General features: G+C 45.9%; 150 protein-coding genes, 1 tRNA gene and 1 pseudogene (1 of these 152 cut by a window edge). 19 read left to right on the top strand and 133 right to left on the bottom strand.

Annotation, left to right across the window (positions count from 1 at the left end):
• Window positions 1–58: 58 nt before the first annotated feature.
• Window positions 59–691, bottom strand: a complete 633-nt coding sequence (locus L4D19_RS13395) for a tRNA-uridine aminocarboxypropyltransferase (protein ID WP_428452876.1) — start codon at window positions 689–691, stop codon at window positions 59–61.
• A gap of 10 nt (window positions 692–701) precedes the next feature.
• Here L4D19_RS13395 and rrtA point away from each other — a divergent pair, with 10 nt between their 5' ends.
• Both rrtA and L4D19_RS13385 read left to right on the top strand, forming a co-directional pair.
• Window positions 702–1,274: a rhombosortase gene (rrtA, locus tag L4D19_RS13390; protein WP_428452875.1), complete on the top strand. Its 573-nt coding sequence runs from the start codon at window positions 702–704 to the stop codon at window positions 1,272–1,274.
• 136 nt (window positions 1,275–1,410) lie between these two features.
• Window positions 1,411–1,749 carry a TehB family protein gene (locus L4D19_RS13385; RefSeq protein WP_428452874.1) on the top strand — a complete coding sequence of 113 codons (339 nt, stop codon included), beginning with the start codon at window positions 1,411–1,413 and terminating at the stop codon, window positions 1,747–1,749.
• A 110-nt stretch (window positions 1,750–1,859) separates the two neighbouring features.
• Here the strand turns inward: L4D19_RS13385 and L4D19_RS13380 are convergent, their stop codons facing one another.
• The 7 genes from L4D19_RS13380 to tig form a co-directional block, all read right to left on the bottom strand.
• The gene (locus L4D19_RS13380) at window positions 1,860–2,123 is read right to left on the bottom strand and encodes a ComEA family DNA-binding protein (protein ID WP_428452885.1); all 264 of its coding nucleotides are present in this window, start codon (window positions 2,121–2,123) and stop codon (window positions 1,860–1,862) included.
• 185 nt (window positions 2,124–2,308) lie between these two features.
• Window positions 2,309–4,198, bottom strand: a complete 1,890-nt coding sequence (gene ppiD / locus L4D19_RS13375) for a peptidylprolyl isomerase (protein ID WP_428452873.1) — start codon at window positions 4,196–4,198, stop codon at window positions 2,309–2,311.
• Window positions 4,199–4,417: 219 nt separating this feature from the next.
• Window positions 4,418–4,690: a nucleoid-associated protein HU-beta gene (gene hupB, locus L4D19_RS13370; RefSeq protein ID WP_075764154.1), complete on the bottom strand. Its 273-nt coding sequence runs from the start codon at window positions 4,688–4,690 to the stop codon at window positions 4,418–4,420.
• 224 nt (window positions 4,691–4,914) lie between these two features.
• The gene (lon, locus tag L4D19_RS13365) at window positions 4,915–7,287 is read right to left on the bottom strand and encodes an endopeptidase La (RefSeq protein WP_075764152.1); all 2,373 of its coding nucleotides are present in this window, start codon (window positions 7,285–7,287) and stop codon (window positions 4,915–4,917) included.
• A 137-nt stretch (window positions 7,288–7,424) separates the two neighbouring features.
• The gene (clpX, locus tag L4D19_RS13360; protein WP_075764150.1) at window positions 7,425–8,705 is read right to left on the bottom strand and encodes an ATP-dependent protease ATP-binding subunit ClpX; all 1,281 of its coding nucleotides are present in this window, start codon (window positions 8,703–8,705) and stop codon (window positions 7,425–7,427) included.
• A 114-nt stretch (window positions 8,706–8,819) separates the two neighbouring features.
• A complete protein-coding gene (gene clpP, locus L4D19_RS13355) occupies window positions 8,820–9,443 on the bottom strand; it encodes an ATP-dependent Clp endopeptidase proteolytic subunit ClpP (RefSeq protein WP_428452872.1) in 624 nt (207 codons plus the stop codon).
• A 107-nt stretch (window positions 9,444–9,550) separates the two neighbouring features.
• Window positions 9,551–10,858, bottom strand: a complete 1,308-nt coding sequence (tig, locus tag L4D19_RS13350) for a trigger factor (protein ID WP_428452871.1) — start codon at window positions 10,856–10,858, stop codon at window positions 9,551–9,553.
• Between the two features lie 502 nt (window positions 10,859–11,360).
• Here tig and L4D19_RS13345 point away from each other — a divergent pair.
• The gene (locus L4D19_RS13345) at window positions 11,361–11,525 is read left to right on the top strand and encodes a hypothetical protein (protein WP_428452870.1); all 165 of its coding nucleotides are present in this window, start codon (window positions 11,361–11,363) and stop codon (window positions 11,523–11,525) included.
• 89 nt (window positions 11,526–11,614) lie between these two features.
• On the opposite strand, the gene L4D19_RS13340 is transcribed toward L4D19_RS13345, so the two are convergent.
• A tRNA-Arg gene (locus L4D19_RS13340) sits at window positions 11,615–11,691 on the bottom strand.
• 350 nt (window positions 11,692–12,041) lie between these two features.
• On the opposite strand from L4D19_RS13340, the gene folD reads away from it, so the two are divergent.
• Window positions 12,042–12,899 carry a bifunctional methylenetetrahydrofolate dehydrogenase/methenyltetrahydrofolate cyclohydrolase FolD gene (gene folD, locus L4D19_RS13335; RefSeq protein WP_428452869.1) on the top strand — a complete coding sequence of 286 codons (858 nt, stop codon included), beginning with the start codon at window positions 12,042–12,044 and terminating at the stop codon, window positions 12,897–12,899.
• Between the two features lie 107 nt (window positions 12,900–13,006).
• Here the strand turns inward: folD and galU are convergent, their stop codons facing one another.
• Together galU and rfaH are read right to left on the bottom strand one after the other, a co-directional pair.
• The gene (gene galU / locus L4D19_RS13330) at window positions 13,007–13,915 is read right to left on the bottom strand and encodes a UTP--glucose-1-phosphate uridylyltransferase GalU (RefSeq protein ID WP_428452868.1); all 909 of its coding nucleotides are present in this window, start codon (window positions 13,913–13,915) and stop codon (window positions 13,007–13,009) included.
• An 87-nt stretch (window positions 13,916–14,002) separates the two neighbouring features.
• Window positions 14,003–14,500, bottom strand: a complete 498-nt coding sequence (gene rfaH, locus L4D19_RS13325; protein WP_160648655.1) for a transcription/translation regulatory transformer protein RfaH — start codon at window positions 14,498–14,500, stop codon at window positions 14,003–14,005.
• A gap of 412 nt (window positions 14,501–14,912) precedes the next feature.
• Here rfaH and L4D19_RS13320 point away from each other — a divergent pair, with 412 nt between their 5' ends.
• Window positions 14,913–16,304, top strand: a complete 1,392-nt coding sequence (locus tag L4D19_RS13320; RefSeq protein WP_428452867.1) for a peptide MFS transporter — start codon at window positions 14,913–14,915, stop codon at window positions 16,302–16,304.
• Window positions 16,305–16,432: 128 nt separating this feature from the next.
• Here L4D19_RS13320 and L4D19_RS13315 read toward each other — a convergent pair whose 3' ends face one another.
• Window positions 16,433–17,479, bottom strand: a complete 1,047-nt coding sequence (locus L4D19_RS13315; RefSeq protein ID WP_428452884.1) for a response regulator — start codon at window positions 17,477–17,479, stop codon at window positions 16,433–16,435.
• Window positions 17,480–17,828: 349 nt separating this feature from the next.
• On the opposite strand from L4D19_RS13315, the gene L4D19_RS13310 reads away from it, so the two are divergent.
• Complete coding sequence (locus L4D19_RS13310) at window positions 17,829–18,704, top strand: LysR family transcriptional regulator (RefSeq protein WP_160648780.1); 876 nt, start codon at window positions 17,829–17,831, stop codon at window positions 18,702–18,704.
• Between the two features lie 275 nt (window positions 18,705–18,979).
• On the top strand, window positions 18,980–19,579 hold the full coding sequence (locus L4D19_RS13305; protein WP_428452866.1) for a Yip1 family protein: 600 nt from the start codon (window positions 18,980–18,982) through the stop codon (window positions 19,577–19,579).
• 81 nt (window positions 19,580–19,660) lie between these two features.
• Here L4D19_RS13305 and purF read toward each other — a convergent pair whose 3' ends face one another.
• The 10 genes from purF to fabB all read right to left on the bottom strand — a co-directional run bounded on the left by purF (window position 19,661) and on the right by fabB (window position 35,344).
• Window positions 19,661–21,178 carry an amidophosphoribosyltransferase gene (gene purF, locus L4D19_RS13300; RefSeq protein ID WP_428452865.1) on the bottom strand — a complete coding sequence of 506 codons (1,518 nt, stop codon included), beginning with the start codon at window positions 21,176–21,178 and terminating at the stop codon, window positions 19,661–19,663.
• Window positions 21,179–21,305: 127 nt separating this feature from the next.
• Window positions 21,306–21,797: a CvpA family protein gene (locus L4D19_RS13295; RefSeq protein WP_075764229.1), complete on the bottom strand. Its 492-nt coding sequence runs from the start codon at window positions 21,795–21,797 to the stop codon at window positions 21,306–21,308.
• A gap of 64 nt (window positions 21,798–21,861) precedes the next feature.
• Entirely contained in the window at window positions 21,862–22,425 is a 564-nt protein-coding gene (locus L4D19_RS13290; RefSeq protein WP_428452864.1) for an SPOR domain-containing protein, read from the bottom strand.
• Window positions 22,426–22,427: 2 nt separating this feature from the next.
• Entirely contained in the window at window positions 22,428–23,699 is a 1,272-nt protein-coding gene (gene folC, locus L4D19_RS13285) for a bifunctional tetrahydrofolate synthase/dihydrofolate synthase (RefSeq protein ID WP_428452863.1), read from the bottom strand.
• 160 nt (window positions 23,700–23,859) lie between these two features.
• Window positions 23,860–24,801, bottom strand: coding sequence for an acetyl-CoA carboxylase, carboxyltransferase subunit beta (gene accD / locus L4D19_RS13280; RefSeq protein ID WP_428452862.1), 942 nt, complete (start codon window positions 24,799–24,801; stop codon window positions 23,860–23,862).
• A gap of 168 nt (window positions 24,802–24,969) precedes the next feature.
• A complete protein-coding gene (gene truA, locus L4D19_RS13275) occupies window positions 24,970–25,755 on the bottom strand; it encodes a tRNA pseudouridine(38-40) synthase TruA (protein ID WP_428452861.1) in 786 nt (261 codons plus the stop codon).
• Between the two features lie 219 nt (window positions 25,756–25,974).
• Window positions 25,975–31,215 (bottom strand): FimV/HubP family polar landmark protein, encoded by a 5,241-nt coding sequence (locus L4D19_RS13270; RefSeq protein ID WP_428452860.1) that lies wholly within the window; start codon window positions 31,213–31,215, stop codon window positions 25,975–25,977.
• A 283-nt stretch (window positions 31,216–31,498) separates the two neighbouring features.
• Complete coding sequence (locus L4D19_RS13265) at window positions 31,499–32,512, bottom strand: aspartate-semialdehyde dehydrogenase (protein ID WP_160648664.1); 1,014 nt, start codon at window positions 32,510–32,512, stop codon at window positions 31,499–31,501.
• Window positions 32,509–33,681, bottom strand: a complete 1,173-nt coding sequence (locus tag L4D19_RS13260) for a 4-phosphoerythronate dehydrogenase (RefSeq protein WP_428452859.1) — start codon at window positions 33,679–33,681, stop codon at window positions 32,509–32,511. Before L4D19_RS13260 ends, L4D19_RS13265 begins: the two co-directional genes overlap by 4 nt.
• 448 nt (window positions 33,682–34,129) lie before the next feature.
• Complete coding sequence (fabB, locus tag L4D19_RS13255) at window positions 34,130–35,344, bottom strand: beta-ketoacyl-ACP synthase I (RefSeq protein WP_075764116.1); 1,215 nt, start codon at window positions 35,342–35,344, stop codon at window positions 34,130–34,132.
• A 205-nt stretch (window positions 35,345–35,549) separates the two neighbouring features.
• On the opposite strand from fabB, the gene mnmC reads away from it, so the two are divergent.
• Window positions 35,550–37,565 carry a bifunctional tRNA (5-methylaminomethyl-2-thiouridine)(34)-methyltransferase MnmC2/FAD-dependent 5-carboxymethylaminomethyl-2-thiouridine(34) oxidoreductase MnmC1 gene (mnmC, locus tag L4D19_RS13250; protein WP_428452883.1) on the top strand — a complete coding sequence of 672 codons (2,016 nt, stop codon included), beginning with the start codon at window positions 35,550–35,552 and terminating at the stop codon, window positions 37,563–37,565.
• A gap of 81 nt (window positions 37,566–37,646) precedes the next feature.
• Here the strand turns inward: mnmC and L4D19_RS13245 are convergent, their stop codons facing one another.
• The 24 genes from L4D19_RS13245 to L4D19_RS13130 all read right to left on the bottom strand — a co-directional run bounded on the left by L4D19_RS13245 (window position 37,647) and on the right by L4D19_RS13130 (window position 65,437).
• Window positions 37,647–37,967 carry a hypothetical protein gene (locus L4D19_RS13245; RefSeq protein ID WP_428452858.1) on the bottom strand — a complete coding sequence of 107 codons (321 nt, stop codon included), beginning with the start codon at window positions 37,965–37,967 and terminating at the stop codon, window positions 37,647–37,649.
• A 228-nt stretch (window positions 37,968–38,195) separates the two neighbouring features.
• On the bottom strand, window positions 38,196–39,362 hold the full coding sequence (locus tag L4D19_RS13240) for a nucleotide sugar dehydrogenase (protein WP_428452857.1): 1,167 nt from the start codon (window positions 39,360–39,362) through the stop codon (window positions 38,196–38,198).
• A 154-nt stretch (window positions 39,363–39,516) separates the two neighbouring features.
• Window positions 39,517–40,923, bottom strand: coding sequence for an MBL fold metallo-hydrolase (locus tag L4D19_RS13235; RefSeq protein WP_428452856.1), 1,407 nt, complete (start codon window positions 40,921–40,923; stop codon window positions 39,517–39,519).
• 365 nt (window positions 40,924–41,288) lie between these two features.
• A complete protein-coding gene (locus L4D19_RS13230; RefSeq protein WP_428452855.1) occupies window positions 41,289–42,695 on the bottom strand; it encodes an undecaprenyl-phosphate glucose phosphotransferase in 1,407 nt (468 codons plus the stop codon).
• An 80-nt stretch (window positions 42,696–42,775) separates the two neighbouring features.
• On the bottom strand, window positions 42,776–44,152 hold the full coding sequence (locus L4D19_RS13225; RefSeq protein ID WP_428452854.1) for a phosphohexomutase domain-containing protein: 1,377 nt from the start codon (window positions 44,150–44,152) through the stop codon (window positions 42,776–42,778).
• Between the two features lie 2 nt (window positions 44,153–44,154).
• Window positions 44,155–45,561, bottom strand: a complete 1,407-nt coding sequence (locus tag L4D19_RS13220; RefSeq protein WP_428452853.1) for a mannose-1-phosphate guanylyltransferase/mannose-6-phosphate isomerase — start codon at window positions 45,559–45,561, stop codon at window positions 44,155–44,157.
• A 10-nt stretch (window positions 45,562–45,571) separates the two neighbouring features.
• Window positions 45,572–46,639 carry a glycosyltransferase family 4 protein gene (locus L4D19_RS13215; protein WP_428452852.1) on the bottom strand — a complete coding sequence of 356 codons (1,068 nt, stop codon included), beginning with the start codon at window positions 46,637–46,639 and terminating at the stop codon, window positions 45,572–45,574.
• A 57-nt stretch (window positions 46,640–46,696) separates the two neighbouring features.
• Window positions 46,697–47,737: a glycosyltransferase family 4 protein gene (locus tag L4D19_RS13210; protein WP_428452851.1), complete on the bottom strand. Its 1,041-nt coding sequence runs from the start codon at window positions 47,735–47,737 to the stop codon at window positions 46,697–46,699.
• Window positions 47,724–48,971 carry a hypothetical protein gene (locus L4D19_RS13205; protein ID WP_428452850.1) on the bottom strand — a complete coding sequence of 416 codons (1,248 nt, stop codon included), beginning with the start codon at window positions 48,969–48,971 and terminating at the stop codon, window positions 47,724–47,726. The genes L4D19_RS13210 and L4D19_RS13205 overlap by 14 nt, the downstream gene beginning before the upstream one ends.
• A complete protein-coding gene (locus tag L4D19_RS13200) occupies window positions 48,964–50,307 on the bottom strand; it encodes a hypothetical protein (RefSeq protein ID WP_428452849.1) in 1,344 nt (447 codons plus the stop codon). Before L4D19_RS13200 ends, L4D19_RS13205 begins: the two co-directional genes overlap by 8 nt.
• A gap of 1 nt (window position 50,308) precedes the next feature.
• Window positions 50,309–51,049 carry an acyltransferase gene (locus L4D19_RS13195; protein WP_428452848.1) on the bottom strand — a complete coding sequence of 247 codons (741 nt, stop codon included), beginning with the start codon at window positions 51,047–51,049 and terminating at the stop codon, window positions 50,309–50,311.
• The gene (locus L4D19_RS13190; RefSeq protein WP_428452847.1) at window positions 51,039–52,265 is read right to left on the bottom strand and encodes a hypothetical protein; all 1,227 of its coding nucleotides are present in this window, start codon (window positions 52,263–52,265) and stop codon (window positions 51,039–51,041) included. Before L4D19_RS13190 ends, L4D19_RS13195 begins: the two co-directional genes overlap by 11 nt.
• On the bottom strand, window positions 52,249–54,009 hold the full coding sequence (locus L4D19_RS13185; protein WP_428452846.1) for an asparagine synthase-related protein: 1,761 nt from the start codon (window positions 54,007–54,009) through the stop codon (window positions 52,249–52,251). The genes L4D19_RS13190 and L4D19_RS13185 overlap by 17 nt, the downstream gene beginning before the upstream one ends.
• 302 nt (window positions 54,010–54,311) lie before the next feature.
• The gene (locus L4D19_RS13180) at window positions 54,312–54,986 is read right to left on the bottom strand and encodes a PIG-L deacetylase family protein (RefSeq protein ID WP_428452845.1); all 675 of its coding nucleotides are present in this window, start codon (window positions 54,984–54,986) and stop codon (window positions 54,312–54,314) included.
• Window positions 54,979–56,031, bottom strand: a complete 1,053-nt coding sequence (gene pseI / locus L4D19_RS13175; RefSeq protein WP_428452844.1) for a pseudaminic acid synthase — start codon at window positions 56,029–56,031, stop codon at window positions 54,979–54,981. Before pseI ends, L4D19_RS13180 begins: the two co-directional genes overlap by 8 nt.
• 11 nt (window positions 56,032–56,042) lie before the next feature.
• Window positions 56,043–56,726, bottom strand: coding sequence for a formyl transferase (locus L4D19_RS13170; protein WP_428452843.1), 684 nt, complete (start codon window positions 56,724–56,726; stop codon window positions 56,043–56,045).
• Window positions 56,716–57,366, bottom strand: a complete 651-nt coding sequence (locus L4D19_RS13165; protein WP_428452842.1) for a formyl transferase — start codon at window positions 57,364–57,366, stop codon at window positions 56,716–56,718. The genes L4D19_RS13170 and L4D19_RS13165 overlap by 11 nt, the downstream gene beginning before the upstream one ends.
• The gene (pseG, locus tag L4D19_RS13160) at window positions 57,353–58,441 is read right to left on the bottom strand and encodes a UDP-2,4-diacetamido-2,4,6-trideoxy-beta-L-altropyranose hydrolase (RefSeq protein ID WP_428452841.1); all 1,089 of its coding nucleotides are present in this window, start codon (window positions 58,439–58,441) and stop codon (window positions 57,353–57,355) included. Before pseG ends, L4D19_RS13165 begins: the two co-directional genes overlap by 14 nt.
• A gap of 1 nt (window position 58,442) precedes the next feature.
• On the bottom strand, window positions 58,443–59,135 hold the full coding sequence (gene pseF, locus L4D19_RS13155; protein WP_428452840.1) for a pseudaminic acid cytidylyltransferase: 693 nt from the start codon (window positions 59,133–59,135) through the stop codon (window positions 58,443–58,445).
• Window positions 59,132–60,295: a UDP-4-amino-4,6-dideoxy-N-acetyl-beta-L-altrosamine transaminase gene (gene pseC, locus L4D19_RS13150; protein WP_428452839.1), complete on the bottom strand. Its 1,164-nt coding sequence runs from the start codon at window positions 60,293–60,295 to the stop codon at window positions 59,132–59,134. The genes pseF and pseC overlap by 4 nt, the downstream gene beginning before the upstream one ends.
• 9 nt (window positions 60,296–60,304) lie before the next feature.
• Window positions 60,305–61,318: a UDP-N-acetylglucosamine 4,6-dehydratase (inverting) gene (gene pseB / locus L4D19_RS13145; RefSeq protein ID WP_428452838.1), complete on the bottom strand. Its 1,014-nt coding sequence runs from the start codon at window positions 61,316–61,318 to the stop codon at window positions 60,305–60,307.
• A 222-nt stretch (window positions 61,319–61,540) separates the two neighbouring features.
• Window positions 61,541–63,706, bottom strand: a complete 2,166-nt coding sequence (locus L4D19_RS13140) for a polysaccharide biosynthesis tyrosine autokinase (protein ID WP_428452837.1) — start codon at window positions 63,704–63,706, stop codon at window positions 61,541–61,543.
• A 96-nt stretch (window positions 63,707–63,802) separates the two neighbouring features.
• Window positions 63,803–64,231, bottom strand: coding sequence for an arsenate reductase/protein-tyrosine-phosphatase family protein (locus tag L4D19_RS13135; RefSeq protein WP_428452836.1), 429 nt, complete (start codon window positions 64,229–64,231; stop codon window positions 63,803–63,805).
• 57 nt (window positions 64,232–64,288) lie between these two features.
• A complete protein-coding gene (locus L4D19_RS13130; RefSeq protein ID WP_428452835.1) occupies window positions 64,289–65,437 on the bottom strand; it encodes a polysaccharide export protein in 1,149 nt (382 codons plus the stop codon).
• A gap of 661 nt (window positions 65,438–66,098) precedes the next feature.
• On the opposite strand from L4D19_RS13130, the gene L4D19_RS13125 reads away from it, so the two are divergent.
• The 5 genes from L4D19_RS13125 to L4D19_RS13105 all read left to right on the top strand — a co-directional run bounded on the left by L4D19_RS13125 (window position 66,099) and on the right by L4D19_RS13105 (window position 70,967).
• Window positions 66,099–66,443: a hypothetical protein gene (locus tag L4D19_RS13125; protein ID WP_428452834.1), complete on the top strand. Its 345-nt coding sequence runs from the start codon at window positions 66,099–66,101 to the stop codon at window positions 66,441–66,443.
• A 263-nt stretch (window positions 66,444–66,706) separates the two neighbouring features.
• The gene (locus tag L4D19_RS13120; protein WP_428452833.1) at window positions 66,707–67,339 is read left to right on the top strand and encodes a YjbF family lipoprotein; all 633 of its coding nucleotides are present in this window, start codon (window positions 66,707–66,709) and stop codon (window positions 67,337–67,339) included.
• Window positions 67,340–67,351: 12 nt separating this feature from the next.
• Window positions 67,352–68,293, top strand: coding sequence for a capsule biosynthesis GfcC family protein (locus L4D19_RS13115; protein ID WP_428452832.1), 942 nt, complete (start codon window positions 67,352–67,354; stop codon window positions 68,291–68,293).
• A gap of 1 nt (window position 68,294) precedes the next feature.
• Window positions 68,295–70,487 carry a YjbH domain-containing protein gene (locus tag L4D19_RS13110; RefSeq protein ID WP_428452831.1) on the top strand — a complete coding sequence of 731 codons (2,193 nt, stop codon included), beginning with the start codon at window positions 68,295–68,297 and terminating at the stop codon, window positions 70,485–70,487.
• Window positions 70,488–70,751: 264 nt separating this feature from the next.
• Window positions 70,752–70,967: a hypothetical protein gene (locus L4D19_RS13105; RefSeq protein ID WP_428452830.1), complete on the top strand. Its 216-nt coding sequence runs from the start codon at window positions 70,752–70,754 to the stop codon at window positions 70,965–70,967.
• Between the two features lie 75 nt (window positions 70,968–71,042).
• On the opposite strand, the gene L4D19_RS13100 is transcribed toward L4D19_RS13105, so the two are convergent.
• A complete protein-coding gene (locus tag L4D19_RS13100; protein WP_428452829.1) occupies window positions 71,043–71,606 on the bottom strand; it encodes a sugar transferase in 564 nt (187 codons plus the stop codon).
• A gap of 258 nt (window positions 71,607–71,864) precedes the next feature.
• Here L4D19_RS13100 and L4D19_RS13095 point away from each other — a divergent pair, with 258 nt between their 5' ends.
• Complete coding sequence (locus L4D19_RS13095) at window positions 71,865–73,772, top strand: polysaccharide biosynthesis protein (RefSeq protein WP_428452828.1); 1,908 nt, start codon at window positions 71,865–71,867, stop codon at window positions 73,770–73,772.
• Window positions 73,773–73,831: 59 nt separating this feature from the next.
• Here L4D19_RS13095 and L4D19_RS13090 read toward each other — a convergent pair whose 3' ends face one another.
• The 35 genes and pseudogenes from L4D19_RS13090 to ccmA all read right to left on the bottom strand — a co-directional run bounded on the left by L4D19_RS13090 (window position 73,832) and on the right by ccmA (window position 107,509).
• Window positions 73,832–74,797, bottom strand: coding sequence for an NAD-dependent epimerase/dehydratase family protein (locus tag L4D19_RS13090; protein WP_428452827.1), 966 nt, complete (start codon window positions 74,795–74,797; stop codon window positions 73,832–73,834).
• 280 nt (window positions 74,798–75,077) lie between these two features.
• A pseudogene (locus L4D19_RS13085) lies at window positions 75,078–75,300 on the bottom strand (hypothetical protein); the annotation flags it as partial.
• A gap of 220 nt (window positions 75,301–75,520) precedes the next feature.
• Window positions 75,521–76,450: a glycosyltransferase family 2 protein gene (locus L4D19_RS13080; protein WP_428452826.1), complete on the bottom strand. Its 930-nt coding sequence runs from the start codon at window positions 76,448–76,450 to the stop codon at window positions 75,521–75,523.
• A 93-nt stretch (window positions 76,451–76,543) separates the two neighbouring features.
• Window positions 76,544–76,966, bottom strand: coding sequence for a GtrA family protein (locus L4D19_RS13075; RefSeq protein WP_428452825.1), 423 nt, complete (start codon window positions 76,964–76,966; stop codon window positions 76,544–76,546).
• Window positions 76,967–77,127: 161 nt separating this feature from the next.
• A complete protein-coding gene (locus tag L4D19_RS13070) occupies window positions 77,128–78,138 on the bottom strand; it encodes an NAD-dependent epimerase/dehydratase family protein (protein WP_428452824.1) in 1,011 nt (336 codons plus the stop codon).
• A complete protein-coding gene (locus L4D19_RS13065) occupies window positions 78,135–79,949 on the bottom strand; it encodes a thiamine pyrophosphate-binding protein (RefSeq protein WP_428452823.1) in 1,815 nt (604 codons plus the stop codon). The genes L4D19_RS13070 and L4D19_RS13065 overlap by 4 nt, the downstream gene beginning before the upstream one ends.
• A gap of 31 nt (window positions 79,950–79,980) precedes the next feature.
• Window positions 79,981–81,006 carry an NAD-dependent epimerase/dehydratase family protein gene (locus L4D19_RS13060; protein WP_428452822.1) on the bottom strand — a complete coding sequence of 342 codons (1,026 nt, stop codon included), beginning with the start codon at window positions 81,004–81,006 and terminating at the stop codon, window positions 79,981–79,983.
• Window positions 81,006–82,016 carry a 4-hydroxy-2-oxovalerate aldolase gene (gene dmpG / locus L4D19_RS13055; RefSeq protein ID WP_428452821.1) on the bottom strand — a complete coding sequence of 337 codons (1,011 nt, stop codon included), beginning with the start codon at window positions 82,014–82,016 and terminating at the stop codon, window positions 81,006–81,008. Before dmpG ends, L4D19_RS13060 begins: the two co-directional genes overlap by 1 nt.
• Window positions 82,013–82,888: an acetaldehyde dehydrogenase (acetylating) gene (locus L4D19_RS13050; RefSeq protein WP_428452820.1), complete on the bottom strand. Its 876-nt coding sequence runs from the start codon at window positions 82,886–82,888 to the stop codon at window positions 82,013–82,015. Before L4D19_RS13050 ends, dmpG begins: the two co-directional genes overlap by 4 nt.
• A 41-nt stretch (window positions 82,889–82,929) precedes the next feature.
• The gene (rfbH, locus tag L4D19_RS13045; protein ID WP_428452819.1) at window positions 82,930–84,243 is read right to left on the bottom strand and encodes a lipopolysaccharide biosynthesis protein RfbH; all 1,314 of its coding nucleotides are present in this window, start codon (window positions 84,241–84,243) and stop codon (window positions 82,930–82,932) included.
• A 1-nt stretch (window position 84,244) separates the two neighbouring features.
• Window positions 84,245–85,324 (bottom strand): CDP-glucose 4,6-dehydratase, encoded by a 1,080-nt coding sequence (rfbG, locus tag L4D19_RS13040; RefSeq protein WP_428452818.1) that lies wholly within the window; start codon window positions 85,322–85,324, stop codon window positions 84,245–84,247.
• Window positions 85,325–85,326: 2 nt separating this feature from the next.
• Entirely contained in the window at window positions 85,327–86,100 is a 774-nt protein-coding gene (gene rfbF, locus L4D19_RS13035) for a glucose-1-phosphate cytidylyltransferase (RefSeq protein ID WP_160648707.1), read from the bottom strand.
• 20 nt (window positions 86,101–86,120) lie between these two features.
• Complete coding sequence (locus tag L4D19_RS13030; protein ID WP_428452817.1) at window positions 86,121–87,086, bottom strand: FAD-binding oxidoreductase; 966 nt, start codon at window positions 87,084–87,086, stop codon at window positions 86,121–86,123.
• Window positions 87,087–87,106: 20 nt separating this feature from the next.
• Window positions 87,107–88,780 (bottom strand): hypothetical protein, encoded by a 1,674-nt coding sequence (locus L4D19_RS13025; RefSeq protein WP_428452816.1) that lies wholly within the window; start codon window positions 88,778–88,780, stop codon window positions 87,107–87,109.
• A gap of 45 nt (window positions 88,781–88,825) precedes the next feature.
• Entirely contained in the window at window positions 88,826–89,749 is a 924-nt protein-coding gene (locus L4D19_RS13020; RefSeq protein ID WP_428452815.1) for a glycosyltransferase, read from the bottom strand.
• 2 nt (window positions 89,750–89,751) lie between these two features.
• Window positions 89,752–91,533: an ABC transporter ATP-binding protein gene (locus L4D19_RS13015; protein WP_428452814.1), complete on the bottom strand. Its 1,782-nt coding sequence runs from the start codon at window positions 91,531–91,533 to the stop codon at window positions 89,752–89,754.
• Window positions 91,526–92,902: a glycosyltransferase family protein gene (locus L4D19_RS13010; RefSeq protein WP_428452813.1), complete on the bottom strand. Its 1,377-nt coding sequence runs from the start codon at window positions 92,900–92,902 to the stop codon at window positions 91,526–91,528. The genes L4D19_RS13015 and L4D19_RS13010 overlap by 8 nt, the downstream gene beginning before the upstream one ends.
• Window positions 92,902–94,011 carry a DegT/DnrJ/EryC1/StrS family aminotransferase gene (locus tag L4D19_RS13005; RefSeq protein WP_428452812.1) on the bottom strand — a complete coding sequence of 370 codons (1,110 nt, stop codon included), beginning with the start codon at window positions 94,009–94,011 and terminating at the stop codon, window positions 92,902–92,904. Before L4D19_RS13005 ends, L4D19_RS13010 begins: the two co-directional genes overlap by 1 nt.
• A gap of 2 nt (window positions 94,012–94,013) precedes the next feature.
• The gene (locus tag L4D19_RS13000; protein ID WP_428452811.1) at window positions 94,014–94,421 is read right to left on the bottom strand and encodes a MaoC family dehydratase; all 408 of its coding nucleotides are present in this window, start codon (window positions 94,419–94,421) and stop codon (window positions 94,014–94,016) included.
• A complete protein-coding gene (locus L4D19_RS12995) occupies window positions 94,414–95,154 on the bottom strand; it encodes an acyltransferase (RefSeq protein ID WP_428452810.1) in 741 nt (246 codons plus the stop codon). The genes L4D19_RS13000 and L4D19_RS12995 overlap by 8 nt, the downstream gene beginning before the upstream one ends.
• Window positions 95,151–95,549: a sugar 3,4-ketoisomerase gene (locus L4D19_RS12990; RefSeq protein ID WP_428452809.1), complete on the bottom strand. Its 399-nt coding sequence runs from the start codon at window positions 95,547–95,549 to the stop codon at window positions 95,151–95,153. The genes L4D19_RS12995 and L4D19_RS12990 overlap by 4 nt, the downstream gene beginning before the upstream one ends.
• 2 nt (window positions 95,550–95,551) lie before the next feature.
• Window positions 95,552–96,421, bottom strand: a complete 870-nt coding sequence (gene rfbA / locus L4D19_RS12985; protein ID WP_428452808.1) for a glucose-1-phosphate thymidylyltransferase RfbA — start codon at window positions 96,419–96,421, stop codon at window positions 95,552–95,554.
• Window positions 96,422–96,438: 17 nt separating this feature from the next.
• The gene (gene rffG / locus L4D19_RS12980; protein ID WP_428452807.1) at window positions 96,439–97,506 is read right to left on the bottom strand and encodes a dTDP-glucose 4,6-dehydratase; all 1,068 of its coding nucleotides are present in this window, start codon (window positions 97,504–97,506) and stop codon (window positions 96,439–96,441) included.
• A gap of 924 nt (window positions 97,507–98,430) precedes the next feature.
• Window positions 98,431–98,697: a YfcL family protein gene (locus L4D19_RS12975; RefSeq protein WP_428452806.1), complete on the bottom strand. Its 267-nt coding sequence runs from the start codon at window positions 98,695–98,697 to the stop codon at window positions 98,431–98,433.
• Window positions 98,681–99,247, bottom strand: coding sequence for an elongation factor P hydroxylase (locus tag L4D19_RS12970; RefSeq protein ID WP_428452805.1), 567 nt, complete (start codon window positions 99,245–99,247; stop codon window positions 98,681–98,683). The genes L4D19_RS12975 and L4D19_RS12970 overlap by 17 nt, the downstream gene beginning before the upstream one ends.
• A gap of 127 nt (window positions 99,248–99,374) precedes the next feature.
• Window positions 99,375–100,187, bottom strand: coding sequence for an MlaA family lipoprotein (locus tag L4D19_RS12965; protein ID WP_428452804.1), 813 nt, complete (start codon window positions 100,185–100,187; stop codon window positions 99,375–99,377).
• A 75-nt stretch (window positions 100,188–100,262) separates the two neighbouring features.
• Window positions 100,263–101,486, bottom strand: a complete 1,224-nt coding sequence (gene ccmI, locus L4D19_RS12960; RefSeq protein ID WP_428452803.1) for a c-type cytochrome biogenesis protein CcmI — start codon at window positions 101,484–101,486, stop codon at window positions 100,263–100,265.
• Window positions 101,486–101,992: a cytochrome c-type biogenesis protein gene (locus L4D19_RS12955; RefSeq protein WP_428452802.1), complete on the bottom strand. Its 507-nt coding sequence runs from the start codon at window positions 101,990–101,992 to the stop codon at window positions 101,486–101,488. The genes ccmI and L4D19_RS12955 overlap by 1 nt, the downstream gene beginning before the upstream one ends.
• Window positions 101,989–102,543, bottom strand: a complete 555-nt coding sequence (locus L4D19_RS12950) for a DsbE family thiol:disulfide interchange protein (RefSeq protein WP_075764010.1) — start codon at window positions 102,541–102,543, stop codon at window positions 101,989–101,991. Before L4D19_RS12950 ends, L4D19_RS12955 begins: the two co-directional genes overlap by 4 nt.
• Window positions 102,543–104,525, bottom strand: a complete 1,983-nt coding sequence (locus L4D19_RS12945) for a heme lyase CcmF/NrfE family subunit (RefSeq protein WP_428452801.1) — start codon at window positions 104,523–104,525, stop codon at window positions 102,543–102,545. The genes L4D19_RS12950 and L4D19_RS12945 overlap by 1 nt, the downstream gene beginning before the upstream one ends.
• Complete coding sequence (ccmE, locus tag L4D19_RS12940) at window positions 104,522–105,007, bottom strand: cytochrome c maturation protein CcmE (RefSeq protein WP_428452800.1); 486 nt, start codon at window positions 105,005–105,007, stop codon at window positions 104,522–104,524. Before ccmE ends, L4D19_RS12945 begins: the two co-directional genes overlap by 4 nt.
• Window positions 105,004–105,210, bottom strand: a complete 207-nt coding sequence (ccmD, locus tag L4D19_RS12935; protein WP_075764004.1) for a heme exporter protein CcmD — start codon at window positions 105,208–105,210, stop codon at window positions 105,004–105,006. The genes ccmE and ccmD overlap by 4 nt, the downstream gene beginning before the upstream one ends.
• Before the next feature lie 7 nt (window positions 105,211–105,217).
• Complete coding sequence (locus L4D19_RS12930; RefSeq protein ID WP_428452799.1) at window positions 105,218–105,949, bottom strand: heme ABC transporter permease; 732 nt, start codon at window positions 105,947–105,949, stop codon at window positions 105,218–105,220.
• Window positions 105,950–106,183: 234 nt separating this feature from the next.
• Window positions 106,184–106,852, bottom strand: a complete 669-nt coding sequence (gene ccmB, locus L4D19_RS12925; protein WP_428452798.1) for a heme exporter protein CcmB — start codon at window positions 106,850–106,852, stop codon at window positions 106,184–106,186.
• A 6-nt stretch (window positions 106,853–106,858) separates the two neighbouring features.
• The gene (gene ccmA, locus L4D19_RS12920) at window positions 106,859–107,509 is read right to left on the bottom strand and encodes a cytochrome c biogenesis heme-transporting ATPase CcmA (protein WP_428452797.1); all 651 of its coding nucleotides are present in this window, start codon (window positions 107,507–107,509) and stop codon (window positions 106,859–106,861) included.
• Between the two features lie 381 nt (window positions 107,510–107,890).
• Here ccmA and L4D19_RS12915 point away from each other — a divergent pair, with 381 nt between their 5' ends.
• Complete coding sequence (locus L4D19_RS12915) at window positions 107,891–108,463, top strand: hypothetical protein (protein ID WP_428452796.1); 573 nt, start codon at window positions 107,891–107,893, stop codon at window positions 108,461–108,463.
• A 31-nt stretch (window positions 108,464–108,494) separates the two neighbouring features.
• A complete protein-coding gene (locus L4D19_RS12910) occupies window positions 108,495–108,791 on the top strand; it encodes an EscU/YscU/HrcU family type III secretion system export apparatus switch protein (protein ID WP_428452795.1) in 297 nt (98 codons plus the stop codon).
• A 30-nt stretch (window positions 108,792–108,821) separates the two neighbouring features.
• Here L4D19_RS12910 and L4D19_RS12905 read toward each other — a convergent pair whose 3' ends face one another.
• The 49 genes from L4D19_RS12905 to L4D19_RS12665 all read right to left on the bottom strand — a co-directional run bounded on the left by L4D19_RS12905 (window position 108,822) and on the right by L4D19_RS12665 (window position 158,781).
• Window positions 108,822–109,256 (bottom strand): DUF2802 domain-containing protein, encoded by a 435-nt coding sequence (locus tag L4D19_RS12905; RefSeq protein WP_075763991.1) that lies wholly within the window; start codon window positions 109,254–109,256, stop codon window positions 108,822–108,824.
• Window positions 109,256–109,750, bottom strand: coding sequence for a chemotaxis protein CheW (locus L4D19_RS12900; RefSeq protein WP_075763989.1), 495 nt, complete (start codon window positions 109,748–109,750; stop codon window positions 109,256–109,258). Before L4D19_RS12900 ends, L4D19_RS12905 begins: the two co-directional genes overlap by 1 nt.
• Before the next feature lie 22 nt (window positions 109,751–109,772).
• Window positions 109,773–110,951 carry a chemotaxis protein CheW gene (locus L4D19_RS12895; protein ID WP_428452794.1) on the bottom strand — a complete coding sequence of 393 codons (1,179 nt, stop codon included), beginning with the start codon at window positions 110,949–110,951 and terminating at the stop codon, window positions 109,773–109,775.
• Window positions 110,941–111,720 (bottom strand): ParA family protein, encoded by a 780-nt coding sequence (locus L4D19_RS12890; RefSeq protein WP_428452793.1) that lies wholly within the window; start codon window positions 111,718–111,720, stop codon window positions 110,941–110,943. The genes L4D19_RS12895 and L4D19_RS12890 overlap by 11 nt, the downstream gene beginning before the upstream one ends.
• 10 nt (window positions 111,721–111,730) lie before the next feature.
• Entirely contained in the window at window positions 111,731–112,888 is a 1,158-nt protein-coding gene (locus tag L4D19_RS12885; protein ID WP_428452792.1) for a protein-glutamate methylesterase/protein-glutamine glutaminase, read from the bottom strand.
• Between the two features lie 172 nt (window positions 112,889–113,060).
• Window positions 113,061–115,409, bottom strand: a complete 2,349-nt coding sequence (locus L4D19_RS12880) for a chemotaxis protein CheA (RefSeq protein WP_428452791.1) — start codon at window positions 115,407–115,409, stop codon at window positions 113,061–113,063.
• Window positions 115,410–115,418: 9 nt separating this feature from the next.
• A complete protein-coding gene (locus L4D19_RS12875; protein WP_428452790.1) occupies window positions 115,419–116,138 on the bottom strand; it encodes a protein phosphatase CheZ in 720 nt (239 codons plus the stop codon).
• Window positions 116,139–116,174: 36 nt separating this feature from the next.
• Complete coding sequence (cheY, locus tag L4D19_RS12870) at window positions 116,175–116,546, bottom strand: chemotaxis response regulator CheY (RefSeq protein ID WP_036800231.1); 372 nt, start codon at window positions 116,544–116,546, stop codon at window positions 116,175–116,177.
• 54 nt (window positions 116,547–116,600) lie between these two features.
• Complete coding sequence (locus tag L4D19_RS12865) at window positions 116,601–117,323, bottom strand: RNA polymerase sigma factor FliA (protein WP_428452789.1); 723 nt, start codon at window positions 117,321–117,323, stop codon at window positions 116,601–116,603.
• On the bottom strand, window positions 117,316–118,215 hold the full coding sequence (locus tag L4D19_RS12860) for a MinD/ParA family protein (protein WP_160648734.1): 900 nt from the start codon (window positions 118,213–118,215) through the stop codon (window positions 117,316–117,318). Before L4D19_RS12860 ends, L4D19_RS12865 begins: the two co-directional genes overlap by 8 nt.
• On the bottom strand, window positions 118,208–119,893 hold the full coding sequence (gene flhF, locus L4D19_RS12855; RefSeq protein WP_428452788.1) for a flagellar biosynthesis GTPase FlhF: 1,686 nt from the start codon (window positions 119,891–119,893) through the stop codon (window positions 118,208–118,210). Before flhF ends, L4D19_RS12860 begins: the two co-directional genes overlap by 8 nt.
• Before the next feature lie 82 nt (window positions 119,894–119,975).
• A complete protein-coding gene (flhA, locus tag L4D19_RS12850; RefSeq protein ID WP_428452787.1) occupies window positions 119,976–122,075 on the bottom strand; it encodes a flagellar biosynthesis protein FlhA in 2,100 nt (699 codons plus the stop codon).
• Between the two features lie 153 nt (window positions 122,076–122,228).
• On the bottom strand, window positions 122,229–123,359 hold the full coding sequence (gene flhB, locus L4D19_RS12845) for a flagellar biosynthesis protein FlhB (protein ID WP_428452786.1): 1,131 nt from the start codon (window positions 123,357–123,359) through the stop codon (window positions 122,229–122,231).
• Window position 123,360: 1 nt separating this feature from the next.
• Window positions 123,361–124,143: a flagellar biosynthetic protein FliR gene (gene fliR, locus L4D19_RS12840; protein WP_075763967.1), complete on the bottom strand. Its 783-nt coding sequence runs from the start codon at window positions 124,141–124,143 to the stop codon at window positions 123,361–123,363.
• A gap of 37 nt (window positions 124,144–124,180) precedes the next feature.
• Complete coding sequence (gene fliQ, locus L4D19_RS12835) at window positions 124,181–124,450, bottom strand: flagellar biosynthesis protein FliQ (protein WP_160648737.1); 270 nt, start codon at window positions 124,448–124,450, stop codon at window positions 124,181–124,183.
• A gap of 17 nt (window positions 124,451–124,467) precedes the next feature.
• On the bottom strand, window positions 124,468–125,319 hold the full coding sequence (gene fliP, locus L4D19_RS12830) for a flagellar type III secretion system pore protein FliP (protein WP_428452785.1): 852 nt from the start codon (window positions 125,317–125,319) through the stop codon (window positions 124,468–124,470).
• Window positions 125,306–125,716, bottom strand: coding sequence for a flagellar biosynthetic protein FliO (gene fliO / locus L4D19_RS12825; protein ID WP_160648738.1), 411 nt, complete (start codon window positions 125,714–125,716; stop codon window positions 125,306–125,308). Before fliO ends, fliP begins: the two co-directional genes overlap by 14 nt.
• A gap of 8 nt (window positions 125,717–125,724) precedes the next feature.
• Complete coding sequence (fliN, locus tag L4D19_RS12820) at window positions 125,725–126,117, bottom strand: flagellar motor switch protein FliN (RefSeq protein WP_075763959.1); 393 nt, start codon at window positions 126,115–126,117, stop codon at window positions 125,725–125,727.
• A gap of 15 nt (window positions 126,118–126,132) precedes the next feature.
• Window positions 126,133–127,188 carry a flagellar motor switch protein FliM gene (gene fliM / locus L4D19_RS12815; RefSeq protein WP_428452784.1) on the bottom strand — a complete coding sequence of 352 codons (1,056 nt, stop codon included), beginning with the start codon at window positions 127,186–127,188 and terminating at the stop codon, window positions 126,133–126,135.
• Between the two features lie 7 nt (window positions 127,189–127,195).
• Entirely contained in the window at window positions 127,196–127,687 is a 492-nt protein-coding gene (gene fliL / locus L4D19_RS12810; protein ID WP_428452783.1) for a flagellar basal body-associated protein FliL, read from the bottom strand.
• Between the two features lie 51 nt (window positions 127,688–127,738).
• Window positions 127,739–129,934, bottom strand: coding sequence for a flagellar hook-length control protein FliK (locus tag L4D19_RS12805; protein ID WP_428452782.1), 2,196 nt, complete (start codon window positions 129,932–129,934; stop codon window positions 127,739–127,741).
• 85 nt (window positions 129,935–130,019) lie between these two features.
• Window positions 130,020–130,463 (bottom strand): flagellar export protein FliJ, encoded by a 444-nt coding sequence (gene fliJ, locus L4D19_RS12800; protein ID WP_428452781.1) that lies wholly within the window; start codon window positions 130,461–130,463, stop codon window positions 130,020–130,022.
• A 49-nt stretch (window positions 130,464–130,512) separates the two neighbouring features.
• Window positions 130,513–131,835, bottom strand: coding sequence for a flagellar protein export ATPase FliI (gene fliI / locus L4D19_RS12795; protein WP_160648743.1), 1,323 nt, complete (start codon window positions 131,833–131,835; stop codon window positions 130,513–130,515).
• Window positions 131,835–132,638, bottom strand: coding sequence for a flagellar assembly protein FliH (fliH, locus tag L4D19_RS12790; protein ID WP_428452780.1), 804 nt, complete (start codon window positions 132,636–132,638; stop codon window positions 131,835–131,837). Before fliH ends, fliI begins: the two co-directional genes overlap by 1 nt.
• Window positions 132,639–132,682: 44 nt before the next feature.
• Window positions 132,683–133,723 carry a flagellar motor switch protein FliG gene (gene fliG, locus L4D19_RS12785; protein WP_428452779.1) on the bottom strand — a complete coding sequence of 347 codons (1,041 nt, stop codon included), beginning with the start codon at window positions 133,721–133,723 and terminating at the stop codon, window positions 132,683–132,685.
• A complete protein-coding gene (fliF, locus tag L4D19_RS12780; RefSeq protein ID WP_428452778.1) occupies window positions 133,716–135,464 on the bottom strand; it encodes a flagellar basal-body MS-ring/collar protein FliF in 1,749 nt (582 codons plus the stop codon). Before fliF ends, fliG begins: the two co-directional genes overlap by 8 nt.
• Window positions 135,465–135,479: 15 nt before the next feature.
• Complete coding sequence (gene fliE, locus L4D19_RS12775; protein WP_075763941.1) at window positions 135,480–135,791, bottom strand: flagellar hook-basal body complex protein FliE; 312 nt, start codon at window positions 135,789–135,791, stop codon at window positions 135,480–135,482.
• Window positions 135,792–135,944: 153 nt separating this feature from the next.
• A complete protein-coding gene (locus L4D19_RS12770) occupies window positions 135,945–137,327 on the bottom strand; it encodes a sigma-54-dependent transcriptional regulator (protein ID WP_428452777.1) in 1,383 nt (460 codons plus the stop codon).
• Window positions 137,324–138,394, bottom strand: a complete 1,071-nt coding sequence (locus tag L4D19_RS12765; protein ID WP_428452776.1) for a sensor histidine kinase — start codon at window positions 138,392–138,394, stop codon at window positions 137,324–137,326. The genes L4D19_RS12770 and L4D19_RS12765 overlap by 4 nt, the downstream gene beginning before the upstream one ends.
• Before the next feature lie 138 nt (window positions 138,395–138,532).
• Window positions 138,533–139,990, bottom strand: a complete 1,458-nt coding sequence (locus L4D19_RS12760) for a sigma-54 dependent transcriptional regulator (RefSeq protein WP_428452775.1) — start codon at window positions 139,988–139,990, stop codon at window positions 138,533–138,535.
• Between the two features lie 287 nt (window positions 139,991–140,277).
• A complete protein-coding gene (gene fliS / locus L4D19_RS12755; RefSeq protein ID WP_428452882.1) occupies window positions 140,278–140,682 on the bottom strand; it encodes a flagellar export chaperone FliS in 405 nt (134 codons plus the stop codon).
• 16 nt (window positions 140,683–140,698) lie between these two features.
• Window positions 140,699–140,983: a flagellar rod protein FlaI gene (locus L4D19_RS12750; protein ID WP_428452774.1), complete on the bottom strand. Its 285-nt coding sequence runs from the start codon at window positions 140,981–140,983 to the stop codon at window positions 140,699–140,701.
• A gap of 25 nt (window positions 140,984–141,008) precedes the next feature.
• Window positions 141,009–142,400 carry a flagellar filament capping protein FliD gene (fliD, locus tag L4D19_RS12745; protein WP_428452773.1) on the bottom strand — a complete coding sequence of 464 codons (1,392 nt, stop codon included), beginning with the start codon at window positions 142,398–142,400 and terminating at the stop codon, window positions 141,009–141,011.
• Window positions 142,401–142,423: 23 nt separating this feature from the next.
• Complete coding sequence (locus tag L4D19_RS12740) at window positions 142,424–142,879, bottom strand: flagellar protein FlaG (RefSeq protein ID WP_428452772.1); 456 nt, start codon at window positions 142,877–142,879, stop codon at window positions 142,424–142,426.
• A gap of 64 nt (window positions 142,880–142,943) precedes the next feature.
• Complete coding sequence (locus tag L4D19_RS12735) at window positions 142,944–144,092, bottom strand: flagellin (RefSeq protein ID WP_428452771.1); 1,149 nt, start codon at window positions 144,090–144,092, stop codon at window positions 142,944–142,946.
• 358 nt (window positions 144,093–144,450) lie between these two features.
• On the bottom strand, window positions 144,451–145,566 hold the full coding sequence (locus L4D19_RS12730; RefSeq protein ID WP_428452881.1) for a flagellin: 1,116 nt from the start codon (window positions 145,564–145,566) through the stop codon (window positions 144,451–144,453).
• 350 nt (window positions 145,567–145,916) lie between these two features.
• Window positions 145,917–147,107 carry a flagellar hook-associated protein FlgL gene (gene flgL, locus L4D19_RS12725; protein WP_428452770.1) on the bottom strand — a complete coding sequence of 397 codons (1,191 nt, stop codon included), beginning with the start codon at window positions 147,105–147,107 and terminating at the stop codon, window positions 145,917–145,919.
• A gap of 14 nt (window positions 147,108–147,121) precedes the next feature.
• On the bottom strand, window positions 147,122–149,005 hold the full coding sequence (gene flgK, locus L4D19_RS12720; protein WP_428452769.1) for a flagellar hook-associated protein FlgK: 1,884 nt from the start codon (window positions 149,003–149,005) through the stop codon (window positions 147,122–147,124).
• A 161-nt stretch (window positions 149,006–149,166) separates the two neighbouring features.
• Entirely contained in the window at window positions 149,167–150,150 is a 984-nt protein-coding gene (flgJ, locus tag L4D19_RS12715) for a flagellar assembly peptidoglycan hydrolase FlgJ (RefSeq protein ID WP_428452768.1), read from the bottom strand.
• A gap of 20 nt (window positions 150,151–150,170) precedes the next feature.
• Entirely contained in the window at window positions 150,171–151,241 is a 1,071-nt protein-coding gene (locus L4D19_RS12710; protein WP_428452880.1) for a flagellar basal body P-ring protein FlgI, read from the bottom strand.
• A gap of 64 nt (window positions 151,242–151,305) precedes the next feature.
• Complete coding sequence (flgH, locus tag L4D19_RS12705) at window positions 151,306–152,070, bottom strand: flagellar basal body L-ring protein FlgH (protein ID WP_428452767.1); 765 nt, start codon at window positions 152,068–152,070, stop codon at window positions 151,306–151,308.
• Window positions 152,071–152,088: 18 nt separating this feature from the next.
• Window positions 152,089–152,877: a flagellar basal-body rod protein FlgG gene (flgG, locus tag L4D19_RS12700; RefSeq protein ID WP_428452766.1), complete on the bottom strand. Its 789-nt coding sequence runs from the start codon at window positions 152,875–152,877 to the stop codon at window positions 152,089–152,091.
• A gap of 20 nt (window positions 152,878–152,897) precedes the next feature.
• Complete coding sequence (flgF, locus tag L4D19_RS12695; RefSeq protein ID WP_428452765.1) at window positions 152,898–153,647, bottom strand: flagellar basal-body rod protein FlgF; 750 nt, start codon at window positions 153,645–153,647, stop codon at window positions 152,898–152,900.
• Between the two features lie 209 nt (window positions 153,648–153,856).
• Window positions 153,857–155,299, bottom strand: a complete 1,443-nt coding sequence (locus tag L4D19_RS12690) for a flagellar hook protein FlgE (protein ID WP_428452764.1) — start codon at window positions 155,297–155,299, stop codon at window positions 153,857–153,859.
• A gap of 22 nt (window positions 155,300–155,321) precedes the next feature.
• Entirely contained in the window at window positions 155,322–156,038 is a 717-nt protein-coding gene (flgD, locus tag L4D19_RS12685) for a flagellar hook assembly protein FlgD (protein WP_160648760.1), read from the bottom strand.
• Window positions 156,039–156,056: 18 nt separating this feature from the next.
• Window positions 156,057–156,473: a flagellar basal body rod protein FlgC gene (gene flgC, locus L4D19_RS12680; protein ID WP_075763905.1), complete on the bottom strand. Its 417-nt coding sequence runs from the start codon at window positions 156,471–156,473 to the stop codon at window positions 156,057–156,059.
• Window positions 156,474–156,476: 3 nt separating this feature from the next.
• The gene (flgB, locus tag L4D19_RS12675) at window positions 156,477–156,872 is read right to left on the bottom strand and encodes a flagellar basal body rod protein FlgB (RefSeq protein WP_160648761.1); all 396 of its coding nucleotides are present in this window, start codon (window positions 156,870–156,872) and stop codon (window positions 156,477–156,479) included.
• Between the two features lie 141 nt (window positions 156,873–157,013).
• Complete coding sequence (locus tag L4D19_RS12670; protein WP_075763901.1) at window positions 157,014–157,844, bottom strand: CheR family methyltransferase; 831 nt, start codon at window positions 157,842–157,844, stop codon at window positions 157,014–157,016.
• A gap of 19 nt (window positions 157,845–157,863) precedes the next feature.
• A complete protein-coding gene (locus L4D19_RS12665) occupies window positions 157,864–158,781 on the bottom strand; it encodes a chemotaxis protein (RefSeq protein ID WP_428452763.1) in 918 nt (305 codons plus the stop codon).
• A 126-nt stretch (window positions 158,782–158,907) separates the two neighbouring features.
• Here L4D19_RS12665 and flgA point away from each other — a divergent pair, with 126 nt between their 5' ends.
• From flgA to L4D19_RS12650, 3 genes are all read left to right on the top strand, one after another.
• On the top strand, window positions 158,908–159,615 hold the full coding sequence (gene flgA, locus L4D19_RS12660; RefSeq protein WP_428452762.1) for a flagellar basal body P-ring formation chaperone FlgA: 708 nt from the start codon (window positions 158,908–158,910) through the stop codon (window positions 159,613–159,615).
• A gap of 73 nt (window positions 159,616–159,688) precedes the next feature.
• Window positions 159,689–160,006 (top strand): flagellar biosynthesis anti-sigma factor FlgM, encoded by a 318-nt coding sequence (flgM, locus tag L4D19_RS12655; protein ID WP_075763895.1) that lies wholly within the window; start codon window positions 159,689–159,691, stop codon window positions 160,004–160,006.
• Window positions 160,007–160,042: 36 nt separating this feature from the next.
• A complete protein-coding gene (locus tag L4D19_RS12650; protein WP_428452761.1) occupies window positions 160,043–160,471 on the top strand; it encodes a flagella synthesis protein FlgN in 429 nt (142 codons plus the stop codon).
• Window positions 160,472–160,772: 301 nt separating this feature from the next.
• Here L4D19_RS12650 and L4D19_RS12645 read toward each other — a convergent pair whose 3' ends face one another.
• On the bottom strand, window positions 160,773–161,198 hold the full coding sequence (locus tag L4D19_RS12645; RefSeq protein ID WP_075763891.1) for an LPP20 family lipoprotein: 426 nt from the start codon (window positions 161,196–161,198) through the stop codon (window positions 160,773–160,775).
• An 8-nt stretch (window positions 161,199–161,206) separates the two neighbouring features.
• Window positions 161,207–161,678: the 3' portion of a FlgO family outer membrane protein gene (locus tag L4D19_RS12640; RefSeq protein ID WP_160648765.1), read on the bottom strand. The gene runs 164 nt beyond the window's last position; the window shows 472 of its 636 coding nt (coding positions 165–636); its start codon lies off the right edge, out of view; it ends in the stop codon at window positions 161,207–161,209.

Below are 161,678 nucleotides of genomic sequence, written 5' to 3'. Positions count from 1 at the left end.
ACCCTAACCCTCCCCTTGAAAAGAGGAGGGAACTAGACCACGACAGCCTAACCATAAATTAGGAATTAGAATCTTGAGTTTCACGTTTATAATTCCGCTCAAACACCCCTTCGGGCATTTGCTGGATTTGAAATTCGATCATTCGGTTGAAAGCATCTATCAAGGGTGAGAACTTCGCTTCTCCTTCCAGCGCGGCCAAGGCCAGATAACCGGCTTCGACGGTCGAGACCCCCTGCTCTTTCGGTGACTTACGGATGCGGTAATTGCCTTTTTCGACATTATCCAGATTAACCGTTGGCAGCACCTGCAGGTTGCTGGACAGTTGCCACATCTTGTAGGCCTTTTTCCAGGTACCATCAAGCAAAATCAATGCTCGTTTTACGCCTTCACGCTGCGGCTGCCGCGCCAGCGAAGAAACAGGCTCCGAATACTCTCCAGGGTATACAATGTAGACATCTCGCAAAGGATCGCTTAACAAGGTATTCAGCTCATCATGATCAGAAAAATCCTCTCCGACCCACAACCGGGCATTGGGTAAAGAGAGCGTCAGTATACGTGCGGTACCAATTGCACGTTTTACCTCCGAAGGATGTTGTAATATCCAGAGTTCGGTTTTAGCATCAACAGTTTGGATCCAGCTGCAAATACAGGCTTTTTGGGCCTTGCCGCACTGCCCACAATATCGGCTCATCGAGGTGACCTTGTCTATTCGTACTTTTCTGATTATTGCCATCACAGCTCTCTTCATCGCACAGTGGCCCGCCGCCCAATACTGGTTGGCCTGGGATCGCAGTGCAATACTCGATGGCGAAGTCTGGCGGATCCTAACAGGAAACCTGACCCATACCAATTGGCCGCATATGATAATGAATACCCTGGCGCTGGCAATCATCACATTCATTTATCGGTTACATTACTCTGCCCGCCCATATAGCTTGCTAATACTGGCACTCTCGGCTGTCGTGGGAACTGGGATCATAGCGACCGACATTCAGTGGTATGCCGGGCTATCAGGGGTACTTCACGGGCTATTTGCCTGGGGGGCCGTAAAAGATATCCAGACCAAGCAGAAAGGCGGCTGGCTGCTTATGCTGGGGCTCGTTGGTAAAATCGCATCTGAACAATACTTCGGTGGTTCTGCCAGTTCAGAAGCACTTATCGGGGCACGCGTTGCTATCGAAGCACACCTTCTCGGTGCCATTGCCGGTGTAGCCTGCGCACTAATCCCGACCGTATTGAAGAAAAGATCAAATATAAACCAGCTATTCAGCTAATGACTGCCGCATGCATTTTGCACACACATCATTGCAAATGATAATCATTATTGACATTGCCGACTTTAAGTTGCATTATGAATACAACTTAAAAGACAAGCCAATTTAGTTCTCACTTGCACGATAAGAGGTCATTATGAGCCATCTACGAATTCCAGCTAATTGGACAATACAACGTTCAACACCATTCTTTACCAAGCAAACAGTACCTGCGGCATTGCTATCGCACCATAATACGGCAGAGGGCGTGTTCGGACAGCTTTGCGTTATGGAAGGCAGCGTTACCTATCACGGTTTCGCGGATAGTGAGGCCACCGAGCCCGAAATGACAGTCGTCATCAATGCTGGTCAGTTTGCAACCAGCCCACCACAGTACTGGCATCGGATAGAACTCTCCGATGACGCACAGTTCAACATTAACTTCTGGTCAGAGAAAGAAAAAAACAATCAGTCCCTATTCAATACCAAGAAATAACCAGCAATTGCCAGGAAATGGAAACAAACCCTCACTCAAACAGCTTCGCCAAGGAAGGCGAAGAAGAACCACATACCTCTCTTCTTCAGCCGCTGTACTTTGAAAAAAGGTTAAAGCTTAATTCGCTCCCGGTTCTTGGCGACAGTCGCAGCGCCTATCCCCTTCACATTTTCTAGCTCGTCAGTTGTGGTAAACGTCCCATGAGTATTACGGTATTCTATAATATTTGCTGCTTTGTCCGGCCCAATACCAAGTAATAGCTTATCCAGCTCTTCAGCATTGGCTGTATTGATATTCACAGTGATCTCAATACCCTCATGTGAATCACCACTAGCATGCCCCACAGAAACAAAGCATAGCGCAGCAATCAGTATTACCGCATGAAAGAATACATTCAAAATTAACCTCCACTAATTACAAACCAAATAGGAATATTTCACGGTTCTGCGGTAATTAGCTTAAAACGAGAGGAAGGGAGGTAAATAGAAATGAATAATGATATGACAGAAAAACGACGGGCCGCACAATGGCGGCCCGTTAACGAATTGCTAAATTACAATTAGTTTGCTGGTGCATCCAGAGTTGGATAACTAACCTCAGCAGTGTTTCGCAGTACTTTCAGAGTTGCCATTACATCCTGCTGGGCATTCATCTGCTCAACCTGAGTGGCCAACTGGCTGTCTGATGCAACCTGCTCAACATCCGCCTCAATCACTTCATCCAAAGCGATAATCAGCACATTACCGGACATGTCACGCGTCATACCATAAACCGCTTTGCTATCGACAGGCTTGGCTAGACCATAGGCAACCTGGGCAACCATGCGGTCAGCACCAGAACGACTGATGGTTTGCGCATCAGAGAAGCTCAGAGACTCTGTTTCCAGGATGTCTGTCTTGCCGTCACGAAGCGCTGCAATGATCTCGTCAGCTTTTGCCTGTGCAGCCTGCTCGCCTTGCTGAGCAGCCAACTGCTGCTTAACAGAGTCAGAGACTTCCTCAAAAGGAAGCACCATCTCATCACGAGAGTCTTCGACACGTACGACAACGACATGCTCAGGACCGATCTCGATCACATCAGAGTTCAGGCCATCTTCACGCACTTCCGGACTAAATACCGCCTGCATTACTGCAGGGTTAGCCAATACGCCTGGCGCATCGTTCTGGGCGAAGAAGTCAGTTGTCTGTACCTCTGCATCCACAGCCGCTGCAGCATCGTCCAATGAGTCTGGCATTTCGAACGCTGTCTCAGCCAGTTGAGTCTGAAGGTCATAGAACTCTTCAGCCGCACGCTGCTCACGAAGCTCGGCAACAATGTCATCGTGCACATCGGCAAATGGCTTAACCTTAGAAGCCTTGATATCGTCTAGCTTGATGATGTGGTAGCCAAACGAGGTCTTAACAACTGCAGATGTTTCACCTTTGTTCAGTGCAAATGCCGCATCTTCAAAAGCCGGATCCATCACACCGCGCTCAAACCAATCCAGCTTACCGCCTTCTTTGGCACTGAACGTATCGTCAGAAGACGACTCAGCCAACAGGGCAAAGTCCGCCCCGCCGTTTAGCTCAGCCAGCAGGGCATCAGCCTTCGCTTTTGCTTCGCTACTGTCACCCTGGATAAGGATATGGCTAGCCAGGCGCTGCTCGGCAGTGCCAAATTTAGCCTGGTTCTCTTCGTAAAAAGCTTTTGCATCACCTTCAGAGATATCCAGTGTGGTTTTCAGGCCCTCGCCTGACAGCTCGATGTAAGCCACTTTAACCTGATCAGGTCGGGTGAACATCTGTGGGTTCTGATCATAGAAAGCCTGAATTGCTTCTTCAGAAACATCCGCGTTCTTCTGAAACTCAGCCACGTCCAGAGTCAGGCTACGGATAACACGCTGCTGTTTCTCAAGCTTGGTCAATGCCGCCAGCTCATTGCCCAAGGCAAAATCACTACCCTGAATTGCCGTCAGTAGCTGCTGACGCAGCATATCTGTACGCATTGACTCGGCAAACATTTCCGGTGTGAAGCCTGAACGACGAAGCAAGGTATTGTAAACCTCGTTGTCAAACTTACCGTCACGCTGGAACTCAGGCATTGAGACAATCGAGCTACGGATCTGCTCATCACTGATACGCAAACCAAGCTCTTTGGCACGTTGCTCAACCAGTACATCATTGACCATGCGATCAAGCACGCTACGACGGAACTGCTGTACGTAAGCCGGATCGCCCATCAGCGTTGTGAAGTACTCACCAAGCTGCGACTGCATACGGTTACGCTCATTCTGGTAGGCCTGCTCGAACTCACGCTGACTGATTTCTCGATCATCAATCTTTGCAGCGGCTTGCTCACTGCCACCGGCAAGGTAACTACCCACACCAGCAAAAACAAAAGATAAAATAATTAAGCCAAGAATGATCTTGACCCAAATGCTGCTAGCGCCTTCGCGCATACGCTCCATCATAATCTGCCGTATCTCCTACTCATTCGATCTGGCACTGTGGTTGTGAAGAATGCCTTCGGGTATCTAGCCAATAGGCACTAGATACTGAAAATTTCACCCTGATACAAAGTAAAAAAAGCGCATCAACTCGATGCGCCCTCATTTCATGCCAAGTTGTCAGTAACTCTGACAACCCGCATTGATGTTTGTTCAATACAAACAGCGGGCCGATGCCCACTATTAGTTTACAGAATCCTTAAGCGCTTTACCCGCTTTAAAGCCAGGTACTTTCGCAGCAGCAATCTGGATTTCTTCACCTGTCTGTGGGTTGCGACCGGTACGTGCTGCACGCTCACGTACAGAGAAAGTACCGAAACCAACTAGTGCAACCTGATCACCTGTTTTCAGGGTGTCTGAAACAGCGTCAATGAATGCATCCAGAGCACGACCAGCTGACGCTTTAGAAATATCTGCATTTTCAGCAATTTTATCAACTAACTGAGTTTTGTTCACGATTTCATCCCCTCTATGAACCTTGTCCGCAAGCCACCTTGTCAACAAGCTTAAAACTTGCAACGGACAAAAAAAATGTATCAGGCCTAATTATACCAGCACAGAACACCTGAGATACGGGTAAGTATTGATATTATTGAGCTTACAGCGAATTAGACCTAACTTATAGCGATACAAAAAAACGCTGACAAGGCTTTTTGCACCTGAAAGCGTCTTTTCTTTACTTAACTTTGCTGCATGTCACTGTTTTGAGCGTTAACCAGCTCAATGCCTGTCGGATTATTCTGCAGTGCAACGGTCAGCACCTCATCAATCCAACGCACCGGACGCACGACCAAATCAGCAATCACGTTATCTGGGATCTCTTCCAAATCACGCTCATTCTCTTTAGGGATAAGTACCGTCTTGATACCCCCACGGTGTGCAGCCAGCAGTTTTTCTTTCAGGCCACCGATCGGCAATACTTCACCACGCAGCGTGATTTCACCCGTCATGGCAACATCACCGCGAACCGGATTACCCGTCAGACTAGATACCAGTGCCGTACACATCGCGATACCCGCACTCGGACCGTCTTTCGGTGTTGCGCCTTCCGGTACGTGAACATGAATATCACGCTTCTCGTAGAAGTCTGCAGCCACGCCAAGACGTTCGGCACGGGTACGCACGACGGTCATTGCCGCCTGAATCGACTCCTGCATCACATCACCCAGCGAGCCGGTGTAGGTAAACTTACCTTTGCCCGGCATCGACTCGGTTTCAATCGTCAGCAGATCACCACCGACTTCCGTCCAGGCCAAACCGGTTACCTGGCCAATACGGTTGTTCTCTTCAGCTTTACCGTAATCGAAGCGCTGGACGCCCAGGTAAGCTTTCAGGTTTTCCTGAGTGATCGTCACCGTCTTGGTGTCAGTGTTTAGCAGGATCTCTTTGACCGCCTTACGGCATAGTTTGGAGATTTCACGCTCCAGGCTACGCACGCCCGCTTCACGGGTGTAATAGCGAATAATGCCGATCAGGGCTGAATCATCCACCTCAACCTCGCCCGGCTTCAGGCCGTTGCGCTTGATCTGCTTCTCCAGCAGGTGGCGCTTGGCTATATTAAGCTTCTCGTCTTCGGTATAACCCGACAGACGGATCACTTCCATACGGTCAAGCAGCGGCCCCGGAATGTTCATTGAGTTCGAGGTCGCCACGAACATCACGTCAGACAGATCGTAATCAACTTCCAGGTAGTGGTCGTTGAACGCATTGTTCTGTTCAGGATCAAGTACCTCCAGCAGAGCTGACGAAGGATCGCCGCGCATATCCGATGACATCTTGTCGATCTCATCCAGCAGGAACAGCGGGTTTTTCACTTCCACTTTAGCCATTTTCTGGATCAGCTTGCCCGGCATAGAGCCGATATAGGTACGACGGTGACCACGGATCTCCGCCTCGTCACGCACACCACCCAGTGCCATACGCACGTACTTACGGCCTGTTGCGGCGGCAATAGACTGCCCCAGCGAGGTTTTACCGACACCTGGAGGACCAACAAGACATAGGATAGGTCCCTTCAGCTTGTTGATACGGCTCTGAACCGCCAGGTACTCAAGAATACGCTCTTTAACACGTTCCAAACCATAATGGTCGGCATTCAAGACTTCTTCTGCCTTGGCCAGGTTTTTCTTCACCTTAGAACGCTTATGCCATGGCACGCTCAGCATCCAGTCGATATAGCCGCGTACAACCGTCGCTTCCGCTGACATCGGCGACATCATCTTCAGCTTCTGCAGTTCCTGCTCGGTTTTTTCGCGCGCCTCAGCCGGCATTTTCGATTCTTCAATCTTCTTCTTCAAAGATTCGAATTCATCCGGTGCATCATCCAGCTCACCCAGCTCTTTCTGGATAGCCTTCATTTGTTCGTTAAGGTAATACTCGCGCTGGCTCTTTTCCATCTGCTTCTTGACGCGGCCACGAATGCGCTTCTCAACCTGCAGCAGGTCAATTTCAGATTCCATCATTGCCATCAGGAACTCGAGGCGTTCCGTGATATCAACGATTTCGAGCACCTTCTGCTTATCAGCCAACTTCAGCGGCATATGAGCAGCAATGGTATCCGCAAGGCGTGCCGCTTCATCGATACCGTTCAGCGACGTAAGCACTTCCGGCGGGATCTTCTTGTTCAGCTTGATAAAGCCTTCGAACTGGTTGATCGCCGTACGGACCAGCACTTCCTGCTCACGCTCGTCCATCTCCTGGGTTACAAGAAATTCAGCATCGGCAGTGAAAAACTCATCATCACGTAGATTTTCAACCTTGGCACGCTGCTGGCCTTCAACCAGCACTTTCACCGTACCATCAGGCAACTTCAGCAACTGAAGAATAGTGGCAACCGTACCGACATCATACAGGTCGTCGATCGAAGGCTCGTCGGTAGCCGCTTCTTTCTGGGCTACCAACAAAATTTGTTTATTGTCATCCATTGCCGACTCAAGACAACGAATAGATTTATCCCGGCCTACAAACAATGGAATAACCATATGAGGGTAGACCACCACATCTCGTAGTGGCAGAACGGGGATCTCAAGGCGTTCCGAACGCTCCAGGTTCATATTCTTCTCTCTTCCGTTCAATCTCTTTACTGAGTATATGGGGGTAAAGCAGAAAGATTCAACGGGATAAGTAACAGAAAATAAAAAAGGAGGCAAAAGCCTCCTTTTTTTCAACATTATGAGCAGTAATTACACAATCACTCAGCGCCAGCTGCTTGATTTTCTGTGTTTTCATAAATCAGCAACGGGTCGGACTCGCCCTTGATAACTGATTCATCGATGACTACTTTGCTCACGCCTTCTGCAGAAGGAAGTTCATACATGGTATCTAGCAGAACAGCTTCCACGATAGAGCGTAGACCACGAGCACCGGTTTTGCGCTCCATTGCCTTGCGGGCAATCGCTACCAGCGCATCATCACGGAACTCAAGCTCAACATTTTCCAGCTCAAGCAATGCGGCATACTGCTTGGTCAATGCGTTCTTCGGCTCACGCAGGATCTGCACCAGTGCATCTTCGTCCAGTTCGTTCAGGATCGCCGTGACAGGCAGACGACCAATGAACTCTGGAATCAGACCGTACTTAACCAAATCTTCCGGCTCAACCTGTTCAAACAGATCGCTCAGTGTGCGCGACTCATCTTTAGAACGCACATCGGCACCGAAGCCAATACCTGTACCGGTTGCTACACGCTGATCAACCACTTTATCCAGACCGGCAAATGCACCACCACAGATAAATAGGATCTTAGAGGTATCAACCTGCAAGAACTCCTGCTGTGGGTGCTTGCGGCCGCCTTGTGGCGGAACAGAGGCAACAGTACCTTCGATCAGTTTCAGCAAGGCCTGCTGAACACCTTCACCCGATACATCACGGGTAATCGACGGGTTGTCTGACTTACGTGAAATCTTGTCGATTTCATCAATGTATACAATACCACGTTCTGCTTTTGCTACGTCGTAATCACACTTCTGTAGCAATTTCTGGATGATATTTTCTACATCTTCACCGACATAACCCGCTTCTGTTAGCGTGGTTGCATCAGCCATAGTAAACGGTACATCCAACATACGAGCCAGTGTTTCAGCCAGTAGAGTCTTACCACTACCGGTCGGGCCGATCAGCAGAATGTTACTCTTACCCAGCTCTACACCGTCGCTGGTGGTGTCGCCATTTCGAAGACGTTTGTAATGGTTGTACACCGCTACCGCCAGTACCTTTTTCGCATGGTTCTGACCAATAACGTAATCATCCAGGTTCGCACGAATTTCCTGTGGCGTTGGAAGTTCGCTGCCGTCTCGCTTCGGCATCACTTCTTTAATTTCTTCGCGAATAATATCGTTGCATAGATCAACGCACTCATCGCAAATATAAACAGAAGGGCCAGCAATCAGCTTGCGAACTTCATGTTGACTTTTGCCGCAGAAAGAGCAGTACAGCAGTTTTCCACTACCACTCTCTTTTCGCTTATCTGTCATTCGCTAACCTCTTTTTGGGTCTCAACCCATCATTGCCTTGTTTTGAGTGTATAACAACTCTACTCATTTTGCTCCGCGTCTCAGCAAACCTGTGCCACGGAGCCAAAAACAGAGTTAGTCACGGTTACTCAAAACTGCATCTACCAAGCCGTACTCAACTGCTTGCTCTGCTGACATGAAGTTATCACGATCTGTATCGCGCTCCACTACATCGAGCGGCTGGCCAGTATGTTCGGCAAGCATAGTATTTAGTCGTTTCTTGATAGTTAAAATTTCTTGAGCATGGATCTGAATATCAGAAGCCTGGCCCTGGAAACCGCCTAGCGGCTGGTGAATCATCACACGCGAGTTAGGCAGACAGAAGCGTTTGCCCGGCGCACCGCCAGCCAGCAGGAAGGCGCCCATTGAGCAAGCCTGACCCATACAGAACGTACTCACGTTTGGCTTGATGTGCTGCATGGTGTCATAAATTGACATGCCGGCAGTTACCGAGCCACCCGGTGAGTTGATGTATAGAAAAATATCTTTGTCTGGATTTTCAGACTCAAGGAATAAAAGCTGCGCAACCACTAGGTTGGCCATGTGATCTTCTACCTGACCGGTCAGAAAAATCACACGCTCTTTTAGCAGTCGGGAATAGATATCGTAAGAACGCTCACCACGAGAAGTCTGCTCGACCACCATAGGTACCAGCGCGTTCATAATTGGCGACATGGCGTTGTTGTCTTGGTAGCTCATAACGTTATTTCCCTAAAATAAATGGCCCGAATGAAATTACTCTCACACGGACCATTGTTAGCAGAAGATTTGAAACAAAGTCAAATCTCTACAGTAATTTCAGCAAATTAAGCTGCAGGCTGCTGCTGGTTCATTAGCTCGTTGAAGCTAACTTCTTTGTCAGAAACCTGTGCTTTAGCTAGAAGTGCGTCAATCGCCTGCTCTTCCAGAGCAACGTTGCGCATGTTGTTCATCATCTGCTCGTTCTGCTCGTAGTAAGAAACAACTTCTGTTGGATCTTCGTATGCAGAAGCCATTTCAGAGATAAGCGCTTTAACGCGCTCGTCATCCGCTTTCAGCTCTTCTGACTTGATCACTTCGCCTAGAAGCAGACCAACTACTACACGACGCTTAGCCTGCTCTTCGAAGAGTTCACGTGGTAGTTCAGGTGCATTTGCAGCATCACCGCCGAAGCGCTGAGTTGCCTGCTGGCGTAGAACGTTGATTTCCTGGTCGATAAGCGCTGCAGGAACGTTGATGTCGTTCTGCTCGATTAGGCCGTTAAGAACCTGGTCTTTGATACGACCTTTAACCGCTTGCTTAAGCTCGCGCTCCATGTTCTTACGAACTTCGGCTTTCAGACCGTCTACAGAACCGTCTTCAACACCGAACTTAGAAACAAACTCTTCAGTTAGCTCAGGTAGTTCCTGCGCTTCAACTTTGTGTAGTTTGATTACGAAAGACGCCGCTTTACCTTTTAGGTTCTCAGCGTGGTATTCTTCAGGGAAAGTCACTTCTACAGTGAACTCGTCGCCCGCTTTCTTACCAACGATACCGTCTTCGAAACCTGGGATCATACGGCCCTGGCCCATTGCAAGAGCGAAGCCTTCTGCTTTACCGCCTTCGAATTCTTCGCCTTCTACAGAACCGGTGAAGTCGATTGTTACGCGGCTGTCTGCAACTGCTGCTTCTTCAACTTCAGACCAAGTTGCCTGCTGCTTGCGTAGCGTATCCAGCATAGTCTCAACGTCTTCGTCTTTAACTTCTACTGCTGGCTTTTCAACAGTGATCTTGTCTAGACCCGCTAGTTCGATCTCTGGGAATACTTCGAAAGACGCTTTGAATACTAGATCTTTACCTTCAGCGATTTCAACTGGAGTGAAAGTAGGCGCGCCTGCTGGGTTGATTTTTTCTTTAACAATTGCTTCGATGTAGTGACGCTGCATCACTTCACCAAGGATGTCTTGACGAACTGAAGCGCCAAACATACGAGCAACCATTTTCAACGGAGCTTTACCTGGACGGAAACCATCGAAACGACGATTCTTAGCAATTTTCTTCAGTTCAGCTGTTACTGCATCTTCAATGTTAGCAGCAGGAACTGTGATAGTTAGATGGCGTTCTAGGCCTTCAGTGGTTTCAACGGTAACTTGCATTTTATTTAACCTCAAAACTTACTCAGCATTCTCTGAGTGATGTTGCCGATCAGTCATATGCTGACGGTGGCATCCTTTCGTGTTATGGCTTACGACAAGGCAAAAACCATAACGCCTTAATTCTGATAATTTCTGTATCTATTTGGCCTTAAAGCCACGAAGCCAGAAATTAAAACGCGGTATTATAGCGAGCTGAAGCGCTGTCGTCGAGACGAGTCAGCCCAACCGCAATCAAACCTTTCACACAAGATAGGGGCAAAAAATCCATTTTCAAGGAGAAACTGTAAAAATCTCCCTACCTTTTCTGTTTTTTTGACAAAGAATTGGAATATCAGCGCCAAATGCCTCATGAATGCCGATTTTATGTTCAGGCTGGAGCACTACTAAGTGGCCCCTTCAAATGAAATGATCAAAAAGATTCTAAATAAGCAACAACGAGCACAATAGGTGCAAACCATCAGAGATATCATGTGAGTTAGCACTAACAGAAAAGGATATCGATATGAAAAGGAATAAAGCGAAGGTCATTGCTTCCTGGCACCCATCAAACCCAAGAGAAATAGCTGCACTACAAGCACTATTGATTCAGGAGATTGGCGGACAACCTGCACACCACCAAGGCGGCACAGGAAAAACCGGTAACAATTCCGGGCGAGTCATCCGATAGTGATACATCAGTAATGCGCAGTAAAAGATTCTCAGACAAAGAGTGAACTTACTAAATCGGAACGCGAGGAGATAAATCAAGAAAGGAAATGGCGCGCCCTGCAGGATTCGAACCTGCGACCACATGCTTAGAAGGCACGTGCTCTATCCAACTGAGCTAAGGGCGCATCATGATATGTAACGATAAGTTACGGGACGGGATTATACGTCCCCTGACTGTCACGTCAACGCTTTTTCTCCGAATTTCGCCTCCCTTCCGACCAAGTGCTCAAAGTAACAACAATTTGTATTAATTTCAGTAATTAACTACCTTTATTGCAGCTCTCAACACGCCTCTAGCAAAAAGCCTATTCAATTACACGCCTAAGTCCGTCGATTTTGCTTCAACCATGTGTTTGTGAAATAAAGGCATGTTTATTGCGTAAAAAGGAATAAGGCAAACGTTTGCGCTGTGGATCTTAGTCACATTCTTTGCGACAATGTGAAAGCTCCGTTAACTACAGCCCAAAGGATAATCATGGCCGCTCAAATTATTGATGGAAAACTCATCTCCCAGACCGTTCGACAAGAAGTTGCTGCCCGTGTTAAAGCACGAGTGGATGCGGGTTTGCGTGCCCCTGGTTTAGCCGTTGTGCTTGTTGGACAGGATCCGGCATCGCAAATTTATGTCGGCAGTAAGCGTAAAGCCTGTGATGAAGTCGGCTTTATTTCTAAATCATTTGACCTGCCGGCTGCAACATCCGAGACTGAGCTGCTGGCTCTGATCGATGAACTCAATAATGATAAAGAAATCGACGGCATCCTAGTTCAGTTACCTTTGCCTGCTGGTATAGATACCACCAAGGTCATTGAGCAAATCGATCCGGATAAAGATGTTGATGGCTTCCACCCGTACAATGTCGGCCGTCTGTGTCAGCGTATTCCTAAGCTCCGCTCCTGCACCCCCAAAGGCGTAATGACATTGCTTGAACGATACAACATCGCCGTTCGTGGTAAGCACGCCGTTATTGTCGGTGCATCCAACATTGTCGGCCGTCCGATGACCCTTGAGCTGCTGCTTGCAGGCGCCACAACAACAACCTGCCACCGCTTTACCAAAAACTTGGAGCAGCATGTTCGCCAGGCCGATATCCTGATTATCGCCGTCGGCAAACCTAACTTTATTCCGGGCGAGTGGATCAAAGAAGGCGCAACCATCATAGATGTCGGTATCAACCGACTAGACAGCGGCAAACTAGTCGGTGATGTTGAATACGATATCGCCCGTGAGAAAGCCCGCCACATTACTCCGGTCCCAGGAGGTGTCGGCCCAATGACAGTAGCCACATTGATTGAAAATACCCTGCTCGCCTGTGAGCAGTATCATTCGGACTAAGGGTCTAGGAAAAGTTTCGAGATACGTTAGTTAAATATAAAGAAAAGCGAGAGATGTAAACCTCTCGCTTTTTGAGTCTAGAACCTGTTTGTCCTGAAAATCGCTACTTAGAGCGTTTTGGCTACGTCTTTCAGATAAGCTTTAAAATCTTCACCAAGAGCTTCATGACGAAGACCATACTCAACAAACGCCTGCATGTAGCCTAGCTTGCTTCCGCAATCATGGCTCTTTCCCGACATATGAAAAGCATTGACTTGCTTGGTTTCCATCAGCATATCAATGGCATCAGTCAACTGAATTTCATCACCGGCACCAACAGGCGTTCTTTCAAGCAGGCCCCAAATTTCTGCCGGCAATACATAGCGGCCGACGATTGCCAGGTTTGACGGTGCTTCTTCCTGATCCGGCTTTTCAACAACTTTGGTCATTGGCGCAGATTCACCCGGGTTCAGCTCAGAACCATTGATATCAGCCACACCATAGCTCGACACCTCTGACATTGGCACCGGCTCAACCATGACCTGGCTCACCTCGGTCTCATTAAATGCCGATACCATCGCTGCCATATTTTCCTTGCGCAGATCGCTGGCCGCATCATCCAAAATAACATCAGGCAAAACAACGGCAAACGGCTCGTCTCCCACCAGCGGATGGGCACAAAGGACAGCATGGCCCAGACCTTTTGCCTGTCCCTGACGGACATGCATAATCGTGACATCTTTAGGACAAATGCTCTGTACTTCATCAAGCAACTGACGCTTAACACGCTTTTCAAGCGTTGCTTCCAGCTCAAAAGAAGTATCAAAATGGTTCTCAATCGAGTTTTTTGATGAGTGAGTAACCAGCACAATCTCTTTGATACCAGCCGCCACACACTCATTCACTACATATTGGATCAGCGGCTTGTCGACGATTGGCAGCATTTCTTTCGGGATCGCCTTGGTCGCAGGCAACATACGCGTACCGAGACCGGCGACAGGGATCACCGCTTTACGAACAGGGGAGGTATTAGACATTCTTAATTCCATTAATCAATAATCGGGCAAACTATAACAAACTGTGGTTAAACTATCGACACTGTCTCTGGCAGTAAACACTGCCAGTTATTTCTTCACAATATCTTCATTTTGAACACTAACTTTCACCGGCTTACCCAGCAGGTTAATCAGCATAAACGAACGTTTCTCGCCATCAGGCTCCTGGTAAATGGCTTCAATACCCTTGAACTGCCCCTGGGTCAACTTCAGGCTTTCACCTGGCTGAGGTAAACTTGACAGTTTCACCTGATGCTCTTCACTGTCTTCGTTCATCATCAAACCGTAGATCAAGTCCGGCTGAACGGTCTGGGGCTTAGCACCCTGGCGAATAAAGCTAGCCACTCCGCGTGTTGAGCGGATGGTGGTATAGCTGATCTCTTCCGGGTCGAAATAAACAAACATATAACCCGGAAACAGAGGTTCGGAACATTCCGTTCGCTTGCCCCTGACAATTTTTTGCACTGTCACCTGAGGGTAGTAACACTCAACACCTTGACGATCAAGATTGATCACTGCGCGCTCCTGCTCGCTACGCTTACAATATAGGAGGTACCAATCTTTCATAATTCTCTTAGCCTAATTCACGCCAACTGAAACACTCCCTAAATTATAAGTACTGATAAACAAAGAACAACTTATTCCAAAGCGGTTGATTTCACATCAAATCCTCTCCTCAAGCCCGTGATAATTGTAACAACCATTAAAAACACAAAAATGCAACATTAAGCACCAACAATAAAGTAAAAATTAAAACAACCCACCAACCCAAAGAGAAAAGGCCAAATAAAACACCAAACAAGCTGTGTAAATCTGAGATTTCATTTTTGACCAAATCATATGCAACCACTGACAAATCAAAGGTTTACATTGTTTTTCATTTGTTCTGCAAATGTGAAAATTTGCAGTTTAAAAGTTTGTGCTTTATAAAAAGAGCCGAATTTGCAATCACACATACAATTCAACACAGAGAATAATTATGAGCAATCTGAGAAGTGGTACATTGCTTGGCCACCCTAAAGGTTTGTTTCTACTGTTTGGTACAGAACTATGGGAACGATTTTCTTACTATGCCATGCGCGCGATTTTGGTACTTTATCTGACAGATAAAACCATCAACGGTGGCCTTGGCTGGTCGACTCAAGACGCACTCAACCTCTACGGCATCTACACCGGTCTCGTCTACATCACTCCTCTAATTGGTGGATGGATTGCCGATAACTTCCTAGGCCAGCGCCGCTCCATCATTATTGGTGGTATCCTGATGGCTCTCGGCCAATTCACCCTGGCACTACCAAATAGCATGGTCGACCCGCACTCAGTGACTGCTTTCTACCTGGGTCTGGGCCTGCTGATCATTGGTAACGGTATGTTCAAGCCGAACATTTCAACCATGGTAGGTGACCTGTACGAAGAAGGTGATAACCGTCGTGATGGCGCTTTCACTATCTTCTACATGGGTATCAACCTTGGCTCACTACTCGCAGGTATTATTGCAGGTGCTGCTTCAGCTGCGTACGGCTGGAAGGCAGGCTTCCTGACTGCCGGTATCGGTATGGTTATCAGCCTGATTACTCAGATGGTATTTGCTGAGCGCCTGCTGGGTAATATCGGTAAAGAACCTGCTGCCAAGCGTGCTGCCGCGATGAACAAATCCGGTAAACAAGAGCCGCTAACCAAGCAAGAACGCGATCGCATGAAAGTTATCATGATCATGGGTCTGTTCGTGGTTATTTTCTGGGCTGGCTTCGAACAAGCCGGTGGTCTGATGAACATCTTCTCTCAGCAGTATACTGACCGTATGATTGGTAGCTTTGAAGTACCAGCAGCATGGTTCCAGTCTCTGAACCCGTTCTTTGTAATCACGCTTGCTCCGATCATCGCTTCTATCTGGGTGAAAATGGGCCCTAAAGAGCCAAGCTCACCAATTAAATTTGCGATGGGCCTTTTCTTCCTCGCGGTGGGTTTCCTATGCATGATCGGTGCGGTTATGCAGCAAGGTGGCGATCTTACTGTTAAGACATCAATGATGTGGCTAGTAGGTGCATACTTCTTCCACACACTGGGTGAGCTTTGCCTATCACCAATCGGCCTGTCAATGGTAACCAAACTTGCCCCGCTACGCCTTGCATCTTTGATGATGGGTGCATGGTTCGGCTTCAACGCAATTGCTAACTATGTAGCCGGTATCATCGGTTCACAAGTAGGTGAAGCAGGTCCAATGGCTATCTTCAGTGGTATTGCAATTGCAGCAACAATTGCCGGTGTACTGCTACTACTTTGCTCAAATCAGCTTATCCGCTGGATGCACGGTGCAGAAGGTAAAGTTGTCGAAGCAGAAGCTACAGACGCGAAACCTGTTGAAGCATAAAAATATAAGGGACTAGATCCTAGTTCCTAAGTAAAAGCGTAAAACGCAAAAGCGAGAGCCATTGGCTCTCGCTTTTTTGTCTTTGGGTCCTACAGTATTCAAAAGCCACCAGGAACCAGGACCCGCATTTAAAACCCACACCGCTTTAAAGTAAGACTGAAACTGGCCGAACCAATTTCACTGAGAGATAGTCGACCTCCAGACTCAGAAAGCGGCAAATGGATAGTGTCATTTTGATAGGCATTCTTACCAAGCCAAGGCTGAGCAACCAGCTCTTTATTACCTTCACTGGTTTGCAACATTGCAGCCAAGCCTGTTGATGTGACAGACAAGCTCTTGTCGCAGGCATCAAAAATGCCAAACAGGGCTTTGATCGGCGCGGCATAACCTGAATGCTTCATCCCTTTTTCAATCAATTGAATCAAGCTACGGATATCATGTTCATCGGCCATCCGGGTACGAAGAAAATCATTAAAGAAAGCCCGAATAAGCAAGGTGGTCGCGGTGCCATTGTCGTTATCTGTTGACGAGTCAACAAGGTAGAAGGCCAAACGCCCATCCATAAGCCAAGTATAATCCAGTAGTACAGGCTGGACATCGGTCGACTGCAGAACACAATAACTCAACTGCCAGTCTCCCTGCTTGGACTCTGTCTCCGGCATCAGACCCAGTAGCAACTCCCGTGCAGCTCGCGGGTTGGCCTTGAGTTCTTCAATATGCCATTCCAGCTCCTCATCGACACAGCTATCATCGCCTATCCCAAACCACTGACTAGAAAAATCTCGATTTTCCGTCACGGAATCTTGAGACTTCAGAACTGACAGCATGGCTGACTTCAGCACCATGATGTTATCCAGCGGCTTAATCAGAAAATCCTTTACTCCGTGGCGAAGCGCCGTGGCAACATCAGCCATATCACCAGTGCCAGAAATGACAATAATCGGCACCATCGGGTACTGTACGGAAATTTCTTCGACAAACTCCATCCCGGTCAATACCGGCATTGCCAAGTCACAAAGCAGCACGTCGGGAATGCTGTCTCTTAACGCTTGTAACCCTGCCAGCCCGTCTTCAGCTTCACGCACTTTACAGCCCTGGCTTTCAAGGAAACCAGTGATCATTCTGCGAAAAACAGGATCATCTTCAACCACGAGAACGTCTTTATCCTCAAGCAAAGGCTGTGCCCTCCATGAATGATGATTATCTTTTCCCTGAGTATGCTCAGGACGACATACGGATTTATCAGAATGCGTGTGCATGAAAACTCGAATTGCTAACCAATCTATCAAAAGCATAGGCCGGAATTAATATTCCGTCATAACTATCGCAGCTTTCAGCCCGTAAATTATTGGATTATGCAACCTACTTCAAAAATTAACCTTTTCAAGGCATAAAGGTCGCCATTTTTAGCAGGTAGAACCATGTTGATATTGATTTACAGCAAAACTTGTTACGATAGTGACACCTCATAGCACAATTTGTTATACCATTCTCCGATTATTAGTTTTCAGTGATTGTATGACTATGAAGCTTGACGATCTAAATTTGTTTCGTATGGTTGTTGAACACGGCAGCTATACTGCCGCCTCCCGTAAAACTCAGGTTCCAGTTGCCACATTAACACGACGGATCCAAGCCCTGGAAGAGTGCCTAAGCATTCGCCTGTTAAACCGTCACGCGCGAAAACTTTCACTGACAGAGGCCGGACAAAAATTCTATGATGATTGTAGCCCTCTGCTGCAACAGTTGGTCGATACTACCGAGCACATTAGCGAAGAGTGCAAGGGAGCAGCTGGCAAGCTGAAAATTGCCGCTCCGTCAAACCTGACCAAAGTGATGCTGCAACCAATGCTAAATGCGTTTATGCAGGATCATCCGGCAATCAGTATTGAACTGCATATGAGCAGCGAGCCGGAGCAGCTTGATCCGACAGATTGGGATGTTATTTTCCGTGTCGGTCCACAGCGCGATTCAACACTGATTGCCCGGCGCATCAATTCGGTCAAAGACATCCTGGTCGCCAGCCCGGACTATCTGAGAAATAACGCCGAGCCCAAGCATGCCCAGGATCTCCACCATCACTCCCTGCTCAAAGGCAAGCCATTGCTTCGCTGGCGCCTGACCGACAGTAACGGCGAGACAGTCACTGTAAATGAACGGGGGCGTTTTGAGGCCAATCAGCTTAATGTTGTGCGTAAGGCGTGTGCAAGCGGCCTGGGGATCACACTGATGCCGGATGTGATGCTGGAAAAATATATCGCCACGGGTGAGTTGGTCCGTATTCTTGAAAACTGGTCGGCCAACCCACGAGAAGTATACCTTCTCTATAACCACCGCGATTACCAGCCAGAAAAACAGCGTCTGTTTATTGAATTCGCCAGCGAATACTTCAAGCTATAACCCCTACCAGAAAGTCCTTCCACCTCCAGCCGGAATGTCCGGCTGGTGAGTACCAATTTCTTGCCAAGCCTGATAACCCCGACTAAACGTTAATAGACTGAACAGAGCAATTGGCTGCCCTTTCCAAGGCGTAGGAGCCAATAACACTTGATATAAAGGACTCCTAATTGTCCTGTTCAGTAAGGACTAAGAGCACAATCGAGTTTTGGGGAAAGTGTTCTTTGAACCATTAATCTTATCGTGCGAAATACCGCACAAGATAACGGGGAAACGTTATGATTCTGGGACATTTATTTGGGCTGTATACACACCCTAAACAAGAGTGGCGTACTATTGACAAGGAACATGAAGGGTTCCAAAGCAGCCTTTCTCATATCTTGTTGATCGCCTTGCTGCCACCGATTTTTGCCTTTATCTCCAGTGTCTTCATCGGCTGGCGAATTGGTGTCGGTGAACCAATCTTCCTCACCCAATCCAGTGCACTAGGCATGTCTGTTGCCATGTATTTTGCGCTCATTGCCGGTGTCTTTGCTCTCGCCTACCTTACTTATTGGATGAGCCATACATTCGGTTCGACGCCAACCTATACCCAGGCACTTGAACTTGCCGCCTATACGGCAACGCCGCTGTTCATGGTCAGTATTGCAGCCATTTACCCGCAGGTGTGGTTCCTGATGATTGCAGGCCTAGTCGGTATCGCCTACTCGGTGTATCTGCTATATACCGGCGTTCCAATCTTGATGCATATTCCTGAAGAGCGCGGGTTTATCTATTCCAGCTCCATTGTGACCTGCGGTCTGGTTCTACTGGTATCGATTATTGCCGGCTCGGTTATTCTCTGGAATCTCGGACTGGGACCTCAGTTTAGCCATTAAATGGAAAGAGGCGAGTGAGGGGGTGAAATTAACCCCCTCCCAACCTCCCCCTTGAAAAGAGGGAGGGGCTAATATAGAGGATTAAACGCCCTCGTTATGCAATTCCAGGTTTGCCAAATCCTGCTGAATAGTACGCTGAGTCTTGGAGTCTTCACTACGCAACGACTCCAGATATTCAAGGTACTCCTGATTGACATCACCAGTCACATAACTGCCACTGAATACCGAGGCTTCAAACTGCGGGATATCCGGGTTCCCTTCCAGCACAGCTGACACCAAATCATCAAGCTCCTGGAAGATCAGGCCATCAGCACCAATCATCTTGCAGATCTCATCCACTTCGCGGCCATGAGCAATCAGCTCGTTAGCACTTGGCATATCGATACCATATACATTCGGAAAGCGCACTTCCGGCGCGGCTGATGCCAGATACACCTTGCGAGCTCCCGCTTCACGAGCCATCTCGATAATTTGCTCGGAAGTCGTACCACGGACAATAGAATCATCCACCAGCAGCACACTCTTACCTTTAAACTCAGAACGGATCGCATTGAGCTTGCGGCGAACTGACTTACGACGCATTTGCTGCCCCGGCATGATGAAAGTCCGGCCTACATAACGGTTCTTCACAAACCCCTGACGGTACGGCAAATCAAGACTGCGAGCAATTTCGAGCGCGCTATCACAAGAGGTTTCCGGTATTGGGATCACGACATCAATGTCCAAATCATCCCACTCCCGCTTAATCTTCTCACCAAGCTTGGTACCCATCCGGACACGGGCGCCGTACACTGACACCTTATCGATAAAGGAGTCAGGGCGGGCAAAGTATACGAACTCGAAGACACACGGGTTTAGTGTCGGGTTATCAGCACATTGCTCGGTGTAGAGCTCACCGTCAAAGGAAATATAAACCGCTTCGCCTGGTGCCACATCGCGGACAAAGTCAAAACCTACCGCATCAAGAGCCACTGACTCCGAGGCAACCATGTACTCCGTCTTTCCGTCGACTTCTCGCTTGCCCATACATAGCGGACGAATACCATGCGGGTCACGAAACGCAATAATACCGTGGCCGATCACCATAGCGACAACCGCATACGCCCCCTTGACGATCCGGTGGACTTCGCGCACGGCTTTAAAAATATCAGTTGGGTTTATTGGGTAGGACTGGGCATGTTCGAGTTGGTTGGCGAGGACATTAAGAAGAATTTCTGAATCAGAGGTCGTATTGACATGACGCCTAGCCTGCTCAAACAATGTCTCCCTGATTTCGGCTGCATTGGTGAGGTTACCGTTATGCGCCAATGAAATACCATAAGGCGAGTTAACGTAAAACGGCTGTGCTTCCGAGGCACTTGAGCTTCCCGCCGTCGGATAACGAACATGGCCGATACCTACATTGCCCTGAAGGCGCTGCATATGCCTCGCTTCAAAGACATCACGTACCAGACCATTTGCTTTTCGCAGACGGAAACGATTGCTTTCCAGGGTAACAATACCGGCGGCATCCTGGCCGCGATGTTGTAGCACGGTCAGTGCATCATAGATAGACTGGTTTACCGGGGTTGAACCCACGATTCCGACAATACCACACATGTCCTAATTCCTCGTCACGCATTAAGTGCAATTATAACAGCCTACCCATCTCACGCTTATCAACAGGGGCGGTGTCTGCCGCCCCTGATAACAGTCAATGAATAAACAAACTGTCTAAATACCGATGCTACAGTGCACCGGGCAAAAAGCTTGATGTGTCTTTGAGGTAAGTGAAGAACCATTCAATCACGACGCCAAACTGCGGGATCAACTGCGACTCTTTCCACCAGTCAGCACTTGCAAACCCTGTAAACGCATCGATGAAGAATAGCAGGGCAGAGACAATCAGTACTCCCCTCACTCCGCCAAAGACAATTCCCAGAACCCGATCTGTCCCAGACAGGCCTGTTTTCTGTACTAACTGTCCTATGACATAGTTCACGACCGCACCGACAATCAGTGTGGCAATGAACAATGCTGCGATGGCACTACCGTTACGTAGCATCTCATCCTGTATATTCGTAAAGTACGCTGCCAGCTCGGTATAAAAATTACTGGCGATGAAAAAGGCAGCGAACCAAATTACCAGTGACAAGGCTTCCTTAACAAAACCACGGATCAAACTGACCAGTGCAGAGAAGCCTATTACGCCTAAAATTACGTAATCAATCCAGATCATCATTTGTTATATTCATCTTGTTGGTGCGTATTCTAACAGAAAAAATGAGAACGCAAACGTTTACCTAAGGGTTTAGTGGGTTAAATCTGAGCAATCGGCCCTTTAAACCGGTTAATTTTTCCAATTCTTTGAGCTGGGTAGAAAGCTTGGATTTTGACACATCCGGACCAACAACTACCCGCGCCAGATCACCTTGCTGAGGCTGCTTGGGAAAAACATGTGCCTGGTAACCGGCATCACGTAGTTTGCTGACCAGTTGGTTGGCGTTGTCGAAATTGCGAAATACGCCAAGTTGTACAACCCAACCGCTATCTTGGTTACCTACCTTTGGCTCTGTGACTGGAGCAGGCTCGACCTTGACCGTGCCACGCTCCGAGACAGTATTGTTCGCCTCAGGCTCATCAATCACGACGGTCACAGGCTCCGGCGGCAAATCGACCTCGGCAAACTCGGGCTCGGGGATCACTTCAAACTCCCCTTCCTCACCAATTTCAGGCTGAAGCGGAATACTGGCAAACTGTTCTTGATAATGCTGCTTCTTGCCATCAAACAAGTCAGGCAGAAAAATAACACCGATCGCCACCAAAATAATGGTACCGACCAAGCGACTTTGGAATTTACTTGCCACGTCTACTCCTGGGTTGATGCTAAGTGACTGGAAATCTGACCGACAGTGTAAAACGAGCCAAATACGATTACCATATCCTCGTCGCCGGCCTCTGTCAGCGCTGTGTCATAAGCTTGTTCCGGCGTAGGGTAAGGCTGACTATCACCCGGCAAGTGCGCAATAATTTCATCGGCAGTCGCCGCCCTTGGCCCTTCAAGCGACGCTGGGTACCACACATCGACGACATCATGCATCTCTGCCACCGTTGCTGCTATATCCTTATCGTGCAGCATGGCTACAACAGCATGAATACGGCCTTTGTTTTCGCGCTGCTTAACTAAAGCTAACTGCTGGGCAAAGTACTGCGCTGAGTGGGGGTTATGTGCCACATCCATAATAACGAGCGGTGAGTCTAATACTCGCTCCATTCGGCCAGGCAGCGACGCCTTTGCCAGGCCATTAGCAATGTTCTCATCACTGATATCCAGCTCGGCAGCGCCCAAGGCCATCAGTGCCGTTGCCGCATTGGGCAGAGGAAGAGACGGCAAAGGTAAATCATTCAGATCAAATGCCCCGCAATGCCAGCTCCAGCTATTCTCAGACTGCTTGTAATCAAACTGATAACCAACCTGATAAAGCTTGGCCCCAATGTCATCAGCATGAGCAGGAACGGTTGCCGGAGGATTAGGCTGACCACATATTGCAGGCTTCTGTGATCTGAATATGCCCGCTTTCTCATAGCCGATCACTTCGATATCGTCACCCAGCCAGTCGACATGATCAACAGCCAGACTGGTAATGACCGATACATCATGATCAACAATATTGGTGGCATCAAGGCGTCCGCCCAATCCCACCTCCAAAATAACCACTTCAACCTGATGGCGCTTAAAAAGCTCCAGAGCAGCCAGCGTGCCAAACTCGAACAGGCTCAAGCTTACTTCCTGACGGTACATCTCAATAGCTGCAAATGCCCTGCTATGTTCATCATCGGCCAGCTCGGCGCCGTTGATCCGGACACGCTCGTTATACCGAACAAGGTGAGGGGAACTGTAGACACCAACCTTGTATCCGGCATCAAGCAAAATAGCTTCCAGGATTGCACAGGTCGAGCCCTTGCCGTTAGTGCCGGCAACAGTAATAACATGCGGTGCGGGTTTCGTTAACTGGCCGCGATGAGCGACACGTGAGGCGCGATCTAATCCAAGATCAATGGCACTGGTGTGGAGGTTTTCTAAATAAGTCAGCCAATCGGCTAATGGAGCGGTGGCTAGTGGTGCTGTCAGTCCGGACATTTGTTATCGTTCTAAATTAATACCTATGATAGGTACTAATTTAACACTGAACCGAGTTTGAATTCATGTAAAGAGAGGAATTAATTCGCTCAACACATCACTTGTGCACTTTACTGATAGCTTTAACTATCAACCAAACCCGGTTCAATGGCAGAAAACGTTATTCTTTCTCGTTATCTGCTTCTTTTGTTTCTGTATCGTCAGCCTGAACGTCCTCGGCAGCAGCCACAGGCGGAACAACCGGCACAACCATCGGCGACGTTGAATGAGTCAGCTTCGCGATAATGCCACCAATACGTTGGCGCATTTCTCGGCGATCGACAATCATATCAATCGCACCGTGCTCAAGCAGGAACTCACTACGCTGGAAGCCTTCAGGAAGCTTCTCACGGACTGTTTGCTCAATAACACGCTGACCGGCAAAACCAATCAAGGCTTTCGGCTCACCAATGTTGATATCACCCAGCATTGCCAAACTTGCTGATACCCCGCCCATGGTCGGATCGGTCAATACAGAGATAAACGGCAAGCCTTTGTCAGACAAGCGCTCCAGTGCTGCACTGGTTTTTGCCATCTGCATCAAAGACATTAGCGCTTCCTGCATACGGGCACCGCCACTGGCAGAGAAACAAACCAGTGCACAGTTATTGGCGATTGCCTCATCGACAGCTAGTACAAACTTGGCACCGACTACGGAGCCCATTGAGCCGCCCATAAAGGAGAACTCAAAAGCACACGCGACCAGAGGTTGCTCCAGTAACGTACCTTTCATCACAACCAGTGCGTCTTTCTCACCACTGTTTTTCTGCGCCGCAGAAAGGCGATCTTTATACTTTTTCGAATCGCGGAACTTCAGCTTATCCTGTGGCTCCATCTCTGCAGCAATTTCAACCTGACCTTCAGTATCAAGGAAAGTTTCAAGGCGACGACGCGCCTTCATACGCATATGATGATCACACTTAGGACAAACTTCTAAGCTACGTTCCAGGTCTGCGTGATAAAGCACTTGTTCACATGATGTACATTTGGTCCATACGCCTTCAGGGATGGACGCCTTTCGAGAAGAAACAATGTTGCTTTTGATCTTTTCAAGCCAGCTCATGAATGACCTTTCATCTTCTTATTTCCCGGCTATATAGCAGAGAATTATAAATTCGTTAATTTACCGAGGTGGAATTAAAGCACAAAGTTGTCGATCTGTAGATAAAAAACTGGTTGTACTAGTTGCTAAAGGGGAACTAGATCCTAGTTTATTCCCCTAATCCTTCTGTCAATCGGGCAAAAACAGCGGACCAATCGGCGCTCTTGGCAACCCGAACTCCTCAGGGTAATCAACATCAACCAAATACAGACCTTCAGCTTTCGCCGTTGCACCCGCCAGAGTGCGGTCTTTCTGCTCCAGTAACCACTTCATCCATTCAGGTTTTTCTTCACCGCGGCCAACCTTAATCAGGCTCCCGGTGATATTTCGTACCATATGGTGTACAAACGCGTTCGCCTTGATATCAATAATGACAAAGTTGCCCTGGCGAGACACATTCAGGTGCATTAGGTTACGCCAAGGACTACGAGATTGACAATACACAGCACGGAAGGATGTGAAGTCATTCTCACCCAGCAAATACTGACCGGCCTCTTGCATTTTCTCTACGTCGAGCTCGCCGTGATAATGGCTTACCCCTGTCCCCAAAATAGCGGGACGTAGTGCATGATTATAGATGATATAGCGATAGCGGCGAGCCGTAGCGGTAAAACGGGCATGAAAGTCATCACTCACTTCTGTCGCCCAACGAACAGCGACATCTTTGGGCAGATTGGCGTTAGCGCCCATGGTCCAGGCAACCATCTTACGCTCGACATCGACATCGAAATGGACGACCTGGCCCGTTCCGTGTACCCCTGCATCGGTACGTCCGGCACACTGTACTTCAACAGGCTGGTTGGCGACTTTACTCAGCGCTTTTTCCAGGCGCTCCTGCACGCTATCAACGTCACGTTGACGCTGCCAGCCATAATACTTGGCCCCATCGTATTCGATACCTAAAGCTATTCGCATAATTTACTTCGTTCTTACTGTCGGCGCAGCTGGCCTGTTATCAAGGAGTGAGGGATTATAGGGAAAAAAGCGAGAATAACAAAGTTCCGAAATTCTAGGGTCGAGTTCCTAGAATCAGACAAATGAGCCCATAAAAACAAAAGCGAGAGCCATTGCTCTCGCTTTTCCTCGAACCTGAAAACTAAAACCTAGGTCCTAGTTTTCCTTCTTGTTCAGATACTAGGATCTCGAACCTCGCACCTTGTCTAACAGCCCCTTCGCTTCGCGTTTGATCTGGGCATCACCATTACTGGCAACCTCTTCCAACAAGCCAAGCGCACCTTCACTGTCATTCATCTCAAGATAAGCTTTGGCCAAATCCAGCTTGCTGGCATATTCCCCCTGGCTATCGACATCAAATGCAGCCACATCAGAAAGGACATCCGGGAACTCATCAAGCCCTACCTCCAGGTTCAGCGGCTCTTCCTCCACCTCGACCGGGTGCTCAGACTCTATGTCTTTCATCAGCTCGTCAATACTGATATACGCAGGAGAAGGATCGGCATCAGTAACCAGTTCACTGCCGCCAATATCGTCGAGTAATGCCTGCGATTCCGCTTCTGCCAGTAGCATTTCGGTATCAAAAGCAGCCACGTCTTCAATTTGCATCTGGGGCTGCTCAGCCCAATTCTCTGTCTCCAGTACTGGTTCAGGGCTGGTTGCCGCCCAGATTGCCGAATCTTCTTCCGGCATCTCAAGCTCTGAGCCAGAAAAGCTCGAATACTCGTCATCGCCATCAAAGGTGTTCGACAGCAACTGTTCACGCTCGGCTTCAAGCTCATCCTGAAAATCAAAGCTTGGTTTAGTATCGATATCATCTGGGTTATCCGCCACGAATTCATTCAGGTCCGAATGAACAGGCTCTGGCACACTCTCGCCAGCGATATCTTCCGATACAGAGTCAACATTATCATCCCAGGCAGAATCGATGCTGAGTGATTCTTGCGTGTCTTCTAGCTCAACAACAGCGTCTTGAGGAGCAGGCTCTTCTTCCTGCTCATGCACTTTCTCCTGTGCATGCTCATTCTCCTGTACAGTTGGCTCGATTGGCTGTGCTTCTACCTCTGCTTCTAGAACATTGCCAGCCAATGTGTTCTCAGCCTGCACATTGTCACTGCCAGCAAAGGCTTCCTCGGGATCGCTCAGCAGAGCAGCCATATCAAGTCCGGCGGAGTCGACAAACTCGTCGTCAAACATATCTGCCGGTGGCGTTTCAGGCTGAAGCGGTTTTGCGGCCTGCGGTTCTCTCAGCCCTTGCTCTACTTCGTATTGCTCGAGCTCATGCTGTTCATCGAAAGACGCCTGCAAAGCTTCATCTTCACTAAACTCTGGCAGTGAGCTTGGATCAATACTCTCGAACTCAATAGTCTGCTCACCATGAATAGATGCTGGTGCGGGTTCAGCAGATTCCGCATCCACTTCTTCGGCCGGGCTTTGTTCCGCTTCTGGCTCATGGCTATCAGCCTGGACAGCTTCGGCGGCCTGCTGCAATTGCTTGACAATATTATCAAGCGCATGCTGCTCTTCATCTTCTGACAGCGGCGATGATAGCTCCTCGAGCTCTTCCGCTTCAGGGTCATTAAAAGCCGCTTCTTCGTCAAACTCAGGCAGTTCATCAAGGGTTAACGGTTCCGGCGAGGCATCGAGTAAATCATCAACAGATTGATACTCAGAGTCATCAACAGCAGACGGAGCTTCAGGGGTTAGCTCTTCAGTTACGGATTCATCTGATGCAAGATCAGGAGCGACAACATTTTCTGGCAGGGAAGCTTCGGCAGCCTGTTGCAGCTGCTTAACAATATTATCAAGCGCCTGCTGCTCTTCATCTTCTGAAAGCGAAGGCGATAGGTCCTCTAACTCTTCTGCTTCCGGATCATTGAATGCCGCCTCTTCGTCAAACTCAGGCAGATCATCCAGGCTTAACGGTTCCGGCGCTTCCAGTTCAGGTTGCTTAGCAAGCGCTTCTTCCGGTTGCACTTCTTCCTGAGTCGGCTCTTCGGGCACCCAGTCATCAAACGAAGCATCGAGTAAGTCATCAACTGACTGATATTCAGCTTCATCGGCCATTGCCGGAATATCAACGTTCAGGCCTTCTGACGCCAGACCTTCAACAGCTTGGTCTTCTGTTACAGATGTCTGAGGCTGCGCGGCTTCCGCAGCCTGCTGTAGCTGCTGAACAACATTATCAAGCGCTTGCTGCTCTTCATCAAACTCCGGCAGTTCATCAAGGCTTGATGGTTCCGGCATGACCTGTTCATCCTGAATGTCGTTTCCCAGAACGTCATTTTGATGAGGCTCATCTACAGATACCGGAGTTTCAGCCTGAGGCTCAGAGAGCGGCTCTGGTTCAGCCAAGGCCACTTCGTCATTTGAAACTGGGAGTTCATCAGAATAGGCCTCAGTAAGCACCGTTTCTTCTGGCTCGACAGGTGTATCACCTACTACTTTATCAAGTGCACTTTCAGCTAGGTTTGGTTCATCAAAGCCTGTTACTTCGGTGTCGGCTTCTTCAGCATCGGCCCCATCGACACTAGGCTTCTCAACATCAAACTCTTCGGCACCAGATTCCTGAGTCCCGGCGTCTTCACCATCTGGTTCCTCTAGAGCGGGGTCTTCTACCCCAGAGTCAGTAGCATCACCAGCGTCAATGGCATCAAGAGCAGAGCCTTCCTGAGCTGATTGCTCTGGCTGCTCCTCAAAGCTTTCCAATAGCTCATCAACACTACGGCCAAGCACTTCAACATCATCAGTTTCAGGTTCATCCAGCAACCCTTCAACATCCGCCAGCAACGCATCAATTTCATCGGCTTCTACCGGCTCTTGCTGTGGAAGTGACTCGTTTTCCTGTTGTTCTGCATCCGCTTCGCTATCTAACACTGGCTCCGGAGCAAGCTGTTGTTCTGGTTCCTGAGTGAGCGCATCAATAAGCTCCTGCTCTTGAATAGATTCTGCAACAGGCTCAGATACAGGCGCAGGATCAGCCTGAGGTTCCGGATCCGGTTCTGCGGGCTGCTCGTCCAGCGCCTCATTGAATATCTCGGCAAAAGCCGACTGTTCTGGCTCTGGGAAATCGGCATCAGGTGCTTGCTGTTGCTGCGACAAAGCGTCTTCGTTGTCGGGTACCGGCTCAAACTCAGGGTCTGAAAAATCAGTCTCGAACATCTCAGGCTCTGGCAGATCAGATCCCACACTGTCACCAGGCAGTTCATCGATGGCTTGCTGTTCGTCGATGGTTTGCTGATCATGAGTGCCAAGCGGCTCATCTAGGCCTTGCGGTTCAGGTTCCGAGGTCGATAGCTCAGGAAGGCTGCTGTGCTGAGCAAGAATATCATCCAGCAGGTCAGTGCTATTCTCGTCAATAACGACATCATCAAGGTTCAACTCTTCTTCATCGTTGAGCTTGGGATCGGATGTTGCTAAACCATCGTTGTCGACATCATCAAGGTCGTCATCAAGATCATCAACCAGCTCATCCAGTAATGCTGTGCTGTTCTCATCAATGGATACGCTCGGATTGAGCAGATCACTAGTGTCATCTTCACCAAGCAATTCATCAAGCAGTGCTGTACTGTTTTCCTCAACTTCGACTTCAACCTCAGTGCTTAACTCATCGTCTTCTTCTATCAACTCATCAAGCAATGCCGTACTGTTCGCTTCAAACAAAGCGTCAATATCACCTTCATCAACCGCTTCCGACTCAACGGCAAACATCGCATCAGCATCGGCTAACGCCTGATCAACAGCGGCCTGTTGCGCAGCCTCTTCGACAACATCAGTTTGTTCTGAACTGACTGGTGACGGAGACTCCGGAGTCTCTTCCACTTCAACCGAATCAAACAACGAATCCAGATCATCCTGGTCAACCACCTGCTGACTGGCATCTTCTTGCGCAGGCTGATCGTGACTGTCCTGTTCCATTTCAACTTCTGACAGCAGATCATCCAAGATAGACTGGTCAAGCAGCCCATCCTCAATCTTCTGCTCTCCGAGCAAATCGTCATCCAAGCCGACCGTGCTGTCATCGGAAAGATCAAAGCTGTCTTCATCGTCTGCTTCGCTTTGAAGCGACTGTTCCCACATTGCGGCCAGAGCTTCATCTGAATTAGGCTCTGAGGACTGCTCCATTTCATCCAGCGCCCGCTCCATGTCCTGGAGTCCAATCGCCTGCTCATCACCTTTCACAGAAATGCTGCTCGGGGTCAGGCCGCTGTCAATCTCGAATTCATCGCTACTATCTGTAGACAAATCGAGCATATCAATTGAATCGACTTCTTTATCCGACTCGCCAGAGAAGAGGCTCTTTTCAGGGTCATCAAACAGCGAGTCGTCATCGCCCCCGAAAAGATCATCAATATCATTGTCATCGCTGAGCGGAAGCTCCGGGTTAACCGCATCATCCTCAGGAGGAGGGACCATCGCAGGCTTTTGTTCCGGGCTGTCTAGGGATTTAACCTCATCGTCACCCTCTTTCTTACGTCTTAGCATGAAGAAAGCCAGTGCACCGGCAATCAGTGAACCAGGAAGGAAGGCAACTGCCGCTAACGCCCATGGGTTGGCTATCAGGCTATCTATCCATGACGTTTGAACAACAACAGGCTCAACCTGCTGGACCTTCTGTTGCTGAATGAACCCTTTGATTTGCTCTCGAAGGATCTCATCACTGCTGATCTGATCCTTTAATGCAGTAACTTCGTGCTGCATCTCAGCGAGGCGAACCCGCAATAAATGATTGCTTTCCAGAAGCTTGGTCATTTGGACATCAGACGCATCCAACTGCGCCTGAAGAGCCGTAGGCTTAAGCGGAATCCCCCCTTTCGGGTTTTGCGGTGCCGACGACGAACTAGCCTCGCTGCTCACTTTAGGAGCGGCTTGACTCACCAGCTCTTCTTTGGCGACATCTGGCTTGGGAATCGGCTGAGCAACAACAGTTGGTGCTGGTGTATTTACTCTTGGTGCCGGGGCACTAGATGGTGCAGACGAGGATGTCTGACGTGACTGACGTCGCTGGTCTGCGGCCAGGCGACGCTTGACGCTATCAATGTTTTCCTGACGGATCTGTCCCAGGCTCGGAATAGTCAGCACGCTGCCGGGGATCAGGCCATGAATATTGTTTTGTTCGAAAGCCTGTGGATTGGCGCGGTGGATCGCACCGATGACCTGATAGACCGACACCTGATTGTTCGGGCGGTTACGGGTTGCAATAGACCACAGCGTCTCATTATTGGCCGTCGGCCCATAGCGAGTCGCAGAGGAACGGTTTGTTGAGGTATTACGAACCGTCTCAACAATCGTTGCTGGCTGCTCGTCAGCAGCAGGGCCAACAATACGTACCGTATTGGCCTGGACCGGTATATGGAAGGCTGCACTGGCGAAAATAACCGGTAATAGTAAGCGTTTTATCATAGTCGATAGGTCAGACACTGCCTGCTGTCCTCTCTGGCAGGGAATAATAAAGTCGTTTCGAGTATCGCGTGAATTGAACCGACAATCGAAATCATGGCGCTAAGCATAATGAATCTATCGACCACACATCAAGACTCTTGAGCGGTAATTGAGGGTTGTTGCTCAAAGGAAGGGCCCCTGCATCAACAATACTTAATGTAGTCAAAGAAAATTCCTCCCTCTTTCAAGGGAGTGGTGGAAAGAGGCTTCAACCCCACCCTAGCCCTCCCCTTCATAAGGGGAGGGAACAAGTACGTGAGAATTACAGGTACTCTTCAATCAGTTTTTCGGCAATCTGTACACTGTTTGTTGCTGCGCCTTTACGGACGTTATCAGCAACAACCCACATGTTCAGACCACACGGATGACTGATGTCTTCACGGATGCGGGCAACCATAACATGGTCTTTTCCTGTTGCATCACCCACCTGAGTCGGATAGTCATTACCGTGGAATACTTCAATGCCTTCTGCATTTTCAAGCAGGCTGATAGCCTCCTCGACATGAACTGGCTGACATGTTTCCACATGTACCGCTTCGGCATGGCCATAAAACACAGGGACGCGAACACAGGTAGGGTTAACGCGGATATTATCGTCACCCAGAATTTTCTGAGTTTCCCACACCATTTTCATTTCTTCTTTGGTGTAGCCGTTATCCATAAACTCATCAATATGCGGCAGACAGTTAAAGGCAATTTGCTTGTCGTAAGCCTTGTTTTCCGCCGGCAGGCCGTTTAGCAGCTTAGCCGTTTGTCCCGCCAGCTCATCGACACCTTTCTTGCCCGAGCCTGAAACCGACTGGTAAGTGGCAACATTGATGCGCTCGATACCATACGCTTCGTGGATTGGCTTAAGTGCCACCAGCATCTGGATGGTCGAACAGTTCGGGTTGGCAATAATGTTTCGGTTCCGGTAATCAGCCAGCGCATGCGGGTTTACTTCCGGCACCACCAAAGGTACATCGTACTCGTAGCGGAAGCGTGATGTATTATCAATCACCACCACGCCGTGATCAGCAGCAATCGGTGCCCAACGGTCAGACGTTTCCGCACCGGCAGAGAATAGTGCAAGCTGCACCTGACTCCAGTCAAATTCTTCTACATCTGTAACACGAACACTCTTGCCCTTAAAACGCAACGTGTTGCCTGCGCTACGCTCGGATGCTAGCAAATATAGATTGCGAACAGGAAAATTGCGTTCCTCTAGAACTTCGACGATGGCCTCACCGACAGCACCTGTTGCGCCGAGTACGGCAATATCAAATTCCTGGCTCATGGAGTTTCCTCTACTGTAAAACCTAATTTAGCCAGCGACTCTACCCCAAAACCCGTCTCTCCGGCTACTGTAATTGCGCTATATTCGCGCCGATCCCAATAATTTTTTCTCATCAGGTCAAAAGCCGCAGCCATCTGTTGATCGTTCCCCGCACTTTGGATCATTTCGCGACGAAACAGGGCATCATCTTTGCGGACATCATAGATAAGCTGGATCAGGGCAAATAAATCGTCTTCTTGCCACTTCTTACTCAGCTGCACGAAGGGGATCGGTGCCACAGGCAACAAACTGGAGGCCGACACCCGTTTGTCGAGGCCAAGGAACTCACAATAGCGATTAAACACCATCGTGGTACCCCGCGCCTTGCCCTCAAGGCCATAGCCGGCAATATGCGGGGTCGCAAACGCCAGCAACGGCAATAAATCGAGATCCACCAGCGGCTCATGCTCAAAGACATCCAACACAGCGGTTAACGGCTTGCCCTCTCCACTGCTGGCCTGTTGCAGCGCCACTTTCAAAGCCTGATTATCAACAACAGGACCTCGCGCAGCATTAATCAGTATGGCTCCCGGTGCCAAGGTGTCCAAAAAGGCTTCATCGATCAGGTGGTAAGTTGGGAAGTCACCGTCACGAGTGATTGGCGTATGCAGGGTAATGACATCACACTGTTTCTGTAACGTTTCTAACGAATGGAATTGACGGCTATCGCCCTGCTGCTCTTTTAAAGGATCATTGAGCAAATAACGGATCCCCAATGCATCAAGACACCGGGCCAGGTAAGTACCCACATTCCCGGCTCCAACAATACCGATGGTTTTGTCAAAAACCGAAAAACCTTGCTGCTGCCCCAACACCATCAAGCTGCTGAGCACGTATTCCGCCACGCCGACCTTGTTACATCCGGGCGCGGCAGTAAACGTGATGCCTTGCTGTTCAAGCAACGCCTGATCGACATGATCCTGCCCGGCCGTAGCCGTTCCGACAAAGCGCAACTTATCGGCTTTTTCTAGCAACGACTTGTTCACTTTGGTCACTGAACGGATCATTAGGGCATCGATGCCGATGAGATCATCCGACGTTAACGTCCGACCCGGCTTCGTCACAACCTCACCCAGCAGGCTGAATAAATCGACCGCATAAGGCATGTTTTCGTCAATAAGGATTTTCATGGGTGGTCCTGGATGCTTGAGCCTAGCACCGAGATACCTGGCTCAGGGTGGCTAGATTACGTATCGAGTCAAAATTCAGGGTATTGATTGTACTCCGTTCTTCGCATATTTATATATAAAAAAACCCGGCATAGCGCCGGGTAAAAAAATCCAGGTTATAAAAAACACTCGCTTCTGCAATAGACAGCTCCCGCAAAAGAAAATACTATTCACATAAGCTAATGTCGCGTCTGTCTAATAGGCACTGGCTATAGAAACAGCAATCTTCGAAGTCTCGCCAAAGTCGTCTTAGATTGGTTCTTAGCCAGTGCCGTCCCGGAAAAAGATAAAAGGGGTTTAGGGGCGAGTCATGAGTGACGAGTTTCAAGGTGAGCCTAACTCGTCTTTCTCGATACTCGTCCCTCTATCTCATATTTCGAACCCCGTATCTCTATTCTCTCCCGAAGGCTTAACCTTCGTATTTCTTAATCACAAGCGTTGCGTTCGTACCACCAAAACCGAAGCTGTTAGACATCACTGTTTTCAGCGGTTGCTCACGGGTTTCAGTTACGATATCCAAGCCTTCTGCCGCCGGATCCAAGTTATCAATGTTGATACTTGGCGCGACAAAGCCATTATCCAGCATCAGTGTTGAGTAGATAGCTTCATGCACACCAGCGGCACCCAGAGCGTGACCTGTCATCGCTTTAGTCGCAGAAATAGCCGGGCTCTTCTCGCCAAACAATTCCTGGATCGCACCAAGCTCTTTCACATCACCAACAGGTGTAGAGGTACCATGGGTGTTGATGTAGTCAACCGGCTCGTCAAGATCCTGCATTGCCATCTTCATACAACGCACCGCACCTTCGCCAGAAGGCGCTACCATGTCATAGCCATCTGATGTCGCACCGTAGCCTACGATTTCACCGTAGATTTTCGCGCCACGAGCCAGAGCATGCTCAAGCTCCTCGACAACCAGCATGCCGCCACCACCAGAGATCACGAAACCGTCACGGTCTGCATCATAGGTACGAGAAGCTTTCGTTGGATCGTCATTGTACTTGGTCGATAACGCGCCCATCGCATCGAACATCATGGTCAGTGTCCAGTCCAGCTCTTCACCGCCACCAGCGAAAACCACATCTTGCTTGCCTAGCTGGATAAGCTCCAGTGCGTGGCCGATACAGTGTGCAGAGGTCGCACAAGCTGAACTCATGGTGTAGTTCACACCACGGATTTTAAACGGTGTCGCCAGACAAGCCGATACTGTCGATGACATGGTACGAGGCACCATATAAGGACCGACACGCTTCACGCCTTTCTCGCGTAAAATATCAACGGCTGCAGCCTGGTTATAAGAGGATGCGCCACCCGAACCCGCCACTAGGCCAGTACGGTCATTGGAAACTTGTTCTTCAGTCAGACCGGCGTCTTCAATTGCCTGCTCCATAGACAAATACGCAAATGCTGCTGCATCGCCCATGAAACGCATTTTTTTACGGTCGATATGCTCAGACGGGGTCATCTTTAAGTCGCCCCAAACATTGCTTCGCAGCTTCATTTCTGCGAACTGTTCAGAGAAGTTGATACCGGATTTACCCGTTTTCAAAGACTCCAGCACTTCTTTAACGTTGTTACCAATGCTGGATACGATACCCATGCCTGTAATTACGGCTCGTTTCATGATGAATTCCTACTGTCATTTAACGCTGATGATAATAACGGGTTTATTCACAGAAAGTGGTCAGCTTTCCCTACTATCAGGTACAATCCCCGTCAATTTCACTTTATTTAATCGTTAGTGCTTCTGTTTCTGTAGCTTAGCCAATCAGATTCAGACCATCACGATATCTGTTACATCATTTACATGAGGTTTCCCTTTGTCTGAGTTGTCTAACAAGCGCATTGAAAATGCCATTCTTGACTGGAACGAGTCCGGTACCCCGGTATCCAATGACTTTGACGATGTTTATTTCTCCAATACCAATGGCTTGGAAGAAACACGCTATGTTTTTCTCAAACAAAATGGCTTACCCGAGCGCTGGGAAACCTTCAACCGCCGCCGCTTTGTCGTGGCCGAGACTGGATTTGGTACCGGGCTCAACTTCCTGGCCGTCTGGCAATGGTTCAAAGCCTTTCGCAAGGCTCACCCAGATACGACAACCAAAGAGCTTCACTTTATCAGTTTTGAGAAATTTCCGGTTACCAAAGCCGATTTGATCAAAGCCCACCAGTCCTGGCCCGAGCTGGCCGAATTGGCCGAGCAACTCCATGCCCATTACCCGCCAGCCGTTGCCGATTGCCAGCGTATCGTACTGGAAGACGGCATGATCACCCTCGACTTATGGTTTGGCGATATCAAAGAGTGTATGCCTCAAGTATGGACCAATGATGACGGTATCGTGGATGCCTGGTTCTTAGATGGTTTCGCGCCGAGCAAAAACCCGGAGATGTGGAATCAGAACCTGTTTGACGGCATGGCCAAACTGGCGCGCGTCGGTTGTAGCACCGCGACATTTACGGCTGCTGGCTTTGTTCGCCGCGGCTTGAACGATGCCGGTTTCGAGATGAGCAAGGTGAAGGGCTTTGGCACAAAACGGGAAATGCTGGCAGGTACGTTGACCCAACGCCAGCACCAGGCGAACTATAAACCTTGGTATGCACGCACCAGCGCTGAACATACCCGGGATATAGCGATTATCGGTGGCGGTGTCGGCTCGGCAACCACGGCATTATCGCTGGTACGCCGTGGAATGGACGTTACCTTATATTGTGCCGATCCTCTGCCGGCTGAAGGTGCCTCGGGAAATCGTCAGGGCGCAGTCTATCCTCTGCTTAACGGCTCTAATGATGCGTTATCTCGCTTCTTTGCTCCGGCCTTCCTCTATGCCCGTCAGTTTATCGAACAAGCTGCCGAGAAAAAATCTTTTTCCCATGACTGGTGTGGTGTCACCCAGCTGGCCTGGAATGAAACAGCAGAGAATAAGCTTGGCAAAATGATGGGCGGCGGCTTTCCCGACACCTTGATTAGACAGCTAGATGCCGAGCAGACAGAACAAGTTACCGGCGTCCCTTCGGGTCATAGCAGTGTAAACTACCCGCTCGGCGGCTGGCTATGCCCGCAGGAGCTCACCCGCGCACTCATCCAACTAGCACAAGAAAGTGGCCGCCTGACACTCAATAGTAATACTAATATCTGCAAACTTACTCAGCACGATGAGCAATCCGGCTGGGTACTCACTGATAGTGCGGAAAACCAATACCAGCATGCAGCGGTTATTGTTGCTAACGGTCACCGTTTTGCAGAATTTGAACAAACCCAGGCCATTCCCGCCTATTCGGTCAGGGGGCAGGTCAGCCATATCCCCACCAATGATTCACTATCTCAGCTAAAAACGGTGCTTTGCTATGACGGCTACCTGACACCAGCCAACACCGCAACTCAAAGTCACTGCATTGGTGCCAGCTACCGCCGCAGCAGTACCGATCTAACGTTCAGCGAGGAAGAGCATGCTGATAACAAGCAGCGACTGGTTGACTGCCTGCCAGGTGCTAACTGGCCAGCTGAGATCGATATGGCTGATAAGCATGCTCGCGTAGGCGTTCGCTGTGCCAGTCGTGACCACCTGCCGTTTATCGGCGATGTTTGCAACTACGAGACATTGATCGAGCAATATGCGGATTTGAGAGAACAACAAGACAGCGCAGAGAGTGTTCCAACTTATCCGAACCTATATTCGATGATAGGTTTAGGCTCTCGCGGATTAAGCTCTGCTCCTTTGCTAGGTGAACTGCTGGCATCACAGATCTGCGGCGATCCGCTGCCACTTCCTAATGATGTGCTTGATGCCCTGCACCCGGGACGAATGTGGGTACGCAGGTTGGTTAAAGGGAAAAAGTTGTAAGAGAAGCAAGAACGGCGAGATACAACATAGCGAATTCGCCCCTCCCCTTCATAAGAGGAGGGAACTAAAACCGAATTATTCCTACTCCGCCTGAACAGTTACCGGTGGTGCCGGATCGTCACCGCCGCCGGTATCTGACACCGCCACACCAATAACTATTGCGGCTACACCCACAGCAAGTACTGTCGCCGTTAAGCCACCAGCAGACGCCGCCAGCGCAGTATCTATTCCAGCAGCCGTTCCCTTCACTTCAGATGTAGCTTGTGAAGCCGTATTCACCGATGTAGCCGTCGAAATATTAGTCGCGGTTCTTGAGGCAGATTGCGTTCCTGGGCTATCTGCAGCGTATGCAGACATGCTCATCATCCCGGCACAAAAAAGTGCAATTATTGATTTATTCATATCATCCCCGAATACATAAGCGAGTTTATTGATATGAGTGTAAGTATAGGAGAGTTAGCAGGATCGAGGGACGAGTTAGCTAGGAGATTTTGATAGTCTCAAAGATGAGAAAGTGATAAAGGTAGGACAAAAAGAAACGAGATTATCGAGAAGCGAGAAAGCCAGTTAAATTAGTTAACCGTCTGTCTCGCCACTCTCTTCTCGTTACTCGAACCTGATGTTCGCGAATCAATCTTCTCCGAACAAATCGCGGGTATAAATCTTATCGGCAACATCTTCCAGCTCTGCTGTCATACGGTTCGAGACAATGACATCAGACATAAGCTTGAACTGCTCAAGATCAGTAATCACTTGGGAGTTAAAAAACTCCTCTTCCTGTAACACAGGCTCATACACAACAACCTCTATACCTTTCGCTTTAATACGTTTCATGATGCCCTGAATTGAAGAGGCTCGGAAGTTATCAGAACCACTCTTCATGATCAGGCGAAAAATACCCACCACGTTCGGCCGCTTGCTGATGATCGAATCGGCAATAAAATCCTTACGGGTTCTGTTCGCCTCCACAATAGCGCCAATGATATTGTTCGGCACTTCCTGGTAGTTTGCCAGTAGCTGCTTGGTATCCTTTGGCAAGCAGTAACCACCGTAACCAAAAGACGGGTTGTTGTAATGAGAACCGATGCGAGGATCTAACCCTACCCCCTCAATGATCTGGCGACTGTCGAGGCCATGTTTTTCAGCGTAAGAGTCCAGCTCGTTAAAGTAAGCCACACGCATAGCAAGATATGTATTAGAAAATAGTTTTACCGCCTCGGCTTCGGTCGATTCCGAAAACAACACCTCAATATCTTCTTTTACCGCCCCCTGTACCAAAAGCTCTGCAAAACGCTTTGCACGCTCTGAGCGCTCACCCACGATAATCCGAGAAGGATAAAGATTATCTAACAGTGCCTTCCCTTCACGCAGGAATTCAGGCGAAAAAATAAGGTTCTCACAACCGAGTTCTTGTTTAACTCGCTCGGTATAGCCAACAGGTACCGTAGATTTGATGACCATCACCGCTTCGGGATTGATAGCCATCACATCTTTAATCACACTTTCGACCGAAGAGGTATCAAAGTGATTTGTCACCGGATCATAGTCGGTAGGTGTCGCGATGATCACATACTCTGCCTTCTCATAAGCACACTGCTTATCTATCATGGCAACTAGATTTAACTCTCGCCCAATCAGAAATTCGCTAATTTCTTTATCCTCTATAGGAGAAATTTGCTGATTGATTAGGCTTACTTTGTCTTCAAGAATATCAAGAGCTATTACGTCATTGTTCTGCGCTAACAACACGGCATTAGACAGCCCGACGTACCCTGTTCCTACAACAGTAATATGCATTACTAAACCTCAAATCATTCAATTTTCAGCTTTTAGGGAATAATTCATATTGTAACAATACTTATAAGGTACTGTATAAGGTCACTATTGTAGAGTAGTCGGTTTAAGGCTTTATGACATGAATATTTAACTCTTCTTAAAATTATCAGGCCTATTAATCCAGCGTTTCGGTTGCTGTTATGATGATCTCGCAATCAGGTTTTACTACAGCCAGTTTTTGAGCCAAGGCTTCCTGTGCGGCAACATCACCATGGACAATCCGAATTTGCGACGGACCTAGCTTGATATTAGCCACAAACTGAACCAAATCGCCTTGATCGGCATGAGCAGAGTAGCCCGACAGCGAATGGATAGCAGCATTCACTTCAACCCGACGATTATTAATATCAACAGATTTTGACTGCTCCAAGAGCTGGCGCCCCAAAGTCCCTCTCGCCTGATACCCCACCATCACTACATCCGTTTGAGGCTCCGGCAGCAAGGCTTCAAGATAGTTCATAATCCGGCCACCGGCACACATCCCGCTTGCAGCAACAACAATCGCAGGTTCTCCAGTCGCTTTTAGTCGATTAACAAGCGCAATGTGATCAGAGTGCTGGTTGATCGTCACGCACTGCTCAAAAGACAAGGGATGTCGCCCTCTTATCACTCGTTGCTTTGCCTCTTTAGCCCATAGCCGCTGGAAGGTAACATACTGCTGCGTAACTTCCATTGCCAACGGAGAGTCAAGGATCACAGGAAGTTGGTGCCATTTCAATGTTGAATCAACTTGCTTGGAGATACCTGTCATTGCCTTAGCAATCAAATTCTCTATATCAAACAGCAATTCCTGGGTACGACCGACGCTAAACGCAGGGATCAATATTGCCCCGCCATCTTTAAGAGAACAGTCTATGAGTGAGGATAAGTGCTGCTCTCGCTGACTAACAGGCTGATGTTGTTTGTTACCATACGTACTTTCTATTATCAGCGTATCAACCTGTTCAGGTGATTGAGGGTCAACATGTAATGGAGTATTAGAGGGGCCAAGATCACCGGAGAAAACGACTTTACGCCCACAGGAATGATTCACCATCCCTTCTTCCGGCAATACAAGCTCGATATAGGCCGACCCCAGAATATGGCCCGCAGGGCGAAAGCAGATACTTACCAACTCACTGCTAGGTAAAATCAGCTCGACACGACAATCAAATGGAATAGGCTTTAAAAGCTGCTGTACCAATTGGGTAAACCTGCTGCACTGAACCTTATTCAGCCCAAGGTGGATTTTTAGGCCATCCTCCAGCATTAACGGCAATAACGCAGCCGTAGCCTCTGTCGCATAGATGGGGCCTCTGAAACCCGCCGCCAACAACCAGGGTAAACGCCCAACATGATCAATATGGCAGTGTGTCAATAATAGCGCACGTATATGCTCTATTGGAAAGTCAATATCTAGCAGACAGCCGCCTTCCTCTCCCTGGAACAAGCCGCAATCAATCAGCAGGCCGTAATTACCGATTCGTATCTCATGACACGAGCCCGTTACGCCAGTACGAGCGCCATGGTGGATAATGTTCACTTTATTGCCCTATGGTTTGTGAGCCTGCACCGATGATGGCAAAGGAAGAGGTGAAGGAAATAAAGAATAGTTATATGTTAGAAACAAATCACGAATTTAGAACTCCGGCATAAGAATCACTTAAATTCCTTCAACTATTAAATTTTACCAATGAAAATTAAAAAAAAAGCGATACCAAATTGGCATCGCTTTCAAGTGAAACATTCAGTGAACAAACACAATATTTTTCTAACTTATTATAAAGTTCATTTGATCCCCAATCATGTTAAAACTCACATTGGCGTTACCGAGCAATACCACGTATAGAACATCATCGAAGTATTCAAACAGAACGTTTCACATCCCTAAACAAACACCTTTATTTACTAGTAAGCATTTTTATCAACAAATCCTTTGAAAATAGTTAGAAAAACAATTTTAGCATCAAGAAATACAGACCAGTTTCGAATATAATCCAGATCAAACTCAATACGCTTTTCCATTTTATCAAGAGTATCCGTTTCGCCGCGCCAGCCATTTATTTGTGCCCAACCTGTTATTCCTGGCTTAACTAGGTGACGGAGCATGTAACCGTTAATAAGTTTTCGATATTCTTCGTTATGAGCAACGGCATGAGGGCGAGGCCCAACAATGGACATACTCCCCTGAATAACATTCATAAATTGAGGTAATTCATCCAATGAGGTGCGACGTAAGAAACCTCCAATTTTCGTCAAACGATTATCACCTTTTTTAGCTTGAGTTACTTTATCTCCATCCTCCATTACAGTCATGGTTCTAAACTTCCAAACTTTAATAGCTTTACCATCAATCCCGTAACGATTTTGTTTAAAAAAAACAGGGCCAGACGACGTCAATTTAACTGCTACAGAAATAATAACCATAGGAATTGCTATAATAAGTAATATACAACCACCTACACTAAGATCAAAAATTCGTTTAATGATACGGTTCGAACCATCCATCGGTGACGAATATATACTTATAACAGGAAGCCCATCTAAATTATCACTTCGTGAATGAAGCAATTCAAATGTAAAAACATCAGGAAGATACATTACTGCACAGGTAGTATCTGCTAACTCATTGACTAGTGAAGCAATGTTAGATTGCTTAGTGACTGGTAGTGCAATATAAACGCGATCAACCTTTCCATTTTTCGCATCCTGAACCAGTTTTTCTAGGTCACCTTTAATTTCTGCTATAGGTAGTGGATGTTCAGACTCTATATAGTCAGCAGTGTCATAATGCCCCACTATATTCAATCCCATCCAAGGCGAGTTGTTTATGCGCTTTGCCAATTCTTGCCCTAAAACGCCGGCACCAACAATAGCAACCTGACGAGAGTTAAAGCCATGAACACGTGCTAAACGCAAGCAATACTTCAATAAGCGGCGGTAAACCAACAATACAATCCAAGTTACAACGAACCACATAACTTGATGTTGAATTGATGAGAACATTTCAAATTGAAGAAGTGAATCAGCACTACTCGCAGCCATGAATGAAATTAGCCAATAAACACTTATACGCCACGCTTCCATACGAAATGGTGTAGTACGCCACGATACATAAAAGTGTTTTACTTCACAAATGAAGTAAAAAGATAACATAGCAATCAATGCAGATAAATAATTAGCCGCACTTGAAGTGTGAGAAAAATAAAATGCAACTGCTAGAGAACTGGCTAATATCACTATTGAATCTGCAATACGTGTGAACATCGCAACCGTTGTTTGCCGACTGTGTAGCACTCCCCTCTGATATTTCATACGTCCTAGCCTTAAATAGAAAAAATATTATTAACAATAATTGATAAATGATATTCCCCTGATACAGAAATTAGCATCTATTACTGATTTAAAAGATCGATTATCTCTTTAGTTCTTTCTTCAACTACCTGATGATTACCTTTTGACTCCACATTGAGTCTGACTAATGGTTCAGTATTAGAACACCTTAAATTAAATCGCCATGGTGAATCATCTTCTTGGAACTCTAAACTTATTCCATCAGTATAATCAATTTTCGTCGCATGACTCTTGTAAGCCTCAAAAACACGTTCAATAGCAGAATCAGGATCTGATAACTTAGCATTAATCTCTCCCGATGATGGATATGCCGCAATACATTCCTTAACGGTATCTGACAACTTTAAGTTTTTCACAGATAAGAGTTCAGCAATAAGCAGCCATGGGATCATTCCAGAGTCACAATAGGCAAAATCCCTAAAATAGTGATGAGCACTCATTTCACCACCGTAAATTGCATTCTCTTCACGCATCCGTTCCTTGATAAATGCATGACCAGTCTTAGACATGATAGGTATGCCGCTGTTCTTAGCTACTATATGTTCAGTATTCCAATAAACTCTCGGATCATAAATTATCTTCTCAGCAGGATTCTTTTTCAAAAACGCTTCAGCTAACAATCCCACCACATAGTAACCTTCGACAAAGACTCCGTTTTCGTCAAAGAAAAAACAGCGATCAAAATCACCGTCCCAAGCAATACCCATGTCAGCTTGATGCTCAATAACAGCATCAGCAGTATCAGCACGACAATCAGGTAATAAAGGATTTGGAATTCCATTAGGGAAGTTGCCATCAGCTTCATGATGAACCTTGATGAATTCGACTGGCACATTCAGCGCTATAAAACGTTTTTCGATTTCATCTATAACATGCCCTGCCGCTCCATTACCTGAATTAACAACGAGCTTCATTGGTTTAATGTTAGTAGGAGTAATATATGACATCAAATGGTCGACATATGCTTCCAAATTTGACTGCTTAAAAAGCTTTCCTTTGGCATCAATTTGAGGGAAATTGTTTGCCTCTGCTAACAATTGAATTTCCCGTAACCCTGTATCACCACTAATTGGCCTAGAATCTTCACGTACAAGTTTCATCCCATTGTAGTCCAATGGATTATGACTTGCTGTGACTTCAATTCCTCCATCCAAGCCTAAGTGCTTAGTCGCAAAATAGATTTCTTCCGTTCCGGTAACACCGATGTCGATAACATTAACACCTGAGTCCATCAAGCCCTCAGATAAAGCCTGTTTTAGTGACTCCGAGGTTAAACGAACATCCCCCCCTACTACAATGGTTTTTGGTTGTAATGCATATCCAAAAGCTCGACCAATGCGGTAGGAAATATCTTCATTAAGCTCGTTGCCTAGTTTTCCTCGAATATCATATGCCTTAAAACAAGTTAACTTATCCATTATTAATAACCATTACCAGATGAATCCAAACGAACAATATCGTCTTCCTCTAAATATACGCCTGTACGTACTTCTATAATTTCAAGAGGAATTTTACCAGGGTTTTCGAAAGAGTGAGGTGAACCATTAGGAATATAAGTAGATTCATTTTCATGAACCAAATATGATTCGTCGCCATTCCTAACCTTAGCTGTTCCAGAAACCACAACCCAATGCTCAGCTCGATGATAGTGGACCTGAGTTGCAGTTTTGTGGCCAGGTTTTACCTTCACTTTTTTTACATGAAATCTCTCACCATCAGCGACAGATTCGTGGCTACCCCATGGTCTATACTCATCTCGATGATGCATAACTTCGGATCTTCCGGCAGCTTTCAAATTTGAAACTATGCATTTTACGTCTTGTACTTTGTGTTTATTGGCAACTAATACAGCATCTTTCGTCTCAACAACGACTAAGTCCTGAACACCAACTGTTGCAACTAGCCTATCCTGACTATATATGTAACTGTCTCTAGTATCATGAAGAAGAACATCACCACGAACTGCATTACCATCATCATCTTTATCGTTGACATCCCATAAAGCTGACCACGAACCCACATCGCTCCAGCTTGCATCCATAGGAACAACTACAGCAGAATCCGTTTTCTCCATCACAGCATAATCAATAGAGTCGTCTGGACACTCATTGAATGCAGACTCGTTTAAACGAATAAAATCAAGGTCACTATGAGAACCAACTATCGCTTTATCACATGCCTCTAAAATTTTTGGACAGTGCTCTTTTAACTCGCTTAAGTATCTAGATGCCCTAAACATAAACATACCACTATTCCAGTAATACTTATTTTCAGACAGATACTTCTTAGCCGTTTCAAAATCTGGCTTTTCGACAAAGCTATCCACATTAAATGAATAATCATCAACAGCTTCACCTTTACGGATATACCCATAACCAGTTTCAGGCTTATTAGGTACTATACCGAAAGTGACTAACTTACCCTTCTCAGCAAGAACCTGAGCTCTGTGAACTGCATCCGTAAAAGCAGAAACATCCTGAATAACATGATCGGCGGCTAATACAAGTAATACGGGATCAGTTCCTTGCTTAAGAGCATGAAGAGCAGCTAAAGCGATAGCCGGCGCTGTATTTTTACCCATTGGCTCTAAAATAATACCGCCACTAGACAAATTTTTCTGCCTTAACTGCTCAGCTAAAAGAAAGCGATGATCTTCATTACAAATATAAATAGGGGATGCACACTTTATATCTTCTAGCCTTGAAACGGTTTCCTGAAGCATCGATTGGCAGCTGGTGATAGAAAGAAACTGCTTTGGGTAATGAGTTCTAGACAATGGCCAAAGTCGGCTTCCAGAGCCACCTGCCATAATTACGGGACATAACATTTATTACTACCTAACTAATCAAAGAGTTAATGACGTTTACGTGCTTGCTCGTAAAATCGTTAACATTAAACTGTAGCTCAGCCTTCGTTCTGCAAAACATTCTCATACGGTTAAGATCATTTAGATTAATTGTCTCAAGTCGCTCGACAAAAGCTTGTGCATTTGGTTCAGAGACGTATCCAGTTAAATTCTCATCAACCAAAAATGGTAGAGCTCCACTTGTACTAGAAAGTACAGGCGTACTATTTCTATAAGCTTCTAGAACAACCAAGCCAAAACCTTCCCAACGTGAAGGTATAACTAACAAATCTGCCTTTTGGTAAAATGCATCAATGTCTTTATTAGAAACCCAACCTACATTAGTTATCCAAGGGTGCTCAAAATTAAATTTAGTTTCAGAATTTAGCACACTCCCACCAACTAGAGTAATTTTGAACTTAATTCTATTACGGTTTACTATTTCCAATGCATCAAGAATTATGTCAAGTCCTTTTTGATGATCGAAACGCCCTACAAATAATAACTCAATACAACGTTCAACTTCATCTGCCTTATGGAGCTTAACTTCATCTGAAAGCTTTACAGAGTTTGGAATACAAACCTTATTCCCTTTGTATCCTAATGTTTTTGTACATTCATGTTCAAACCTTGATATATCAACAATAACATCAGGGACTACACTCATGTATTTCTCAATAAATGAGATTATCTTTTTCTTAATCTTAGATTGTTCTCGAAATACGGCCCAACCGTGAGGACAATAGACTATCTTAGCTCCATAGAATAGCTTATAAATTATTAAAAGTAGTCCGGCAAAAGTGCTATGAGCATAAATAACATCCGGTTTTATATCGGAAACAGTCTTTGAAAGTTTAAAAAACATTGCGATTAAACTTGATACTCCTCTTCCACCATCGTGAAAAGAAAGCTTATTTTCAGTTATATCAAGTTCACTCTTATGTGAATGAGGTACTAAATAGTGGTTTTGAAATTGGCATCTTGATAAACCGTCATCTAGCAAATTCAAATAAGTTGCAACTCCCCCCTTTATCGACTCGGAAAAATGCAGAATTTTCATGAAACCTCTAATTGTTAAATTATTATAATATGAAAAATGGAAGAAATGCCGACAATCTTAGTCAATAAGATTCATATATGCTAAAGCTGATTTTTCCCAAGAAAATCGTTCTATATTTTTAATACCACTGTCTATTAATCTTCTTGTTAGTGCATAGTCACTACAAACAAGATCTATCTTTGCTGCGATATCTATTGGATCATATGGATCACAATAAAGAACACTATCCTTACAGACTTCAGGTAAACTGGCAGCATCCGAAACTATAACAGGACATAAACAACTTTGAGCCTCTAGCGGGGGAATACCAAAACCTTCATAAAAGGATGGATATACAAAGCACTTAGCGTTGCTATAAAGTTCTTTTAATTCCTCATCACTTACTCTACCAAGAAACTCTATTCGGTCATTAAAATCTTTATCAGTGAAAACACTATTACTGAATGCTTGATTTCTTGAGCCTACAATTTTAAGTTTCAAAGTATTATCATTCGTAAGGTGAAAAGCATTTAGCAAACCTTCGAAGTTCTTCTGAGAATTCAGAGAAGATACAGCAAGTATGTAATTATCTTTTTTATAATTTGATGTATACCCCTTAAAACTATCGTCAACAGCATTGTGAATGACGATAAAAGGAGAAGAACTTAGCTTGTAGTAACGTTCAATTTCTGTTTTAGAAAATTCGCTTACAGTTACAAGTCTCTTACTACTTTTTATGATAAGTGGAATTAGAAACTTATAAAACATTGAGAAACTCTTACTGAATGATTTTGACCACTTAATAAAGGCTATATCATGAACAGTTGATACTTTATTGCAATAAAGTATCGGAGCTGTGTTACAAAAATTGATTAAAGTTGCATTAGCACATTTTCTTTTAAGATAGAGTGGCAATTCAACTTGCTCCCATAAATGACCTGTTGAATTGCCAATTACTTGAACGTCCAAATATTCTGCCAGGATCTTATCTTTTATATTATGAGGAGCAACAAACACCACTTTAGTATTGTACTTTTTTAACTCTTTAGATATTTCTATAGCAAATCGCTGTACACCAGTTAAATCCTGTGTCAAAAATCTTGCATTAACCACCAGCATATTTTGTACCAATATATTTAATGTTAAATAACAATGACAATAAAAAATAGATGTGCAAATTGTAAAATTCAGGAACTGAAATCAGCATCATAACCAAAACAGTTATGTTTGCCATTTTTATCCCTTGCACTGCCGGGTTATTGTTAGTTTTTATCGTCACTAAGGGATATAAATACACACCTAAAACAAATACCAATCCAATCAAACCGTTGTTTAGTAGTATCGTTGTGAAACCATTTGTCGATCGGCTATAGCCAAAGCCGATACCAAATAGCTGATTAAGCCAACTTAATTGACCAAAATACCTTACTGATTCAACTATGTGACTTAACCTCTCCACTCCAGATATATGTTCAGAGTTTAGCTTTGATATGAAAAAAATCGCGAAATCCAGAATAACACTGAAGTTGAATACAACTAGTGAGGCTAGTAAAATAGAAAAAACAACAAGAAAATTCCTTGCCTTTCGGTAAAGAATAGAATCCATTATTATAAAGGTGGCAAAACCTACTATCGCTGTTCCCGATGTTGATAATAATAATACAACTAGTAAGTTCATATACATGAACTTATCTCGCATATAATAAAAATAAATAAAAAATGGGAAAATAGAAAAGGCAAACATAGATGGTTCACCAGTTAGCGACTGAAAACGAGGTAGCGTTAATCCCCCCAAATTAACAAACTGATATATTCCACCAAATATGGTATCCGCACCAGTTAATCTATTTGATAAAAAATCAATATTTTTTCCAAAAATAAAAAAAGAAAGGTATGAAAAATAGCCATAAGCAATGAAGAAAATCAGTCCTAAACGAAGAAATTTATTTATTTCACTGAAAGTTCCTTTTCGCAAACTATAGTTAGTCGCATAAAAAAACATCAAGCAAATTAGAAAATAAATCCCCTGTGTAAAGAAGCTACTTCTAAATGATAATAATTCAGGTGAATCAGATGAAATCCATAATGAAAAATTAATAAAATTACCATTATTAAGAATCAAATTTGATAATTGACTTGGTAATACTAGAGCAACAAAAACTAAGAGCGCAATYGATAATTCATAAAAAAATCTTTTTACATCATTTTGGTGTAGTTTTAAGAATAATATAGCTGTAAATAAAATCACTGATACATAGGGAACTAACAACCCTTTTATAGAGTTTGTGACTACAACAGTCTGCACTAAAAGAAAAAAGATTGTAATTTTATAGAAAAAATCAAGCTTAATCATTAATTACTCGCAAAAATGCTCGACTGACATCATTGATGTTGTTTTCAGAGATGCATCGAATGTCACTGATGGGATCACTTATAATTCCTTGAAAGCTGCATTTAAGCAATGTTTCCTTATATAATTCGTCTTCTAGATGATTTATTTGTAACTTTTTCTTTTCTAAAAAATCTTCGAAAGATTCCATTGTTCTAAAATCTTCCACAGTAATCCTATGACACGTTGAAAATTGATTGAAAAATGTAGGTACAAATGTAAATGATTGAATATTTAACAACGCCGATTCGTATGCAACTGTTCCAGTCACTGTAAACACAGCTTGACAGTTTTTAATTAAATGGTGTGAATCGCATTTTTCATCAACGATATATACTGAGGGCAAAGATAACAATGATTTATAGAAAGCTTGACTGCGATCTCCAATTGCATTGGTATGTTCTTTTACGAGCAAGCACCAATCATTCGGTAATACTCTCCAGATCTTTCTGATGTTTTTTAACTGGTCCTCATAGTATCTTCCAAACGCATCAATTGATGCTTCGGGCTGCTTATGTAGAGGGTAAAGAACATATTTCTTGCCTTCTATAAAACCGACATCCTTTCTAGCGATTTTATTATATAGTAACTTATTCATCTGATTTTCAAGTTTCGAGACTAACTTACTATACTTATTTTGATGCAATGTTGGATCATTTACATCGTAATAACCCTTATTAAAAATAAACCTGTTTAGCACCTTTAGTTGATGCCTCAAAGCGCTCCTTTCCTCAATAAGCTTATCGTTCAGCTTTAAATAATCTGGTTTTTCCAGAACAAGTTCGTTTGCTTCATGTTCTGTACTATTACTTGGTTCAAGCATTTTAGACTGAAACTCATCACAAAAAAATGCAAACCTTCCATTTGGAATTCTTATAGTATGCGGATTCAAAAAACGACACTTTAACTCAGTCGCATTCGCAATAATTCTTGAAGCAAGAATCTCATGAGCCCATGTTAATTCACCAAAGACGAAACTTATCTTATTTCTGAGCACAAACTCATATATATCTTTCTGTATTGATTCAAGATATCGACGAGAAGCCGTTTTTTCTAAAGATAAAATTCTGTCTGTATCAATTAGCTCATTAACTTTAAACTCACCAATAGGTTCAGATGTCGGAGTATTTTTATGCAGATATAGTATATTTTCATTTGGGTAGTTGATTTCAAGTTCTTCTTTGATATTTTTATTTACAACCATCCAAAAAATATTCAYATTATTATTTTTTAGTTCTGATGCAATTTTATTGAAGAAAGTGGTTTTATCATAGTTTGCAATAAAACATATGTTTTTCATGTTAGCTCTTAATGGTATTATCTTTTATTAAAAAAGTAGAATTATTATGTATGACGGCATTACTTAAATCTAGTTGAGTTTCTCGTTTTTTTTGTAGCAATTGGGAAGAAACATAAAAACCTGATTCATTAATATTTTTTGAAACAGTTGTAGATGCGCCGAGTTCGACATCTGAACAAATTGTTACTCCGGGAAGAATTGTACATCTACTACCGAAATACACGTTGTTTTCGATAGTGATCGGTGCCTGTATCTTTACTCGATTAGAGTTAAAACCATGAGTCCAAACTTGATGTTCTGTCCCGCCAAAAACCACATTATTGCCAATTTTTATGGTGTCAGATAAATCAAAATGAGCATCACTGACTATTAAACTGTCCCTTCCTAAGAATAAACACTCCCTTTCTTTATAAGGGCTAACCCCATCACGGGTACCTACAAATGAGTTATTCTTTACAATTACACTATTTTGACATAATACCAGCTCATTTATATTGGAGAACTTATTTAGCTTATTTACAACAGCATTGTCTCTCATATTTAAACTGGCAACTTTAATGAAATTAAAATTACCAATAGAAGCATTTTCAATCCTACATTTATCACAAATTAGAATATTGAACATTCCTATCTTTGAGCTACCACCTATTTCGTACTTAAACAGACATCTATATAATAACAGCCTAAGAGCATTGAATGGCAAACATGATATAATTAATAGCAATCCTAATTTAAGTTTCATTGAAATAATCTCTATGTTTATAAAGAAGTGTTATCGAAACAATAAATGATACAAAGTTACTCACAAACATTGCTGTAATTACAAGTTCTAAATCAACACTAAATAATAAAACAGCCATAAAAAAAGCAATAAAACCGGAAGAAGTTATCAATGGGATTAACTTATTTTTATTGAATTTATTATAATACACCTCAAAATAGGCTGTTATACACCATAATAGTGTTGCAAGTAACATTAAAGAAAGGTATACGTTGCTGATAGTAATTTCCAGAACGTTAAACATCGAATTAACTTGATATAACGCCAGAATTACACAAATAACTAGCAGCATTAATGCAAAGTAGAATGAGAAGATCTTGTAATGACTCTTTTTACTATCATTAACAAATAGGTTTTTACTAAAATAACCCAAGATTGATGAATGAACCAGAGTAATTATTAATGTTATTCTCTGTACAACAGACAATGACATCATATCGTCTGATGATAAAAAGTTATAGGCATATACTTTTCCAAACTGGTTAATGACTGTAACCATGACTAAATTAATCATTAATGGATAAGAATACCTTATCGCACTTTTAACCAGTTGGCTACTTTCTAAATAGTCAAAGGATTTTATTAAATTAAAATTGAAAGTACAATAGGCTATGATAATAGCGATATAAAATGTAAAGAATACTAATAAGTTAACTTTCCATTCTAAAATTGAATATACTGCCAATATAACCATGGTCAGAATCGAAACAGTAATTGTATAATTGAATATCTTGCTGGGTGTATTGATTAATCGATAAAAATAACCCATCAATACTGTCAGCATTGAGTATGTTACTCTTATAAATACAAACACGAACAACAATACATCAATCTCAGCAATATCTAACAGTGATATTGCAGCTAGCAAGAACACAATTGCTATATAAAATGATGTAATTATGTAAGTGAACCTTTGCGTTTGTGCAAGAAAATCACATCTGTTATTACTATTCCTATAACCATAAAACAGGTAATTCTTAACACCAAAATCAAGAAAAATCACCAAGAAGGCTGATAAGGAGTATATATACTCGATTTTATTAAATAATTCTACATCATTAACAAGAAATAAAACAATAAGAGGGATACAAAATATTAAGCCCTTATCGATTATATTCAGTAATGTATAATTAATTAATCCAGAGTGTTTTCTTATAAGACTAATTACAAACATCATATTTTCTTGCAATTACTTCAAGAAACAGTAAGTTCTGAATTTCGACTACTTGCAGATAATCAGTAACATTCCAGCATTTATTGTTTTTGAGTGCAATTTTAACTAATTTATCTAAGCCAAGAATCTCGTACGCTTTTGTACTCTTCAGCTTGGGAGCACTAAAAAAGTTTGATATATGATCGCTCATAACTGTGTTTAAATATGTGTGATTTGTAATAGCAACAGCTTTATCCCTATAGATCAATTCTTGCGACAAGTCCTGTTTGTATGCCTCTCTGAGTACATACTTATTCACATATTTACTTTTCTTCCCAAACCCAGATTTACCTTTGGTTCTATGTAAAGCAAACTTCATTGGTATTGATGCAGAAAAATTCGCCAACCCAATATCATAAAATGGCATACTGTTATTGTGACCAGCATGATTAAAGTTGTTTGTCATGTAAGCAATATCATCGGTATATTGCCAGCTCCATGCAAAGTCTACAATATGATTGTACAAGCTTCTTAAATCGCTAGGTGCAGCCTCAAATTCTTTAAACAATCTCTCGTTATGCTTTTCTATATATTCAGAATCGAATATTAGCGATTCATCATGCATATGATACATATTTGATAATATGTATTGTTCTCTTCTATTGAAAATCCGTCCCCTTTTCAGTACTTTTTTAACCTTGCCATTATTAACCAAGTTCTTATCCAGAATAAAATCACTTAATTTCGCGATCAGGCTATTAATATTATTATTTCTAAAATAGTTAAAGTAGGCAGTATCAAATGTATGTAGGCTTGGGGTATGGATTCTAGTGTCTTGCCCTGAAAAAAAGTTGCTATTTTCTTCTATCTTACCAGATTTCATTATTGCGTTAAGCATTATTGAGCCATGATAAGGGAAATTTGATCGATCAACTATATCAAACAAATCAACGCTTTCGTTAAAAGGATCAACCTGAATAACTGAATGTTTTATTCCCATCTTCTTAGCAACAGAGCTAGCATATTCAGCTTCACTGAAGTCAGCATATTTTGTATCAAAAGTTACAGAATTTAGATTACTAATTCCAAGATCTTTTTTTAGAGCAATTGCCATTACGGTCGAATCTATTCCACCAGATAGCATTATCGTATTATTACTCTTAACCCTTTTTTCATGAGCTGCGGTTATTTCATCACGCAACTTTGACGAGAAGTAATCAATTCCTTCATCGTTATTTTCTTTTATTTCTCTTAATGGTAATCTGAAATAGTCTTTCGATAATATGGATAAGCTGTCCAATTTTATTTCAATGACCTGTCCCCGTTCCACTGACCATACATCCTCGAACAGAGTTATTGGATCTTGAACATATTCATATATCAGGTATTGAGCTACACCATCTACAGAAAATTCTTTATTGGTTCTCATAGAAATAAGGTCAAAAACATTTGAACTTATTTTTAACTCATCATTTTCTACAGTATAGTAAATATTTTTTACACCCATTTGGTCTCGAACCAAATAAGCTTTACCTTCTTTCTTATTTACAAGAACAAAGCTAAACTCGCCATCAATACTGCTTGGACCTTTATTACAATCTAAGAAGTCAGCAATGATTGAACTCGGATCAACTTTGTTTCCATAGAGTCGGCAATCACCCAATAACAGATAGTCTTCATTTTCAAATTGGACAAATGAATCAACTGCTAAATTTGAATTTGATTGATGTTTCTGTTTTTTATTTATTTTAAAGTTATAACTTTTCATTTAAAGTCCAATTCTAATAGGTGACCATAACAATCATCTATATGATCAATCATTAACTTATTTTATCTAATTATTGATATATAAATTACTTTATTAAAAACAACATAAAAATTTATAACATCCAAAGATACATTTGGATTTTAGAAACAATTTTATTAGATTACCTTTAATAACTTGTTAGCAACTTATAATTGCAGTTCAATCCCCCTCGAACTACTACATCAATTCCAAGACACTTCTTGATATGACTAGTTTATTCCTTAAACCAGTCATATTTTAATTTTAAGAATATAAATCAGGGATCATCTTTCTAAGATTCTTTCTATTACGAAAGCTTCAGCCATAGCCATGCCATGCGTTGCGCCACGATATTTCGCTTGAGCTTCAATACACTCATAACTTCGACTGTGTGGATATGATCTCATTTCAACTTCATAGCATTTAAGCGCATTAAGTTTCATCTCCCAGTATGCAGAAATATCAACGATACGCTGCGGCACAAATTGTGATCCAGTCCGGCTAGCCCATTCCGTTGATGATAATACTTCAAAGCTATAAATTTCTCTCACTGATGACCAACTCTGAGGGCGACATGCTGTCATCACCGCACGATGGGTAATACAGTGATCCATATTCAAATCACTTGCAAAGTGAGTGTACACAACACTTGGATTATACTCACTCAGTACTTCTTCAACTGCCTGTACAACATCCAGTAGTGGTACTGAATCCATCTTGTTATCGGGGAATGAGTATTGCTTAACTTCAGCTACTCCCAAAATGCCCAAGGCCTTAATTGCAGCCTCATTCCTCAGCTCCCCTGCCTGGACTTCTAATTCCTCCCTGGAGGAAACGCCATCAGTCATAAACATAACGGTGACTTGATCACCATTATCAATATGCTTAGCTATAGTACCAGCACAACCAAGAGCCTCATCATCAGAGTGAGCTGCAACAACTAAGACTTTACTAGTCATTGTCAATAAGATCCCAACTTGTAGCCGTACCAAAATCGATATCAACTTTTGCTCGTTTACCGATTAGATCATCATAATATTTGGGAGCTAAACCATAGCCAGGTCTTACGCGACGAATATCATCGTTTGTGATCACATCGCCTGCTTTTATGTCTTTCACAAAATATACCGAGCGTCGGAATTTCATGCTTGCTTCTTCAACCGGTTTGCGCTCGTACCCCGCAGTACCAATTGCTTTCCAAGCAGACTCTGTGTCATCGCAAAGTTGTTTCAACTCCTGCGGTTCTAACGAAAATTCAGAATCAGGCCCCTTTTCTTCTCGGCTTAGGGTGACATGCTTTTCAATTAGACTTGCCCCCATTGCAATAGATGCAACCGATACAACTGTCCCTAATGTGTGATCAGAAAGTCCGACAATACAGTCAAATTCTTGAGCAATATTAGGAATGGTTGCAAGGTTTGCTTGATCAACAGGAGATGGGTAACCACTTATACAGTGAAGAACAACTAGCTCATTACAACCATTATCTCGTGCAGTCTCAACAGCTTCTTTTATCTCCTGATAATTAGCCATCCCTGTAGACATAATCATCGGTTTCCCTGTTTGGGCAACCCGCTTTATTAGTGGTAAATCAGTTAGTTCAAATGACGCGATCTTGTACGCAGGTGCATCTAATTCTTCAAGGAGCTCTACAGCGCTTTCATCAAACGGTGTAGAGAATACTGTAATACCCAACTCGCGCGCTTTCTCGAACATTGCTTTATGCCATTCGAATGGAGTATGCGCCCATTCATACAAATCATAAAGTTTATATCCATCCCACAAACCGCCTTTAACCTGAAAATCAGGTTTATCACAGTCGATGGTCATAGTATCAGGCGTGTAAGTTTGCAATTTAATAGCGTCTGCACCTGCAGCTTTTGCCATTTCGATTGTCTCGAGTGCCCGATCAATTGAACCATTGTGGTTCGCAGATAGCTCAGCGATGATATATGGCTTATGGTTCGGACCAATAGCGCGGCCATCAATATAAATTGTTTTCATTCTCTATACCTTTATTTTTGAGAGATGATGACTCTGGCAACGACTTTTCCGTCCGAGTCCAAGTATGCCTTGTCGAACTCCAGCCTAAAATCCCCATTATCAAGGAAAGCCTTAGGATAAGTTTCTGCATCAAGCATCCGAATATGGTTATATAGCTCCTCTGTTTCTCCTGAAACTGGCAGCTGACTTTGCTCTGGCGTTCTGCGTCTAAAGGTGCAACCTTCACCCATTTGTGCTTGCGGCATAGGTTCATCACTAGCGATATAACGTATCAAGTCATAAACTTTTGGAACCATACGTTCAAAGATATCTTGTGCAGAACCTGCGAGTGATAGATCTAATTTCTTATAAACAGGCCCAGCATCCAGCTCTTTAACCATACGTAGAGCCGAAACTTTTGTATCACTATGGCCTCGCTCAACTAGATTCTGCAAAGGGCTACCACCTCTACCATAAGGAACATCTGCCATATGAAAGCATACACATTCCCAACGATTAAGTACTTCCTCAGGTACAATCCAACTCCAATGCGGAAAGAAAATATATCTTGGATTGATAGTACTTAACCATTCAGTGGTCAGCATATCTTTCGAAGTAATTAAGTGCCAAGTTCCTGGCAAAGTATCTTTTATTCGGTGAAAGTGATTAATATTCCATGGTTTAATTGTAGCGATTACATATGTATTATTCGTCATATTCAGTAATCTCAACCTTGTACTTTTTATTCTTATATCTAAAGAAAGCAGGATAAGAATCATTATCCACTACACGAAGTAACTGAAATTGTTCAGCCAACGTCTTTGACATGTTCAGTTCGCTATCTTCTGGTCTTCGACGCGTATAAAAGCTTTCCTCACCAACTTGTGATTCCGGACTTAGTTCAGAATAACGACTCACGAACAACTGGCACAAGTCTATCGTGACGGTTCCCTGCTTATTGCGCCATTCAGGGTTTAGCTCAGTTCCATCAAGCGTTATTTCATCACGAAGCCAAATATCACCACTATCCGCATTTTTTGAAGCCTCAATCAGGCATACCGGAATTACATTCTGGCCTTCGATGATTTGCCAGGCAACAGGCGCGAACCCCTTACCCTTAGGTAAATCGCTTTCATGCACCACTAAATTATGACGGCTCTTAACTAAATTTTTTTCATGGACCAGTTTCACACAGCCAAGAAAAAAGCTTACATCAGCCTCTCGCAGTTCATCCTGGTGGCGAGACAAGCTTGCTTCAACCCCACGTTTATTACACCAGGTAACAAACTGCTCTGCATAAGGTAGAATCCAAGAATCATTATCAACTAATACATTGACTGTTTTAATCTCTTTCATTGAACAACTCTTCTATAACTCTCTTGACACCATGCCCATCACAGACTTCAAGACAATTACTTACGGTATCTAAGTAATTTCTTGATATTCTTAAGTCTCGTAGCTCAGATAAAACGAAATCGATATCAAAATCATCAGGAAGAAGCCTAATTACACCTTTGCTTGCCAAATTTTCAGCTATCAGCCGCTGATTATCGGCAAAAGCCACCAGTAAACTTGGCATTCCTACTGCGCAACGCTCCCAAGAACTGGTTCCCGCAGCACCAAAACAAATATCGTTTTCTAACATCAACTCAGCAACATTACTAACACCGACTTTTAGCTCAAACCCTTCTCTTTCACAAAAAATGGCAACCTTTTTTCGGTGAACAGCTGTTGGGCCGAGTACGACAGTCACTCTCTCTGTCGTACTATCTTGCTTCAGGCATGTCAGTACTCTTGATGTGATATCAAGATGATCGGTACCGCCCATCATAACCAGAACACGGTTCATTCCACGATTAACAGATTGCTGACGACTCAAGATAACCTCATGTTTGTCAACACTGAACTCCTCTCTGAGCATGGCAAACTGCGAACCAAGCAGTAGCTTGCAATTATCAGGAACTATAGTGCTATATGCTGTGGCTTTTCTATCGTACGTCTGATCCATAAGTAAGTTGCAGCAATGTCGCCTGTCGGCAAGATCATCGATGACGAATACATGAGAACCTCGGCTCTCCAAGTAACGCTCCCATAGCTCATCAATACCATAATGATCTACAACAACTAAATCGGCACCTGCGCCAAATGTTTCATAAATCTTTTCTATGCACTGTTTGGCGTCATCTAGCTGAGTACCTCCCAACCAATCAGAGTGTGGCAAAGCATTGTCAGAAACGTTGGGGATCATCTTCAGTCGAGCAACTTCAAAGCCATGATCTTCGACCACTTTAAGCACATGCCCATCATGAGGCTTGCTCAAAAAAAGTATCTGATGTCCTTTTTTTTTAAGTTCAGAAGCCAACGTAAGGGTACGCATTATATGCCCACTACCAATGTAACTGCCTGAGTCGGCTCGAATTGCTATTTTCACTTCAGACTAGTCCTTGATCCTCTAGTACCCGATACATGTTCTCTGCACGAGTCCAATCCTCAAGAGTATCAATATCCTGAACCAAGTAACGAGGCAACATGATGGCCTCTGTATTACCAGCAAATAGTGGTTTGTCATTTAGGAAAGATAGAGCTCTTCCCCAATAAACCTGGCCGGCATCATGGTACATTTCTTCCAGATCTTGAGACCGTGTCATACGGTTTTCAGGCTCACGCATATCCAGTAGCTTACCTTGATTCAGGTGGACAGCTCGTTGGATAGGAAAAGGGAAACTTGTAACAGTTACTGAGAACTCACTATTCGCATTTTGAGTTAGTAACTCAAATCCTCGTGACAACGTTTCTGGACGAACGAAAGGTGCTGTAGCATATATACAACAAGCGTAATCAACCTTCTGTTCCAAACGACGTAAAGTATCTGCTACTACAGCATTTGTTCCAGTAAAATCATCGGACAACACTGCGGATCGAAGAAATGGTATTTCAGCACCGTAAGATGCAGCTACTTTTGCTATTTCCTCATCGTCTGTTGAAACGATAATCCGGTCAAAACACCCAGCTTGCTTAGCTGCTTCAATGGAGTAAGCAATAATCGGCTTCCCTAAAAATGGCTTGATATTCTTTCTTGGAATTCGCTTACTGCCACCACGAGCCGGAATAATAGCTACTTTCATGATAATGCTAACACCTTCTCTAATGTGTCCACGACTGTGTCTTGCTGCTCAATAGACATCGTATGAAACATTGGTAAAGAGATTGCCTCGGAATAATAGGTTTCAGCCAGCGGGAAATCGCCATCATTAAAACCCATATCCTTATAATAAGGCTGAGTGTGAATAGGGATATAATGTAAGTTCACGCCAATACCATTCGCACGCAATTCATCGAAAACTTGTTGATGTGACTTATTAATCTCATCCAACCTTAAGCGAATTACATACAAATGAAGACCTGAGTATGTATTATCTAACTGATACGGCGTAATTACAGGAAGATCTGTAAGCTTTTGATTATAACGTTCAGCAAGCTGATGACGAGCTGAGACAAACTCATCAAGACGCTGCATTTGCGAAACCCCAAGAGCAGCTTGAAGTTCTGTCATTCGATAATTATAACCAAGTTCCACTTGCTGGTAGTACCAACCGCCATGTGACTCTCCCACCATTAAGTTAGGATCTCGTGTTACACCATGACTACGATACAGGCCCATTTTCTCAGCAAGCATATCGTCATTGGTTAACGCTACACCACCTTCTGCAGTTGTTACTATTTTAACCGGATGAAAACTAAAAACGGTAATGTCAGAGTATTCACAGCTCCCAACTGGCTTGTCGTCATAACGTCCACCAACTGCATGTGAGGCATCTTCAATAATCTTGAATCCGTACTCTTTTGATAGCGCATGAATAGCTTTCATATCGCATGGCTGACCACATAAGTGAACAGGAATAACAACCTTAGGCAGCTTTCCTTCAGCCCTAGCGGTAATTAGTTTCTCTTCTAACTTGGCGGGACACATATTATAAGTAGTTGGATCGATATCAACAAAATCGACTTTGGCTCCGCAATACAGTCCACAGTTAGCTGAAGCAACGAAAGTTATCGGAGTTGTCCAAAGCAGATCATCTTGACCTAGACCTAAAGCTAAGCAGGCAATATGCAATGCCGAAGTTGCACTATTAACGGCCAATGCATGCTTAGCTCCAGTGTAGCAAGTCAAAGATGTCTCAAACTCTGGAACTTTAGGGCCCTGAGTTAAAAAGTCAGATTTTAATACATCAACAACAGCATCAATATCTTGTTGAGTAATTTCTTGCCTACCATATGGGATCACGGTATTCCCTCACACCTTAAAATTTGGATCTACATGGGTCTTGATTAAATCGCGAAGACCTTCCACAGTCTCCCACTCTGTATTAGTTCCTGAATTATACTTAAAGCCAAATGGAACTTTTTCAGCTTTATGATGATTCATATACTCTTCTTCTGTGTATGTGAAGGAGACTGAAGGCAGAATTGCGTAGTATGGGCCCAAATCAATTGTATTCAATGAGTCGGTATCTGTAATCATTTCTTCATGAAGCTTTTCGCCTGGCCGAATACCAACAACACGGATTTCACACTCTGGTGCCACAGCTTTTGCTACATCTAAAATCTTATACGATGGGATTTTTGGAATAAATATTTCACCACCAAGATGATTTTCAAGCGCAAACATCACTAAGTTTACGCCATCTTGCAGTGAAATATTAAACCGTGTCATCTCTTCATGTGTAATAGGTAGTACACCTTCACCTTTCTTGCTAATAAAGAAAGGTATTACAGATCCGCGAGATCCCATTACGTTTCCGTAGCGAACAACACTAAAACGTATATCCTTGGATCCTCGAATATTGTTAGCAGCTGCAAATAATTTATCAGAAGCAAGTTTTGTTGCCCCGTACAGATTAATTGGAGCACAGGCTTTATCCGTAGAAAGTGCTACGACATCTCTAACACCACAAGCAAGCGCAGCATGGATAACATTTTCGGCACCATCTACATTGGTACGAATACATTCAGTTGGATTATATTCGGCAGTATCGACCTGTTTAATGGCTGCTGCATGAATAATAACATCAACATTCTCACAAGCCTGTGTCAGACGTTCCCTATCACGTACATCACCTATGAAGAACCGAAGCTGTGGGTAATCATAAGCAGGATATTGTTGCTTGATAACTGACTGCTTTAATTCATCACGCGAGTAAATGATAATTTTTTTGACGTCTGGGTATTGTTTCAAAATAGTTTGAATAAACTGTTTACCAAATGATCCCGTACCACCTGTAATCAATACCGTTTTATTATTTAACATATCAAATTTCCAACTATTTAACTCTACTATCAAGCAATAATTAAACACAACTTTATTATAAACATTAGTAACCAGCAAATAACATATACTAATTAATACGCTATAATATGCTCTCTCTAAATCTCAAGCACTGTCGATATAATCAATAACTTTAAAACTAACATTAAGAATAGAGGTACTGATTACAGCACCTCTATTAGGATTAATTAACTCTTATGGGTTCTACTTATCCGATTCGTAGCTGTAATTATAATAACCATAGCTTCCACCATAATAACTACTGGCTTTACGAACTACCGCATTTAAAATAAAACCTTTAACTTCAATTCCATTTTGTTCAAAACGCTGTTTGGCAACATCGATTTCTTTTACTGAGTTCTGCCCAAAACGACCTACGAGCAACGTAGTACCGGCATGGGCACCAACAATCGCCGGATCTGTGACTGCCAGAATTGGTGGTGTATCTACAATCACCATATCATAGTGCGCTGAAGCCCAATCCATTAACGCTTTAAAACGAGGGTGCATTAATAACTCAGATGGATTTGGAGGTACATTTCCGCGACCAATATAATCCAAACCATCCACACCAGGCTGCTTCAGCAGAGATTCGATTTGAGCCTGCCCACTTAAATATTCAGACAGCCCTGGCTTGTGACCAACAGCCATCTGGCGTTCCATTTGACCCTTTCGCATATCAGCATCTATAACCAGTACCCTTGAGCCTGACTTTGCGATAACCGCAGCCATGTTTGCTGATACAAATGACTTCCCGATACCAGGGCTCGGACCAGAAATCATCAAAATATTATTCTTTGCTTCCATCATAGCAAAGTGCAAACTCGTTCGAAGACTTCGAAGTGCTTCAACAGACAAGTCAGCCGGATTTGAAACTGTCAGCAGTGTCTCTTCAACTGCTAACAACTTCTTGCCTTTTTGTTTTTTCTCCAGTTCGATTTGCCAATCAGACATCGGAACGCTGGCATAGACTGGTAATCCAATTGCTTCGATCTCATCAGGACTTTCCACGCCACGGTGAAAAGCTGCACGAAGAAGAGCAATAGCTACCGCTAAAATCCCACCAAGCAACGTAGCCAATACAACAATCAACGACTTCTTCGGTTTCACAGCACGGGTATAAGATTGTGCAGCGTCTAAGATACGCACATTTCCTACAGTACTCGCTTTTACAATATTTAGCTCTTGCACCTTGTTCAACAGCTGCACATAAATTTGCTGATTAACCTCTACATCACGAGTTAAACGCAATATTTCTCGCTGAGTTTTTGGCAGTTTCTGAATCTGATTATTTAATCTGTCACGTTCAGCCAGTAAGGTTTTTCGTTTATCTAATAGTGATAGGTAGGCTGGATGTTCTTTTGTAAAGCGCTGAGATATTTCACTTTCTTTAAAGGTTAACTCATTTAATTGTGCCTCAAGCTTCACCATTACATCAAGCGTTGACTTCGCTTCCAAGCCTAAGTCAATCGACTCGTTATCTTGGCGATATTGATTCAACTGATCTTCAGAAAGCGTTAGTTGACTCTTAATGTCAGGCAAGTGAGTACGAAGAAACTGTAAACTGTTTTCAGCTTCTGCTGAATTACGCTCAACATTTTGCAAAAAGTAATTCTGACTAATGTCGTTGAGAATTTCTTCAATGTCACGGCGATTTTCACCAGTAAACGATAACTGAAGAATACCTGTTTGCTTACCACGCTCACTTACAGATAAATCACGCTGTAATGACTGGATGGCATCAAGCCGCGATTTTTTTATGATTTTAAATGATGTGCCATTTTCTGCAGTTAGTTGACTGACAAACAAAAGGAACTCCCCCTTTTGCGCTAACTCTCCGAGACGTCCATTTAGTATAGGACGCTTGTCACTGTCGACTAGCTCAAATTCACCAGTTTCGGCATTAGTAACTGTCAAAGTAAACTCAGGTCTATTAACAAAGCTTGGAACTTCAAAGCGGCTAATTGAAATATTGCTTTGTTTACCCTGAATTCGCGCTAAGCCCTTGCCTATAAACGGTAAGTAATGTGGAGAAGCAACAGTTGTTAAATTTAGCTTATCTACTGTCTTACCCAAGATCATACGAGATTTGATGATCTCAATTTCAGTCGTAGCAGATGACTCGGAGGCAAATAACTCTCCCATATCACCCAGAGCAGGCATTCCAGAGCTCTTAGTTTCTACCTGAATTAATGCATCAGCCTTATATTTGGGTGTTGCCAATAGTGCATAAGCCACACCAAGAATGGCAAAAACAAAGGTAATCGCAATAATATTCCAGCGATTATCTAGCAAAATGCCAAGCAACTTCCCCAAATCGATCTCATCAGAGTCTGATTGCTTGACCTGTACGTTATGCGTAACGCTCATAGTTATTTCCAGTAATGAGTGTTGAGTTTCGTGGGGCAAGTGGCAAGAGCAATACAATCTCTCGCCACTCGTTACTTAAATCTCGCCCCTGGATTATTAAAATTTCTTCGCCCATGCGTTTGCAGCTTCAGCAATCAGACTATAACTATGCTCAAAAGCTTCACGGCTTTGACGATATGGATCTGGGATATCTTTCTGTCCAATCCATTGACCGAACAGCATAATTTTGCCTCGAGCTTCTGGAGCTATCTTAGTCACTGCTTCAACATGCCCCTTTTCCATAACAAGGATAAGATCATAATCGCGACACAACTCACTTGTTAGCTGTTGTGCTATATGACCTTCTAAGTTCACACCATTTTCAGTAGCAACGTCCATTGCCATATTATCAGCAGACTTACCAGTCAATGCTCCAACACCAGCTGAAGCAATATGTTTGTTGGGTAGTAAGTTTTTAAGCAAATATTCGCCTGAGGGTGATCGACAAATATTGCCAACGCAGACGACTAAAATCTTTTCGAACATATTATTACCTAAGGATGATTCTATGGCCCTAACCATCGTAGCCAAAGTACTTCGTGTTTATGGCCAGTTTCTAATCCGCAAAACACCTTCACTCAAGTCATTAAACCCACTGATTGTTGGAACGATTTGCGTTATCACACGGTTCCAACGAGTGATAGGTGCAGCAGTAACATATACTATGTCGTATGGTTCGAGCTCGAACTCAGTACCAATCAATAGAGCGGATGCATCTTGAATATTAAGCTGATAAATATTGGCGATAGTTTGAGTCGCAGCTTTTCTATTTATAGAGCCATCTTTGCTTCCGCGAATAACAAAAACACCAGTAGCGTCAGCCGAAAGCTGATTAATTCCACCAACGTTGCTAAGCGCTTCTGTCAGGCTCATACCAGCACGATCGATCTTAAGCAGTTGAGGTTCGTTCACCTCCCCCATTACGAACACTTTCTGGGCATCGTTGCGAGGAACGTGAACAATATCTCCTGGCCGAAGTAGCCGATTTTGAGTTAGGTCACCACGTTGCATTAATGCATATAAAGAAATATGCTCTTCAACACCGTTGCGTGTCAGTGTGACATTTCGCCAATCAGCATCAGCTGCAAGCCCACCAGCACGATTAATCGCATCTAATAAGGTCAGTGGTACGTTGGTAATGGCTTGCTGGCCCGGAGTGCTTACCTCTCCAGTGATATATGTCTTTTGGGAACGGAACGCGGCAACATTAACATCTACTTGCGGGCTCTCGATGAAAGCTGCAAGGCGTTTAGCCAATTCATCACGCACTTCGGTAACCGTCTTGCCCCCAACTCTTACTATACCTATATATGGATAGAAAATAGTGCCATCGGCATGAACCCAATTACCGGATTCACTTGAACTACGGTATGAACCTGCTGGAATTGTTAACTCTGGGTGGTCCCAAATAGTCACATTAAGAATATCACCAGGGCCAATTTTATACCTGTACCGTACTACTTCTGCATCTAAACCGGGATTAGTTTGAGAAAAAGCCTTAGGCGCTTTGAATTGGTTAACGACACTGGCTGTTAGAGGGTATACATTCACCTGCTCAGAAATATCGCTATCTTGATCTTGAACCTTGATAACTTTCTTGTCATCGACAGTTAAGTGAGCACCAGGCACCGTGCAGCCTACCAGCATGACAGATGCCATTGCAGTTAAAAGAAACTTTTTTGTGAAATCCATATTATAAGATTCAGTATCAATGAATGAAGGCCTACTCATATTGAACAAACAATATTGGAGCAGATTCTCTGGGGTTAGTATCTGGTTCTACATCTAAGGATAACCAAATACACAATAATTACATATCATCTAAGAGCGAAGATAAAAACGGCTCCATGGCAATTTCATGAACGCTACCGCCCTTAGGTTATAGCTCCCAATGTGCTTTAAGAAGTTCTCTAGTATCCGTGGGTTAGCTGTGTCTTTAAACTCGAAAGTGCACCGAAGTACCCACATGTAAGCAGCAAGCATTCCATGTATGGAGGTTACATGCTTACCTAAAACGGTAGCTATTTTACACAAAACACAGCTTAAGAGGAACTGTATTTTTCAAAACCCATTTATACGCACGAACCAAAGAAACATGTAAGCAAATGATTTAAAACAGGAAATAAACCCTCCCGTTACTGATTGAGATATAACTGCTCAATACTTTAAGATTTCTGCAGTGTAATCTTCTGTCAATCCTAATGATCAGCTTTATCATTTCATTATTAGAGGAAGTTAAAATAGTTTGATGGCAGTTATGTATATCCATTGCCATCAATGAAAATAGCTCATATCATTGCCAATGAAGGTGACTTCGCATTTTTATGTAATTTTATAAAAATAAGGGAATAGGATGAAAAAAACCACAATAGCATTGCTAGCAGCTATGTCTATGGCTAGCTCTGCATTTGCAGCTACTGAGACTTCAGCAGGTGCCGCAGGTAGTACATCATCGACAGCAACTACTGCTGGCGCTACATCATCAGCTACAGCCGGTACTGCATCAACCACAGCTGCAACTGCAGGTGCAACTACGGGCGCAGCGGCAGGTACTGCAGGTGCAACTGTTGCTGCAGCTGGCGGTATTACAGCTACAGCAGTTGCTGCAGCTGCTGCTATTACTGTAGCTGCTGTTGCCGTTGTTGACGCTACCGACAACGGTAACTCAACTACAACATCTGTTTCAGCTCAAGGCTAAATACTTTTTAGCTTTCAAGCAAAAAAGACAAAACAGGTGTTAAAGCATAACCGCACATCTCTGTGCGGTTATTATTAGCTTTTGTTTTAAGCATGGTGTTTCTAAACACATCGTTTAAAGCAAACCTCATTTCTCACTAATGGATAGTTGCAACTCGGATGCGATCACTTCAACGTTCTATTCTTTGTCTCTCTGTAGTTCTAATCTCAGCTGCGATAACAGGCTGCAGCCAAAAATTTAATGATGTCAACGACACGATTAAGGTGGCGCTTTTTGGTGAACAAGATATCAGGCTGGATCAAGATGATGTGAACAACCTACCTTATGCCAGTATTTATGCGAAAGTGAGTGATGGCCCTCAAGCCTTCATGGTGTTAGCGCTTGCAGAGCCCAAGGCAAGCTTCGGTAAGCATCACGCTTCACCACAAACTACACCCCAACAAGCTTCACTCCAACAAACTATACAACTAAAGTGGATGTCTTCTGACAATGGAATGCTAGTGACAGAAAACGGGCGATTAGTGAAAACCCTGAAGATTCCTCAAGGTAATCTTATCGAGACTATCAGTTCTCAGCCAGATCCCCTTATTCTAGGGCTTCACCTGCCTTCAACACCAACAATCTGGCAGCGAAAGATCGATTGGCAGCCTGGTTACCATTTTGGCTATACATTAAAGTCAAAATTTACACGCCAGAAAGACGCAGTAATTATCGTCAATGAAAAGCCTGTTGAGGCACTGTACTTCATTGAAACTGTGACGGTTTCCAGCTTAAAGACTGAGTATCAAAATGACTTCTGGCTACACCCGGAAACAGGAAAAGTACTGAAAAGTAGGCAAAAGATTGCACCTAGCTTGCCATATGTCGAAATCACTTTATTGAAGCCTTATTCATAACACGGAAAGAACATGACTCTGCTCGTATTCAGAAATCTTGCTGGCTTAGCTATCTCCACCACCTCATCTATCACTCAAAGGAAACGGGGTCAAAAAAGATATAAGCCTAATTTTATTAAAATCTTTTTCCCTATCTCTTTTGTAGTAGCCAGCTTAATTGCCAGCTCGAATCTTATGGCCCAAACGCCTTCTCATGAAGACGCCGTTACATCTAGAGAAAACCAACCGGTTAAGATTACAGTAAAAACATCACTAGACAGTAAACACCAGCTAGAACTTAACTACCCTGTTCCGGTAAGAGTTAACCAAATATTAAGTGATAGTATTACCAATATCAACCAGCTAGCTCTTGCTCAAGAGCAGATTAAACCTACATTTTCGAACACTATTTTCTGGACAGGTGCTGCACTGTATGAGCGCTTTCCTCACCCTCAGAAACAACGTGTTGTAAACCGACTAAAGCAATTAGCAAGCCTCTGGAAAAAAGAAGGGGAAGGTGAACAAAGTCAAGCCGCTTTCAATCTCGCAGCGTACATAGAAAATCTAATACTTGGTCAGCGAATCTTTACGCCTCTAGATTATGACCACGTCCGCATTGACTCTGCCCGAAACCCTTTGGCTAACCATGATTTGACACTCTTGCTACCTCCTCGCCCAAGTTCAGTACTTATCACAGGGGCGATAGCCCAGTCCAAAGGCGTTTCATGGCAAGAGAGAGGGAACGCCAATAGCTATCTCAAACACGTTGTTACACTCAGTAACTCGGATAACAGCGAAGCCTGGGTTATTCAACCCGATGGACAAGTTGAACAACACCCTATCGCTTACTGGAATCAAAAACATTTTGATATAGCTCCGGGTGCGACAATTTATCTTGGCTTTTCTTCTCTACCCGATGAGGTCAACACCATCAACGAGGACATTGTGAATCTGCTAAGGAACCGGGCCCCGTAAAATGAAAAAGACACTAAAAACCTCATTATCAGCGCTTACTGTCGCGATGCTACCGGTCTTGCACAGCCATGCCGATGAATTTAGCTACCCAGAATTCCAACCATCCCAGTCCGACTTTGGTGGCGTAGGCTTGATCCAAATGCCAACAGGACGAGCAGGTCCTGAAGGTGAATTCAATGTCGGTGGTACATTTTATGATGAATACCATCACTATAACGTTTCACTTCAGCTACTTCCTTGGCTGGAATCCACGATCCGATACACTATAGTACAAGATATTCTATATAGTGACGACCCAAGCTTTAGTGATGATACAAAATATACTGATAAAGGAATTGATTTCAAATTCCGCTTATTAAAGGAGAGTTATTGGATACCAGAAACATCGATAGGTATTCGTGACTTTGGTGGTACCGGGTTATTTGATGGTGAGTTCATTGCGGCCAGTAAACATATCGGCCCATTCGATTTCACTGTCGGTGTAGGCTGGGGCTACATCGGAAATAACGCAAATTTAACCGGTGACAAAACAGCCAGTAATGATTGCAACCGCAATACCGAAGTCAAAGGCAAAGGCGGTAGTGTCGACTTTGACCGCTGGTTTACAGGCTGTAGTGCTGTGTTTGGCGGCGTGGAATATCAAAGCCCATGGCAGCCACTAAGATTAAAAGTTGAATATGACGGCAACGATTATGCCAGTGACTTCCCGGTTACCCGTGGTGGCATAGACATGACTCAGGACAGCAAATTCAACTATGGTGCGCTATATCGCCTAGGTGACTGGGGGGACTTGCGTGTTAGCTATGAGCGCGGCAATACCTGGACATTCGGCTTTAACCTCAATACCAACTTCAATGACCTAAAAGCGATTTGGCAAGACGAACCGCTACCTGCATACCAAAAGCAAACACCACACTCGAATGGCGATGAGCGTGAACTGAGTAATGAAGAATGGCTTGAACTTGCGCAGGAGCTTCATCAAATTGCAGGGTATGAAAACCCATCGATTTACAGTGATTCAGAAACAGTAACCGTTGTAGCGCCGCAAACTAAATATCGCGACAGAGCAGAAGCTCACCTACGAGCGGGAACGCTTATTGCCAATCACGTTCCTGAGGCAAAAGAATACCGATTAGTTGAAACATCAAATCGCCAGGCTATCACCGAAACACGAATTGATAGAGAACAGTTCGTAAAAGTGGCAAATCATGAATACTTTGATGCAAAGGTCGAAGATGCTATAAAAGTTGACGTACCGGAGTCACCTAAAGGCTCATTGATTGCCTCATCAGACAAAGATTGGGATGTCAGTGTTGCCCCTACCCTACAACAGTCTTTTGGTGGCTCAGAGAACTTCTATATGTTCAATATCGGCATCAATGCCGGTGCTAACTATTGGTTTGGCGATCATGTTGAACTCGGCGGCTCTGTCTACTTCAATATCTACGACAACTACGACAAATTCTTGTACGAAGTCCCGCCTGATGGTACAGAGCTTAAACGAGTTCGTACCCTGGTTCGCCAATATATCAACGACAACCCTGTTCGAATGAATAATCTTCAGCTGACCTGGATGGATCGCCTCGGTGATAACTGGTACAGCCAGGCCTACGGTGGCTACCTGGAAATGATGTTCGGTGGTGTCGGCAGTGAAATACTTTATCGCCCTCAAGGCAGTAACTGGGCGGTAGGTGTGGATGCTAACTATGTAATTCAGCGTGATCCAGATTCACAGTTTGGCTTTTTCACTGAAGAAGTTCAGTTTGACCCTATAACCAACCGAGACTATCGGGTTCAAACGGGCGCAATCACAGGCCACGCTACAGTGTATTACCAGCCGCAATGGGAATGGCTGCCAAACACATTGCTCAAAATCAGTGCTGGTCAGTACCTGACAGAGGATAAGGGTGTGACCGTCGACTTCTCTAAACAGTTTGATAGTGGTGTTATTGCCGGCGCCTTTATCGCACAAACAAACTTGTCTGCTGAAGAGTTCGGTGAAGGGAGCTACAACAAAGGATTTTATGTCTCTATTCCCTTTGACATCATGACAGTCAAACCAAGTACCAATCGAGCTACGATTTCCTGGTTACCACTAACACGTGATGGCGGGCAGATGCTTAATCGTAAATACCAGCTGTTCAGCGTAACCGATGCACACTCCCCATGGTATGGGCGTAAGGCGATGAACTAAGTATCGGCATACACAACCTAATACTCTAAAAAGCAAAAGCGAGAGGTTTTAGCCTCTCGCTTTTTTCATGCTTGAGTAGCACTTTGGCTTATACTGCCCAAAGAGCAATTAAGCTTCCAAAAAATGTGAACCTCTACGTAAAGTGCATTTTAAATGCACGATATGGGTAGTAAATATAGTAGTATCAACTAATGATACTTCCATCAATAGAGTGGAAGAAAAAATAACAATATTCTAACGTACACTGTAGAAAGAGGTTAGAGCATGTATAAAGCATATGCTCATTTCACTGTAAAACACCCATATATTCATGGGTTTAACTTAATCACATTGTTAGTTGTTTTCATGGTAAGTGGATATCAACTTTTGGAAAATGAAAACCTAGCATATGCAGCAGGATTTCTTATCGTTTCGATTCCTACTTTAATATTTGCAAAGGCATCTGATTATAAACGCAAGTATATTAGTGCTAATAGCTAGAATAACCAATAAAAAGACAGGCAGCTTTTTCAAGATGCCTGTCTTTATTATAATTGATTATCATCAAGCCTACTGCTATGACCTAACTCTATCGCCAGAACCTTTTCCTGTTGCAGTCTGGAGGATCAGCCTAAAATAGAGAGAAAGTGAAAAAGTCTCTATCATTTCAGCATCTAAGCGAGCTAGTTGCTTGGGTACGGACATATCTACACCATTGACTTGCGCCAGCCCCGTTATCCCCGGCAGTACATCTAATACACCACGCTTATTGCGTTCTTCAATCAGTTCTTCTTGATTATATAAACAGGGACGAGGACCAACAAAACTCATTTCACCGCGAAGTACATTAATCAATTGCGGTAACTCATCAAGCTTTGACTTACGTAAGAAAGCACCAAATTTTGTTACCGAACTTGCGTCAACCATATGGGTTGCAACGGAGGCTGTCGAGATTGGCATAGTACGTAGCTTGATCAAAACGAAAGGTTTACCGTTCTTCCCTACTCGCTTCTGACGGAAAACTGGTGAGCCTGTGTCAAAAAAACCACACACACAAACAAACAACAAAATAGGCCAAAGAAGTAAAAGGCCTAAAAAAGATAGCGTTAAGTCTATTAAACGAATAATTGGTTGGTTCATAATTTTTTGGAGCTGTATGCTCAATACCTCTTAATAACGGCCAACAGTTAGCTAATAGCAAAATCATTAGAAACGATGAAAAGATGATACCACAGAGGACCTACCCGATCAGCCATTACAGCGAGAGTGACAACCTTTGGAGGAATAACATACCAACTTCAAACTGTAGATATACGATGTTGGTTTTCGGTACTGAACCCTAGCTTATCAAACAAATTGAGACTAGAATACGAGGCCTGCTTCAATAGGTATAGTATCATGTTTCAGCCAGTTGTATCTTTCTTCAGTGCTCGACGTACAATCAAGCGCATTGTTACCCTAAGCTATGATATTTTTGCTATAGCATTTGCTCTATATGCGTCAATCGCTTTACGATTAGGTGTGTTAAGCTTCCCTATGGAGCTTGAAGAGGTGGGTAGCTTTGTTATCACCATTGCTGTAACTCTAGTTGTTTTCACCAAGCTAGGCTTATACCGAGCAGTCATGAGATATATGATTGTTCCAGCTATAGGACACATTTTTTTAGCTGTTGTCGCATCATCACTGGCGTTGTCAATTTCGAGCTTTTACCTACACTCTTTCATACCACGTAGTGTACCTGCCATCTATGCAGGCATTGCAATGATCCTCCTCGGAGGGCCTCGCATCCTGATTCGAACATATTTCGATCGGTACTACCGCAAAGGTAAAGATAACGTATTGATCTATGGAGCTGGGGTAGCCGGTAGAGAACTCGCATATGCGCTAAGACAAGGTTCAGAATACCATCCCGTTGCCATTATTGATGATGACCCTAACAAGATTGGAAATATAATCTACGGTTTACGGGTCTATGACAGCAAAGATTTCTTAAGGCTGAATGGCTTATATCAACCTATAAAGCTTTTACTGGCAATTAACAACATTAGCCAAGGCGAACGTCTGCGCCTTGTTGATAAACTATCAAACTGGCCAGTAGCGATCCAATCTGTTCCTTCAGTTGAGGATATAGCATCAGGTCGAGCAGATAAAACAGAAGTAAGAGATCTAGACATTGCAGATTTACTAGGAAGAGATTCAGTCGAACCTAAAAACGAATTAATGCAACAATGTATCTCTGGAAAAAGTGTCATGGTAACTGGGGCTGGCGGTTCGATCGGCTCTGAACTTTGTAGGCAAATCATCAAACTCAGCCCCAAAACACTCGTTTTGTTTGAGCTTAATGAATATAACTTGTATCAAATTGAAAAAGAGCTAAAACAAATTGCTCTCTACACGAATGTTGAAACAACTATCATTGCAGCTCTTGGCTCCGTTCAACACAGCAATCGACTAGAAAAAATGATGCGGATATATCAGATAAACACGGTATACCACGCAGCAGCATATAAACATGTTCCAATAGTCGAATACAATATGATTGAAGGTGTTAGAAATAATATCTTTGGCACCTTGTTTGCTGCCAAAGCGGCAATAAACGCAAAAGTCGATAACTTTGTCTTAATCTCAACAGATAAAGCCGTTAGGTCGACTAACATAATGGGTGCAAGTAAACGCATGGCAGAATTAGTACTGCAGGCCCTTTCTGTTGAGCAAATAACAACTAACTTTACTATGGTCCGATTCGGTAACGTACTAGGCTCATCTGGGTCAGTCGTACCGTTGTTCCGAGAACAAATTAAGAAGGGCGGACCTGTAACCGTTACACACCCAGACATTACGCGCTACTTCATGCTAATCCCTGAAGCGGCTCAGCTAGTTATTCAAGCTGGTTCAATTGGACATAATGGTCAAGTGTTTGTCCTCGATATGGGCGACTCTGTTAAAATCCTGGATCTCGCTAAACGCATGATTCACTTAATGGGTATGTCTGAGAAAATCGATGTCGACTGTGATGGCGATATTGAGATCAAATTTACTGGGTTGAGACCTGGGGAAAAACTCTATGAAGAGCTGTTGATTGGAGAGAATGTGGCAGGCACCAGTCATCCTAAAATTATGACTGCATTAGAGGATTATCTAACTTGGGAAGAGATGGAAATCGTATTAGGTAAACTAGACAAATTTTGCCATGAATTTAACATTGAAGCGGTAAGAGATATTCTAATTTCCACTCCTACGGGCTATACGGGTGGTGGAGAGATAAAAGATCACCTATATCAACGTAGACTTGAAACGTCAGAGTAAAGTGAATCAATTAATAACCCACTCAGTCAACGTCTCTGACTGAGTGGGGTAGTATAAAATCAGCGTAAAGTAAAAGTTTGTTGTAAACTATCGACAGTTGATACTTTAGCTTGCCATGAAAGAAGGCTCTTAGCCTTGGATGCATCAACTTCTAGGTCATCAAAAAGTTGAGTTGACAACGACTGCTTACCAACAACTTTGAGTAACAACCGAAAAACACTCACAGGAAAAGGTAATTGAAGTACTGACTTATCCAAAGAACAAGCAATACAATCGATTAACTGTTTTGTTGAAATCACATCATCATCTGCAATCACAAATCGTTCATTGGCAGCTTTAGGATGCGTAATACACACCTCAATGAAATCGACCAGGTTGTCTATAGAAATAAAACTCTTTCTATTATGAACTGCACCAAAAGGCAGAATGGGCACTTTCGATACTAACCGACTGAGCTTACCAAAATTTCCAGGGGCACCATCACCATAGACAAGAGGAGGGCGAATAATAACCAGTTCAATTCCAGTTTCTTCTGCTATCTTTGTCAGTTCAATTTCAGCTTCTAACTTAGAATGAGCGTAGGCAGCAACGGGGCAACATTCCGTGTCTTCACTAAAGGGCTTAGTTCCTGACACATTACCTATTACGCCAATAGAGCTCATAAAAATGAATCGTTTAACACCGCTTTTCGCGGCCTGTCTCAGTAAGTTAACGCTTGCATCACAGTTCACTGAGCGATATAAATCTAGCGATTGTGACGGATTTTCACCTGTCTGATGCGCCCTACCTGCTAGGTGTACAACAGCATCAACCCCATATAAAGCCGAACTCCAGTCTGTTTTGTCTGACAGCTCTCCTACGACTACAGATCTGAAGTCAGCATCGATGTCAGAATTATTTATTATAGAGCTTTCACTTCTGACTGAAGCAGTAATGTGGTGACGAAATGAGAGGTGTCTTATAAGATTCTTACCAATAAACCCATTTGCACCTGTTATCATTACTTTGTTTTTTTTTATAAGCATATATTAAGTCTCATAAATAATATCAAACAAAAATATAAAACCATACCAACACAAAATGAAGTAACCTAAAGTTTCGTTCAGAATGTTACGGCATATCCCGAACAGTTTGCCAGACGTAATTTACGTTCCCTTGCTTCGTAAGAAATAACGACAAGCAGACATTGTTTCTTCTTACTCATTTTAAGTGTCTTATCAATCAACAAAGTCACCACTATATAAATGAAAAGTAAAACTCTAATGATTCATATCGATATATATGGCATTCACATTCATTCCTACATCACGGAAATCTTATGCCATCCGTAATACATGGGGTCAGAGACCCCATACTTAAATAGTTCTCATCCAGTGCGCACTTCATTCGCTTACGCTGGATACCCCCTTAAACGTTGTTTCACTCTTTAAAAGGTTCAAACATACTGGTATGCCCTTGCAAAAGCTTCTGCTCGATAGTCTGTTCTTATTCATCGCGCATTTTCTTTTAATGCCGTATTCATTGACCAAAACCGAATAACGATGGCCATATTAACTCAGAAGGCAGCAACTCAATTGTATATTATCAGGCTTGACCATTGAAAATTCCAAAGCATATCAACCGGTAATTGGCAAACAAGTGAGGTGTTCATCACTGATCACCTCATTGCTGTCAATAGTCATTTGAAACCGGCATTCTATCATCGTCACTAACAAAATAAGTGGGCACTTGTACTTATTGCTACTAATCTAAAAGTTTATTCTTTCTTTCTCTATCACCATCGGAAACTTAGATGCTTTCGTCACTAAGTGGCCTACATATTCACCGACCAAACCAATAAAGAATAACTGAACAGAACCAAAAAAGAATATACCAATTAGTATAGGCGCAGTACCAAGTGGGAAGTCATCCCAAAACATTAGCTTAGTGACAAAATAACCGACAGCAATCAATAAACTAATAAAGCTCATAATGAAACCGGCAATCGTCGCTAGACGCAATGGAACCTTAGAATGACTACATATGCCAAGCATTGCCATGTCATACAGTGAGAAGAAATTATTTTTGGTGATTCCTCGGTGACGCAATGGCTGTTTATAATGAACCTTAGCTACATTGAAACCAACTTCCATTAATAGGCCACGAAGATACGGATATGGATCTGGAATACCCTTAAGAATATCGATAATTTTCTTATCGTATAACCCAAAGCCATAAAAATTCTTTTCTAGTTTTGTTTCGGATAATTTCGTAATAACTCGGTAGTAAGCCTTACGGATCAAAAACATTAGCGGAGATTCAGCACTATCATTTTTTACACCAATGACTAATTCATTTCCTGCTTCCCACTTCTCAATAAACTCAGGAATTAACTCAGGCGGGTCCTGAAGGTCGGCAACCATGAACAATGTAGCATCACCAGATCCTTGCAATAATCCATGTTGAGGAGAACGAACAGGGCCAAAGTTTCTACTATTTACAATGATTTTCACATTCGAATCGACACTTGCTATTTCCTTGAGGATATCTACAGTCCTGTCGTCTGATGAATTATCAATAAAAATATGCTCGTAACAATAACCATCTAATTTATCGAACTGTTCTTTAACCTTTGTATATAGAAGTTCAACATTTTGTTCTTCATTAAAGCATGGCGTAATAACGCTAATTTTCTTCATAATTTTATTCTTGAAATATTCAGTATCTAGTTTTATTTTTCACGAATCATTACTATCAGTTAATATGATTATAAAAAACACCAATCTTTCTATTTATTTAAACACCCAGTTTTTAAGCATTAACCAATTGAAGCAAATGCTAGGGATAAGACAGATACCTTGTGATAGATATGGGTTAAGACTAATTTCTGTTACTAGATAATCAAGAGAATATGCATTAAAAACAAAAACAACAAAATATACACATATAAACTTGATAAAGGTAATTCTTCCACCTACCCCTTGGAAAACCATTTTACCCATGCTACAAAAATTAAAAATCACGCCAATGATTGTTGTAAGCATTAATGAATAAAAATAATTCACCCCAGAGAAGATTAACAGTGCGTATAGGCTATATCCAAATAAGGTATTCAACACCCCTACGAGCAAAAACCTAATGACACGTGAACTAAATATGGCTTTCATGAATTTAAGCATTAAAACCTTTGAATTTTGCTCTGCATCTAAATTCAAAACACACCTATAATTATCAACATCAATAAAATGGAATGTGGCTGCAAGGCTCTATTCTGCAAAATATTCGATATAATAAACGCAAACGAAATGCACCTTAATCAATTGAATATATTGACTTAATAGAACCCTGCAACCTATCATCACTTTATCGAATATTACTAGTCATTAAGACCTTCAAAATGAAGTGTTTTACTAATTGACGATTCTAAAGAAGTGTATATCTTAAGGTCTAGTTCATTCATTGCCTTATTAATGCATGGCACATAGACATTTTTATTACCGTCAGATTTTCCAAGAATGACTGTATCAACTTTACCTAAGGATACTTTGTGAGCTAACTCACCGATTGATATAGACTCATTAGACCCCACATTATAAATACTCCCATTTTTGCCAGATGATAATATTCTCAGCAACCAAATAATTAAATCACCAGCATATAGGTAGGATCGAACAGCTTTTCCATCGCCCTTAATTACTATATTTCGGTTGTTCACTACATCACTAATAAAGTTTCCGAATGCGTATGCTCCAGTTAGTGGAAGATACGGACCAGAAAAAGCAAAGCACCTAGCTATAACCACATCACAGCATGCGTTCTTCTTAAAATAAGCCTCAGACTCTAACTTTGCACTTGCATATGCATCGTCTTTGTTAAATCGAGGGTTATTCACAAAGCTTTCAGGCATATGGCTCATACTTGCAGGTTGAGGACCATATGCTGCACCAGAACTTGTGAAAAGAATCCGTTTGCAATTTACTTCTTTAGCAAACTCACAAATTCTCTTGGCTCCATCCATGATCGTACTTCTCATTAATCCTGGATTGGATTTGTTTAGAGAAACAGATGCATCTGTTGCTGCATGAATAATATAGTCAAATTCAACATTTTCACACTTGAAGTTGCGAACATCACCATCAATGAAGTTGATGTAGTCATGATTAAAGAACCATGGAGCCACATCTCTGAACTTTTCTGACGATCGGGATAGTACTGTAGCTGATAAATTTAACTGATGATTTTCATTTAAATAGACTATGGATTCAAGTAACCACTTCCCGAAAAAACCAGTTCCTCCAGTAATGAAAATTCTTTTATTTCTATAGAAATCAAAGTCATTACTAAGTATATCAGCGATAAGTTTAAGGTCTTCTTTATCTATTTTCATAGCTCAAGTGACTTATCAAGAGGTTTCACGATCATTGCTTTTAAGAAGTCTTCTCTTGGTACAAGAGGAGTTAAATCCTCTAGCGGCGGGGATACCAGCGTACCATCATCTTTTACAGCGACGCCTAGTTTTGGTAAACACGGCTGTTCTGGATCCATAAACACTTCACAGATACTTGCATTAGGATTATTAAGGAAGTCGACAAAATAAGTTTCATAGTCTTCCCAATTGTGGAGTTGATAAGTATCAAATCCGAACGCCTTACCTAACTTCGTGTAGTCAGGGCAAGTAACACCTGACTTCTTATCTGAACATGTATATCTTCCGTCAAACAAGCTCTTCTGGCTGTTCTTGATCATCAAGTATCCATCGTTATTAAAGATAACGATTTTTACTGGTAATTCATGATGAACAATGGTCTGCAATTCCTGCAGATTCATCATCATACCGCCATCGCAATTTAAACAAAGTACTTGTTGCTTATTCGCACCAAATGACGCACCAATAGCTGCAGGTAAACCAAAGCCCATTTCACCAAGGCCAGTTGATGTCATCAATCGTTGTGGTGGCTTGATATCTAACACCTGGTGAGCAGAGAGTAGAGCTGTGCCCATATCAGTAACAATGATTTCGTTATCTGCAATATCCTTATTCATTCTTTCCATAAAACGATATGAATTCATGAAGCCATTGGTGTCATCATGCTCCTTACCAATTACCGGAAAATCCTGGCGGTAAGTATTACACTGCTCGTACCATTCTTCAAAATTAGTAGCGCGCTCATCATCGGCAGTATTAAGGACTGACTCAATGAAATCTCCTGCATCTGCACAGATAGGCAAAGTGATACGATCAGAGAACTTATCTAATTCCTTCTGATCAATATCTACCGTAATGATTTTTGAATCGCGAGCAAACTCATTAATATCGTAACCAACCTGCGGGTAAGCCATACGTGTACCAATGCAGATAACTAGATCACTGTTTTGAACGACGAAATTAGAGTATCGTTGACCATAAACTCCTGCTCGACCAAATAATAATGGATGAGATGAGTCAACCATATCAATGCCTTGCCAGCTTATTAGAGCTGGAATGCCTAACGTGTCAAGCAGTTTATTGAGGTAATGTTCTGCTCCAGCAAGCCTAATACCATGTCCAAGCCATAATACTGGGCGTTTAGACTCTTTTATTAAGTTCCTAAATTGCTCAAGAACTTCACCATCAATTGAGTTTCTTGTAATACGTTGCGTTTGAGTGCTGTTAGAAGTCGCTGGCAAAGCTATTTTCTTGGCTTGGATGTCCATAGGGATATCAAGCCAAACTGGACCTTTTCGTCCTGATAGAGCAATATCTCTTGCATGCTCAAGTTCATGATAAACTTTTTCAGCCTCAACAAGACGTTTTGCATGCTTGGTCGTTTTCTCTACCATTGCAACGGAGTCGTAACCTTGAACGCCCCAGATTCTTAAATCATTTTCATCTGTTGTATATACAGACTTTTCATTACCCGAGATTACAATACCTGGAATAGAATCCATCCAGCAACTTACAACACCTGTTACTGCATTACTTGAACCTGCACCAGTAGTTACGATTGAAGCAGACAACTTACCGGACGTTCGATAATATGTCCCCATTGCCATCACTGCCGCTTGCTCGTGGTGCACACTTACGATCTGGGTATAACCCAACTTCTCAATGCTGTCAAATATATGGGCCACACCTGCCCCGATAATACCAAAGACAACCTCGATATTATTATCTTTCAGAAACAATGCTATTTGATCACTAACTTTCACATCAGTCATATTATTCTCTTTAATTAAACTGTTTTGGGCATCAATTATTAGCAGCTAATTTATACCAAGCTATTGATTTGGATAAACACTCATCAAAGGACACACTTTCATTCAATTCGCTATAAGCTGGGTAGAAATCATGGCGAGCTGTTTTACGATCTCTATCTGAATAATCAATGCGGACACCAAAATCAACACTTGTCACAATCTTTTTGCAGATATCATCTAAGCTAACAATTTCTCTTGTCCCAAGTTCAAGTGGAGCCTCTGCCTTATCTGAAAGTAGATATTTTAGTATCGCGACTACCATATCTGTTGGATACAGAAAACTTTTTCTTGTTTCAGGATTTCCTAAAACTCTAATTTCTTTATTGCGTAAGGCACCATTAATAAAGTTATTTATCGCCCAAGGCCGATCTAAATCCTGTAACGGACCAATGAATGAATAAGGGCGAACAATTCCTAATGGTATATGATGCTGCCTAGCGTAAACATGACAAATCGTTTCCGCTAACCGTTTTGATTCTGTATATGAAGATGAGAAGTTTAGGCAATCAAATGGCTTGTAGCTTGTATTTTCAGTCGAATTATCTTGCTTTCCATGGGTTAGGCCTGATGTAAAGATAAGAGCTTTACTAAGTTTATCGACACGTGTAGCCGCTTTTAAAACATTCTCTGTGCCATCAGTAATTGTTCTGATTACATCTAAAGGTGACGATGCATGAACTCGCCTATCAGGACTCCCAGCTAAATGAATGATAAAATCTGTTTCAGCTGGAACATCGAATGGATACCGGACATCGATATCCTGAAACTCGAATTTATTGTTTACCTTAAGGTGAGAAATAATAGAACTTTCAGTAATATTCCTAGACGATGCAGTTACCGAAATATTAAAGTCGTGCTTATTATTCAAATGTGCAAAACTAAGAAGTAGCCATTGTCCAATAAACCCAGATGCACCTGTTAGAAAAACCTTTTTATTTCTTAGCTCACCAAACAAACTAACATCTGAAAATATACTATCAAGATCTCTTTGTATGTATTCAACTTGAGCCAAGTTCATTAGATTTTTCCTTTTTCTAATAGTTCAACAGCAGCTTCAACGATCATATCTTCCTGACCAGCGACAACTTTTTTCTCACCCAAAAGGAAAAATATGTCTCGTGGATCTACGCCATATTCCATTGCTACTTTATTAACCCGCATCAAATAGCCTGAAAATACACCAGACAATCCACTAACAATGCTCGTAGAGCTGATTGTCGGGACAATTTCCATCAGATGCTTTTGCGCTATATCAGAAGCATCAAGAATCTTATATAGATCAACACCAGTTTTGTACCCTTCACGCTCCAGCACAGGTACTAGCACTTCTAACTGGCTATTACCTGCACCAGCCCCAAATCCTCTCGCACAACCATCAATAACTGTTGCGCCGCAATTTACAGCCGTTACAGAGTTAGCAATCGCCATACCCAAATTGTTATGGCCATGAAAGCCAACACGACACGTAAGCGAATCACGCAACGCACTTATACGTTCTTCAACGTCTCTCGGAAGATATGCTCCTGCGGAGTCCATGATAATGATTGCTTCTGCACCATATGACTCCATTTTTTGGGCTTCTTCTACCAGTGTTTTAACAGGTGCCATATGGCTCATCATTAAAACACCATAAACTTCCTTATTTTGCTCTCGAACATATGATATATGTCGTGCTGTGACATCAGCTTCAGTACAGTGAGACGCTATCCTGAACACGTCAACACCAATCTCCACAGCAGGACTTAAATCTTTTTTGATCGTTGCAAAACCTGGAATGACATGGACACCTAACTTCGCATTTGTCAAATGCTCTCTAGCGGTTTCCAGGAGCGTCCGGTCTGATTCTTTCGCGAGACCAACCTGAATCGAACTTGCCCCGATACCATTACCATGGCCTACTTCTACAATAGGGATATTAGCTGCATCAACAGCAAGGCAGTATTGCTTAATATTTTCCTGGCTCAGTTGGTGACGAACAGCATGATTTCCATCTCGTAATGTGGCATCACTTAAAATAATATCGGTCATAATACTAAAGCCCTTTTCGTATACTCTTCTGCCATTGCAATTGCAGCACAATTGATAATATCTAGATTACCAGCATAACTAGGAAGATAATCTCCTAGCCCGCTGACACGAACCATGACCATAATCCTACCGGACTCAAATACTGGGCCGACTACTAGGCGATAGCCTGGTACATATTGCTGAATATTAGAAACGCACTCATCAATCGCCAACTTAACTTTATCAATATTGCAGTCATCTACTTTTGCAAAAATAGTCGTTTGCATATCAATATTCGGCTTAGCCGGATTAAGGTTTAGTATAACTTTTGCGGATTCACATCCGGTAAAGTGCAACAACGCTGCTTCTGTGTTATTAATATATTCATCTAAGTTCGCTCTTGTGCCTGGCCCGGCAGAACTAGAAGAAATTGCGGAAACGACTTCGATATAACTTATATCAGGAACTACCTGTTTCAAGGTATGAGCTATAGGTAATGAAGATTGTCCACCGCACGTAATCATATTAAGATTTTTAGAGTTACTACAATCAGCAAGATTTATAGCAGGAACACACAAATCCCCTACTTGAGAGGGAGTCATATCAATAGCTAAAATACCAAGCTGGTTGAAGATTGGGGCATGTTTTTGATGTTGTGCTGCAGAAGTAGCATCGAAAACCAAATCTACGTCAAATAGGCCATCAGAGAAAGCGTTGATACTCTTGTCTGAAATTGGAACACCCAATTCAAGAGCTTTCCTCATTCCGGTTGAATTCAAATTTCGTCCAACAAAAGCAACACATTCTAGTAAATCTGATCGCAACACTTTAATAAGTAGATCAGTACCAATATTACCAGTACCGAGAATGCCTATTCTTAGTTTTTTTTTCATAGCTCATACCTAAAACGAATTCTCTAACGTTATATTTTACGTTAGAAGTTCAACCCAAAAAATTCTTCAAATTTTTCTATGACAAAATCTAAATGTTCGTTAGAAAGGCCAGGATAGACACCAATCCAGAATGTATGATTCATAATAATATCTGTGTTTGTTAAATCCCCCACCACTCGGTACTCAACATCACTAAAGTACGGCTGGCGAGTTAAATTCCCTGCAAATAACAAACGAGTACCAATTTTGTATTGATCCATGAATTTCAGTAATTCAACGCGATCAATACCACTCTCTGGTTTGATAGTAATAGGGAATCCAAACCATGATGGATCAGAATTTTCAGTTGCCTCAGGCAAGATCAGAAACTCTTCACAGCTAGCAAGGCCTTCTTTCAAATAACGGAAGTTAATCTTTCTCTGTTCGACAAATTGCTCAACACTATCCATTTGAGCTAAGCCACATGCTGCCTGCATGTCAGTTATTTTTAGGTTATAGCCTAAGTGAGAGTATGTGTACTTATGATCATAGCCATGAGGTAGCGAACCTAATTGCTGATCAAAACGCTTTTTACATGTGTTGTCACAGCCCGGAGCACAATAACAATCTCTTCCCCAATCACGGAAAGATTCAATTAACTTACGTAACTCGTTATCTTTTGTGAATACAGCACCGCCTTCACCCATCGTAATATGGTGAGCAGGATAGAAACTAACTGTAGCAATGTCACCAAATTGGCCAACCATCTTGCCATCGTAAGTCGAGCCTAAAGCATCACAGCAATCTTCGATCAGCCATAAATTATACTTGTCAGCTACTCGGCGAGCCTCTGTAAGATCGAATGTATTACCGAGGGTATGAGCAACCATAATCGCTTTAGTTTTATCAGAGATTGCTGCTTCAATCATTTCCGGCTTGATTTGATACGTAGGGATATCAACATCAACAAAAACGGGAATCAAACCATTTTGAATTGTTGGGTTAACTGTAGTTGGAAAACCAGCGGCGACAGTAATAACTTCATCACCAGGTTTTAATTGACGGTCACCCAGTTTAGGCGATGTTAAGGCAGTCAAAGCCAATAAGTTTGCAGATGAGCCTGATGTCGTTGTTAATACATAAGGGACACCTAGGTATTCACCTAGACGTTTTTCGAAAGCATCATTGAAGCGACCCGTCGTTAACCAACCGTCCAGTGAAGCATCTACCATCATTTTTAGTTCGCTTGCGCCAAGAACTTTTCCTGATGGTGGGACCACACTTTGGCCACCAACAAACTGCTTTGGTGCATACTCTAACTCAGCATACTGCTCAACTAGATCTGCAATTTGTTTTCTGATTTGCTCTTTAGACATGTTAGATTCCTGCTCTTGCTTTCATGTATTCTTTAATTTCGTTTAATGTATGTTGCTTAATATCTTCGCCATTAAGCCAGGCTTTCTGCCAAACTACGATACGACTTAGCGTTTCTTCCAGCCCCCAAACAGGCTGCCAGTTTAGACGCATCTTTGCTTTGGAACAGTCCAGCTTCAAATAATGTGCTTCGTGAGGGTGCTCTCCCTCACTTAAATACCAGCTAGCACCTTCGCCCCATTGATGTACGAGATTTTCAACAATCCACTGAACGGGCTTCGCATCATCTTCACGGGGACCGAAGTTCCACCCTTCAGCATACTCAGTACCATTTTCGTACAAGTGTTCTGCAATCGTGATATAACCGGATAAAGGCTCAAGCACATGCTGCCAGGGCCGAATAGCATGCGGGCTACGAATTTCAACTGCATCCCCATTTGAAAATGCTTTTAACATATCAGGTATAAGCCGGTCATCGGCCCAATCGCCACCACCAATGACATTACCAGCTCGAACAGATGCTAGCGCACACCCATGATCTTCATACTTATCTTCGTTAAAGAATGATTGGCGGTATGAAGAAGCAACAAGTTCAGCACATCCTTTACTGTTACTATATGGGTCATATCCCCCCATTGCTTCTTCTTCGCGATATCCCCAAACCCACTCCCGGTTTTCATAACACTTATCACTTGTGATATTAACGACAGCTTTGATACCACCAACTTGTTTAACAGCTTCGAGCAAATGGACGGTGCCCATTACATTAGTTGAATAAGTCCCAATAGGGTCGTCGTAAGAAAGGCGAACGAGGGGCTGAGCTGCCATATGAAAGACTATTTCAGGTTGAAACAGAGAAATACTCTTTCGGAGCTGTTCAAAGTTCCTTATATCACCTTCTTCACTCTCCACACACCCGCCAATTTGTGCTTCCTCATATAAGCTAGGCGTTGTTGGAGCCGGTAAAGAGTAACCTTTGACGATAGCTCCCATTTCATGTAGCCATAACGACAGCCAACTCCCTTTAAACCCGGTATGTCCTGTAACAAAGACCTTCTTTCCCCGCCAAAAATCAGGATTCATATTTACTCCCAGACTTTCCAAGGTGCTTCACCGTCTTGCCAAAGATTTTCTAAATAAACTTTATCACGCAGCGTGTCCATTGGTTGCCAAAAACCATGATGTTCATAGGCCATGAGCTCCCCTTCTTCTGCAAGCTTATTAAGTGGGTACTGTTCCCAAGTGCAACTGTCGTCGTCAATGTATTCTAATACATCTGGACTTAGTACAAAGAACCCACCATTAATAAGAGCGCCATCACCCTTTGGCTTTTCTTTAAAGCTACTAACTCGTCCGTTATCGATGTCTAAAGCACCAAAACGCCCTGGTGGAAATGTTGCTGTAAGAGTTGCTTTTTTACCATGCGACTTGTGGAAGTCAATCGTACGCGAGATATCTATATCACTAACACCATCACCGTACGTAAAACAAAATGCATCTTCATCTTTCAGGTAATTAGCTACACGACCAAGACGTCCCCCCGTCATCGAATTATCACCAGTATCTACTAATGTGACAGTCCATGGTTCAGCACGCTTACGATGAACTTCCATTTTATTTTGCTTCATATCAAATGTGACATCGGACATATGCAAGAAATAATTAGCAAAATATTCTTTAATTACATAACCTTTATATCCACAGCAAATGATAAAATCATTAATCCCATGTGCAGAATACTGCTTCATGATATGCCACAGTATTGGCTTACCACCGATTTCGACCATTGGCTTTGGTTTTACTGATGTTTCTTCGCTAAGGCGAGTCCCTAAACCACCGGCTAGAATGACAGCTTTCATTGGTATCTCCAATTTAAAAATTATTTTGAGGGGGTGAATGCATCTGAGTAGAAACTATCTTGTAATAGTCCTTTCTCAAAAAAAGCATGCTTTGCCGTATCAATCATGATAGGAGAACCACATGCATAAACGTCATACTTTTCCAAGGATTCAAAATCCTCACAAACAGCCTTGTGAACAAGTCCTTTTCGGCCATCCCAGTCTTCATCCCCTGATAATACAGGAATATAATTTATATTAGATTTATCTTTGCTCAGAGTAATAAGTGAATCGAGATAGAAACCCTCAGCTAACGGCATTCCCCAATATATATAAATATCCCGAGGGTCATCATTATTTGCTAAATCTTCAACAATAGCCTTAACAGGAGCAATACCCGTACCTCCAGCTAATAAGATTAGAGGTTTTGGATTATCTCTCACGAAAAACGTTCCCTTGGGTCCTTCGATTCGCATTAATTGATTATCTACAACGTTACCAAAGATCAAGTCAGACATCTGGCCATTAGGAACTTTACGAATGTGAAGCTCTAATTCTTTATTATTTTGTTTTGCATTAGCTATAGAGTAGCTTCGTTTTACTCCCTTAAAGCTTAAATCAACATATTGTCCTGGTAGATAGTCAAAATTTGCTGTAGGTGGCATCCGAAAAGAGATGACAATGATATCTTCAGTCTTATAGTCGAAACTGGAAACCTTGCAAGGTACAGTTTGTTGCTTTATACCTGTAAGCTCCGGATAGTAACTTGCGCTAAGTACCACATCAGTTCGCGCTTTTGATTGGCAGCTTAATACTGTACCTGAAGTAACAACTTTACCGTGTTCATTTTCAACAGACCCAGACAAGACCTCAACCACACATGCTCCGCATTGGCCAGTTTTACAACTATGCTCTAGTGGAATTGATTGAGAAATAGCATCCTCTAGTAAATTTTGCTCGCTTTCGAAGAATTTACCAGAAGGTTCAATTTTTACATTAAACGTCATAACAGCACCAGATAGTAGCTTCAATCATTTTTTATATAGATATACTTTGGCAAGCCAGATATTGAATTGGTATTATAATTATTAAGCATGAGTGAATAGCTATCAACACACTCCATCGAACTCTTAATCAAATTCTGAATATTTAAAAAATTCAGCACAAATGAATTATCTTTTAGAATTTCCGTCACACTAATTCTTGAACTATTTGTACAATTGTATGAATCTAAGGAAAAATCTGGTTTTACCATTTTCACTAATTTGTATTCATCTCTATTCGCAAATTTTTCATATTCAGAGAAATTGTAATGGGGGTACTCTGGACTAAATATTACCACATCTGGCTTAAAGTCGCTTAAATTTACATAATCTGCACATCCTTGCCATGCATGGCAACCATTAGATTTGTATGGTTCAGGCATTGCAACATCAGGTGAATAGGCCACAGCAACATTTTCATCTAAACTTTTTATGTAGTTCCATGTAATATATTTTGTGCCAAGACCATCAGTGAGAAATCTATAATGTGCAGAAAAAACCGAATATGTCAGGTTTGATGTTGCATTACATAAGATAAAAAAGACTACTATATATAAAGATACTTGTTTTACAGTTTTATTAGAAATCTTATTTGCGACAATATGAAAAAAATAGACAATATTAAAAATTGCAAAAATGTATAGAGGATAAAGATAAACTAAACTAATAAACATCCTCGATTTATACACAAATAGAGATACAATCAATAGTGTGATTGTTACACTACAAATATAAACCCAATGCACTCTCCTAACAAATAGTAGAGAAAATAAAATCAACAAGTTTAGACAAAAAACAATACTATTTGACAGTTCATTGAACCAAGTATTTAAAGCCTCAGCTATTTCCACAGACGAATGGCCAGAAGATAGCTCTGACTGAGCTTTTATAAAGGAGCTATAATCCAAAAAAGCATATGGATGAATAATAAAAAAAGTAACTAGAAATGCCACTATAGAGCAGATCATTAATTTTACAATATCTTTCACTTGTAAGTTATAGCCAGCATCCCTGTAAAGCCAAGCAAAAAATACCAAGCCTATGCTTACGTTAACAATAAAAAAGGGTTGTTTTGCTAGTGATGATAAAGAGAAAAGAATAACTGCAAATATGAACTTTTTAAATGAAAAAGCTTTACTTCTACTTAAATCCAATAGAACGATTAGCCCAACACATTGAAGCAACAAACCTATAGATTCGGGATGAATAGTCAAAAAATAATGTGAAGAAACCGGGTCAATCAAAAAATATAATACAGTGCATGCAGATATTGTTCGTGAAAAGAAATGGCGACTTAATGTATATAAGGTTATTGTTAACAACATCCCTATAACAAAAAGATTTAGCCTAACTATAATATTGAAGCTTTCTTCATTTACCAAGCCAAATAATTTTGAAAACATTAAAACAACAAAATTCAGTGATAAATATGTCCACCCATAATATTTTGAATGATATGAGTCACCCATATTATAATATGGATATGTTGTTATTGTATTCAAAGAGTCAACGATAGAATGTGCATCTATCCCCATAAACTCAACGGATTCAACTCTTGATATCACACTGACTGCATATATAAGTATATATAGCAGCACTCCTATACCTAGAATTGAATAATCGTATTTATCCAAATCTTTTAACGAAGTAACTTTCATCTCTATTACATTCCTGTTGCCACTATGTCAGATCTATATTGTTCATCATTTTTTAAATGTTCTTTTGGCAATTAATACCAAAAATTTCAACAAACGGAAAAACCATTTTTGACTAGAGAAAAAGGTAGGTATCAATTTCACAAATCTGACAACGCTCTCTCTATAATTAGATTCATTTAATGATTTAATTAGATAATCAAATTTTGCTGTAGATGCGAAATGTTTTGCAGCTGGCTCATATCCATAGTGCTCGGTTATATAGCTAGCAGCATCGACTCGCTCTTCAAGGAAAAGTGTAGTATCCATGATACTAGCACCATGCTTTCTATACCGAACTAATATCTCTGGAATATAAAGCACACCTCCCAGCAAAGCCAACTCTACAGTTAGTAAATAATCATTTACGTACTTCAATTGATTGTTATACTTTATATTTTCAAGTGCTTCCCTTCGAATACAAAGAGTTGGGGTTGGTATAATTGCCTCCCCAATAATCTTATCGATCGACGTACTAGGATTAAATAGCATATTAAAGTGATTGATTATTTTCTTATCAGTATCACTGTTAAACCACTGCATATTTGAATAGCACAGGTAAGTATCTTTATTATTTTCCAGCTCTTTAACTTGACGAGCAACCTTATCTTCCAGCATCAAGTCGTCACCAGCAAAGGGGATAATGTATCTAACATCATTATCTTTTAAAGCTAGTTGTATTAACGAATTATAGTTATTTGCCACACCTAAATTGTTCTTCTTCGCGTCAAGTATGATATCAAAACGCTGACAATACTTAGCAATGTACTCAGATATAACTTTGACGGTGTTATCTTTAGAGCAATCATCGGAGATATAAATAACTATATTATCATAGGTCTGTTTAATAACTGATTCTAAACAAGACTCAATATATCTCTCATGATTATAACATCCAATAAGTACAGCGACTTTTGGTCGAAAATCATTCATACTTAATACCTAGATAATTCAACCATTTTTCTAAACTCATCATTTTCATTTGAAAGATTATCAAATCCCCCAACAGCAGAGATAGACCCTTCGCTAAAGACGAATAGTTTATCCGCATTTTTCAATGTTGACAGGCGATGAGCAATAACAATGATTGTTCTTTTACCTTTTAGGGCCAAGATCGCATTTGAAATATCATTTTCTGTTGTAGCATCAAGAGCAGAAGTTGCTTCATCGAGAACAATGATTTCACGATTGAAATACAAAGCACGAGCTATAATAACTCGCTGACGTTGTCCTCCTGATAACTTCTTACCGTTTTCACCCAGTTCATAATCCAAGCCAAGTTCAGCTACAATTTCATTCAAACCCGATTTTTCAATAGCATCTAATACTTCTGCATCATTTATATCTGCTTTCGGAATACCAAATGCAACGTTTTCTCGAATCGACGTATTCAAAATAAAAGGACTCTGGCTAACATAGCTGACGTTATTCCTTATATTTTTATAATCGGTTAATGAGACTTCTTTTCCATCCAGTAAAACATTTCCCGAAGTAATAGTCAGTAGCCCAGAAAGAACATCTGCAAAAGTTGTTTTCCCGGCACCAGACGATCCAACAACACCAATAAAGTCACCTTTATTGATTACTGCATTTATAGCTTTAAGACCCTTGCCATTTTTTCCATCATATGAAAAGTTAACATCGCGAAAAGTTATACTATCGTTGAATTCCAATCTGTTATTTGCTATGTCAGTTTGACCTTTTAACTGCTCAAACTCATTTTGAATAGTCTCTACAGCATTGCTTGAGGATTTTATTTGAGAATAGCAATATAAAACCCTATTCATCATTGGTGCTAATCGTATTGCAACTGCAGCAAGCAATGTAATACTAGCAATTCCCTCCGCTGGATTAGCCGACGTAAGTAAAACGTAAGAGATAAACATAACAATACCAAACATCAATATCGCTTCTGTTAAATAGATTGGAATATATTGGACAAACATATTTGTCTTATCCAAATCACTCACCTTTCTATTCGATACGTTATATTTACCAAGAAAAATACTCTCTTTACCAATCAGCTTTGTATCCTTGACACCAGCTAAAGCCATCGTAAGAATGCCAATATTTTCCTGGCTTGCTTGTACATATTCGTCATTAAGTTTACGTGTCACCCGCCGAATGACTTTCATTTGGATAAAAATCAATCCACCGACTACTCCACCAATCAGAACTGATATTCCTGAATATTGATACAATAGAATAGCCAGGAGCGCAAAACAAACGATCATATTAGATACAAGCATAATACATTGAATCAAATAAGAATTAACAGCACGACTCACTACTGCTGTCAAATTATTTATAATCGTTGAAGAGTCTTTTGTTAAATGAAATGTTAAAGGCGCACCAATATAACTTTCCATTAAATTTGAACAAATATCGTTACGCCAATCCCTGACTAGATTAAACTGGAACCTCTGTTGTATTAGCATGTAGATATTTTTCACAATGAATGACATGCCGACACAGAAGGCAATAAACACAAGAAAGAAAGTAGTGTCGTTAAAACCTAACAGCTCATATACGAATCGTATTTTATCGCTCTGTTCCACTAGGGCCGGATTCATAGAAATAGTTATCAACGGGTAAAGTAATGCCACCCCTATAACTTCAAATGATGCAGCAATGATTGCAGATAAAAGGACAAAAATAATTCGCAATCTAAATTTGGAACCATAATCCCGTACGAAACTGGTAAATAAGTTAAACATGATCATGTTCCATCACTGACTTCACCATGTGATAGTCAATTTTAAAACCAAGTGCTATTGCGATATTATATAACATCGAATGTGTTTGCTTCGGTGTTATTTTTGCTGCAAGCAAAAGTAATTTCACATAATGTTTATATATATCAGTAATATAATCACTACGATCAATGTAAATAGCTTCACCAGAACCAGTCGATTCGCTAGTAAGCTTAATTCCTGTGGCTTCCTCAATTTCCTTGAAACGATGATGCCAGCGACCTTTGTCTTCTATACAAGCCTGGCTAGCCTCAACCAAGTCTTTGCGATAGGATTCGTCCCTTAACAAACGTCTTGCTAAATCGTAAGCTTCACCAGCAGATTTATACATCGGTAAATCTACGTAACCTTTAGTAAAGTTTGCGATACCACTGTTATAATTCGTCAACAAGCAACCATTTGAAGCCATCACATCCATTACACGCCAAGGAAAACCATCAACAGCTTGAATATGAGATACATTCAAGCAAATGTGGCTTGCATTATAGACATCTTGGTTGTGTTTTAACGAGTAAACAGGTTTGGGATTAAAAGATAATGCTAACTGTGGAGAGAAATCAACGGTTTTATACCAACTGGCATTTCCATAAAGAACCAATCCCAGTTCATTCATGACATTTAAAACATTTATTCTATTCTGGCAACTATTAATATTGCCAAAGTCACCAGGAACCATATAATCTAATATATATGATAGACCACGCTCTTTTAAATAATCTTTAGGATCATCATAAAAGTTATCAGCTAAGTGCTTTATTGCATTTTTAACTTCCGGTGTATTATGCACTTTCAACAATTTGCCAAGATTTTTAGGCCCAGCAAAATTGCTGCCAATAAAGCTAATATTTGCTGTTACGTCAACGTTCTCTTTAACAATCGCTGTACCAGATTTAATAATAAAGACATTCTCATCTTTTGCGCCAACGGCTTTAACTTGTTCTGCCACATTTTGTGACAAACAAAAATATAGGTAACGATTTGGATTTTTCTTAATTTTCTCTTTATCATTATAAAATGAAAAAGTATCTGCTTCCCATATTGCTATTGGGCAGTTACAAATATCTTCAATAAAAGATAACTTTGAATTGTTGAAAGATATGACTAAATCAGGAGAAAATGATTCAATGTCCTTTTTCAGCTGTTCCCGTCTAATCATCCCTGATTCTTGATTATCACTATTCCATGACTTTTTTAAAAATTCAGCACTATTACAGACCATTACCCTGTTATTATTTTTTTTTAGTTCATTGATTAAACCTTCATAATAGGAGACTAGTCTGAATTTACCATCAACATAAATATGGGATGAAAAACAAAGTAATATTTTAGCCATTATTTTTCAACCTTAAATGCATTCACTTTTTCAATTATATAATCAACATCAGCAAGAGTCATGACAGGGCTAATAGGTAGACTCAATACCTGACGATGTAAAAGTTCAGTAAATGGTAAAGATAGATGATTATATTCAGTGTATGCCTGTTGCTTATGTGGCGGAATTGGGTAATGAACCAACGACGATATGCCCTCATTACTAAGATGAGCTTGTAGCTCATCACGATATTCTGTTTTCACCACAAACAAATGCCATACATTTGATTCTTTTCTTGTAATTGTTGGAAGAGTTACCAATGGATTGTTAATACCATTTACGTAACGTTGTGCAATTTCTTGACGTTTTGAGACTTCTTCATCTATATGCTTCAATTTAACCGATAGCATTGCAGCTTGAATTTCATCTAAGCGGCTGTTTACACCTTGGTAAATATTTTCGTACTTTACTTGTGAACCATAATTACCAAGTGCCTTAATCGCATCAAATAATTCTTTATCATTTGTTGTTACAGCACCTGCATCACCCAGTGCACCTAAATTTTTCCCTGGATAGAAACTAAATCCAGCCGCATGTCCCCAATTACCTGCGCGTTTACCATCGAATTCCGCCCCATGAGCCTGAGCGCAATCTTCTAAAACCAACAAATCATTATCTTCTGCAATTGCCATGATTTCAGGCATTGGTGAAAGCTGACCATACAAATGAACAGGAAGAATTACTCTCGTTCTGTCTGTAATAGATTCAGATACTTTCTTAGGACAGAGGTTGAATGTTTCTACATTTGGCTCAACGAAAACTGGAGTCAGATTATTTTCAGTAATTGCAAGAATTGATGCAATATAGGTATTTGCCTGGACAATAACTTCATCGCCATCTTTAAGTTTTCCAAGCTCTTTCCAAGCTCGTAAAACTAACGTTAGCGCATCCAGTCCATTGGCAACGCCTATACAATGTTTTGTTCCACAGTAGTCAGCAAATTCTGTTTCAAATACATCGAGTTCAGAGCCCATAATATACCAACCGGATTCAATTACTCGAGAGCATGCTTGTTTTAATTCTTCTTGGTATTGGGCATTAACAGATTTCAAATCTAAAAAATTAATCATGTTTACTCCGGAATATAAATTTCTGCGTTACCTGTTATGACTTTCGATTTACCTACTTTGCAATATGTATCAAAAAAGACTCTTCTTTTTCTTATATTAATTTCAGTAACTTCGATTGTCGCAGTAACTGTATCGCCAATATGTACAGGCTTTCTAAACTTCAGGTTTTGCGCAACATATACGCATCCTCTTCCAGGCAACTCTGTACCAAACAACGCAGAAAAAAAGCTCGAACTAATCATTCCATGAGCAATTCGCTGACCAAACCTTGACTCTTTCGCATAATTTTCGTCCATGTGAACAGGGTTCCGATCACCAGACATACCCGCAAATGATTTAATATCTGCATCAGTAATTGTTTGCGAATAAGATGCACTCATTCCAATTTCTATATCTTCTAAATTATACATCTTTCACCCACTGCTTAACTACGTCTTCAGGATAGCCTCTCGTAAAATGATTTCGCCATGGATAAGCCGGCTTTCGTGATCCATCTTTTAATTTTAATTTAGATGTTTCTCCAATGGCTTTCGCTGGGCTTCCTGCATAAATTGTATCTTGTTTTGTATTGCCAGATATAGATGAATGAGCTCCAATTAGACAGCCTTCTGCAATCTTAGCCCCTGGTAATATCACAGACATAGTGGCAATAACTGCATAATCATTAATTGTTACGCCTTGCATGACATTACTTGGTGGATGAGGATCATTTGTCAAAACAACATAAGGGAAAATCCAAACAAAATTACCTATTTTACTATGCTGACCTATATGAACATTACTATGTGTTCGAACATAGTCACCAATTTCACAGTGTCCTTGAATATCAGATAACGTTCCTAATTGAAAATTTTTACCTGCAATTGTTTTTTCTCTGACAGTAACTCTATGGCCTGTTACTAAATTTTCGCCAAACGTGGATCCTTCATAAAAAATACTATGTGATCGTATATGCGAGCCATCGCCAATTAGTAATGGCATATCTTCTGATAGCCTATTCTTCACACCCAACTCACAATACGACTCAATAATAGAATCATCACCGATAACAACATTATCATATATTGTAACAAACGGGCCAATTGTTACATTTTTACCTATAGTTGCTTTCTCTGAAATAATAGCAGTTTTATGTACACTCATTTTATAGTCTCTAAAAACTCTTCATAATCACGGATATAGTCGTCTTCATCATATAGTTCACTAGCTAATACCATTAAAACACAGTCTGATGAAAACTCATGCATTTCACGCCATTGCATGCTTTCAATCAAGAGTCCCTTTAATGGAGAATCTAATAAGACTTCTTGCCTCACATCACCATCATCAATAATAAATTTGCAACTGCCTTTTACACAAACAGCAATTTGCTTTAGATCTCGGTGGGCATGGAAACCTCTTGATACTCCAGCTTCAGTATCGTATATGTAGTAAACTCGCTTGATGTCAAAAGGAATATTTCTGTTCCCTTCAAGCGATATAAGACCACCTCGCTCATCGCCCAATGACTTAAAATTAACTAACTTGAGATCTTTCATTATCACTTATCTTTAATTAAGTTATTTAAATATTGACCGTAAGTATTCTTCAACAATGGCTGAGCTGCCTTTAATAATTCACTATCGCTTATCCAACTATTTCGCCAGGCGATTTCTTCTAGGCACGCAATTTTAAAGCCTTGTCGTTTTTCGATGGTTTCAACAAAAGTTGCGGCTTCAAGTAAACTTTCATATGTACCAGTGTCAAGCCATGCAAAACCACGTCCCAACAGCTCAACATTTAGATCACCACGTTCAAGATATGCTTGGTTAATACTTGTTATTTCAAGTTCACCACGCTCGGAGGGCTGAATATCTTTTGCAATGTTAACAACGTCATTGTCGTAAAAATACAATCCTGTCACTGCAAAGCTTGACTTTGGTTTCTGAGGCTTTTCTTCAATAGAAATAGCTTTCTGATCCTCATCAAATTCAACTACACCAAATCGCTCAGGATCATGTACCTTATATCCAAATACTGTGGCGCCTGTTTCTAGTGAAGCGGCTTTCAATAATTTTGGAGAGAAACCCTGTCCCCAAAAGATATTATCTCCAAGAACTAGGCATACACTATCGTTGCCTATAAACTCTTCACCAATAATAAATGCTTGAGCCAGACCTTCTGGTTTTGGCTGCTCCGCATACGATAGTTCAACACCAAATTGGCTTCCATCACCAAGAAGGTGCTCGAAGCTAGCCCTATCTGTTGGGGTAGTTATAACTAAAATTTCTTTGATTCCCGCAAGCATCAATACCGACAGCGGGTAATAAATCATAGGTTTGTCATATACAGGTAGTAGCTGTTTTGAAACGCCTCTGGTAATAGGATATAGGCGGGTACCAGAACCACCAGCTAATATTATTCCTTTCATTTTTTACCTCTTATTAGCTACTTACTTTCGATACCTAAACGTTCACGGCTGTATGAACCATCAAGAACCCGACTCCACCACTTTTGGTTGTTAAGATACCACTCAACTGTCTTACGTATTCCAGACTCGAACGTCTCTGCAGGTTTCCAACCAAGTTCACGTTCGATTTTTCCTGCATCAATTGCGTAACGAACATCATGTCCCGGGCGGTCTGTGACAAAGGTGATTAAGTCTTTGTAATTAGCTACACCATCAGGCTTATTAGGTACTAACTCTTCTAAGAGACTGCAAATCGTTTTAACAACTTCGATATTAGCTTTCTCATTATGGCCACCAATGTTGTATGTCTCACCTACAACACCTTCAGTAACAACCTTATATAAAGCAGATGCATGATCTTCAACATATAGCCAATCCCGAATCTGCATACCATCGCCATACACAGGCAAAGATTTCCCATCTAGTGCATTCAAAATCATTAGAGGAATCAATTTCTCTGGGAAATGGAATGGTCCGTAATTGTTTGAGCAGTTAGTAACAATAGTTGGTAAGCCATAGGTTCGAAGCCAAGCTCGAACTAAATGATCACTAGATGCTTTTGAAGCTGAGTAAGGGCTAGAAGGAGAATATGACGTAGTTTCAGTAAACAAATCATCTGTACCTTCAAGATCACCATACACTTCATCAGTTGAGATGTGATGGAAACGGAAATTATCCTTACGATCTTCACTAAGAGCATTCCAATATGCCCTCGCAGCTTCCAATAGTGTATATGTCCCAACAATATTCGTTTCAATGAAATCAGCAGGCCCATCAATTGATCTGTCTACATGGCTTTCTGCAGCAAGGTGCATGACTGCATCAGGCTGATACTCTCTGAAAACCCGATCTAGTTCATTACGATCACAGATGTCTACATTTTCAAAATGGTAGCGTTCGCTTTCTACAATACTTTCCAACGACTCAAGGTTGCCAGCGTAGGTTAACTTGTCTACATTGACCACAGAATCTTCTGTATTATCAATAACATGCCGAATTACAGCCGAGCCTATAAAGCCAGCACCACCAGTTACTAGAATTTGCATATGATACCTTTTTGGAATGCTACCGCCCTAGGGTTATATCGATCCCCCAAAGCGCAAAATTCATTTTTTTGTCGCTACATTCTACTAGTAGCAATCGGACAATTTTACCAATAAGCAAAATCAATAGCCATTATTGATAGTGACAAAATCTGGTATTTTTCTATGGATTCGGTGCACAAGGTTGAATTCTCAACAGATTAATTTATAAATAGAGCTCATAATCAGAGTTTTAGGCACGTGAAAGGCTGAGATTCTTGATTGATAAGGTGAAGAATTATTCAATTAGATCTGCTATATTTTTTCATTGGCAGATATCATACCCAGTATCTTAAATCATATGTATTACAGAGGTATATTATCGCTATAGCAAAGAAATAATAATTATTCCATTCATATTAAACGAAATAGAACATATAGAAACTGATAACCTATGCAGACTGACACATAGCATATAATAGAACTAAACCATTGGAGGCTAAGTTACTGATGGGGGGGTGGCTAATTTAAATTTATCATCTTCTAAGTATAGAATATCGTTCATCAAAAGCTCAACTTTGCACAGTAATCAACGAAATTACAATACCACTTTATGTAAAAATCTGAGCTTAGTATTAACCGCTATCTATTAAAGAGTAAAATATTAATTTGCTAACTGAGCAATTTAAAATTCAATTACTTTAGCGTAAGTTATGTGAAGATATATCTTTAAAATCAGACGCAATTATAAACCTCCTTCCCTTTATTTATACTTACCTTCTATTGCTATACTTTAAAATGTAAAGTCATTTAGATTGCAATGATTCTGTTTGCAATAACTATCAGATTACAAGCTACATGTGAAATTTTAGTAAGCTTCAATAGAATAAAAAGTGCCAATTAATAACACTTTTTATTTAACATTTTCAACTCTCACTGACAATAAAGTTACTCTACGCCTTGTTGCAGCTGCTCCCACATGGCTTTAACAACTAGCTGATCAGCCGGTGTTAGCTCAGACTGAGCTTCTGCTAAACTCGTTTCTACAGCAATATTCATCGCTTCAATAGAGCTGATTCCATCCATCTCGCAATTAGCTGCTGACAATGAAATATGCCCGCGTAAATAACCTCCAGCAAATAACTCATCATCTGATGCAGTCTCTACCATCGTATCAATCAGATTAAGTAACTTCTCTTCATATTGCTGGATCATAACTATACTCTTTGTTGGTAGCTGGTTCAGTAAAACTCTCTGTACACAAAGGAGCAACTTGGTAGTGCTCTCGCAGTGCATCAGACAGTATTTTTGCACGTTCAGGTATACGCTGCTCTAGGTAGCTGAGTACCTGTTCTCGCACTTGGTCGGTAAAACCAGCTCTATCTGGCTCACAGTTGCCATTCAGGTTATCACAGCTCACTAGAAATCGAAATCCGCAACTGGCTGATAGAATCCATTCAACAGCCTGAGGTTTGATCTCGACTTTTTCAAACTCAGCCTGGACTTCAGCAGTACGTCCGTCAGGCTCATACCAATACCCATAGTCCTCTAATAATCGCCGCTTTGGTCCTGCAATGCACCAATGTGCTATTTCATGCAATGCAGAAGCAAAGTAGCCTCGAGCAAAGATAATTCGATGATGTTGATGATTTTCATCAGCAGGCAGATAAATAGGTTCATCACCGCCAAGTACCAACTCTGTATTGTACGTTTCTAGAAAAATTTGGTTGAATACTTTTATTAAATCACTGTAATTATGGGACATTGTATACTTAAAATTACTTATCGATCATGGAAAGATTGAGCGGTGTTTTACATAAGTAAAGACTAGGCCCCAAGTATATTCCCGCTCAATTTTAGGGGCTAACCTAGAGAATTAGCCCCGCTTTTATTTAGTAGTCATCCACTTCATCCAAAAACTCATCCAGATACTCTTCATCTTGTTGCTCTTCAGGCAGACTTTCGCCGCCTAGGGCACGGAAGTTCTTGTTCTGAATGTAGGCATCTCGGGTAAAGATATATGGGTCTGGCGAGTCTTTCAGCAAGTTTTCTTGCGAGACAAGTGCTGCACGGTCTTCCATGCCCTCAAAGGCCCATTTGCCCAAGCTCTGCCAGAATGTCAGCAGGTTAAGCGGGAAGTAAAGACCATCAACATAGTCACCGGCACCTTCTCGAAGAGTGACTGGACCATACATCGGAACCATAAAGTACGGCCCGTTTGATACGCCGTAGTAACCCATTGAATCACCAAATGCACGTTCACCTGGCTTAGTGATATCTGCCGCTGTTGCGATATCAATCAAACCAGCAAGTCCAAACACGGAGTTGATCCAAAAGCGGTTGAAGTGGGTAACAGCTTGCTCACCATCTAGCATGATGATGCTGTTGACCATATTGGCCGGCTCATCCAGGTTAGAGAGGAAGTTTCTGATCCCCGTTCTCACTGGCGAAGGGACATAATCGACATAAGCCAGAGATACCGGACGTGCTACATACGGATCAAGATAATCATAGTTCAGTGTCCACATAGCCCGGTTGAAGCCCTCAAACGGATCATAGGTCCCTTCGACAGTATATTCAGTTGCCTGCTCGCTATATTCAGCGTTGGTGTCAGAACTTGAGCTGACTGACTCATCGTTTGGTGTCTCGGCACAGCCTGAAAGACCCAGAATAAGAAGTAGTGATAAAAGGGTTATTCTTTTCAAAGGATTATTCCACAGATATAAAAAAGCAGACTGGACAATGATATCCAGCCTGCTCCATGAGTTCCAGCGATGTTATCAGTATTGTTTATTTATCTGCACATTTGTGGAACCACCGAGTGAAATCACATCACTCTGGCCGTACCAATCACCCTTTTTGGTCATTACATTGCCATCAGTGTCGATACGTGCCTTGACGATCATAGTCGGCAACGATGACATCAGACGCTCAGGTATCATGCTGTCATTGTCACTTAATGTCAGCGTCAACGGGAACTGAGATAGCGGCATTCGACGCGCCGCTACAGGCATTGGCGCGCCATCAGCTGAATGTACTGAGACAATGACGATGCCCTGTGATGGCAATGTCACTGATGGATCAAGCTCAACCTTCACCGAAACAGTTTTCGGATTCGCTGCTTGTTCACTCGCCTGAGTGATCTGTGCCTGCGCCCGCTCAATACTGCGGTCCAGCATTTTGGCTCGAGGATCATCTTCGCCAATCATCCGCTTCATCATCGTCCAGTAAGAGACAGCCTGCGAATAATCACCACGTTCAAATGAGTCAAACGCCAACAGAGACATCGCACGGATATTCGTGTGGTCTTGCTTGATCACATTACGCAGTAGTTGGCGCGCATAATCGCTCTTGGCCGGATCACCAATCAGCATCAGCGTCTGAGCATAGCTCAGCTGGATTTCCGGGTTACCCGGCTCCAATGCATAAGCGCGCTTCATCGCCCCCTGGGCAGTATCGGCATCGCGGTTCGCCATCCCAATTCGGCCAAGCAGCAACCAGCCCGTTGCGTCATTCGGGTTGTCGTGCAAACGGGTTCGCAGTGCCAGGGTGAGATCATTCATCTCAGCATCGCTTAGCGGCTCAGCTCCCTGCTCGTCCATCAAGCGCTTTGATAGCTCAGGTAGCTGCGCTACGGTCTGCTGCCAGGACTCCACCTTATCGAGGTTACCGACGGTGAAATACATGCCGTACGATACCGCCACCAACATGATAAGCCCCGGGATAAGCATAACTGTACTAACTGCCGTTTTTTGCTGCTCAGCCTGGGCCGGCACATCATCCAGCAGTGACTGCTGCAGCTCAGAAACCAGCTCATCCTGATTCGAGACCAAGCCTTCGCTGGTTTCACTTTCCAGCTCGTTAATACGATCTTTAAAGAAGGCCTTGTTCAGCTCGTCACGGCTAGCGACGTCATCCTGTGCCTTGCCAAGATACATTGGCGCCACAAAAATGGCCGCAGCAACCAAAACCAAAGCAACGGTTATTAGCCAAAACAGCGTCATTACTTCACCTTCCCGTCGTTATTCGGATTTTGTTGTTCCATCTCTTTCAACAACGCTTTCAGGCGTTGCTCTTCATCAGCTTCCAACTCTGACGCTGCCTGCTTGTCTGCCGTTTTGCGAGAACGCATTACCAGCACGGTAAAACCAATGAATACGAACAACAATGGTCCAGCCCACAGGATAATTGTTGATAGCATCAGCGGCGGATCGTAAGTAACAAAGTTACCGTAGCGCGCAATCATGTAGTCGACCACATCTTGCTCGCTTTTGCCATCGCTCAGCATATCATACGCTTTTTGGCGCATATCTTTGGCCAGTTCAGCATTCGAGTCTGCAATTGTATTGTTCTGACACTTAGGGCAACGCAATGTTGCCGTCAGGTTCTGGAAGGCTTTTTCCTGCTCTGCGGATTCGAACTCATAGACATCGATAGCAGCCGACGCAGGAAGAGCCGCAGCAAATACCAGCCCGAAAGCCAGCAGCATGGCACTAATTTGTTTCATCATCCCTTCGCTTCCTCCAGCAACGCCTGATACATTGGCTGTAGAGTATCAGCCCAGTTTCGCTCGTTCACGTCACCAACATGGCGGTAACGAACAATACCGTTGGCATCAATCAAGAAGGTCTCCGGCGCGCCGTAAACGCCCAGATCCATACCCAACATGCCGTTACCGTCGAACAGACTATGAATGTACGGGTTGCCCAGCTCATTGAGCCAACGGACAGCCTTAAGACGCTCATCCTTATAGTTAAGGCCTATAATCTTTACCCCGTTGCTTGCCAGCTCGTTAAGGTAGGTGTGCTCGGCGTAGCAGGTCGGACACCAGGTTGCCCAGACATTCAACAGCAGAGGTTCGCCCTTGAAGATATCCTGCTCATACAACTTGCCGGCTTCAACCAAATCTTCCAACTTGAAATCAGGTACCGGCTTACCGACCAGTACCGATTCCAGCTTGGTCGGATCATCGCCTTCTGCATTACGAGTAAGCTGAACCATAAAGACCAGCGCCAGTGCCAAAAACAGTACCAGAGGTACAAACAATAATTTCTTATTCATCAGTTAACCTCAGCTTTCTTGGCAGCTTTAGCTGTGCCTACCTTGGCTTGTTTACGGAAACGGTAACGCTTGTCACTAATTGCAATAGCTCCACCCAGCGCCATCAACACCGAGCCAAACCAGATCCAGTTTACAAACGGTTTGAAGTAAATTCGTACGGCCCAGGCACCATCACCTAGCTTCTCACCCATAGCAACATACAAATCGCGGGTAACGCCGCTGTCGATAGCGGCTTCGGTCATCATTGAACCGGCGACTGTATAAAAACGCTTCTCGGCATGCAGTTCGGTAACAAACTTGCCGTTACGGGTAATATTGAAATCTGCAATATAACCATCGTAGTTAGGGCCATCGGCATCACGCAAACCTGCGAAATGGAAATCGTAGCCCTGAACCTGAACCGTTTCACCCGGCGCCAGGCGCACATCACGCTCAATATCGTAATTTGAAACCAGGGTAATACCGATCACAGACACGGCCAGACCAATATGACCCAATACCATTGCCCAGTGACTGCGGCCAAGCTTACCTAGCCCTTGCAGCAGGCTATGGCGGTGCGTCGCACGCTGATACAGCTCAAAACTGTGCATCACCACAATCCAGATAGCCATGACAAGGCCAAGTACCGCCAGCGGCTCCATGCTGTCGGTAAAGAGCAGAATGGCCAGGAACGAGAACGGTAGCGTAACCGCAGCCGATATAATCATCGGCTTGGTGATATTAGACAGGTTGTCACGCTTCCAGCGTACCAGCGGACCGATACCCAGAATGAAAGCAAACGGGATCATCAGCCAGGTGAACAAGGTATTGAAGAACGGCACACCAATAGATACGGAACCAAGGCCAATCTGCTTGTGAATAAGCGGCAGCAAGGTACCAATCAATACAACCAGCAGGCCAGCGACCAACAGCAAATTGTTAGCCAGCAGCAGGTTCTCACGCGAGAACAGGCTGTAATTACCACGTGATCTGATCTGGCCGCCGCGCAGAGCGTAGAGCAGCAAGGAGCCACCAATGACCACAATCAGGAAGCCAAGGATGAACATGCCACGAGCCGGATCGGAGGCGAAAGCATGCACAGAAACCAAAACACCTGAACGGACCAGGAAGGTACCCAGCAGACTCAACGAGAACGCCGAGATTGCCAGCAGTACGGTCCAGGCTTTAAAGGTACCGCGTTTTTCTGTCACAGAAAGCGAGTGCATCAATGCCGTACCGGCTAGCCATGGCATGAACGAGGCGTTTTCGACCGGATCCCAGAACCACCAGCCGCCCCAGCCAAGTTCGTAGTAAGCCCACCATGAACCAAGTGCGATACCCAATGTAAGGAACGACCATGCGGCAATTGTCCAGGGACGAGACCAGCGCGCCCATGCAGTATCCAGACGGCCTGTCATCAAAGAGGCAATTGCAAAGGCAAAGGCAACAGAGAAGCCCACATAACCCATGTACAGCATCGGCGGGTGAATAATCAGCCCCGGATCCTGCAGCAGTGGGTTCAAGTCGCGACCGTCAACCGGGAAGAATGGCAAGGTACGCAGGAACGGGTTGGACGTCATGATGATAAACAGCAGGAAGCCGACTGAAATCATGCCCATTACCGCCAATACACGCGATACCGACTCTAACGGCATGCCGCGGCTGAACATAGCCACAGCCGCCGCCCATGTTGCCTGGATCAGTACCCAAAGCAGCAGCGAACCTTCGTGTGCGCCCCAAACAGCAGTAATACGGTAGTACCACGGCAATAGGCTGTTCGAGTTACTCGCTACATAAGTCACGGTAAAGTCGTTGGTGTAAAACGCCCAACACAGCACGACGAATGACAACAACAGCATGCCGAAAACACCGTATGTCAGCGGACGTGCCATGCGCATCATTGACTGGTTGCCGACAGAGGCACCGTACAATGGATAGATACTTGCGAGGATCGACAAACCCAGCGCAATAATCAGGCTAAAATGCCCTAGTTCTGCAATCATTGAACACTGCCCTGCATCTGATCTTCGGTATATTGAAGAGGTTCGTGGGTTTTCTTCATCGCTTCAGCCACTTCCGGCGGCATATACTCTTCATCGTGTTTTGCCAGTACTTCGTGAGCTTCAATGGTGGTTGCATTTACCAGTACACCCTGAGCGACAATACCCTGACCTTCACGGAACAGATCCGGCAAGATACCGTCGTACTTAATGGTCACAGCCGGGCCGACATCGGCCACATCAAAGCGAACTTCCAGCGACTGAGGATCACGCTTAACCGAACCCGCAACGACCATACCACCGATACGCAGGCGCTGACCGACTTCAGGCTTGGTACCGTCCGGCTTGCCGTTGACCAGCTCTGTCGGGGTATAGAAGAGATCCATATTCTGGTTTAACGCATACAGCATTAAACCAATAGTTGCGCCGAGGCCCACAACTAACGCCAGCACTAGCGTCATGCGTTTTTTACGTCTCGGGTTCATAGTGTGTTCTCCAGTTTTTTCGCTTCTTTAATACGGTGCTCACGAGCGATTTTGTTCTTGATTTCTGCCGCCAGGCGGCGTTTTTTACTCAGGCTTGAAAATAAGATCCACAGCAGGGCAGCAAAGGAAATACCATAGGCCGCCCAGACATAAGATGCGTAGCCACCCATAGCTAAAAAGTCACTAAAAGATTCAAAATGCATGATGGCCTCACTTCATTAATTCACGGACCCAAGGGCGATGACTTTCACGGGCAATGATTTCATTGCGCAGACGTACCAGCGTCACCGCGCCAAAGAAACAGGCAAAGCCGACAATGTTCAGTAACAGCGGCCATAGCATGGTGCTATCCATCGACGGTTTGTCAAGTTTGGTAATCGTGGCACCTTGGTGCAGGGTATTCCACCACTCAACAGAGAAATGAATGATAGGCAGGTTGATAACACCGACAATCGCCAGAATACCCGCCGCCTTTGCCGCGGTTTTCTGATCATCAAACGCACTATAGAGGGCGATAACACCAAGATAGAGGAACAACAAGATCAGCTCAGACGTCAGACGGGCATCCCACACCCACCAGGCTCCCCACATAGGCTTACCCCAGATGGCACCGGTGAGAAGAGCAATCACGGTGAACACAGCACCAACCGGCGCCATTGCCGCAGCAGCCATATCGGACAGTCGGATCTGCCAGACCAAACCGATAAAGGCCGCAATGGCCATTGACATATAGGCCCCCATCGACCAGATGGCCGCAGGAACGTGAAGATAGATAATCCGGAAACTATCGCCCTGCTGGTAATCTGTCGGGGCAAACATTAGCCCCCAGATAGTACCGCCAATGATCCCCAATAAGGCAATAATGGAGAACCAGGGTAACAGGGTACCGCACAGGCGGTAGCAATTTTCAGCTTTCGCGTAGGGATGTAACCACTTCCACATATTTCTGCTCTACTCGTATAATTGTAATAAGTACGTTCTCAGCCAGCGTATTGTTCACTCTAAGCAGAACAACATACCAATGAAACAATTCTCATCATTAAATTAGGATAAGCAAAGTTGAATACCCCCTTTGAGGTACTTGCTCATCTAACCATCGCTTCCTTGTTCTTGCTCAAAATTGTCTCATGAGATCCATTATTATGAGACATCTTACTCAGGTGTAATTGTAATGTTTTATTGCACACTTATACGTAATGATGCAGCAACCGCAAACGGCGCCAGCGTTGCCGACCCAATCAACATTGCCCCCATCAGCGCCAACTGCCCGTTGAACGCCATCCCGAGGCTTGCCGCATCAATTGCCGAGGTAGCAAATATCAGCACAGGGATATACAGCGGCAAAATGAGCAAGCTCAATAATACCCCGCCCTTTCTCAGCCCCACTGTCAGCGCGACCCCAATCGCCCCGAGAAAGCTCAATGTCGGCGTACCGACAAGCAGCGTCAGTACCACCGCCTTCCAGGTCTCCCAGTCCAACGACAGCAAGATTGCCAGCAGCGGGCTGATCAGCAACAAAGGCACACCTGTCAGTACCCAGTGCGCCACCATTTTGGCAAAAGCCAGCACCGGCAGTGGTGTCGGCATCATCAGCATCTGCTCGAGCGAACCGTCGACAAAGTCATCCCGGAACAGACGCTCCAGCGACAACAATGCGGCCAGCAACGCGGCAACCCAAACAATACCCGGTGCGATCCGAGCCAGTAGATTCGGCTCCGGCCCGACTCCCAATGGGAACAGGGTGATCACAATAATAAAAAACCACAACGGGTTAAAAACATCAGCCTGTCGACGAAATGCAATCAGCAGTTCACGCCGAATGACTTGAAAAATAGCGCTTAGCATCCTGAACTACTGCCCCAACTTAATCTTCCGTAAATGGTTACTGTCTGTGAACATATCCTGGTGAGTCGTTAGCAGCACGACACCGCCACGCTCGACATGAGACAGGAATAACCGTTCCAGCACTTTCACACCCTGCTTGTCGATAGCCGTCAGGGGCTCATCCAAAATCCACAGCTTATGGTTGCTGATCCACAACCTTGCCAGAGCCACCCGGCGCTGCTGACCGGCAGACAGCTGACCGGCCGGAACATCTTCCCGCCCTGCCAAGCCGACATGGGCAAGTGCCTGCCAGAGGCAATCGTCACCGCTGACCTGTGGCGTTCCCGCCAGCTCCGAGTCTTCCGTATGGGTATGCATAGCCTGGAAAAAAGCCAGGTTTTCAAACGCTGTCAGCTCCCGCTTTACCCCGGTCTGGTGACCAAGGAACAGCAAGTCCTGATAGTAATCTTCCCGTGCTGTTTCGATATTTTCGTTGTTCCAGCACACGCTACCGCTGTCTGCCCGCCCGAGACCCGCAATGATCCGGAGCAAGGTTGTTTTTCCGGCGCCGTTATGTCCTTCAATCTGAACCAGTTCACCTGACGATACAGAGAAACTTAGGTCGTCGAACAACACCCGCTCATCGCGGACACAGCTTAATTCTTGTACAGACAACATATTAAATGATGTATCCTAGGTGACACAATTTAGCGGGCATATTACCACACTGGTTCAGGATTTTGTTAGACACCCAGTTGTATAGTTCCATCACTTAGGTTAGTAATTGTGACATCCATGCGTATCGACAGCTCCCAAACCTCTGCTTTAACTAAGAGTGGACAAATTGAACCTAAAAAAGTGCCAGAAAATGAGACAAATACCAAAATTCCTCAATCCGTAAATACCAACAAGCCAATTCAGGGACAAATTTCCCAGCTGTCTCAAGTATTAACGCAAATGAATGTGCTGCAACGTTTTTTTACAACTTTTGTCACACAGAGTTCATCCCCTTCGATGCCCTCTTCGCCAGCTGTCACTAATTTGCTCTCTCAGCTTCTGATGCCCAAAAATAAAGCCACACTTATCCAGTGGCTTAGGCAAGGTGCCGGAAAGCCGGCTCTGCTCCAATTGTTGGAACAATCCAGACAAGCGGATAGCCCTCTGAAGCAGTGGCTGCAGCAGCTGCCAACCGACAAGCAAGACGAATTCAATGCGTTGCTCAAACTGGCCGTTGAACAGCGCTTGGCCGCCAACGGCAAAGATAACGACGCCACCCTACTGCAGTTGCATTTGTTGCAGCCAAACGGCCGAGAGCTGAAATTATCCGTTGAAAAGGATCCCGACGCTAGTCCAGCAAGAAGCACCGAGCAATCGTCTAAGTGGACTATCCGGTTAGCACTCCCTGTCGGCCAATACGATATCGTCCATGCAATCGCGGTATGGCAACAACAAAATCTGGCTCTCGCCTTCGAATCAGACAATAGAGAGTGGCTGAATCGCACCGAGGCCCTTTCACCGGTGCTGACCGAGCGGTTAGCAATGCTGGGGATCGACAGCGAACCTGCCACCTTTACATTTCGTCCGCCGCAAATTGTCGAACCAAAAACAGAAGGGCTGTCGATTCTGGTATAGTGATCGCCACAGATATGACCAAATTGAAAACATGCAGAAAAATAAAAGCGCGATAGCACTCCACTATGACGGGCAGCAAACACCAACGGTAACGGCCAAGGGCCATAACCAGCTGGCAGAGCACATCATCGAGCAGGTCAAACAACAGGGCGGCTTGATTCATCAGGATGAAGCGCTTACTGACTACCTCAACAACCTTGAGGTCGGTGACGAGATCCCGGAGAACCTCTATCGGGTTATCGCCGAGCTGATCGCTTTTTCCTGGTTCCTAAACGGAAAAACCCCTCCCGGGTGGGAAGGGCTTTCAAGTATCAGCGGACAAGTGTAATACAACTGAACGACTGGTTATGAAACCGCGTTAACGCCGTCTTGGCTGCGCCATCTTTTGCTGCAAGCGCAGCAACAGCTCCGCCTCCGCCTTAGGCAAATCACACTCTTCCATCAGCTCATCGACATCGGCTCCCAGCTCAACCATTTTACTGGCGCGGCTGTAAAGCTTTCCGTCGGGATCCAACATCGCCATTTCACCCTGTCGATCCGAGATCATCTCAAGGTGCTCGGCCATGTCAGCCAGCTTCTGGCTCATACCTATTGTTCCGGCACGCAGCTCGGTAAACTGCTTAAGCAAGCTTTCGTGCTGGTGCCGAGAGTTTTTCAACACCAACTCTGTGGCGGCAAATTTTGCTTCCAGTGCCTGGCGGGCCTTGCGTTCACGACGAACCATTAGCCATGAAATAATCACGGCCAGGATCGCAACAGCAACCGGCAACCATTGCAAAACGAGGCTTAGCATTACAAGTACGCCATCTCGTCCCATTCTTCGTCAGACAGCAGCTTGTTTAGGTCTACCAGGATCAGCAACTCGCCGTCTCGGTTACTCACGCCCTGGATAAACTTCGCGCTCTCTTCTGTACCGACACTTGGTGTGCTGTCAATCTCAGAACTACGTAGATAAACAACTTCTGCAACGCTGTCTACCAAGATACCGATCACCTGCTTTTCAGCCTCGATGATCACAATACGAGTATTGTCAGAAATTTCACCTGGCATTAGGCCAAAGCGAGAACGAGTATCAATAACCGTTACTACGTTACCACGCAGGTTGATGATACCCAGAACGTAATCTGGCGCACCTGGTACCGGAGCAATTTCGGAGTAGCGCAATACTTCACGTACCTGCATCACATTGATACCGTAGGTTTCATCTTCCAGCTGGAAAGTTACCCATTGCAGTACCTGATCGCTACCGTCTTCTTTTTGTATTTCGGCTACACTAACCTGAGACATGCTGTTTCCTCTTTGGCCTTGCTCACATTACACTCTTAACATCTAAACCAGCATTGAGCATAGATATTAGTTCGCTAACATGAATTAGAGCACACATTTTTTCTTTAACCATTCCGGCAAGCCAAGGACGTTTACCCGCCTGTTCCCGCCAACGAACACTCTGTTCTGTCAGAGTTTCAGTCCCGTGGAGCGCATTACATGCCAATCCCCACTTGCTTTCCCCTAACATCACGATATATCGATATTCTTCCTGATGTTCATTCGAACTCAGTTTTTCCGGCATCACCCAGCGTGCAGTATCGACCACATCCAGCTGATGCTCACGGTTTGTCATCAACCCGAGGTACCAGGGCGGCCGCCCCAGAAGGTGATTCACCTCTCCGAGCTGATGAATGCCCCCCAATTCAGTCAACGGCACAGCAAACGTCACGCCATTGACCTCAAAGAAAAGCGCCTGAAACTCTGAACTTCTGTCCTGCTGTTGCTGCCACACATCCGGTGGACCGTCACTGCCAGGCTGTGTTTCAGGCTCAACAACCACTTCAGGCTCAGCGTGTTCAACGTCTGACTCTGATTCTACGCTTGTTGCTGATTCTACGTTATTGCTTTGCGATTCAACAGAAAAAGGTTCCATAGCAGGCACAGTCACCGCCTCTTCCAGAACCACTTCTTCCACCACCTGTTCAGCTCTTTCGGCCGCACACTGCATCTGCTCGGCAATCAGGGCATCGGTTTCATGCTGGATGTCAGACTGCATCTGGCTCATCTGACTCAGCAGTCGTTGCACATCTTCCAGCTCAGCCTGCGGCTTTTCGGCAAAAGAAACTGAGGGCTTGCTGTCCGGTAATACGGGTTTAGGCTCTGCCGGCGGCTCCTGAGTCTGCGGTATCCAGCCCGATGCCTTCTCCGATGACGAAGAAAGGTTCAGCTCGACAGAGACGACACTATCACTCTGCTCGTCGTGCGACTCGGACAGTTGTTCAAAGTCGAACGGTGCCGCGGTACTCTCAGATTGAAGATCGCTGTCGATCGTGGCGCCACCGCCTTGATCGTGCTGATCCGGTTGCTCTTGTAGCTCAATCTCATCTTCAGCCTGAGAGGCTAACTCATCTGCCAGCTCAACCTCTTCAGGCTCAGCCAGCAAATCAAAAAAATAATCATCCAGTGCCTGTTCACTGGACAGACGATGCTTATCGTTCATCTTGATCCAGACGCTCCAGATAATTTAGCAGTGTCTTGTAAGCAAAAACACCACGACAACTGCGGGCATACAAAGACGGTGGCATATGCTTGATACTGGCATCACGGAACTTGGTATCAATCGGCACCGCCGATGCCCAAATTTGCTCCGGGAACCGTACTTTCAGCTCCTGCAGTGTCTGCAGTGATGCCCGGGTCCGCTTGTCATACATTGTCGGGACAATGGTTACCCGAAAGCCCGAGGGACGAGATTTTTGCATGATCTGGAGGGTGCGCATCATGCGCTCCAGCCCTTTCATCGCCAAAAACTCGGTCTGTACCGGGATCAGGATCCTGTCGCTGGCCGCAAGGGCATTGACCATCATCACCCCAAGGATCGGCGGACAGTCAATCAGCACATAATCATAGTCATCTGCCAGACTGTTCAAGGCCTTTTTTAACACCAGCCCCATCCCGCCACGGTTACCCATTACCCGGTCCAGCGTCGCCAGCGACATATGCGCCGGTATAATATCGATATTCTTAAACTGGGTATTCAAAATTATCGGGCGAACAGTCGCGCGCGTGACATCGGTAAGCTGAAACAAGTCAAACAGACTGGCAGCTACTGAATCCGCATCAAAGTTGAGGTAGGTCGTCAGCGACGAGTGGGGATCGGTATCCACCAACAGTACGCGTTTGTTACGCTCACTCAGCAACCCGGCAAGCGTTACCGTTGTCGTTGTTTTCCCGACCCCGCCTTTTTGATTGGCGATACTCCAGACGATCAAATCGAACTCCCTATGACAGGCCGATTTCAACCAGAATGCGCTCGGCAATCCGATCTAGCGGCAGGTCTTCACTGGAGATCCCCGCTTTTGCCACGGCCTGCGGCATCCCGTAGACGACACAGCTTTCTTCGTCCTGCGCCCAAATCGTCGAGCCGCTAGATTTCAGCATGCGTGCGCCTTCTCGACCGTCAGCACCCATCCCGGTCAACACCATAGACAGAACCTTGTCATGATAGATCTTGGCCGCCGAGCCGAAGGTCACATCGACGCATGGCTTGTAGTTCATTCGCTCGCCGCCATCAATGATCCGCACACGGGCAGAGCCCGGACGTCCATCCAGCATCATTTGCTGACCGCCGGGAGCCAGGTAGGCCATTCCCGGTTTGAGGGTATCCCCGTCCTCGGCTTCCTTTACCCCAATTTTGCACAAATTGTTCAGGCGAGCTGCAAACGCGGCCGTAAAGGTCGCTGGCATGTGCTGAACCAGTACGATCGGATAAGGGAAATTGGCCGGTAACTTGGTCAATATTTTCTGCAGGGCAACCGGGCCACCTGTCGAGGTACCAATAGCCATAAGCTGATATTTCTTGCCCGAAGACTTAAACCGCGCCATCGGCTTCGCCGCCACAGGGCGCGCCCCCGGACGTGCCGCTGTCGCAGCCGTTGTCTGAGATGCCGTTGCAGCTGTTCGTCCAAGTGCAGGCTTTTTCAGCTCACGCCCGGCAGCCGGTGCAGTAGCAGCCGGGCGAACCGAACGGCGCATGAAAACACGTTTTCGTGCCAGCTCGCCAACACGTTTTTGCAACAGGCCAACCGCCTCGTCACGGTTGCGGGCAATATCTTCAAATTTCTTCGGCAGGAAATCCAACGCACCGGCATCAAGTGCATCCAGTGTCGCCTTCGCACCTTCGTGGGTCAGCGAAGAGAACATCAGGATCGGGGTCGGTGCGCTTTTCATGATTTCGCGCACGGCAGTAATACCGTCCATCACCGGCATCTCAATGTCCATGGTGATGACATCAGGCTGAAGCTTGTTAGTCAGTTCTACCGCTTCTTTACCATTGACGGCACTGCCAATCACCTCGAGTCGAGGATCGGAGTTAATTATTTCACTGACACGGCGGCGGAAGAAGCTTGAATCATCCACCACCAATACTTTTACTGCCATGTTGTCTTTATCCCGTATATATGAGTTATCCAGCCTATCTAACAAACTGAACAATTATCTGGCACAGGCAAGCCCGACAGGCTAACAGAACCAGATAATAATTTAATTTGCTATTTAGGGGCTTACGCCCCTAATTTAGTTGTCGCTCTGGTGTTGAGTGAACGGCCTGGCCTTATCGGCCGGCATAGTGTTTTAGCAGGTTTGGCACGTCAAGGATCAGGGCAATATGACCATCGCTGGTAATGGTTGCACCAGCCATACCCGGTGTCCCCTGAAGCAGCTCATCAAGCGGCTTGATCACTACCTCTTCCTGACCAATCAAGGTATCGACCACAAAACCAATACGCTGGTGACCAATTTGAACAATCACCACATGGCCATGGTCACGCTCACGCTGCGGCAGGCCGACAGCTGACAACCAGTCTTGCAGGTAGAACAGTGGGATAGCCTTCTCACGGACAATGATCGTCAGCTGACCGTCAACATTGTTTGTCTTGCGCAGATCAAGATGGAAAATCTCGTTCACGCTAGCCAACGGCAGGGCAAATGGCTGTTCAGCCACACCCACCATCAGGGTCGGCAGGATAGCCAGCGTCAGCGGTACCTTGATATCAATACGGGTACCCTTGCCCAGCGCCGAATCAATGCTGATTGAGCCGTTAAGCTGGCTGATCCCGGTCTTAACCACATCCATGCCCACACCACGACCGGAGATATCAGAGATCTCTTTCTTGGTCGAGAAGCCTGGCGCAAAGATCAGGTTATAACACTCTGAATCAGTTAGGCGTGAAGCTGCATCAGCGTCCATCACACCGCGGTCAACGGCGATGTTGCGCAGTTTATCCGGATCCATACCGCCGCCATCATCCTCGATGGTCAGCAGAATGTGGTCGCCTTCCTGTGAGGCAGACAGCAGTACTGTACCAAGACGCGGTTTACCTGCTTTTTCACGGGCATCCGGCATTTCGATACCATGGTCAACCGAGTTACGGACCAAGTGAACCAGCGGATCGGCCAGCGCTTCAACCAGGTTCTTATCCAGATCGGTTTCTTCACCTCGCATTTCCAACACGATTTCTTTTTTCAGGCTACGCGCCAAGTCACGAACAACCCGAGGGAAGCGGCCAAACACTTTCTTGATTGGCTGCATACGGGTTTTCATCACCGCGCCCTGCAAATCGGCAGTCACGACATCCAGGTTGGATACGGCCTTGGACATTTCCTCATCATTGGTATTAAGGCCCAGGCTAACCAGACGGTTACGGACCAGTACCAATTCACCCACCATGTTCATGATGGTATCCAGGGTCGAGGTATCAACACGGACTGTCGCTTCGGCGGCCGGTTTGCCTTTATCCTTGGCTGCAGCAACAGCTTTCGGCTTTCTTTCCGCCACAGGTTTAGGTGCCGGAGCTGGTGCACTGGGTACAGGAGCCGGTGCTGCTGGTGCCGCAGGGGCTGCAGCAGGAGCCGCTGGCGCGACAGGCACTTCAGGGCTTGCCGGTTTAGAGACATCTGCCAGCATATCAGCCACTGGGCGAGTCGCCATCTCCAACTCTTCTGCCGACGGGCCTTTGCCCGAGCCATGCAGCTCATCAAGCAAACGCTCGAATTCATCGTCCGTCATCAGGTCATCATCACCCGAGCTGGCACCTGTGTCGCTAGGTACCGTCGAGGCCGCTACCGGTGCGGCTGGCGCCGGTGTAGCTGGAACCGGTGTAGCAACAACCACGCTGTCAGTATTGCCCGGGCCTTTGCCAGCACCGTGCAGTTCGTCCAGCAGACGCTCGAACTCATCATCGGTGATATCACCGGACTCAGACTGAATCTGATTCACAGCAGCGGCATTGCCTGCTTGTGGCGCAGGTGCCGATGCTGGGGTTGGAGCTGGTGTTGCAGAAGAGGCTGAAGGGCCACTGCCCGCACCATGAAGCTCATCAAGTAGACGATCAAATTCATCCTGCGTCATGTCGTCAACTGTATCACCGGCAATTGCCGATGATGGGGCAGCAGGCTGCGCCGCTACTGGTTCAACTACCGGGCTTGGTGCCACAGGCTCAGGAACCACAACCGGCTCTGGCTCTGGCTCTGCGACCGGCGCAGCGGCGGCAGGAGCGAGTTCTTCTGCTGTCGGCGGCTGGCTGTAGCGGTGAAGCGCATCAAGCAGGCTCTGCTCAGCGGGAACAAGTGGTTCTCGCTCCTGCACCAAACCAAACATTTCGTTGATGGTATCCAACGCCTCAAGAATCACATCCATTAATTCTGGTGTAACGCTTCGCTTGCCGGTTCTCAGCAAGTCAAAGATATTCTCTGCACCATGGCATGCATCCACCAACTCAGTCAGAGAGAGGAAACCAGCGCCACCCTTAACGGTGTGAAAGCCACGGAAAATCGCATTGAGCAGCTCTGAATCTTCAGGGCTACGCTCAAGCTCAACCAGCTGCTCAGACAGCAACTCAAGAATTTCTCCTGCTTCAATCAAAAAGTCTTGCAGGATGTCTTCGTCTAAATCAAAGCTCATATATTTCCCCTAAAATCCAAGACTAGACAGCAAGTCGTCAACATCATCCTGTGAGGACATGACATTTTCACGTTCTTCTGTGTTGACAATTGGCCCCTCGGGAGTAAGCACACAGGCTTCTGTAAGGGCTTCAGGTCTGTCTTCTTGTTCCATGCCAAAGGCTTTAAGGATTTCGACTAATTGATCTTCCACTTCGTGCACCAATTCGATGACACGACGTATTATCTGTCCGGTGAGATCCTGAAAGTCTTGAGCCATTAAAATTTCTGTCAAATGGCTACGAAGCGCATTGTTGTCACCTTCAACCTGTACCAACAAGCTGTCAATTTCATGGCATAGTAACTTAAATTCATTAAGCGCAATCTGCCCACCCATTAGACGCTTCCACTGAGGATGAACCTGGCTCAGAGAGTCATTCAACCTATCGGCAAGCGGTTCGATACTATCGATCGCATCCATGGTTTTATTGGCAGCAGATTCCGTTTTATCAATCACATATGACAAACGGTCACGGGCGTCAGGAATTTCGTTCTTCGCTAAATCATTAAGACGGGGATCAAGACGAAAATTTGCCAGTGAATCATGCAATTGACGAGTCAACTTACCCACTTCTGCATAGACAGGATCACGGCTGTCTGAGACAAGCCCCTGTACCAGCGTGTTTGCTTCGTCCTGTTTCCCATCTTCAAGCAGGCTGACAAGCTGCTTAGCCTGATCGAGTGAAATCATTATGGTTATTACCCTTTTAGCGCCTGACGATTGTAATTACTGCATACGCTCGAAGATTTTATCTAACTTCTCTTTCAACGTAGCTGCCGTAAATGGCTTAACGATATAACCGTTAACACCCGCCTGCGCAGCTTCGATAATCTGCTCGCGTTTTGCTTCAGCGGTGATCATCAGTACCGGAAGGTGCTTCAGTTCATCATCAGCACGAATGTGCTTAAGCAAATCAATCCCTTGCATACCAGGCATGTTCCAGTCTGTTACAACGAAATCAAACCCGCCTTTTTTCAGCATAGGTAGCGCAGTCAATCCATCATCCGCCTCCTGGGTATTGTTAAAACCTAGGTCACGTAGCAAATTTTTAACGATACGGCGCATTGTTGAGAAGTCATCAACAATGAGGATTTTCATGTTTTTATTCAAAGTTGCCTCCACTGAGGTCACAGTGTTTTTATCTAATATGTATTAAGCAGTCCAAACCTTGAGCTTGGAACGCAAACGTTGCATCGCCTGACTATGAATCTGGCAAATACGAGATTCACTGACCCCGATAACAGCACCAATCTCCTTGAGATTGAGCTCCTCATCATAGTAAAGAGACAGGACCAGCGCCTCTCTTTCAGGCAGTGTTTTTATTGCTTCAGCCAATGATTGACGGAAATTATCATTCACAACACCCTGAAATGGAAGATTTTCTTCAAGTGCTTCTTCACTTGCAACAGCATCTTCCGATACACCCAGATCATCCATACCAATAAGACGCCCACAATTAACATCATTTAGCGCCTGATGGTACTGTTCGAGTGTCATTTCGAGATGTTCGGCAATTTCCTGATCATTAGGGTCTCGCCCAAACTCTCCTTCCAGGAAAGAAATGGCTTCCGTGATGCGTCGGCTATTTTTATACACCGAACGCGGAACCCAGTCTCCACGGCGGATATCATCAAGCATCGCGCCCCGGATCCGGATACCGGCAAAGGTCTCGAAGCTTGCACCTTTGCTGGGATCATAATTCTGCTGTGCTTCCAGGAGGCCTATCATACCAGCCTGAATTAAATCTTCTAATAGAACGTTGGGGGGCAGTCGCCCCATCAGGTGATGAGCAATGCGCTTTACCAATGACGAATATCGCTCAATAAAGGCATGCGGACTCTCCTGATAGCGTCCGTATGTCAATGCTTTATTCACCAATAGGAGCCTCGTTCGGTGTTGGTGCCGGTGTTTGCTTTACCAATAACTTCTCGACAAAGAATTCGAGATGCCCACCTGCACTGCTCGGCACCGGCCAGGTCATGGCCTTCGACGCCAGTGACGTCAACGCTAATGCCGCCGGACTACGCGGGAAGGCATCAACCACAATTTTCTGACGTTTAACCGACTGGCGAACCCTATCATCAAGCGGTACACAGGCAACCAGCTCGAGGTTGGCATTGAGGAACCGCTCCGTCACACGCGTCAGCTTGGCAAACAGTTCCCGCCCCTCGCGGTAACTGCGTACCATATTGGCTACAATCTTGAACCGCTGAACATCATATTCGCGGCTCAGGATCTTAATCAGCGCATAGGCATCGGTAATCGATGTCGGCTCATCGCACACAACAACCAGTACATCCTGCGCGGCTCGCGCAAAGCTCAGAACCATATCGGAAATACCGGCTGCGGTATCCACCAGCAGAACATCAATATCATCTTCCAGGCTGCTGAAAGCACGGATCAGCCCCATATGCTGAGCGGCCGTCAGTTCAGCCATGTTCTGGGTACCCGATGCAGCCGGGATGATTTTCACCCCGTACGGCCCCTCGACAATGATATCCTGAAGATCGCACTGTCCGGCTAGGACATGCGACAGGTTACGGCCTGCACGCAGCCCCAACATGACATCCACGTTGGCAAGGCCGAGGTCGGCATCAAGCACCATCACCCGCTTGCCCTCGCGGGCCATCGAAATAGCCATGCTCAGGGTCACGTTGGTCTTGCCCACACCGCCTTTACCGCCAGTAACAGTAATGACCTTAGTGGAAGATAATTTTGTCATACGGCGCAAACCGCTCGCTTGATCGTACATTGCGTTCTCAATCATAAAAGTCTGCCGCCTGATTATCTGAACTATCGCTACTCCAGAAATGAGATTGCTGGCTTAATTCTTGTTCTAGTAATTCGTTTGCACGTGATACCAGGTAATCACCTGTTGCTACTTTAATGTCTTCCGGTACCCGCTGGCCGTCAGCCAGATAGGCGATAGGCAGCGCACTCTGAATCGATACACAAATCACCTCACCCAGGCTGAGAGACTCATCCAGCTTGGTCAGAACACAACCCGACAACGGGATCCGGCGGAAGTGTTCAATGGTTTCGTGCAGTACGCGCCGCTGTGCCGTCGAAGGCAGCACCAGAAAACTACGAATCTGTGAGCCACTGTTCTGCATCAGGGTATCAAGCTGCTCAGACAAGCGAATATCACGTTGTCCCATCCCTGCAGTATCGAGCAGAACCAGGCGTCTATGCCGTAACTGGTGAAGTATATCGGCCAGCTCCTCGGCATCTTTAGCAACTCTTACCGGACAGCCCATAATTCGACCATATGTGGCCAGCTGTTCATGCGCTCCGATACGATAAGTATCTGTTGTGACAAGGGCGATTTGGTCCGGACCAAAATCCATCGCGGCACGTGCTGCCAACTTGGCTATGGTGGTCGTCTTGCCCACCCCTGTCGGTCCCAGCAATGCGACAACGCCACCGGTCTCGAGTATACAGTCATCGGTAGTGATGATTTGATCTGACAGCAAATCCAGCAGCGCCGGCCAGGCCTCATTCGCCGGGACGTCTTCTGGGATGTAACAGGCCAGCTGGTCGGCAAGCTCCGGAGAGAGTCCCATTTTTTCCAACCGCTTGATCATCATTGCCCGCATCGGTTCACGGCGCTCGACTTCCTGCCACATCAGGCCGGAAAGCTGGTGTTCCAGCAATCGCCGGATCGACGCCATCTCATTGCGCATCGAGTCCATTTCATCATTCGAATGGCTACCGGCCTTCGGATCGTGACGACTCGGGTCAAGGCGGTTGCCTCCCCGGGCATAATCCTGTTTCAGTCCTTTACTCTGCGACTGCGGGCGACGGTAGTCACCAATATCCAGCGCATGCTTTGGCTGACGCTGAGATCCCATACCGCGCGAGGAGCCGTTAAGCCCGGTTTGCTGACGGCGTTCTGTTCTCGGTTCCTGACCGAACTCTTGCCGGCGGCCGGAACCAAATCCGGATTCCTGCGGCGAATAATTGCCGTTTTGCGGGGCACGTTTTTGCGCCGGACGTCGCTCAGCCGGCGCAGAGCGCGGACGCATTCCTGAACGATCCGGCTCATCATAGCCACGTTCGGAGCCATTGCCGTGGTGCTTGGACTGGCGTTTAAGCAGCGCCGACAGCGAATCCACCTCTGTTTCAGCAGGCTCGTCCTCTGGCTTGCTGTCACCGGTGTAGTTCTGCAATACATTGGCAAACCGGCTTGCCGCCGACTGCTTCAGCTGTACCTTGTCATCTGCCAACTTACGTTTGGCCTGACCCAGTCGCTCAGCCAGGGCGTCACGTGTCGCCTGTGACGTTTTAGGCGGCTCGTTGGCAACGTCAGTATCCACGGCAGCAACAATCTCGACTCCGCCGGTCACTTTTTTATTTGACATGATCACCGCATCAGCCCCGAGCTCTTCTTTCACTTGGCTCAGCGCAGTTCGCATGTCTTTGGCAAAAAATCGCTTAATTTTCAATCTTGTCTTCCCGTCTAATCACGCTATTGCTTACGGCATCTGTCACGCCAAGCCAGCCATTCGGTATTGCATCCACTCCGCACTAGTTACCCACTGCATTGACAATGCGTATCTGTTTTTCGTCCGGAACCTCCTGATAGGACAGTACCCGCAACGACGGAATGGTATTTTTGACAAACTTAGCGAGCGTTGACCGTAATACACCGGAAGTCAGTAATACGGCAGGCTCCCCTTTCAGCTCTTGTTGCTGAGTGGCCTCGGTCAGTGAGCGCTGTAGACGCTCTGCCAGCCCTGGCTCGATGCCGGAAGATTCACCTCCGGCAGACTGCATAGTTTTATGCAATATTTGTTCCAATTCTGGAACTAAAGTAATCACTGGCAACTCTGGCTCTATACCATTGATTTCTTGGCAAATTAGTCGCTTCAGCCCAATTCGGACAGCGGCCGTCAGAATGTCAGGATCTTGACTCTTGGAGGAGTACTCGGAAAGGGTCTGCACGATTGTCCGCACATCCCTGATCGGGATCCCTTCATGAAGCAAGTTCTGCAACACTTTCACTACCACACCCAACGAAAGCTGATCGGGAACAAAGCCCTCGACAAGCTTGGGTGTAGTCTGGCTCAACATCTCAAGCAAATTCTGTACTTCTTCATGGCCGAGCAACTGCGAGGCACTGTTGGTCAGGATCTGGCTCAGGTGGGTCGCCAATACTGTTGCAGAATCTACCACGGTATAGCCAAGCGCCTGGGCATGTTCGCGCTGCGACTCCATTATCCATACAGCTTCAAGACCAAAGGCCGGATCGGTGGTCGCCTCGCCATCGATGGTTCCAAAAACCTGCCCCGGGTTAATGGCCAGTTCCATATTCGGGTGAATATTGGCTTCCCCGCAGGCCACACCCATCAGGCTCAACCGGTATGTATTGGGCGGTAACTCCAGGTTGTCGCGAATATGAACAGGCGGGATCAAAAAGCCAAAGTCCTGAGACAGCTTTTTGCGCACCCCTTTCACCCGCTCGAGCAACTCACCGCCCTGCTCTTTGTCGACCATAGGTATTAGACGATAACCCACTTCGAGGCCAATAACGTCGACAGGCTGCACATCATCCCAAGATAGTTCTTTCTGCGTCGGTTGGGCGGCCAGTTCCGTCGAGGAAGACGTTTCAGCCTCCGCCACCGCAGCCGCTTTTTCTTTCTTGATCCGCCAATAGGCAAAGCCCCCGATAGAAGCTGCCAGCAACAAGAACGGCACATGCGGCATCCCCGGCACAATCCCCATCACAAACAAGATCACCCCGGTAATAATCAGGGCCTGGGGATTATTGAACATCTGATAAACGAGCTGCTGCCCCATATCCTCGTCAGTATTTTGACGAGTCACCATCATGGCCGCGCCAATTGACAGCAACAGCGATGGGATCTGCGCAACCAGACCATCACCGATGGTCAGCAAACTATAAATTTCTATCGCACTGCCAAAGTTCAGGCCGTGCTGGCCCATACCAATCACCAGGCCGCCGATGATATTGATGAACAGGATCAGGATACCGGCAATGGCATCCCCTTTGACAAACTTCGACGCACCATCCATCGAACCATAGAAGTCAGCCTCCTTGGTCACCTCAAAACGGCGAGTTCTGGCCTGCTCCTGATCTATCAGTCCTGCGTTCAAATCCGCATCGATGGCCATCTGCTTGCCGGGCAAGGCATCAAGGGTAAAGCGGGCACTTACCTCGGAGATACGACCGGCACCCTTGGTGACAACCATAAAGTTAATGATCATCAAAATCAGGAACACCACCAGACCGACGGCATAGTTACCGCCAATCACCACCGAGCCGAAGGCGTCAATGACCTGACCGGCCGCATCGGGCCCCTCGTGCCCGTAGAGCAATACCACACGGGTTGACGCCACGTTCAGCGCCAGACGCAACAAGGTGGCTATCAGCAACACGGTAGGGAAAGCCGCGAAATCGAGCGGACGGCGGGTATAAACAGTAACCAGCAGTACCACAAGAGCCAGGGCAATATTGAAGGAAAAGGCCATATCCAGCAGTAACGGAGGCATAGGCAGCACAACCATTGCCAAGGTTGCCAAAACCATGACTGGTGCGCCTATTGCTGGCATAGATTGCAGGCGTGATAAAGGTAATTTATCCGCAAAAGGTATCGAAAGCTTCATTCAATCTTTTTGTTGTTGGTGTGGTACTGACGAACAGTGAGAGCGGTCTATTTTATCGCTTTAACGTTCAAACAGGAACCTTCAAAGCAATAATCATACCTCCCAAACCGTCAACAAATTGACGAATCTTCGTATCAATATGATCTTTACGAATTAATATCGCATATCTGATGGAACATTTGTTGCTTCCTTTGAAAGCTGCGGTTTGGTTCCCTTGCCTTTGCGATATTGCTTGAGCTGGAAAATATAAGCAAGAACCTGTGCCACAGCGGCAAATAGCCCGTCAGGAATTTGTTGTTCCAACTCGGTAGTATGGTAAAGCGCACGCGCTAGCGGCGGCGCCGGCACGATGTCGACATCATGCTTATTGGCTATTTCCCGTATTTTCAGGGCCAGATGGTCGATACCCTTGGCAACCACAACCGGTGCCGAGTCAATATCCGGGTCATAGCGCAGAGCAACAGAAAAGTGTTCCGGGTTGGTAATAACGACATCGGCCTGGGGAACATCGGCCATCATCCGCCGCTGGGCCATCTCGCGCTGCAACATTCGGATCCGCCCTTTTACCTCAGGCTTACCTTCGCTGTCCTTAAACTCGTCCTTCACTTCCTGCTTGGTCATTTTTAGCTGCTCGTTATGCTGCCAAATCTGATAGGGGATATCGATGGCAACCACAATCAGCAACGAGCAACAGATCAACAGGATAAAACCCGACAAGATATCGAGTGCGTGGAACATGTTTTGCGGGTAGATTTCAACGCTCAGCTGGAAGAAATCCTCCAGATTGGCCAGCATCAGATAGAATGCGACCCCTGCCACCAGCGCCACCTTCAGAATCGATTTGATCAGCTCGACAATACTCTGCTTGCCAAGCATTCGCTGCAAACCGCTGATAGGATTCATCTTGGAAAGCTTCGGCCGCGCCGCCTCGGCGGAAAAACTCACTCCCCCCAGCCCGGCAGCCCCTACCAGTGCTGCGACAAACAGAAACACCAGCACCAGTACCAACGGCAAAACTACATGCCATACCGAACCGGTGATCACGGAAAATAATTTATTGAGATCGAAGATTTCCTCCCGGCTAAGGGAAAACATCTTCATCATCATCTCAGCCAACCCCTTGCCGAGGGTTTCGCCAAACCACATGAGGCCGACGGCACCTGCCACCAGCACAGCTACTGAAGCTAATTCTCTTGAGCGCGGTACTTGCCCCTTTTCCCGCGCCTGCTGAAGCCTTCGGGGCGTGGCTTCTTCGGTACGTTCCTGACCGTCAGATTCAGCCATCTCAGCAATCTACCCTAATCAAACTGCATATCTGGCCGAAGCCGATATCCCAGTGATATTCGTACTGCGGCAACATTGCCGCCACCAGAAACCAGCTAATCACCAACCCCAGCAACAGGGCAAAGGAAAAGCCGAGCGAAAAGATATTCAGCTGCGGCGCAGCACGGGTCATCACACCAAATGACAGGTTAACAGTCAGCAGCGCAATAATCCCGGCCAGCGCCATATTGAGCCCGGCCTTGAACATGTGACCAAACCAACCTGCAAGCTGATAGTAATCAACCGGCTGTAACATCGACTCGCCAATCGGCAAGGTCTTGAAACTGAGTACGACCATGTTCAGCATGGTCAAGTGACCGTCGGTAGCAAGAAAAAGCATCACGGCCAGAAACATATAGAACTGACCCAGCACCGGCGTATTCTGCCCGTTGGCCGGGTCGACCATAGAGGCAAAGCCCAGGCTCGACTGCATACCCAGGATCTGACCCAGCAAAACGAAAGTCTGGGTAACGAACTGGGTTACCAGGCCCATCGATATACCAATCACCACCTGCTGCGCAGTGGTCAGAAAGCCACCAATAGATAGCAGTTCGATATCAGTGGGTACTTTCGGAAGGGCCGGCATGACCGCAAAGGTAATTGTAACGGCAAGATAAAGGCGAATTCTCGGCGACACAAAGCGAGCACCGAAAAAAGTCATGACCATCATCATGGCCGCAATCCGTGTCAGCGGCCAAAAATAATTGGCAATCCAGTCCAATAGCAGTGCTGATGGGTAGGACATAGCGTTACTCACTCACCATAATCAATACCTACCGCCGTCAGTACAGCAACTGAGGGATCTGCTCAACAATGCGGTAGAAATAATCTATCAGCATCTGAGTCATCATGTGGCCGAAAAACATCAGTGCCAGCAGAGTCACAATCAGACGGGGCAGAAAGCTCAGAGTTTGTTCGTTGATCGAGGTTGCGGCCTGAAAAACCGCCACCACCAAACCAATAAGCAAGCCCGGCACCACAATTGCGCAAACCATGACCAAAACCATGTATAACGCATCCTGGAAAATCTCGACAAACGCTTCAGGTGTCATTCGCTATACTCCCTTGCCTAAGTCCCAAAACTACCGGCGAGGGTCGACAGTATCAGATTCCAACCGTCAACCAGTACAAACAGCATGAGCTTGAACGGCAGAGAAACAATCATTGGCGATAGCATCATCATACCCATCGCCATCAGTACCGAGGCAACCACCAGGTCAATGATCAAAAAAGGCAGGAATAACATAAAGCCGATCTGAAAGGCGGTTTTGAGCTCCGAGGTAATAAAAGCCGGGATCAATACGGTGATTGGCACGTCCTGTGGGTCGGTTGCATCCGACCCTGACATATTGACGAAGCTTTCAAGGTCTTTGACCCGAGTTTGCTTCAGCATGAACTGGCGGATCGGGATCTGAGCGGCAGACAATGCCTCGGGGGCGGTGATCTGCTCGTTGATATAAGGCTGCAGCGCCGTGGTGTTAATCTTGTCGAGCACCGGAGACATAATAAAGAACGTCAGGAACATGGCTATACCGATGATAACCTGGTTCGACGGTGTCTGCTGCAGGCCCATTGCCTGCCTGAGAATCGACATCACCACCACGATACGGGTAAAGGATGTCATCAGGATAACAATGGCTGGCAGGAACCCCAGCGCCGTCATCAGGGCGAGGATCTGCAGAGTCACCGAGTAGTCTTCGCTGCCGTCCGGGTTTACCGTCACGGAAAAAGCCGGTATCCCGCCGCCATTTCCTGTCGTCATCAGCTTGGTTGTACCAGCTTCGCCCTGCATCTCACTGAGTGTCACGCTACTGCCGGCCGCGGACGACAAACCAGGGTCAGCCGTTTCAGCCAAAACAGGAAATGCGAGGAGAAAGCTAAAAGCCGCCAGAACGGCGGCAATAAGATTATTTTTTAACATTCTTTTTCAGTAACTTCGTCAAATGGCCTGCAAACTCACTGCCACTTTGAACCTCGTTCATCGACAGGGGCTGCTCCAGCTTGCTCAGCAATGAGATATTTTGCTGGGTGATCCCAACCAGCATTTGCTCTTCGCCAACCTGCAGCAGAACAATCCGCTCCCGCTGTCCCACAGGTAGCTGGCGCAGGATCTTCATATTGCCATCGCTTCCCTGGATACCGGGCAGTTTCATTCGCTTGAGCAACCAGGCTAGAAACAAAATCAATATCACGACCAGCGTCAGGGCTGCCAGGGTCGTTGCAATGTTCATGTCAGCCGGCGGCGCTGCCAATACTGGCATACTGGCCGTTGCCAAGGCGACGCTGCCAGTATATCCAATCGTCCGTAACAAACTCATAGCCAACCTTAACGCAGCTTCTTAATACGTTCAGTCTGGCTGATCACATCTGTCAGACGAATACCGAACTTATCGTTGACCACCACGACTTCGCCGTGGGCAATCAGGGTACCGTTAACCATTACGTCCAGGGACTCACCCGCAACACGATCCAGCTCGACAACCGAGCCCTGGTTAAGCTGCAGCAGGTTACGGATACTGATCTGGGTACGCCCGACTTCCATGGAGATCGTAACCGGGATATCCATGATGGTATCGAGTTTGCGCCGCTCATCGTCGCTGATCGGTGAGCTGTCATCAGTCAGCTCTTCGAGTGGCGCAGGCTGAGCTGATTCGTCAATCGCTTGTTCTGCAAGTGCAGCAGCCCAATCGTCGGCAATTTGTTGATCATTTTGAGACATAACTTACACCTGTTATTAATCGTCTGAATTGTCGTTGTTGATATCAAGCAACGCCGATCCAAGTTCATCACGGTCAAGGAAAGCCAGATCGGTCTTCACCATATCCGGACGCTTGAGTTTCTCGGTAACCTTAAGGGCGATGTTGTCGCCGGATTTACCCATTTTTGCTCGATATGACGGCAAGTCTTCGACAAAGACCGTTGCCGCCTCTGGCATATCAATCGGGATAACATCCCCCGGCCGAAGCTCCATCAAATCACGCAACGACAGATCGACATCCATCAGCTTGGCACGGATATTAACCGGCACGTCCATAATCTCATCACGCAGCGCCTTGCTCCAGCGCACGTCGGTATCCATCTTGTCACTCTGAACACCGGCATCGAGTAACTCGCGGATTGGCTCAACCATCGAGTACGGCATTACCACATGGAAGTCACCACCGCCGCCATCCACTTCAATATGGAAAGAGCTGACAACGATGACTTCTGTCGGGCTGACGATATTGGCCATAGTCGGGTTAACTTCCGAGTCCAGATACTCGAACTCCACCCCCATGACCGGAGACCAGGCCTCACGGTAGTCCTCAAAGACCAGCTTCAGCAGCATCTGAACAATTCGACGCTCAGTCGGGGTGAACTCCCGCCCCTCGATCTTGGCGTGGAAACGCCCGTCACCACCGAAGAAGTTTTCAACCAGAATAAAAACTAACCTCGCCTCCATAGTGATCAGCGCCGTTCCTTTCAACGGACGAAAACGCACCATGTTAAGGCTTGTCGGGACGTATAACGTATTTTGGTACTCTCCGAACTTAATCATCTGAACGCCGTTGATCGACACCTCGGCGGTCTTTCTCAGCATGTTAAACAGGCTGATCCGCATATGACGAGCAAAACGTTCGTTGATCAATTCCAGCGTGGGCATTCGCCCACGCACGATCCGGTMTTGTGACGAGAAATCAAACGAAATGACACCAGCACCGCTGTCACTCCCGCTATCCTCATCATCTTCTACGTCATCGACACCATGAAGCAGGGCATCAATTTCGTCCTGAGTTAGTAAGTCACTCACATTAAACCTATTGCATTACAAAGCCAGTAAAGAGTACTCGCTCGACAACCTGGTTGCCGGAGACCTTTACCATGGCATTCTGGACTGAAGACAGTGCCTGCTGACGCAGATCCGCACGCCCGTTCGGGGTCCGAAGCTGCTCTACCGTTGCTGCACCGAAAGTCTGAAGCAATGTACTTTCAATCAGCGGAATATGTTGGCTGGCCGTAGACTCGTTACTGTCACCACGGACCATCAGCTGCACCTTCACCTGCACGAGACGATCTCGCTTGTCACCCGTTACATTAAAGATAAACGGCTGCGGCAGAATCACATAATAAGCCGGTTCGAGCTTCGCAGTTTGTGCCTGCGGAGCGACTTCGGCCACTTCGGCTTCCGGGGCATCATCGCCCATAAAGAAAAACCATGCGCCAGCACCGCCGCCAAGCAGCAGTACAACCAGTGCAATAATGATAATCAGTTTTTTCTTTCCGCCGGAGTTTTCTGCGCCTTCAGCCATAGTCCTTATAATCCTTTCTCTATCGCGACCGCCACTAGGGGGTCATTGTTATTATGCATAATAATCGACGCTGTCAGATGACTGACTCACGTACATATCTACGGGCTCAGAGCCTCCCGACTCTGCATGCTGATGGCGTGTGCCACCATTGCCCTGTTGACCGCCACCGCTATTTTGCTGGCCAGCATTGGTCTGGTTTTGTTGCTGGTTCTGCTGCCCGGCAAACTGCTGGCGCGAGCTATCTTGCTGAACCGACGTTTGGGCCAGTTGCAAACCTTGCTGGTTCATCAATTCGCGAAGCCGCGGCATCGCCTGTTCGACCAGATCCCGGGTTTGCTGGTTGCCCACGGTAAACTGCACTGACGCCTGATCCTGATTCAGTGACAGCTTTATCTGTAATTTACCCAGCTCAGGCGGGTCCAGGCGTATGTCGACATGCTTGAGATTCTTCGACATCATAACCTGCACTCGCTCGGCAAGCTGATCACCAGCCTGCTCTTTGCTCAGTTGCAACGGACTTTGCGCCAACGCTGCTTCTGCCCGAGCCTGTAGTGTCGTCTGCCCCTGCTGCGTCGCCGATCCTGTCAGCGAATGCGTCAGCTCGGGAGATTTCGTATCACTACCCGCTTCAGCCGAAGCCAGCTCCATTGCCGCCATAGCGCCCGCGCCAACTGCTGCAGTCCCGGATGTACCAGCAAGCTGAGCCTCTGTTGCGCCGCTCGCCGATGCTGCCAGCGCCTGGCTACCCAGGCCTAAATTCAACGCCTGGGCCTGACCCGACTCGGGGGAGAGTGCAGGCTGACTAGCGGCTGCCGACAATGCCCCGCTAACAGCAATTGCTGCTGCCGTATTGGCCCCCGGCACATTGCTTGGTTTATTCTTACTATCCAATAACTCAGAAGCGACTTGCTGCTCCTTCGTCAGTTCCGCAGTTCTTGGATTGGACGATTGTAACAGATCCGCCGAAGGTTGAGAGGTTGTCTGGGTACTTTTCACCTCAGCCCCGGCGGCAGCAGTTGTCGCCGCCCCGAGAGAAAATGCTTTCAACATACCGTCATCAACCATACCGCCATCAGCACTGACGTCTTCGCCTTCCGATACAGGCTCAGAGGTTTGGGCTCCAGCCTGTTGAGCAGACTGGCCTTCAACGGTCTGCTGGCCCGGTACAGCAAAGACCTTAGCCAGTTCCTCCTGGCTGAGCCCGGCCGCGGGCTTTTTATCCTTTGTCGCGCTGACTGTATCTTTGCTAACACCTTCAGCCGCAACAACCTTATCAGAACCCTTGATGCTAGCCGCACCGACACCAGCCAAGGCGGCCGGAGCTAGTTCGGCATTACTCTGCCCTTGTGAAGCCTTGCTCTCAGCTTTCACAGCCTCTGCAACCGTACCCTCAGTCTTGCCTTTATTCTTCACCTCGCCGCTAGCTTCGCCTTGCAGAGGTTTTCCGGCTACCCCAAGCGGCACCTGCTCAGCCCCAACAGGCTTAACAGGCTTAACAGGCTTAACAGGCTTAACAGGCTTAACAGCCATTTGGTTAGGAGCCACTGACTTTTCTTGCAACAGCTCTTTATTCACCGGCTCGCTCTGCGACGCTGAGGCCGCCGATTTGGTCGCTAACGCCGACGCTGTTGCTGCCTGCGGCAAAGTTTTGCCATCCTGCCCGTCTTCAGCCGTCGATACCAGCTGCTTATTTGACGCCGAAAGGCGGTTCAGCAACGCCTCACCGTCATCCATTATCTTTTGCTTTGACGATGAATCAAGCGCGGTACTGCTATCTGGCTTCTGGCTGGCTGAGTTTTGCCCGTTTTGGTGATCTGTTGTTTGACTCTTGCTAACTTCAGGCTGAATCTCGTCGTTGTTTTTCAGTCGCTTGCCTGTTTCCGGCTCACCCTGCCCGGCCGTTGCCGCCTCTTTGGCAGCTGTCTGGGAAACCTCTTTGCCAGGCTGTTGCAACTCGGCTTCACCCTCTTCGGCTATATCAGACGATGCATGAGATTTCGCTACCGATGCCGCTTGTGGATCACCCTTAATGCTTTTCTCGTCCTTGACGCTTTTCTCATCCTTGACTGCCTGCTCACCCTGAATTTTTTCATCACCGGCGGCAGCTTGAAGCTCTTTGGCAAAACGCCCATCTTCCGGCGAGGCAACACTCTCCTCTCCCAGCAGCGCTGAACTGGCTTTTGCTCCCTCAGCTTTGGCCGAGGAAGATGAAGGGGTATCTGCTGTCAAAAAGCGAGATGAAAACATGGCGGTTCTTCAGATTAGACTAGTAATAATGCAATAGGATGCAAAAAATAAGCCAACAAGGCATACAAGGAGGGGTAAGTACAGACTAACGATGGATCCTACGCGCAAACTGCAAGGTGGCAAACTCATCCATCAATTTCTGTTCTTGTTTATCACGCAACCGTTGCCGCTCGTTATGTTTTTTTTCCAGCAGCCATTCAATGGAGCGGCGCTTTTTCCTGACCTCACTCCAATGCTCGCTACACTGCTCGACCTGATCCTCGAACTGTCTTCCCGCTTCCCTCTGTGTCACCAGGGTCTCGTCCAGCTGGCTAAGAAATTTTTGCAGGTGACCATAGGAACTGGCCGTTAAACCTTGCTGTCCACGGGCCGAAAGCTGCTTGCAGTAATCCAGTCGGTACTGCTCGATCTGCTTTAGCTGTTCCCGGTAGTTTTCCAACTCGGTACGGGCATTGCTAAGGGCAAGTGACGCCTTATGCTCGTCATCTTTGGTTCTTTCCAGAATCAGTTCTAGTGCATTGTCTGCCATTATTGCTCCCGTTTATGCTCAGTTCCGTATTCAGGTTCGTGACGGCCAGTTAGCCGCCCAGTGTGGAACGAAGCATATTCACACACATATCATACGGAACAGACTCTTTCATCGCCTGCTGCAGATAAGCATCCAATTTAGGCTTGAAGGTAAAGGCCTGATCGATAGCCTGATCGGTGCCGGGTTTATAAGCGCCAATCGATACCAAATCCTGGTTTTTTCGACATATCGACAAGATCTGGCGCACGGCCTTGGACATCAGCATATGTTCTTCACTGACAATGGCCGGCATAACCCGGCTAACAGATCGCTCAACATCAATTGCCGGATAATGACCGGCATCGGCCATCTCCCGCGATAAGACGATATGACCATCCAGAATAGCCCGCGAGGCATCGGCAATTGGATCCTGCAAGTCATCACCTTCTGTCAGTACGGTAAAGAAAGCAGTGATCGACCCCTGATGCTCCCCGCCGTTCCCGGCACGTTCAACCAACGCCGGCAACTTGGCAAATACCGACGGCGGATAACCTTTCGTGGCCGGAGGTTCCCCGACTGACAAGGCGATTTCACGCTGTGCCTGGGCAAAACGGGTCAGCGAATCCATCAGCAGCAAGACATCCAGCCCCTGATCCCGAAAATATTCGGCTATCGTGAGTGCAGTCTGGCACCCCTTCAGGCGCATCAGGGGCGAAGCATCTGCCGGTGCAGCTACAACGACAGCACGCTGACGGCCCTCAGCACCGAGGATTTCGTCAATAAACTCTTTCACTTCTCGGCCACGCTCACCGATAAGGCCGACCACCACGACCTGCGCCGTGGTTCCCCGGGTCATCATCCCCAGCGTGACCGACTTACCGACACCCGAACCGGCAAACAGGCCGATACGCTGACCTTTTCCGACAGTCAGCAAACCGTTGATGGCTTTCAGGCCAACATCCAGCGGCTCTTTGATCGGCTTGCGAGCCAGCGGGTTAATCGGCTCGGCGCTGAAGGAGGCGCGGTTGGCGGTATAAATATCCCCCAGCCCGTCAAGCGGATTGCCCACCCCGTCGATAACCCGGCCTAATAATTCAGGCCCAACGGGCAGTCCGCTGTTCTGCAGAACCGGAGTGACTTTGGCGCCCGGCATAATACCGGTGAGCTGCTCACTCGGCATCAGGAACAGTGTCTCACCGGAAAACCCGACGACTTCAGCTTCTATATCTCCGTTGAGGGTTTCTACCCGACACAGGCTTCCGAGCGGTGCCCGGCAGCCAATCGCTTCTAGCGTCAGCCCGACGACACGAACTAGCCGTCCGGATGCCACCGGACGACAGGCAGTATTATTGGTTTGATAGCGGGAAAGGCGTTCAGCCAAAGGAGCAGACATTACTGTCCTCCGTTATTCTGCTGGCTATTGGCCCCGTTGAATTGTTGTAACAGATGGCGAATACGATCTTCAATAAAGTAGTCTACGCTGGAATCACCGGACTGTACCTGCAGATCACCCCGGTTCAAAGCAGGCTCGGCCTGAAGCGCCCAGTGGCGTTCAGCCAAATTGTCTTCTCCATAGGCTTCCCTGACCAACGCCAGATCCTCGGGATGCAGGCTAAGCCGGGTATCTCGGCCAGCAATAGGAAGCGCACCGATAACGTCACGGATCGTATTCAGGATAACCTGCGGGTTGGTTTGAACCTCGACCCGGATTAGCTCCCGCGTCAGGCTGGTAACCAAGTTAACCACCTGAGTTTCGACTTCACTGTCGACTTGTTGCAGTGGGGCAGCCAGCTTTTCAATCAGCTGGGTCAGATGACTGACATGTTCGTTGATCTGCGCCTGGCCTTGTTCCAGCCCTTGCTGCAAACCTTGCTCCATGCCTTCCTGCTGCCCGGCTTCAAGCCCTTCGGCCTTACCAGCCTCAAGCCCTTCGGCATGACCGGCTATCCGCCCTTCCTCAAGCCCTTCTTCATAGGCAGAGTGGCGAATATCCTCAAGATCAGCAGCCGTCAGCGGTGGAGGACCCTGCTCTTCCTCTTCCTCAGGCAGCTCCGGTGGCCATTGCGGATCATAGCTGATCGCATTATCCAGCGGTGCTTCTTGTGCATCCGCATAATCCGGATAGGCCCAGCGTTCGAGCTCCTGGGCCTGGTGGTCCGAAACCCGCAAAAAGCCACGACGGCGGTCAGTACTCATAGCCAGCCCTTACGGCATTTTTCTCTTTGCTGGAAAGGCGAGGATTACAAGAATTCATCCGCGCCTCCGCCTGTTAGCATCAGCTCACCGGCATCAGACAGTCGACGGGCAATAGACAGAATTTCCTTCTGCGCCGCTTCCACATCGGCAACACGGATCGGCCCCATTGCCTCCAGATCATCCTGAAGCATCTCAGCCGCACGTTTCGACATGTTACGAAGGATCTTGTCACGCAGCATATCATCGGCACCTTTAAGGGCCTGCTGCAGCAGATCCTGAGGCACATCGCGCAGCAAGGTCTGGATACCACGATCGTCCACCTCGGCGAGGTTGTCGAATACAAACATCAAATCATCAATCTGGGTTGCCATGTCTTCATCCGCTTCGCGGATCTGATCCATCAGCAGCCCTTCGACGTTGTTGTCCAGGTAGTTCATGATTTCAGCAGCTGCCTTCAGGCCACCAATTTTCGCAGCCTGTGCACCCGCCTGGCCGGCAAACTGTTTCTCCATGATGTCGTTTAGCTCATGCAGTGCTGCTGGCTKAACTTCTTCAAGGTTGGCAATTCGCATCATCAAGTCCAGACGCACACGTTCAGGGAACTGCGCGAGGATCTCGGCAGATTGCTCCGGTTCCAGGTAGGACAGAACAATAGTCTGGATCTGCGGGTGTTCGTTAAGAATAATGCTCGCCACCTGGCGCGGATCCATCCATTTAAGGGAATCCAGACCGCGCGAGCCGCTGCCCATCAGAATTTGATCAACCAGGTTGTTGGCCTTGTCTTCCCCGAGTGCGGCCACCAGGGTATTACGAACGAAGTCTTCGCTCCCCATACCGATACTGGTGTATTTCTGGATATCTTCCAGGAAGTGGCGGTGAACGGCAGAAACCTTGTCCTGACTCAGATCGGCCATCGAGGCCATTACCCCACCGACCCGCTGAACCTGTTTGGGCTCCAGGTGACGAATGATACTGGCGGCATCCTGCTCACTGAGGCTGAGCAATAAGATCGCAGCTTTGTCTGCCCCGGTTAATGTCGAGACATCAAACTTTTTCTCTTCTGTCGTTGCGACTTCGTTAGCCATCTTCTGTTACCCAACTTTTCACTACTTGCGCAGCCAGATCCGGTTCATTGGCAACCAGCGCCCTGACGGCTTTCAGCAAATCTTCATCTTTATGCAGATTTGGCAAATCCAAACTACTGCTGCTCAGCTCGAGCGACTCGGCACCATCAAGCTCGGCACCAATCAGATCGATGCCCTCTTCACCGGCACCCAGCATCGGCATACCATTTTCGTCCAGCGGCGTACCGTCCGCCGCCTGGTTCGGGTACAGCAGCTTGCGCATCGCTGGACGAACAAGGACTACAACCACCACAATAATCACCAGCGCCGCTGCCAGCCAGCGTATCCAGGTATTAAAGTTAGGGTGCTCCCAGATAGGCAGGTCGGGAACCAGTTGTTCTTCAGGCAAGGCAAACGGCACTGAGATCACTTCCAGCATATCGCCGCGCAGTTCAGAAAAGCCCACCCCGCCTTTTAGCAGGCGGCTGATTTTGGCTAGCTCGGCTTCACTCACCGGAACACGTGTGATCTCGCCGGTTTCCGCATTGGCAACCTGTTTGTAGTCAATAGCGACCGATACCGTCTGGCGACTGACAATACCAGTCTGGGCACGTTTGTGCCTGATGGTCGTATCAAGTTCGAAGTTACGAGTGGACTCGCGGTGAACAGAGCCATTACTTGAGCCTTTACCCGACTGCATCTCGGCAATATCCTGAGGTATCGAGGCATCGGCCGGTGGCTGGTTGCTCAGTGCACCCGGAATACCGGCAACCACGTTGCCATTATTGTAATCTTCGAGCGTATATTCACTTCGTGTCGCCGGTGTAGCCGGATCATATTTCTTTCGTGTCTCTTCGATGGCACTGAAATCCATCGAGACATCAACCTGAGAGGTATAATTGCCCAGTCCGAGAACCGGGATCAGAATCGCATCAATTTTCTCGCGCAGAGCCTGCTCTTGTTTGCGTTCAAGTTCATATTCTTTGCGCTGTGCCGTAGCACTTGGGTCTTCGGTACCGGAGCTCAGCAGGCGACCATGTTGATCCGTGACCGTCACGCGGGTCGGTCTCAGCCCTGGTACTGCCGTTGCAACCATATCAACAATCGAGTCAACTTCCTGCTGGCCAAGCGAGCCGTTGGTGCCCAAAGTCAGAAATACGGTGGCAGAGGCTTCCTGGTTATGGCGAACAAACACACTTTGCTTTGGCATCGCCAGCAGCACCTGTGCTTTTCGTACCTGGCGGATCTGCTCTATCGCACGGGCCAACTGACGCTCACGGCTTAATTTTAGCCTTTCGCGTTCAAGACGCTGGGAAACACCGAACCCCATATCCTGCATCAGGATTTCATCACCTTCAGAAACGGTGTTGTTCAAACCCGCCCGGGTCATTTCCAGTTTTATCGACGAAAAAGAATCGGCCGGTACACGGATCGTATTACCGTCAAGGGTGTATTCGATCTTTTTCTGATCGAAATGATCCAAAATAGGGATCAGCTCTTCAGTTTCAAAAGTGCCTAGCGGGCGCATTTCCGGCTCTTTGATCCAGGCAACGACAAGCACGATCAATGCCACACAAATCGCCACAGACAGCACCAGAATAACCTGACGAAGTAAGTCAAGGTTACCCAGCATGCTGTCTACACGATTAGCGCTTTTTTCTTCTGTATCAGGATTTTGCAGCTCCAGGTCAGTATCTGTAACGACCGGGGCCGGGGCATTACCTGCAACGGCTAATTCGTTGTTTGAAGATGTTTCCGACACTCATTAATTCCTGAATTAAACTGGCATGTTCATTAACTGTTTATACGCATCCACCAGCTTGTTACGAACCTGGACGGTCGCCTCAAACGCAACACTGGATTTATTTCGGGCGATCATGACATCGGACAGCGACACACTGCGATCCCCCTGATCAAAACGCGTAGCCAGCTCGCTGGATTCTGACTGAAGGTTGTTCACCGTTTTAACGGCGTCATTAAGTACTGCGCCGAAATCCGAACTGACCTGCTGGCCTGTCGCCGGGCGAGTCGTGTTCTGGGCTTCCAGCTTCATAGCCTGCATTTCTGCTTGTAGTCCGTTGACTTTCATAATCTTCCCCGACAGTCAAAAATTTGTCACCTCAAAAAGAGGTGTGTTTTTATTGATTCGATTTCTTACTGCTCAACTTACGACTTTCTTTGCTGTAATTAGCAAGCTTACCGCCAGCATGACTCAAAAGACCAGCAAAATTAAAATTTTACTCTAAACTGGGATCTCAATTCCGGCATCTCGCATTTTAGCGAGCTTGTAGCGTAAGGTCCGCGGGCTGATCCCCAACTTTTCTGCGACGTCTTTCCGCCGCCCTTCACAGGCACGGATTGTTTCTAAAATAATGGAAAATTCCTGCTCCCGAAGCTCATTGCCGAGTCCGTCGGCAGAAGGCGGCACCTGAAGCGGTTCAACCGTCGGCGACGGTGTCGCCAATTCTACCGCGGTTTGCAGGCTTTGTGCATCCAGCCAGTCAAGCCCTTCCAACAGAATGTGCTCACATTCAATATTGTTGCCGTCGCCAAGGATCAATGCCCGCTGAATAACGTTATCCAATTCGCGCACATTACCCGGCCAGGCATATTGTTGCAACTTCACCAAGGCAGACTGACTGATTTTTGGCACCGGCAGCCCCTGTTTAATACAGTGACGTTCTGTCAGGTATGTTGCCAACGGGGCTATATCCCCTTTTCGATCCGTCAGAGCCGGCCATACTAATGGAAAAACATTCAATCGGTAATATAAATCTTCACGAAAATTGCCTTCAGCTACATATTGCTTCAGATCGCGGTTACTGGTCGCCAGTACCCGGACATTAAGCTTGATACTCTTGCGGCTCCCCAGTCGCTCCACTTCACGCTCCTGCAATACCCGCAGTAACTTGGCCTGCAAGTTCAGATCCATTTCGCTAATTTCGTCGAGCAAAATGGTTCCGCCCTGTGCCTGCTCGAATTTACCCGGGCAAGCCTGGATAGCGCCGGTAAACGCGCCCTTCTCGTAACCGAACAGTGTCGCTTCCAGCATATTATCCGGAATGGCCGCACAGTTAATGGCGATAAACGCCCCTTCATGGCGATCTGAGTGGTCATGGATATAACGAGACATGACTTCTTTCCCCGAGCCACTTGGCCCCAGGATCATCACACTGGCATCCGTTTTTGCGACCTTTTCAGCCAAGGCTAATAACTTCAGGGATTTTTCATCCGCCACAATGGCTTTGCTTGACTCATTCTTGACCGGTGCGTAACGGCTCACCATATTTAGCAGCACTTCTGGCGCAAAAGGCTTGGCCATATAGTCAATGGCACCTTCTTTCATTGCCGATACTGCATCTTCAATATTGGCATAGGCAGTCATCAGCAATACCGGCAATTTCGGCCAGTGCTGCTTAATGCTTCGTAACAGACCCAGCCCGTCCATGCCGGCCATCTGCACATCAGAAACGACAATATCTACCGACTCGGACTTTAGCAGCAGCAAAGCCTGCTCGGCGCTCTCCGCCTCAAGCCACTGGTAGCCGGCCAGTGCCAACGTATCAACCAGAGCTTCACGTAGCCCTTCATCATCTTCTACGACCAGTACTCTGCTTTGATTCATTGCAACTCTCCAATTGCTGGGTTATTTTCGTTTTGGGTCGTTTCTTGTTGAGCTACCAGGCCATCAGCCACTGGTATCGACAGGGTAAAACATGCCCCTTTGCCAAGCTCGGACTCTAGCAATAACCGTCCTTTGTGCGCCGTTGCCACCATTTGCACGACGGCCAGGCCAAGTCCGGTTCCCTGCTGCCGGGTGGTAAAGAAGGGCTCAAGAATTTTGGCCTGCATGTCAGGCGCAATACCCGGCCCATTATCAATGACCGACAAATAAATGGCATCGCCTTGCTGTGTACAGTTCAATGCAACCTTACACTGCTTGCCTGACATCTGAATCGCGTTGGTGATCAGGTTACCTAATGCGCTGGCCAGAGCATTAGCATTACCGAGGAGCATGATACTTTCATCAGCACATTCAATGCTGAAATCGACCTGATTGGTAACCACCTGGGCCTCAACCATATTATCCAGCTCATTGAGCAGGCTCTCGAGAGTAAATCGCTCAATGACCTTATTGTCCCCGCCTTTGGCAAATAGCAGCATATCATTAACCTGCTTTTCCAAGTCGTGCAGGCGATCAACTAATTTGGTCTGAAACCGCTGCCGGGTTTGGCTATTGAGATTTGGAGCCGATAAATTCGAGGCATATAACATGGCACTCGATAACGGTGTCCTTACCTGGTGTGCCAACGAGGCAACCATCTTACCCAGCGAGGACAGACGTTGCATTTCGCTGATCCGCGATTGCAGGAGACGGGTTTCCGTCATGTCGGTGATAAAAATAAGTTGGCCGCTATCCGACGCCGATATAGCCAGCTTCACCTTGCGGCCGCTGCGCAATGATACCTCATGACCGTCATCTTCCTGCGGCGCAAACGACCGCTGAATGACAGAAAACCAGCGTTCTCCCTCAAGAGGCTCGCCCAACAGACGATGGGCTTCCGGGTTCGCTTCGCAGACGATCCCCATCGAATCAAGAAATATCACGCCAGAAGGCATCACATCCAGTACCTGCTGATACCGGCCGACCTGCTGCGCTAATGTGCCAAGAGGAGAAGCATTGTCACCCATGAATTACCTGATCAATACGCATAAAAACACTAAATAAGCATTTTTTATGCCAAAATAAAGAACATATTATCAATGGGTTAATGGTAAGGAAAGAAAATTGACGGCGTCAAGAATGTGACACCGTCGTTTTTGAGGTTGTTAACGCAAATCTTCTTTGTTGAGGCCATACTTACGCATCTTCTCAACCAGCGTAGTACGTCGCATCCCCAGCATGTCCGCAGCTCGGGCAACCACACCAGCCTGGGCTTCCAGTGCCTGGCGGATCATCTCGACCTCCAGCTCTGCCAGCATCTCTTTCAGGTTAACCCCTTCAGGCGGCAGATCACTGCTGCCCGCAGCCTCCTCCGTCTCATCGTAGCTGGTCGCGAACATATCGGCCAGCGCCGCACGTTCCTGATCCTCGGTCGACAGGAAGTGATCTTCCGGCTGAAAATCCGGCAGATCATTGTAGCGGTACTTCATCGGCAGGTGGTTTACATCAACCATTTCACCTGGATACAGAATGATCAGTCGTTCAACCAGGTTCGCCAGTTCGCGAACGTTACCCGGCCAGTCATGCTCCATCAGCGAGGTAATAGCCCTCGGCGTGAAGTGGATAAGTTTTGCACCCTCCGCTTCCATTCTGGCCAGCAGTTCCTGGAGCAATAGCGGGATATCACCGATACGCTCACGCAATGCCGGCATTTCGATTGGAAAAACGTTCAGGCGGTAATAAAGATCTTCGCGGAAAGTCCCGTCCTGGATCATTTCTTCCAGGTTACGGTGAGTCGCAGCAATAATGCGGACATTTACCTTGATGGTACCGTTACCACCCACACGTTCAAAACAGCGTTCCTGCAATACACGCAGCAGCTTAACCTGCATCGACATAGGCATGTCGCCAATCTCGTCGAGGAACAAGGTACCGCCTTCAGCCAGTTCAAAGCGTCCTTTTCGGGCAGCAATTGCTCCGGTAAAGGCACCTTTCTCGTGGCCAAACAGCTCGCTTTCCAGCAAATCAGGTGGGATCGCTCCGCAGTTAACCGGTACAAACGGTCCTTTACCACGGGAGGAGTGGTAGTGAACGTTACGCGCAACGACTTCTTTGCCTGTCCCAGACTCACCGAGGATCAACACACTGGCATCGGTAGACGATACCTGCTCGATCAAATAACGGACCTGGCTGATCGCTTCACTTCGACCAACCATGCTCCGAAACAACGTATTCTTTCGCCCTAGTTGCGGAACCTGAAACGCGCGCTTACCCAGGAACTCCTGGCAATGACGTAGCGCATCCGACAACTGCCCGTAGTGCAACGGCAACTCGAGCTCCCCAACATAGTTAGGCAGCCCTGCCAATTCATTGGCATGGTTAGACAATGCAATAACAGGTATATGATTATGGATGCGCAAAAAATCCAGGATCTTGCTCAGTGACTTACCAGTACTGATTTTACCCAGTAAACAGGCACCCCAATCCTTTTCCCAAAGCGAATTTTCCACCTCGCTTGTTGACACAGCTTCGTGCTGCTCGCCAACAAAATTAAGGATGACACTAAGGTCATGACGGTGCTGCTGATCGTCATCAATAACGAGGGTTTTAGCTAAACCTTGCATAGGAGAGATATTGCCTGCCTTTATAGGATTTTCTATTCTGTGGCTTTTATACCAAACTGAACAACTATCAAATCCAGTCAAAAATTGTTCAGTTTGCTATTACTGAGGAACAGCAACCAAAATTATTCCGACTATTGTAATAAAAGCACAGGAGAAGGCAACTAGGGACACCCAAAAGCTGTGACCCCAGTACAAAGGAAAGTGCAAATCAAGTCATTGGTGTTTATTTTTTGACTTTACAAACAACAAAGCCATTAACCAATGCCTCGATTACCCCAGAAAGACGACTATACGTCTAGCTGAGTCATATTATGATATTCAGCCGGAATTTGATCCCAGGCGGATTTAATTTCTCGCAGCATGCCGATAACATCATCAATTGGATCTGCAAGGTTGTCCTGGTTTGCCTTGTAGATCTGCTGGATCATGTAATCATAAAGCGCGTCGAGGTTTGACGCGATCTCCGCCCCATCTTCCATCGACAAACAGCTTCGAAGACTGATCACGATATCAAGGGCCTTGCCAAGACGTTCACCCTTCACTGCAATAGAGCCCTGCTCCATGGCGGCTTTGCCCTGGATCAAGCGTTCAATCGCACCGGCCATCAGCATCGATATCACACGGTGCGGCGATGCCGATGTTAACTGACTGTCCACTGAGACTCGTTTATAAGCCTGTAGAGATCCTCTCATTGCCATTTTTCTAACCTTACCGAAATTTATTGTAAACCTGCATCGAGCGTTGCCCGTGCTGCAGTCGTTGTAACTGACTTGCCGACATATCCCGATGATGGCGGATCCTGGCAAGTAAGTACGCCGTTCTATCGACCGCTGCCTGCCATTCTGCTTTATCCAGACACTCAGGCCGGGCCATTAATTGTTGTAAAAGCTGTTCGCGCTGCGCCAAAAGCTGCTGCAACTGCTCAGAATCAACCTCTCCCTCAACAGCCAGCATGGCCTCAAGTTGATTATCCAGTTGATTTAAACGTTGCATACGCGACTTCTCTTACACTAAAAAACTATTGTGGCATCATACTCATCATTGAGTTGAGCTGACTTTTCATTTGCCCCATTGCACTGTCCATTGCCGTAAACTGGTCATGGGTACGTTTCTGAACGCTTTCCATCCGGCGATCCAGCTTGGTCTGCTCGCTATTCAAGCGCGTTATCTGATCATTCAAGCTGTCCTGCCGCCCCTTGATGCTACCGGTGATCCCGGTATGGGCATGGATCAGATCTTCAACCTTACGGGCAAAACCATCACGGCTGCTAAAAAACTCACCGACATCGGCAAAGTTCTTTTCCAGCTGTTTGTCGAGCATGTCATAGTCAATTTCCAGCCGCCCTTCCATCGTGGTGGTGATCCCGAGCTCACTCAAGGTCGTCACTGATTCTGGCGCGCCTTCTATCGGCGTCGAAAATGCCGCACGTAACTGGTTATCAACTGTACGAATAATACTGTCGCCGACTAGCGGACCTTTCTCCTGAGTTTCAGGATCAAACTTGCCCAGCTCTCTCGAGGTTGTGTAAAACTGATTATATGCGTTGACGAACTGCTCGATGGCACCACCAACGGCATTGCGATCATAGCCAACATCGACCAACACATCCTTATTTTTTGTCGCTTCACCCTCGGCCTTGGCTGAGTCGGTCAAAGCAACAAGGTTGAGATCAACACCCTTGATCGCATCTTCAATGGTGTTGGTGTCACTGGTGACTACGGCCAGGCCATCAATAACTACCTTGGCGTCTTCGGCCTTCTGCATCTCACTCATCGAGTTGATGTTGTTATTCGGGTTAAAACCAAATTTTTGCAGAGTACTGGCAACCGGCGCATCGACCCGTACTTTGATATTGTTCACTTCACCGCTTTTATCGGCCGACAACACCAGACGAGTGCCGACGTCATCCTTGATCACCGAGGCAAGTACACCGGTATTCGACGGGTGGCGGTTAATCAGGCGGACAACATCTATAATTTCACTCTCGTCTTCCGGTATTTCTACATCAAACTGAGTCGCGCCCAAGGATATTGCTAATTTGCCGGCACCCATTTTCTCTTCTTCGCCAAACGTGCCGGAAACGATTTTATGAGGCTGGGCAAGCTGCTCAACCTTAACACTGTATTTGCCTGGAATCGCTTCATGAGAGGCTGAAGCCGTAAGAATGTCGCTGTTATCCGACGTAACAGAGCGAGCTGATAGGGTATGGTTGCGACGAAAGTCAGCCATCATGAATTTCATATCATTCAGCGAGCTTTTGAGCTTGCCATAGGCACTGATACTGACATCGACATTATCACGGCGCTCATTGATGCGTGCTTCTTTCGGAGCCCGCTCAGCATCGACAATCTTGTTAACCATACTGTTAATATCAAGACCGGAGGCTGTGCCTGCTGCGCCTATATTCATTGATTACCTCAAATAATGTCAGTTTACACTTTCGTCGTTACCAGGCCTCCCGAATTGGCTGCCAACTGCCGGGATAGTGCTAACATATCTGCGTCAGGGATTTGACGGACTACATCACCGGTACGCTTATCGTAAATGGTGACGATATTTTTACCAGATTCTTCATCGATACGAAAAGCCAGCCCTTTGTTTAACGTACTGCCGACAAACTCTTCGATGCGCTCTACCACCTTCTCCAGCTCCTCGCGCTGCATTTGCTGCTGCTGTTCTACCTTGTTGCTCTGCTCAACCCGACGTACATCCGAGTTTCCGCCATCGCTACTTGGCATTACATGCTGGGTGGAGGTATTACCGGCCGATGAAGCCCCCTGAGAATTACTACTAGATTTATTAGCAATATTTGTGCCAGCAGAAGCATGGGTGCCATTCTCAGCGGAACGGAGAGGAAGTGAAGAAGTAGAAACAGGTTTGACATCCATATTCTTTCACCTTCTGATAGCAGAAAACGGCAAGGGGCTGCCCCCTTGCCGCTATTACGAGGTATTAACCTAGCAGGCTTAGTGCCGCTTGCGGCGCCTGTTTTGCCTGAGCAAGGATAGACGTAGAAGCCTGAGACAGGATCTGGTTCTTCGTCATGTTGGTTGTTTCTTTCGCGAAGTCTGTATCACGGATACGGCTGTTAGATGCAGACACGTTCTCGTTAACGTTGTTCAGGTTATTGATAGTGTGGTTCAGACGGTTCTGAGATGCACCTAGCTGTGCACGCTCTGAATCGACATACTTCATCGCACCATCAAGTACCGCTATCGCTTTCTGCGCACCGCCAACAGATGTTACGTCGATTTCAGAAACCGTTGTATTGCCAGCTGTACCTGCAATCGTTGCATCAACTGCAGCACCAGCACTGTCAGTCATCGCAATACCACCGGTCGTTACGCCAACAGTACCTTCAGAGGAGAACAGTTGTAGCTCGCCTTCTTCAGAAACAGATGCATTGATCTTGTCATTCTGACCGTTGATACGAGTAGCGATTTCTTCAATATCATCACCTTTAACAAGGCCAACATTGACGGCTGTTGCAGTACCGTTTGCATCAGTTACACTCAGCTCAATCGCAGTATCGGCATTTAGCGTTGCATCTGCAGCGGCCTTGTTCGTTGACGTCAGCATGCTGCCGCCCATCTTGGTTTCGTCAGAGCGGATGTTGTTGAAGTTCATCTGAACCGCTTCACCGGAGTCTGCACCCACCTGGAAAGAACGAGAACCGAACTGGCCATTCAACAACTTAGTACCACCGAATGACGTGGTTTCCGCGATACGGTTAAGCTCATCATTCAACGCAGTAACTTCTTCCTGGATAGAGGCACGGTCTTCTTGTGAGTTAGAACCGTTAGATGACTGCAAAGACAGGTCACGCATACGCTGAAGGATGCTTGTTGTTTCCTGCATTGAACCTTCAGCAGTCTGCGCCATTGAGATACCGTCGTTGGCATTTCGTACTGCCACATCCAGGCCACGGCTCTGGGTCATCAAACGGTTAGAGATCTGCAGACCTGCCGCATCGTCTTTCGCACTGTTGATTTGACTACCGGTAGCAAGACGCTCCATTGATTTACCAGTAGCTTCGGTCGCCTGACCCAGGTAGCGCTGAGCGGTCATTGCAGAAACGTTAGTATTTACTGTAACTGCCATAATGTCTCTCCTTAAGTGTTCAAAATGGCTTGACCAGCCCAGCCGGAAAAACCTTGTTATTCTTCGTACATGACCTTTAACGGCCTCCCCGAAAAAACCTTTAAGTTTTTTTTTAGTATTTTTTTGAAATCGGTTAAAACGTGATCAAGTTAATAAAAATCAAGGTGAATATTTCATATCAGGAACGGCTGTTCACTCAATGGTTAGTACTTTTTTGCGCTCTTTCTGGTAACAAATCAGGCATGTTTTATATGGAATGATGCGGATAAAGCGGGCATGGCAAGAAGTTCTTCTTCCACAAACAAAAACGGCAAGGGGTTGCCCCTTGCCGTTCTGGTACAGACCGAATAACGGAAAGTTATTGCAGCAGGCTCATTGCAGCCTGTGGAACCTGTTTTGCCTGAGCAAGGATAGACGTACTCGCCTGCTGCAGGATCTGGTTCTTAGCCATTTCCGTGGTTTCCTTGGCAAAATCGGTATCACGGATACGGCTGTTAGATGCCGATACGTTTTCAGATACGTTCGCCAGGTTATTGATGGTATGCCCCAGACGGTTCTGCTTCGCACCCAAATCTGCACGCTGACTGTCGATATACTTCAAGGCCGCATCAATGATTGGTACTGCATGTTGAGCTCCGCCTGCGGTCTCAACATTAATATCACCCACCGATACAGACTGGGCAACACCTGCGATGTCACCAGCTACAACCGTACCATCGGTATTTTTCATGCTCATCGCACCGGCAGTCACAGCTACATCACCGTCACCGGCAAAAATTTGCAGTTCACCCTCTTCAGTTACCGAGGCGTTAACTGCAGAGTTCTGACCGTTAATGCGCGTTGCGATTTCTTCGACATCATCACCCTGGAGCAAATCAACGCTCACGTTAGTGACATTACCCAGCTTGTCAGTTACCGAGAAGCCAACCGTTGCATTGGCATTCAACTCAGCGCCTGGTTGAATCTTGTTCGTAGAAACCAGCAGACTACCGCCCATCTCTTCATAATCGGCACGGACACTGTCCATACCCATGATGATCGCTTCACCCGAATCGGCACCGATCTGGAATGCCGCTTCACCGAAGGTACCATTCAGAAGCTTACGGCCACCAAAGGCCGTTGTTTCCGCGATACGGTTAAGTTCATCCTGAAGCGCCGAGACTTCTTCCTGGATTGCAACACGGTCATCATCCGAGTTTGCACCGTTGGAAGACTGCAGTGACAGGTCACGCATACGCTGCAAGATGCTGGTTGATTCCTGCATTGCACCTTCAGCGGTCTGTGCAATAGAGATACCGTCATTGGCGTTGCGCATTGCAACGTTCAGACCTCGTGTCTGTGCCACCAAACGGTTAGAGATCTGCAGACCCGCTGCATCGTCTTTAGCACTGTTGATCTTGCTACCTGTCGATAGGCGTTCCATCGAAGTACTAAGATCACTCGTTGCTTTGCCCAGGTAACGCTGCGCAGTCATGGCAGACACGTTGGTGTTTACTGTTACACCCATTTTGCTCTCCTTTGACTTTCGCTCTTTCAGCGAAACAGCCTACCCGCAACAGTCAATACGTAAGACGGTGAAGCGGGGCCAGCTATATGTATAAATAATATTGGCAACATTGTTGCCACCAACCTAGTATTAGCAATCATCATGCCAAAATTAAAATATACTTTATTTCAATAGTTTATGTCTAAAATTGATATAAAGTTCAGTACAGCGGCAACCCTGTGCCCATCGGCAAGACTTTCTTTGCCGTTGCGGTAATTCTTATTGCCGCCGCTAACAGTTCAACTAACACAGCATATTCGCGCTAAAACGAATACCAGTTAGATATAGTTGAACAGATTCAAGTCTTTGGTTTTTGCAAACGCCTGCTGAGAGGCCTGCAATGCCATCATGTTTTCGTTTAATTCAATAACGGCAGTAGCGTAATCAAGATCCTCCAGCGTGCCGCGCGCCTGTGTCATCACGATCTTGAAGTCCTCGTGCATATTCTCCTGGCGATCTAAGGTCTGCAGCCGGGTGCCAATTTCAGATCGTGCGCGGTTAATATGCTTGAAGCCTTCGGACAGCTCAGCCACTGCCTGTTGCAGTTCCGCCGACGCCGACGCATCTGAAACATCACTGTCCGACAGTTCAATGCTGCGCTGGAAAGCATCGAAAACATTGATCTTGTCCTGCCGTGATAGCTCGATCACATCGCCGTCTTCAATCTCGCCTTCCAGATCAACCTGCAAAGTTCCCCATTGGATCCCCTTACCCGGATCAAACTGGCCGCTACTGACCTCGCTGCCATTCTGGAACAGCTTATAGGCAGGTCCGGCCGCCGTCGTCGCAAACTCGATGCGATACGCCGACGGATCAGCATCGTTGGTATTCGTCGCCTGTGACAGCAACAGCAGCGAACCGCTTTGCAGTTCATAGTCCGGCTGGTAGTCACCATATGGATTGGAAACTTCCATAAACAACTTATCGCCGGCATCATTCATCGGCACATCAACCGACGGAGCCACCTTGGCCATCCGCTGGTAGCTGTCACCTACATAGGTAACATGACCATTGTTGTCCCGGAAAAAGGGCTGCTTGCTGTACTGGGTACCGGCGAAAATAAAGTTGCCGGACTCATCCTTGGTATTCACCAGGTTCATGAAGGAGTCATACAGCCCCTGCATATCTTGCTTGTGGGCCATGCGGTCATCACCGGACAGCGAGCCGTTGACCATCATCATCGACTTACGTTTAGCTTCATCGAGCAAGTTTTCGACCTCGGTGATCGCCGTCTCTTCATTATCCAGGCGGTTACGCGCCAGTGTGATCGACTTGAGTGACTGCTCTATCTGGGTATTCTGCTGATCAAAATTCTGAATATAGATCGACGATACCGGATCATCACCGGCAGTCAGCAGACGTTTCCCCGTTGCCAGCTGTTCCTGGTTTTCCTGCACCCGCACCTGCTGGCGATTCATATCGTTTGCCACAGAGCGGTAGTTATGGAAAGTGGCCATTCGGCTAATCATAAATAACGGTCTCCCTAGCGCGATACGTTAAGTAAGGTATCAAAGGTTTCGTTGGCGACGGTCATGATGCGCGACGAGGCCATATAGGCCTGCTGGAATCTCATCATATTGGCCGCCTCTTCATCGAGGTTCACACCGGATATTTCCGCCACCCGACTTTCGGCAGCATCTTTCTCGACCAGACCAACTTCCCTGAGACGGGCTGCAGAAGCTTTCTGTACCCCCATCTCGGTATTTAGTCCCTGATAGACATCAATAACGGTGGAGCGGCCCTCATCCATCAGCTTTTCAGCCTGAAGGGTCTGCATCTTGATCAGGTTGCCGTTATCACCATCGGCTGCATTGAGGTTAACGGCAAAAACATCACCGCCAATGGCCCCTTGGCTCAAGGTAAAACCAGTGCCACCCACAACCACTTCACCGGCTGGCGGATAAGGCTGCGGGGCCTGCAAAATATTGCCTTTCATATCCAGAACGGCAAACTGACTGGCATCCGGTGAGACGGCGACCTGAAACTCCGACAGGGTGCCGGGCTGGGTAATGTTAAAATCAGCCTGGCCCTGCGTATTGCTGGCAGAACTGAGGTAACTTTGAGCGGCAATTTGTGCCGGATCGCTCATCGCAACACTGATCTCCCCTGCCGCAGAGCGTGTCGGACGCAGTACAACCTGCTCACCGGCTTTCATCGGCGCCGTCATTTCAACCTGGAAACCGTCCATGGTGAATGATGGCGGGTTACCACTCGGGATCACGTTCTGACTCGTACCGTCAGGAAAGGTCAAGGTATGCTGACTGCCGTCAAAGGTCAGGCCGTATTCACCAATTTTCACTTTGCTCAAATCGTCAATAAAGACCTTCATCTCTGCGGTCGAATCGGCCGGTAACATCACCCGTGCCGCCGCTGATGCCGGGTCGTTGACATCACGAAACATGTTCTGTCCGACCTGGCCTTTAAGATCCAGGCCCTGTTGCTGAAGCTCGTTCACCGACTCGGAAAAACCAATCGCGATACGGCCAATTTCATCCATGGCGTGAGTCAGCGTTTCGTCACGGAACTGGAATAATGCGGCCATCTTGCCGCCGATATCATCATTGCGGATAGTTTTGAGCGAATTGCCTTCGACAATAGCCAGTTGGGTCTGCTGCGGATCCGGCTTGCCGCTCACCATCCTCAGCTCACTGGATTCGGTGCCAGACACCAGGGTGTGGCCGCTACCGATCATGACATTGAAGCTTTCGGCGTTTTTTCGGGTCACGGTGACTTTGGTATACTCGGACAGCTCATTGATCAGGCTCTGATGCCTGTCCAGCAGGTCATTGTCATGGCCTGAGGCCGGTGTTTTAACCAAGGCCTTGTGCACATCCACCAGCTCCCGGGCAATATCGTTGACCCGGTTCAATGTGCGGGACAGAACCTCGTTGGTCTCCGACTTTTGACGGGACAAGATGCCGTGATTGTCATTCAGACCAGAGGCAACCATCTTTGCTTTTTCAAGCACCACTTTCCGCGAGCCCATATCACTAGGGCTGTCTGCCAGCGCCTTGACCGCGTCATACCACTGGTTCATGTCTTCCGGGATCTTCTTGGCACTATTGGCCAGCATATTATCCAGACGGCCAAGCTGGCCTTCTCGTTCGGTGGCATAGCTGAGGTTGGTGGTGGTCAGGTTAAGCTCATTGGTGGCAAACTGATCAAAGCCGCGGCGAACTTCTGCCGCATGAACACCGGTACCATACTGGTTGCCCCCCCACCAAATAGGATCATTGGCTTGCTGAACAACAGATTGGCGGCTATAGCCTTCAGTATTAACATTGTTAATGTTATGGCCGGTCGTATTTAACTGCCGTTGTGCAGTCATCAGACCTTGAGAGCCCATATTTAGCAAGTCAAACCCCATGAAGCCTCCGGAACTGTGAGGGGGTTACAATTAATCAATAACTTGAAATGCAAAAAGCGTTCCACTTTTTATGGCTGTTTAAGTCATTGATTTTATTGCGACTTGCTTATACCTATATGGGGAGTGACGTGGCGTTTTTTTGAGCGGAGGCAAGGGCTTGCCTATTTCATCAGGCGGTTCACCGTATCCATGACACTGATGACCTTATTGGAATATTCCGGATCCGTCGCATATCCCGCCTTATGCAGGTTTCGAATAAAATGTACCGGATCAGCGGGTTGCTCCAGCGCTTCAGAATAACGCGGGTTCTGATTGAGAAAACGGACATAATCATTGAAGCTATCTTGGTAGCTGTCATAAGAGCGGAATGCCGCCCGTTGCTGGACAGGGATCCCGTTATGGAACTCCAGTGTGTTGGTCGCAACCTTGTTGCCGGACCAACGCTGATCAGCTTTGATATTGAAAAGGTTGTTGCTGTTGCCTGCCGCATTCTTAATCACTTTCTTGCCCCACCCCGTTTCCAGCGCAGCCTGGGCAATCAATACTGAAGGCTCAGTGCCTATCGCATGGGCCGCCTTTTCAGCATAGGGGCGCATCCGATTGACAAAGTCCTGGGGTGACTCAAAGCCACGCTCATTGTCCTGAGGCTTCAACGGTGGCAGAGGGGCTGTAAACGACGCTGGCTGAGTTTGCTGCATAATCGTTAGCGCATCTTCCGCAGCCTTTTCTACCATCGCCTTATCCGGCTGCTTGCCTTTGGTGTCAAACGGCAGATTCATCGGCGCTTCTTTTACCGCCTGACGGAAGTCCTGCTCTGACGGCACCGCAGGGTTCTGCGCTTCTTCTTCACCACCAAGCTGGGAAACAATCAAATCAGCCAAACCCAGTGAACCGGTGGAGCTCAACTCGCTCGCCATCTGCTCGTCATGCATCTGCTCGAAGAACTTACTGTTGCTGCTGCTCATCAGATCAGATTCGAAAACCTCATTGGCCTGACGCATCGACTTAAACAACATTTGAGTAAAAATCGCCTCGAACTGCTGCGCAGCCGCACGCAAAGACTGACTTTCATCATCATTGATCCCCGCCCTTAGTCGCTCAAGGTTGGAGATATCGTGAATAAAACCCGGGTTGGTTGTTTTCATGCTCAGAACCAAAGATTGCTTTAAATAATGATCAACTGACCTTCAATGGCCCCTGCCTGCTTAAGTGCCTGCAAGATAGCCATCAGATCAGAAGGGGCGGCACCGACCTGGTTCACCGCACGTACCAGCTCATCCAGGGTGATCCCCGGCTCAAATTTGAACATTCGAGAATCTTCCTCGGTGACCTCAATATCAGAGTTCGGAACGACAACCGTATTACCGCCAGACAAACCGTTAGGCTGGCTGACAGAATAGTTTTCCTTAATCGATACGGTCATACCGCCATGGGTGATAGCTGCAGGCTTGAGCTTCACGTTCTGGCCAACAACAATCGTACCGGTACGCGAGTTAACAATGATTTTCGCCGCGCCTTCCGCCGGATCAAATTCAATGTTTTCGATGGTCGATAGGAATGCCACTCGCTGGCTCACATCTCGCGGGGCGCGGACACGGACAGACGTGGCATCTACTGCTGCCGCCATCTGCGGGCCGAGAAACTGGTTAACGGCATCAGCCATACGCTGCGCCGTGGTGAAATCGGACTCAAACAGGTTAAAAGTCAAGAAATCACCACGACCAAACGGATTTGGTACTTCCTGTTCAACCATCGCACCATTGGAGATTCGACCTACTGTCGGCGTGTTGCCAACCACTTTAGACCCATCGGCCCCGGTGGCACTGAACCCGCCAACAACCAGACTCCCCTGCGCAATGGCGTAGACCTTTCCGTCCAAACCCTTGAGGAAGGTTTGCAGCAATGTACCGCCACGGAGGCTTTTCGCCGAACCGATTGATGAAACAGTAATATCAATCGTCTGGCCTTGTTTGGTAAACGGCGGCAAGGTTGCATTTACGGCAACGGCAGCCACGTTCTTTGTCTTCGGCTTGGTACCCGCCGGCAACTGAATTCCAAAGTTTTGCAGCATGGCATTGAAGCTCTGATCGGTAAACGGCGTCGTCTCCCCCGTTCCCGGCAAGCCGACAACCAGACCATAGCCAACCAACTGGTTACTCCGGACCCCGGCGACTTCCGATACATCTTTAATTCGTGCCGCCTGAGACGGTAATGCCAACAGCAGCATCAGGCCCATGCAAATACTCTGGAATTTCACTTCAGTGCTCCGTAATGTCACTTATTGTTCAAACAAACTAGCGCTAAATGCTGACGTTAAAAAAGCGGGCCAACCAGCCCTGTTCCTGAACGTCCTGACGCTCTCCGGTGCCAGAATACTGAATACGGGCATTGGCAATTCGGGTTGAGGCAATCGTATTTTCCTGGCTGATATCATCCGGGCGAACTGTACCGCTGACCCGGATATATTCATCGCCGGTATTGAGCGTCAGCCATTTCTCGCCGCGAACCAGTAGATTACCGTTGGCAAGCACATCAATCACTTCAACCGAGATGGAACCCTTGATGCTGTTGCTCTGATCGGCAGAGGTACTGCCGGCAAACTTGTTGGCGTTGCTCACCTCGTAAGACAAGTTACGCTCGCCAATTTTGATTTCCTGACCGCCAAGTGCCAGTGGGTCCATCGACAAGTCCGTCGATTTATCTAAATCCGAGCTGGCACTCTTCTTCGCCTGTGTCTTCTCTTCCAGCAGCACGGTGACTATATCGCCAATACCACGCGGCTTGGTATCATCATAGAGATCCTGAGCCCCAGTTACATTGAACAGCGAGCCTGTCGCCGTCGCATAATGTTCGGGCTTCTCCTGAGGTCGAATGCTTGCCCAGGCAGGATCACCAGCCTGCGGATCTTCGCGGCGGCGCAGCATATCGATCAGACCGCCCCCCTGCTCTGTTGATCCCTCAACCGCATCCACCGACGTCGTCGCTTGTGCGATATCGGACTCTTCTGTCTGCAGCTGCGAGCACCCCGAAAGAATGACAGCCAATGCGATAATGAGCTTTTTCATCACGATATTAACTCCCTGTTATAACTGCTGGTTAACATAGCTCAGCATCTGGTCGACGGTTGAAATGACTTTCGAGTTCATTTCATATACGCGCTGCGCTTCAATCATATTGACCAGCTCTTCCGTCACGTTTACGTTCGAGGTTTCCAGCATCGACTGGCGAACCGAACCCAACCCGTCCAGACCCGGCACCCCTTCCTGGGCATCGCCGCTGGCACCAGTTGGTAAGAACAAGTTCTGACCAATAGGTTCAAGGCCACCCGGGTTGATAAAATCAACCGTCGTGATCTGACCCAGTACCTGGTTCTCCTGCTGGCCCCGAATACGCGCAGACACCTCACCATCCGTACCGACGGTTATCCCAACCGCATCTTCCGGTACAACAATCTCAGGCTGCAAGACATAGCCAGAGCCAGTGGTCACCAGCTGGCCTTCACCGTTGATAGTAAACTGACCATTACGGGTATAACCCATGTTGCCGTCAGGCAGGAGGATCTGGAAGAAACCGTCTCCCTCGATCATCATGTCCATTGCATTGTTGGTTGTCTGGGTATTTCCCTGGCTAAAGACCTTCTGCGTCGCGACCACTTTCGAACCTGCGCCCAGCATCAGACCCGACGGCAATTCGGTATCCTGTGTAGACTGGCCGCCCGGCTGGTTGATGTTCTGATAGAACAAATCTTCAAAGACGGCCCGGCTTTTCTTGAAGCCGACCGTCGAGGCGTTCGCAAGGTTATTTGAAATGGTCGAGATATTTGTCTGCTGAGCGTCAAGACCGGTTTTACTTACCCATAAAGCTGGATGCATGTTCTATTCCTTATTATCGGTTAGCCTAAACGCAGCAGTGAAGATGATGCCGCATCCATTTCTTCTGCTGTTTTCATTAATTTGACCTGCATTTCGAAGTGACGCTGCAAGTCAATCATGCTGGTCATTTCGCCGACTGCGTTAACGTTGCTGCCTTCAAGCGCTCCGTTAAGCAGGGTTACGCCGGCATCGGCATCGAAGACTTCACCGGGATTCTTTGATTTGAATAAACCATTGACATCTTTATACATATCACGGTTATCCGGGCGAACCAGCTTAAGGCGGTCGACGGTTTCCATCGCTTCCGGCGGTGCCCCCTGAGGCAGCACGGAAACGGTTCCATCTTTGCCGATCTCAATTTTACTGATTGGAAGAGGAATAAAGATCGGACCGCCATTTTCGCCCAACATCAGGTTGCCATTGCTGTTTTGCAGCATACCTGTCTGGTCGATTTTCAAATGGCCAGCACGGGTGTAGGCCTCCTGGCCGGAAGGATCCATCACAGCCAACCAGCCATCTCCCTCAACAGTGACATCCAGATCTCGCCCGGTTGTCATGACTGAGCCCTGAGAAAAGTCCTGTCCCGGACGCTCGGTCATCGCAAAAACGCGAGACGGCAACCCTTCACCGTATGCCTGCATGCTACGTGCCTGCTCGAGATCAGCGCGAAAACCGGTAGTTCTCACGTTAGCTAGGTTGTTGGCATGTAGTTGCATGCCATACATATCCTGTTTGGCACCACTCATGGCTAAATACAGTGAACGATCCATTATTGACTCTCCAATCACAATCTAGTGAATATCAAGCAATAACTATGCCACCATTAAGATAGTGTAATAAATCAACGAATTGAGGTTTTTCACCCTGAACAGGGGCAAAGAAGGGACAATTTTATGACGGACAAGGACAAGATTTGCCGCTTTATCGACACAAGGCCAATAAAGCGGCAATGATATTACGCGTCGCTAGCGCCTTTTACTTATCGGATCTGCAAGATTGTCTGCTGAAGCTGGTTATCAACTTCCAGAGCACGCGAGTTCGCCTGGAAGTTACGCTGGGCAGTAATCAAATCCACTAGCTCCTGGGTCATATCGATATTTGACTGCTCAAGGGTACCGCTCTTGATACCACCGAATGCCCCCTGGCTGGCCTCACCCCAGATAGCCGCGCCAGAATCCTGACTCGTTACCCACTGGGTACCGCCTTTTGATACCAGGCCCTGTTCGTTTGGCACACGTACCATGCCGACGCGCCCTAACGTCACGTTCTCACCGTTGCTGTATGTCGCGACAATCGACCCCTTGGCATCAATGTCAACTTTTGCCAGAAAGCCGGTGGTTGCGCCATCTTCGCTAAAACGGCGGATCTCAAACGGTGCCGCATACTGAGTCGGGTCTTCAAACTGAATATTCAGCTTCTGCGTCTCGCTTGCACCATTCATATCAAGCCCGGCACCAGCAGCACCCAGCTCTTCGGTCTGAATCGGATTACCGTTGTTGACCGACTTAACTGAGCCATCGGTATTGAACTCAACGTAGTGACCCTGGTGACCACCGGCCAGCGGACCGTTTGCATCACCAGAGGCAACCTCACCATCACCTTCCGGTGTCAGGTTGACATCCACTGCTTTTTCACCGGAACCATCCGTCACGGTGTAGTACACCGCCCAGCGGTTCTCGGCACCGTCTGCTGCCGCAGCACCTGCTGCACCATCAGCAGCCGGATCGGCTGGAATCGGGTTACCATCGGCATCAACGGCAGGCGCAGCCCCACCCGTACCACCATTGTCTTTGACATAATAGGTGGTCATCTTATAAGGCTGACCCAATGAATCGTACATGGTCAGCGAGGTTGACTTGTTATAGGTACTCGGATCACTGAAGTCGAACTCACCCGGGTTTTTCGCCTCAGCCGAAGCCGGCAGGTTCACACCGATCTCGATATTCTCTGATTCTTTCGGCTGGCCAAACTGATCCGGCACTTTCATTGCCTGAGATTCATAGGAAGTCACCTGATCGGTTTCCTGATCAACCTTATAACCCAGCAGATACTGGCCTTCCGAGTTAACAATATTATTGTCTTTGTTCAGGTGGAAAGCACCGTTACGGGTCAGGCTGTTGTTCTGAGGCTGTAGCTTGTCATCGGCAACCGCAAAGAAACCACTGCCCGAAATCCGCAGATCCATCGGGTTGTTGGTATAAATACTGGAACCTTCGTGAAATTGCTGGGCAACCACCGACGTCTGTACACCGCCACCGGTTGTGGTCTTGGCATTCGAAAACACCGAGCTTGAATACACATCACCAAACTCGGCACGCGACTCTTTAAAGCCGAAGGTATTCGAGTTGGCAATGTTGTTACTGGTGGTATTCAGGTCTTTCTGTGATGCCCCAATACCACTTAGTGAAATATTAAATCCCATGTTATGAATCTCCTAAGACCTGTTATACCTTACCGACTTCGAGTACTTCGGCAAGTTTGAATGGCGAGTCAAAGCCCGCAAGGTTAAGCATGACATTGCCATCACCATTACCAAGCAACACACTGTTTACATTTGCATAGGTAGACACATCAAATTCCCGGCTTTCACCATCAACCAGCCCGGCAACTTTTAGCTGATAGCGACCTTCCGGCAAGGCATTGCCACTTTCATCGGTGCCGTCCCACTCAAGGCGGTGCTCGCCCGGCGGTTTAGCGCCCAAATCGAAGGTTTTAATTAACTGGCCCTGCTCGTTTTCGACCCTGACCATCATATTATCCAGCGCCTGAGGCAACCTAACCATGCCGGCCATGCCACCTTCAGCCTGCTTTACCCCAGTCGAGCTAGGGATAAGTACATCACGGCCAACCAGTGAGGATGCCTGCAGCGCCTGGTTTGAGGTCATGGCAGAGTTCAGGCTGCCAAACTGCTCATTCATCTGGTTGATCCCGTCAACCGTGGCAAACGATGCCATCTGGGCAATCATCTGATCATTGCCTACCGGTTTGAACGGGTCTTGCTGGGCAAGCTGCTTGGTCAGCAACGAGAGAAAATCTTCCTGCTTCAGTTCATTCTGACCAGTAGTAATTTTCTGATCTTCCTGAAGCTTTTTCTCTTGCATCCCCTTGAGCTGATCAAGGTAGGACAAGTTGCTTTGACCTGCGCCGTTAATACTGGTCATAACAGTTACTCCTTACCCTTATTTACCCATCTGCAATGTGCTCATTAGCATCTGCTTGCTGGCATCTGCTACCTGGACATTGCTCTGATAGGAACGAGAAGCTGAAATCATGTTGGCCATTTCTTCCATAACGTTGACATTCGGCTTGTAGATATACCCTTCAGCATTCGCCATCGGGTGCTGCGGGTTATATTCGGCACGTAGCGGCTTCTGGCTTTCAACAATGCCTTTTACCTGTACCGGCACGCTTTCATCACGCTGATAGCTGGCATTCTGCAGCGCTGCTGCAAAAATCGGGTGCCGAGCCTTATAGGTTTCTTCTGCGGAACTACTGACACTGTTGGCATTGGCCAGGTTACTGGACGTCGTGTTTAGACGAACAGACTCTGCACTCATCGCCGACCCTGTGACATTAAAAACGTTAAACAAACTCATTTATTATTCTCCTTTTAATGCCTTGCTCAGGTTCTTAAACTTGGAGCCCAGAAAGTCGAGCGATGCCTGGTATTCCAGTGAGTTCTGCATAAACATGTTTTGCTCAAGCTGTGCATCTACCGTATTGCCGTCACCGGTATCCGGTTGATTGGGAACACGGTACTTTTGCTCGCCCATTATTTTGGTGGAGGCAGATATATGCCGACCATCAGTGCGGCTCAGGCCAATCTTTGCCTCTGATGTTGCCGCATTCAATGCACGCTGAAAGTCGATATCTTTTGCTTTGTAGCCTGGGGTATTGGCATTGGCAATATTGCTGGCCAGTGTTTCCGCGCGTTTGGCACGCACGCCAACCGTGTGCTGGTGAATACCTAATGCTTTATCAAAAGAGATGGACATAGCTGCCTCCAAAAATCGTTATTGATATAGAAGCAAATGATGTGCCAAGTTTGATTAATGGTGAATTTGGAAGGTAAGTATCGAGGAACTAGGGATGTTCCTCGATAAAGTTGGGGTTCTGGGGCCTGCTTTTTCTTGAATCTATTTAAGCTTGTAAATTATTCCCGGATTACAGCGGATCATCTCAAACTTGTCGGTCAAACCGGTCAATGACTCAGACGCACCCAACAGCAGGTAACCGCCCGGATTTAAGCTGGCAGCCATTTGGTTCAGTACTTTCGCCTTCATCTCCGGCGAAAAGTAAATCAATACGTTGCGACAGAAAATCACATCGAATTTACCCAATAGCGCATAACTGTCTTTCAGGTTCTGCGGCCGGAAATTCACCATCCGCTTCACCTTATCGTTGACCTTCATTCGGCCGTCACCGTTATTTTCGAAGAAAACACGGCGGCGATCCGGGGAAAGTCCACGGCTTAATGCCAAATTGTCATAAACCCCGGCACGACAGGTATCCAGCATCGTCTGCGAAATATCTGTCGCCGTGATCTGAACACCACCGGCAATCATGCCTGGGCGACGATTTTGGGTTTCCAGCACCGTCATCGCGATCGAATACGGTTCCTGCCCGGAAGAGCTTGCCGATGACCAGATTTTGATCGGGCGCTTGTTGGCAGCAAGCTCCGGCAAAATTTTATCCCCCAGCACCGCATACGGATAGGTATCGCGGAACCACAACGTCTCATTGGTCGTCATGGCATCTACGGCTGCAACACGCAACTCCCGGTTACGGCCACTGATCACAACTTGCAATAACTCGGAAAGAGATGATAGCGAAAATCGGCTGACCAATGGACTCAGGCGGCTACGAACCAAGTATTGCTTACTGTCGCCAAGTACAATGCCGCATTGCGCTTCTAAAAAACGGCAAAAATCGCGGTATTCCTGGTCTTTAATTGTTATAGCTGTCATCTACTACTCTTTAATTAGATTATTCCGGCATAGCGGCCTTCACCGCAGCCCCCAGCTCATCCGGGTTAAACTTAGGAATGAAAGCATTCGCACCTACACGCTCAACCATGGCCTGGTTAAATACCCCACTCAATGAGGTGTGAAGGATAACATGTAAATCCTTTAGGTTGGCATCATTACGAATTTCTGCCGTTAGGGTATAGCCATCCATTTCCGGCATTTCAATATCTGAAATCACCAGCGCCAGCTGATCATAGATACTCTCGTCTTTGGCCATAGACCGGAGCTTCTCAATAGCTTCCTTACCATCCTGAACCAGCACACACTCGCAACCGATAGCTTCAATGGCTCGCTGGATCTGTTTACGTGCAACGCTGGAGTCATCAGCAACAAGTACACGACGGACAACCGGTGTGTTATCAACCAGCTCCTCAAGAACCGTACCGCTAATATCGGTATCAACCGGTGAGATCTCATCGAGGATTTTCTCAACATCCAAGATTTCAACCAGCTCATTGTCAATTTCAGTCACAGCTGTCAGGTAGTTTTCCTTGCCGGCCCCTTTTGGCGGCGGCAAAATTGACTCCCAGTTCATGTTAATGATGCGCTCAACGGATGATACCAGGAAGCCTTGGATCGAACGGTTAAATTCCGAAATGATCACAAAACAGTTGTCCAGATCATCAATCGGACGGCCACCGGTTGCCAGGCTCATATCAATAACAGAAATAGTTTGTCCGCGAATATGGGCAATACCCTTTACCAACGGGTGCAGGTTAGGCATTGTTGTCAGTTTCGGGCACTGAAGCACCTCTTTGACCTTAAATACATTTATCCCATAGCGCTGACGTCGGTTTAACCGAAAGGTTAGCAGTTCCAAACGGTTTTGGCCGACTAGCTGGGTGCGCTGATTCACTGAATCAAGTATCCCCGACATAAGGTGACTCCATGTTATGCGTTTTTTATTTCTATACGTGTTAAATGAGAATTCTCATTGCAAATCACATATGATGAGCTGAGGCTAATTGTAGCCCCTTAGACCTTGCATTAAAGAGTAAAAACCGTGACCCAAAGAACACATTTAACACTCTTAACCATTTTTTTCGGCCTACTGGCATTTTTCTTTAGCACTTTTGTGTCATCAGCACCACAAAATAGCTTAGATATGGTACAGCATACCGCGGAAGAATATGTCAAAACAATTGTCAAATCCCCCCCTAAAGGCCAACTCACTGTTAAGGCTGCACATTTAGATTCCCGACTAAAACTGAGCACCTGTTCCGAGCCGCTTAAGACCTCGGTGCCCGGCAAGCAATCCCTGACGGGCAATATCACGGTACTGGTCAGTTGCAGCACCGAAGGCTGGCAGGTATATGTCCCTGTTCGGGTCAAGCAGCTCCTTCCCCGGGTTGTCGCCGCCAAGCCACTGGCCCGTGGCGCCGTATTGTCAGCCTCCGACCTGATGGTACAAATGATCGAGACCCGGTTTCAGCGCGGGGTGGTTTTCGAGCACCCACAACAAATCATTGGCTCTAAAGTAAAGCGAAATGTTAACATGGGAGACGCCATACAGGGCAATGATATCTGCCTTGTTTGTCGAAATGATGCCGTCCTTATCAAGGCAGGTCGCAGCGGGCTTGATATTGTTACCAAAGGGACTGCACTGTCCGATGGCTCGCTCGGAGAGCAAATACGGGTACAAAATGCCAAGTCAAAGCGTGTTGTCGATGGTATTATCACCGGCGTCGGTGAAGTCACCGTAAACTTTTAATTAAATGCTAAAGTTATTACAGACCCTGCCGAAGTAATGGCTGTCTCTAGTAAATTGTGCAAAGGCTTTTTTTATGGCAAGTATTGATCAGCTACGCTCCGGTCATCCAATGACCACAGCACGCAGCAATCATGGCAACGTATCAGGATCGACATCAGGGGCTGCAAAAAGTCAGCAATCTGTGCCAAGTGGACCAAAAGATGCCGTTTCGCTTAGCTCTCAGGGCAAGGCGGTCGGGCAGATCCACCAGCAACTCGCGGCTGAACCAAGTTTTGACAGTGCCAAGGTTGCGGCAATCAAAGATGCGATTTCCAATGGTTCCTATGTCGTCGATGCCGACAAGCTAGCATCGAACATGATGAAATTTGAAGATGAGCTTCGTGGCCTCTAGCGCCTGCTCGACATTACGATACTCAGAGAGAACTAAATGGCCCAAACTATTGAACAGTTACTAGAGTTGCAGCTAGCAACATTGGAGTCACTCTCTCGCCTGCTTGAACAAGAAAAAGCAGCCATTGTCGAGCGAAAAGCGGCCGATATCGCCAAACTTGCCAATGATAAACTTGCTTTGCTGAACAAAGTACAGCAACAGGATCACCAGATCTCTACCCATACCCATCGCCAGCTGATCGTTGATAATCTGGAATTTGCAGACAAAGTCGAGTCGATAAAAGCGACAGTCAGCCGCTGCAAGGAAATCAACGAGGTCAATGGCGAAGCCCTTCAGCGTGCCCAGCTTAGCTTTCATAAGTTAAATAACCTATTCCAACAAAGCCGCGGCAAACAACAGATGACCTATACCAGTGAAGGCGTGGCACAAAACATCCGTTCATTGGGCACCAATATCAAGGCATAAGGGAAGCAATAGCAAGGCCTACGCACCGATATCAAAGCCCAGATTCAAAGACCCAATACCAAGCTAGATTCATCCTACCTCTGTTATTGTCAGTGTCTGACAACGGATAACCCAAGCAGCTCTACCCTTCAAAATACCAATCTACATAAGCATTCTGCTGATGAAAATCGCTTTTGCTGCGTTAAGGCTTTTGTAATTAGAACAACTAGTTATCCAGATTGGTATAACAACAAAGTGCACTCGCTACGAGTACACCTGTTGATCAAACTTATTATAAATTGGAATGCTGCTCTAAGTGTTGTTAGAACATGGTCTCTTGATTGGTAGGTACATGGAAGACTTCGCCATGTTTTTTCATCTTGTCCATTTTGCGCAGGTCCAACTGCATCTCAGTCACAAAGCTGTCGCCGACAGGATAGCTCCGGATCACCTCGGCACCCCGGATAATGCCATCTACTGCACCATCGGTGTTTTCCACACCAAGCTGCTGATCTTCAAGCTCCGCACGGGCACTTATACGCATACCGTAAACTTGCTCAGTCAATTCACGGTAGGCATCAATTTTCGATGCACGCATTGCCCGAACACGCTTTTCTTCAATCGTGCGGCCACGCTGCTCGCTGATAGAGGCATAGCCGACGGAAGTGATCAGATCATCATTACGGATCTCTGTTAAAGGCTGACAGCCCGCCAACGCCATGAAAACTAGCAGAAACCAGTAACGCATAACAACTCCTAAGGTTTTAAGACAACAGTATTGCGGTCGAATGTATTCACTTCGTTGCGAATAATAACGCCATTCTGGATCCGCATTTTATTCAAAGTATCTAGGTCACGTCCAATTCTATCGGCCGGTAGGAAACCTTGCGCCGATGCAATCACAACCCGCGAGCGCATACCGATGATCCTGGCATTAACCAGTACCCCCGCCCCCTGGCGCAACATCGTTCCTGTCAGTACGTAGTCAACCGGCTGTTCACCAGCCAGTTCCCGCCAGTTGCGACTGATAGCAAAATCACCATCAGCAGTAACCTTGATCGCTCCTGTGGCTTTGTAGTCAACAACGGTATAACCGCGCTGTTGCATTTGGAACATGAAACCTTCCGTTACGGAGTTGCCCAACCAGTTGGTTTCATTCATTTCCTGCAAGTCAACAAATGATGTCACAGCCAGTGGCGTCTTTGCCGTCAGGTACTGGTTCGATGAT

This window comes from Photobacterium kasasachensis (assembly GCF_050336885.1).
Classification (GTDB): domain Bacteria; phylum Pseudomonadota; class Gammaproteobacteria; order Enterobacterales; family Vibrionaceae; genus Photobacterium; species Photobacterium kasasachensis.
The sequence above is the reverse complement of the archived record's forward strand: the minus strand, read 5'-3'. Positions and strand labels throughout refer to the sequence as shown.

What these genes read in the sequence shown, in the direction of transcription:
- L4D19_RS13215 (WP_428452852.1), bottom strand. Translation starts at nt 46,639, where the DNA reads ATGAAAATTCTGCATTTTTCCGAGTCGATAAAGGGGGGAGTTGCAACT.
- fliE (WP_075763941.1), bottom strand. Translation starts at nt 135,791, where the DNA reads ATGAAAGTCAACGGACTACAAGCAGAAATGCAGGCTATGAAGCTGGAA.
- L4D19_RS12740 (WP_428452772.1), bottom strand. Translation starts at nt 142,879, where the DNA reads ATGGATGTCAAACCTGTTTCTACTTCTTCACTTCCTCTCCGTTCCGCT.
- dmpG (WP_428452821.1), bottom strand. Translation starts at nt 82,016, where the DNA reads ATGACCGATATTATTTTAAGTGATGCCACATTACGAGATGGAAATCAT.
- L4D19_RS12975 (WP_428452806.1), bottom strand. Translation starts at nt 98,697, where the DNA reads ATGATCCAGCAATATGAAGAGAAGTTACTTAATCTGATTGATACGATG.
- L4D19_RS13005 (WP_428452812.1), bottom strand. Translation starts at nt 94,011, where the DNA reads ATGATTAATTTTTTAGATTTGAAATCTGTTAATGCCCAATACCAAGAA.
- L4D19_RS12915 (WP_428452796.1), top strand. Translation starts at nt 107,891, where the DNA reads ATGCCCAAAAATAAAGCCACACTTATCCAGTGGCTTAGGCAAGGTGCC.
- fliN (WP_075763959.1), bottom strand. Translation starts at nt 126,117, where the DNA reads ATGTCTCAAAATGATCAACAAATTGCCGACGATTGGGCTGCTGCACTT.
- L4D19_RS13010 (WP_428452813.1), bottom strand. Translation starts at nt 92,902, where the DNA reads ATGGCTAAAATATTACTTTGTTTTTCATCCCATATTTATGTTGATGGT.
- fliO (WP_160648738.1), bottom strand. Translation starts at nt 125,716, where the DNA reads ATGAGTTTGTTACGGACGATTGGATATACTGGCAGCGTCGCCTTGGCA.
- flhA (WP_428452787.1), bottom strand. Translation starts at nt 122,075, where the DNA reads ATGAAGCTTTCGATACCTTTTGCGGATAAATTACCTTTATCACGCCTG.
- L4D19_RS13070 (WP_428452824.1), bottom strand. Translation starts at nt 78,138, where the DNA reads ATGAAAATAGATAAAGAAGACCTTAAACTTATCGCTGATATACTTAGT.
- L4D19_RS12995 (WP_428452810.1), bottom strand. Translation starts at nt 95,154, where the DNA reads ATGAGTGTACATAAAACTGCTATTATTTCAGAGAAAGCAACTATAGGT.
- ccmA (WP_428452797.1), bottom strand. Translation starts at nt 107,509, where the DNA reads ATGTTGTCTGTACAAGAATTAAGCTGTGTCCGCGATGAGCGGGTGTTG.
- ccmD (WP_075764004.1), bottom strand. Translation starts at nt 105,210, where the DNA reads ATGCATTTTGAATCTTTTAGTGACTTTTTAGCTATGGGTGGCTACGCA.
- folC (WP_428452863.1), bottom strand. Translation starts at nt 23,699, where the DNA reads ATGTCCGGACTGACAGCACCACTAGCCACCGCTCCATTAGCCGATTGG.
- L4D19_RS12910 (WP_428452795.1), top strand. Translation starts at nt 108,495, where the DNA reads ATGCAGAAAAATAAAAGCGCGATAGCACTCCACTATGACGGGCAGCAA.
- purF (WP_428452865.1), bottom strand. Translation starts at nt 21,178, where the DNA reads ATGTGTGGTATTGTCGGAATCGTGGGTTCAACCCCGGTAAACCAGTCT.
- L4D19_RS12665 (WP_428452763.1), bottom strand. Translation starts at nt 158,781, where the DNA reads ATGTCGGGGATACTTGATTCAGTGAATCAGCGCACCCAGCTAGTCGGC.
- ccmI (WP_428452803.1), bottom strand. Translation starts at nt 101,486, where the DNA reads ATGACGCTGTTTTGGCTAATAACCGTTGCTTTGGTTTTGGTTGCTGCG.
- fliL (WP_428452783.1), bottom strand. Translation starts at nt 127,687, where the DNA reads ATGGCTGAAGGCGCAGAAAACTCCGGCGGAAAGAAAAAACTGATTATC.
- flgL (WP_428452770.1), bottom strand. Translation starts at nt 147,107, where the DNA reads ATGATTAGCCGAATGGCCACTTTCCATAACTACCGCTCTGTGGCAAAC.
- L4D19_RS13230 (WP_428452855.1), bottom strand. Translation starts at nt 42,695, where the DNA reads ATGAAATATCAGAGGGGAGTGCTACACAGTCGGCAAACAACGGTTGCG.
- L4D19_RS13000 (WP_428452811.1), bottom strand. Translation starts at nt 94,421, where the DNA reads ATGTATAATTTAGAAGATATAGAAATTGGAATGAGTGCATCTTATTCG.
- L4D19_RS13305 (WP_428452866.1), top strand. Translation starts at nt 18,980, where the DNA reads ATGATTCTGGGACATTTATTTGGGCTGTATACACACCCTAAACAAGAG.
- L4D19_RS13180 (WP_428452845.1), bottom strand. Translation starts at nt 54,986, where the DNA reads ATGACTAGTAAAGTCTTAGTTGTTGCAGCTCACTCTGATGATGAGGCT.
- rffG (WP_428452807.1), bottom strand. Translation starts at nt 97,506, where the DNA reads ATGCAAATTCTAGTAACTGGTGGTGCTGGCTTTATAGGCTCGGCTGTA.
- L4D19_RS13220 (WP_428452853.1), bottom strand. Translation starts at nt 45,561, where the DNA reads ATGTTATGTCCCGTAATTATGGCAGGTGGCTCTGGAAGCCGACTTTGG.
- L4D19_RS13100 (WP_428452829.1), bottom strand. Translation starts at nt 71,606, where the DNA reads ATGAACCAACCAATTATTCGTTTAATAGACTTAACGCTATCTTTTTTA.
- L4D19_RS12860 (WP_160648734.1), bottom strand. Translation starts at nt 118,215, where the DNA reads ATGATTGAGAACGCAATGTACGATCAAGCGAGCGGTTTGCGCCGTATG.
- fabB (WP_075764116.1), bottom strand. Translation starts at nt 35,344, where the DNA reads ATGAAACGAGCCGTAATTACAGGCATGGGTATCGTATCCAGCATTGGT.
- L4D19_RS13065 (WP_428452823.1), bottom strand. Translation starts at nt 79,949, where the DNA reads ATGACTGATGTGAAAGTTAGTGATCAAATAGCATTGTTTCTGAAAGAT.
- L4D19_RS12895 (WP_428452794.1), bottom strand. Translation starts at nt 110,951, where the DNA reads ATGAACGATAAGCATCGTCTGTCCAGTGAACAGGCACTGGATGATTAT.
- L4D19_RS12690 (WP_428452764.1), bottom strand. Translation starts at nt 155,299, where the DNA reads ATGGGATTTAATATTTCACTAAGTGGTATTGGGGCATCACAGAAAGAC.
- L4D19_RS12945 (WP_428452801.1), bottom strand. Translation starts at nt 104,525, where the DNA reads ATGATTGCAGAACTAGGGCATTTTAGCCTGATTATTGCGCTGGGTTTG.
- pseI (WP_428452844.1), bottom strand. Translation starts at nt 56,031, where the DNA reads ATGAAAACAATTTATATTGATGGCCGCGCTATTGGTCCGAACCATAAG.
- L4D19_RS13025 (WP_428452816.1), bottom strand. Translation starts at nt 88,780, where the DNA reads ATGAAAGTTACTTCGTTAAAAGATTTGGATAAATACGATTATTCAATT.
- L4D19_RS12765 (WP_428452776.1), bottom strand. Translation starts at nt 138,394, where the DNA reads ATGGGTGACAATGCTTCTCCTCTTGGCACATTAGCGCAGCAGGTCGGC.
- pseF (WP_428452840.1), bottom strand. Translation starts at nt 59,135, where the DNA reads ATGAAAGTAGCTATTATTCCGGCTCGTGGTGGCAGTAAGCGAATTCCA.
- L4D19_RS13030 (WP_428452817.1), bottom strand. Translation starts at nt 87,086, where the DNA reads ATGACGTTTAATGTAAAAATTGAACCTTCTGGTAAATTCTTCGAAAGC.
- ccmE (WP_428452800.1), bottom strand. Translation starts at nt 105,007, where the DNA reads ATGAACCCGAGACGTAAAAAACGCATGACGCTAGTGCTGGCGTTAGTT.
- L4D19_RS13385 (WP_428452874.1), top strand. Translation starts at nt 1,411, where the DNA reads ATGAGCCATCTACGAATTCCAGCTAATTGGACAATACAACGTTCAACA.
- L4D19_RS12805 (WP_428452782.1), bottom strand. Translation starts at nt 129,934, where the DNA reads ATGTTTTCATCTCGCTTTTTGACAGCAGATACCCCTTCATCTTCCTCG.
- L4D19_RS13310 (WP_160648780.1), top strand. Translation starts at nt 17,829, where the DNA reads ATGAAGCTTGACGATCTAAATTTGTTTCGTATGGTTGTTGAACACGGC.
- L4D19_RS13170 (WP_428452843.1), bottom strand. Translation starts at nt 56,726, where the DNA reads ATGACGAATAATACATATGTAATCGCTACAATTAAACCATGGAATATT.
- L4D19_RS12750 (WP_428452774.1), bottom strand. Translation starts at nt 140,983, where the DNA reads ATGCAACGTTTAAATCAACTGGATAATCAACTTGAGGCCATGCTGGCT.
- L4D19_RS12670 (WP_075763901.1), bottom strand. Translation starts at nt 157,844, where the DNA reads ATGACAGCTATAACAATTAAAGACCAGGAATACCGCGATTTTTGCCGT.
- L4D19_RS13245 (WP_428452858.1), bottom strand. Translation starts at nt 37,967, where the DNA reads ATGAATAAATCAATAATTGCACTTTTTTGTGCCGGGATGATGAGCATG.
- L4D19_RS13135 (WP_428452836.1), bottom strand. Translation starts at nt 64,231, where the DNA reads ATGTTCGAAAAGATTTTAGTCGTCTGCGTTGGCAATATTTGTCGATCA.
- L4D19_RS13320 (WP_428452867.1), top strand. Translation starts at nt 14,913, where the DNA reads ATGAGCAATCTGAGAAGTGGTACATTGCTTGGCCACCCTAAAGGTTTG.
- truA (WP_428452861.1), bottom strand. Translation starts at nt 25,755, where the DNA reads ATGCGAATAGCTTTAGGTATCGAATACGATGGGGCCAAGTATTATGGC.
- flgM (WP_075763895.1), top strand. Translation starts at nt 159,689, where the DNA reads ATGGCAAGTATTGATCAGCTACGCTCCGGTCATCCAATGACCACAGCA.
- L4D19_RS12770 (WP_428452777.1), bottom strand. Translation starts at nt 137,327, where the DNA reads ATGAATCAAAGCAGAGTACTGGTCGTAGAAGATGATGAAGGGCTACGT.
- accD (WP_428452862.1), bottom strand. Translation starts at nt 24,801, where the DNA reads ATGAGCTGGCTTGAAAAGATCAAAAGCAACATTGTTTCTTCTCGAAAG.
- L4D19_RS13080 (WP_428452826.1), bottom strand. Translation starts at nt 76,450, where the DNA reads ATGAAGAAAATTAGCGTTATTACGCCATGCTTTAATGAAGAACAAAAT.
- flgB (WP_160648761.1), bottom strand. Translation starts at nt 156,872, where the DNA reads ATGTCCATCTCTTTTGATAAAGCATTAGGTATTCACCAGCACACGGTT.
- clpX (WP_075764150.1), bottom strand. Translation starts at nt 8,705, where the DNA reads ATGACAGATAAGCGAAAAGAGAGTGGTAGTGGAAAACTGCTGTACTGC.
- fliQ (WP_160648737.1), bottom strand. Translation starts at nt 124,450, where the DNA reads ATGACACCTGAAGCGTTTGTCGAGATTTTCCAGGATGCGTTATACATG.
- tig (WP_428452871.1), bottom strand. Translation starts at nt 10,858, where the DNA reads ATGCAAGTTACCGTTGAAACCACTGAAGGCCTAGAACGCCATCTAACT.
- L4D19_RS13110 (WP_428452831.1), top strand. Translation starts at nt 68,295, where the DNA reads ATGAAAAAGACACTAAAAACCTCATTATCAGCGCTTACTGTCGCGATG.
- fliJ (WP_428452781.1), bottom strand. Translation starts at nt 130,463, where the DNA reads ATGGCAGACAATGCACTAGAACTGATTCTGGAAAGAACCAAAGATGAC.
- flgD (WP_160648760.1), bottom strand. Translation starts at nt 156,038, where the DNA reads ATGACCAGTATTAACGGCGCAGGTCAAAGCAACTTGTCCTACCTTGAT.
- clpP (WP_428452872.1), bottom strand. Translation starts at nt 9,443, where the DNA reads ATGAGCTACCAAGACAACAACGCCATGTCGCCAATTATGAACGCGCTG.
- L4D19_RS12885 (WP_428452792.1), bottom strand. Translation starts at nt 112,888, where the DNA reads ATGGCAGTAAAAGTATTGGTGGTGGATGATTCAAGCTTCTTCCGCCGC.
- L4D19_RS12875 (WP_428452790.1), bottom strand. Translation starts at nt 116,138, where the DNA reads ATGATTTCACTCGATCAGGCTAAGCAGCTTGTCAGCCTGCTTGAAGAT.
- L4D19_RS13165 (WP_428452842.1), bottom strand. Translation starts at nt 57,366, where the DNA reads ATGAAAGAGATTAAAACAGTCAATGTATTAGTTGATAATGATTCTTGG.
- ccmB (WP_428452798.1), bottom strand. Translation starts at nt 106,852, where the DNA reads ATGCTAAGCGCTATTTTTCAAGTCATTCGGCGTGAACTGCTGATTGCA.
- L4D19_RS13060 (WP_428452822.1), bottom strand. Translation starts at nt 81,006, where the DNA reads ATGAACTTGGCTCAAGTTGAATACATACAAAGAGATCTTGATAGTATA.
- L4D19_RS13240 (WP_428452857.1), bottom strand. Translation starts at nt 39,362, where the DNA reads ATGCATATTACTGTTGTAGGAACAGGGTACGTCGGGCTGTCTAATGCC.
- L4D19_RS12900 (WP_075763989.1), bottom strand. Translation starts at nt 109,750, where the DNA reads ATGTCTCAGGTTAGTGTAGCCGAAATACAAAAAGAAGACGGTAGCGAT.
- L4D19_RS13265 (WP_160648664.1), bottom strand. Translation starts at nt 32,512, where the DNA reads ATGAGCCAGGAATTTGATATTGCCGTACTCGGCGCAACAGGTGCTGTC.
- L4D19_RS13190 (WP_428452847.1), bottom strand. Translation starts at nt 52,265, where the DNA reads ATGATGTTTGTAATTAGTCTTATAAGAAAACACTCTGGATTAATTAAT.
- flgC (WP_075763905.1), bottom strand. Translation starts at nt 156,473, where the DNA reads ATGAGTTTGTTTAACGTTTTTAATGTCACAGGGTCGGCGATGAGTGCA.
- ppiD (WP_428452873.1), bottom strand. Translation starts at nt 4,198, where the DNA reads ATGATGGAGCGTATGCGCGAAGGCGCTAGCAGCATTTGGGTCAAGATC.
- L4D19_RS13125 (WP_428452834.1), top strand. Translation starts at nt 66,099, where the DNA reads ATGAAAAAAACCACAATAGCATTGCTAGCAGCTATGTCTATGGCTAGC.
- L4D19_RS13015 (WP_428452814.1), bottom strand. Translation starts at nt 91,533, where the DNA reads ATGTTTAACTTATTTACCAGTTTCGTACGGGATTATGGTTCCAAATTT.
- rfbA (WP_428452808.1), bottom strand. Translation starts at nt 96,421, where the DNA reads ATGAAAGGAATAATATTAGCTGGTGGTTCTGGTACCCGCCTATATCCT.
- L4D19_RS12950 (WP_075764010.1), bottom strand. Translation starts at nt 102,543, where the DNA reads ATGAATAAGAAATTATTGTTTGTACCTCTGGTACTGTTTTTGGCACTG.
- cheY (WP_036800231.1), bottom strand. Translation starts at nt 116,546, where the DNA reads ATGAAAATCCTCATTGTTGATGACTTCTCAACAATGCGCCGTATCGTT.
- L4D19_RS13105 (WP_428452830.1), top strand. Translation starts at nt 70,752, where the DNA reads ATGTATAAAGCATATGCTCATTTCACTGTAAAACACCCATATATTCAT.
- rfaH (WP_160648655.1), bottom strand. Translation starts at nt 14,500, where the DNA reads ATGAAAGATTGGTACCTCCTATATTGTAAGCGTAGCGAGCAGGAGCGC.
- L4D19_RS12955 (WP_428452802.1), bottom strand. Translation starts at nt 101,992, where the DNA reads ATGATGAAACAAATTAGTGCCATGCTGCTGGCTTTCGGGCTGGTATTT.
- L4D19_RS12760 (WP_428452775.1), bottom strand. Translation starts at nt 139,990, where the DNA reads ATGCAAGGTTTAGCTAAAACCCTCGTTATTGATGACGATCAGCAGCAC.
- L4D19_RS13345 (WP_428452870.1), top strand. Translation starts at nt 11,361, where the DNA reads ATGAAAAGGAATAAAGCGAAGGTCATTGCTTCCTGGCACCCATCAAAC.
- L4D19_RS13090 (WP_428452827.1), bottom strand. Translation starts at nt 74,797, where the DNA reads ATGCTTATAAAAAAAAACAAAGTAATGATAACAGGTGCAAATGGGTTT.
- L4D19_RS13130 (WP_428452835.1), bottom strand. Translation starts at nt 65,437, where the DNA reads ATGGATTTCACAAAAAAGTTTCTTTTAACTGCAATGGCATCTGTCATG.
- L4D19_RS13225 (WP_428452854.1), bottom strand. Translation starts at nt 44,152, where the DNA reads ATGGATAAGTTAACTTGTTTTAAGGCATATGATATTCGAGGAAAACTA.
- flhB (WP_428452786.1), bottom strand. Translation starts at nt 123,359, where the DNA reads ATGGCTGAATCTGACGGTCAGGAACGTACCGAAGAAGCCACGCCCCGA.
- galU (WP_428452868.1), bottom strand. Translation starts at nt 13,915, where the DNA reads ATGTCTAATACCTCCCCTGTTCGTAAAGCGGTGATCCCTGTCGCCGGT.
- L4D19_RS12905 (WP_075763991.1), bottom strand. Translation starts at nt 109,256, where the DNA reads ATGCTAAGCCTCGTTTTGCAATGGTTGCCGGTTGCTGTTGCGATCCTG.
- L4D19_RS13210 (WP_428452851.1), bottom strand. Translation starts at nt 47,737, where the DNA reads ATGCTGGTGGTTAATGCAAGATTTTTGACACAGGATTTAACTGGTGTA.
- L4D19_RS13395 (WP_428452876.1), bottom strand. Translation starts at nt 691, where the DNA reads ATGAGCCGATATTGTGGGCAGTGCGGCAAGGCCCAAAAAGCCTGTATT.
- folD (WP_428452869.1), top strand. Translation starts at nt 12,042, where the DNA reads ATGGCCGCTCAAATTATTGATGGAAAACTCATCTCCCAGACCGTTCGA.
- flgF (WP_428452765.1), bottom strand. Translation starts at nt 153,647, where the DNA reads ATGGATCGTTCACTGTATTTAGCCATGAGTGGTGCCAAACAGGATATG.
- flgG (WP_428452766.1), bottom strand. Translation starts at nt 152,877, where the DNA reads ATGCATCCAGCTTTATGGGTAAGTAAAACCGGTCTTGACGCTCAGCAG.
- L4D19_RS12735 (WP_428452771.1), bottom strand. Translation starts at nt 144,092, where the DNA reads ATGGCAGTTACAGTAAATACTAACGTTTCTGCAATGACCGCTCAGCGC.
- L4D19_RS12710 (WP_428452880.1), bottom strand. Translation starts at nt 151,241, where the DNA reads ATGGGCCTGATGCTGCTGTTGGCATTACCGTCTCAGGCGGCACGAATT.
- fliS (WP_428452882.1), bottom strand. Translation starts at nt 140,682, where the DNA reads ATGAGAGGATCTCTACAGGCTTATAAACGAGTCTCAGTGGACAGTCAG.
- fliD (WP_428452773.1), bottom strand. Translation starts at nt 142,400, where the DNA reads ATGAATATAGGCGCAGCAGGCACAGCCTCCGGTCTTGATATTAACAGT.
- fliI (WP_160648743.1), bottom strand. Translation starts at nt 131,835, where the DNA reads ATGTCTGCTCCTTTGGCTGAACGCCTTTCCCGCTATCAAACCAATAAT.
- pseB (WP_428452838.1), bottom strand. Translation starts at nt 61,318, where the DNA reads ATGTTAAATAATAAAACGGTATTGATTACAGGTGGTACGGGATCATTT.
- L4D19_RS12650 (WP_428452761.1), top strand. Translation starts at nt 160,043, where the DNA reads ATGGCCCAAACTATTGAACAGTTACTAGAGTTGCAGCTAGCAACATTG.
- L4D19_RS12730 (WP_428452881.1), bottom strand. Translation starts at nt 145,566, where the DNA reads ATGACTGCGCAGCGTTACCTGGGCAAAGCAACGAGTGATCTTAGTACT.
- fliR (WP_075763967.1), bottom strand. Translation starts at nt 124,143, where the DNA reads ATGTCCTACCCATCAGCACTGCTATTGGACTGGATTGCCAATTATTTT.
- L4D19_RS12645 (WP_075763891.1), bottom strand. Translation starts at nt 161,198, where the DNA reads ATGCGTTACTGGTTTCTGCTAGTTTTCATGGCGTTGGCGGGCTGTCAG.
- L4D19_RS13020 (WP_428452815.1), bottom strand. Translation starts at nt 89,749, where the DNA reads ATGAATGATTTTCGACCAAAAGTCGCTGTACTTATTGGATGTTATAAT.
- L4D19_RS12880 (WP_428452791.1), bottom strand. Translation starts at nt 115,409, where the DNA reads ATGAGCTTTGATTTAGACGAAGACATCCTGCAAGACTTTTTGATTGAA.
- L4D19_RS12990 (WP_428452809.1), bottom strand. Translation starts at nt 95,549, where the DNA reads ATGAAAGATCTCAAGTTAGTTAATTTTAAGTCATTGGGCGATGAGCGA.
- L4D19_RS13260 (WP_428452859.1), bottom strand. Translation starts at nt 33,681, where the DNA reads ATGAAAATCCTTATTGACGAAAACATGCCTTATGCGGTCGATTTATTC.
- rfbG (WP_428452818.1), bottom strand. Translation starts at nt 85,324, where the DNA reads ATGAATCCTGATTTTTGGCGGGGAAAGAAGGTCTTTGTTACAGGACAT.
- L4D19_RS13095 (WP_428452828.1), top strand. Translation starts at nt 71,865, where the DNA reads ATGTTTCAGCCAGTTGTATCTTTCTTCAGTGCTCGACGTACAATCAAG.
- L4D19_RS12930 (WP_428452799.1), bottom strand. Translation starts at nt 105,949, where the DNA reads ATGTGGAAGTGGTTACATCCCTACGCGAAAGCTGAAAATTGCTACCGC.
- L4D19_RS13195 (WP_428452848.1), bottom strand. Translation starts at nt 51,049, where the DNA reads ATGAAACTTAAATTAGGATTGCTATTAATTATATCATGTTTGCCATTC.
- rfbF (WP_160648707.1), bottom strand. Translation starts at nt 86,100, where the DNA reads ATGAAAGCTGTCATTCTAGCCGGTGGTTTAGGGACTCGCCTTAGCGAA.
- lon (WP_075764152.1), bottom strand. Translation starts at nt 7,287, where the DNA reads ATGAACCTGGAGCGTTCGGAACGCCTTGAGATCCCCGTTCTGCCACTA.
- L4D19_RS13185 (WP_428452846.1), bottom strand. Translation starts at nt 54,009, where the DNA reads ATGAAAAGTTATAACTTTAAAATAAATAAAAAACAGAAACATCAATCA.
- fliP (WP_428452785.1), bottom strand. Translation starts at nt 125,319, where the DNA reads ATGTTAAAAAATAATCTTATTGCCGCCGTTCTGGCGGCTTTTAGCTTT.
- flgH (WP_428452767.1), bottom strand. Translation starts at nt 152,070, where the DNA reads ATGAAAAAGCTCATTATCGCATTGGCTGTCATTCTTTCGGGGTGCTCG.
- rfbH (WP_428452819.1), bottom strand. Translation starts at nt 84,243, where the DNA reads ATGTCTAAAGAGCAAATCAGAAAACAAATTGCAGATCTAGTTGAGCAG.
- L4D19_RS13050 (WP_428452820.1), bottom strand. Translation starts at nt 82,888, where the DNA reads ATGAAAAAAAAACTAAGAATAGGCATTCTCGGTACTGGTAATATTGGT.
- L4D19_RS13295 (WP_075764229.1), bottom strand. Translation starts at nt 21,797, where the DNA reads ATGATCTGGATTGATTACGTAATTTTAGGCGTAATAGGCTTCTCTGCA.
- L4D19_RS12970 (WP_428452805.1), bottom strand. Translation starts at nt 99,247, where the DNA reads ATGTCCCATAATTACAGTGATTTAATAAAAGTATTCAACCAAATTTTT.
- L4D19_RS13115 (WP_428452832.1), top strand. Translation starts at nt 67,352, where the DNA reads ATGACTCTGCTCGTATTCAGAAATCTTGCTGGCTTAGCTATCTCCACC.
- fliH (WP_428452780.1), bottom strand. Translation starts at nt 132,638, where the DNA reads ATGAGTACTGACCGCCGTCGTGGCTTTTTGCGGGTTTCGGACCACCAG.
- flgJ (WP_428452768.1), bottom strand. Translation starts at nt 150,150, where the DNA reads ATGAAAACAACCAACCCGGGTTTTATTCACGATATCTCCAACCTTGAG.
- flgK (WP_428452769.1), bottom strand. Translation starts at nt 149,005, where the DNA reads ATGGGGTTTGACTTGCTAAATATGGGCTCTCAAGGTCTGATGACTGCA.
- L4D19_RS13140 (WP_428452837.1), bottom strand. Translation starts at nt 63,706, where the DNA reads ATGAGCGTTACGCATAACGTACAGGTCAAGCAATCAGACTCTGATGAG.